The sequence below is a fragment of the Microbacterium yannicii genome, assembly GCF_024055635.1.
Taxonomy (GTDB): domain Bacteria; phylum Actinomycetota; class Actinomycetes; order Actinomycetales; family Microbacteriaceae; genus Microbacterium; species Microbacterium yannicii.
On sequence record NZ_JAMXMB010000014.1, the window covers coordinates 1 to 168313 of the forward strand.

Consider the following 168313-nt stretch of genomic DNA (forward strand, 5'->3'; position numbering starts at 1 on the left):
GCCGACGCGGCCAATAGGCCGCGTCGCTTCGAGCGGGCTGTGCTCATGGGACTCTCCTCTGATGTGCGCACGTCGTCGTGCGGGTTCTGACGTGTCAATCGGTCGCCGGTGCGTGACGTGCCGTCGACGTTCCTCGCGCGGGGCGAGATCCACGTCGACCACGCTGTCACGGTGCGGCCGTGTGGCAGTGCTGACTCTTACGGACTTCGATCGGCCGGCAAAGCGATGTCCCGTCGAGTGGAACATGGGGTCCGCGGCGCTCGGCGGGGGCTTCACCGCTGAATGGAACGATCCGCGCGCGTCGCCCCATCGTGCCATACGCTCGGGCCGACTCTCGCCCGCGACCACGATGCAGGGAGGCGCCGTGACTGTATCCGGACCTCCGCCGGTGCGCATCGGGGTGGTCGGCGCCGGGTTCATGGGGCGCCAGCACATCGACTTCGTTCGCGCGTCCACCGGAGCCGCGCTGGCGGCGATCGCCGACCCCGCCGTCACCATCACGGAGGCCGCGTGCCCGACGTATCCGTCGACCGCCAGGATGCTGGATGCCGAGCAGCTCGATGCGGTGATCGTCGCCAACCCGAACGCTCTGCACGTGGACACGGCGGTCGCGTGCCTCGAGGCCGGGGTCGCGGTGCTGCTGGAGAAGCCGGTCGCGGTCTCGTACGCGCAGTCCCGCCGGCTCGTCGATGCGGTCGAACGGCTGAACGGGCGGCTGCTGGTGGGGCACCACCGCCGTCACCATCTGGCGGTCGCACGGGCACGCGCCGCGATCGGAGACGGCGAGCTCGGCCAGGTCGTCGCCGTCACCGCCCTCTGGTCGGCCCGCAAGGAGCCCGAGTACTTCATCGACACGCCCTGGCACAGTCAGCCCGGGGCGGGCGTCACCCTCATCAACGCCGTGCACGACCTGGACCTCCTCCGGCACCTGTGCGGGGAGGTCGCCGAGGTGCAGGCGATGCAGAGTTCGCACGCCCGTGGGCTCGAGGTCGAGGACACCATCTCGCTGACCCTCAGATTCGAGAACGGCGCCCTGGGGAGCCTTCTCGCCTCCGACGCGGGAGTCTCGCCCTGGGGCTGGGATCAGGCGACCGAGGAGACGCCCGCCTTCCCGTTCCTGCCCGACGAGGTCGCCTACCGCATCGTCGGCACACGCGCGGCGCTGTCGGTGCCGAACCTCGCGAGGTACGGCTACGACGCCTCCGTGCCGCCGGACTGGCACTCGCCGCTCTCGCGCACGTACCTCCCGGTCACGCCGCGCGCGTCGTTCCCCGCCCAGCTCGATCACTTCCTCGAGGTCGCGCGGGGGACGACGGCGCCCCTCGTCTCGGCGGACGACGCGTCACGCACGCTCGCACTCGTCGAGGCGGCGGCGCTCGCGGCTCGCAGCGGCCGCACGGTGGATGTCCGGCGCTTCCAGGCCGCTGCGCAGACCGACGTCGCCGCGCACCCCGACGACGCATCGCCCGACCACCCGGCGACGGGAGGACGCGATGGCGGTGCATGACGCCCGAACCTTCGACGCGATCGTCGTCGGAGGCGGACTCGCGGGGCTGGCCGCGACCCAGCGGCTGGCCGCCAGCGGGCTGAGCGTCGCCCTCGTCGAGAAGCGCGACCGCCTCGGCGGCAGCTCGGCGTTGAGCGGGGGGTGGTTCGCGCTGTCGGGCACCGCCGTCCAGCATCGGGCGGGCGTCGCGGACGCCGCCGACATCTTCCTCGCCGACATGGTCGCGACCGGCGGCGGCTTCGCCGACACCTCGCTGCTGGATGCGCTCGTCGCCCGTCAAGAGCACGCCATCGCAGCGATCGACCGCGCGGACGCCTGGACGGAGGAACTCAAGGTCAGCGCCGGCATGACGATCGCGCGCGCCCACCTGATCCGCATCCGGCGTCTGCTGGCGCACCTCGAGCGTGAGGCGCTCGCCGCAGGTGCCGTCATCCTCCCGGGTCGCCCTGCCGACGAGCTGGTCACCGACGGGGGACGGGTCGCCGGCATCCGATCGGGACGTGCTGTCTTCGGCGTCGACGCGGGTGTGGTGCTCACGACCGGCGGCTTCTCGCGCTCCCGCGCGCTCCTGGATCTGTTCGTGCCCGACCAGGCGGCGGCGATGCCGTACGGCGGCGTGGGCAACACGGGCGACGGACTCCGCATGGCATGGATGCTGGGTGCCGGCCTTGCCGACGTCGGGCACGTCGCAGGCACCTACGGCCAGCACCCCGACGCGACGGACGACGAGCACGAGCTGCTGACCGCCAACTACCTCGGCGCGATCCTCGTGAACGCCCGCGGCGAGCGGTTCACCGACGAGTCGGAGTCGTACAAGGTGCTCGGTACGGCGGTGATGAGCCAGCCGGACGGGATGGCCTTCCAGGTCTTCGACTCCGTCGTGCGGGCGCGTTCGAGGCCCGGCGTGCCGCTGTCGGACATGGAGCGCATCGAAGCTCTCGGCCACCTGGTGGATGCCCCGACCCTGTCCGAGCTCGGGCGCAAGGTCGGCATGCCTCCCGGCGCGCTCGAACGCACGGTGGAGCGCTACAACGACAGCGTCGCCGGTCGGGAGGCCGACCCCTTCGGCCGGACCGGCCTCGTGAACGGCGTCGGCGGGCTCGAGCCGGTCGAGACCGGGCCGTTCTACGCCTATCCCGCGGTGACGGCCATGACCTCGACCTACGGCGGCCTGAGTGTCGCGACCGACACATCGGTGCAACGGATCGACGGCAGCAGGATCGAGCACCTCTTCGCCGCCGGCGAGGTCGTCGGCGGATTCCACGGCGCGTCCTACATGACGGGCACGGCGCTCACCAAGGCGCTCGTGTTCGGTATCGAGGCGGCCGACCGGATCGCCGCCGCCTGACGCGCGCGCCCGCGGGTCGGCTCCCGGCCGGCCGCCGCACGGTCGAGGGTCAGGTGGTCAGCCGGTCGGCGGCGCGGATGGCCAGTTCGTAGCCGTACACGCCCGCGCCCGCGATCACGGTGCGCGCGACCGTCGAGATGATCGAGTCGCGATGGAGGGCATCACGGGCGTGGATGTTCGTGATGTGCACCTCGACCACCGGGGTGGACAGCATGTGCAGTGCGTCCAGCAGCGGCACCGAGCCGAAGCTGAAGCCCGCGGGATTGATCACGACCGTGGCCTGCTGGCGGAACGCATCGTGCACCCACTGGACGAGCTCGTGCTCCGCGTTGGACTGCGCGAAGAAGAGCTCGAAACCGACTTCGCCCGCGACCCGCTCGCAGTCGGCGCGCACGTCGTCCAGGCTCGCGGTCCCGTAGAGCTCCGGTTCGCGCACGCCCAGCATGTTGAGGTTCGGGCCGTTCAGCACGAAGAGCTTCCTCGTCATGGATGACTCCTTTCTCACCCGGGCCGTTCCTCCGATGTCCCGGCGCCGCGGGCGCAGGGACATCGGAGGAACGGGGGGCTTCTACAGACCGATCAGCGTCGGCAGGAACGTGACGATGACGGGGAAGAGCGTCAGCAGCAGCAGGACCGTCCCCAGCGGGATCAGGAACGGCAGGATGCCGCGGAACAGCTCTCCCATGGGTCGGCGCGTGATCGAGCCGACGACGAACAGCACGGCGCCGACCGGTGGTGTCAGAGATCCGATCATCAGGTTGAGGATCATCAGCACGCCCAGCTGCACCGGGTCGATCCCGAACTGGGCGACGATCGGCATGAGGATCGGCACGAGCACCAGGATGACCGGCGGCGCCTCGAGCGGGATGCCGAGCAGGATCAGCAGCACGTTCAGCATCAGCAGGAAGACGATCGGGTTGTCGGTGAATCCCGTGAGCCACTCACCGAGCGCGCGCGACACCTGCTCGCGGGCGAGCACCTGACCCATGAGGTTCGAGGCCCCGAGGATCAGGAGGATGCCGCCCGCGATGACGACAGTCTCCTTCGCCGACTTCCAGAACACCCGCCAGGTCAGCGTGCGGTAGATCGCGCCGAGGACCAGCATGTACACCGCCGCGATGCCGGCGCTCTCGGTGGCGGTGAAGAGTCCGCTGAAGATGCCGCCGAGGATGATCACGGGCAGCAGGGCGGGGCCGATGACGCGCACGGCCGCTTTGCCCAGCATCCCGCCGTTGAACGGTCGACTGACCGCGACGTCCGGGTGCCGGCGCACCCAGAAGAAGACGTACAGCGCGAGGCCGACCGCCATGAGCATCGCCGGGATGATCGATCCCGCGAACAGCGCCCCCGTCGAGATCGACGCCGTCGCCGCGAACAGCACCGCGGGGATGCTCGGCGGCATGACCGTGCTCATCAGCGAACCCGACGCCGTCAGGCCGGCGGAGAAGCCGTAGGGATAGCCCGCCTTGAGCATCTGGGGGATCTGCACCTTGCTGGTCGACGCGGCATCCGCCAGGGCGGAGCCACTGATCCACGAGAAGCCGATCGCGGTGCCGAGGTTGACGTAGGCGAGGTTGCCGGGCAGCCGTGGGAGGAGCGCCCGTGCCAGGTCGTACAGGCGCGTTGCGATGCCGAGGTTGTTGGCGATCGTGCCGACGAAGATGAACAGCGGCACGGCGAGCAGCGGGAAGCTGTTGATGCCGTTGACGATCGACGAGATCGCGTACCCCGCCGACAGGTTGTGGCTGTAGAAGTAGAGCATGCTCGACGCGATCATCGCGAAGGCGACGGGCACCCGCAGCAGCAGGAAGACGACGAACAGCAGGATGTAGAGCCAGAGGTCCACGCTCAGCCCTCCATCTCACCGATGTCGAGCTTGCGCTCGGGGCGGTTCGCGTAGGGGATCTTGAACGACGAGTGGATCGCGGCGGACACGAAGCCGACGAGCGCGAAGATGTAGAGGACGCCGACCGGCACGTGCATGGCGGCGCTGAGCCGGCCCCATTCGGTCTCGATCTTGACCCACGCCTCGTAGGCGAGGGCGAGGCTGGTGGCGACCATGATGACGGCGGAGATGACCCGCAGGGCGACGAAGAGCCGGGTGCCGGCGAGCATCTCGTCGAACATCTCCAACACGATGTGCCCGTTGCGTCCGACGAGGTAGCCGGTCGTGATGAACGTCATCGCGATCATCGAGAGCAGTGCCAGCTCTCCGGCGCCCACCCAGCTGATGGCGGGGAAGTACCGGCCGAGCACCTGGTACATGACGCCGAAGATGATGCCGGCGAACAGCGCGACCCCGATCGTGATCTCGATGCCCGAGAGGATGCGGATGAACACGGGGTCGGGCGGGACGCCCTGGTTGAGCTTGGGCGTCGTGTAGAAGGTGTTCGTGTGCGGGTAGATCGACTCGCCCACCCCCGGCTCGTGCGCCGCGTCCGCTGCCGCCTCGGACTCGGTGCCGCGAACCTCTTCGGGTTCCGCCCCGGGGTCCTTGTCGGTCATGGCGTCACCGCCGCGGTCTCAGGATGCATTGCCAACCTCTCTGTAGGTGCCGGGCCCGGCATGCGCGCGCGCATCGCCGTCCCTGTGACTCTGGTCTGCGGGCGGGGGTGCGCAAAGAAGAGTTTCGCCGAATGGGACACCGGCCGCACGCACCGATCCGCCCCCGTCGCAGGCGACGGAGGCGGATCGGTGTTCGGTGGGAACGGCTACTTGACGACAGGCACCGTCGCCGTCGAGGAGAGCTGCTCCTGCACCCCCGCGGGGTTGAGGACGTTGATCCGCAGGGTCAGCGCCGCCTCTCCGGCCGGCACGTTGTTGTCGACGTCGTCGGCGTCGAACCGGACGATGACCCGGTTCTTGTTCGCCGTCACTTTCGACGCGACGATCGGTGTCGACGACAGCGGCGTGATGAGCACGGCGCCGCTGTCATAGGTGTACCCGGCCGGCAGCTCGAAGTGCGCCGAGACCTTGCCGTCCACGCCGGTGAACAGCCCCGTCTCGGAGCCGAGCTGCAGTGTGCCCGGTGTGAACTTCAGCGCACCCGGCTGATCCTGCGGCACGAGATACACCTCGATCTTGCCGGTCGGCCGCGGATCGGTGCAGTCGTTGAAGAAGTACTCACCGGCACGGTCGAACGTGTGCTGGTAGGTCTCTCCGGGCTGCAGCTTGACGTTGAACTCGCCCTCGAAGAACTGCGTCGCGCAGTGCGCCTTCGTGTTCGGGAAGTTCGGGAACGTCTCGGCTCCCGGGTTGCGGAACGTCACCGTCGTGCCCACCGGCACCCGCAGGTGCGTCGGCTGCATGCCGTTCTGCGACACGCTGTCGCGGGAGGCGGCGTCGTCGGCCGTGCGGCTCGACCGTGCGAGCAGCACGGTGTTGCCGACCGTCGAGCCTTCGACCGCGGCACCGCCTACCGGGCGACGGATCGTCAGGGGCGCCGTCGCCGGCCCTTCCTGGCTGCCCGACTCGGTCGTGTAGTCACCGCCGAGCTTGAACGACCACAGCGAGTCGCCCTGGGTCACGGATCCGCCGTACGGGTTCGTCGATCCGGCCGCGATCACGGCGACGTACTGCTCGCCGTCGACCTCGTAGGTGACCGGCGCCCCCGAGATGCCGGAGCCCGTCTGGAACTCCCACAGCACGTCGCCCGTGGCCGCGTCCATCGCCAGCACCCGGCCGTCGATCTGGCCGACGAACAGCAGATCGGATGCCGTGGTCAGGGGTCCCTGGCCGTGCGACATGTCAGTGCCCAGGTGGTTGCGCCACGCGACCTCACCGGTCGACGCGTCGTACGCCAGGATGCCGCCCGTCTGGTACTGACCGATGGCACGCAGGCCGTTGGCGGCTGCGCCGTCGTAGTGGGCGACCGGGTTCGTGCCGTACGGGAAGTACACCAGGTTCGTGCTCTGGCTGTACGAGTTGTTCGACCAGTCGCCGCCGCCGTTCTGGCTCGTCGTCGACAGGATCGGCGCCTCGAACTGCGGGTCGTAGAGGCATCCCTCGCGATGGCCCGACGAGCCCGCCGGGTAGGTGAGGAACGGCTCGTCGACCGAGACGTAGCTGTCCGGGTTGAACACGAGGTTGCCGTCGGCATCCGCCTGATACCCGTTGTAGTTCGGCACGCCGCGCCAGGGGTTCCCCGGGATGTTGTCGGCGCTGAGCTTCTCCCACTCGACGCAGTCCGGCAGGAGCCGCGTCTCGGGCATGGGCTGGGTCGCCGCGTTGTGCTGGCGCGAGTCCGTGATCACGGGCTGCTCGGTCACAGGAAGCACGGGCTTGCCGTTGGTGCGGTCGATCACGAACTGGTGACCCGACTTGCTGCCGTAGAAGGCGACCTTGCGCTCCTCGCCGTCGACCGTGATGTCGGCGAGTGTCGGAGGGTGCACGTTGTCCATGTCCCACACGTCGTGGTGGATGGACTGGTAGTGCCACTTGAACGCGCCGGTCCTGGCGTCGACGGCGACCATCGTGTCGGAGAACAGATTGTCGCCCGGACGCCCGGAGGCGTTCTGCGACGACGTGCAGCTGCGCGCGTTGCCGAAGGTCATGATGTACGTGCCGAGTTCGGTGTCGACGGCGCCGTGCATCCAGGAGGTCGCACCCCCCTCTTCCGCGCAGTCCGTGCCGTCGGCCTGTACCGGGCCCCACGTCGCCGACGCGTCGAACGTCACGCCGTCCAGGCCGGTGAACAACTGGCCGCGCTTCGGCCCACCGAAGAAGTGCCAGAGGTAGTGCCCGTCGCTCGCGTCCAGCGCGACGACCGCGCCGCGATCGCCGTCCGCTGCGTGGGCGTAGACGACTCCGTCGTAGTACACGGTCGCGACCTTGCCGACGCGGCCGAGGTCTTCGCCGTTCGCTCCGGTGGGCTGCACCGCCCACACCTCCGCGCCGGTCGCCTGGTCGAGGGCGACCACGCGGTTGCCTCCGGCCAGTGTGAAGATCTTGCCGTCGCCCGCCGAGACGCCCCGGCGAGTGGTCGACGTTCCGTAGGCGGGCTTGTCCCACTTCCAGATGGCGTCTCCCGTCACGCCGTCGACGGCGATGACGCCACCGCTGGGCGTGTCGACGTAGATGACGCCTTCGACGACGATCGGCGTGGTCTGCTGGCCGACGTTGGCCGACGCGGGCGCGACGGCCGAGAGGTGCGTCCGCCAGGTCGGGGCAAGCTCGTCGAGGTTCTCGCGCGTGATCTGCGTGAGACCCGAGTAGTGCTGGTTGCCCAGATTGCCGCCGACCGTGGGCATGTCGGCGCCGGTCGGCTCGAGTCCGCTGAGTCCGGCCGGTGGGGCCGGGTCGGCGGGTCTGGTCATTCCGTAGGCGGGTGAGGCGGCGATGGCGAGCACGGCCACCAGCGCGCCGATCCCCGCCGTTCCCAACCTCATGGTCAGTCGTTTGCGCATCCCTTGCTCCTTGATCGTCTTCGATCCGGCAATGCGGGGACCTGCCCGCGCGTCGCCGCTGTGGGGAATGCCGTCCGGGCCGTCGACCCTGGGGGATCGGCCACTCCGGCCGGCGCTCGGACGCTAACCCCGGGTCACCGAGGCGGCAACCTCGCGACCCATCGAGTGGTACAGCGGATGCCGCGACCGGCGACCCGCGCCGCCGCGATCCCTCCCCTTTCTGCCCAGTGGGACACGCTTTGTCGTCGGCGTAGGCGCCTGCATAGCATGCGGCGATCGGCACCAATGCCCCATGGACGGAGTTGTCATGGCTGCTTCAGCACCAAAATCCCTGTCGCCCGAGCAGCAGCAGGAGCTCGATGAGGTGTTCGCCCGGGCGCGCGCTGCGCTCGCGGTCATCGAGACCTATGACCAGGCGCGCGTCGACCGGCTGATCCGCGCGGTGGCCTGGGCGGTGGCCAATCGCTCGTCGTTCCACCGCCTGGTCGAGATGGGCATCGAGGAGTCCGGCCTCGGCGACTTCGACAGCCGCATGAACAAGCGGATGAAGATCCGCGGCGTCCTCCGCGACGCGCTGCGCAGCCCTTCGGTCGGCATCATCGAGGAGGATGCCGAGAAGGGCCTCGTCAAGTACGGCAAGCCCGTCGGGGTGATCGGCTGCGTCGTCCCGACGACGAACCCCGACCTCACGCCCGCCGGCAACGCCATCTACGCGATCAAGGCGCGCGATGTCGTGGTGTTCTCGCCGCACCCGCGTTCGAAGCACACGACCTTCGAGACGGTCCGGCTGATGCGCGAGGCGCTCGAAGCGGAGGGCGCTCCCGCCGACATCCTGCAGTGCATCGAGCTGCCGAGTCTGGCGGCATCCCAGGAGATCATGCAGCGCGCCGACCTCGTCATCGCCACCGGCGGGCAGGGGCTGGTGCGCGCCGCCTACAGTTCCGGGACGCCGGCCTACGGCGTCGGCGCGGGCAACGCGACCGAGTTCGTCGACGAGACCGCCGATCTTCGCGAGACCGCGCGCAACTGCGCGCTGTCCAAGACGTCGGACTTCGGCTCGGGCTGCTCGGCCGACGGCAACGTGCTCGTGCCCGCCGCCCGATATCGCGAGATGCTCGAGGCGCTCCAGGCCGAGGGCGGGTATCTGGCGACCGCCGACCAGCGCGCCGCCCTGCAAGCGGTCATGTGGGATGCCGAGGGGCACCGGCTGCCCGACACGGTCGCCGTCTCACCGCAGAAGCTCGCGCGCGCCGCCGGCTTCGACATCCCCTCCGACAGCCGGTTCATCGTGGTCGAGGGCGACGGCATCGCCGAGGACCGGCAGTTCTGCAAGGAGAAGCTCACCACCCTGATGGCGGTCCACGCCTATGAGGGCGGATTCGAAGACGGCGTCGAACTGGCCAAGAAGCTGTACGACATCGGCGGCAAGGGCCACTCCTGCGGCATCGCGTCGACCGACGACGCGCACATCGACTACTTCGCGCGGCACATGCCCGTCTCGCGCATCATGGTGCGCCAGCCCAACTCGAAGGCGAACGCCGGATCCTTCACGAACGGGATGCCGATGACCTCGTCGATGGGATGCGGCACGTGGGGCGGCAACATCACGTCCGAGAACGTCTCGCTGCGCCACTACCTGAACACGACGTGGGTCTCACGCACGATCGCGGAGGACCGGCCGTCGGACGAGGAGCTGTTCGGCGACTTCTACGACGCTGCGCTGGAATCAGCCGACACCGCGGCGGCGACGCGATGAGCGCCACCGACGACGGCGCCCTCGACGATCGCGGGGTGGCGAGCGAGCCGGGCGACGAGCCGTCGGCCGAGGAGCTCGTCGACGAGGCCCGGCGATGGTGGCAGACCGACATCATCGACATCCGTCCCGGCGAGATCGCACTGCGCGGGTATCCGATCGAGCAGCTCATCGGCAACGTCGGCTTCGTCGACACGATCTGGCTCATGCTGCGCGGCGAGCTGCCGTCGCGGGCACAGGCGGCGCTGCTGGAGTCCGCATTGGTGGCGTCCGTCGACCACGGGCCGCAGGCGCCGTCGATCGCGATCGCCCGGATGGCGACCACGTGCGGCGCGCCGGTGAACGGTGCGATGGCTTCGGCGATCAACGTGCTCGACGACATCCACGGCGGTCCGGGGGAGCAGTGCATGGAGCTGTACCTGGAGGTCGATGCGGAGCTCGACCAGGGGCAGGGCCTCGACGACGCGATCCGTGTCGTCCTGCAGCGACGGCGGGACGCGGGGGTCACCTACATCCCGGGCTTCGGCCACCGGTTCCATCCGCTCGACCCGCGCACCCCGCGTCTGCTGTCCCTGGTGGACGCGGCAGCGGCGGACGGCGCGGTGAGCGGGCGGTTCGCGACGATCGGGCGCGCTGTCGAGGCCGCCATCAGCGCGGGGAAGCCGCGGACCATCCCGATGAACGTCGACGGAGTGACCGCGGTGATCTACTGCGAGCTCGGCTTCACCCCCACCCTCGGGCGAGGCGTGTTCATCCTGGCCCGCTCGGTCGGCATCCTGGCGCACGCGAGCGAGCAGATGGTGCAGGGCGGGCGCATCAAGGGCCCGGTGCCCAAGTCCATCGGCTACACCTACACGGGGCCGGCGCGCCGGTCGGTCCCGGTCGACGGCGACGAAAGAAGGAGCACCTCATGAGGGACCTGGTCTCGAACCAGATCGTTCGCTACCTGGAAGCACGCGAGGTGGAGCACATCTTCGGCCTCTGCGGCCACACGAACATCGCGCTGCTCGCGGCGCTCGAGAAGAGCGACAGCATCTCGTTCGTCAACGTGCGGCACGAGCAGATCGCGGCCCACGCGGCGGACGGCTATGCGCGCGCAGCCCACCGGACCGGTGTCGTCCTCACGCATCTGGGTCCCGGTCTGACGAACGCGACGACCGGTGTGGCCAATGCGGCCCTCGACTCGATCCCCATGGTCGTCATCGCCGGCGACATCCCGACGCACTACTTCGGCAAGCACCCGCACCAGGAGATCAACCTCCACGCGGATGCCGCGCAGTACGAGATCTACCGGCCCTTCGTCAAGCGCGCGTGGCGCGTCGATCAGCCGCACCTCATCGCCGAGGTGCTCGACAAGGCGTTCACGCTGGCCGAGAGCGGGCGTCCCGGTCCCGTCCTCGTCGACGTGCCGATGGACGTCTTCTCGGCCGAGATCGATGTCGCCCTCTTCGACAGGGTCATCGGCAACACCCGCGCCCTCGTGAAGCCGGGGCTCGACGAGGGCGTCGCCGAACGGATCGTGCAGAACCTGCTGGATGCCGAGCGGCCGGTGCTGTACGTCGGCGGGGGCATCGTCGCCGCCGGCGCGGCGCCCGAGCTCGCCGAGTTCGCCGAACTGCTCTCGCTCCCCGTCGCCCACAGCCTGATGGGCAAGGGCGCGATCCCCGACGACAGCCCGCTCGTGCTCGGCATGACCGGATTCTGGGGAACCGCGTTCACGAACGAGACCACGCGGACGGCGGACTGGATCCTCGCGCTCGGAACGCGGTTCGCGGAAGCCGACTCGAGCTCGTGGTACACCGAGTACACGTTCGACATCCCCGGCACCAGGCTCATGCAGATCGACGTCGACCCGGCCGAGCTCGGCCGCAACTACCCGCTCGAGATCGGCGCGCTCGCCGACCTCAAGTCCGCGCTGGCGGCGCTGCTGCGTGCGGCCCGCCGTCTGGCCCCCGACGGCGTGCAGCGCACGGAGCTGCTCTCGCAGATCGCCGCGAACCGCGCGACGTTGAAGCTCCAGAACGCGCCGGCGCAGGCATCCGATTCCTGGCCGATGCGGCCCGAGCGGATCCTGTCGGAGACGAGGGAGGTGCTGCCCGCGGACGCGATCATCACCACCGACGTCGGCTGGAACAAGAACGGCGTGGGGCAGCAGTTCGACATCCTCACGCCGGGCAGCTTCCTCACGCCGGGCGGCTTCGCGACGATGGGCTTCGGCGGGCCGGCCGCCGTGGGTGCCAAGATCGCCTGCCCCGACCGCGTGGTCGTCTCGCTGGTGGGCGACGGCGGCTTCGGCCAGAACCCGGCGGTGCTCGCGACGGCGCGCGAGCAGGGTGTTCCCGTGGTCTGGGTGGTGATGAACAACAACGCGTTCGGCACGATCGCGGGCCTCGAGAAGGCCGCGTTCGACACGACCTACGGCACGGTGTTCGGCAGCGCCGACGACCCGATGTACACCGACTTCGCGGCGATCGCCCAGGCCTACGGGGTCACCGGCATCAAGGTCGAGTCGGCGGCGGAGTTCAAGCCCGCGCTCGAGCGCGCGATCGCGCTCGGCAGCCCGGTGGTGATCGACGTGTCGATGGTGAATGTGCCGACCCCGACCACGGGTCACTGGAACATCCTCGACATCTACTCGCCCGGCGAGACGGTGGAGCACGTGGCGATCCCCTGACCGCCCGTGGTCGCGCGTCAGACCGTGGCCAGCACGATGGCGAGGGCGGCTCCGCCGCGCTCGCCGATGCTTCGCGCGCCACTGGTACCGTGCGTAGGGGGTGATGCTGCCCCGTCTTTCCGCACATCCGACGGCAGGAGACGCCATGGCCGACGACCTCAGGTTCACGAGCCGAGCGACTGAGCTGCTCGTCCTGCACGCCGGCCGCGGCTTCGTGATCCCGAACGCGTGGGATGCCGGGTCCGCCCGGATCCTCGAACAGGTGGGCTTCCCCGCGATCGCGACCACCAGTGCGGGCATCGCCTGGGCATGCGGCGTCCCCGACGGGAATGCGCTGGACCCCGACACGATGTTCGACCGCGTGGCCGAGATCGTGGGGGCGGTCGGCGTGCCCGTGAGCGCCGATCTGGAAGCGGGCTACGGCGACTCGCCGGCCGCCGTCGGCCGCACCGTTGCGCGGGCGGTGGCACTGGGCATCGCCGGAGCGAACATCGAGGACGCGCAGGACGGCCGGCTGTTCGGCATCGACGAGGCGGTGGAGCGCCTGGTCGCCGCGCGCGCTGCGGCGCCGGCGGGCACCTTCGTGCTGAACGCCCGCACCGACACCTACTTCGGCGGCGTGGCCGGCGACCCGTTCGACGAGACCGTCGAGCGTGCTCGCCGTTACGTCGAGGCCGGCGCCGACTGCATCTTCGTGCCGGGCGTGAACGACGAGGAGACGATCCGGCGACTGGCGGACGTCATCCCCGCACCCCTCAACATCGTCGCCGGGCTCGCCGCCAACGTCATTCCGGTGCACACCCTGTTCGGGCTCGGCGTCTCACGGGTGAGCGTCGGCGGCGGTCTGGCGCGCGCCGCGCTCAGCCTCGTCGAGCGCGCCGGACGCGAACTCAAGGAGTCCGGCACGCTCGGCTTTCTCGACGGCGCTCTCAGCTACGCCGAGATGCAGCGCCGCTTCGGCGCCTGACCCTCGGTTCCGCGAGCTGCTCCCGCGACCGACTCGCCCACCGGCCCCTGGCCCGCCCACGGCCCCCTGACCCGCCCGCCGGTCCCTGAGCCGCCCGCCGGTCCCTGAGCCGCCCGCCGGTCCCTGAGCCGCCCGCCGGTCCCTGAGCCGCCCGCCGGCCCCTGACCTGCCCGCCGGTCCCTGAGCCGCCCGCCGGCCCCTGAGCTTGTCGAAGGGCGCTTCGACAAGCTCAGCGACCGCGGGGCCGCAGGATGCGGCATGAGTGCGTTCCGGCTATCGACCCGCCGAGTCGCGCTGACGGGATCGCCGAGTCGGGCGAGCCGGCGTCCCGGCGTCGCCGTGCTCGGCCGCGCGCTGCTCGGCTTCCAGCCGCTCGGCCTCCTCGCCGCCGATCGCCTCGCCGCGCGCCACGAGCCCCGCGACATCTGACAGGGGGATCTGCTTGAGGAACAGCGCCAGGATGAATGCCACGGCGATGAAGGGCACCAGGTACCAGAACACCGGCGCCAGGGCATCCGCATACGCGTCGACGACCCCCGTCTTCACGGCGTCCGGCAGCGTGCTCAGCACCGACGGGTCGATGGTCGAGGTCGCCTCGCCGGCCTGTTCGGGGCTGGCTCCGGCATCCGTGAACACCTTCGTCAGATTCTCGGTGAGGCGCGTGGTGAACAGGGTGCCGAAGACGGCGGTGCCCAGCGCGGCGCCGACCTCGCGGAAGTAGTTGTTCGTCGACGTGGCGGTGCCGAGGTCGGACGCGGGCACGGCGTTCTGCACGACGAGCACGACCACCTGCATGATGCAGCCCAGTCCGACGCCGAACAGGAACAGGTACGTGCAGATCAGCCAGATGGGGGTCGACGCGTTGAGCGTCGTCATCAGCACCATGGCGATCCCGACGATGATCGTGCCCACGATCGGGAAGATCTTGTACTTGCCCGTCTTGGTGATCAGCAGACCCGAGGCGATCGACGTGCCCATCACGCCGACCATCATCGGGAGCATGAGAAGACCGGATGCCGCGGCCGACGTGCCGGACGACATCTGCAGGAACGTCGGCACGAAGCCGAGGGCGGCGAACATCCCGATGCCGATCGCCATGCCGATCGCCGTCGCGTTGATGAAGATCGGATTGCGGAACATCGACAGCGGCATGATCGGATCGGCCGCGCGCGACTCGGTGAAGATGAACAGCCCGGCGGAGGCGACGAGACCGGCGCCCCACGCCCAGGTGGCGCTCGAGTCCCAGCCGAAGTCGGCAGAGCCGCCGAAGTCGGTGAAGAAGATGAGGCACGTCGTCGCCGCCGTGAGGAACAGCACGCCGAGCCAGTCGATGGGCTTCTCGGCCCGCTTGTTCGGAAGCTTCAGCGCGAACACGGCGACGAAGAACGCCGCGATGCCGACGGGGATGTTGATGTAGAACGCCCACTGCCAGGTGAGGTGATCCACGAAGAAGCCGCCCAGGAGCGGGCCGGCGACGGCCGCGAGGCCGAAGATGCCGCCGAGGGGACCGAGGTACTTGCCGCGCTGGTCGGCCGGCACGATGTCGGCGATGATCGCCTGCGACAGGATCATCAGCCCGCCGCCGCCGAGGCCCTGGATCGCGCGGAAGACCACGAACATCCAGAAGTCCGTCGCGAAGGCGCAGCCCACGGAGGCGAGCGTGAAGATCGCGATCGCGACCATGAACAGGCGCCGCCGGCCGAGCACGTCGCCGAACTTGCCGTAGATCGGCATGACGATGGTCGTCGCGAGGATGTAGGCGGTCGTGATCCAGACCTGGTGCGAGACGCCCCCCAGCTCGCCGACGATCGTCGGCATCGCGGTCGAGACGATCGTCTGGTCGAGGCTCGACAGCAGCATGCCCGCGATCAGGGCGGAGAAGATGATCCAGATGCGCCGCTGCGTGAGCAGGAACGGCGCGTCACCGTCGGGTCTGACGGTGGGGACGGTGGCGGTGGTCATTCGGGCGATCCCATCAGTGCGTTCTGTGTGGCGAAGAGCGCGCGCGCCGCGGCGACGCGCCGTTCGAAGATGTCGATGAAGGTGTCGTCGCTGCCCGGGACGAGGAACTCGCCGGCGGCGGAGCGGACGAGGGCGCCGACGACCTGGGCGGCCACCTGCGCGCGGAGGTCGCCCGACGGCAGGTTCTCGCGCTGCTCGATCAGCCGCGCGTCGAACTTCTCGCTCTCGGCGCCGAGCTCGAGCATCCGCGCGAGCAGGCGGGGTTCCTTCTCGACCGCGCGGAACAGGTCATGCACGGTGTCGGGCGCGATGTCGAGGGCGCGCCAGCGCTCCTCGGCGAGCAGCGCGAGCTCCGTCAGCAGGTTCGGTGAGAGAGCCGGCCCCTCGGATCCGTGGGCGAGGAAGCGGGCGACGGCCGCGGCATCCGATCGTTCCAGCGGGATGCCGAGCACGGCGTCGTCCTTCGACGCGAAGTAGTTGAAGAAGGTGCGCCGCGACACGTCTGCTTCAGCGCACAGCTCCTCGACCGTGAACCCGCTGAGGCCGTGCTCGGCGGTCAGGCGCCGGGCCGAGCGGATCAGTGTTCGCGTCGTCTCGGAACGCCGGCGCTCACGAAGCCCTTCTGCACTATCAGTCACGGAATGCATTTTTGCACTGAAGCATCGTTCGTGCAAACGCGGCGTTGCTCAGCCCGTCCTGGGGGACGCGCGAAAGGGCAGATGCCCGCACCACGCAGAGCGCGGAGATCTACCCTTTGCGATTCCGGGGGGTCAGCGGCCCGGGCGCAGCGTCGAGTCGCGAGGCAGCAGCTCGGGCAGCAGGTGCACACGCTGCACGGGGCGGCGGCTGCCCTCGCTCAGCCGCGCGACCATCGTCTCCACGGCGAGTCGCCCCACGTGCTGCTTGGGCGGGCGCAGGGCCGTGATCGGGGGCTCGGCACTCTCGGCGACCTCGTCGTCATAGGCGATGATGGCGAGGTCGGCTGGGATCGACCAGCCGTGGTCACGGGCGTACTGCTCCAGCAGCACCGCCTGCGGGTCGTTGTGGATCAGCAGCGCGGTGGTGGAGGTCTCGCGGCAGCGCTCGAGCAGGTCGGCGATGAGCGCCTCGCGCGCGACGCCGTCGAGGGCGTCGGGCGTCGCATCGACGTCAACGAGGCACTCCAAGCCCAGGTCTGCCACCGCGCGGTCCCAGCCGCGGCGCAGCTGCCACGACGTGGGGGAGCCGGCGGACGTCAGGATGCCGACGCGGCGGTGTCCGAGCGAGGCGAGGTGGTCGGCGGCCAAAGAGCCTCCGAAGACGTGGTCGGTGGTGACCCACTCGAGCCTCGTCAGGGCGAGGGCGGAGGGCACCCGTCGCTCGGCCAGCACGACGGGGATCGGCAGCGCTTCCAGCCAGTGCAGCAGTGCCCGACCGTCGGCCCCGAGCGTCTCGGGCGCCACGATGAGTCCGTGGAGGCTGCCCGATTCGACGAGTGAGGAGATCTGGCGGCGCTGGTCGTCGACGGAGTAGCTCGCGCCGCGCAGGATGAGCTGGACGCCGAGGTCGGTGGCTGCCGCGCGCGCGCCGATCATGATGTGGGGCCAGTAGTAGCTGAGCGACGGCACCACCATGCCGACGCGAAATCGGATGGGCGCTCCCGCCGACGCGGGCACCGTGGTGTCGAGCCGGCTGCGCAGCGTCGCGCCGCCGTGCACGCGTGTGACGAGTCCGCGATCGGCGAGATGGCCGATGTCGCGGCGGATCGTGAGCTCCGACACCCGCAGTTCGCGGGCGAGATCGGCGACGCGGACCGAGCCCGTCCGGCGCAGCTCGTCCAGGATGTGCTCGCGGCGGGAGAGGCCGAAGGCGGGCGGGTCGAGAGGCGGCTCCATGATCGCCTCAGCGTACAACTGTGGTCGAATCGGTTCAAGCATGAACGAATCTGTTCGAATGGCTTTCGGCGTACGCCTCTTCCGATGCAGGATCTCGCTGCGGGCACGCGGTCGTGCCCCTTTCGTGCGTCGAAGCCGGCCCCGGTTCGCGAGCGCACGTGCACAGCCCCAGGAAACGGAGACTGCGATGTCGCAGGCAGGGACGCCTCGTCCGAAGGACGCTCAGAAGCCCACGCGCAGGATGAGGATCGCGGTGGCGGCGGCGGTGACCGCCGCGGTGATCGTGGCCCCGCTCGCCGTGCCGACCATGGCGCAGGCGGCGGTGACCGACCCGGTCGTCGTGAACGTCACCGGCGCCGACGTCGCGGCGGCCGCACTGAACAAGAACGGTCTCACGTTCAAGGGCTTCGGTGTGCTGTCGGCCAACTCGACCAGCGCGCTCCTCCTCGACTACAAGTCGCAGCATCCCGACAAGTACTGGGAGCTGATCGAGACGCTCTTCGGGGGCGACCACCCGATCATGAACACCGTCAAGATCGAGATGGGCAACGACCGCAACACCTCGACGGGCCCCAACGCGTCGACGATGCGCACGCGCGACGAATACCCCAACGTGCAGCGCGAGCCAGGCTTCCAGCTCGCCGCCGACGCGCAGCTCGTCGCACATGGCGACGTCCACCTGAGCCTCCTGCGGTGGAACCGCCCGGCGTGGGTGCAGAACGACGCCGACCAGTACATCTGGTTCAAGAACACCGTGCTGGCCGCCTACCGCGCCTACGGCGTCATGGTCGACTCGATCAACCCCGACACGAACGAGACCAGCACCCCCAACATCCAGCTGTACAAGAACTTCTCCGCCTGGGTCGCGGCCGACACCGCGGGGTACCAGGGCGCCGACGCCTCCGACCCCAGCAACGGCTTCGCCTCGGAGGAGGAGAAGAACCTCTTCCACGCGATCGAGACCGTCGCCGCCGACACCGTCGGCACGCCGCCGGTGTCGTTCGGCAACGCGATGACCTCGGCCACCGACGCCTCGCTCCGCGACGCCGTCGACGTCGTGGGATTCCACTACTCCAGCGCCGATGACAGCGCCGGCAACATGAAGAAGATCGCCGAGCAGCTCGACAAGGAGGTCTGGAACTCGGAGGGCCAGTCGACCTTCTCCAGCTCGGCCGACCGCCCCAACAACAACGTCAGCAACGAGCAGGGCGGCTTCGGCACCCAGTTCGGCGGCACCAACAGCGCGCTCGAGATGGGCAACTGGGTGACCACCGGGTTCGCCGCCTCGCGCCGGACGCTGAACATCTTCCAGCCCGCCATCGGATCCTTCTACGACGGGTTCCAGTACTCGTCGAAGGAGCTCGTCAACGCCCGCGACCCGTGGTCGGGCTGGATGTACTACGACGGCGGCCTCGCGGTCATCGAGCAGTTCACTCAGTTCGCGAAGCTCGGGTGGGAGAACGCCGACAACACGGCCGGCATCTGGCGGGCCATCCCGCAGGCCTCAAAGAGCGAGCTCGGCACCGGCAACCCGCCCAGCGGAGCGCGTGCAGGCGGGGCGTCGTACACGACGCTGGCGGCGCCCGACGCCTCGGACTTCTCGACGGTCATCATCAACGACAGCACCTTCACGAAGACGTACCGCATCGTCGCGAAGGACCTGAACCTCGGCGCCGACCAGACGGCCGAGCTCTGGGAGACCCGGGCCGCCGACGCTGGGCAGGCGTACGACGCGAACTACCTCAAGCCGGTCGGCGAGCTCACGCCCGCCGCCGACGGCGCGTACACCGTCACGGTCAAGCCGTGGTCGGCGCTCACGGTCACGACGCTGGACCACGCGACCCCGGGCGCCGGCGGCGCCCTCACCGCCAAGGACGGCTACGGCAGCGCGCTGCCCACGTCGAAGGAGTACACGGATGCCGACGGCGGCCGTGATGTGCTCGACACCGACGCGAGCGGCAACGTCAACGGCGTGATCGACGACGCGTTCATCTACGCCGACGACTTCGACTACAGCGAAGAAGGCGCGATCAAGAGCTACGACCCGGAGAGCGGTCAGTTGATCGATTCCGGCCAGTCGTACCTCGACAGTCGCGGCGCCGCGGCGAGGCCCGCAGGAACGCCCGCGGTGCAGAACGAGGACATCGGCGCGACGCCCCGCTACACCAACGACACCAACGGCGCGTTCGAATCGGTCGCGACCGCCGACTCGGCGCACGACCGCGTGCTGCGTCAGCAGGTCGGCCCGGGCATGGCCGGCGGAGCATGGAACGCCGGTGACCCGAAGACCACGATCGGCGACGCGCGGTGGACGAACTACACGGTCTCGTCGGACGTGCTGTTCGAGGCGACCGGCTCGCAGTACGCGACCATCGGCGCGCGCGAGCAGGGCGGCACGGCCAATGGACAGAGCGTCTCCGTCGCGGAGCTGAAGATCGACCCGACCGGCGCCTGGACCTTCATGCGCTTCGGCGCGACGCTCTCGACGGGCACCGTGGCGAGCACGCCGGCCGCCGGCTTCAAGACCGGCGCGGGCGTGTGGAACAACATCGCGGTGAAGGTCGCCGGATCCGTGTACACCGCCTACGTCAACGGCGTGCAGGTGGCGACGTACACGGATGCCGCGCCGCAGGCCGCCGGCCGTATCCAGCTCGGCTCGAGCTTCAACTTCGTGCAGTTCGACAACCTGAAGATCGAGACCGTGCCCGGCTACACGCCGTACTACGCGACGATCATCGACGGCATGCACCAGACCAGCTGGGAGGACCGATCCGTGCCCGTGCTGACCTTCGACGCGAGCTGGAGCCACGCGAACGGCCAGGGCATGTTCGAGTGGCAGCGCACCGCCTCGAAGAGCACGGCCAAGGGCGCGGCGATGACGTACGCGTTCACCGGCACCGGCCTCGACATCATCGGCACGAACAGCGGCGCCACCACGCTCGACGTGAGCGTGGACGGCGTCCCGATCGTGGCGGCCGCACCGACCTTCGCCGCAGGCAGTGAGCGGACGACGTTCATCCTGCGAGGGCTGAAGGATGCTGCGCACACCGTGGTCATCAAGACCGCGAACGACGCCTCGATCAACGTCGACGCGGTGGGCGTGATCACCGCCACCGCGGACTCCGCCGCGGTGGACACCACGGCGCTCGCCGCCGCGATCGACTCGGTGAAGGGTCTGGACGAGAGCGAGTACAGCGCCGAGACATGGGCGGTGTTCGCGGCGGCGCTCGCCGACGCGACCTCCGCGGTTGCCGACGCCGACGCCTACGGCCTCGACGCCGAGGGGGCCGCGGCGCTCGCCGCGCGGCTCACGGTGGCGGCCGACGGCCTGACGCCCAAGGACGTCAGCGCCGATGTGATCAACCTCGGCGTGGTGTCGATCACCTCGACCGATCGCACGCTGCCGGCCAAGCTGACTCTCGCCGGTGTCGACGCCAAGGTCACCTGGAGCCTCGGCTCCGTCGCCGCCGCGAAGACCACGGCCGAGCTCGGCACGTTCGCTGCGACGGGTCGTTCGACCGAGAAGCTCTCGTCCGGCGTGTACCAGCGCTTCAGCGCCACGGTCCTCGTCGTCCCGGCCGACCTCGAGTACTTCATCGACTCCGGCTCGTCGGGTGCGCCGGAGGGATCGGCCTACGCCGCGGCCGCGGCATCCTTCCCAGAGCTGCGCAACGACACGAGCGACCAGAAGTGGGACGGGACGACGACCGGCGAGACGTGGGGCTACTCCACGGCGGCCACGACGCTGGCCGCCGGCAACCCCCAGGACTGGGGCTCGTCGTACGTCGGTGCCGACTTCAACAAGCCGATCACGTATCACCTCACGCTGCCCGCGGGCTCGTACAACATCGTCGGCGTGCAGGCGCCGCGTGCGGGCCTCACGACCAACGTGTACTCCAAGGTGAAGGTGGCGGGCACCGAGACCACCAAGTCCGCCGTGTCGACGGGCGCGGCCACGCCGGTCGCGCAGACGCTCACGATCGATGCCGACGCCGTGGTGGATCTCGAGTTCGGCACGACGGGCACGAGCGGCTACAACGCCCGCCTGGCGCTGGTCTACGTGCAGAGTCTGCCGCGCGACCTCGGGGTGCAGCGTGCTCTGGGCGTCGACGACGACCTGCCCGAGACGGTCGTCGTCGCGGGCACCGAGCGGGCCGTGGAGTGGGATGCCGCATCCGCCGCACAGCCGCGCACCGAGTACGCGAAGCTCACGGTGACCGGTCGCCTGACCGACACCGACCAGGCTGTCGTCGCGGGCTTCGAGATCGTTCCGCCGGCGCTGGTGTACTACATCGACGCGGGAACGAGCGGTGCGGCATCGCCGCAGTATACGGCGGTCGCCGGCTCGGTGGCGCTGCGCAACGACAAGGTCGACCAGGTCTCGACGGCCGCCGACCAGTGGGGCTACGTCGCCGACGGCATGAAGACGAAGGGCACCACCGACATCAACGACAAGTACTCGACGGGTCTCTACCAGGACACCACGAAGCTCGTCTACCGGCTGCCGCTCGACGCGGGCACGTACACCCTCACCGGTGGATTCACCGAGTGGTGGGGCGTGAACCGCGCGATGTACCAGACGGTGTCGGTCGGGGGAACCGAGCTCGCCAAGGGCACGGTGCCGCTGTCGGGCTCGAACACGCCGATCGCCGCTCCGCTCACCTTCACGCTGACCGCCCCGGCCACCGTGGAGTACCTGGTGACCAACGAGGGTGCCGGCAGCGAGAAGCCGGTCATCTCGTGGCTCGCGGTCGCCGACCAGACGCTTCCGGGCGCCCCGCAGAACCCGACCGCGGCCCTGGCTGGCGACACCTCCATCAAGGTCTCGTGGGATGCCTCGGCCCTCACCGGACCGGGCTTCACCGGGTATCGCGTCTACGAGGCCGGCGCCACCGATCCGGTGTGCGAGACGAGCGGCACGACCTGCACCGTCAAGGCGCTGGAGCTCGGCACGACCCACGCGTACGAGATCGCGGGAGTGAACGTCCTCGGCGAGGGCGAGCGCTCGGTGGCCACGGCATCCGTCACCCTTCCCGAGGTCGCGTCGAACGACGGTGCGAAGACGGCTCCGGCCAAGGGCGTGCTCTCGTCGAACGACGGCTGGGACACCGGCCTGAAGGACGGGACGTTCCAGGTCACGATGAACCTGTGGTGGGGTGAGAACGGCTCGCTGTTCAAGCTCTACCGCGATGGCGAGCTCGTGGCCAAGGTGCCGCTGACCATGATGTCGCCCGGCGCGCAGCGTGCCGTCGTCGACATCGAGGGCCTCCCGAACGGCACCTACGTCTTCACCGGCCAGCTGGTGAACTCGAAGGGCACCACCGCGACGCAGCCGCTCACCGTGAAGGTGACGGATGCCGCGCCGGCCAAGCCCGTGCTGTCGGCCGACAACAAGGACGGCGATGGGAAGTACACCGTCACCGCCGACCTGTGGTGGGGCACGAACGCCACGTCGTACCGGTTCCTCGAGAACGGCGTGGAGGTCGGGGCCGGTGCGCTGACCGCCGCTTCGCCCGGTGCGCAGCGCGCGACGCTGCCGGTCACCGGCAAGGCGAAGGGCACGTACACCTACACGGTGGAGTTCACCAACGCGGCGGGCACCACGGTGAGCGCCCCGCTCAAGGTGGCCGTGACGAAGTAGCCCAGAGCGACGGAACGCGCCCCGGGGCCCTGCGGAGGCTCGGGGCGCGTTCCGTCTCGCTCGTTCCTCGCTCGCTCAACGACCGGGACCTTGACTTCCGGTCGTTGAGCGAGGGAGCGCCAGCGACCGAGACGAAACGCCTCCGGCCGGCGAGCAACGCCGGGTGCGAGGCGATCCGACGGGCGGTGCGCGGGGGGATCAGCCTGCGACAGCGTCGAGCACGTCGCCGAGGATGCGCGCCGCCTCGGGGAATCGTCCCGGATCGTCGCTCGAGTAGTTCAGGCGCACATACGGTCCCGACGGCTCGGCGGGGAACCACTCGTCTCCCGCGGCGATGATGAGCCCCCGCGCTTCGGCCTCGCGCACGACGAGCGCGGCATCCGTGCCATCCGGCAGTCGCGCCCAGAGGTTGAGGCCGCCCTTCGGCGTCGTCTCGATATGCGCTGTCGGGGCGTGCTCGCGCACGCTGTCGCGCAGCAGGTCGCGCCGCGCCCTCAGCTGAGGACGCAGGCTCTTCAGGTGGGTGCGCCACGCGGGTTGCGTGACGACGTCGAGCGCTGCGGCCTGCAGCAGTCCGCTGACGTACATCGATTCGGCTGCGCGATCGGTGAGGATGCGCTCGCGCGCCGGCCCACGGGCGATGACGGATGCCACGCGCAGCGCCGGCGACACGCTCTTGGTGAGCGAGCGCAGGTAGATGACGTGGCCGTCGTCGTCGTGTGCGGCGATGGGGCGGGGATCGGCGTCGATCGCGAGATCATGCGCCCAGTCGTCCTCCACGAGGAACGCGCCTCGCCGGCGGACGACCTCGAGGACGGCGTCCGCGACCTCAGCTGTCCACTGACCGCCCATCGGATTGGCGAACGTCGGCTGCGCGTAGAACGCGCGGGCTCCGGTGCGCTCCAGCGCCCGGTCGACCTCGTCGGGATCGGGACCGTCGGGGCCGGAGGGAACGGGGACCAGGATGACGCCGGCCTGCTCCGCCGCGAGCATGGCGCCCCAGTAGGTGGGCGACTCGATGAGGAGCGGCTGCCCGGGCCCGACGACCGCGCGGAAGATGGACGACAGGCCGCTCTGGCTGCCCGAGATCACCAGCACGTCCCGTGCCGCGGGCGGGGTGACGCCCGAGGGAGCACTGGCAGCCAGCTCGTGAGCGAACCACTCCTGCAGCTCGGGCATGCCGGTCACCGGGGAACGGGTGATCGCGGCGCTGGAGCGCGCCGCGCGGGAGATCGCGGCGCGCACCGCACGCTCCGGCAGGAGATCGGATGCCGGATACCCGGAGTGCAGTCCGATGGCGTCGGGCGCGACGGACCGCTGGGTCGAGGACAGCGCCGACAGTCGTGCCGGGGGCGCGCCCAGCGCCCCGGCCTGCCAGCCGTAGTCGGCCGGCCTCGTCGCGCGCACGGCTCGCACGAACGTGCCGATGCCGGGCCGGCTCTCGACGAGCCCGGCGTCGATGAGCGTCCGCATGGCCTTCTGCACGGTCACCGGACTCGCCGAGTGCTCGGCGACCAGCGCGCGGTTGGACGGGAGACGCGCGCCGGGCGGCGCGGTGGCGATCCAGGCGCGGATGCCGACCGCGATGCGCGTAGTGCTATCCTGACTCATGACACAAGATAGTAGCGCTACTCTGTCCGTTGCGCCGGTGCTACACCGGTTCGCGGGTTTGGGATGGGGACTCGTCGGCATTGTCGCGTTCTCATTCACGCTGCCGTTCACCCGCGTCGCAGTCGGCGGACTGTCGCCGCTGTTCATCGGAGCCGGCCGCGCCGTGGTCGCCGCCGCGCTGGCGGCCGTCGCGCTCTCGCTCACCCGTCAGCACTGGCCCGACGCCGTGCAGTGGGCGCGCGTGGCCGTCGTGGCAGCCGGGGTCGTCGTGGGCTTCCCGCTCCTCACCTCGTACGCTCTGCTGTCGGTGCCGGCGAACCATGCCGTCGTCGTCATCGGCCTCCTTCCCGCCGCGACCGCGGTCATGGCGGTGCTCCGTGGCAAGGAGCGCCCGGCCGTGTCGTTCTGGGTGTTCGCGAGCCTCGGCGCCGTCGCGGCGATGGCCTTCGCCTCGCTGCAGAACGGGGGTCTCGGACAGCTGCACCAGGCCGATCTCCTGCTGTTCTTCGCGGTGCTGCTCTGCGCCATGGGATACGCGGAGGGCGGGCTGCTCGCCCGCGAGCTCGGCGCGTGGCAGACGGTGTCGTGGGCGCTCGTGCTGGCCGCGCCGCTCATGACGGTCGCGACGATCGTCGCCGTCGTCCAGCAGCCGCCCGCTGCCGGGCCGGTCGAGTGGGCGGCGTTCGCCTACCTCGCGGCGGTCAGCATGTTCCTGGGCTTCTTCGCCTGGTACCGCGGGCTTGCGATCGGCCCGATCGCCCAGGTCAGCCAGGTGCAGCTCATCCAGCCCGTGCTCGGCATCCTGTGGTCCGCCCTCTTCCTGCACGAGCGCATCGGGCTGCCCACGCTGCTCGGCGGGCTTGCCGTCATCGCCTGCGCCGGTCTCGCCGTCCGCACCCGACTCATCCGAAAGGAACGCTGATGCGACACACGCCGCGCTATCTCATGACCGACCCCGAGCAGGTCAAGGAGCTGATCCGCCGTCACCCGTGGGCGACGTTCGTCTCGCACACGGCAGACGGGCTGGTCGCCTCGCACTACCCGGTGCTCCTCGACGAGGAGGCCGAGGACATCGTCCTGCTCAGCCATTTCGGCCGGCCCGACGACGAGCTGCACGAGCTCGGCAGCCACGAGATGCTCGTGATCGTGCAGGGGCCGCACGACTACGTCTCGCCGAGCTGGTACGCCCCCGGCGACCTCGTCCCGACCTGGAATCACATCACGGCGCACCTGTACGGCACGCCGGAGATCCTCACCGAGGAGGCCAACTACGCCATGCTCTCGCGCCTGACGGACCACTTCGAGGCGGGGCATCCGCACGCGCGCAGCCTCGGCGAGGACGAGGCCGGCACGCGCCGCATCGCGAAGGGCACCGTCGGCCTGCGCCTGCGCGTCACGCGGTTCGACGCCCGCGCCAAGCTCAGCCAGAACAAGTCCGCGGAGGTGCGTGAGAACATCACGGACCACCTCGCCGGTCGAAACCCCGCGCTCGCGCAGGCGATGCGGGACGTCTCGCCCGTGCAGTGATCGCGGCGCGTTTCGTCTCGCTCGTTCCTCGCTCGCTCAACGACCGGGACCTTGACCTCCGGTCGATGAGCGAGGGAGCGCCAGCGACCGAGACGAAACGGCTCGGGACTGCGAGCAGCGCCGGGTGCGGCGCGTTTCGTCTCGCTCGTTCCTCGCTCGCTCAACGACCGGGACCTTGGCCGGGGCGCGTTTCGTCTCGCTCGTTCCTCGCTCGCTCAACGACCGGGACCTTGGCCGCGGCGCGTTTCGTCTCGCTCGTTCCTCGCTCGCTCAACGACCGGGACCTTGACCTCCGGTCGTTGAGCGAGGGAGCGCCAGCGACCGAGACGAAACGGCTCGGGACTGCGAGCAGCGCCGGGCGCGGCGGGTATCGTCGCGCTCGTTCCTCGCTCGCTCCACGACCGGGACCGTGCGGCAGGCCCCTCAGGCGCCGTCTGCCGCGAGCAGGTCGGCGCTCGCCGCCTCGTCGGGCCGGTGGGTCGCCGCCCACGAGGCGAGCAGGCGGAGGCGCTCGGCGGAGGGCGAACCGGGCTCGGCGGTGTAGATCAGCATGACGTTGCCGGGCTCGGCGGTGAGCGCCAGCTCTTCGTACGCGAGGATGAGCTCGCCCACGACCGGGTGATGGAACCGCTTCGTGCCCGCGCCATGTGTGCGCACATCGTGCGCCGCCCACAGCCGGCGGAAGGTCTCGCTGCGCGTCGACAGCTCGCCGACCAGTTCCTGCATGGCGGGATCGTGCGGATCGCGGCCGGCCTCGGCGCGCATCACCCCGACGCACATCTCGGCGAACCGATCCCAGTCGGGGTAGAACTCCCGGGCGGCCGGGTCGAGGAACTGGAAGCGGGCGAGGTTCGGCACCCGACCGCTGTCGCCGATGACCGGGGAGTAGAACGCGCGGCCCAGCTCGTTCACGGCGAGGAGGTTCTGACGCGGATCGCGGACGAACGCGACCCCGTCGGTGATCGACGCGAGGGCCCACTGCAGGCTCGGCCGGGCGGCCGCCGGCCGCGCGGCGCGCCGCCGGGGGCGACCGCTGGTCGGGATGCCGTCCGCCGCGCGAGCCAGGTCCAGCAGGTGGGCGTGCTCGGCGTCGTCGAGCTGCAGGGCGCGGGCGATGGCATCCAGCACCGACGCCGACGCACCGGCGATCGCGCCGCGCTCCAGCTTCGCGTAGTACTCGACGCTGACCCCCGCCAGCACGGCCACCTCGCCACGGCGGAGCCCGGCGACCCGCCGACCCGATCCGGCGGCGATGCCCGCAGCGTCCGGTGTGACGCGGGCGCGGCGCGTCATCAGGAACTCGCGGACCTCGGCTCGATTGTCCATAGGAGAAGGCTAGATCGACTCCGGCCGGCGAAGGGTGCCCTGTCGATACACGTCTCATCAGGAACTCCCCCCGCCATCGCCCGTGGGCGAGGCTCGATGCATGACCGATTCCGCCGCCCCGCTGCGCCCTGCCCTCACCCGGCTGCTGCCGACGCTGCTGCTCCTGCTGACGGTGTTCGGCCCGATCTCGATGGACCTGTACCTGCCCGCCCTGCCGGCCCTCACCGCCGACCTCGACGCGTCGACCTCGATCGCACAGCTCACCATCACGGCATGCCTCGTGGGACTCGCCGCCGGCCAGCTGCTCGCCGGCCCGCTGTCGGATCGCTTCGGCCGCCGCGGCATCCTGCTTGTCGGCGTCGCGGCGTACGTCGCGACGTCGGCGCTCTGCGCCGCCAGCCCGACCGTCGAGATGCTGATCGTCGCGCGCTTCGTGCAGGGCCTCGCCGGCGGCGTCGGCATCGTCATCGCGCAGGCCGCGGGTCGCGACGTCTACTCCGGCGGTGCGCTCATCCGCTTCTACGGCCGACTGACCGTCGTCGGTGGTCTCGCCGCCGTCATCGGGCCGCTCCTCGGCGGGCTGCTCACCGCCGTCACCGACTGGCGCGGGCTGTTCGCCGTGCTCGCCGTCGTCGGCGCCGGCATTCTTGTGATCGCGGCGGTCGCCTTTCCCGAGACGCTGCCGGCCTCCCGTCGCACACGTGGCGGGTGGGCCCAGACGATGCGCGACTACCGGACCCTGGTGACGGATGCCCCGTTCCTGGGTGCCGTGCTCAACCAGGGGTTCCTCTACGCGGCGCTGTTCGCGTACCTGGCGGGAGCGACGTTCGTGCTCCAGGACATCTACGGACTGAGCCCCCTCGGCTACGCGCTGGCGTTCGGCCTGAACTCGGCGGGGTTCATGGTGTTCGGCTACGTCGCCGGCCGGCTCGCCGAGCGCTGGAGCGTTCGCGGGACGCTGGTCGCGGGCGTCATCGTCGCCGGCGGCGGCGCGGCGGGGCTGCTCGTCGCAGGGCTGACTCCGATGCCGCTCTGGGTCGTGATCGTCGCGCTCTTCGCGCTCTCGGTCGGCGTCGCGATCAGCTCTCCGCCCGCGACGACCCTCGCGCTCGTAGGCTATCCGCAGATGGCCGGAACGGCGTCGTCGCTGCTGGGCATGGTGCGCTTCGGCTTCGGCGGGGTCGCCGCTCCGCTGGTCGGTGTGGCGGGTGCCGCGAGCATCCTCCCGCTCGGCCTCGTGACGGTCGTCGCTGTCGGACTCTCGGCCGTCGCCTTCTTCGCCCTCGCCCGCCGGCGCGGGGCCGGCTCCGACACGGAGCAGGTGCCGGAGCAGGCAGCGGTCGCGGCATCCGTCTGAAACTCGAACGTCCCTCAACCCGACTACGTCCCCACCGACATCCCTCACCACGACTACAAGGAGAATCCACATGCGCGCAGTCGTCATGCACGCCCCCGGCGACGTCCGGGTCGAAGAGCGGGCCGACCCGACCATCACGAGGCCGACCGATGCCATCATCCGTCTCGCCGCCTCCTGCATCTGCGGGTCGGACCTCTGGCCGTACCGCGGCGACGACGCGGTCGACCACACGCCGATGGGCCACGAATACGTCGGTGTCGTGACCGAGATCGGCGACAAGGTGTCGCAGGTGAAGGTCGGCGACTTCGTCGTCGGATCGTTCTTCGCGTCCGACAACACCTGCGAGATCTGCCAGGCGGGCTACCAGTCCCGATGCATCCACGCGTACCCGATGGGAGCGATCGGCACGCAGGCCGAGTACGCGCTCATCCCCATGGCCGATGGGACCCTCGTCGCCACGCCGGGCGCGCCCGACCCGGAGCTGATCCCGTCGCTGCTGGCGGCATCCGACGTCCTGGGCACCGGCTGGTTCGCGGCGGTCGCCGCCGAAGCCGGCCCGGGCAAGACCGTCGCGGTCGTCGGCGACGGCGCGGTGGGTCTGCTCGGCATCCTCGCCGCGCGGGAGCTGGGCGCCGAGCGGATCATCGCGATGAGCCGCCACGCCGACCGGCAGGCGCTCGCCCGCGAGTTCGGCGCGACCGACATCGTCGAGGAGCGCGGGGACGCGGGTGTCGCGCGGATCAAGGAGCTCACCGGCGGCTACGGCGCCCACAGCGTGATCGAGGCCGTCGGGACGCAGGAGTCGATGATGCAGGCGATCCGCGCGACGCGGGCCGGCGGCCACGTCGGCTACGTCGGCGTCTCGCACGACGTGTCGCTCGACGGCCTCGAGCTGTTCTTCTCCGGTGTGCACCTGCACGGCGGGCCCGCCCCGGTGCGCCGGTTCCTGCCGGAGCTGATCCAGCTCATCTGGGACCGCAAGATCGATCCGGGCAAGGTCTTCGATCTGACGCTGCCGCTCGATGAGGCTGCCGAAGGCTATCGCGCGATGGACGAGCGCCGCGCCACGAAGGTGCTGCTGACGGTGTGACTCGCGCTGCCGGCCGTCGCGGTGCAGCCGGCAGCGCGACCGTCACATCGGGGCGGCTCCGCGGTCACGACGGGCGTGGCGGGCATGTCGAACCGCTCAGGCCTCGTCGAAGAGCTGATCCAGCACATGCCGGGCGAACTCGGCCCGGCCGGTCGGCTGGTTCGTGATCATGATGAGACGTACAGCTCGCGCTCCACCGCCGGCGCCGTCTCCGAAGGTCAGGCCCTGCTGGCGAGCACGAATCCCTGCGCGTGCTTCTCGACGCCGCGTGGACCGCGATCGAGCACCGCGACTGTCGAGAAGCCCGCTGTTGCGAGGGCGTCTCTGACGTACGGCGTGTGGTGAAGGTACGCCGTCAGGTCCACGTCGTGGCCGTACGGCCTGTCGAGTCGACGGTCGCCGGTGCCGGCCTGGAACCCCAGCAGCAGCACTCCGCTCGACCGAAGCACACGATGGAACTCGCCGAACACCTCACCGAGCTGGTGCGGCGGAGTGTGGATGGTCGAGTACCACGCGAGCACGCCGTCGAACCGGGCGTCCGCGAAAGGAAGGGCGGCGTTGTCGCCCTGCACGAGTTCGAGCTCCGGGTGGACTCCCCGCGCCTGGTCGAGCATCGCCGGAGACAGATCGCTGCCGGCGATGTCGAGTTCGGAGTCGAGGCTGGTCAGGTAGCTGATCATGCGCCCCGTACCGCAGCCGGCATCGAGCACAGCGGCCGGACGCGCGGCGATCGCATCGACGAAGTGCTTCACCATCGCCAGATCGACGGCGGCCTCGTACCGCGTGTCGGGGATCATGGCGGCATAGCTGGCCGCCACCTCGTCGTATGCCGCTCGAGTCCGATCTGTCGCTCCGCCGTTCTGTCCGCCGCTCACGCCGCCGTCCCCTGTGCCATTCACTCCGCTGTGACCTGCGCCACTCACTCCATGATCTTGGCTGCACCGCTTCGCGATGGCTCGGAGCGCAACGCCGTGAGAGGGCGCGCCGTTCGGGAAGCAGCTGCAATGCACCGACAGCCTGCGGGGCGCAGCGGGCCCGGAAGAACTGGCGTGGGCGGGCGACCCGGTCAGAGAGGGGCGGGCGACCGGGTGAGAGGGGCGGGCGACCTGGTCAGAAGGGCGGGCCGCCGGGGACACCGGGTGGGGCTCCGTCGGTGAACAGCCAACGCTCGCGCATGATCTGTCGTCGCCGTTGGACCTCGTCGTCGATCACGAAGCGGACGACGGGTTCGGGCTTGTCGGTGTGTGCGCGGCCCGTCGGGCTGGTCCAGACCAGCACGCCGGGGCTGGTCTGCGCCACGGTCCACGCGCTGTGGTGCTTCAGGGTGTGGTGCCGACGGCAGAGATGAGCGAGGTTGCGGTGGCTGGTGGAGCCGCCGTGGGCGGCGTCGATGGTGTGGTCGATATCGGATCGCCAGACCGGCATGCGGCAGCCGGGGAAACGGCAGCGCTCGTCGCGGGCCGCGAGGAATCGGTCCAATCGCTTGCCAGGCCGATAGCGGTCGACGGCGAGGACCGCTCCGGTGACCGGGGAGGTCATCACGCGTTCCCAGCCGGTAGCCCCGGCGGCCAGCCTACGTGCCGTATCGGGATCGATGGGTCCGTAGCCCGCGAGGACGCAGGGCTCGCTGGAGACGCCGGTCATGGCGAGCACGGGCACGGTGACCTGCACGGTAGCGCGGATCGCGTCGAGCCCGTCGCCGGCGACGCAGTCCTGCGGTCCGGTGGTGAGGAGCAGGTCGGTGGCGATGTCCGCACGCAGCTGATCCATGGTGCGCGTGTCGATGCTCGCCCGGTGGTCGCGGTCGCCGCCACCGTCGCCGGGACCGGCTGCGCCCTCATGGCGTACCGGGTCGGCGGGCTCTCGCGCGGCGACGACGGAGCGGGCCTGCGCAGTGAGGCGGTCATGGATGCCGTGGATGAGGGTGGCCTCGTGGGTGAGTATGAGGGTCGCCAGACCGTCGGGCTGGTCGACCACGCCCACGTCCCGCCTGGCGGCCGCCGCTTCGTGGCGTTCCTCGAGGGTGCGGTCCAGGAAGCGTTCGGCGATCACCTTGAGCACCGAAGCGAGCCGAGCCGGCGTGAGGGTGGTGGCGCGATCCAGCGCGAGGGCGAGAAACTCGAAGCGGGCCGCATCGTCGGTGATGGGATCGCCGATGTCGTGGATCACAGCCAGCTGCTGCCGCGAGATCTCGCCGACGGCCAGCGCTTCCACCCCGGGCGCGAACCGTGTGCAGAGGTCCGCGGAGTCGGACAGCAGCCGGGTGATCGTCCATTCCGACACGCGGGTCGACGTGGCAAGGTCTGCGGTGAGCGCGCGTCGACTCAGCTCGGCCCGTCGCACCTGCTCCGGGCTCGCGCCGACGGGCGCACGCACCGATGCGGCAGCGTCGGCGAGCAGTCGTATCTCCGCAGCGTCAGCGGCGGCGCGTTCTCGCCGACCGGCCTCGAACCCGGCCACCAGCCGTATGCCGCTCGCCCCTCCCGCCGGCAGCGCGTCGTCCGCCGGATGACCGGGATCACCGGGGGCGTCGAACGCGTGCGTGGCAGACATCGGGGACTCGCAGACGAGAGGGGGACAAAAGGCGAGAGATCCCGACGCGTCCTGCGCCCTGTCGACATCCCGCGGCTCACGCCGCGCCATCCCACCGCTCCGTTGCCGGAGCCTCTCTCATCCATCGAATCTCTATACGATATTCTATCGAAGAATGCCTTTGCGCACAAGAACAAATATACTAACTTTCGAGCTGGTCAACGCGTCGCGACCCCTCAACGACGCGTGTCGCGGTCGCAGGTCACACGAAGCACACCCCGGGATCAGCTGCCCCGCCGACGACGACGAACTCGAACTGCTCCAGTAGGCCGAGACCGGTCGCGGCGCGAACTGACCGTCCGTCCGCCCGCGAAGCCGCCGGCGAGGGCAGCGGGAGGACCACCGACGCCCTCACGGACGGGCATCTGGGTGCCGCGGCCACCGCGGTGGCGTCATCCGATGGTCGTCTTCTCGGCGTGGCCACGGCTACTCCGTGCCGAGCTCCGACGGGTGGGTCAATCGCCACCATTCGGTGGGCGGGATGATGCTGCCGTCGATCTCGAGCGCCACGCTCGTCGTGTTCGGCCCGGCCGTCCACGTGATGCTGCCGACCAACTCGCCGTCCTCGTAGGTCTTCGGCGTCACCGTGTCCATCGCGACCGTGATCGGGGTGTCGGACCACGTGAAGATCGAAGCGTCGTCGGCGACGATCACGCGGGCTGTGGATCCCCACGGCGTCGAGTACGAGCCCACTTCGAGGCCTCGCGCGACCAGCGGCACCTGCTGGAAGCCGGCGCGGATGCTGTCGAGCGTGCGGACGACGTCGGCGTTCACCGACTGGCGGGTCGCGCCGCCCAGCGCCACTCCGATCACGCTCAGCGGTTCCGCCGCGCCCACGTCCAGCGTCGCGGTGTACAGCAGGTTGTAGCTGTTGTCGCCCAGGTTGCCGGTCTTCAGTCCCGTGATCCCGTCGACTCCGAGAAGCGAGTTCGTGTTGGACATCCCGCCGGGACCGGGCAGCGACAGCGCCGGGGTCGCGACGATCTGCGCGATCGCGGGATTTGCGGCGGCGAGCCTGCCCAGAGCGATGAGGTCGCTCGGCGTGCTCGTGTTGGAGGCGCTGATGCCCGTCGGCTCGACGATCGTCGTGCCGGCGAGGCCGTGGGCGGCGAGCCATCTCCTGGTCGCCGACACGAACGCTCGCTGCGAGCCGAACGCCCAGGTCGACACGGCCTCGGCGTAGTTGCTCGCCGACGGGACGAGCATCGTGGCCAGGGCGTCGCGAAGCGACATGGTGCTGCCCGTCGGCATGGCGGCGATCGTCGCGCCCATCACGTAGTACTTGTCGTAGAGGTCGTGATCGGCCTTGTCGAACGTGATCGTCGGCCCGGGGTCCGCCGCATCGGCGAGCGGCTTCGCGTCGAGGACGACCAGCGCGGTGATGAGTTTGGTGATGCTGGCGATGGCGCGCGGCTCGTCGGTCCCGCTCGTCGCCCAGATACCGCTCGCCGTCGGACCCAGGTACGGGTCGCCGCCCGCCACGCTGATCGCCGACGCGCCGGTCGCCGGGAGTGCGAGAGATGCCGCCGCCGGTACAGGCGCCGCCGGGGCGCGCGAGACCGTGGCGGGAGCGGCGACGGGCGCGGTCAGCGCCCAGCCCAGGTAACCGCCGACGGTGCCGAACAGCAGAGCGAACACGATGGCGGTGATGACCCACCCCCGGCGTCGACGTGCGCGCCGGACCTGCGGGTCGACTCCGCTGCCGCGAGCCGGGAACTGCTGCTCATCGCGCAGGAGATCAGCGAAGTCCGACAGCTCGTCGGGCAACTGCTGGTCCATCGTCATCGAGGGCGGTGTCTTTCGTGAGCGGCATGCCACCGGGCCAGGGGGAGGGCGGCAGAGAGCCATGGTCCACTGCCGTGACACAACCTATCGCGAGGGGGCGACTGAGCACGATCGCGGGCGGACAAGCACACGACACCGCTCTCGCGCAAGCCCCGTGATCGCGTCGTCGCGGCGTGTCTACCATCGCCGCGTGACCGCACCCGAGGCCGGGCGTCCTGCCACTCGCGCGTCGGATGCGGACCCGCCGCAGACCATGGGGTGGGGAGAGCGGTGCGAGGGGCGGACGCCCGGACGGACGGTCCCTCGCGTGTGGTGACGATGCCACCCGTCGATGTGGAGAACGACATGACGTACACGATCCGCCGAGACGATTCGCTGCACGAGGATCCGCGATGAGCATCACGACACCGCAGAACGATGCCGTCGTCGAAGCGCTGAAGGAGGCATCGGACGGGCGGGAGGATCGAGCCCGCGCTGGGCGCCGGCGCCGCGAAGAACGCCCGCGCAAGGCCAAGGTGCACTACGACAAGCGTGAGACGCTCGCGGGCTACCTGTTCATCTCGCCGTGGATCATCGGCTTCCTCGTCTTCACGGCCGGCGCGATGGTCTACAGCCTGTACATCTCGTTCAGCAACTATAACCTCGCCACGAACACGGCGAAGCCGGTCGGCTTCCATAACTACGCCAACCTCTTCGAGGACCCGCGCGTGGGGGTCTCGCTCGCCAACACGCTCTTCTACGTCGTGATGGCGGTGCCCCTGGAGATCATGTTCGCCCTCACCCTGGCCTTGCTCCTCAACCGCGCCGCACGCGCGGCGGGCTTCTGGCGCACGCTCTACTACCTGCCCAAGATGACGCCCGCCGTCGCCACGGCCGCCGTCTTCTTCCTGATGCTCAACGGCAACAGCGGCGTGATCAACCAGTTCCTGCGGATCTTCGGGATCGAGGGTCCCCAGTGGCTGGTCGACCCGGCGTGGGTGAAGCCGAGCATCGTCCTCATGACGCTGTGGACGGTGGCCGGCACCATGGTCATCTTCCTCGCCGCTCTCAAGAACGTTCCGCAGGAGCTCTACGAGGTCGCGTCGCTCGACGGCGCGGGCGCGGTGCGCAAGTTCTTCTCGATCACGCTGCCGATGATCTCCGGCGCGATGTTCTTCAACGTCATCGTCTTGTCGATCGCGGCGTTCCAGGTGTTCGACCAGGCCTTCCTGCTGTTCTGGCGGGATCAGAGCAACGCCTCGCCCGAGGCATCCCTCTTCTATGCCATCTATCTCTTCCAGCAGGCCTTCCGGCAATTCAACTTCGGCTTCGCGGCGGCGATGGCGTGGCTGCTGTTCGTCATCATCATGATCATCACCGTCATCCAGGTGAAGTTCGGAAACCGCTTCGTGTACTACGAGGGAGACCGCTGATGTCGGCGTCGCTGCAGACCCCGGGCGTCGCGCGGCCCGTGCCCGAGGCGGCGACCGTCGCAGTCGCCATGCCGAAGCGCTCCGGCTGGCGCCGCTCTTTCGCGCGTCCCAAGACGCTCGTGGGCCGGATCGTCCTGACGATCGTCCTCGTCGGGTTCGGGCTGCTGTTCCTGTACCCGTTCCTGTGGCTGCTGTCGGCGAGCCTGAAGCCGCGCGGCGAGGTCTTCGACAACGCGCTCATCCCGAAGACGTGGATGCCCGAGAACTACGTCCAGGTGTGGAACCAGCTGCCCCTGCTCAGCTGGCTGTGGAACAGCGTCGTCATCGCGCTGCTGGCAGCGGGAACGGTGGCGATCTCGAGCTCGGTCGTCGCGTTCGGACTCGCGTACTTCAAGTTCCCGGGTCGCGGTCTGCTGTTCGGACTCGTGCTCGCCACGATGATGCTGCCCGGCGCCGTCACGATGATCCCGATCTACCTCATCTGGAAGCAGACGGGATTCCTGGGCACGTGGGTGCCGCTGTGGGGGATGAACCTGTTCGGCTCGGCGTTCTACATCTTCCTGCAGCGCCAGTTCTTCCTCGGTCTGCCCAAAGAGCTCTTCGAGGCGGCGCGCCTGGACGGCGCCAGCTATTGGGGCCTGTTCTGGCGCATCGCGATGCCGCTGTCGATCCCGTCGTTCATCATCGTGTTCCTCTTCGAGTTCCAGGCCAGCTGGAACAACCTGCAGGCCGCGCTGATCTACCTCAATGCCGGCTCGGTCGACGAATTCACCGCGCCGCTGGGCATCGCCTACGCCATGACGAAATACAGCCCGACCGCCGGCGGCCAGGGCGACTACCAGTACGTCATGGTCGCGTCGTTCCTCGTCACGCTGCCGATGCTCATCATCTTCGCGTTCGGCCAGCGCTACTTCATCGAGGGCGTGGCGACGCAGGGCAGGAAGGGATGAGACGGATGCCGCGCCGCGGCCGGCATCGATTCCAGAACGCACACATCACAAACCAATGAATACGCGGGCAGTGCCGTCGTCGCGGCGCGTGGGCAAGAAGGGTCCGTGTGGAGGCTCCCACATCGGACCCGCCCACGGCGAGGCGGCGACGGAGCCGCCCCGATCGAAAGGGAAACAGATGCGCACGCGCATGATCGGGATCGCCGCTCTGGCGGCATCCGCTGTCCTCCTCACCGGGTGCGGCGGGGGCGGAAACGGTGGCGGGGGCACGGGCGGCGACGTCGACTTCGACGCCGAGCCGAGCGGGTCTCTCACCGCATGGGGGTTCGAGAACGCCGACGACGTCGGTCAGTCGAGGCTGGACCATGCGGAGGAGCAGCTGAGCGACGTCGACGTCGAACTCGACGCGACCGCCTTCGACGCGCAGAAGTTCACCACGCGCATCGCGAGCGGCGACGTGCCCGACGTCGTGCAGATGGATCGGCGGTACGTGACCCAGTACGCCGCGCAGGACCTGATCATGCCGCTGGACGACTGCTTCAGCGCGCACGACGTCACGCCCGACGACTACTGGTACCCGTTCGTCGTCGACGACGTGCGCTACGACGACGAGATCTGGGCGGTGCCGCAGTTCTACCAGCCGCCGGCGATCATCCTGAACAAGCGCGTGATGGACCAGGCGGGCGTCACCAACGAGGAGATCGACACCTCCAACCCTGACGCACTCCTGGGCGCGATCAGCAAGATGTACCAGGAATCCGGCGGCGTCCCGTCGCGACTGGGCTTCGACCCGGTCTCGACCGGTCAGGCGCCGCTGTGGATCCTCGGCATGGGCGGGCAGCTCACCGATGAAGACGGCAAACCGACGCTGGACGACCCGAGCAACGTCGCCGGCATCGACATCCTCAAGCAGATCAACGACGCGCAGGGCGGCTACGCCTCGGTGAAGAGCTTCACGGACTCGTTCGACACGTTCGGCGAGGAGAACCAGTTCGTCAAGGACCAGGTGGGTGCGCAGGTCGACGCCCAGTGGTACCCGAACGTGCTGTCGCCGTATGTCGACCAGCTCCAGATCGAGGCCGTGCCGTTCAAGGACAGCGAGGGCAACCCCTTCTCGGTCGCCGGCGGTTCGGCGTTCGTCATCCCGGTGGGTTCGAAGAACCCCACCGCAGCGTGCGCGTGGATGATCGACCTGACCAGCGAGGATGCGTGGAACGCGGCCGGCGAGGCTCGCGCCGCGACGCGCGAGGATGACGGCGGCATCAACACCGGCCTGTTCACCGGCTCGCCCGGTCCGGACCAGTCGATCCGCGAGCAGTACGTCGTCGAGAGCGGCAACGCCGGGTTCGACCAGACCATCGCGACGTACTACGACGTGCTGGACTACGGACAGTCGTTCGGCTCGTCACCGGCCGGCCAGGACATCCAGAACGAACTGAACAATGCCGTCACGGCGGCGCTCCTCGGCGACAAGACGCCGGAAGAGGCGCTCGCCGATGCGCAGGCAGCGGCCATCCGCGCGTACGAGAACGCGACCGGGGGCTGATCCGCCGCGCGAGACTCCTTGGCGGGACGGGCGGGCCGGCTCCGGTCGGCCCGTCCCGTCCCCATCCCTGCGAGGCCGGACCTGCGCTCCGTCGCGGTTAGAGCCAGTGGCGTTTGCGGAACACCCAGTAGAGGGTGACGCTGGTCGCCGCCATGAGCGCGAGTGCCATGGGGTAGCCGAGCGGCCATTCCAGTTCGGGCATGTACACGAAGTTCATGCCGTAGATCGTGCCGACGAGTGTGGGACCGAAGAGGATCGCGGCCCAGCCGGAGATCTTCTTCACCTGTTCGTTCTGCTGCAGCGCGGTGTCGGTCTGGCGCTGCGTGACGATCGTCGCGTTGACGGTGAGGGCGTTCTCGAGGATCGAGCGGAACGCGGCGGCCTTGTCGATGATCCGCAGCGCGTGGTCGTGCACGTCGCGCAGCGACCGCTGCAACTCGAGGTCGACCTCGTACTTCGGCGCCCCGCGCTGGAGGGCGTCGAGCATCTCCGCGAGCGGCGCGACCGCGCGCTGCAGGGTGATGACCTCGCGCGACAGGTCGTAGATGCGCTTGGAGAGCGTGACCCCGCCGTTCTCGAACAGCGCGTCCTCGATTTCGTCGATGTCGTTCTCGACGCCCTCGATCACCGGCCAATACTCGTCCACCACCTCGTCGAGGATGGCGTAGAGCACGGCCTCCGGCCCGAGGGCGAGCAGCTTCGGGTCGCCCTCCATGCGGTGGCGCACCCGGCTCAGATCGGGCGACTCGGCGTGGCGGATGGTCACGATGAAGTCGGGGCCGACGAACACGTGCAGCTCGCCGAACTCGACGGTCTCGGTTTCGTCGATGTACCGGGCGGGCCGCAGCACGATGAAGAGGATGTCGCCGTACCGCTCCAGCTTCGACCGCTGGTGACCCGTCAGGGCGTCCTCGACGGCCAGCGCGTGCAGCGAGAACTCGTCGGCGACCTGGGCGATCTCCTCGGGGGTGGGGCGGAACAGCCCGATCCAGGCCATTCCGTGCTGGGCGCGCGTGTACTCGAAGGTCTCGGCCAGACTCGTCGGATTCTTGATCCGTTGTCCGGCGACGTACACGCCGTTGTCGACGATGGGCATCGGGCCATCCTCCCTCGCCGGCGGGCGACCCGGCAACGATCCTCACAGTATCCGGACGGACGGATGCCGCGGCCCTGTGCCGCGTCGGCGGTCGTCGGTACCCTGCCCTCATGTCCACGCCGCGACCCGTGCTCGACTGGCTGCTCGACGCCGACCCCGCGCTGCGCTGGCAGGTCGAGCGTGACCTCGCCGGCGCCCCGCCCGATGTCTGGGAGGCCACGCGCGCCCGGGTCGCGACCGAGGGCTTCGGCGCCCGGCTCCTCGCCGAGCAGGACGCCGACGGCCAATGGGCCGGCGGCGCCTTCTTCCCGTCGGGATTCTTCGGCAGCGCCGAGTCGGAGGCGCCGGGTCAGCCGTGGGTCGCGACGACGTGGGTGCTCAAAGACCTCCGGGAGTGGGGCGTGGATGCCGCCGTGCTCGAGGGGACCGCTGCGAGGCTCGCGACGAACAGCCGGTGGGAGTACGAGGACCTGCCGTACTGGGGCGGCGAGGTCGACGTCTGCATCAACTCATACACGCTCGCCACCGGCGCCTGGCTCGGCGCCGATGTGTCCAAGCTCGCGGCGTGGTTCCCCGAGCATCGCCTCGCCGACGGCGGGTGGAATTGCGAGGCCGAAGAGGGCGACTCCGTCCGCTCGTCGTTCCACTCGACGCTGAACGCGGTGCGGGGCATGCTCGCGTACGAGCGGATCACGAGCGACACGAGCCTGCGCGAGGCGCGCCACGGCGGGGAGGAGTACCTGCTGTCGCGGCGGTTGATGTTCCGCGCGTCGACCGGTGAGCCGGTGGGCGACTTCGTGACCCGCTTCGTGTATCCCAACCGGCACCGCTACAGCGCGCTGGCTGCCCTCGACCACTTCCGCGACGTCGCGCTGCTCGAAGGCACGCCGCCCGACCCCCGGCTGGCGGAGGCGATCGAGGTGGTGCGCGCTGCCCGACAGCGGGACGGCACGTGGCTCCAGACGACGCCCCTACCCGGGCGGACCTGGTTCGACGTCGACGCCGGCGAGGGGGAGCCGTCGCGCTGGCTCACCCTGATGGGCACCCGCGTGCTCGACTGGTGGGACTCGTCGGCCGCCTGACCGCCGATACTCGCCGCCCCGTCGCCCGCCGCGGGTGGGGCGCCTTCCGCCGTCGGCGAACGCGGGCCGCGGCATCCGTCACGGGTCGACACTTGTCGCATGGACGACAGCGAGGCGTTCGACGCCTACTCATCGACGGTGATGCGCGTCGCGCAGACCGTGCTGCCCTCGGTCGCAGCCGTGAGCGTGCGCACCCGTCAGGGGATGGGCGCGGGGAGCGCCTCGGTCATCACCGACGAGGGACACCTCCTCACCAGCGCTCATGTGGTCGAGGGCGCGGTCGGCGTCGAAGTCGCGTTCCCCGACGGCACCGTGGCGGCGGCATCCGTCGTCGGCGCCGACCCGCTCTCGGACCTGGCCGTGCTGCACGCCGACGGACCGACGCCTCCGCCCGTGAGGATGGGGGACGCCGCAGCCCTCGGAGTCGGTCAACTGGTGGTCGCACTCGGCAACCCGCGAGGCTTCTCGGGCAGCGTGACGGCCGGCATCGTGTCGGCGCTCGGACGATCGCTTCCGACGCGCTCGGGACGCGTGATCGACGAGGTCATCCAGACGGATGCCGCGCTCAACCCCGGCAACAGCGGCGGTGTCCTCGCGGACAGCTCCGGCCGGATGATCGGCGTGAACACGGCGGTCGCCGGCATCGGCCTGGGGCTCGCCGTGCCCATCAATGCCACGACCCGCGAGATCATCGACGCCCTGCGCAGGACCGGGCGCGTGCGACGCGCCTGGCTGGGCATCGCCGGTGCGACCGTGCCGCTCGGCCCCGACGTGGCGGTCAAAGCAGGAGCGAGGGTCGGGATGCAGGTGGTCTCCGTCGCGCCGAACAGCCCCGCGGCCGCGGCCGGCGCGCGCGCCGGCGACATCGTGCTGTCACTGGACGGCGTCGCGATCGCCGACCCCACCGCCTTGCAGCGGCGCATGGTGGCGGGAGCGATCGGGCGGCGGATGGAGATGACCGTCTGGCGCAACGGGGCTCTCGTCGATGTGGTGGTCGAGCCCGAGGAGCTCCGCGTCGGCTGAGCCAGGGCGAGCGGGAGCCAGCCGGTGCGCCTGCGTGTCGCCGGATCAGTCGTCGACATCTCCCTCGGCCAGGCGCCCGGTGCCGACAGACTCCGGCAGTTCACCCGGACGGAACCTCGGCAGCCGGCTCGCCGGGACGATCGCGAGCGCGCTGACGCCGGAGAGGATCAGCAGGCCGATCTTCAGCGCGCTGAGGCGCGCCTCCTCGTTGAGCGCCACGGCGGCATCGACCTGCTCAGCGGTCGCGTCCGTCTGCTCGGTCAGCGTCGCCTCGAGGCGATCGTTGCTGATGAAGTTCACGTTGTCGAGATCGACCTGCGAGACGAGCTCGGGCGACAGCTCCGGGTGCTCGACCAATGAGCCGACGACGTTGAGGCTCAGGATGCCGACGAGGAGCGCCCCCGAGACGGCCGTTCCCACCGCCGAGGCGAGGTTCTGCGTGGTGCCGCGCACCGACCCGACGTCGCCGGCCAGCTCCTTCGGCGATGCGGTGACGAGAACGTTGAAGACGAGCGTCACGAGCGCGCCCTGCCCGACGCCGAAGACGAACAGGCCCAGGATCGTCGGAAGCGTCTCCCAGTTGTTGGTGACGACGATCGAGAGCCAGATCAGGGCGATCGTCGTGAGCCCGAACGAGAACATCCCGATCGTCCGCGGCGTGAAGCGCCGGTAGAACCGCACCACCAGCATGGCGGTGAAGAAGACGGTCAGGTTGAAGGGCAGCATCGCCAGGGACGTGTCGAACGGCGTCCGGCCCTGGACGATCTGGATGTACAGCGGAATCGTGAAGTTGAGGGCCGCCTCCAGGCTCACCACGATGAACATCGCATAGACGGCGGCCCGCTCACGCGACGATCCGAAGACCGAGAGGCTCACGAGTGGAACCTTGCCGGCTTTCGTCCGCCGCCGCGTCCACAGGAAGAAGAGCTGGACGAGCACCACGCCGATGAGGATCAGCACGGGGGCGGGCGAGACGCCGGCGATGTCGAACGGGGCGGCCGGGCGCGCGAGCAGGAGCCCCCAGTTGTTGAGGTTGTTGACACCGAGCGTGAGCGAGACGATACCCAGGCCGATCAACACCGCGGCGACGACGTCGATCTTGATCGCCGGGTTCCCCGGCAGTCCGCGCAGCCAGAAGCTCAGGATGAAGACCGCCACCGCGAGCACGAGCACCACGATGAAGACCTGGCGCCACCCGACGAGCGTCGCCAGCGTGCCTCCGATGAGGAACGCGCTGACGCCGGCCAGGGCGCGCGCTGAGCCGAGGGAGCCGATCGCCGTCTCCTGCTGGCCTCCCCGGTAGTTCTCGGCGATCAGGGCCACCAGCGAGGGCACGATGATGGCTGCCGATGCGCCCGCGAGCGCTTGGGCGAAGATGACGTACCCGACGGACGGGCCGAAGATCATGACCAGGGCTGAGACGGCGAAGAGGGCGACGACGACGCGGAAGACCCTCACCCACCCCACCCGCTGGCCGATCTTGGCGCCCACCATGACGAGAGCCGCGACGACGAGCCCGTACGTCACGATCGCGGTGCTGACATCGGTCGGGGGCACGCCGAACGTCTCGACCATGCCGCCGAGGGAGACGGGCAGCGCTGCGACGTTGTACGACATCAGGATCTGAGCCAGGAAGAGGCCGATCATCGGCACCCAGGAAGCCCGAGAGGCGGTCACGCTGACGTTCTGCGTTGCGGTCATTTCGAGGATCCTCCTGAGAAGTGCGAGCTCGAGGCGAAGATGTTGAGACCGAGGGCTCGCGACAGATAAGCCGTGGCCACTTGGCCGCGAATGCTGTTCCCGGCGGAATCGAGTGGTGGCGAGTACGTTCCGATGCCGACCTTGCCGGGGGCGACGGTCACGAGCCCGCCGGCGACGCCGGACTTGCCCGGGAGCCCGATCTCGTAGAGCCACTCGCCCGACCGCTCGTAGAGGCCGGTGGCCGCGAGTACCGCCAGAAGGTCGCGACAGACCGAGGCGGACACCACCCTTTCACCGCTGAGGGGATTGACGCCGCCGTCGGCGAGCGTGGCGCCCATCACCGCGAGGTCGCGGGCGTCGACGAGCAACGAGCACTGCCGCGTATACACATCGACCACCTCGATGGGGTCGACGTGGATGCGGCCGTAGCTCTCGAGGAGCTGCGCGATCGCGCGGTTACGGTGATTGGTCGCGGCCTCCGACCGGTACACGTCTTCGTCGACGACCAGCTGACGACCCGCGAATCGCGAGAGACCGGACCGCACCGTCTCCCACTTGTCGTCGGCGGTGCGTCCGGGTACCAGTGCCGTCGTCGCGAGAGCGCCGGCGTTGACCATGGGATTCATCGGGTGGCCGTCGTTGAGCTCGATCGCGACGACAGAGTTGAAGGGCAGCCCGGTGTTGTTGACGCCGATCACGTCGAAGGCCTTCTCGTGTCCGAGCGCGTCGCAGACGAGCGCGTAGACGAATGCCTTCGATATCGACTGGATGGAGAACGGGACGCGGGTGTCACCGACTTCGTGCAGGCCACCGTCGACGTCGGCGACGCACACACCGAAGCTCTCGGGGTCCGCCTCGGCGAGGATCGGGATGTAGTCCGCCACCATGCCCTCCCGATGGGAGCTTGCGCGGCGGTGTGCGGCGACGACGACCTCGTCTATGCGATCGCTCGGCGGAAGGGACCCGGTCGCCGCGCGCTGCTCGACATCGGCTACGTCCAGATCGCTCTCCCGCACAGAGCCCACAGTAGGACCCCACCAGCTCGCATGGTCGCGGGGGCGTGCATGCGGCGAGTCGAGCGCGATGCGTCCGGTGCGTGAGACACGGCCTATCGACGGCGATTCCACGGCTGGGCTCACCACCCGGGATACTGGGACGCATGTCCTCCTCTGTCGAACGCCGCTCCAACCCGACGGCCTGGGCCGCGTTCTGGGTTGCGCTGGCCGGCCTCGTGCTCATGCCCATCCCCCTGTTCATCGGGCTGATCCTGGGTGGCGGTCTTTCCATCATCGCCGCGGTGCTCGCCGTGATCGCCCTCCTCAAGGGACTGGCCCGCAACGGCAAGGGCATCGCCCCCGTCGTGTTCGCCGCGATCTTCATCGCACTCACGTGGGGCGGCATCTCGATCGGCGGCGGCACCGTCTGGTAAGCCCCGTGCGGGCCTGACCCGGCCGCCCGGCAAACCGAAGCGCCGGGGGCCTCGAGCCGGTACAGCTCGCCGTCCTCTCCGATGCGCTCGCCGCAGTGGCGCCCGATGAGGGCAACGATGTCGAGCCGCGTTGAGCCGCTGCGGGACCGGCCTCAGGGCGTGGGGAGCTGCAGGGCGATGGCGGCCGGCATCCGCTGCACGATGGGTCTGAACAGTGGCTTGGCGAGAACTGCGGCCTCAACCGGCCCGATGATGCGTGGCGACGCCGTCGGACGCCGGACGCCCTTCCACGAGAGCTCGGCACCTCCGGCGGCGACGACGTTCCGTGCCCAGTTGGTCTTCGCGCCCCAGGGCAGACCGATCAGGACGACGCTCCGGTCTCGCGTCGGCACCACGGCGACGGGAGTCTCATAGTCGATCCCGCTCGTGCGCCCACGATGGTGCACGACAGCCCACAGCGGGAACCAGCGGTGCCCGGCGAGCGCCTTCGCGATGGGCTCGGTCGCCTTCACCAGAACCCGGGGCGGCGGGCCCGCACCGTCCGCGGCCGGACGCGGGTTCCGTATACCGCGGAGGCCGCTACCCCCCGCGAGCACGTCGCGGAAGTGGTACCACGTCAGGGCGGCCATCGCCGCGGCACCGACGGCCGCTCCGACGACTTCACCGGGCGAACGGATGCCGCGTCGCAGGAGAGCTGCACCCGCGATCGCGTTGGCCGTGCTCCAGCCGATGTTGACGCGGGGTGACGAGAGCCCGACCCCCGGCGGATCGCCGAACGGGGTCGGGAACGGCCGCCCTCGGACGCCGCTCACGCCGTGAGGGATCGCGTTGACGAGCAGCGCAGCGCCTGCGGCGCTGCGGAGCACGGTCATGATCGACACGCGCCCACACTACGACTCATCGCCGCATCGCGCTCGGGTCGGCATCATGCGGCAGCGCCCGCCCGCACTGCGGGCGGGCGCTGAGAAACGCGTTGTCAGGATGCCACGGGCTCGGGGTCCACCGCCGTCGTGGTGGTCACCTGGTGGTTTCCCTCGGCGACGCCGCGGCCGAAGGCGCGGCCCTGGATCACGGCTCCGAGGTCGAACCCGGTGGCGGCCTTGACGCTCTCGAACGTCGCGGTGAGGCTCGCCGACTGCTCGCGGGCGAGGTGGGTCGCTGCGCTGTCACCGCCGACCAGCGTGATGCTTCCCACCTTCTCGTAGCCCTTGGCGAACTCGGCCATGAGCTGCGGCAGATGACCGATGATCTCCTTGGCCAGGATCGCGTCCTGGTTCTCCCGCAGCGCGGCGGCTTCGGCGGCGACCGCCTCAGCGACGGCGTTGCCTCGGAGGCGGATGCCCTCGGCCTCGGCCTCGGCCTGCACGCGCACGGCAGCGGCCTCGGCCTCCGCCTTCATGCGGACGGCGGCCGCTTCGGCCGATGCGGAGGCCTCGCGTGCCTCGGCCTGTGCCTTCACCGCGTAGGCCTCGGCATCCGAGCGCTCCTGCGCGACCTTGCGGTCGGCCTCGGCGTTCTTCTCGCGCTTGTAGGCTTCCGCGTCGGCAGCCGCCTGCTGCTGGTAGGCCTCGGCGTCTGCCAGCGTCTGCTGCCGATACTTGTCGGCGTCGGCGACCTTCTTGACCTCGGCATCCAGTCGCGCCTGGGTGTTGTTGGCCTCCTGCAGCAGCACGCCCTGCTCGGCCTCAGCGCGGGCGAGGTTCTCGGCCTGCTCTGCCTGCGCGTTCGCCCGGCCGACCTCCGACTTCGCCGCGGCGGTGTTCTTGTCGAGCGCGGTCTGCTCGATCAGGTTCGCCTCGTCGGCGGCGAGCTGGCGCTTCTTCACCTCGCGGGTGGCGTCGATCTCTGCGACATCCGCTTCGCGCTTGACGCGCTGCACCTCTTTGGCGCCGAGCGCGGAGATGTAGTTGTTCTTGTCGGTGATGCCCTGGATCGCGAACGAGTCGAGCACCAGACCCTGTGCCAGCAGGTCGCCCGAGATCCCCTGGGCGATCTCGTCGCTGAGCTTCTGCCGGTCCTGCATGACCTGTTCGACGGTGAGCTTCGCGACCACGCCGCGCAGCGCGCCCTCGAGCTGCTCCGTCGTGAAGACCACGATGGCGTCGTCCTGTGACGCGAAGCGCTCCGCCGCGCGGCGGACCTGGTCGGGCGTCGAGCCGATCTTGACGAGGGCGACGCCGGTGAGGTCGATGGTGACGCCATTGATCGTCTGAGCGGTGGGCTCGAACTTGATCTGACGCGACCGCAGCGACACCTTGTCGGAGCGCTGGGTCAGCTTGTTGACGAATGCACCTCGACCGCTGATGACGGTCATCTTGTTGGCTTCGCCCTCGGTGCTGTCGCGGGCCTTCTTGCCGACGATGACGATGGCCTCGTCGGCCTTCGGCACCTGGTACCAGGCGCGGAAGAGGATGAAGCCGATGAGGGCTACGACGAGCACGACTCCGGCAGCCGCTGCGATGCCGATCACGCCGAACAGATCCATGTGGGGGATTCTCCAGGTCGGGCTCGCCGAGTGCGGGCCGTACACCGAATCTATTGGCAGCGCGGCGCGTCGGTGAATTCGCGCCGCAACCTGTGGATGCCGGGGCGCCTCGCGGACAGCCACCGTCCGGCGTGATCCGGGCTCAGACCTCCGCCTCGGCGGTGACCTCGCGCGCCGTGTCGGCAGGCGGCCGCTGCGCCCGGCTCAGCAGCACGAAGGGCACGGCCACCGCCGAGATCACTCCGCTCCACAGCATCGATGTGGCGTAGCCCCCGACATCTGCCGCTCGTCCCAGCAGGGGCTGGAAGACGACCCCGCCGCCCGAGCCCATCAGCGAGTCGAACGACAGCACGGTCGCCCGCTGCTTGGAGGGGATCATGTCATTGAGGTACGCGCGGTGTACCGGATCGTCGATCGCCGAGGCGATGCCCCACAGCGCCACCAGCACCACGGCGAACCAGAAGTCGCGCACCAGCCCGAGCCCGATCAGCACGATCGCGCTCGACACCGCCGCCAGCAGGATCACCGACGTGCGGCGGCGGAAGAGCTTGCGCACCCGCGGGGCCAGCAGGCCGCCCACGATCGAGGCGCCCGACAGGAGTGCGGCGGCGAGCCCGGCGATCGAGTAGGCCTCCTCGTCACCCCACAGTTCCAGCAGGTACGGCTGCATCGCATAGAAGACGTAGATGCCGACGCCCGCGGTGAACGGGCTCGTGAGCATCAGCCAGCGCACCGGCGGATCGCCGAGGCCGTAGTGGATCGACGCGCGCAGCACGGTGCGCGTGGCCCGGATGGGGCCCTCGCTGCGATCCGGCTGGAAGCCCAGGTCCCGCATCAGCAGGGCGGCGACGACGAACATCACCAGCAGGATGCCGCCGCGGATGAGGAACGGCACCCCCAGGTTCGTCAGCTGTGCGATCACGCCGCCGAGCACCGACCCGGCGAGCATCGCCACGCCGCCGACGATCTGCGCGCGGCCGAAGACCGTCTCGAGGCTCCCCTGGTACCCGGTCGCCTTCAGCGCGTCGACGAGCCAGGCGTCCACCGCGCCCGAGAAGAACGTGAAGCCGAGGCCCAGCAGGACCGACACCACCGCCCACGCCCAGAACGGCGAGTGCCAGACCCACAGCATCCAATACAGCACGGTCGTCACCGCCAGCGTGATCGTGCCGAGCAGGTACGACGCACGGCGACCGACGGTGTCGGCCACGACCCCCGTCGGGATCTCGAAGATGAGCATGCCGGCCGTGAAGAAGGCATTGGCCGAGAACGCCTCGAGGTTGGACAGCCCCGCGTCGAGCAGGAACAGCGTGTTGATGCCCCAGATGAACGACGCGGCGAGGGTGTTGCCGAGGAGAAGCGTGTAGTAGGTGCCCTGCACCCGGCGAGGCGTGGGCAGCGACGGCGCGGCCCTGTTGCTGGAGATGGCGGCACCGCCTTTCCCTCGGGGAATCGGACGACACCCGCGACAGTAGCCCTCGCCGCCGACAGCGTCTACGGGGAGGCCGGTCCGGCCAACCCGGTTGCGCGGGTGTCGGCCCCCACCGTCTGGTTCATGTGCTTGGCGATGCGCAGCACGACGGCGCGGTCTCCGATGCGCGCGCCATGCAGCGCGTTCTCGAGCGCGAGTTCGAAGCGGTTGACGTCCGCCAAGCGCCGCAGCCACACGGCGAGGATGAGGTTGTAGCGACTCGCCGCGGTGATCGCCAGCCGCACCTCCGGTACTGACGTGATGGCGGTGCGGGCGACCTCGAGCACCTGTGCGGGGGCCTCGACGAAGTACCAGGTGTAGATCGGCCAGCCGGACGCCGCGCGCGCCATGTCGGTGCGGAAGCGCAGGCTCCCCCTCGCACGCAGGGTGGCGAGCGCATCGGCCACGCGCTGCGGCGCGAATCCGGTGCGCTCGGCGATGGTCGCGACGGGTACGCGACCGTCCGCCCAGACCTCGCGCTCGATCGCCGCGCGCAGATCGTCGGGCACACGCTGCGCCGCGCGCGGCCGCGGCGGCCTCGGCGGGCGGACACCCTGCGCCTCGACAGGCTCCAGCGCGCGCAGTCGCCAGCTCGCGCCGTCGATGAGCGTCTCGTTCACGAGGTGCGTGCGCACCGATCGGACGCCGTCGAGCCGGCCCAGGCGGTGCAGCGAATAGTCCGACAGCCCCGCGATGTCGGGGGCGAAGACGATGGCCATGAGGTCACGTGAACCGGAGGTGACATCCAGGACGTAGACGGCGGGGTCTCGCTGCAGCTCCTGGATGACGGCATCCATCTTCGCCCGCTCGCAGTCGATCTCCATGATCGACACCTGCCCACCGGTGGGATGCCCCGTGACCCACGCGATGCCCTCTTCCCGCAGTCGTGCCCACCGGCGTGCGAGCGTGCTGGCATCCACGCCGATGACGGGGGACAGCTCGTTCCAGCTCGCGCGCGGCTCGATCTGCAGGGCGTGGACGAGCCGTCGATCGATCGGATCGAGAGTGATCTCCTGCACGGCAATGCCTTCCGCGATGTCGTCGACAACCCGATTCTCGCGCATTGTGTCCGTACTTTCCGCAGATATCCCGCGACTTCATCGGATCGAAACATGTCGAGGCGCACCATTACCGCATCGATCGCACCGACGAAAGGATCATCGTGAGCCTCATCACGACCGACGCCGTCACCCTCACCGAGTTGAAGCGGCATGCCGCCGACGACGTCGAGTCACGCCGTGACGAGCTCCTCGCGCTCAGCCACGCGATACACGAGAACCCCGAGCTGTCGTGGCAGGAGCACGAGGCCGCAGCCCTCGTCGCCCGCACCCTCGACGATGCCGGCTTCGACGTCGAGGTCGGGGCGTACGGCGTCGCCACCGCCGTCGAGGCGGTGTACGGCACCGGCGACCTCACCGTCGCGATCTGCGCCGAGTACGACGCCCTTCCCGGCATCGGCCACGGCTGCGGGCACAACGTCATCGCCGCCTCGGGAGTCGGCGCCGCCCTCGCCCTGGCGCCGCTCGCCGACGCGGCCGGCCTGCGGATCAAGCTGCTCGGCACGCCCGCGGAAGAGCACGGCGGCGGCAAGGTGGCGATGCTTCTCGCCGGTGCCTGGGAAGACGTCGACTTCTCGCTCATGGTGCACGGCATGACCGGCGAGGACATCTCGGCGACGGCGTTCAGCGCGACCGCCGTCGACCGGTTCGAGGTCGTCTTCCACGGCAGGACGGCGCATGCCGCGGGCATGCCGGAGCAGGGCCTCAACGCGGCCTCCGCGGCCGCCATCGCGCAGACCGCCATCGCCTTCCTCCGCCAGCAGCTCCCGAAGGACACGAATCTCAACGCCTACGTCTCGCACGGCGGTGAGGCGACGAACATCATCCCCGACCGGGCCGTCGTGCAGGTCGAGCTGCGCGCCTACGACATCGACGTGTGGCGTGACATGAAGAAGCGCGTGCTCTCGTGCTTCGAGGGGGCCGCCATCGCGACCGGATGCCGCTGGGAGTGGTCGCCCACCGAGCACCCGTACGCGCCGGTCAGGCACGACGCCTCGCTGGGTGCCCTCTGGGACCGCAACCTCGTGGCCCGCGGGCGCACGATCGGGGCGGCGCCGATGGGCGGCGGGTCCACCGACATGGGCAACGTGTCGCAGGTCGTGCCCTCGATCCACCCCACCATCGCCTTCCTCGGGCAGACGGGCCCCGCCCACAACCCCGAGTTCACCGCTGCTGCGGCCACCCCCGCAGCCGACGAGGCCGTCATCGACGCCGCCACGATCCTCGCGTGGACGGTGCTCGACGTCGCCCTGGACGACGCCCTGCGCGCCGATCTGCTCCACCGCACCGCCGAGCGCCCCGTCGGGGCGACCCGGACCACGCTCGAGGCATGACCGACCCCGCTCACACGGACGGCGCCGCCTCCCCACCTGGAGAACCCACATGACCGCTCCCACCCACGAAGGCAACGTCGCCTCGACAGGACCGCAGTCTCCCCGCCCGCTTCAGAAGACGGCATCCGCCATCGCCCTCGGATTCCGCAGTCCACGGCTCTGGATCCTCATCGCGCTGGTCGTGGCCATCTCGGCCGGTGCGCAGGCGATCGGGCCGATCGTGATCCCCCTCGGCATCGCGTCGGTGACGCTGCTGCCCATGATCTGGGGCATCACGGCCGGCGCCGTCGTGTCTGGGCAGCGCCTCAAGCCGCTGCCGATCGATCTCCAGCAGGCGGCCACGGTGATCATGGGCGTCGCGGTGCTCTTCCTCTGCGCCCGGCTCTCGTTCACGATCGGTCCCAACATCCCTCTGCTTCTGCAGGCGGGCCCCGCGCTGCTGCTGCAGGAGGTCGGCCATCTGTTCGGAACCATCGCACTGGCGCTTCCGCTGGCCGTGCTGCTGCGCATGGGGCCGGCGACGGTCGGCGCCACCTTCTCGATCGACCGCGAGGGCTCGTTCGCAATGGTCAGCGAGCGCTATGGCTCCGACTCGCCGCAGTATCGCGGAGTGCTCTCGATGTACGTCTTCGGCACCATCTTCGGCGCCATCATCGTGAGTCTCATCGCCTCGCTCGCCGCTTCGCTCGGGATCTTCGACCCTCTCGCGCTCGCCATGGGCGCGGGTGTCGGCTCCGGATCGATGATGGCGGCCGCGGCGTCCGTCATCGTGTCGGCCCACCCCGACATGCAGGACCAGGTGCTGGCGCTCGCCGCCACCTCGAACCTCATCACGGGTGTGCTCGGGGTCTACATCGGGGTGTGGGTGTCGCTGCCTCTCGCCGACCGCTTCTACAAGATCCTCACCCGCAACAAGGACGCGGCACTGCCGGGCCGCCGATCGAAGACCAAGGGCGCCATGCCGACCGCGGCGGTCAAGACCGTGGCCGAGACCGTGCTCGAGAAGCCGAACGTGCGGGTGCCGCTCTGGGTGTCCCTGCTCATCATCGGGTTCGCCGGCATCGTCGTCGCCACGATCGCGGCCAAGGGCTTCTCGTGGGAGATGGTGGTCGCGTACCTCGTGATGGGCGCGCTGGTCGCAGGCGGAATCGCGCTCGCCAGGGTGACGCGCGGCAAGGTGCCCGCGATCATCGTGGTCATGACGGTGGGCGCCTTCCTCACGTCGCCGGTCTCGCCCGTCGCCGGATGGTTCACGACGGTGTCGGACACCATCGACTTCCTGTCGCTCATCACGGTGATGCTCACGATCGCCGGGTTGAGCCTCGGCAAGGACCTGCCGATGCTCAAGAGCATCGGCTGGAAGATCATCCCCGTCGGCACGGTCGCGATCGCGGCATCGTTCATCCTCTCGGCCGTCGTCGCCGAGTTCGCGCTGGGGCTCTGGGGCTGATGACAGCCATCGCCCTCGAGGTCGAGCGCGGGGTCTACACCTCCGCGCTCGATCTCTTCTCGATCGGCATCGGCCCGTCGAGCTCGCACACCGTCGGCCCGATGCGCGCGGCCGCCGACTTCCGCGATGGTCTCGCCGACCGCGGGCTCCTGATGGAGGTGATCCGGTTCCGCTGCCGCCTCGACGGCTCCCTCGCCGCGACGGGCCTGGGTCACGGAACTCCGGATGCCGTCATCGCGGGTCTGCGCGGGCACCGCCCCGAGACGGTCGATCCGGCCGTCGTGCACGGCCGGTGGGCGGACCTCGAGGCGGGTCATGCGCTCGAGGTCGGAGGCGTGCGATTCACGCGTGACGACATGACGTTCGCGCCGCGCGAGCGTCCGCACGGGCACCCGAACTCCCTCACCCTGCGCGCCGAGCTCACCTCGGGCGACGTCGTGGAGGAGACGTATCTGTCGATCGGCGGCGGCTTCATCCGGCGTCTCGGAGAGCCGTCCGCCGCCGATGCGTCGCGGCCGCGCCCGGAGGAGCCGAACGCTCCGTCCTTCCGCAGCATGCGGGAGCTGCTCGACCTCTCGCGCGGATGCAGCATCGCCGACGTCGCCTGGGAGACGGAGGTCTCCGTTCACGGGGCGGCGGAGGCCGGGCGTGGGCTCGATGAGATCTGGACGGCGATGCGGGCCTGCATCGAACGCGGCCTCCACTCCGATGGCGTGCTGCCGGGAGGCCTGCGCGTGCCCCGCCGCGCCGCTGCGGCATGGCGTCAGCTCGCCGCTCGCGGTGAGTCGACGGATGCGGCGGAGGCCGTGTCGATCTATGCGCTCGCGGTCAACGAGGAGAACGCGGCGGGCGGACGGGTCGTGACCGCGCCGACGAACGGCGCCGCCGGGGTTCTTCCCGCCGTGCTCTACCAAGCTGTCGCAACGACCGGGTTCGATCCGGAGCTCATCCGCCGGTTCCTGCTGACGGCGACCGCCATCGGGTCGATCATCAAGGCCAACGCCTCGATCTCGGGCGCCGAGGCCGGCTGTCAGGCGGAGGTCGGCAGCGCCTGCGCGATGGCGGCCGCAGGCCTCACCGCCGTGCGCGGCGGTACGCCCGAGCAGATCGAGAACGCCGCCGAGATCGCGATCGAGCATCACCTCGGCCTCACCTGCGATCCGGTGTCGGGCCTCGTGCAGATCCCCTGCATCGAGCGGAACGCGGTGGCCGCCTCGACGGCGATGACGGCGAGCCGCCTCGCGCTCCTCGGCGACGGCAGCCACATCGTCGACCTCGACACCGCGATCGAGACGATGCGCCAGACCGGAGCCGACATGTCGTCGCGGTACAAGGAGACGAGCGCCGCAGGGCTCGCCGTCAACGTCGTGGAGTGCTGATCTCCTTCCTGAGATCCGTCCCGTTCCCGTTCACGGGGCCGCCGGTGCAGGGGGCTCGCTCTCGGCCGGCGGAGTGGCGGGCGGCTCGGCCAGGGCCGGCGGCGTCGTCGGCTCCGCGGGCGGCGTCGGCTCCGCGTGCGGCGCAGCCGGCTCTGCGACGGAGACGGATGCCTCGGCCTCGGGCTGCTCCGTCGGCTCGGCGTCGGCGGGCGCAAGGTCGGGCGTACCGGTCTCCCCCGCCGCAGCTTCTGACCCGGCAGGCTCAACCGCGGCGGGTTCGATCGGCGCCGACTCGGCCGGTGGCGGTGCGGTTGGTGCCGCGACTTCCGCTGCATCCAGGGCGGCGGCCGCTGTCGGGGCCTCGGGGGCGTCGCCCGGCGGGCGCTCCGGGAAATCGAACTCGTCGTCCGGGTCGCCCGCGAGTGTCGGACCGATCTGCCGGTTTGTTCCCGCGATGCCCGGTGCCTGGTTCCAGTGCTCTGGTGGAGTGAGGCTCTCGTCGTCATGGAACGTCAGCGGGTTGTCCCACACGATCAGATCTCCCACCGCCCCTGTCACCGGGTCCACGGTCGTGTACTTCACGTAGTGATGCAACGGCCGGAGACCGCCGGGGCACTGCAGGCTGTCGGCCGCGACACCGGTGAGTGAGAACGTCAAGGCACGGTAGAGATCGCACTCGGGTTCACGGTAGCCGCGACGCCAGGGCGCCGTGACCGCGGTGATGCCGTCCTCCGTCTTCGGGTGATCTGGGTGGTCGAGACCCTGAGTGCCCCATCGGTCCATCGCATACGAGTAGCTCGCCCTGGCCTCGTCGAACGCAGCGCGGCACATGGCGACGCCGGCGGACAGGAGGACCACGTAGCGAGGGGTCTTCATCTGGAACACGCCGAAGTCGGGCGCGTTGGTGAACCTGTCGAGCGAGATGTAGCCGGCCGCGACATCGCACTCTCCTGCCCGCAGGTAGCCGTAGGCCGGGCCATCGTTGAAGTTGTTCGGGCTCGTGTCGCTCACGGGAAGCGCCCACGCGTAGATGCTTGGCCGAGGCTGGCCGCCGTTCCCGCCTGAGCCCCCGGATCCGCCTGAGCCCCCGGATCCGCCTGAGCCCCCCGATCCGCCGCTTCCGCCCGATCCACCGCCTCCACCCTGCCGGCTCTGCGGGGCGGTGCCCCCACCGGAACCGGGCTGCTGTGCGTCGGCGCTCGGCGGCGACGCCGGGGGTGCAGCATCCGGAATCTCGTCGGGCACGTCCGGCGCGTCCGGATCCGACGGATGCACGTCGCTCCCGAAGTCGTCGTCACGCTGCGTCGCGGGCGGCTTCTCCTTGTCGGGCGCCACCGGTGAGTATTCGCCGCACCCCGAGAGCCCGAGGGCGACCGCGACCGCGAGGGCGGATCCGATCGCGAATGATCGCTTCGGAGTGATTCTTGTCGGAGACATCGCTTTCCTCCCTCGTCGAGGATCTGCAGTTGTGGAGGGCGAAATAGTGGGGCAGATACCTCAGCCCTGACCCGCCACATCCGTCGTCGCGGCCGCGCACGGACCGAACCCGCCGGCATCCGCGATCCCGTACACGTCCCGGACGAACGTGAACCGCAGGCCGTCGCCGTCGACGGGGAGCATGACGACGACGCCGTAGTCGAAGGTCCAGTCGTCGGAGATGAGGAAATAGTTGCCGCCCGTCGACTCGAGCAGGCGCAGCCCGCGATAGCGAAAGCGGAGTTCCTCGCCGGACCCGGCGCACGTGACGTCGACACCGGGCGAGACGATGTCGAGCGGCGCCGCGCTGTCGACCATCACTCCCGGCAGCGTCTCGATCTGGTGAGGGAAGTCGCGAGCGAGCTCGGTACCCTCGACCGTCGCGTAGTTCATCGCCGACCAGAACAGACCGATCGCGACGAGGATCGCGATCGCGCCGCGCAGGACTCCCTCGGTCATCGGCGCGAATCTCACCGCGTCCCGCAGCCCGCCGCGCAGCATCAGCCCGTAGAGCAGCAGGAGCATTCCGCCCGCGCAGACGAGAGGCGCCGCGATGTACGTCACGGCGTAGCCGACCAGCCCGAGGAGCAGGCCCAGCGCGAAGACGCCGATGGCGATGAGCCACATCCATCGCGCCATCCACGCGACGATGCGATCGTCGTCGCCGAACCGGGTGCGGCGGCGGCGGAGCCACTGATCGAGGCCCACCCACGCGAGACCGGCGATAGCCGCGCAGATCGGGAGCAGCACAACCGGCTGCACACTGCGGCGGACGTAATCGTCGACAGTCATCCCGAGGATCGCCTCGTCGATACCGAGCATCTTCGCCATCCGGTCGCTGCGCACCCAGCCGAAGTACACGAGCAGGGCGGTCAGCACACCGACATTGGCGACGACGGCGAGGAGCGAGCGCACGAGCGACCCGCGCGTCTCCCGATCCGTCGCCTCGACGGCCTCGGATCCCTCCTCTTCGACGTCATTGCTCACATAGGGGAGAGACGCCGCGAGGCGCCGCAGATACGCCGGCACGGCGGCATCCCCGCCCCGCGGCTACCCCTCCAGCACCGCGAGCTGCTGCGTGGCCCGGGTCATCGCGACGTAGCGGTCGACCGCGCCCTCGATGCCCTCGCCGAAATCCGACGGCTCGACGAGCAGCACGAGGTCGAACTCCAGCCCCTTGGCGAGCTCGGGGGTGAGCGACCGCACCCGTTCCTGTGGTGCGAACGACCCGTCGCCGATGACGACCGCGGTGCCCTCGGGATGCCGCGTGAGCCAGTCGTCGAGGATCGTGTCGCGCTCCGACACCGCGCGGTGAAGCACGGGGATCCCGCTCGAGCGGATCGACGTCGGCACGTTGGCATCGCGGATCGCCGCCCGGATGACGGGCTCGGCCTCGGCCATCACTTCGCTGGGCGTGCGGTAGTTGATGGTGAGCGAGGCGATCTCGACCTCCGTGAGACCGACGCGCTCGAGCCGCTCCTGCCACGACTCCCGGAAGCCGTGCCGCGCCTGAGCCCGGTCGCCGACGACCGTGAAGCTGCGCGACGGGCAGCGGGCCAGCAGCATCCGCCATTCCGCATCGGTGAGCTCCTGTGCCTCGTCGATCACGATGTGCGCGAACGGCCCCGCGAGCAGGTCGGGGTCGGCCGACTCGAGCACTGATTCGTCGACCAGGCTGTTGCGGAGGTCCTCGCCGTCCAGCCACTGCATCATCTCGTCGCCGGCCTCCTTCAGCCGCTCGACGACCTGCGACATGTACTCCCGCTCGCGGGCGAGCCGGGCATCGCGCTGCCGCTGACGCAGGGAGGCCGCGGGATCGCCGAGCCGGCGCCGGGCGGCGTCGAGCAGCGGAAGGTCCGACGTGGTCCAGGCGGCGGGAGCGCTCCGCTGCAGCGCATCGACCTCGTCGGGCGAGAGCCAGGGCGCGCACCGGCGCAGGTAGGCGGGGACGCTCCACAGATCGGAGACGACGACGGATGCCTCGACCAGCGGCCACGCCCGGGCGAAGGTCCGCGTGAGCTCCTCGTTCCGCGCGAGCGCCCGGCGCAGCTGGTGCAGCGGCACCTCTTCGCCGTCCGCCTGGTCGATGAGGATGTCGAGCACCGTATCCCATACCTGGTCGCGCGCCTCGTTGTGGGGTATGCCGGGTTCGGCCGAGGCGAAGGCCTCGGCCCAGTCCTGCGGGCTGAGCCGCAGTTCGCCCCACGGGGTCTCGACGAGGAGAGGCTTCATCGGGGGCTCCTCGTACAGCCGGACGGCAGGCTCGATCGCGTCGATCATGCGGCCGTCGGCCTTCAGCCGTGCGACGGCCGGATCAGGCTCGGCCGCGGCGACCGCACCCTCGGTGACCATGTCCCGCAGCGTGCAGGTCTGCACGCTCTCTTCGCCGAGGCTCGGAAGCACGTCCTCGACGTAGGAGAGATAGGCGGGACTCGGACCGACGAACAGCACGCCGCCGCGCCCTTCGCCGAGGTGCGGATCGGAGTACACGAGATACGCCGCGCGGTGCAGCGCGACCACGGTCTTGCCGGTGCCGGGGCCGCCATCGACCACGAGTGCGCCCCGCGACCCGGCCCGGATGATCGCGTCCTGGTCCGCCTGGATGGTGCCGAGCACGTCGCGCATGCGCGGTGAGCGGCTCGCGCCGAGGCTCGCGATGAACGCTGACTGGTCGTCGAGGGCCGCATTGCTCCGCAGCCCCTCGGGGGTGAACACCTCATCCCAGTAGTCCGTCACGCGGCGTCCGGTCCACCGGTAGCGGCGTCGACTCGCGAGTCCCATCGGCTGCGCATGGGTCGCGGCGAAGAACGGCTCGGCCGCCGGGGTGCGCCAGTCGACCAGCAGGCGCCGGCCCGCAGCATCCCTCAGTCCGAAGCGGCCGATATAGGTCGGCTGCGAGCCGTCCGCGGGGACCATCCGGCCGAGGCACGCATCGACGCTGAAGCGGCGGAGGACGCGCAGGCGGGCGGAGAGCCGGTGGATCTCAAGGTCTCGCTCGAGCCCGGCCTGGCCATGGCCGCCAGGCTGACGGCGCAGCACCTCGAGGCGATCCTCGATGCCGGCGATCGACTGGTCGAGGCTCTCGGCGATCGCGGCGAAGTGGCGTTCGTCGTCGCCGACGAGTGCAGGGTCCGACTTGGCGGTGAGACGGTCGGGCAGCTGAAAGGGGCTGGTCTGAATCGGATTCACGGCATCTGCTCCTGGCGGATTCTGCGACGCGGGTGGGGAGGGAGAACGGGCGGGAGCGCGTCGCGACCGACCAGTATGCGCCCTCAGGGGGCCCTTGCGGCAAGGCCCCCTGGCGCCGTTATCCTGGTAGTGGCAGGAAGTCGCTGCGGCCGGACGGGGAGGTCCGGATCGCGGCAGGAACCGCACGGGTCGCATTTCCGCCGGCGTCTGCGATGAGTCCGGCGTGTTGGTGGCCCGACCCACGCGCCCCTAGGATGCGGAAAGTGACGGAGACTCTCCGTGAGCCGGCCCTGGGGGGACCCGACTTGCAGGCGGTGCTGCTCAGCAGCAAGATCCAGACCCCTCCCGCTCGGCCCGGAGCCGTCAGCCGGCGCGCCCTCATCGACCGCGCACGCGACAGCGGCGCGCGCGTCGTCTCGGTCACGGCCCCGGCCGGATACGGCAAGTCCACCCTGCTGGCCGAGTGGGCAGCCAGCGATCCGCGAACCGTCGCGTGGGTCTCGCTCGACCGCACCGAGGTGGACCCCGCATCGCTGCTGTCGGTGATCGCCGCGGCATCCGTCTCGTTCTCGCCGGCAGCCGCGTCCGTCATCGCCGACATGCGCGGTGTCGGGACGGCGGCGCTCGGCCGCTCGGCGCCGATGCTGGCCGGTGTCCTCGCCGCCGCACCGGAGAGCTTCGTGCTGTTCGTCGACGACCTCCACTGGGCGGACTCGCCCGATTGCCAGGACGCGATGGAGGTGCTCTTCGCGCACGTGCCCGAGGGATCCCAGATCGTCTTGGCGAGCCGCCGGGAGCCCTCGCTCATCGCGCGCCTGCGTGCAGCCGGAGACGCCTCGGAGATCACCGCCGCGGATCTGTCGCTCGATCATGCCGGCGCCCGCGCCATCTTCGAGCACGCCGGCGCCGAGGGCGTCGACGACGCGGACCTGCACTCCATCGTGGAGCGCTGCGAAGGCTGGCCGACAGGGCTGTTCCTGTGCGCGCTGGTCGCACGATCGGGTGGGGATGCGGCATCCGTCACCGGTGAGGACCGATTCGTCGCCGACTATCTGTATCGCGAATGCGTGGCCCGACTTCCGGAGGACACGCAGTCGTTCCTGCGCCGCACCTCCGTGCTGGACCAACTCTCCGCGGCGTCCTGCAATGCGGTGCTCGGCATCGAGGACTCCCGCGCTCGGCTGCGCGAGATCGAGACGGCCAATCTCTTCCTCATCGGGATGGACCACCATCGCGGGTGGTTCCGCTTCCACCCGCTGTTCCGCGAATTCCTGGCGACGGAGCTCGAGCGGGCCGAGGGTGCGGCCGCTGTCGCCGAGCTGCACCGCCGCGCCGCCTCGTGGCATGAGATCAACGGTGCGCCCGCGCAGGCCGTCGAGCACCTGCTGCAGGCGGGCGAGATCGAGCGCGCCGCGGATCGCATCGCCGAGCTCGGCCTGCCGATGTACCAGCTCGGGCAGGTCTCCACGGTCAGACGGTGGCTCTCGCAGCTCGGCGACGACCTCGTGCGCAGCTATCCGTCGCTCGTCGTGTCGATGACGTGGACGGCGATCCTCCTCGGCGACGTGCCGGCGGGGGAACGGTGGTCGCGCATCCTCGAGGGGTTCGATGTCACCGCCCTTCCCGAGCCGGATCGCGTGCCGTTCGAATCGGCTCGCGCCATGGTCCGTGCCGCGCTGTGCGAGCACGGGCCGGAGCGCGTCATGATCGACGCTGCCTACGGCATGGAGCACGAGCCGGCGACGAGCCCCTGGCGCGATCAGGCCCTGCACCTGTGGGGATCGGCGCACCTGCTGGTCGGCGACCTCCCGGCGGCGAAGAGCGCGTTCGAAGAGGCGATCGACGTGGCGACGGCCATGGGCAACCCTGACACCGTCATCCTGTGCCGGCCCGAGCTCGCCCTGCTCGAGGTCGATGCGGGCCGCTGGGGCAGCGCCCGGGAGCACGCGGAGCGCGGCATCGAGGCCATCGACGTGAGTCACATGGACGGCTACCCGACCACCGCGCTGGCGCTGGCGGTGGCGGCGCGGGTGGCGCTGCACCACGGCGAGCGCGAACACGGCACGCGCCTTCTGGCGCGGGGGATGCGCGCGCGCATCGGCTGCACCCGCCTCCTCCCGTACGTCTCCATCCGCGCGAGGATCCAGCTCGCGAAGGCTCATGTCGCGCTGGGCGACCGTTCTGCGGCGTGGCACCTGGTCCGCGAGATCGACGACCTTCTACGCAAGCGCCCGGACGTCGGAGTCGTCGTGGGGCAGGTGGAGGAGCTGCGGGACGCCCTCGCCGCCGAGCCCGCCGCGGGCGGCTCGGTGCCGCTCACGCCGGCGGAGCTGCGCCTGCTGCCCTACCTGCAGACCCATCTGACCATCGCCGAGATCGGTCAGCGCCTGTTCATCTCACGCAACACGGTGAGCTCGGAGGTCGGGTCGATCTACCGCAAGCTCGCCGTCACCACGCGCGGCGCGGCCGTCGAGCGCGCGAGCGCACTGGGGCTGCTGGGCGGCTGACGGCGTCGTCGTGCCGGCGCGTCAGAGGAACGGGTCGGGCACGAGGTCGTCGCCGTAGCCGAGCGCTGCGGCGATCCGGGGCGCCGCGGCGACCGCGCGAGGAAGTCCGACGACGCCGACCATGCCGTCGAGCACAGCGACCATCTCGTGGATCGTCACGCCCGCGGCGACCGCTTCGTCGACGGCCGAGCGCATCGACGCGGCCGGAGCCGACGACGCGATCAGGGCGCCGATGCGGATCAGAGCGATCGTGCGGCCGTCGAGCGCCTCGGACCACGGTGCCTCCGAGCCGTCCGCGAGGGAGGCGTCGTCGACGCAGAACCGCCGGAGCCGTTCGACATCGTCCACGTGTTCTCCTCCACAGCAGCCCAGCGACGTAGAGCCAGTGCACTACGGGAGAGGGCCGCGCGCACCATTCAGATCGCATGATCACTGCGTCGCGCGCCCCGCGAAGCGTCGCGCGGGCCTGCGGATGTGGTCGGGTCGACGCCTTCCGCAGGAGAACTGCGTTCCACAGGACCTTGGAACGTTGCAACCTCCCGTGGAAGCGCGGTTGACCTGTTGGCGGGCCGGGCGCGGGGGAGGGCATGCGCGGATGGCGCCGCCCCCCCGGGCGGAGCGGGCAGGAACCGCAGGGTACTTTTGAACCTGGTTCACCAGCCGCGGACACAGGAGGGGCGACGATGCCGGACCTCGACTCCGCTCACGCGCGCGCGGCTGCGGCGCTCGGCGCGATCGCGATCGTCGGCGACGGACGGATGGGGCGATCCCTCGTAGCTGCCCTGCGCGGCGCGGGCGCCGACGTGCGGGGGCCTCTCGGCCGAGGCGCGACGGCCCACGACGCCGACCTCGTGCTGTTGGCGGTTCCGGATGCCGAGATCGCCGCAGCTGCGCATCACATCGCCGCCGGACGCCTCGTGGGGCACCTCTCGGGTGCGACGACGCTGGAGCCTCTCGCACCGCACGAGGCCCTCGGCATCCATCCCCTCATGGCGGTTGCGAGTGACGACGCCTCGTTCGCGGGCGTGCCGGCGGCCGTCGCGGGGTCGTCGCCTCGGGCGCTCGAAGCCGCAGAGGCGCTCGCGCAGGCACTCGGCATGACGCCGTTCCAGATCGACGACGTCGACCGTGCGGCGTATCACGCCGCGGCGTCGATCGCCTCGAACTTCCTGGTGACCCTCGAGGGCTTCGCGGACGGGCTCGCCGCGACGGCCGGCGTTCCGCGAACGGCCTTCGCACCGCTCGTGCGCGCCACGGTCGAGAACTGGCAGGCGCAGGGAGCGGCATCCGCGCTCACCGGTCCCATCGCGCGCGGCGACGACGCGACGGTGGCGCGCCAGCGCGCGGCGGTGGCAGAGCGGATGCCGGAGCGCCTCGCCCTGTTCGACGCCCTCGCCGCCGCGACCCGCGACCTCGCCGCGACTCGCGCATCGCGCCCGACCGGAGCGCCCGGCGCTCCCGCGACCGCGGCCACCGCCTCCACCCCCGCCACCGCCGCGGACGGCTCGGCGCCGGAGGAGGCCTCGTGGTGATCGTCGTGCGCACGGTCGCCGACCTGCGATCCGCGCTGCGCGATCGTCGTGGCGGCCGCATCGGGCTCGTGCCGACCATGGGCGCCCTCCACGAGGGACACCTGTCGCTCGTGCGCGCCGCGCGCCGAGACAACGACACGGTCGTGATGTCGATCTTCGTGAATCCGACGCAGTTCAACGAGCAGGCCGACCTCGCCGCCTACCCGCGCACCGAGGAGGCCGACGTCGCGCTCGCCGCCGAAGCGGGCGTCGACCTGGTGTTCGCGCCCGATGCCGGCGAGATGTATCCGTCCGGCTTCGCCACGACGGTGAGGGTGACCGGACCGGTCGCCGAGACGCTCGAGGGCGCGCAGCGCGGCCGGGCCCACTTCGACGGCGTCGCGACGGTCGTGACGAAGCTGCTGCTGGCTGCGCTGCCCGACGCCGCCTACTTCGGCGCCAAGGATGCGCAGCAGGTCGCGGTGCTCCGCCGCCTGGTCGCAGACCTCGACGTACCGGTCGAGCTCGTCGTGTGCCCGACGTCCCGCGACGACGACGGACTGGCGCGTTCCAGCCGCAACGCGCGGCTGTCGCCCGACGAGCGCGCCCGGGCGCTGGCCATTCCGCGCGCACTGCGGGCTGTGACGGATGCCGCGGCCTCCGGCATCCGTGAATCAAGTGCGCTGCGCGACCGCGCGCTGGACGTGCTCGCCGAGGGGATGATCGCGCTCGAGTACGTCGCGTTCGTCGACCCCGACACGTTCGAGCCGGTTGCCCGGGCGGAGCGGCCGACGCTCGTCGCGATCGCGGCGCGCGTAGGCACGACCCGGCTCATCGACAACGCTGTGATCGACGGAGGAGGTGCGTGATGCGCCCGCAGGTGACGCTTCGGCGGCTGGAAGAGATGAAAGCCGGCCACGAGCCCATCGTGATGGTGACCGCCTACGACTACCCGACGGCGCGCGTCGCCGAGCGGGCGGAGGTCGACATGGTGCTCGTCGGCGACTCGGGCGCGCAGGTGGTGCTGGGCTACGGCTCCACCGTCGCGGTCTCTGTCGACGAGATGCTCGTGCTCGCCCGTGCCGTCCGCCGCGGCGTGCGGTCGGCGTTCGTGGTGTGCGACCTGCCGTTCGGCTCGACCGAAGTGTCGGATGAGCAGGCCGTCGAGACGGCGGTGCGATTCGTGCGGGAGGCGGGCGCCGACGCCGTGAAGCTCGAGGGCGGCGGCGAGACGCGCCTGAGCCGGATCCGCGCGATCGCGGGGGCCGGCATCGCCGTCGTCGCGCACGTGGGCCTGACGCCGCAGACCGCGGTCGCGCTCGGCGGCATGCGCGCGCAGGGCCGCACGGCCGATTCCGCCGCGCGGTTCGCGCGCGAGGCGGTCGCGGTGCAGGAGGCCGGCGCCAGCCTGCTCGTGGTCGAGGCGGTGCCGGCCGAGGTCGTCGACGTCGTGCTGCCCGCGCTCGACATCCCCGTGATCGGGATCGGCGCCGGTCGTGCGGACGGCCAGGTGCTGGTGATGCACGACCTCCTCGGCATCACCGAGGGCAAGACGGCGGCCTTCGTCAAGCGTTTCGCGGCCGTCGGCGACGAGATGGTCGGGGGCGTCGCGGCGTACGCGGCGGAGGTGCGCAGCGGCGTCTTCCCCGGTGCCGAGCACGGCTACAGCGCGAACGAGGCCGCGGTCGCGGCAGCCCGCGAAGCGCTCCCGAGGTAAGTCGGCGACGGTACAGCCGTCGAGCCGACGCGAGCGCCCGACGCGACGAAAGGAACGAGATGTCCCTCACCCCGCCGACCTTCCCCGGCGCGACCTCCGTCTCGCTGCTCGATGTCTACGACGATGCCGCGCCCGACGGTCTGCGCGGCGGGAGCCCGCACCTGCACCTCGCGTCGACCGAGTGCTACGTCGTGATCGGGGGCCGTGGTGAGCTCCACACGATCGACGCCGGCGGTGCGCGGCAGACCCCGCTCGGCGAGGGCTCGGTGGTGTGGTTCACGCCGGGCACCATCCACCGTGCCGTCAACCACGGCGATCTGAAGGTGCTCGTGGTCATGGGCAACGCCGGGCTACCCGAGGCGGGCGACGCCGTCATGACCTTCCCCGCCGACATCGTCGCCGATCCCGAGCGGTATGCCGCGGCTGCCGCGCTTCCGTCCGGACCGCTGCAGGAGAGGGCGGATGCCGCGGCCCGGCGCCGCGACCTGGCCGTCGAGGGCTACCTGAGGCTGCGCGCAGCCGTCGACGCCGGCGATGCAGGACCGGTCCGTGCGTTCCAGGCGGCGGCAGCGGCCCTGGTCCGCGACAGGTCGGCCGCGTGGACCGAGATCGTGGAGCGCGGCCCGGCCGCCCAGGCCGAGCGCAGCCTCGATATCGTGCGCGCGCTCGCCCAGGGCGACGCGACCCACCTCGGTGCGGCCGCGGTATCGCAAGCGCCGGCGCTGACCGGTGAGCGGGGCTTCGGCATGTGCGGCCGGCTCCGCGCCTACGACGTGCGCGGTCCCGCAGGGAGCCGCTGACGCGGAGAGGCACGGCCTCCCGCGGCCGCTCCAGAATCCCGCCCGTCTCGCGGAGACCGATCGCAGTCTGCCGCCCTCTTAGGCGATACGAGCGAGATCGGGAGAGGTGACCTCGTCAGCGAGCTCGCCGGTCCGCACGAACCGCTGCACTTCGGCGACGACGTGGTCTCCGATGCGCCGCAGCTCGTTGCCGATCGACCCGGCGATGTGAGGGGTGAGCGTCGCGCCCGGAAGGGAGAAGAGCGGATGCCCCGGGGGAAGCGGCTCGGGATCCGTCACATCGAGGACGGCCCTGAGTCGGTCGGTGCGCAGCTCGTCCACCAGGGCGTCCGTGTCGAGGAGCGAGCCGCGCGCCGTGTTGATGAGGGTCGCTCCATCGGCCATCAGTGCGAGCTCGTCACGGCCGATCATGCGGTAGGTCTCCGGCAGCGCCGGCGCGTGGATCGTGACGACCCGCGAGCGGGTGAGGAGCTCCGGGAGCGTCACGAGCTCGGCCCCGAGCTCGGCGGCCTCGACGCTGGACAGCGACGGATCGACGAGAAGGCACTCGATGTCGAAGGGCTGGAGCAGTTCGAGCACTCGTCGGCCGATCCGCGACGCCCCGATCACGCCGACGGTGATGTCGAACGCGCCCACGTCGCCGCGTGGCCGAGCGGCGAGCATGTCCTGAGTCCGCTGGAAGTCGGACGCCGAGCGCAGCACGTCGCGCGCGCTGAGCAGGATGGTCGCGAGCGTGTACTCCGCGACGGGGACGGCGTTCGCGCCGGCCGCGCTCGAGACGCGGATGCCGCGTTCCCACACGGCCGGGGTCACGAGGCGCTTCACCGACCCTGCCGCGTGGACCACCGCCCGCAGGCGCGGCCAGTGCGAGAGCATCGTCTCGTCCAGGCGGGGAGCGCCCCAGCCGGTGATGAGGATCTCGGTGTCGGCGGTCGACGCCGGGACGGACGGCAGATCGGGAGTCAGCACGGTCTCGTGCACGGCGACGACGCGGTCGAGCTCCGCGCGTGCGCGGGCGCTGAAGAGGTCGGCCGCGAGCTGCGGCGACTCCATGGCGAGGAGTGCATTCGGGCGCGACTGCGGGTTCACGCACGCACCCCGTCGGCCGGTACGACATCGACGGCACCGTCGCTCCAGCGCACGGTGATGCGATCCGCCGCGATGTCGACCACAGGCGGCGTCTCCAGATCGAGAGTGCTCTCCGCGCCGACCGCCACGAGTGCGGCGACGACGTCGCCTTCGGCGGCGGGCACGGTGCCTCGGGCCCATGGCGTGACCGAGCCCTCGGCGAACGGGTCGCCACCGGTTCGGTGGGCGAGGCCGTGCTGCTCCAGCCCCCGAACGCCGATGACTGTCGACGCCACCCCGTCATCGCGGGTCGCTGTAGAAGCAGCTGTCGCGCGCCACCGGCCGTCATGCACCGGCAGCGCCCAGCCGCCGATGCGGAACGTCCACGGCTCTTCGGCTTCGGGCCACGCCGCATCGAGGTCGTCGATGGCCGACGGCTGCGGGTCGGACACCACGGCGTTCCACCACGCCAGCCTCACCTCCCGGACGCCGTGCACGACGGACGCGACGGTGACGCGGGGTCCGCGTCGAAGGGCCGCCCACGCTGCCATGTCGGCGACCGCGCCCGCCGTGGCGGGGGTGTCCAGCCAATGCACCCGCGAGCGCGAGATCGCGACGCGGTCGCCGAGGTGCACACGCTCGATCCGGTCGCGATGGGACGGCGCTCCGGCCGCATCGAGGAGTGCGACGTGCGATTCGAGCGGCTCGGCGGCGCCGGCCATGGACAGGTCGGGGGACGTCACGGTGGAGTAGCCCAGCCGGTGGTAGAAGGGATTGTCCGCGCGAGCCCCGCCCGCGGGGCTGCGGAACCCGTCGGAGCCGTGGTTCAGCACACGCGCGATCCCGTCGGCCTCGGAGCGGACCACCAGCCATCCCGGAGCCGTGAAGGAGCGCACGCTCACCGACTCGGGCGCATCCGGAGTCTCCGGCACAGCCGACCATTCGGGGTGCTGTTCCGGCAGGAGGAGGCCCATCATGCCCTTGCTCGCCCAGTAGGTCGAGGACGAACCGGTGTACGCCTGGCGCAGCGCGCGGAACTCGCGGTGCCAGCCGATCGAGAGCAACCCGCGCTCGTCGATCGCGCCGCCTTCTACGAAGCGGTCGAGAACCGCGTCGGCGAGCGCTCGCGTGGTGCCCGTCGGCAGCGGCGTCTCGCCGGCGATCGCGCCGGCCCAGAACGGGGCGAGCGTCGCGAACCGGTAGGTGAGCGAGCGGCCCTGGAAGAGCGGATCGCCGGTGCCGCCCACGAGGTCCCGGGCCTGGTCGAGGAATGCGCGCAGGCGCTCGCGGTGGACCGGCGCGAGCTCTGAACCGAGGATGCGCGCGTGCAGGAGCGGGTAGACGTGCCACGCCCAGCCCGCGTAGTGGTCGAAGTTCTGCTGCGATCCGTCCGGTCCGGCGCCGTCGGAGTACCAGCCGTCGCCGCGGTACAGGCTCTCCTGGATCTCGGTGTTGCGATCGAGGTCGTCCTGGCGCCACGGGCCTCCGACCGACTGCAGGAAGGCCTCGATGACGGTCTGGAACCACGTCCAGTTGTTCGTGTAGCCGCCGGTGCCCACCACGCCGGCCAGCCAGTCCACCGTGCGCTCCTGGACCGTCGGTTCCAGCTGCTCCCATAGCCACGGCCGCGTCTCCGAGAGAAGGATCGCGACGGATGCCGCCTCGGGCACCGCCTGGCGCCGCTCCGCGATGGACGGCCAGCGTTCCCCGTGGGAGGGGTCGGTTCCGGCCGTGAGACCGCGAGCGTAGCGCTCGATCAGGTGCGCCGGGTCGTCGCCGTCCGCGCCGCGGGTGCGGAAGGCGGCGAGCAGGCCGGTGCGAGCATATCCCTCGAGTCCGTCGCTCCAGCGCCCGGAGGCGCTGGCGGGACCGGGCAGCACGATGAGCGAGCCGCTCGGGGACGCGTACGGGGCGACGCTCTCGAGCAGTCGGTCCGCGAGAGCCTCCCAGCGGCCTCGTCCTGTCGTCGCCGCTGCTTCCGGTTCCCGGTACGTCATCGTCACCCGTCGATCGTGCATTACGCTCCTGTAGCCATCGGCCCTTTCGGACAATTCCGATCAGCATCGGCCAAACGAAACAGACTGCGACGGACGGACTTCGCACCATGACGGGACACAACTCGCTGCCGAGGACACGCCACGAGCATCTGCTGCGGCAGGTGGCTCTGCACGGCAGCGTGAGCGCCGCCGACGTCGCCGCAGAGCTCGGCGTCTCACAGGTCACGGTCCGTCGCGACATCGTGGAGCTGGAGAAGGCGGGCAAGCTGGCCCGGGTCCACGGCGGTGCGATCGGCGTCGGCGCCCCGGCGATCCCGCAGCCCGCCCGCACGAATGTCGGCGTGGTGGTCCCGGGTTCCGTCAGCCACTATCCCCAGATCGTGCGCGGAATGGATGCCGCATCCCACGGCGTCCGGACGCGCGTGGTGCTAGCCACATCGCAGTACCGGGAGGATCTCGAGCAACGGCAGGTCGAGCGCCTCATCGAGATCGGCGTGGCGGGTATCGTCTTCGCGCCGACGATGCGCAATCGCACCGAGGCCGAGCTGGCCGAGTGGGTCAGCACCATCCCCGTGCCGGTCGTGTTCCTGGAGCGACGGCTGGAGTCCACCTCCCTGGCCGTCTACGACAGCGCTCGTACCGACCACGAGCGCGGCGCCGAGCTCGCGGTGGAGCACCTCGCCGGGCTGGGGCACACGGCGGTGGGCCTGGCGCTGTTCGATCGCACGCCCACCGCCCCGCTGGTGCGGGAGGGATATCGCGCCGCCGTGGCGCGGCTCGGGCTCGATGAGGCGCCCTCCGTGGCGCTGCCCAAGGGAGAGGGTGACGGTGATCCGCTCGACGCCGCGCTCGTGGCGTTCCTCGAGGCCTGTCGCACGGCGGGGACGACGGCGGCGCTCGTGCACACCGACGTCCATGCCGCTCGGCTCGTGGAGCTGGCGATGGATCGCGGCATCCGGGTTCCCGACGACCTCGCCGTCGTCGCCTTCGACGACGACACCGCGGGACTCGCGATGGTTCCCCTCACCAGCGTGACGCCGCCCGGACGCGATCTCGGCCACGAGGCGATGCGGATCGTGACCGAGCGGATCGCGGCACCCGACAGGGCGTCCAGCGCCGCCCGGCACATCACGATGCTGCCGCGTCTGACCGTGCGCGACTCGTGCGGAGCGAGTGTCTGATCGGTTTTGTCCGCTTGGCACGACCGGTCGCCACGCCGACCTACATTGTCTCTGCACAGCCCCCGGTGCACTTCCGCCGGGTGGCCGACGAGAGGCAACGAGCAAGGAGGCTCCGATGACAACCCGAGCAATCACCAGTGCCGCCAGGTCCACGGCACGGCGAGGCGCACTCACCGCGGGGGCCATCCTCGCGGTCGGCAGCCTCGCCGTCCTCACCGGCTGTTCCGGCGGGGGCACCGAGCCGGCTGCTTCGGCGGACCCGGACGAGAAGGTCACGCTCAATTTCGCATGGTGGGGTGATGCGAGCCGTGCAGAGCGGTACGAGGCGGCCATCGACCTCTTCGAGGAGCAGAACCCCAACATCACCATCCAGACCAGCTTCGCGAGCTTCGGCGACTACTGGACGGCGCGCAACACCGAGGCCGCGAGTCGCACCCTTCCCGACGTGTTCCAGATGGACCTCGCCTACCTCGCCGAGTACGGCGGGTTCGGCCATGCGCTGCCCCTCGACGAGTACCTCGGCGACACCATCGCGACCGACGCCATCGAGCCGTCGCTCGTGGAGGCTGGTGCGGTCGACGACCAGATCTTCGGCCTCGCATCCTCGAGCAGCACGCTGGCGACGCTCTTCAACGGCCCGCTGCTCGAGCAGCTGGGGGTGGAGGTGCCCGAGGGGCCGCTGACATGGGATGAGTACGACGACCTCCTGGCGGAGGTGTCGGCCGCCGGCGCCTCGGGCGACCCGGTGGTGTACGGATCGCTGGACTACACCCAGTACTTCTGGCTGTTCCAGATCTGGCTCGGACAGCAGGGCCTGTCGTTCATCGAGGACGGCGAGCTCGGCTTCGAGCAGGCCGATCTGGCCGATTGGTGGTCGCGCAGCGCGACGATCCAGGAGTCGGGCGGCGCGATGCCTGCCGAGCGGCAGGCGCAGTTCGAGGGCGTCGACGCGCTCGGTGCGGCCGAGATCGCGAGCGACATCAGCTGGGCGAACTTCCTTCCCCGCTTCAGCGAGGGCCCGGCGGCGCCGGAGCTGTCGCTCGCGATGCCGCCGTACGACGACGAGGACAACACGGGCATGTTCCTCAAGCCGGGGCTCATGCTGTCCATCGGCACCAACAGCGAGCATCCTGCGCAGGCGGCCGCTTTCATCGACTTCCTGGTGAACGATCCCGAAGTCGGCGCGATCTTCGGAATGTCGCGCGGCGTGCCCGCCTCGGCGACGGCTGCCGAGGGCATCGAGGCGAGCGGGCTGGACGAGCAGATCCTCGCCTACCAGGAGGCCGTGGCCGACAAGCTCGACGGCCAGGCGCCGCCCGCCGTTCAGGGGCTGGGCACGCTCGAGCAGACGTTCGTGACGATCAGCCAGGACGTCGCCTATGGGGCGGCCACGCCCGGCGAAGCCGCTGAGCGCTGGTTCGCCGAGGCAGAGAACGCACTGAAGTGACCGCGACGCAGGCGGCGTGCACGGCTGCACGCCGTCTGCGCCACCCGGGAGAGGCAACGTCATGACCGTCGACACACTCGCTCCGCCGGCACCGCCGGAACAGCTGACACCCCCTCCGGCGCCGCGCCGACCCCGGCGGCGGTGGGAGGACATCCGCGCGGGGTACGTCTTCCTGGCGCCCTGGCTCGTCGGGTTCCTCCTGCTGACAGCGGGACCCATGGTGGCGTCGCTGTACCTCGCCTTCACCGACTACAACCTGTTCAGCCCGCCCCAGTGGGTGGGGTTCGACAACTTCGTGCGACTGTGGAGCGACCCCGACTACCTTCAGGCCTGGAAGGTCACCGCCGTCTACGTCCTCGTCGGCACGCCGCTGAAGCTGGCGGCGGCTCTCGGCGTCGCCCTCATCCTGAACGCCGCGTTCCGCGGGAGCGGCTTCTACCGGTCCGCGTTCTACCTGCCCTCGCTGGTGGGGGCATCCGTGTCGATCGCCGTCGTCTGGAAGGCCATGTTCATCGATGACGGGCCGGTCGACAGCATCCAGCAGTTCTTCGGCTTCCCGGCCGGCGGCTGGGTCGGCGATCCGGACAAGACCATGCCGATGCTCATCCTGCTCGCGGTGTGGCAGTTCGGTGCGCCCATGGTGATCTTCCTCGCCGGACTCAAGCAGGTGCCCCACGAGCTCTACGAGGCCGCATCGGTCGACGGCGCCGGACCGATCCGGAAGTTCGCGGCGATCACCATTCCGATGCTCTCGCCCGTCATCTTCTTCAACCTGCTGCTCGAGACGATCAACGCCTTCCAGGTGTTCGCCTCCGCCTTCATCATCTCGGGTGGAACGGGCGGCCCCGCACGCTCGACGCTCTTCTACACGCTGTACCTCTACTTCCGCGGGTTCCGCGACTTCCAGATGGGATACGCATCCGCCATGGCCTGGATCCTGGTGCTCGTGATCGCCTTCATCACGGTGATCTTCTTCCGCAGCTCGAGACTCTGGGTCCACTACGCAGGGGATGAAGGACGATGAGTGCGACGCAGCTGCTCGTGACCTCCGATCGCGGCCGACGCCGCTCCCGCGACCGCCGCAGGTGGACGCTCAAGGAGGTGGTGTTCCACGTCGTCGTGCTCGCGATCCTCGTCGTCATCCTGTACCCCGTGGCGTGGATGCTGCTGTCGACCTTCAAGCCCTCTTCGCAGATCGTCGGCAACGCCGAGCTCCTGCCGCGCCACGTCACGATCGAGAACTACGAGACAGCCCTCGGCGGGATCGGCGGGGTCTCGTTCTGGACCTTCTTCCAGAACTCGACGATCCTCGCCGTGCTGTCGGTGATCGGGGTCGTCCTGTCGTCCGCGCTCGCGGCCTACGCCTTCGCGCGGATCGACTTCCCGGGCCGCACCGCGTACTTCGGCATCATGATCGGGACGCTGCTCCTGCCGTTCCACGTCGTGATCATCCCGCAGTACATCATGTTCAACGCCTTCGGCATGGTGAACACGTTCACGCCGCTCCTGCTCGGGAAGTTCCTCGCGACGGAGGCGTTCTTCGTCTTCCTCATGGTGCAATTCATGAGGGGCCTCCCGCGCGAACTCGACGAGGCGGCCCGCATCGACGGCGCCGGCCACTACCGCACCTTCTGGTCGATCATGCTGCCGCTGCTGAAGCCCGCGCTGGTGACGAGCGCGATCTTCACCTTCATCTGGACGTGGAACGACTTCTTCGGCCCGCTGCTGTACCTGAAGGACCCGGATCTCTACACGCTTCCCATCGCGCTGCGGCTCTTCGTCGATCAGAGCTCGTCGGCCGACTACGGCGGCCAGATGGCGATGGCGGTCCTGGCCCTGATCCCGGTCTTCCTGTTCTTCCTCATCTTCCAGCGCTACCTGGTCGACGGGGTCGCCACGCAGGGGCTGAAGGGCTGAGCCCGATGACCACCACCAGAACGGCCCCGGCCCCGCCCGGGAGGCGGACGGCGCCCGCCGGGGCGCGGCGCATCGCCCGGGTGATGTCGGGCCGCGGCCTCGCGCTCTTCTCCGAGACGATCGTCGTCAGCCTGGCGGTCGCGGTGCTCGCGATCCCCGCCGTCACGGCGCTTCCGGCCCTGGCCGCCGGTGCGGCGCATTTCCGGCGCCACGTCGAGGGGGAGGCGGACTCGCTGGTCGAGCTCGGACGCGACTTCCTCCGGGCGCTCCGGCGCGGCTGGCTGTGGGGTCTCGTCGCGGCAGCCGGGTTCGCAGCGATCTCGGTGACGCTCACCAGCCCGATGATCTCGGCGATGCCGGGGGGCGAGGTGTTCCGCTGGGCGTCGGGTCTGCTCGGTGCAGGCGGTGCGGTCGTCCTGCTTCGTGCGACGGCAGGCTGGATGCCGTCCTCTTCGTGGAGCGCACTCATCCGCGACGCCGCCGGGGATTCCGCGCGCGACCTCACCGGCTCGGCGCTGCTGCTGCTCGCGCTCGCCCTCACGGGGGTCGTCGTCTGGATGTTCGCGCCGCTCGTCGTGCTCGTGCCCGGAATGCTCGTGCTCGCTGCCCGTGCGGTCGTCGCCCGGGCCCACTGACGATCGGCCGTCGCCGGCGGGCAGGCGAAGCGACGCTCGGGGAGGTCGCGCGCTCCGCCGGCGTGTCCCCATCGGCCGGGCCGTTGCCGCATCGGGCGGCCCGGATGCCTCATCCACCTGCGGGCGAGAACCGGTCGCTGGCAACGCTCGCGGCGCCGGCTTGACCGCTTTTGTCCGATTGATCAGCACAGCCGACGTGCGCGCCTAGTTTCGGTGTCGGTCGGGGCCAGCGACGGCTCCGCGGATTCATCGAGGAGTCATCGCCATGGACATCAGTCGTCGGACACTGCTGCAGTCGACGGTCGCCGCGGGGGCCGCCGCGGCATTCGCAACGGGATCGCCCGCCGCCGCCGGCGCCGCACCTGTCGTGCGCGGCGCGTTCGGTCAGCCCGTCGCTCAGGCGCTCACCGGACACGGCCCGATCCCGCTCCGCTGGCTGGAGGGCGGGACCCCCGCTCAGCTCGTGGCAGGCACGACGTGGGGAGTGCCCTGGCCGCGGGGCGCGCTCAGCCCGGATCAGGCCTTCGCCCTCGTCTCCGAGACCGGCGAGTCCGTGCCCGTCCAGACCTGGCCGACGGGCTGGTGGCCCGACGGGTCGGTGAAGTGGACGGCTCACGCGGTCAGCGGGGCCTCCGGCCGTTCCGCCGGCTACACGCTGCAACCGGGGACGCCCGCGGCGCCGGCATCCGCGATCACGATCGATGAGAACCCGGGCCGGGTGATCGTCGACACCGGCGTCGTCCGCGTCGAATTCCCGAAGCATGGACCGAATCTCATCTCGGCGATCCGGCGCGGCGCGTCGGTCATCGCCCAGGACGGCCGCCTGGTCGCCTCTCGCCAGGACGGCCCCGACACCGATGGTGCCGAGAAGGTCGCCCGCGAGTGGTTCAAGAGCGAGGTGTCCGAGGTGAAGGTCGAGCAGGCAGGCCCGGTGCGGGCGGTGGTGCGGGTCACCGGCAGCCACCGCAAGGGCAACCGCAGCTGGTTGCCGTTCGACGTGCGCTTCTACCTGTATGCCGGATCCGATGGAGTGCGCGTCGTGCACAGTTTCGTGTTCGACGGTGACGAGAACGCCGACTTCCTCACCGGCCTCGGCTTCCGCTTCTCCGTGCCTCTGGCGGCGCAGCTTCATGACCGGCACATCCGGTTCGCGGGCGAAGGCGCCGGTGTCCTCGGCGAGGCGGTCCGTGGCATCACCGGCCTCCGGCGCGACCCGGGCGCGGCCGCGCGGGACGCGCAGATCGCCGGCACGTGGACGCCGGATCCGGCGACCTGGGACCAGCGCGTGACGTCGCGACTCCAATGGATCCCCGCGTGGGGCGACTACAGCCTCAGCCAGCTGACGGCGCACGGCTTCGAGATCCGCAAGCGCACGTCGTCGGGCCACTCCTGGATCCGCGTCGACTCCGGGAGGCGTGCCCGCGGCCTCGCGTACGTCGGCAGCCCTGCCGGCGGCCTGGCGTTCGGCATGCGCAACTTCTGGCAGCTGCACCCGACGGAGCTCGAGATCTCGGGCGCGGGCACCGACCTCGCCACCGCGACGACCTGGATGTGGTCGCCGAAGGCGGACGCGATGGACCTGCGGTTCTACCACGACGGCATGGGGCAGGACACCTACCCCGAGCAGCTCGACGCTCTCGAGATCACCTACGAGGACTACGAGCCGGGCTTCGGGTCGCCGTACGGCACCGCGCGCACGAGCGAGTTGAGCTTCTGGGCGCTGGGCGCCACCCCGACGGCCGCCGACTTCACGGCGCTCGCCGACGCCAACGCCACGCCGCCGCTCCTGGTGAGCTCTCCGGAGCACAACCACTCCGCGGGCGTGTTCGGCGCGTGGGCGCCGGTCGACCGGTCGAACCTCGCGAAGATCGCGGTCGAGGACAAGCTCGCCTTCATGCACCAGCACTACGTCCAGCAGGTCGACCAGCGCTCCTGGTACGGCTTCTGGGACTACGGCGACGTCATCCACGAGTACGACCGCGACCGGCACGTCTGGCGCTACGACATCGGCGGGTACGCGTGGGACAACTCGGAGTTGAGCACCGACATGTGGCTCTGGTACCACTACCTGCGGACGGGGGATGCGACGGCCTTCCGCTTCGCCGAGGCGATGACGCGGCACACCGGCGAAGTCGACGTCTACCACCTGGGCAAGTACCGCGACCTGGGCACCCGTCACGGCATCATGCATTGGGGCGACAGCGCCAAGCAGCAGCGGATCAGCAACGCCGGCTATCGCCGCTTCTACTACTTCCTCACCGCCGATGAGCGCGTCGGCGACCTGATGCACGACCTCGTCGACGCCGACAAGACCTTCCTCGTGCTCGATCCCGCGCGGAAGATCCGCACCGACGCGTACACGCCGCAGCCGGAGGCGCTGGGTGTGTCGAACACCACGGACTGGGGTGCGCTCGCGCTGGCCTGGCTCGCGGAGTGGGAGCGGAACGGCGACCCGATCGCGCAGACCAAGCTCATCAACGGCGCGAAGACGATCGCGGCGATGCCGAACGGCTGGGCGCAGGGCGGCACCCTGCGCTACAACCTCGCGGACGGCTCATACGCGGAGGAGACCGAGCGGACGGTGGAGGTCGGGTCGCTGGACTCGGTCTTCGGTCTGATCGAACTCATGACCGAGCTGATCGAGCTCATCGACGACCCGGAGGTCACCGCGCAGTGGGTGACGTACTGCCGCCTCTACAACGGCACGTCCGCAGAGCAGCAGGAGGCGACCGGCGTCTCGTGGGGGAGTCAGAACCTGCGCCAGGCGTACTCGCGGGCGACGGCGTACGCGGCGCATCAGCTCGGCGACGTCACGCTCGCCCAGCGCGCGTGGCGCGAGTTCCGCACCGGGCACGCCGGCTACCCCGAGAGCCTGGCGTTCACGGCGACGCGCATCGACGGACCCGCCGTGCTCAATCCCGTCGACGAGGCGCCGTTCAGCACCAACGCCAGCGCGCAGTACGGGCTGGCCGCGATCCAGAACCTCGCCCTCGTCGGCGACCACATCTGACGGGGGAGTGACCATGTTCGCGAACATCAGCGGAATGCATCTGATCCTGCTGCTCGTCGTCATCCTGCTGATCTTCGGGGCTGCACGGCTGCCGGCGCTCGCAAAGGGCGTCGGCCAGTCGGTGCGCATTCTGAAGACCGAGACGAAGGATGTCACCGACCCGTCGTCGGACGAGACCGCTCGCCGGGAGGGGTGACAGCCGGGGGACGGATGCCGCGGGCCGCGGCATCCGTCCCTCTCGGTGTTCCCGTGACCCTCGCCCAAGCGATCGTCGAAGCGCATAACTTCCGGATGGAGGTTTCTGCTACTCTGACTGCGGGCAGAAATCGGATGCCCCGCTTCGCGTACGAAAGGAAGGTCGACGTGGCCCTGCCAGAAGCCTCGGTACAGCTCTACACACTCGCTGCGGAGTTCACCGCAGACATGAAGGGATCGCTCGACAAGCTCGCCGCGATCGGACTGCGCAACGTCGAGGCGTTCGACTTCGTGCGTCGCCCCGACGAGATCCGGGCCGCGCTCGACGCGTCGGGACTCGTCTCGCCCACCGGCCACGCTCCGCTGCTCTCGGATGAGCTCTGGACGCCCGACGGCTCGATCCCCACGCCCGCCCCCGAGGTCGTCTTCGAGGCGGCCGCGAAGGTCGGCCTGAAGACCGTCATCGACCCGTTCGTCACGCCCGAGCGCTGGTTCACGCTCGAGGGCGTCACCGACATCGCCGACCGCCTCAACGCGCTCGCCGACACGGCGGCCGGGTTCGGCCTGCAGGTCGGCTACCACAACCACGCACAGGAGTTCGTGGCGGACTTCGACGGCCAGACCGCGTACGAACGCTTCGTCTCGCTCACGGACGAGCGCGTCGCGCTCGAGCTGGACCTGTACTGGGCGCTCGTCGGCGGACAGGACGTCGTCGGCCTCGTCTCGCGTCTGGGCGACCGCCTGGTCGCCGTCCACGTCAAGGACGGCATCGCGCCCGAGACCAACCCGTTCGCTCCCGGCGCCGAGTCGTTCGGCTCCCAGACCCTCGACCAGCGTCACGCCGGCAGCGGCGATGTGCCCCTCGCGGACGCGCTGCGCGCGGCATCCGCTCTCCAGTACGCCGTGATCGAGTACGACAACGCTCCGGGCGACGTCTTCGCCGACATCGCCGCCAGCTACTCGTTCCTCATCGAAGGCGGTTTCGCTCGATGAGCGCCGTCGGAGTCGGGATCATCGGCGTCGGCGTCATCAGCGACACCTACCTCGCCAACCTGTCGTCGTTCCCCGACGTCGAGGTGCTCATCGTGGGCGACCTGCTGCTCGACCGCGCCGAGGCGCAGGCCGAGAAGTACGGCGTGCCGGCCTTCGGCTCTGCCGAGGACGTCCTCGCCCACCCCGGCGTCGACCTCGTCGTGAACCTCACCATCCCCGCCGTCCACGTCGAGGTCTCGCGCGCGGCGATCGCCGCGGGCAAGCACGTGTGGACCGAGAAGCCGCTGGGCCTGGACCGCGAGGGCGCCGCCGAGCTGCTGCGCGAGGCCGAGGCGGCAGGACTGCGCGTCGGCTCCGCCCCCGACACGCTGCTCGGCCCGGGGTTCCAGGCTGCGCGACGTGCGATCGAGAGCGGTCTGATCGGCCGTCCGCTGTTCGCGCTGACGACCTTCCAGACGCAGGGGCCCGACCTCTGGCACCCGAGCCCGGCGTTCCTGTTCGCCAACGGCGCGGGACCGCTGCTCGACATGGGGCCGTACTACTTCTCGGCGCTCGTGAGCCTGCTCGGCCCCGTCGATCGCGTCGCGGCCGTCGGCACGAAGGCGCTCGAGGAGCGGCAGATCCACACCGGCCCGAACGCGGGGACGACGTTCCCGGTGGAGGTGCCGTCGACGATCCAGATCGTCACGGCGTTCGAGCAGGGTGCGCAGGCGCAGAGCCTGCTGAGCTTCGACTCCGCGCTCGAGCGTCACGGCATCGTCGAGATCCACGGCACCGAGGGCACCATCGTGATCCCCGACCCGAACCAGTTCACGGGCCGCATCGCGTACGTCAAGCCGCTCGGCGTCATCCGCGACGGCATGTCGTTCGAGCAGGAGTGGGTCGAGATCGCGCACGACGATGTCCAGGTGGGCCGTGGCCTCGGCGCCCTCGACATGGTGCGTGCGATCGCCGAGGGGCGCCCGCATGTGGCCTCCGGCGAGCTCGGCTACCACGTGCTCGACGTCCTCCTCTCGGCCCAGGAGGCCGCCGCCTCCGGTACGACCGTCGTCGTCGAGAGCACCGTCGCGCCGGTGCCGCTCCTGCCCGAGGGCTTCGACCCCTTCGTCGCGACGCTCTGAGCATCGCTTCACCGAGACCGCGGGTCCGTCGGCCATCACGTCGACGGAGCCGCGGTCTCGCTGTATCGACTGCCGGCGCCTCAGCGAGGCGAGCCGGCCGCGCATCGGCGCGCCGACCTGCCGGGCGTCGGCGGGCCGAGCTGCTGGGGCGTCAGCGCGAGGAGCTGCCGCGCAGCAGGCGGTCCAGCATCTCCAGCGCCGCCTCGTGGTCGACCGTCGCGTCGAGCAGCCACTGGGTCTGCAGGCCGTCGGAGGCGGCGATCACGAGCGCGGCGACAAGCGTCGGGTCGAGATCTGCCCGCAGATGACCGGATGCCTGCAGCCGGCGCACCTGCTCGGCCATGTCATGGCGCAGCCGGGCGAAGCGCTCGGTCGCGAAGGCCTCCGCGGCAGGATGATTGTCTTCGAGTGCCATCGCGACCAGCGTCGAGTACAGCTGCACGAGACCGGGGATCGAGCGGTTCTCCTCGGCCGACACCCGCATCGCCATCGCGGGGCTCGAGTCGGGCGGCGCCGCCTGCTTCGTGGTGTTCGCCTTGCGCTCGGACTCGCGATAGACCGCCACCAGCAGTTCTTCGAGCGATCCGAAGTAGTGGGTGAGCGCCGCATGCGTCACCCCGACCTCCTGGGCGATCGCGCGCAGGCTCGTCTTCTGCGAACCGCGCCGTGCGAACACCTCGATCGCCTTGTCGAGGATCTCCTGGCGTCGCGCGATGCCCTTCGCGTAGCGACCCCGGCTGCGGGGTGCGTCGTCGGGCGTGGCGGTCATATGCCGATGATACCGGGGGCGGGGCTAAAAACCTCCGCGTGGAACTTCTCGGTTCCGGCGGCCCTCGCCTGCTGCATCAGGGAGCTGACCGGTCCCGCGGCACCGGTGAGGTGGATGCGCCGCGAGAGGATGGAGAGGAGAGGAGGACGGATGCCGCATCGCAGCGCCGGCCGAAGGTTCGCCGCCGAGGCCACCCACGCGCTCTCGAGCCTGTTCCATCTCGCGCCGGCTCCCAGCCCGCGCTGGGCCATCGGACTGCGAGCCGCCATCGCGATGGCGACGCCCATCGCCGTCATGTCGCTCGCCGGGCGCCCCGACCTCGGCTTCCAGGCGGCCACCGGCGCGTTCGTCGCGCTCTACGCGACCCACCTGCCGGTGACCGAGCGCCTGCGGGTGCTGCCGTTCGTGGCCGGCGCACTGCTGGCCGCGTCGGTGCTCGGCGCGCTCGCCGGCCCGTCGGCGGTGGCCGCCCTGGTGGGACTCGCGGTCGTCTCGATCGCCGCCGCGGCCGCCATGTTCGGATTCCGCGTGGGACCGCCCGGGCCGCTCTTCGTCGTGCTCGTGTTCGGCCTGTCCGCGCACATCGTGGCGTCGGGAGCGGATGCCGCCACCTACGTCGCGGCGGTGGCCTGCGGCATCCTGTTCGCCGCGCTCGTCTCACTCACGCCGCTGCTGATGCCGAGCCGGCGACGGGTGCCGGCCCGCCCGCTGCGGCAGGTGCTGCCCGGTCCGGCATGGCCCCCGGGGGAGCGCGTGCTGCTGATCCGCGTGGCGTCGGTGACGGTGGCCGGGATCGCGCTGGGTCTGGTGCTCGATCCCGACCGTGCGTACTGGATCGTCGGGGCCGCGGTGGCCGTGGTGGGGGTCGCCGCCGATCGTCGGGCCGCCTTCACGCGGGGACTGCACCGCATGATCGGCACGATCGTGGGCGCCGGGGCCTACCTGCTGCTGGCCCCGTTGCCGTTGCCGGCGCTGTGGCTGGCACTCGTGCTCGCGGCGCTGCAGTTCACGATCGAGCTCTTCGTGGTGCGCAATTACGCGCTGGCGCTGGTGTTCATCACGCCGCTGGTGCTGCTGCTCACCGGCGCGGCCACCGGCGCCGTCGACACCGTGGCCGTGGCCGCGGAGCGCGTCATCGACACGCTCGCCGGCGCGGCGCTCGGCGCGCTCAGCGGCGTGCTGCACCCCCGCGACGACGGCGCGGCGGACGACGCCCCTCACAAGGTCGCCAGAGGATAGCGACGGCGCAGCAGCACGCGCTGCACCAGCGTCCACGCGACGGTGGTCGCGAGATAGATGGCCGCGGCCAGCGGCACGAACAGCGCGACCACCGCGGTGGTGAACTGCAGCGCGCCGGCCAGCCGTGCCATGCCCGCTCCGGCGAGGGGCGAGGCCGTGGGCGAGTCGTCCATCACCGGGCGGAAGGCGCGGCGCGTGATCTCGGCGACCACCACGACCAGGGTGACGACGACCGCGAACACGCCGAAGGTGGCCGCCGTCGCGGTCCCGGCGGCGACCGAGCCGAACAGGCTCGCCCCGAGCGGCACGCCCAAGAGCTGCTCGGTCAGCAGCGCGTTGGCGTGTCCGGCGATCGTCGGGTGCAGGAACAGCGTGTACACGACCGCGACGACCGGTGCCTGCGCGAGCAGGGGCAGACACCCGGCCAGGGGCGAGCTGTTCTCGTCGGCGTAGAGCTTCATCGTCTCGCGCTGCAGTCGTTCGGGGTCGCCCTTGTGGCGCCGCTGCAGCTCCCTGAGCTTCGGCGCCAGGCGGCTGCGGGTCTGCTCGGCCTTGGCCTGGGCGACACCGGCGGGCAGCAGCACCGCCCGCACCAGCAGGGTGATCACGAGGACGGATGCTGCGGCCGCCGCCGGTCCGGCGAACGGTTCGAGGGAGCTGGCGAGCCCCATCAGCAGGGCGTAGGCCCCGTCGAGGATCGCGGCGATGGGTGGGAAGGCGGAGAGGTCCAAGGGTGAGTCCGTTCGTCGAGTGCCGGTTCGTGGCGTGCGGCCACGACGGCACCGACTTCGGCCCTCGGAGGGGCGTCGGCGACTACGCGGCCAGGGCCGCGGAACCGGGCGCTCGCGGGCGGGAGTGCCCAGGCGCGTCGGGGTGGGACTCGGTCAGACGCGTCGCATCGGCGATCGCCCGGCGGGGCAGGCGCTCGGCGGCGACGGCGCGAGCGGGGGAGACGAACAGGGCGATCGCGACAGCCAGCAGGGCGAGGGTCGCCAGCACGGCGACCGTCGTGGCCGCGGCGAACGCGAAGGCGCCGGTGCCGGGGGCGGCGATCGTGCCGAGGAGCTCGACGACGGGACGGGCGGCGAGGCCGAGGAACACGACGAGAGCGCGCAGCAGGAGGCCGATCGACTCGATCATGCGTGTCTCCTCCCGTCGCGGCTCACGGTAGCACGCAGGCCGTGGCGCGCGCGGGACGGCGGCCCTTCCTCCCCAGACGCTGCTCGCGCGGGTGCATCCCCCGGTGGCGGCCGATCGGCGCCGGGTGTCAGGAGCATGAGGCAGGGTGGAACCGTGACAGCGACGACCACGACCCGCACCGAGGCCCTCGAGGTGCTGCGCGCGCTCGTCGGGCGCGATGACGCCGACTTCCACGAGGGGCAGTACGAGGCGATCGAGGCCCTCGTCGACGACCGCCGCCGCGCGCTCGTCGTGCAGCGCACGGGGTGGGGCAAGTCCGCCGTGTACTTCGTGGCCACCCTGCTCCTGCGCCGGCGCGGAGCCGGCCCCACGGTGCTCGTGTCGCCGCTGCTCGCCCTCATGCGCGATCAGATCGCGGCGGCCGCACGGGCCGGAGTGCGTGCGGTGAAGATCGACTCCACCAACGCGCACGAGTGGACCGACGTGCTGACGCAGCTCGATCGCGACGAGGTCGACGTGCTGCTGGTATCGCCCGAGCGGCTCAACAACCCCTCTTTCCGCGACGAGCAGCTGCCGCAGCTGGTCGCACGCATCGGACTCCTCGTCGTCGACGAGGCGCACTGCATCAGCGACTGGGGCCATGACTTCCGGCCCGACTACCGGCGGCTCCGCGACCTGATCGCCCGCATGCCCGCCGGCGTCCCGGTGCTCGCCACGACCGCGACGGCCAACAGTCGTGTCGTCGCCGACGTGGCCGAGCAGCTGGATGCGGGCAGCCCTGCGCAGGAGGGAACGGATGCCGCGGCATCCGGTGTGCTCACCATCCGGGGCCCGCTCGCGCGGGCGTCGCTCCGTCTCGGGGTGCTGCGACTGCCCAACTCGCCGAGCAGGCTGGCCTGGCTGATCAGCCACCTCGGCGACCTTCCCGGCTCGGGCATCATCTACACGCTCACCGTCGCGGCGGCCAACGACACCGCCCGGCTGCTCCGCGAGCGCGGCTACGACGTGCGCGCCTACACCGGCCAGACCGACACCGACGAGCGCGAAGAGTCCGAGGCGCTTCTGAAGGACAACCGCGTCAAGGCCCTCGTGGCCACCAGCGCACTCGGCATGGGCTTCGACAAGCCCGACCTCGGCTTCGTGGTGCACCTGGGTGCACCGTCCTCACCGGTGTCGTACTACCAGCAGGTCGGCCGCGCAGGGCGCGCCACCGCGTCGGCGGACGTGCTGCTGCTCCCGGGCGTGGAGGACCGCGAGATCTGGCACTACTTCGCGACGGCCTCGATGCCCGACCGCGACCGCGCCGAGCGGGTGCTCTCGGCGCTCGCCGCGGCGGGCGCGCCGATGTCCACGCCCGCACTGGAGGCAGTGGTCGACATCCGCCGCACGCCGCTCGAACTCCTGCTGAAGGTGCTCGATGTCGACGGCGCCGTCGCCCGCGTGCGCGGGGGCTGGAGCGCGACGGGGGCGCCCTGGACCTACGACGAAGAGCGCTACGCCCGCATCGCGGCCGAGCGCCTCGCCGAGCAGCAGCACATGATCGACTACGAAGAGACGTCGGGCTGCCGCATGGAGTTCCTGCAGCGCTCGCTCGACGACGACACCGCGGTGCCGTGCGGGCGGTGCGACAACTGCGCCGGCGCCTGGTTCCCGACCGAGATCGCCGCGGCAGCGACAGATGCTGCAGCCGCCGCCCTCGACCGCGTCGGCGTGCCGATCGAACCGCGCCGGCAGTGGCCCACCGGTGCCGATCGGATGGGCGTTCCGGTCAAGGGGCGCATCGCCGCCGACGAGCAGGCGGGGGAAGGCCGCGCGCTCGCGCGTCTGACGGATCTCGGCTGGGGCGGTGTCCTGCGCGAGCTGTTCGCCGCCGGGACAGCCGATGGGCCGGTGCCTCCCAACGTGCTCGCGGCGTGCGTGCGGGTGCTGGCGGAGTGGGGCTGGCAGACCCGCCCCGTCGCCGTCGTCGCGATGCCGTCCCGGGCGAAGCCGCAGCTGGTCGACTCCCTCGCCCGGGGGATCGCAGGGATCGGCCGCCTGCCGTTCCTCGGGGCTCTCGACCCGGTCGACGGGGGACCGACGGGTCAGCCGGGCGGCAACAGCGCTTTCCGCGTGGCCGGCGTGTGGGACCGCTTCTCGGCCGCAGACCTCGACGTTCCGCCCGGGCCGGTGCTGCTGGTCGACGACAGGGTCGACAGCGGCTGGACCCTCACCGTCGCGGCGCGCGAGCTGCGACGCTCGGGTGCGACCGCCGTGCTCCCGTTCGCCTTGGCCCTCCGCGGCTGACCCTGGCAACGGTCTGGGTCGGCGACGCACCAAGGGCGCGCCGGCGAATCGGCGAGCCCGGCGAGACCACCGCGCGGCCGCCTCTCTCGGTCACTGGCCGGTCGGGGGCTTCGGTCGAGGCCGACGCACGATGAGGAACACCACCGCCGCGGCGACGAGCAGGATCAGCAGCACGACCCACGGCCACCAGTTCATTTGCACCGCGGCGTCGTCGCCCGCCTCGGCGGTGATCGAGGGGGAAGGCGTCGGCGAGGCGGTCGGGCTCGGCGAGAGGGTTGCGCTCGGCTCAGGCGTCGCCGTCGGCTCGGACGTCGCCGTCGGTTCCGGATCCACGGGGGGCTCGGGCGCCACCGTCGGCGCCGGCTCGGGCGCCGACGCCTCGGGCTCAGGCGCCTCGGGGGTGGGCTCGGTCGTCGGCTCTGGCGCCACGGTCGGCTCGGGGGCCGGCTCGGCGGTGGGCGCGGGCGTCCGCGTCGGCAGGCCCGTGGGAAGCGCGGTCGGCAGGCCGGTGGGAAGCGCCGTCGGCAGGTCCGTGGGCAGGTCCGTGGGCAGTGCCGTGGGAAGCGCCGTCGGGAGCGTGACGCCGCCTTCGCCGCAGCCCGCCAGAAGCGTGAGCACGGCGACGATGGTGAGTCCGGCGAGCACGCGTCCGGCGCGGGGGCTCCGCGGCGGCCGCGATGCGTGGGTCACAGGGGGCTGCGGCATCCGATACTCCCGTCGATGGCTCGATCGAGCGTAGGGCGCCGTGACGCGGGCGCGCATCATGCGATCCGCATGGTCCCTCCCTCACCTCATCACCGCTTATGACGTTTCATGTCGCCATGTCGCGGTGTATGTCATCACGGCATTCCGCGACTCGCGCACGCGGGCGAGCATGACCACATGCCTTCCCCACTCATCTCGCCGACGGAGCTCGCCGATCTCGTCCGTGGTGGCACCCCGCCGCGCATCCTCGACGTGCGCTGGCGGCTCGACCGGCCCGAAGGACGCCCGGACTACCTCGACGGACACCTGCCCGGCGCCGTGTACGTCGACCTCGACAACGAACTGGCCCTGCGCGGCGACCCGCGCGAGGGTCGGCATCCGCTCCCGCCCCGTGAGCAGCTGCAGGCAGCGGCCCGGCGCTGGGGAATCCGTGCGGGAGACACGGTGGTCGCGTACGACGACGTCCACTCCGTGGCGGCGGCACGGGCGTGGTGGGTGCTGACGCGCTCGGGCCTCGCGGACGTGCGCGTGCTCGACGGGGGCCTGCGCGGCTGGCTGGCCGAGCGGCTGCCGCTCGAGACCGGCGACGTGCTGCCGCGACCGCCGGGCGACGTCGTGCTCGACGAGATCACCGAGGGCCTCGCCGACATCGACGGCGTGGAGGAGTGGCCGGACCACGGCCTGCTGCTGGACGTACGCGCCCCCGAGCGGTACCGAGGAGACGCCGAGCCGCTGGACCCCGTCGGCGGTCACATCCCGGGCGCCGTGAACCTGCCCACGACGGTGCACCTGACAGCGGGCAGGTTCCGCTCGCCGGACGAGATCCGCGCGGAGTTCGCCGCCGCGGGTGTGGCGGACGGTGTCGCGGTCGCGGCCTACTGCGGCTCCGGCATCGCGGCCACCCACACCGCGCTCGCCGGCGCACTCGCCGGCATCGACGTGGTGGTGTACCCGGGATCCTGGAGCCAGTGGTCGCGCTCGCGCGGGCGACTGGCGGCCGTGGGCCCGGCGCCGTCGCTCGACGTGGTGCCGGTATGACCGAGCCGCTCATCGTCGGCGCCATGGTCCGCACGCTGGGCGCCTATCCGTCGGGGTGGCGTCACCCGCGTGCGCACGCCGACCCACGGACGGATGCGGCGATCCTGCGTCGCATCGCGCGTCTCGCCGAAGACGCCGATCTCGACTACCTGTTCTTCGGCGACTGGCTGGCGACCGGCCCCGACCTCGAATTCCGCGACCCCTACCTGCTCGCACGCATCGACCCGCTGAGCGCGGTCCTGTACCTCGCCGGCGTGACGGAACGCATCGGCCTCATCGCCACGGTGAACTCGACGTACGCCGACCCCTACGCGACCGCGCGGGCCACGGCATCCCTCGATCTGCTCACCGGCGGGCGGGCGGGTGTGAATCTCGTCACCGGTGCCGAGCCGAGGGCGGCGGCCAACCACGGCCGCGACGCGCACGCTGACAACGAGACCCGCTACGACCGCGCCGACGAGTTCGTGCGTGCCCTGCGGCTGCTGTGGGAGACATGGGATGCCGACGCCTGGGTCGCCGACACCGCCGGCGGGGTCCTCATCGACGCCGACGGCCTGCGCCCCGCCGCGTTCACCGGGTCGCAGGTGCGGGTTGAGGGCCCGCTCAATGTGGCGCGGCCGCCGCAGTCGCATCCGCCGATCGTCCACGCCGGCACGTCGCCCCGCTCGCGCACGCTCGCGGCGACCGAGGCCGACCTGGCGTTGATCGCCGCGGGCGATCCTGCGGTGGCGGCCGCCACGCGCACCGAGCTGCGCGCGGTAGCGGCCGCCGCCGGCCGCGATCCCGACGAGCTGAAGGTGATCGTTCCGGTGCTGCCGGTGGTGGCCGAGACGGATGCCGCGGCACGCGCGATCGTCGACCGGCTGCTGCTGCTCGTGCCCATCGACGACGGGGCGTCGTCGCACGCCGGGCGCGCGGCGTTCCCCGCGAACCGTTCGCTCGGGTCGTTCCTCGACGTGGCGGAGATCGCGGGCGACGATCCGGTGCGGTCGGCATCGGTCGACGACGCTGTGCGAGCAGAGACTGCCGCGCGGTTCGCAGAGGCGGCGGCGCGCACGCTCGAGACGGTCCTCTCACGGACCGGTCGCGACGTCGGGGGAGAGCACCCCGTCACCTGGCGTCACCTCATCGCCGCGCACGCCGTGCCCGCGAACTTCGTCGTCGGCGCGCCGGCGGCCATCGCCGACCACTTCGAGCTGTGGCGCGACGCGGGAGCTGCCGACGGGTTCAACGTGCTGTCGGCATTCCAGCCGGCGCAGTTCGAGGCCTTCACCGGACTCGCCGTTCCGGAGCTCCGACGCCGCGGACTCATCGGCCGTGGCGGGGCGACCCTCCGCGACCGACTGGGGCTGGGAGCGCCGCGGCTGCTTCGGGCACCCGAGCCGGCTACCACCGGCCGCTGAGCACCCCGCACGTATTACCCCGTGTGAACCACCGTGACCTCTGTTTGCGTCCGGTGAACAGCCGTGACGGCTCGGCCGGTCGTGTGCGGGTGCACCTCCCTAGCGTGGCCAGCACCTCTTCACGAACCCGAAGCCTCCAGGAGAAACCATGTCCCGTCCCGCATCGCGAATCGTCGCCGGTGCTGCAGCGGTGCTCGTCGCCGCGGCATCCCTCACGGCGTGCGCGTCACAGCAGCCCGCGACAGGCGGGTCGACGGCAGCCGCCGGCGATCCCGTCACCGGCGGGGAGCTCACCTACCTCGAGCACCAGACCTACACGAACCTCTACCCGCCGCAGGCCGGCTTCTACCCGAACGGCGGCCTCGTCAACAACATCACCGCGCGCCTGACGTGGCAGAACCCGGAGACGCTCGAGATCGAGCCCTGGGTCGCCACCGAGTGGACCGTGAACGACGACGCCACCGAGTACACGTTCGATCTGCGCGACGACGTCACCTTCTCCGACGGCACGCCGCTCGACGCCGCGGCCGTCGCGAAGAACTTCGACACCTACGGCCTCGGCAACCAGGCGCTGGGCCTGACCGTCTCGGAGGCGATCAACAACTACGCCTCGAGCGAGGTCGTCGACGCCGACACCGTCACGTTCCGCTTCGCGGCCCCCGCACCGGGCTTCCTGCAGGCGACATCGACGATCAACTCGGGGCTGCTCTCACCGGCGACCCTCGACCGTTCGCTCGAGGAGCTCGGCGCGGGCAACGCGACCGACATCGTCGGTTCGGGGCCGTTCGTCATCACGGACGAGAAGCTCGGGACCGAGCTCACCCTGGAGGCGCGCGACGACTACGACTGGGCGCCGCCGAGCTTCGAGCACCAGGGCCGCGCGTACCTCGACCAGATCCACCTCATCGTCACCCCCGAAGACAGTGTCCGCATCGGCTCGCTGCTCGCCGGGCAGGCCGACTACATCCGCTACGTGCAGGCGTTCGACGAAGCCCGCGTCGAGTCGTCGGGCTTCGATCTCTACGCCCCGCAGACCCGCGGCGTGAACAACGCGCTGAGCCTGCGGTTCACCAACCCGCTGCTGAGCGACATCAAGGTGCGCCAGGCCCTCGTCGCCGGCGTCGACAGCCAGGAGGTCGTCGACACGATCTTCACCGGGAACTACCCGCGCGCCACCTCGGCACTGAGCTCTTCGGCGCTCGGCTACAAGGACGAGTCGGAGTACTACGTGTACGACCCCGACAAGGCCGAAGAGCTGCTCGACGACGCCGGCTGGGAGCCGGGAGCCGACGGCATCCGCGAGAAGGACGGGCAGCGACTGTCGCTGGACGTCTACGAGGCCAAGCCGCAGCCGCTGTCGAAGCAGACGCTCGAGCTCGTGTCGCAGCAGCTGAAGAAGATCGGCGTCGAGCTCAACGTGAAGTCGGCGGACGCCGGCTCGTACGCCGAGGACATCAAAGACCCGCTCAAGACGCCGCTGTACCACTCGATGGTCGGGCGCGCGGACCTCGACGTGATCAAGAGCCAGTACTACACGAAGAACCGCAACACGCTCCTGTCGGACGACGCCGAGCTCGACCGGCTGCTCGAGGCGGTGGCCTCCACGGCCGACCCCGACGAGCGCATCGCGGCGTCGCAGGCCGTGCAGGACTACTTGGCCGAGCAGGCGTACGTCATCCCGTTCTTCGAGGAGCCGCAGGTGTACGGCGCCGCGCCGTACGTGCACGGAGTCGAGTTCGAGTCGGTCGCGCGTCCGCTGTTCTACGACGTGTGGCTCGAGAAGAAGTAGGACGCGGGAGCCGAACCCATGAGCTACGCGCTCCGCCGCGCCGGGCAGGCCGCGATCGTGCTGATCGCGGCCTTCACGGCCACCTTCATCCTGCTCCAGCTGCTGCCCGGCGACGCGATCCTCATCAAGTACGACAATCCGGAGCTGGGTCTCACGCCCGACCAGATCGAGTCGATCCGGGTCGCCTACGGTGCCGACTCGTCGTGGTGGGAGCAGTACTGGGTCACCCTGACCGGCTACGCCCAGGGCGACTTCGGGTATTCGACGCAGTACGGCACGGGAGTGCTCCAGCTCATCGGGGAAGCCCTCCCACCGACCGCGGCGCTGGCGACCCTGGGGTTCCTGCTCGCGGCGGTGATCGCCTTCGCGATCGCGTTCCTGTCGACGCTGTCACCGTTCGCCTGGCTTCGGCAGGCGCTCCAGGCGCTGCCCGGGGTGTTCGTGGCCGTGCCGGTGTTCTGGCTGGGCATCCTCCTCATCCAGGTGTTCTCGTTCGGCCTCGGCTGGGTGCCGATCGTGGGCGCCGACCCGGTCGCGGGGATGATCCTTCCGGTGATCACCCTGGCGGTGCCGATCTCGGCGCCGCTCGCCCAGATCCTGGTGCGCAGCATCGACGACGTGCAGCTGCAGCCGTTCGTCACCGTCGTCCGCGCGAAGGGCGCCTCGCCGTCGTGGGTGCTGTGGCGCTCGGTGGCCCGCAACGCGCTGCTGCCGACACTCACGATCGCGGGCGTGCTGTTCGGAGAACTCGTCGGCGGCGCCGTGGTCACCGAGACCGTGTTCGGGCGCCCGGGCATCGGCCGGGTGACCGAGCAGGCGGTGGCCAATCAGGACATCCCCGTGCTGCAGGGGATCGTCGTGCTCGCGGCGTTCACCTTCGTGGTCGTGAACCTCGTGGTCGACCTGCTCTACCCGGTGCTCGACCCGCGGCTGCGCAGCGCGAAGCGCAGCGCACGCACCTCGTCCACCCCCGCGCTGCAGGAGGCGACCGCATGACCCTTCCACAGGCTCACGCGCCGATCGTTGAAGACGGCACGGATGCCGCGGCCGCCGTGGGCGGGGGCGACGACGCACGTGTGCGGGGCGAGGCAAGAGACGAAGCGTCGGGCACGGTCGTCGACCCGATCGCCCGCGACGCGGGGGCGCCGGACGGACTCCCCGAGCGGCGATTCTCGGCCGCACGGCTGTTCGCCCGGGGGCGGCGCCCGTCGTGGACCCTCATTGTCGCCATCGCGGTCATCGTGATCGCGGTGCTGTGGGCCGTCGTCCCCTGGCTGTTCACGTCGTACGATCCGATCGTCGGCGTCCCGGCCGAGAAGCTGCTGCCCCCGAGCACGGCGCACTGGTTCGGCACCGATGCGATCGGGCGCGACCTCTACGCCCGCGTCGTCTACGGCGCGATCCACTCGCTCGCAGGCGCTCTCATCGCCGTCACCGTCGGCCTCGCCGCCGGTACGGTCATCGGCGTCCTCGCCGGGTCGATCGGCGGGTGGCTGGACGACGTGCTGATGCGTCTCGTCGACGTGCTGCTGTCGATCCCCGGCCTGCTGCTGATGCTGTCGGTCATCATCCTGCTGGGCTTCGGCACGGTGAACGCGGCGATCGCTGTCGGCGTCGTGAGCATCGCGTCCTTCGCCCGGCTCTCGCGGTCGGAGGTGGTGCGGGTGCGCCGCACCGACTACGTCGAGGCGGCCTTCGGCAGCGGGGGCACCTTCGCCGCAGTGCTGGGACGCCACGTGCTGCCCAACTCGCTGACCGCCGTCGTAGGACTGGCGGCCCTGCAGTTCGGCAGCGCGATCCTCGCGATCTCGACCCTCGGCTTCCTCGGCTACGGGGCGCCGCCCCCGACGCCGGAATGGGGCCTCCTCATCGCCGAAGGCCGCAACTACGTCGCGACAGCCTGGTGGCTGACGACGCTGCCCGGGCTCGTCGTGCTCGTGGTGGTGCTGAGCGCCAACCGCATCAGCCAGTCGATCGGAAGGGGAACGCGATGAGCGTGCTCGACGTGCAGGGCCTCCGCGTTTCGTACGACTCGCGTGCGGGGCGGCGGGAGGTCGTCCACGGCGTCGACGTCTCGGTCGGCGAGGGCGAGGTCGTGGCGCTCGTGGGCGAGTCCGGCTCGGGCAAGTCCACCACCGCGCACGCCCTCATCGGCCTGCTGCCCGAGGGCGGTCGCGTCGACGGCGGATCGATCGCCCTCGGCGGCGTCGACATCACGGGGTGGAGCCAGCAACGGCTGCGCGCCGTGCGCGGGGCGCAGGTGGGGCTGGTGCCGCAGGACCCGGTGTCGTCGCTCGACCCGGTGCGTCCGATCGGCGTCCAGGTGGGCGAGGTCCTGCGTCTGCACGGCGTGCGGTCCGCGGCGGTCCGCCGTGCGCGTGTGCTCGAGCTTCTGGAGCGTGTCGGCCTCGACGACCCCGCGCTGAGGGCGCGGCAGTATCCGCACGAGCTCTCGGGCGGCATGCGCCAGCGCGTCCTCATCGCCACCGCCATCGCGCTGAGACCCCGCCTGATCATCGCCGACGAGCCGACCAGCGCGCTCGACGTCACGGTGCAGCGGCGCATCCTCGATCTCATCGACGACCTGCGCCGTGAGGAGGGCACGTCGGTGCTGCTCGTCACCCACGACCTCGGGGTCGCCGCGGACCGTGCCCAGCGCATCGTCGTGCTGAACCAGGGTCGCGTCGTCGAGCAGGGGCCGAGCGCCGGCATCCTGTCGTCCCCCGCGGATGTCTACACGCGCCAGCTCCTGGCCGACGCGCCGGCCCTCGCGGTCGGCGATTTCCGGCGACCCGCACCGGCGCTGTTCCTGCGGGATGCCGCGGCCGCCGCCGCGGAGAACCCCTACGTCATCGTCGCCGACGGCCTGGTGAAGGAGTTCGCCGTGCACGGCCGGGGTCGGGAGCCGTTCCGCGCCGTGGACGACGTGTCGTTCCGGGTGCGCCGCGGCACCACGCACGCGCTCGTGGGGGAGTCGGGCTCGGGCAAGACCACGACGGCGCGTCTGGTGACGCGGTTCCTGCAGCCGGACGCGGGGCGCATCGAACTCGTCGGCTCCTCCGGTGAGCTCGCCGACATCGCGGGCCTGCGCGGCGAGGGACTTCGCCGCCTGCGCCGACGGATCCAGCTGGTGTACCAGAACCCCTTCTCGTCGCTCGACCCGCGGCAGAGCGTCGCGCAGATCGTCGCCGAGCCGCTGCACAACTTCCGTGAGGGCACGCGCGCCGAGCGCTCAGCGCGTGCGGCCGAGCTCCTCGATCGCGTCGCCCTCCCGGCAGATCTGCTCGAGCGGAGTCCGCGCGAGCTGTCGGGCGGCCAGCGTCAGCGCGTCGCGATCGCGCGGGCGCTCGCCATCCGTCCGGATGTGGTCGTGCTCGACGAAGCGGTGTCGGCGCTCGACGTCACCGTGCAGGCGCGCATCCTCGAGCTGCTGGAGTCGCTCCAGCAGGAACTCGGCCTCACCTACCTGTTCATCTCCCATGATCTCGCCGTGGTCCGCCGCATCAGCCACACCGTCTCGGTCATGCGCCGGGGCCGGGTGGTCGAAGCCGGGAGCACCGAGGACATCTTCACGTCCCCCGCCCACGAGTACACGCGCGAGCTGCTGGCAGCCGTGCCCGGACGATCGGAGGTCGCGGCATGACCGTGTCGTCTCTCGCCTTCTTCACCCGCCTGCTGGATGCCGCCACTCCCGGTCCGATCGACGACGCGCCCGCCGCCGAGCGGTACCGCCTCGCCACCGACCAGATCCGGCACGCCGAGCGGTTCGGCATCGGGCGCGCGTGGGTCGCGCAGCACCACTTCCGCGCGGCCGAGGGCGGCCTGCCCGCACCCTTCGTCTTCCTCGCGCATGTGGCCGCAGCCACGACTGAGATCCGCCTCGGCACCGGCGTCGTCACGCTGCCGCTCGAAGACCCGGTGCGTGTGGCCGAGGACGCCGTCGTCGCCGACCTCCTGTCCGGCGGACGCATCGACCTCGGTCTCGGCAGCGGCGGCACGCCGTCGTCGTTCATCCCGTTCGGTCAGGACGTGGCGGCCAAGGCCGCCGTCTACGACGAGAAGCTCGCGGTGCTGATCGACGCGCTCGCCGGGCGCGAGATCGGCGGCGGCAACACGCTGTACCCAGACGCATCGTCGACCCGGTCGTCGCGTCTGGCCGACCGCATCTGGCAGGCGACCTTCTCCGCCGGAGGAGGCGCGCGGGCGGGGGTCCACGGTCATGGCCTGCTGCTCTCGCGCACGCAGCCGCGGCCGGCAGACGCGCCCGGTGCGACGCTGGCCGATCTGCAGCATCCCATCATCGACCGGTACCTCGACACGCTTCCGGCGGGCGTCGCGCCCCGGATCACGGCATCCCGCACCGTCTTCGTCGCCGACGACCGCGCCGATGCCCTGCGGTTCGCCGAGGCCGGACTGCGCCGCGCGGCCGAAGGCTTCCGTCGCTCCGGGCAGCTCATACCGGGTGACACGCTCGACGAGCTCATCGCGGCGACCGACACCCACCTCGGCACCCCCGAAGAGGTGGCCGCGTCGCTGGCGACCGACACCACGCTCGCGCGCGCCACGGAGGTCGCCTTCCAGGTGCACTCCGTCGACGCCCCGCACGACCACGTGCTGAGGTCCATCGAGCTCTTTGCCACCGAGGTCGCGCCGGCCCTCGGCTGGGCGGCGCGCCACCGCTCCCTCGAACCATTCAGCCGTCTCGGAAAGGAGACCCCATGACCACCGCGACCATCGACGTCGTCGACCAGCTCGTCGGCGTGCAAGAAGGGGACGCGCTCGACGACCTGCGCCACCGCCGCACCGTCACCCGTGAGCAGCTGCAGGCGAGCTATGACGCGCTCTTCGCGCCGGTCGACGACACTGCGTTCCTCGTGGCGGAGCGCCTGCTCGTCGCCGCCTTCGCCACGCGTTCGACCTCCGACGACGCCACCGCCGCCTTCTATGCCGCCGCCGCGCGCCGCGCGGACGCCGCACGCGCCGAGATCGTGCTCGCCGAGGCATCCGCCGCCGCGACCGCCGGACCCTTCGGCACCTACCGCGAGGAGGGGCTGCGTGGCGAGAGCAGCGACGGCCGGCGCTACGAACCGGGTCCGGACGTGCGCGAGGCGCTGGGCGAGCGCCTCACCGCCGCGCTCGGCCATGCGCACCTGCTCACCTTCCGTCCGCGAGAGGCCGACGGCGCAGACCAGAGCCGGCTCCTCGAGTCCGGGTGGAGTGCCGACGGCATCGTCACGCTCTCGCAGTTGGTGTCCTTCCTCGCCTTCCAGCAGCGCGTGGCCGCCGGGCTCCGCGCGATCCGCTCATCCCAGGAGGTCTCGGCATGACCGATACGACGACCGCAGCCGACATCCTCGTGCATGACGAGGCCCACCCGCACGCGTTCACGCGCGCCGAGGTCGGCTGGCTGCCGTGGCTCGAGCCCCTTGCCGTCGACGAGCTCACCGACCGCCACTACGACGGGCTCGTCGACCGCCAGCGCGCGGGCAGCGACTACTTCCGGCTGCTGGCGCGCGATCCCGAGATCCTGCGCGCACGCACGCTCGTCGACAAGGACATCTTCTACAACACCGCCGAAGGGCTGCCGCGCGCCGAACGTGAGCTCGCCGCGACCGCCGCCTCGCGAGTGAACGGATGCGTCTTCTGCGCGTCGGTGCACGCGCGCTTCGCGGCGCACTACTCGAAAGACCCCGCGCGGGTGGACATCCTCCTCGCGGACGGCGTCGGCGCCGACCTCGGGGAGCGCTGGAACGCGATCGTCGCTGCTGCCGCCGCACTCACGGCGACGCCGCTCGCGTTCGACGCGAGCCACGTCGAGCGGCTGCGTGCCGTCGGCCTCGACGAGCTCGAGATCGCCGACGTCGTGCACGGCGCCGCGTTCTTCAACTGGGCGAACCGACTCATGCTGTCCATCGGGCGGCCGGTCGCGCCGCCGCACGAGGGTGAGTGATGAGCCGTTCGCTGAAGGTCGTCGGCGTCTCGGGCTCGCTGCATGAGCCCAGTCGCACGACGGCGCTCCTACGGGCCATCCTGGCCGAGGTGGGGGCGCGCATCGAGATCGAGCCGACACTGATCGAGGTCGCCGCGCTCGGGCCTGGCTTCGCCGGAGCACTGCATCGCGACCAGGTCGCGCCCGCGGTGGAGGAGGCGCTGCAGCTCATCGAGTCGGCCGACCTCCTGGTCGTCGGCTCGCCCGTGTACCGCGCCTCGTTCACCGGGCTGTTCAAGCACCTGTTCGACTTCGTCGGCCAGTACGACCTCGTCGGCACGCCCGTGCTTCTTGCGGCGACGGGCGGCGGTGAGCGGCACGCGCTGATCATCGAGCACCAGCTCCGCCCGCTGTTCGGCTTCTTCCAGGCGCTCACGCTGCCGGTGGGTGTGTATGCCTCGACCGACGACTTCGCCGACGACGAGCTGACCTCGCCCGAGGTCATCCGTCGCGTCGTGCAGGCCGTCGACGGATCGCTGCCCCTCGTCGAGCAGGCCACGCTCGTTCGCAGATCGGAGTACGTCACGACCTGGTGATGCTGGCCGGGAGGCGGCATCCGCCGCTGCGTCCCGGCGTGCTGCTCCCCAACCGCGTCCTCGACGCCGCCCCGGGTGAGCGTCTAGACTGGCGCCCGTGTTGACCTGTCGGTGTTGTCGCCCCTGCTGCTGAAGCATTCGCTTCGCGCAGACATCCGCGACCCCGACGACCCTCCGCGCACCCGCGCGGCAACACTCCAGGACTCATCGTGCGTTACGCCCAGAGCGTGGCCGACCTCGTCGGCAACACCCCCCTCGTCCGCCTGACCCGCGTCACCGACGGCATCGCGGCGACGGTGCTCGCAAAGGTCGAGTACTTCAACCCCGGCGGTTCCGCCAAGGACCGCATCGCCCGCCGCATCATCGATGCCGCCGAGCGTGACGGACTCCTCCGACCCGGCGGCACGATCGTCGAACCGACGAGCGGTAACACCGGCGTGGGCCTTGCCCTCGTGGCGATACAGCGCGGGTATCGAATGATCTTCGTCGTGCCCGACAAGTTCGCAGGCCCCAAAGTCGACGTGCTGCGGGCCTACGGCGCAGAGGTCGTCGTGACCGACACGAGCGTGCCGCCCGAAGACCCGCGCTCGTACTACAGCGTGTCGGATCGGCTGGTCCGGGAGATCCCCGGGGCCTTCAAGCCGAACCAGTTCGCCAACCCGAACGGGCCGCTCAGCCACTACGAGACGACGGGTCCCGAGATCTGGCGCGACACCGACGGACGCGTGAGTCATTTCGTCGCGGGCATCGGCACCGGCGGCACGATCACCGGCACGGGCCGCTACCTGCACGAGGTGTCGGGCGGCCGGGTGCGGGTCGTCGGCGCAGACCCGGAAGGCTCGATCTACTCCGGCGGCCCGCTCCACGGGTACCTGGTCGAGGGCGTCGGCGAGGACTTCTGGCCCGGCAGCTACGACCCCGCGGTGCCCGATGAGATCCACCGCGTCGGTGACGCCGAGACCTTCGAGATGACCCGCCGCCTCGCTCGCGAGGAGGGGCTCCTGGTGGGCGGATCGAGCGGGATGGCGGTGGTCGCAGCGCTGCGCGCCGCGCGCGAGCTTCCGGCCGAAGCCGTCGTCGTCGTGCTGCTGCCCGACCACGGTCGGGGCTACCTCAACCGGTTCTACGACGACAACTGGATGCGCGACCACGGCTTCGAGGAGCAGGCGGGCGCCGCAGGCCCCGGCCCCGAGGCTCCCGCTGCGGTCCCGGTCGTTGAGCGAGCGAGGAACGAGCGAGACGAAACGCCTGCACCCGGCGCAGACCCCGGCCCCGAGGCATCCCGAACCATCCCCGACGAAGGAGCACCCGCATGACCGAGCCCACGAGCGACCACGGTTTCGAGACCCGCGCGGTGCACGCCGGGCAGGCCTTCGACCCGACGACCGGGGCCGTGATCCCGCCGGTGCATTTCTCGACGACGTACGCGCAGGACGGGATCGGGGGCCTTCGCGAGGGGTACGAGTACGGGCGCAGCGGCAACCCGACGCGCACGGCGCTCGAGACGCAGCTCGCCGCGCTCGAAGGCGGTGCGCACGCGCTGTCGTTCGCCTCGGGGCTGGCCGCCGAGGACGCGCTGCTGCGCGCCGCGCTCAAGCCGGGCGACGAGGTGCTGCTCGGCAGCGACGTCTACGGCGGCACCTACCGCCTCATCGCGCGGGTGCTCGGGGCGTGGGGCGTCGGGGTGCGGGTGGTCGACATGAGCGACCTGGACGCCGTGCGCGCCGCCCTCGAGGAGCACCCGGCGCGCATCGTGTGGGTGGAGACGCCGAGCAATCCGCTGCTGCGCATCACCGACATCGCCGGGCTCGCACGGCTCGGGCACGACGCCGGCGCCCTCGTCGTCGTCGACAACACGTTCGCGTCGCCCGCCCTGCAGCAGCCGCTCGCCTTCGGCGCCGACGTCGTGGTGCACTCGACGACGAAGTACCTCGGCGGGCACTCCGACGTCGTCGGCGGCGCGCTCGTGCTCAACGACGAGGCGCTCTACGCCGAGGCGAAGTTCCTGCAGTTCGCCGTCGGTGCGGTCTCGGGGCCGCTCGACGCGTGGCTGACGACGCGCGGCATCAAGACTCTCGCGCTGCGCATGCAGCGGCACGGCGAGAACGCCCAGGCGGTGGCCGAGTTCCTGGCCGCCCACGATCGCGTCGCGCGGGTGTACTACCCGGGCCTTGCGTCGCATCCCGGTCACCAGCTCGCCGCCGCGCAGATGAGCGGGTTCGGCGGGATCGTCTCGGTCGCGCTGGCGGATGCCGCATCCGCTCGTCGCTTCGCAGAATCGACGCGGCTGTTCCAGCTGGCCGAGTCGCTCGGGGGCGTCGAGTCGCTCATGAACTACCCCGATGAGATGACGCACGCGTCGGTGCGCGGCACCGAGCTCGCCGTCCCGCCGGAGGTGGTGCGGCTGTCGGTCGGCATCGAGTCGGCCGCCGACCTCCTCGCCGACCTCGACCAGGCCCTGGCGCGCCTCTGAACCGCCGCCGCTGGCCCTGAGCCGCGGCCCGAAGCGCTGAGTCCCGGCCCCGGGCGCTGAGCCTGTCGAAGCGTCCCCGACAAACTCAGGGATCGGGTCAGCTCGGCGCGGTCGACTCCGCATGGTCCGCTCCCGCAAGGGCGGTGGCTACGCTGGGCGCGTGGACCCCATCACCGCAACGCTCGTCATCCTGGTGCTCGCGGTGATCGCCTTCGTCAGCAACCGCGTGCCCATCGGGATCGTTGCGATCGGCGTCGCCCTGGCCCTCTTCTTCACGGGAGTGCTCACGCTGCCGGAAGCCCTGGCGGGGTTCGGCGACCCGACCGTGCTGTTCATCGCCGCGCTGTTCGTGGTCAGCGAGTCGCTGGATGCGACGGGCGTCACCGCGTGGGCGGGGCAGAAGGTGATCGGCCGCGCCGGGACGAGGCGGACCACCCTCGTCGTCGTGGTCGCACTGCTGGTCGCCGGTTTGACGGCGCTCATCAGCATCAACGGCGCGGTCGCCGCTCTGCTCCCGTTGGTGGTCGTGGTCGCGGCGCGCGCCGGCATCGCATCGTCGAAGCTGCTCATGCCGCTCGCGTTCGCGGCATCCGCCGGCTCACTGCTCCTGCTCACCGGCACGCCGGTCAACATCATCGTGTCGGAGTTCGCTGCGGGCGCGGGCGGGCGGGAGTTCGGGTTCTTCGAGTTCGCGCTCGTCGGGGTCCCGGTGCTGCTCGGCACCGTCGTGATCCTGCTGCTCAGCGGTCGGCTGCTGCCCGAGCGGAAGAGCGCCCTCATGCCGGTCGACCTGGTGCGCCACGCGCGGATGCTGCGCCAGCAGTACTCCCTGACGCTCGACACCGGCGTGCTGCTCGGGCCGGACAGCGGGGTCACCGAGGTCGTCGTGGCGCCCCGCTCGCCCCTCATCGGCACGCGTGTGTGCGCCGGCATGACGACGCCCGACGGCGACCTCGTCGTGCTGGCGGCGCGACGCGGCGACGAGCACCTGAAGGGCACGGAGTTCATCGTGCAGTCCGGTGACGCGCTCCTGCTGCAGGGCGCCTGGGACGACCTCACGCGGCGGACGCAGGACCCGGCCGTGCTCGTCGTCGACGACCCGGCGCAGCTGCGCCGGTCGGTGCCGCTCGGGCGCGGCGCGAAGCGCGCGATCGGCATCCTCCTCGCGATGATCGTGCTGCTCGCGACCGGCCTCGTGCCGCCGGCCGTGGCCGCGCTGCTCGCGGCGTGCGCGCTCGTGCTCACCCGCACGGTCACCGGGACGGCGGCGTACCACGCGATCTCGTGGACGACCGTGGTGCTGATCGCCGGAATGATCCCGCTGTCGACGGCATTCATCAGCACCGGCACCGCCGACCTCATCGCTGACGGGATGCTGACGGTGCTGGGCGACGCCGGCCCCCACGTCGCTTTGCTCGCGCTGTGCGGGATCACGCTGGTGCTGGGCCAGCTGATCAGCAACACCGCGACCGTGCTCATCGTGGCGCCGATCGCCATCTCGGTCGCGCGCGCCCTGGACCTGTCGGTGCAGCCCTTCATGATGGCGCTCGCCGTCGTGGGCGCCGCAGCCTTCCTCACGCCGATCGCGACACCCGCGAATCTCATGGTGATGGAGCCGGCGGGCTATCGGTTCGGCGACTACTGGAAGCCCGGACTGCCGCTCGCGCTGTTCTTCCTGCTGATGGCCGTGTTCTACGTCCCGCTCGTCTGGCCGTTCTGACCCGGCTGTCGCCGTGGGCCGCGGCATCCGCTCGCATCCGGAGACCTGCCGGGATGCGGATGCCGGTGGCCGGGGCGTCCGCTCGCAGCGGGAGATCTGCCCGGACTAGCATGCCGGCGGCCGCTGCGTCCGAGTTCCGGCGGATCTCCGAATCCCGGGTGGTTCGCGGCATCCGCTCGCATCCGGCCTGCGACGAGTTCCGCCCAACTTGGCGACTCGCCAGAACTCGCCATCGAACGGGGCGGTCCTTGGCGACTCGCCAAAACCGGTCGGGCGAAGGGACGCCACGAACGTGATGCTCGGACCCGACAGTCGCCAAGAATCGCCACTTCGCGCGCCGCCTTCTGGCGACTCGCCAAAAGGCGCAGGGTGGTGCGCGGCGCCCCGGTGGCTCGGGTCCACCGGGGCGCCGCGGGCTCTTACGCGGCCGACCAGCCGCCGTCGCTGGCGAGGTTCTGGCCGTTGACGTTGACGCCGTCGTCGCTCAGCAGGAACGTGATGGACGCGGCGAGGCGGTCAGGCAGCACCGGAGGTGCCATCACGGCCATGCCGGTGCGTACGCGCTCGGCGCCGAGCGCCGAGTTGAACTTCGCCTCGATGTTGGTGATGACAGCGCCGGGAGCGACCGCGTTCACGCGGATGCCGCTCGGGCCGTACATGAACGCGCTCGACTTGGTGAGGCCGACGACGGCGTGCTTGGACGCCGTGTAGGCGGCACCGGCGCTCGAGCCGCGCAGGGATGCCTCGGACGACGTGTTCACGATCGAACCGCCGCCCTGCGCGAGCATGGCGGGGATGACGGCGCGCATCAGCTTCATGGTGCCGGTGACGTTGACGCTGAACACACGGTCCCAGACCGCGTCGGTGACATCGCCGACCGGGGTCATGTCGTCCATGATCCCGGCGATGTTGGCGAGGCCGTCGATCCGGTCGCCGGCCGCCTCGATGATGCGGGCGACGCCCTGGTCGTCGGTGATGTCGGCGGTGAGCGCGACGACGTCGGCGCCGGCGTGCGCGGCCACGAACTCGTCGAGGCGCTCCTGACTGACGTCGACGGCGATCACGCGTCCGCCTTCGCGGGCGACGCGCGACGCGGTGGCGCGGCCGATGCCGGAGCCCGCGCCCGTCACGATGACGGTCTGGCCGGTGAAGCGGCCCGCCGTGATCTTCTCGGCCCACTCGGTCTTCGGGGTCGCATCCGCGGCCTCGGCGGGCACACCGTCGGGGTTGACCTGGGCGACGAGCGCGTCGAGGGCCTCCTGCGGGAAGGCGCCGCCGCTCATGGCCACCAGGTTGTGCAGGGGGAGCGCGGCGATCGGGGCGAGTGCATCGGCGCTCTGGCCGCCCTGGGCGAGGAGGCCGCGAAGTGCGGCCCCGCCGGCCGGGTCGTCGAGCCACGACTGGATGGTGGACGCTCCGGTGAGGGGAGCGGTGGTGGTGCTCATGGCTGGTTCTTTCCCTTTCTCATGCGGTACGACAGTGCTCTATCTGGCGCGGGGCTGCGGGCGGGACGAGGATCCTTCGGGGCGGCTCCTACCGGACGACATTGTCCGGTACTAGGCTACACCCGTGCAGAGCACCGCATCCCCCCGTGCGCATCCCCGCCAGAACCGTGGCCCCGCCGCCGCTGCCGACAATCGCCGCGCCCTCATCGCCGCCGCCCGCGAGGTGTATGCCGAAGGCGGACTCAGCGCGCCGTTCAGCGCCGTCGCCAAGCGCGCCGGCGTCGGGCAGGGCAGCCTCTACCGCCATTTCCCCGACCGCACTGCGCTCGCCGTCGCCGTCTTCGAAGACAACGTCCGCGACCTCGAGGAGTACACCTCGCCGCCCGACCGCACGATCGACGATCTGTTCGACCGGCTCGTCGACCAGGCGGTCGTCTCGACGGCGTTCATCGAGCTCATCACCGCCGATCTCACCGACGCCCGCGTGGCCGTGCTCGGTGCGCGCTTCCAGACGCTCGTCGATCGCGTCGTCACCCGCGACCGCGCCTCCGGCCGTGTCGGGACCCACATCGAGACCGACGACGTGACGCTGGCGGCCGGGATGCTGGCGACCGAGCTCGCCCGCGCCGATCCTGCGCAGCGACCGGTCGTCGCCCGGCGGGCCCGCGCGCTCTTCGCCGCCGCATTCGCGCCGCGGTGATCCGGCGTTAGGCTCCTGCCATGGGAAGGTTCATCTACGACACCAACGCGAACTCGGTCGACATCGACGACCGCACGCTGGCACATCTGCGCATCGTCATGATGAACAAGCTGCGCCGCTCCGAGCCGTTCATGTTCGACGTGGAGATCGGCGACGGCAGCGGTCGGCGCAGCTTCTGGATCCACCCGGCGGTGCCGATCCAGTTCCACTTCTTCGGCAGCCGTCAGCCGCGGATCAACCGCAGCTGGGTCGAGGTGCTGATGCTCTCCGCGAGCGGGCCGAGCGGGCTCTCGATCCTCCCCGAGCCGGCCGAGGACGAAGAGCCGGCATCGCCGGAGCAGGCCTGAGCGCCGGCGCCGCGGCGACCTTCAGAAGCTGAGGCGTCGGAGGTGACGTCTAGGAGTTGACGTCCTCCGCCGTCAGCTCGGTGCCGCCGACGGTGAGGCGATCGACGTCGATGTGCTCGACGTCCACGGTGCCGAGCGAGAGGTCTGCCCCGTCTCCGAGGCCGCCTTCGGCATCCGGCACCTCCACCGGACCGGTGTCGAAGTGCTCCGCCACGAGCAGGATGCCGCCGGTAGAGCTGGCCGAGTTCGCCAGGTCTTCGATCCACTCGCGGCTGAGCTGCGCCGGCTCAGGGTCGTCGAAGACGAACCGGAGCGGGATCGACGGATGAAGCCAGATGGTGCTCCGCCCACGCGGCTGGTCGTCCGGATGCGTCCACGAGACGGTGAAGCTCTCATCGCGTCGGAGCTTGGTCGCAATGACGACCTTGAGGTGCGCGAGTGCACGGTCCTCGATATGGATCGGCATCGCGCCGCCGCCGTAGTAGATCGTTCCCACGCGCCAACAATAACCCCGGAGGGCGCAGGTTACCGCCTCAGAGCCGCGTCCACACCTCCGTGAGCACGCTCCGGAGGATCCGCTCGATCTCGTCGACTCCTCTTCGGCCCGGTCGTCAGGGGTGGCGCCAGCTGGATCACAGGGTCGCCCCGGTCGTCGGCACGACAGGAGAGACCGGCGTCGAAGAGGGCCTTGGAGAGGAAGCCGCGCAGCAGCCGCTCGGACTCGTCGTCGTCGAACGTCTCCTTCGTCGCCTTGTCTTCGACCAGCACGGCCGGGCGCCGCGGTGCCTGGAGGCGTCTGCTGCCGGCATCCGTCGCCTTCGTACGGGTTTGGGGCGCGGCAGTACCGTTCGGGGCGCACGCGGTGCGCCCCGAACGACGCTCGTGCGCCCCGAACGACGCTCATGCGCCCCAAACGGACGAGTCCCCCGAACGCTCGTGCGCCCCGAACGGGCGAGCCCGCCCGCGGCACCGCGACCACCGCTCAGGTCGAGCCGCGGACGATGAGCTGCGTGGGGAGCGCGATCGGCGCGGGCGGCAGGGCGGCCCCGGCCGCCGCCTCGGTGAGCGCGGTGACGGCGGCCGCCGCCATCTCGCGGATCGGCTGGCGCACGGTGGTGAGCGGCGGGGTGAGCCAGCGCGCGCCGCGGAGGTCGTCGAAGCCGACGACGAGCACGTCGTCGGGGATGCGGCGGCCCGTCGCGGCTGCGGCGGAGTACACGCCGGCGGCCATCTCGTCGGAGCATGCGAACACGCCGAGCCGTTCGCCCGGCTTCAGGCCGCGGAGCACCGGCAGGGCGGCCTCGCGCGCGCCCGCGGCACCCCAGTCGGCCTGCACCGCGACCAGGTCGGCGTCCGGGCGGACCAGTCGCAGCGCCTCGCGGAAGCCGGTGTTCCGCGCGCGACCGTAGCGGTACGGCGGCGACCCGAGCACCACCGCGAACCGGGTCGCGCCGCGTTCCGCCAGGTGCATCGCCGCGGCAGCGCCGCCCTCACGGTCGGTGGTGCGCACGCTCGTGAGGCCGCGCGACGTCTCGGCCTGCGGATCCATCAGCACGACGGGGATCTCGGCATCGTTCAGAGCGGCCAACTGCGATGCCGTCGGCGAGATGAGTCCGAGCACCACCCCGGCCGAGCCGCGCCGGCGGATGCGCATCGGCCAGTCGTCGTCGGGGGTGTCGCGCTCCTCGGTCAGCACGAGGTCGTAGCCCGCGGCGGCCGCGGCGCTGCGGGCGCCGGCCGTCACCTCGTCGGAGTACGCGTTGTGGAACCAGCCGAGCACGAGGTCGACCAGCCGCGCAGACCCCGGCGGCCGTCCGCCCACGGCGGGGTCACGCGCATAGCCGAGCGCGCGGGCGGTCGCCAGCACGCGGCGCCGCGTCGCGGGGGCGAGGTCGCCCCGCCCGGAGAGCGCGCGGGACGCGGTCGCCACGCTGACCCCGGCCGCCGCCGCCACCGCGGCGAGGCTCACGCGTGCAGGCACGGCACTACTGTCGCGCATGCTGGAGGTTTTGCGCAAGAACCTCGCGACGCCGGGCCGGCGGTGGCATCGTCTGTGGCTGGAAAGGGCACACCCGATGACGACGACGACATCGCCGCTGCGGATCGCACTGATCGGCACCGGCTTCATGGGCCGCATGCACACCCACGCCTGGCGCACCGCGCCGCGCTTCTTCGATCTCCCGCTGACGCCGGAGCCGACGCTGCTCGTCGGGCACCGCCCCGACGCCACAGCGGAGGCCGCGGCCCGCTGGGAGTGGCCGGAACACACGGTCGACTGGCGAGAGGCCGTCGAACGCGACGACATCGACGTGATCGACATCTGCACCCCCGGCCAGACCCACGCCGAGATCGCGCTCGCCGCCTTGGCGGCCGGCAAGCACGTGCTGTGCGAGAAGCCGCTGGCGAACTCGGTGGCCGAGGCGGAGGAGATGACGGATGCCGCATCCCGCGCGGGCTCGGTCGCCATGTGCGGCTTCAGCTACCGCCGCACCCCCGCGCTCACCCTCGCACGCGAGCTCATCGCGGCGGGCCGCGTCGGCGAGATCCGTCACGTGCGGGCGCAGTATCTGCAGGACTGGCTGAGCGACCCGGACGCGCCCCACACCTGGCGCCTGGACCGCGATCGAGCGGGCTCCGGCGCGCTGGGCGACATCGGCGCTCACAGCATCGACACGGCCCAGTGGCTCACCGGCCAGGACATCACCGGGGTCTCGGCGACCCTGCGCACCTTCGTCACGTCGCGGCCCCGCCGCGGGGAGGTCGAGGGCCTCGGCGGCGTCGCCGCCGACACGTCCGACCGGCTTCCCGTCACCGTCGACGACGCCGCCGCGTTCACCGCCCACTTCGACGGCGGCGCCCTCGGCGTCTTCGAGGCGACGCGCCTGGCGACCGGACGGCGCAACGCCAACCGCATCGAGATCAACGGCGACCGCGGCGCGATCGCGTTCGACTTCGAGCGGATGAACGAGCTCGAGGTGTACGACGCCGCCGCAGATGTCGCGCAGGGCTTCCGGCGCGTGCAGGTCACCGAGGCGCAGCATCCGTATGCCGGCGCCTGGTGGCCCGTCGGGCACGGACTCGGCTACGAGCACCTGTTCACGCACCAGGCCGTCGACTTCGTCCGCGCCGTCGCCGGTGAGATCCCGGTGTCGCCCACCTTCGCCGACGCGACCCAGGTGCAGCGCGTGCTCGCCGCGGTCGAGCAGAGCGCCGCGCACGACAGCATCCTGACGACGGTCGCCACGGCCGCCGCCCCCGAACACCCCCTGGAAGGGAACCCCTCATGACCCGCACCGCCCTCGTCGTCCGTGGCGGATGGGACGGCCATCACCCGGTCGAGGCGACCGAGCTGTTCCTGCCGTTCCTCCGTGACAGCGGCTTCGACGTCACCATCGAAGAAGACCCGCAGGTCTACGCCGATGCCGACCGCATGGCCGCGACCGACCTCGTACTGCAGTCCGTGACCATGTCGCAGGCCTCGAACGAGGCAGTGAAGGGCCTGCGCGAAGCCGTCGCCGCCGGCACGGGACTCGCCGGCTGGCACGGCGGCATCGCCGACTCGTTCCGCGCGAGCTCGGACTACCTCCAGCTCGTCGGCGGCCAGTTCGCGACCCACCCCTCGAAGCACCCTGACGAGGTGCACGGCGATCAGACCGACAACTACCTGGAGTACACGGTGGAGATCACCGACCTGGGTCGCCGGCACGAGATCACCGCCGGCATCGAGGACTTCCGGCTCACGACCGAGCAGTACTGGGTGCTCCACGACGACCTCATCGACGTGCTGGCCACGACCACCCACCCGGTGCAGCCGTACCACCCGTGGCACCGGCCCATCACCTCGCCGGCCGTGTGGACGCGGGACTGGGGCCAGGGCCGCGTCTTCGTGTCGACGCCGGGCCACAGCCTCGACGTGCTGCAGGACGCCAACGTCCGCACGATCATCGAGCGCGGCATCCTGTGGGCCGCGCGATGACCGCCGGCAGCATGACCGCCGGCACCGCGACCGACATCGGCATCGTCGGACTCGGCGTCATCTCCCGCCAGTACCTCGAGACGCTCCTCGCAGTGGACGGCGTGCGGATCGCCGCCGTGGCCGATCTCGACGCGTCGCGGGCGCAGGCCGCGGCCGACAGCATCCCCGGATGCCGTGCGCTCGGCACCGACGAACTGCTCGCCGATCCCGGCGTCGGCACCGTCCTCAACCTCACCATCCCCGCCGCGCACGCCGAGGTGGCGCTGGCCGCCATCGCGCACGGCAAGGACGTCTTCGGCGAGAAGCCCCTGGCTGCGACGCTCGCGGACGCGGCGCGGGTGATGGATGCCGCAGCCGCCGCGGGCGTCCGCGTCGGGAGTGCGCCCGACACGGTGCTCGGCACCGGCGTCCAGACGGCGCGTGCGGCGATCGACGAGGGGCGGATCGGGCGGCCGGTGTCGGCGTCCGCGATGTGGATCTCGGCGGGCCACGAGGCGTGGCATCCGCAGCCCGACTTCTACTACCGCGAGGGCGGCGGCCCGCTGCTCGACATGGGGCCCTACTACGTCACGTCGCTCGTGCAACTGCTCGGACCGGTCGAGGCGGTGTCGGGCGCCGCATCGCGGTCGCGCGACGTCCGTGTGATCGCCACCGGGCCGAGGGCCGGTGAGAGCATCGGGGTCGAGGTCGACACCCACCTGACCGGCATCCTGCACCACGCGTCCGGCGCGATCTCGACCGTGACCATGAGCTTCGACGGCGTGCGATCGACCGCGGCGCCGATCGAGGTGCACGGCGTCGAGGGATCGCTGATCGTGCCCGACCCCAACATGTTCGTGGGGGAGGTCCAGCTGCATCCGAGGGGCGGCTCGTGGGAGACCCTCGAGCCGTCGGCCGGGTACGCCGACGCCGGCCGCGGCATCGGCCTGCTGGACTTCGTCGCCGGCCACCACCGGGCGAGCGGGGCGATCGCGCTGCACGTCCTCGAGATCATGACGGCCCTGTCGGACTCGGCCGCCTCGGGCGAACGCGTCTCGTTGCGCACCACGGCCGAGCGCCCGGCCCTCGTTCCGCTGACCCCCGCATCCGAGTGGAGAAATCTGTGACCACGGCCCGCGCCGTCATCGACCTCGACGTCCCCGGCGACGTCATCAGCCGTCACCTCTACGGCCACTTCGCCGAGCACCTCGGCCGCTGCGTCTACGGCGGCTTCTGGGTCGGCGAGGACTCCGCGATCCCGAACGTGCGCGGCATCCGCTCCGACGTCGTGGAGGCGCTGAGGGCGCTCGACATCCCGAACCTCCGCTGGCCGGGCGGCTGCTTCGCCGACGAGTACCACTGGCGAGACGGCATCGGCCCCCGTGAGGACCGTCCGCAGATGATCAACTCGCACTGGGGCGACGTCGTCGAGAACAACCACTTCGGCACGCACGAGTTCATGGACCTGTGCGAGATGCTCGGCGCCGACGCGTACGTCAACGGCAACGTCGGCAGCGGCACGGTGCGCGAGATGAGCGAATGGGTCGAGTACCTGACGCGCGACGGTGACTCGCCGATGGCGCGGCTGCGGCGCGAGAACGGCCGCGACGAGCCGTGGCAGGTGCCGTTCTGGGGCATCGGCAACGAGGCATGGGGCTGCGGCGGCAACATGACCGCCGAGCAGTACGCGCTCGAGGCGCGCCGCTACGGCACCTTCTGCCGCAACCACGGCGGCAACGAGCTGTACCGCATCGCCGCCGGCGCCTCCGACGACGACATCACGTGGACGCGCGCCCTCATGGAGTCGCTCGGCTGCCTCACGTGCGGCTCGCAGCCGGCGCCGGTGTTCCAGGGCGTCTCGTTCCACTACTACTCGCATGCCGGCGCAGGCATCAACACCGAGTCGGCGACGTCGTTCGCGCCGGAGCAGTTCTACGGCACGATGCGCAAGGCGCTCGACGTCGAGCGGGTCATCCGCCGACATGAGGCCGTCATGGACTCGTACGACCCGGATCGCAAAGTGGGACTCATCCTCGACGAGTGGGGCACCTGGTGGAACGTCGAGCCCGGCACCAATCCCGGCTTCCTGTTCCAGCAGAACACCGTGCGCGACGCCCTGGTCGCCGCGGTTCACTTCGACGCCTTCCATCGCCACGCCGGGCGCCTGAAGATGGCGAACATCGCGCAGACCCTCAACGTGCTGCAGGCGATGATCCTCACCGACGACGACGGCGCGATGGTGCTCACCCCCACCTACCACGTGTTCGAGATGAACCGCGGGCACCACGATGCGACCGCGCTCGCCGCGCACGTCCTGTCGGCGCCCGCCGCCGCAGACGACGTGCCAGGGCTGTCGGTGTCGGCCTCGACACGGGACGACTCCGCGCTGGTGTCGCTCTCCAACCTGTCGCTCGACGCTCCGCTCGACGTGCGCGTCGACCTGCGGGGTCGCGGAGCGTGGGTGCGTCGCGCGCGTGTGCTGACGGGGACGGATGCCGCGGCCCACAACACTCCCGAGAGCCCCGACGCCGTGGCGCCGGCGTCGCTCGAGACGTCGATCGAAGCCGGTGTGCTGACCGTGACGCTGCCCCCGCACTCCTTCGCGACGGTGGAGCTCGACCTGGCGTAGCCGGGCGCACGACGGCACGGAGAGGGCCCCGCGGCGCGATGCCGCGGGGCCCTCTGTCGATCCGGGTCAGCGCGCGGGCAGGGCGTCCGCTCCGGTCCGGACCGTCGCGGTCGCGGCGCGGGGATCGGCCGACGTCACCACGTGCACGGCGCCGGTCAGCTCGACCTGGGCCTCCGCGTCGCGCTGCGCGCACGAGGGACCGACCCACAGGTCGATCGCGCCCGGCTCGACGATGCGGCGACCTTCGCGCCCGGTGAACGCCAGGCGCGCCGCCGGCACGGCGAAGCGCACCGACACCGACTCGCCGGGCTCCAGCGACACGCGCTGGTACGCGAGCAGCTGCGCGACCGGACGGGTGACCGACGCGACGCGGTCCCGCGCGTACAGCTGCACGACGTCGGTCCCCGGCCGGTCTCCGGTGTTGGCGACGACGACCGAGACATCCAGGATGCCGTCGGTCGCGGCATCCGTCGCCTGCAGCGATGCGCGCTCGAACGTCGTGTACGTCAGACCGTGGCCGAAGGGCAGGGCCGGCGTGTTGTCGGCGCTCGTGATCTCGGTCGGCCCGCCCAGCACCGGGTGCAGGTACGTGTAGGGCTGCGCGCCCGCCGACCGGGGGAGCGACACGGGCAGGTGCCCCGACGGCTGCGTGCGGCCGGAGAGGATCCCCGCGATGGCAGGTCCGCCCTCCTCGCCCGGGAAGAAGGCCTGCAGCACCGCGCTCGGGGCGCCCGGCCCCTCGAGCATCCAGCCGATCGCGTAGGGGCGTCCCGAGACCACCAGGACGGTGGTCGGCGTCCCGGTTGCGATGACCGCCTCGACGAGACGTCGCTGTGCCCCGGGCAGTTCGAGGTCGTCGACGTCGTTGCCCTCGCCCACGGTGCCGCGGCCGAACAAGCCGGCGCGGTCGCCGACGACGACGATCGCCACATCGGCGGCTGCCGCCGCCTCCGCGGCCGCGGCGATCCCGCTCGTATCGGGGTCCTCGACCTCGCACCCGCGCTCCACCACCACGTCGGTGCCGGCGAACTCGCCGCGCACCGCCTCGGCGATGGTCGGCATCTCGAAGCCGAGCGGCGTGCCCGGGTGATGCGCGAGCACGTGGTTCGCGAAGGAGTAGCACCCCATGAGCGACTCTGCGGAGTCCGCGTTGGGCCCGATGAGCGCGATCCGGCCCGGCGTCGCCAGCGGCAGCAGGCCGTCGTTGGTCAGCAGGACGACCGATTCCTCGGCGGTCCGGCGGGCCAGCGCACGCAGCGCGGGATCGTCCAGGTCGATGTCGGCGGGCGGCGACGCGAAGTCCGCGTCGAGCAGGCCGAGCCGCTCCTTCTGCGCGAGCACGCGGAGAACGGCGCGGTCGACGAGCTCCACCTCCTCCGGGTGCGCGGCGAGCCGGTCCCGCAGCGGCGCGGCGAACGCGTCCGCCGTGGGCAGCTCGACGTCGATCCCGGCGCGGAGGGCCAGCACGGCAGCCTCGCCGAGATCGGCCGCCACACCGTGGAGCGTGTGCAGGAACGCCACCGAGAAGTAGTCGGCGACGACCGTGCCCTCGAAGCCCCACTCATCGCGGAGCAGGTCGGTCAAGAGGGTCGGGTCCGAGGCGACGGGAACACCGTCGATCTCGGCATACGAGTTCATGACCGACCGCACGCCGCCGTCGCGGATCGCCATCTCGAAGGGCGGCAGCACCACGTCCTGCAGCCGACGCCGGCCCATGTGAACGGGCGCATGGTTGCGGCCCGCCTGCGAGGCGGAGTACCCGGCGAAGTGCTTCAGGGTCGCGTCGACTCCGGCCGACTGCAGCCCTCGCACGTACGCGGTGCCGATGGTGGCGACGACGTAGGGATCCTCGGCGATGCACTCGTCGACGCGACCCCAGCGGGGGTCGGTGACGACGTCGAGCACGGGGGCGAGGCCCTGGTGGATCCCGAGCGCGACCATGGACCGGCCGATCGCGGCGCCGAGCTCCTCGGTCAGGTCGGGATCGAAGGCCGCGCCCCATGCCAGCGGGGTCGGGAACGTCGCGGCCTTCCACGCCGCGAGACCCGTGAGGCATTCCTCGTGCACGATCGCCGGGATTCCCAGGCGGGTCTCGGTGCGCAGGCGTCGCTGCTCCGCCCAGAGCCACTCGGCACGGGCGATCGGCTCCACCGGCCGCGTGCCGTACACGCGGGTGAGGTGACCGAGCCCGTGGGCCGTCGCCTCCTCGTACGGACCGCTGTTGCCGCGTTCTCCGGCCATCGGCGCGACGACTTCGCCGCCCTTGTCGACCCAGTAGCCGACGAGCTGCGCGAGCTTCTCCTCCAGCGTCATCTGCGCGTGGAGGGACTGCACCCGCGGCGAGACCGCGGGCATCACGACGTCGCTCATCCCTTGACCGCCCCCGTCAGACCGCCGACGATCCGCCGCTCGAACAGGCTGAAGAACACCAGCGCGGGCAGCATCGACAGCGACGTGAAGGCGAGCACCTTGGCCGTGTCGACCGAGTACTGCGACGAGAACGCCTGGACCCCCAGCGGGAGGGTGAACTGCGCTTCGTCGTTCAGGATGAACAGCGGCAGCAGGTAGCCGTTCCAGCTTCCGATGAACGCGAGGATGCCGACGGTGATGACGCCGGGCACCGCGAGCGGGAGCACCATCCGCCAGAAGAACGACAGGCGACCGCATCCGTCGATGTACGCGGCCTCCTGGATCTCGTCGGGGATGGCCTTCAGGAACGGAACGAGGATGATGATCGTCGTGGGCAGTGCGAACGCGATCTGGGGCAGGATGACCCCCGGCAGCGTGTTCATGAGCCCGAGGTTCCGCACCACGATGTACAGCGGCGTGATCGCCACGGTGATCGGGAACATCAGGCCGGCGGCGAACAGCGCATACAGCGCGCCGCGGCCGACGAAGCTGTACCGGGCGATCACGTAGCTCGCCATGAGGCCGAGCACCACCGCGCCGACGGTCGTCGCAAGGGCGACCATCGTCGAGTTCAGCACTTCGGTCCAGAACAGCCCGCTGGTCAGAACGTCGATGTAGTTCTGCGGGTTCCAGCTCACCGGCATGCCCGACGGGTCGACGGTGATCTCGGAGTTCGTGCGGAAGCCGCCGATGATGATGTAGAGCACGGGCCCGAGCATCAGGGCGATGATGACCAGCGCGATGAAGTAGACCGCCGGGCTGCCCCACGGGAGCTTGTCGACGTCGCGGCGGCGTCCGGGAACGGTGTCGCGAAGCGTGATGGTGCGGGTGCTCATCGAGTCCGTGGTGCTCACTTGACGCCCCTCTCTGTGATGGCCCCCGCGGTGTCGCGGCGCAGGATCGTGCGCTGGTAGATCAGGGCGACCACCAGCGAGATGACGAAGATGACCACGGCGACGGCGCTGCCGTACCCGAAGTTCCCGGAGTTGCGTCCGGTCGCGACCATGTAGATCGCCATCGTGTTGGTGCCCGCGACGGACGACACGTACTGACCCCAGATGATGTAGACGAGGTCGAACAGCTGCAGCGCCCCGATGATCGAGAGGAACGCCCAGATGCGCAGGGTGGGTCCCAGCAGCGGCAGGGTGATGGTGCGCTGGATCTGCCAGTAGGACGCGCCGTCGATCGCGGCGGCCTCGTACAGCTCCTGGGGAATCCCCTGGAGCCCCGCGAGGAAGAGGATGACGGCGAAGCCGATGTACTTCCACGTCAGGATCGCCATCAGCGTCCAGATGGCGATGCTCGGGTCGGCGAGCCAGTCCTGTGCGAGCCAGGTCAGACCGACCTTCTCGAGGAAGCCGTTCACCGCGCCGTTGGTCGCCAGCATGAGGCTGAAGCCGGTGCCGACGATGACCTCGGCGATCACGTAGGGGACGAAGATGAGCACGCGGATCAGGGACTGGCCGCGCATCCTGCGGTTGAGCAGCAGCGCCAGCAGGATCGCGACCGGGCCCTGGAGCACCAGCGACGCGACGACGATGAAGGCGTTGTGCCCCAGCGCCTGCTGGAAGATCGGGTCGGTGAAGATCGTGACGTAGTTCTGCAGGCCGATGAAGTCGGTCGCCGGTCCGAAGCCCGACCAGCGGAAGAACCCGTAGTACGCGGCCATGATGACCGGGAAGATCACGAAGCCGACGAAGAAGATCAGGGCCGGCCCCACCAGGATCATGACCTCGAGGCGGCCGGCCCAGCCTAGGCCTCGGGGGCGCCGGCGGCCCTGCGGCACCGACGGGGGCGGCGTGATGCCGCCCCCGCCGTGCTCTGCAAGACCGCGAGCGTCAGAAGACATCTCGCGGGTAGACACGATCAGCCCTGCTTGCCTGCCGCGTTGACCGCTGCGACGAGCTTCTCGGGGTCGCTGTTGCCGGCGAGCATGTCGACGACCGCGACGTTCAGCGCGTTGCCGACGTTCTGGCCCAGCACCGTGTCGAGCCACTGCGAGACGAACGGAGCGTTGTTGTACGCCTCGAGGATCTGCTGCAGGTACGGCTCGGTGACGGCTTCCTGCGCCACGGTGTTGACCGGCGGCGAGTTGAAGGCCTTGTAGTAGGCGGTCTGCTGGTCGGAGCTGGCGACGAAGTTCAGGAAGTCCGCGCACTCCTTCGGAGCATCGACCGAGCACGAGTACCCGTCGACGCCGCCCATCATCGAGCCGGGCTCACCGTCGCCGCCCGAGATCTCGGGGAAGGGGAACCATGCGAGGTCGGGAAGCGGCTTCTCGTCGGGCGTCAGCGAGGCGATCACGCCCGGGTCCCACGCGCCCATGAGCTCCATCGCGGCCTGACGGTTGGCGATGAGGCCGGCCGAGCTGCCCGCGCCCTGCTGGGGCTCGGTGGTGAGGAAGCCGTCGTTGAACGGGTCGATCGCCGCGAAGTCCTGCAGGTCCTCGCCGGCGCGCAGCCAGCACTCGTCGCTGAAGTCCTTCGTGTCGCCGGTCTCCTCGATGACCTCGGGGCTGCACTCGCGGATCGCGAAGAAGTAGTACCAGTGCGCGGCGGGCCAGGCGGCCTTGGCGCCGAGGGCGATCGGCTCGATGCCGGTCTCCTTGAGGCTCTCCACCGCGCCCTTGAGGTCATCGATAGACGCGGGAGCCTCGGTGATCCCGGCGTTGTCGAAGGCGTCCTGGCTGTAGAAGAAGCCGCCCGGAAGCACCGAGAGCGGCATCGCCCACACCTTGTCCTGGTACGTCTCGGCGGCGAACGAGCCTTCGGGGATCTCGCTCTTGATGTCGTCCGAGATGGCGTCGGTCAGATCCATCAGCTGGCCGGCGTTGACCATCGCGGTCATCTTGCCGCCGCCGCGCTGGAGGAAGATGTCGGGGGCGTCGCCCGCGTTCAGCGCCGTCTGCAGCTTTCCGTCCATGTCCTCGTTCTGGACCGACTGCATCTTGATCGTGACGCCGGGGTTCTCGTCCTCGAACGCGGCGATCGCGTCCTTCCAGAACTGCTGGCCGGGGCCGGTCGTCGAGTTCTGCCAGAGCGTCATCTGGACGTCGCCGTCGCTGTTCTCGCCCGAGCCGCCGGCACTGCAGCCGGCGAGCGCGAGCGCGCCGACGACGAGTGCTGCGGAACCCGCGAGGATTCTCTTGCCCATCATGTGATTCCCGTTCTCTTCATCGAGGAGCACCTCTGCTCCGGGGTGCGGTTCGGCGCGATCGGGTCGCGCACTGCTCGGCGCTGCGACCGAGCAAGCAAAAGCGTGCGTGCGCAACAAATAGTTTGTCAAACGTTTTCGAAAACGGTTTCAATGCCGTTACGCTATCGAGATCATGAAGCGTCGTCCCACGATCACGGATGTCGCCGCTGCGGCCGGCGTCTCCGTCGCGACCGTGTCGAAGGCGGTGAACGGCCGCTACGGCGTGGCCAGCGAGACGGCCGACCGCGTCCTCGCCGTGGTCGCGGAACTCGGCTACGAGTCCAGTCTCATCGCCAGCAGCATGCGCTCGCGCACGACCGGCGTGATCGGCGTGCTGGTCGCCGACTTCGAGCCGTTCAGCGCCGAGATCCTGAAGGGCGTCGGACAGGCGCTGCGCGACTCCCGCTACGACCTCCTCGCGTACTCGGGGTCGCACGGCTCGGCGGAGGGCTGGGAGCGGCGATCGCTGTCGCGCCTCAGCGGCACCCTCATCGACGGCGCGATCATGGTGACCCCCACGGTGGTCAACGTCGGCGCCGAGGTGCCGGTTGTCGCCATCGATCCGCACACGGGACCGGCCGATCTGCCCACCGTCGAGTCCGACAGTTACGGCGGCGCGCTGCAGGCGACGCGTCATCTGCTCGATCTCGGTCACACCCGCATCGGCTTCATCGCCGGGCGGCCCGACCTGCGCTCGTCGATCGCGCGCGACGCCGGGTATCGGCGGTCGTTGACGGATGCCGGCATCTCGGTGGATCCCGCCCTCGTCGGTTCGGGCAGCTACCGTCAGGACGCCGTCCGTGTCGCCGCGCTCGAGATGCTCCGCCGCGGCGATCGCCCCACCGCGATCTTCGCCGCCAACGACATCTCGGCGATGGAGATCGTGAAGGTCGCGGCCGAGCTGGGGCTCGCGGTGCCGCGCGACCTCTCGGTCATCGGGTTCGACGACATCCCCGAGGCATCCAAGTCCGCACCGGCCCTGTCGACCGTGCGCCAGCCCATGCAGACCCTGGGCGCCGAGGCGGCACGCCTGCTGCTCACCCTGATGGACGGCGAGGTGCCGGCCGCGACGCACGTCACGCTGCCGACGCGGCTCATCCCTCGGGGGACGACCGCCCCGCCGTCCTGACGGCAGCCGCGGTCGCTTCGGCGCGCCTCGGGTCAGGGGCTCAGTTCAGCGCGACGCCTGCCGGGTCGCGCAGGAGCTCCGCGAAGGCCGCCTCGGCGGCGCCGATGAGCAGGCGATCCTCGGCGAGTGCCGCCGGCCGGATCTCGAGGTCTTCGCCGTTCGCGGGCATGGTCTGAGCGGTGACCGCGTCGGTGAACCCGTCCAGATCGTCGGTGGCGAGCGTCGCGAGGAACCCGCCGAGCACGACGACCCTCGGGTTCAGCACGTTGACGGCGTTGGCCAGCGCGGTGGACAGGATGCGGCGCTGCCGCGCGATCTCGTCGCGGACCTCGGGCGCACTCGCCGCGCGCAGCATCGCGGCGAGCGTGGGCTCGTCGGCGTTGTCGCGACCGAGGACCGCGAGCAGGCGTGCGCGGCTCACCTCGTCCTCGAGCACGCCGGCGCCCGCACGGCGATCGTCGCTGGAGGCGATGCCCGGGCGGTTCTGCCCGAACTCGCCGGAGTAGCCGGAGGCGCCGGCCACCGGCATCCCGTGCACGATCAAGCCGCCGCCGATGCCGCTCGCGCCACCGTTGAGGTAGACCACATCGTCGATGCCGCGGGCGGCGCCGAACAGGTGCTCGGCGAGGACGCCCAGCGCCGCGTCGTTGCCGACGACGGTGGGCAGGCCGGTCGCGGACTCGATGAGTTCACGCAGGGCGGTGTCGGTCCACCGCAGGTGCGGCGCATCGCGGACGAGGCCGTCGGAGGCCCGCACGAGTCCGGGCACGGCGACGCCGATCCCGGCGATCGCCGCGTCGGCGAGGTCGTCCTGGCGCCAGGCGTCGATGCGCTCGCCGATGAGCTGCGCGGTGCCCTCCGGGCCGAGCAGTCCGGTCATCTCGAGGCGCTCACGCCGCCGCACCGTGCGATCCAGTCCGACGGCCGCCATCGTGAGGGCATCGACCTCGGGGTTCACGGCGATCGTCACGACGCGGGGGTGCGGGGCCACGAGCGGAGACGGACGGCCGACGCGACGGCTGGGGTCGGGGGCGCGTTCCTCCACGACTCCGAGCGCGACGAGGTCGCCCACCAGGTCGGCGATCGTCGAGCGGTTGAGGCCGGTGGCTCCGGTCAGCGTCGCACGCGACACGGGTCCGTCGAGATGGGCGAGGCGCAGCAGCCGCGACAGATTCGCTTGGCGACTGCCGACCGGCTCGTTCATACCCTCACTGTAGAGGCGGATCCGGGAGGGGATCGCGCGGTGGACGCCGTAGACTTTCTGGTATAGGTTGTCGTCAGCAACATTTCTCGCAAAGGAGCGTCATGCCCACGCAGTCCACCGGACCGACCCCCACCCGCGCCGACAAGTTCTCCTTCGGTCTCTGGACCATCGGCTACAACGGCACCGACCCGTTCGGCGGACCGACCCGCCCCGCGCTCGATGTCGTCCACGCCGTCGAGAAGCTCGCCGAGCTCGGCGCCTACGGCCTCACCTTCCACGACGACGACCTGTTCGCCTTCGGCTCCACCGAGGCCGAGCGCCAGACGCAGATCGACCGCCTCAAGGGCGCGCTGGCCGACACCGGCCTCATCGTGCCGATGGTGACGACCAACCTGTTCTCGGCCCCCGTCTTCAAGGACGGAGGCTTCACCTCGAACGACCGGCAGGTGCGACGCTTCGCGCTGCGCAAGGTCTTCCGCCAGCTCGACCTCGGCGCCGAGCTGGGCGCCAAGACCTTCGTCATGTGGGGTGGCCGCGAAGGTGCCGAGTACGACTCGGCCAAGGACATCCGCGCCGCGCTCGAGCGCTACCGCGAGGCCGTGAACCTGCTCGGCGACTACGTCACCGACAAGGGCTACGACATCCGCTTCGCGATCGAGCCGAAGCCGAACGAGCCGCGCGGCGACATCCTGCTGCCCACGCTCGGACACGCCATCGCCTTCATCGACTCGCTGGAGCGCCCCGAGCTCGTGGGCCTCAACCCCGAGGTCGGCCACGAGCAGATGGCGGGCCTGAACTTCGCCGCCGGCATCGCCCAGGCGCTGTACCACGGCAAGCTCTTCCACATCGACCTCAACGGTCAGCGCGGCATCAAGTACGACCAGGACCTCGTGTTCGGCCACGGCGACCTGCACAACGCGTTCGCCCTCGTCGACCTGCTCGAGAACGGCGGCCCCGGCGGGGTCCCGTCCTACGACGGCCCGCGTCACTTCGACTACAAGCCGTCGCGCACCGAGGACGAGGCCGGCGTCTGGGACTCGGCCGCCGCGAACATGCGCACCTACCTGCTGCTCAAGGAGCGCGCCGCGGCCTTCCGCGCCGACCCCGAGGTGCAGGAGGCGCTCGAGACCGCGCGCGTCGCCGAGCTCTCGATCCCGACGCTCAACGAGGGCGAGTCGTACGACGACTTCCTCGCCGACCGCTCCGCGTACGAGGAGTTCGACGCCGACGCCTACCTCGGCGGCAAGGGCTTCGGTTTCGTCCGCCTGCAGCAGCTCGCGACCGAGCACCTGCTCGGCGCCCGCTGACCCGCTCGGGCCTCACACACGCACGCACACACGCAGTTGACTTGCCCTATATGTCCGCGACACGCCTGGCGTGTTGTACATATAGGGCAAGTCACGGTCTAGGGCAGGAGAAGCAGTGACGCTGGTCATCGGAGTCGACTCGTCGACACAGTCGTGCAAGGTGCTGGTGACGGATGCCGCGACGGGCGCCGTCGTGCGGCAGGGGCGCGCCTCGCATCCGGACGGCACCTCGGTCGATCCCGAGGCGTGGTGGACGGCGCTGCAGGCGGTGATCGCCGACGCCGGCGGCGTGGACGACGTCGAGGCGTGGGCGGTCGGCGGGCAGCAGCACGGCATGGTCGCACTGGATGCCGATGGGCGGGTGATCCGCGATGCCCTGCTGTGGAACGACACCCGCTCGGCGCAGGCGGCGGCCGACCTCACGGCGGAGTTCGGCGCCGACGAGCTCGCGCGGCGCACGGGACTCGTGCCCGTGGCATCCTTCACGATCACGAAGCTGCGCTGGCTGCGCGACCACGAGCCCGAGAACGCGGCCCACGTGGCCGCCGTCGCCCTCCCGCACGACTGGCTGACCTGGCGCCTGCGCGGCTTCGGCCCTGCCGGCGAATCGCCGCGCGGACCGGTGCTCGACGAGCTCGTCACCGACCGGTCGGACGCCTCGGGCACCGGGTATTGGAATCCCGCGACCGGCGACTACGACCACGAGCTGCTGGTCGCGGCGCTCGGTCACGATGCGCTGCTGCCGCGTGTGCTGGGGCCCGACGAGTGGGTGACGGATGCCGCGGGCCGCCGCGTCGGCGGCGGCGCGGGTGACAACGCGGGCGCGGCGCTCGGCCTCGGTGCCGGCCCCGGAGACGTCGTGGTGTCGATCGGCACGAGCGGAACCGTGTTCGCGGTGAGCGAGGAGCGCACGATCGACCCGACCGGCACGGTCGCGGGGTTCGCCGACTGCACCGGACGCTTTCTGCCCCTGGTCGCGACGTTGAACGCCGCGCGCGTGCTCGACGCGATCGCCCGGGTCCTCGGCGTCGACCACGCGGAGCTCTCACGCCTGGCCCTCGCCGCGCAGCCGGGCGCGGCCGGCCTGCAGCTGGTGCCGTACTTCGAGGGGGAGCGCACGCCGAACCTGCCCGACGCCACGGCGTCGCTCACCGGCATGACCCTCGCCTCGACGACGCGCGAGAACCTCGCCCGCGCCGCTGTCGAAGGCATGCTGTCGGGGCTCGCCGCGGGGCTCGCGGCACTGCGCGGCCTGGGCGTTCCGCTGGAGCGCGCGCTGCTCATCGGCGGCGGCGCGCAGTCCGAGGCGGTGCGCCAGATCGCGCCGCTGGTCCTGGGACTGCCCGTCGAGGTGCCCGAGCCGGGGGAGTACGTGGCGCTCGGCGCCGCGCGGCAGGCGGCATCCGTCCTCGCCGTCTGATCGCCTCGTCGAGGAGTCAGGAGAACCGGGGCGGCGGTGGCCCCGGCGGCCCCGCCCGGCGGCGTGTCTCCTGAACCCTTGACCGAGCCGGGGGCTCGGCGAGGCCCCCGCACGTCGGCCGCCGGGGCAACGCTTCGCGCGCCTCGTGCGCGGAAATCTCCCCTTTCGCGATTCCCGGGGACGAGAATGGGCGGATGCCGCAGGCCGACGCTGACGAAGAGCTCGACGCGATCGCGGCCGAGCTCTACGTCCTGCCGCCGTCGGAGTTCACCGCAAAGCGCAACGCGCGGGCCGGCATGGCGGCCGGATCCCTGGCGAAGCAGATCAAGGCGCTGCGCAAGCCCACCGTCGCCGCCTGGGCCGTGAACCTGCTGGCGCAGGACGGACAGCTCGCCGACGCGGTCGAGCTGTCGGCGGCGCTGCGTGAGGCGCAGGACGACCTCGACGCCGCCGAGCTCGGCCGCCTCGGCAAGCAGCGGCGGCAGCTCGTGGCGGCGCTCGCGAAGCAGGCCGTCGGTCTCGCCCGAGATGCAGGCGGCACCCTGAGCGCTGCCGCGCAGGAGGACGTCGCAACGACGATCAACGCCGCGGTGATGGATGCCGCGGCCGCCGCCGCGGTGCTCACCGGCCGGCTCGTCACGGCGCTCGAGGCCGGCGACATCGAGCCCGCTGCGCTCGCCGAGGCGGTCGGGGGATCGGTCCCCGGCGTCGAGGCTCCGCCACCCCGGGACGACCTCGCGGAGCGGCGTGCCCGCAAGGCGGCCGAGAAGGCCGCGCGGGAGGCGGAGCGGCTCGCCAACGAGGCCGAGCGGGAGCTCGCCCGCGTCGACGCGCGCCGCGCCAAGGCGCAGGAGCGCGTGGACCACGTGCGCGAGCGGATCGACGACCTCCGCCGCGACCTGGCCGCCCTTGAGAAGGACGAGCAGGCGGCGGCCCAGAAGCTCGACGCGATCGAGCGCGAGCGCACGGATGCGGCGGCGAAGGCCCGCGATGCCGCGAAGGAGTCCGAGCGCGCCCAGGCCGAGCTCGACGACGCCTGACCACCACACGATCGGCCGGGCGACGCAGGGCCGCGGCATCCGCGTTTCACAGGACTCTCGTAGGCCCGCCGCCTAGCGTCGAACGCATGGCGACTCCCGCACCATTGGTGCCCGCGACGGCGTCCGACGAGGGTGAGATCACGGTCTCGCCGAGCGAGTTGAGGGAGCTGCGCGACGAGCTGCAGCGCTTCATGATGGAGTACCGCTTCGGCCTGCAGGAGGTCGAGACGAAGATCGGCATCCTGCGCGACGAGTTCCTGCTCACCCACGACTACAACCCGATCGAGCACGTCTCGAGCCGCGTGAAGTCGCCCGACAGCCTGGTCGAGAAGGTGCAGCGCAAGGGCATCGACGGCGACTTCGCGTCGATCCGGAGCAGCATCACCGACATCGCGGGCATCCGCATCACGTGCAGCTTCACCGCCGACGTGTACCGCCTCTTCGACCTGCTGACCGCCCAGGACGATGTGCGGGTGCTGCAGGTCAAGGACTACATCGCCCAGCCCAAGCCCAACGGCTACAAGAGCCTGCACGCGATCCTCGAGGTGCCGGTGTTTCTCTCGACCGGCCGCATCGAGGTGCCCGTCGAAGTGCAGTTCCGCACCATCGCCATGGACTTCTGGGCGAGCCTCGAGCACAAGATCTACTACAAGTACGCCACGCAGGTTCCGGACGAGCTGCTCGAGAGCCTCAAGGACGCCGCCGACACCGCTGCCGAGCTCGACGCTCGCATGGAACGCCTGCACCGGCAGATCAAGGGCTCGAGCGCCGGGCAGGCCGCGCCGGTCGCCGTGCGCGAGATCACGGGCGCTCCCGCTGCGGCGGCGGGCGATCCGGATGCCGCGACCCGGCCCCGCGACGACCGCGGAGTGCGCGCGGTCTGACGCGCGTTTCGTCTCGCTCGTTCCTCGCTCGCCCGTAGGACCGAGACGAAACGCCTCGGTCCTACGGGCGGCGTTCGTCTCGCTCAACGAGCGGACGGAAGGTATCGGTCGTTGAGCGAGGGAGCGCCAGCGACCGAGACGAAACGTCCCGGGCCTCCGAGCGGCGTATGGTCCTGGACGCTCGTGGGTTCAGCACCCGAGGACGGCACTCGTCCCGGTGAGGTACTCATCGACGTCGCGCGGGCCGAAGACGGCGGTGTTCGCGATGTATCCCTGCGCGAGGGCCACGATCGACCGTGCCGTGTCGGCGGCGAGAGCTTCCGCCGGCCCGAGCTCCCCCGAGGAATCGGGTGCCGCGGCTGACGCATCCGGAGCCGGGACCGCGCCCCCCGTCTGTGCCCGCGCCCACGGGCCGATCGCGTGAGTGAGGGCCGCCCGCAGACGTCCGGCCGTGCGGAGCATCTCGTCGTGCAGCCCGGGCTCGACCATCGCTTCCCCCCAGAACTGCAGGACCAGCGTGGTTGACAGTCCGGCCTCGCTGAACGTCGTCAGCATGCCGCGCAGCGCCTGACGCGGAGTGACGATCTCGTCGCGGTCGCCGGCGGCCTCCAGCGCGTCCAGGCGTGGCAGGAGGAAACGCCCCACGACGTAGCGCGCGAGTTCGACCTTGTTCGAGAAGTGCGAGTAGATCGCCCCCGTCGACAGGCCCGACTCCTCGACGATGTCGGCGATCGAGGTGTCGCGGACGCCGTTGCGCTCGAGCACCCGCAGCGCGGCGCGCGCGATCTCGTCGCGGCGGGCTTCGCGGTAGGCGTCGGTGACCTTCGGCATAGAAACAGAATAGCCATTCTGTTATGGTGACAAACAGAACAACCATTCTTTTTAGCTCACCATCCATGTCAAGGAGGTCGCGATGTCCCTTCATCGCGAGGCCCGGCCGAACTCGGCCCGCCCCACCCGCTGGCCCGTCGCTGCGGCGTTCGGGCTCCTCGGCTCGGTCATCGTCGCCATCATCGTGATGGCGTTCGTGTGGCCCGCCGCCACGGCGCAGCCGCAGAATCTGCCCGTCGGCATCTCCGGGCCGGCGGAAGCGGTCAGCGCCGTCGAAGACAAGCTCGCCGCACAGGACCCCGCGCCCTTCGACCTCAGCGAGGTCGGCTCCCGCGACGACGCCGTGTCGCAGATCGAGTCCCGCGAGCTCTATGGCGCGATCCTGCTCGGCGAGGAGCCCGAGGTGCTGATCGCCACCGCCGCGAGCCCCGTCGCCGCGCAGGCTCTGCGCGGGGTCGCCACCCAGCTCCAGGCGCAGATCGACACCGCCGCGAAGACGGCGCTCACCGATCAGCTCACCGCGATCGTCGGCGCGCTGAAGTCCGGTCAGATGCCCCCGTTGCCCGAGGGCGCTGCAGGCGTCCCTCCGGCGATCCCCACGGTGACCGTGACCGACGTCGTGCCGCTCGCCGAGGGCGACAGCACGGGCGCCGGGCTCGCGGCATCCGTCTTCCCGCTCGTGCTGGGCGGCATGCTCGGCGGCATCCTGCTGACCCTGCTCGTGCAGGGCGTCGTACGGCGGCTCATCGGGCTCGTCGTCTTCGGGGTCGCCGCGGGCGCGCTGATCACCCTGGTGATGCAGACGTGGTTCGGGATGCTGGCCGGCGACTGGCTGCTGAACGCCACCGTCATCGGCCTCGGCGTGAGCGCCACGTCCGCGCTCATCATCGGCCTCGCGGCGCTGATGGGTCCTCCGGGCATCGCCGTCGGCGCCATCATCACGATGTTCATCGCCAACCCGATCGCCGGGGCTGCGATGCCGCCGCAGTTCCTGCCGGAGCCGTGGGGAGCGGTCGGCCAGTTCTTCGTGCCGGGCGCGTCGGCCACGCTGCTGCGGTCGGTGATGTACTTCCCGGATGCCGCGACCGCAGCGCAGTGGATCATCCTGGGCGCCTGGCTCGTGGCAGGTGTCGTCCTCGCGCTCATCGGGCACCAGCGCACGCGGGCCGAGTTGACGCCGCCGGAGCGCCAGCTGGAGCCTGCCGAGGACCTGGAGGCTGCCGACCAGCTCGAGCCCGCGGTGCCGCTCGCACGCTGACGAGGCGCGTGATCCGGCGCGACCGACGCCGGATCACGCGTGCGCCGCGCCGACCCGGCGGACGATGTCGCTGCGCGCGTACCCGCGCGAGACGGGCGACCCGCGTGGCGCGGCGACGCACCATCGCTAGTCTGTTCGCGTGGATGACCTCGAGCCGACACTGCTGGTGGTACCGCTGCTGGCCGTCCTCGCCCCGCTGCTGACACGAGGGCTCGGGCGGTGGATCCGCATCCCGGTGGTCGTCTTCGAGCTGCTGCTCGGCATCATCGTCGGTCCCGCCGTCCTCGGCTGGGCCGCGCCGTCCGAGTTCATCGAGGCGCTCTCGGAGTACGGGCTCGCGATGCTCTTCTTCGTCGCCGGCACCGAGATCCAGTTCGGCTCGTTCCGGGGCCGCTTGGGCCGTCGCGCGTCGCTCGGCTGGCTCATCAGCCTCGCCGCGGGCATCGCCGCCGGGTTCCTGCTGGCGCCGGGCGAGGCGGCGATCGTGATCGGCGTCGCACTCTGCTCGACCGCGCTGGGCACCCTGCTGCCCATCCTGCGGGACGCCGGCGAGCTGCCCACGCCGTTCGGGCAGGCCGTCGCGGCGATCGGGGCGGTGGGGGAGTTCGGACCCCTCATCGCCATCTCGATCTTCCTCGGCGGGCGTGAGCCCGGCGTGTCGACGGTGGTGCTGGTGCTCTTCGCGGTGGTGGCCGGCCTGGCGATCTGGCTCGCCTTCAAGATGCCCCGCGGTGCGATGCACGCCTTCGTGAGCTCGACCCTGCACACCTCGGGGCAGTTCGCGATCCGCGTCGTGTTCCTGATCCTCGCGGCCCTCGTGTCGCTCAGCATCGTGCTCGACCTCGACATGCTGCTGGGCGCCTTCACCGCCGGCATCGTCTGGCGTCTCGTCATGCGCGACGCCACCGAGGCCGATCGCGAAGCTGTCGAGAGCAAGATCGAGGGCGTCGCATTCGGGTTCCTGGTGCCGGTCTTCTTCATCTACACGGGTGTGACGTTCGATCTGCAGGCGCTCCTGGAACAGCCGCTGCTCTTCCTGCTGCTTCCCGTCGGCCTGGTCGCCCTGCTCATCGTGCGAGGACTGCCGTCGATGCTCGCCGCCCCCGTCGGGTCCACCCGGCGCGAACGTCTGTCCATCGTCCTGCTGGGCGCCACCGCCCTGCCGATCATCGTCGCGGTCACGGCGATCGGCGTGGACGAGGGCATCCTCACCACGACGCACCAGGCGGTGCTCATCGCCACGGGCATGCTCTCGGTGCTCCTGTTCCCCCTCATCGGCATGGCACTGCGCGGCGACAAGGTGAACGCGGGCTCGGCTCTGCAGGACGACATGGCGTGAGCACCGCCGCCCTCTTCGACGCCGCTCGCGCCCGCCTCGCGGCGGCGCCGCGGGAAGCGCTCGGCGAGCTCGTGGTGCCGCGGCGCATCCTCGGCGTCGCTCGGGCCCCGCGTGTCGAACGTCGGGGAGAGGCCTGGCACCTCGGCGTGCTGCTGCTGACGGATGACGCCGTGCTCGCGACGGGTGAGATCGTCCGTGCGCGGGAGGAGGCCCGTCGCGGCTACACCGCCGAGTCGCAGCGCCGGCGCGCCGAGCTCGCCGCAGCGGCGCGCCGCGGCGGCTTCGCCGAGGGCGAGACGGTGCATCTGGGCTGGCGGATGCTGCAGCCCGCCGTCGTCGACGCCGGCAGCGAGTCCGGACCCCTCGCCGTGGTCGGCGGGGTCCCGAGCGTGCGCTGGAGCTCGGCGGGCGGCCTCATGACACTGGAGGCATACCTCGCCGATCGCGTGGCCCTGCTGCTCGATCCGCCGCGGGGCGCGTAGGCCGGGAGGCGCGTGGGCCGAGGTGCCGCGCAGGCTCGCCGCTACCCGGTGGGGCCTGCCCTGTCAATACGCTCAGCCGGTCCAGGTGGGCGCCGTACGGTGTCGACATGGCCGCTCGGGATCTCACACGCCAGATCGTCGTCATCAGCGCGTTCTGCTTCATGATCATCGCCGCCATGGTGGGCACCGGCCTGTTCGGCGGCACGGCGGTGCAGGATCTGCAGAACGGCGCGCTCGATGAGGACGGCTCATATCTCGCCCCCGCCAGCCCGGCGTTCTCGATCTGGTCGGTGATCTACGTGGGCCTCTTCGCATACACGATCTGGCAGGCGCTGCCCCGGCAGAGGGGAAGCGAACGACAGCGCGCGCTCGGCTGGCTCATCGCGGGCACGATGGCGCTGAACGGCCTGTGGCTCGTGATCGCGCAGTTCGGCTCGCTCGCGATGACCGTCCTCGCCATCATCGTGCTGCTGGCCGTGCTCGGCGTCACGTTCCACCGCACGGTCATCGAGCCTCCGGACGGCTGGGTCGACAGACTGCTCGTCGACGGCGTCACGGGTCTGCACCTCGGCTGGGTGACGCTGGCGACCGTCGCGAACGCCACGGCGTGGCTGACGTCGATCGCGCCCCCCGAGTGGGGGGATGCCGCCGACCTGTGGGGCGTCCTGGTGCTCATCGTCGTCGGAGTGGTGGGGCTCGGAATCGAGGCGGCGAGCCACTGGCGGCTGGCGCCGGCGCTCGCTCTGGCGTGGGGGCTGAGCTGGCTCGCAGTGGCCAGGCTCACCGGCGAGCCGTCCAGCTCCGCGATCGGAGTGACGGCCCTCGTGGTCGCCGGGGTGATCCTCGCCGCAGGGGTCATCGGAACGATTCTGCGCGAGGTGACCGGCCTGCGAAACGCCGAAGCCTGACTCAGGAGGGCGAGTACCGCTCCGCGAACGCCCGCAGCAGGCGAGCCGGTTCCGTGACGGATGCCGCGAGCACGCGCCCCGCGATGGCGTCGTAGTCCGCCGAGTCGAAGTAGCCGTCGTCGCGGTACACCGCCATGCGCTCGGTGAACGCCTTGGCGGTCGGCTCCGGGTGGAACTGCGTGGCGTAGAGCCTGTCGCCCACCCGATACGCCTGGACGGGGCATCCGTCGTTCGATGCCAGCAGAACCGCGCCATGGGGCAGTTCCTCGGTGCCCTCCTTGTGGGCGGTGAGCGCCGTGAAGCGATGGGCAAGACCCCCGAACAGCGGGTCGGTGCGGGCGGCATCGCCGAGTTCGACGGTGACGGGGCCGGTGTCCTCGGGGAAGGCCCGGCTGACGATGCCGCCGAGGGTGCGCGTCGCGACGCCGATGCCGTAGCAGGTGAAGAGCGCGGCCGGTCCCATGCTCGATGCCGCGTGCTCGGCGATGCGCGCGAGGTCGGCCTCGAGGCGGCGCTGCGCGTCGGTCTTCGTCGACTCCGGGTCGGTGACGTTGAACGGGCTGCCGCCGATGAGGAAGCCGGCGTAGCGCTCGAAGGCGTCGTCGGGAAGCCCTTCGCGAACCAGATCGAGACGCGCGAGCCGGCTCTCGTCGAGGCGCATCGCCGCCCGGAACGACTCGTATTCGGCGGCGGCCGCGCCCAGCTGCGGGCGTACGCAGACATAGAGCAGCGGCGCGGTCGTCATGCAGGAATTCTAGGTCCCGGGTCGCAGAGCGAGCGAAAGGGGCGACATCCGCCGTCTTCGTCGAGGATTCGTGTATCAAACCCGCACTATCGCGCTCGGGCATGGTGTGGACAGAATGGGCGCTATGACGCAGGCCGGCGCCGAGGCTGGGGCCCCGCAGCCAGACGATCCGCGTGACGCAGCAGCGGCACGCGGTGAGGCGACGGGGCGCGTCGACTCTGCGGAGCCGGCGCGATGGGAACGCGCCGCCGCACTCTTCGTGCGGTGGCGTGAGGGTGACAGTCGTGCGATGGACGAACTCGTCCGCCTGATGACGCCGCCGCTGTGGCACGTCGTTCGGGCGTACGGAGTCGACCCTGCGCTGGCACAGGACGTCGTGCAGACGACCTGGCTGACGCTCGTCCGCCGTCACGAGACCATCAACGACCCGCTCGCAGTGTCGGGATGGCTCACGATGTGCGCGCGCCGTGAGGCGTGGCGTGTCGGCAAGCAGCATCGGCGCGCCGATGCGACCGAGGCCGAGACACTCGAACCCCACCTGCCTGTCCACGAATCCGCCGAGCAGACCGCCGCGCAGGACGACGAGACCCGTCGCCTCTGGACAGCGGTGGCCACGCTCAACGATCGATGCCAGCGTCTGCTGCGGATCGTCGCGTTCGAGGACCGCCCCGACTATGCCCGCATCGCAGAGGATCTTGCGATGCCCATCGGATCGATCGGACCGACCCGCCAGCGCTGCCTCGCGAAACTTCGCGCCGTCCTCGAGGGCGACGGATGGAGAGGTGACGACGATGGACACTGAGGACTTCGCGGCAGACGCCGCGCTCTTCGCACGGATGCGCCGGATGTGGCAGGACGTCGATCCGGTGCCCGCCGGGCTCGTCGACCGCATGGTCGCCGCTGTCGCCGTCGAGGACCTGTCGCGCGAGTACGCCCTGCTGACGTTGGTCGAGGGCACGCTGGCGGCCGTCCGTGGTGAGACCGACACCGCGACGCTGCAGTTCAGCGACGGCACGACCAGCGTGCTGCTGCATGTGACCGCCACGGAGGACGGCGGCAGACGCGTGGACGGATGGGTCGATGCCGCGGCTCTCGCCATCCGGCTGGTGCAGGGCGACCGCGAGTGGTCGGCCGAACCGGGCGAGCACGGACGCTTCGCCTTCGACGAGGTCACGCCTGGGGTGGCGCGACTCCGCCTGGTCGTGCGGGACGCCGACGGCGCCCTGCGCGACTTCCAGACCCCGCAGTTCGAAGTCTGACGAGACGACGGATGCCTCGGCCGAGGCATCCGTCTCGACCCCTGAGTACAGAGCCTTTCGCGAGAGGGAACGATGGCCAACCCGAATTTCAATGCCAGCCCGCCGCGCCTCGGATGGCGCGAGCGTGAAGCCCGCCACGTGCGCGGCGCGATCCTCGACCCGGGGCTCGTCGCGCCGGGCGAGGCATCGCCCACGCTGTACGAAGCCGACGTGCTGCTGATCACCGCGCAGGCGCAGACCACCCAGCGCGGCGTGGCCGCGCCGCCGACGCTCGATTCCGTCGCCGCCGGACTGGGCTGGGTCCTCACTCCCGAAGACCTGGAGGATCCCATTCCCCCGCGTGGAGCAGGCAAGGTGGTGGCGCGCTCGGCCGCGTCCGCGCGCCGTCGCGGCACCGCGACGACCCGCCGGGTGCGCATCGCGCTGGCTCAAGCGGCACCCTCGGGCAAGCCGGAGACGCCGCCCGACGCGTGGCGGCTGCTCGTGGAGGCGCGCCGCAAGGGCATCACGGGCCTCGGCCTGAACCACATCCTGACCACGGACGCGCTGGGCTCGAACCCCTTCACGGGCAATCCGTTCACCGGAAATCCGTTCACGGGGAATCCCTTCACCGGCAACCCGTTCACCGGCAATCCGTTCACAGGCAACCCCGCGGGAATGGGGGGCTATGCGTTTCCCGGCCTGGGCGGCCGCCAGCCCGTCGCGTATGTCGGTCCGGATCTGCCCCAGCCCACGCTCGCCGAGGCCGAACGGCCGGTGGTCGCGATCCTCGACACCGGATGTGGCGAGCACCCCTGGCTGAAGGAGGCGCGGATCAATCCGGCCGCGGTCTACGGCGGCGAGATCGGGATCATCGACGGCACGACGGACCCCGAGGCGTTCACGTCGCTCGACAGCCCGCTCGATGGTGTGGTCGACAGCGCGGCCGGCCATGGCACGTTCATCGCCGGCCTCGTGCTGCAGGCGTGTCCCGAGGCGCGGATCCTCCCGGTGCGAGTGGCTGACTCCCAGGGGGTGATCCTCGAGAACGACCTGCTCGCCGCTCTCGGACGGCTGGTCGCGCTCATCGACGACGGCTTCCGGCTCGATGTCGTGAACCTGTCGTTCAGCTACTACCACGAGTCTCCGAAGCGCGAATCGATCGACAGCGAGCTGTACGAGCTGCTGACGCAGCTGCGTGAGCGCGGGTGCGTCATCGTGTGCTCGGCCGGGAACGACGCCACGGACCGGCCGGCGTCGCCGGCGTCGTTGCATCACTGGGTCGGCGATGACTGCGGGATCGCGCCGGAGGGCGACATCGCCCCGCTCGTCACGGTCGGCGCCCTCAATCCGTCGGGCCGCTCGGTCGCGCTGTTCTCCAATATCGGCGAGTGGGTGCAGACGTTCGTGCGAGGGGTGTCGGTGCTCTCTACGATCCCGACGAGCTTCCAGGGCGGCGTCCAGGCCGACCTGCGCAGCGACGAGTACGACCGGCAGCGCGAGACCCTCGACCTCGACGACTTCCAGTCGGGGTTCGCGGTGTGGAGCGGAACGTCGTTCGCGGCACCGGTCATCGCCGGAAGGATCGCCGCGAAGCTCGCAGGGAAGCGGCCGAAGCCGGACCCGAAGAAGAAGCCTCTCGTGGCGACATCGCAAATCAAGGCGACGGTGAAGGCGTGCGGCGACGTCGTAGCCGACTCGGCGAAGGAGGACCGCTCGAGACTGCGCTGAACCGGCGCCTCCGCGACGGGTCGGCGCGGGGCATCCTTGCGAGCGGAACGGCTCCGGCGGTGAGGCGTCGACAGGCGAGCGCGCAACGCGCCATGCTGTGTGGATGACCCTCACCGCGGCTGAACTGTACCGTCGCGGCCGCGCACACCTGAACGCCGGACGCAACGCCGCGGCCCGACGGGAGTTCGCGCTCGCTGCCGCCCGCACCGACGATCCGGACCTGCTCGCCCGCATCGCCGGTTCCACCGCCGCTGTCGTCATCCGCCAGGGCGACCCGAGCGCCGCCGAGCGGCTGTGCCGGGAGGCGCTCGCCTATCCAGGGCTCTCACCGCACACGTCCGCGATGCTCCATGGCCAGCTCGGGCTGCTCGCGCTGGAGCGCGGAGATCTCGATGCCGCGATCGTCTGGTTGGACCAGGCGATCGAAGGAATCGGGGACGAGGCCGAGCACCGCGCGCCGATGCTGCTCAATCGCAGCCTCGCGCACATGCGGGCGGGCCGCTTCGGCGCGGCGCGCGCCGACCTCGAACGCGCCGCCCCCGACTATGCGGCCACGGGCAACGACGTCGAGCGCGCCATGGCGGTGCACAACGCCGGATATGCCGCACTGCTGGAGGGCGACCTGGTCGCTGCGCTCTCGACGATGGCCACGGCCCGTGACGCCCTCACCGCGGCCTCCGCGGTGAACGCGGCAATCTGCGACCTCGACCGCGCGGAGGTCCTCCGCGACGCGGGGCTGGTGGTGGAAGCGGAGGCCAGCCTCACGCGCGTCGCCCAGACGTTCGGTGCGCACCGCATGCCGCAGGCGCGGGCGGAGGCGGAGTTCCACCTCGCCCGTGCGCTGCTCACACATGCTCCCGCCCGCGCGGAAGTCGTCGCGCGTGGCGCCGCGCGGCGGTTCCGTCGGGTGCACGCGGACTGGTGGGCGCTCCGTGCCGACGCCATCGCAGTGCGGGCAGCACTGCTGGCCTCGATCCCCGATGGGCGATACAGCACGGGCGATCGCATCGGCGTGCCGGCACGGCACGTCGATGTCGGCGCGTCCGAGGACGTGGCCGAGGCGTTGCGGGGGTACGGGTTGGAGGCAGAGGCCGAAGCCGTCGAGCTGACCGCGCAGCTGTGGCGGGCGCGGATGGGAATCGATGACGGGGGGAACGGCCGCGTGCGCGTCCACGCGAGCGCCCCGATCCAGCTCACCCTTCTCACCCGCCAGGTGCAGGCGGCGCGCGCGCTGGGTCAGGGGCGCGAGGACCTGGTGCGTGCCCGGGCCGCCGCCGGTCTCGAGGCGCTCAGCGACTGGCAGGCATCGTTCGGAAGCCTCGATCTCGCGACGTCGCTCGCCATGTACGGGGAGGGGCTGATCTATGCGGGACTCCAGTCCGCCGTTCGGTCGATGCGGCCGGACGTGGTGTTCGAGTGGTCCGAGCGAGCCCGTTTCCTGAATCAGGAGGTCGTGCCGCTTCGTCCGCCGCCCGATCCCGAGTTGGCGGCGGATCTCTCGGAGCTGCGTGCGCTGCGCGTGGAGGGTGGCCCGGACTGGCTGGCCTCGGAGCGCGCTCGTGAGGTCGGCGAGCAGCTCCGTCAGCGCCAGTGGGCCGCCTTGGGCGCGGCGGGCAGGCGCCCTCGCGCATCGCTCGAGGAGCTGCAGGCGGGGCTCGACGACGAGACGGCATCCGTCTCCTACGTGTTCGATCGCACCGGGATGGTGGCCGTCGCGGCGCGGCGGGATCGTGCGCGGGTGGTGCAGATAGCGGCGTGGCCGGAGGTGGCGCGGAGCGTCGCCGCGCTGCGGGCGGAGGCGGACGTGAGCGCCGCCGTCCGCGCCGGCCCGATGGCCGCCGTCGTCCAGCGCTCGCTCGACGATCGTGTGGCGTCGCTATCCGCAGCGCTGCTCGATCCGGTGGCGGAGGTCGTCGGCGACCGGAGGCTGGTGCTCAGCGTTCCCGGCATCCTGGGCGGCATCCCGTGGGCGCTGCTGCCGGCTCTCCGTGGGAGGGTCTTCACCGTCGCCACCTCGGCGTCCCAGTGGCTGGCGACGAGGGAGTACTCCGCTGTTCGGCGAGTCGCCTTCGCGGCGGGGCCGCGAGTGGAGCGGGCCGGCGAGGAGGTGGCGCGGGCCGCGGAGGCGTGGCCCGATCCCATCGTCCTGCGCGATGAGGACGCGTCGGTCGTCGCACTGACCGGCGCCGCGTCGCGCGTCGACATCCTGCACGTCGCGGCGCATGGCCGCCATTCCGCGGAGCACCCGTTGTTCTCGGGTCTGCAGCTGCACGACGGAACTCTGTTCGGTTACGACGTCGACCTGATCGAGAAGGTGCCGGCCACGGTCGTACTGTCGGCGTGCGAGGTGGGCCGGTCGTCGATCCGCTGGCATGAGGAGGCCGTCGGGATGACCCGCGTCTGGCTCCATGCCGGGTCGCGCAGCGTCGTCGCGGCGCCGGTCGTGGTCGCCGACGACGCGGCCTGCGAACTTCTCGGAGCGATGCACGAGAGTCTCGCGGCGGGCGTCGCCCCGTCGATCGCACTGGCTGAGGCGTATCGGCGCACCGGCATCGTCGCCCCGTTCCAGGTCCACGGCGCCGGTTTCTGAGATTTCTCACATCCTGTGTATCAGGGTGGCAGGCGAGGACTCTTGGTCATCGGAACGGCTCGTGCACGCCGACCGGGGGGCCGGGTGCCGAGCAGAAGGCCGATTCTGGGGAACGCAGGTCGGGCTGCGGGTCTTCGCGCCGATCCATGAGGGGTGCCGCACTGGGGGCGGCGCCCCTCCTCCGTATGCCCGTCGTACTCAGGCCCGCGAGGAGTTCGCGGTGCGGCCGCGCACGATGCCCACGAACGCGTCGACGGCGGGTGTGGTGCGCTCCGCCGGCCACGCCAGCGCGACCGTGGAGGCGGGGCCGTCCAGCAGCGGCCGGTACTCGACGTCCTTGCGCTGGTGCAGCCGAGCGAGCGACATCGGCACCACGACGATCCCTACCCCCGCGGCCACGGTCGCGATCGCCTCGCCCGTGTCGGCCGGGGGAGCGAACCGGGGCTTCTCGGTGCCGGGTGCACGGATGCCGAGGACGTCGTCCTGTGGAACGATCAGCACTTCTCCGACGAGGTCGGCCGTGTCGAGCTCTGCGGCGGCCGTCAGGTGCGAGTCCTTCGCACAGACGACGACCGGCACCTCGTCGTAGAGCGGGATGACGTGAAGCCCCTCCTTGTCGATCGGCAGTCGCACCAGCGCGGCGTCGACCTCACCCTCGACGAGAGCCTGTCGCTGATCGGCGAACGCCAGGGGCACCAGCTCGAGGCTCGTGCGCGGCATCCGCTCCTTCCAGGTGTCGATCCACTTGCCCGGTGTCGCACCGGGGATCGCGCCGAGGAGGAACGTCGTCGGCATGGGCGGCTGGGCGGGAGGCGTCGGCGACGGCCCGGGCGACGGCTGCGGCCGCTGCGCGTTCCGGGGCTTCGCGGGCTTCGCCTTCGCCGCGGAGCCGGATGCGGCGCCACGGCGCGTGCCCGCGGCATCCCGTCCCCGTCCGCCTGTGCGCGACCCGCCCTTCGCCATACCGTTCAGCGTAGCCCGGGCGCTATGGTTCGCTCATGGTGGCTATCCTCGCAACGGTCTTCGCAGCACTGGCGGCGCTGCTGCACGTCTACATCTTCGTGATGGAGAGCGTGCAGTGGACGCAGCCCAAGGTCTGGAAGCGCTTCGGCGTCGCCGACCAGGCGGCGGCCGACACGACGAAGCCGATGGCGTACAACCAGGGGTTCTACAACCTCTTCCTCGCGATCGGCGTCGTGATCGGTCTGGTGCTGATGTTCGCAGGATCGGATGCCGCGCCTGTGCGCGCCGCCGGACTCGCCCTGGTGCTGTTCGGCCTCGGCTCGATGGTCGCTGCGGCGCTCGTGCTGCTGACGACGGGGATGCGCTACCTCCGGCCAGCGCTCATCCAGGGCACCCTGCCGCTCATCGGGTTCGTGCTCTTCCTCTTCGCCTGACGGTCAGCCGCACGCACCCCATCGGCCCGCGTCGGCGGCGACCGCCGCCGACTCGAGGGAGCGGAGGAGCGCCTCCTGGCTGCGGTTGGGCGAGTAGATCTCGACGCGCGCATCACCCTGCGCCACGAGTTCACCGTTGACGAACTGGCCGTCGGGCGTCCAGACGTAGAGCAGCGTCCGACCGTACTGGTCGTGCACCTCGGCGTCCGGCGCGACCCAGATCGTCGACCCCGGGGGCACGAGAGCGGTCAGCTTCGCCGTCGCCTCCGAGCCCCAGCAGTCAGGTTCCGGCGAGATCTCAGGGGTGTCGATTCCCAGCAGGCGGACGCGCGTCGACTCGACATCAGTGACGACGGCGTTCGGCGTCGCCGCCCGAGCGCGCAGCGTGTCGCCGTCGTGCACGCTCTCGACGGTCATCTCGAACGCCTCCGACGGGATCACGGGAGTCGTCGGTGCTGCGCCGGGCGTCGCGAGGCCGACCTCTGCCGAGTCGCGGTCGTGCCCGGCCCACCACCAGATCGCCGCGCCCGCGACGGCGAGCACGAGGATTCCGATGAGGACGCGCCTGAACACGCCGTGAGCCTATGCGGTGCTCCCGACGCTCCGCGATCGCGGAGTCAGGCCGCGAGCCGAAGACCCCGCTGGTCGGTGGCGACGCGCTCGCCGTCGGCGATCGTCTGGTCGTCGCCGATGAGCGAGCCCCCCGCGACACGGGCGTCGTGACCCACCTGGGTGCGCACGCCGATCTTGGCCTTCGGCCCGATCGCCGCACGCGGCCCGATGTGGGCGTGCGGCTCGATGACGGCGTCGGGGCCGATGACGGCATCCGTCTCGACCCAGACACCGCGGCCGACGTGCGCGCCCGCCGCGATCTGCACACCCGGCTCGACATACGATCCCGCTTCGACGACGGCACTCGGGTGCACCTTCGCTCCGTGCGCGATCAGACCACGGCCGTTGACATGCTTGCGGTAGCGCAGCGTCTCGCCCTGGTCGTTCTCGATGTCGATGTAGTTCTTGCCCACGGTCCCCTCCTGGAGTCAGCACATGGTGCTGAGTACAGAAATAACCGAGGGGGCGGGACATATATTCCCGCGCATCGGATCGATTCGGATGCCGCGATCGCGCGCATTCGGGAACCTCGGGTCCGAGGGGCGCAGCCGCTCAGCCCGCGACGAACTCGTCGGCCGCCGAGAGGGCATGGTCGATCACGTCGAGGCCGCGGTGGAGCTCGTCTTCGGCGATCACGAGCGGCGGGGCGACGTGCACGCGGTTGAAGTGCGTGAAGGGCCACACGCCCTCGCGCTTGCACGCCGCGGCGACGGCGACGACAGGTGCGGCATCCGCTCCGCTCGCGTTGAACGGCACCAGCTGCTCGCGGGTCTCGCGATCCTTGACGAGCTCGATCGCCCAGAACAGGCCCATGCCCCGCACATCGCCGACGGACGGATGCCGTGAGGCGATCTCGCGCAGCCGGGGCTCGACCACGCGCGCACCGAGGTCGCGGACGCGCTCGAGGATGCCGTCGCGCTCGAAGACCTCGAACGTCGCCACGCCCGCCGCGCAGGCGAGCGGATGCCCGGAGTAGGTGAGCCCGCCGGGGAACGACACGGTGTCGAAGTGCGCCGCGATGCGGTCGGAGATCACGACGCCGCCGAGCGGCACGTAACCCGAGTTCACGCCCTTGGCGAAGGTGATGAGGTCGGGCTGCACATCGAACGCCTGGAACGCGAACCACTCGCCCACGCGCCCGAAGCCCACCATCACCTCGTCGGCGATGTACACGATGCCGAAGCGGTCGCAGAGCTCCCGGACGCCGGCGAGGTACCCGGGCGGTGGCACCAGCACGCCGTTCGTGCCGACGATCGTCTCGATGAGGATCGCGGCGATCGTCGAGGCGCCCTCGAGAACGATGGTCTGCTCGAGGTGGTCGAGCGCGCGCTGCGTCTCTTCCTCGGGGCTCGAGGAGTGGAACGCCGAGCGATAGGGGTACGGGCCGAAGAACTTCGCGGTCGAGCCGTCGCCCGGCTCGTTCGGCCAGCGCCGGGGGTCGCCGGTCAGCGAGATCGCGGTCGTCGTGTTGCCGTGGTAGCTGCGGTACATCGACAGCACCTTGCGGCGCCCGGTCACGAGCCGCGCCATGCGGACGGCGTTCTCGTTGGCGTCCGCCCCGCCGTTCGTGAAGAAGACCTTCTCGAAGCCGTCGCCCGCGACCTCCGCGATGCGCCGGGCGAGGTCGCCTCGCACGTCGTTCGCCATCGACGGCTGGATGGTCGCAAGACGGCCCGCCTGTCGCTGGATGGCCTCGACGAGATCCGGATGCTGGTGGCCCAGGTTGAGGTTCACGAGCTGCGAGCTGAAGTCCAGATAGGCGTTGCCGCTGTAGTCCCAGAACATCGATCCCTCGCCGGCCGCGACGGGGAGCGGGTCGATGAGCGCCTGCGCGCTCCACGAGTGGAACACGTGTGCGCGGTCGTCCGCGCGCACGTGTGCGTCGGCCTCCAGGTCGGGGAGCGCCCGGGGGGCACCTGCCGGGTCGGCGTAGACGGCGGCGGCGAGCGTGTCGGTCATGGGGAGTCCTTGAGTCCGGTCAGTGGTTCTGGGGGAAGCCGAGGTTGATGCCGGTGTGGCCCGAATGGCTGCGCGTGGCGGGGTCGAGCCAGCGGCTGGTGATGGCCTTCTCGCGGGTGAAGAAGTCGAACCCGTGCGCGCCGTAGGCTTTCGCGTCGCCGAAGAGCGACTGCTTCCAGCCGCCGAACGAGTGGTAGGCGACCGGGACGGGAATGGGCACGTTGATGCCGATCATTCCGACCTGCACCTCGTTCTGGAACCGGCGGGCGGCTCCGCCGTCGTTGGTGAAGATCGCGGTGCCGTTGCCGAACCGGCCCGAGTTGATCAGCTCGATGCCCTCGTCGTAGGACTGCACGCGCACGACGGAGAGCACCGGTCCGAAGATCTCCTCCTGGTAGGCGCGCGAGGTGGTGGGGATGTCGTCGATCAGGGTGGGCCCGAAGAAGAAGCCGTCCTCGTGGCCCTCGACCGTGAGACCGCGGCCGTCGACGACGATCCTCGCGCCGTCGGCCTCGGCGATGTCGACGTACTCCGAGACCTTGTCGCGGTGGACGTCGGTGATGAGCGGGCCCATGTCGGGCTCGATCCCGTCCGCACCCGCGCCGTTGCCGATGCGCAGTCTCGCGATCCGCTCCTGGATCTTGCCGATGAGGTCGTCCGCAACTGGCTCGACAGCCAGCACGACCGAGATCGCCATGCACCGCTCGCCGGCGGCACCGTAGCCCGCATTGACGGCCTGGTCGGCGACGAGTTCGAGGTCGGCATCCGGAAGCACCAGCATGTGGTTCTTGGCGCCGCCGAGCGCCTGCACGCGCTTGCCGTGCTTCGACGCCGTCTCGTAGATGTACTGCGCGATCGGGGTGGAGCCGACGAACGAGATGGAGGACACGTCGGGGCTCTCGAGAAGTCCGTCCACGGCGAGCTTGTCGCCCTGCAGCACCGTGAACACGCCATCCGGCAGCCCGGCTTCGCGCCACAGCGCCGCGAGCCACAGCGCCGCCGACGGATCCTTCTCGCTGGGCTTGAGCACGACGGCGTTGCCGGCCGCGATGGCGATTGGGAAGAACCACATCGGCACCATCGCGGGGAAGTTGAACGGGCTGATGATGCCGACGACCCCGAGCGGCTGCTTCAGCGAGTACACGTCGATGCCGCTCGAGGCGTTCTCGCTGAACGCGCCCTTGAGGAAATGAGGGAAGCCGGTCGCCAGCTCGACGACCTCCTGGCCGCGCAGGATCTCGCCCATGGCGTCGGACACGACCTTGCCGTGCTCGGCCGTGATGATCTCGGCCAGTTCGCGCTTGCGGGCGTTCAGCAGCTCGCGGAAGCTGAACAGCACCGACTGCCGGCGGGCGAGGGAGAACTGCGACCACACCTCGTATCCGCGCAGGGCCGACGCGATCGCGGCGTCGATCTCGGCCTCGTCCGCCAGCGCGACCTGCGCCGACACGGCGCCGGTCGCCGGGTTGTAGACGGGGGCCGTGCGGCCGGAGGTCGACGCCCGCTCGCCGCCATCGATCCAGTGCGGGATCACCCGCACATCCGCCTCCGTGGTCGCCGTGGCGACAGCGGTCTCGGCAATGCTCATGGGTGGCCCCTTTCGGCGTCGGACAGATCGTGTGGCGATCCCTTAGGCTTGGCGCGTCCCAGCCTGTCAGAGAAGAAGAGGCCAATACGGTGCCCGACCGTCGCGAAGATCGCATGATCCAAACGGATCGTCCGGCTGATCGAACCGCCGATGAGACCCTGCCGACCGTGCGCGAGGTGATGGCGCTCGACGCGGTCGCGCACGGTGTGCCCGAAGTGCTCGTCGGCGACGAGGCCCTCGACGCGCGGGTGCGCTGGCTGCACGTCTCCGACAGCGCGGGCGTCGCCCGCCTGCTCGACGGCGGCGAGCTGCTGCTCTCCACGGGTTCGTCGTGGCCGGCCGAGCCCGCCGACCTGCGGCGGTTCATCGACGAGCTGGCCGACGCCGGTCTCTCGGGTCTCGTGCTCGAACTGGGCACGCACTACCGCTACGTGCCCGCGGTGGTCGTGGAGGCGGCCGCCTCGCGCAGGCTCGCGCTCATCGTGCTGCACCGCGAGGTGAAGTTCGTCACCGTCACCGAGGCGGTGCACAGCCGCATCATCACGGGGCAGACCGACGCGCTGCGGGCGCGGGACGAGGTGCGCGAGCGCTTCACCGCCCTCGTGCTGCGCGGCTCGCCGGCCGACTTCATCGTGTACCAGGTGGCGCAGACGCTCGGCGCCCCGATCCTGCTCGAGAACCTCGGCTACGAGGTCGTGGCGGCCGAGGTGCCGCTGGCGATGGAGGAGGAGCTCTTCACCGACTGGGAGCTGCGCTCCCGCTCCGCTCATCGACGCTCCGAGCAGCGGCGCGAGCGCGGCGCGGCGGCGGGCGCCGACGACTGGCTCATCGTTCCGGTCGAGGCGCGCGGCATCCGGTGGGGCAACCTCATCGCGCTGCCCGGTCCGGAGCATGCGGCCGGCCGCATGGCGGTGCTCGAGCAGGGCGCGATCGCCCTCGCCGTCGGGCGTCTCGCCGACGGTGACGCCGACGAGTGGGTCCGCATCGGCCGTCGCCGCCTGGTGGACGGACTGCTCGCAGGACGCTTCGCAGGTGTCGGCGGGGCGGCCGCGCGGCTGGAGGCGGCGGGCCTGCCGCTGCGCGGCGCCCAGCTGCACGGTCTCGTCGTGTCGAGTGCGCCCGTCGCGGCGGAACGAGCGGATGCCGCGGCCCGCGCCCTCCGCGGACGCGCCCTCGCCGGTTCGGCGCCGACCGGCGTCGCACCGCCGGCGGCGACGATGCTGGTGTCGCTCCCGCCGGACGCGGAGTTCGACGATGCCGCCGTGGTGGCGTTCGTGCGGGCGCTCGTCGACGCCGCAGACCTCGAGCGGGTCACCGTGTCGGTCGGTCGCCGCGCCGAAGGCATCGACGCGGCTCTCGCGTCGGTGCACGAGGCCGTCGACCTGGCAGGCGGCCGACGTCGTCGAGCAGGCCGCGGACCCCACCTCCGCCGCGCCGAGAACCGCCCGCTCGTGCAGCTGGTCGCGGCGCTGCGCGACGACCACCGGGTGCTCGAGCACGGCGAGCGCATGCTCGCACCGCTCATCGCACACGACCTGGCGCGCTCCGGTGATCTGCTCGACGTCCTCGAGGCGATGCTCGCGCACCCGGGCAATCGCACGGCGGCGGCCGGGGCATCCCATCTGTCCCGCTCGGTGTTCTACCAGCGCATCGCGCTCATCGAGGAGCTGCTGGGCGCCGACCTCGACGACGGCGAGACCCAGACCGCGCTGCACCTGGCGCTGCTGGTGCGGAGGTCTGCGGGGCGCTAGCGACGACGACGGCTCGACTCAGGGCCGGCGCGGGTCGATCATCGTCATGCCGGCGGGGGTGGCCCGCTCGAGCGCGGGCAGCAGCGATGCCGCCTCCGACAGCCCGACGACGCGCTCGATGAGCGACTCGGGGCGGAGCGTGCCGGACGCGATGAGCGCCAGCATCCCGGGATAGTCCACCGCCGCCATACCGTGACTGCCGAGCAGGTCGAGCTCCCACCCGATGACCCTCGACATCGGGACGCGCGGGTGCCCGCCGACCGGCGGAAGCAGGCCGATCTGCACGTGCCGTCCGCGTCGGCGGAGGCTGAGGATCGCGTCGCTGCAGGTCTGCTCGCTGCCCACGGCATCCACCGACACATGTGTGCCGCCCTCGCTCAGCTCGTGGACGCGCGCGGGCACGTCGTGGCCGTCGGCGAGCACCGCATGGTCTGCGCCGAGACGGGATGCCGCATCCAGCGCCGGCCGGCTGCGGTCGACCACGATCACACGGGCGCCGAGGGCCTTCGCGATCATGACGGCGCTGAGGCCGAGGCCGCCGGCGCCGACGACCGTCACCCACTCGTCGGGCGCCAGCCGGGCACGGCCGACGAGGCCGCGGTACGCGGTGGCGAAGCGGCATCCGAGCGCCGCGGCCGCTTCGAAGCTCACCGAATCCGGGATCGCCACGAGGTTCGCGTCGGCGGCGTGCAGCACGACGGATTCGGCGAACGAGCCATCGTGCGTGAAACCCGGCTGCGTCTGGTCGGGACACACCTGCGCGTCGCCCTGCCGGCACCATTCGCAGCGTCCGCAGCCGCACACGAACGGCACGGTCACGCGGTCGCCGACGTGCCAGTCCGTGACCCCATCGCCGACCTCCCCGATGACCCCCGCGAGCTCGTGGCCCGGGACGTGCGGGAGCGAGATGTCGTCGTCGTGCCCCGCCCAGCCATGCCAGTCGCTGCGGCACAGCCCGGTGGCGCGCACGTCAACGACCACGCCGCCGTCCGGAGCGGTGGGCGACGGGACATCACGGACCTCGGGCGCGACGCCGAAGGCGTCGTAGACGACTGCACGCATGCGCCCATCGTCGCACCCGTGCGGGCCGCGGATCCGGGATGCTGCGCCCCGGGGCGGCTGAGCCTAGCCGGCGACGTAGATCTTGCGAAGCGTCTCGTGCACCGTCCAGACCGTCTGCATGCCTGCCGTCAGCCGCACCACGGAACCCGGTGACAGCGCCACGGGCGCCAGCGAGGAGTCCGAGAACGACAGGGTCGCGGAGCCGGCCAGGACGACGAAGACCTCGTCCGCCTCGACGTCGGTCGAGGTTCCGCGGGTGTGCTCCCACACGCCGATCGTGTCGGTCAGCTCGACGAAGCCCGCCGAGGGGGAGCCCGACAGCACCTGGTCCGCGGGCAGCCGCTCCAGCGGAACGGCGACGGCCGCGGCATCCACTCCCACACCCGGGACGATCACGAATCGAACCCCAGCCCGACCGCGTCGAGGGTCTTCAACAGCAGGTTGCGCTTGCCCCGATTGTGGTCGGCGCGGTCCAGCGACCAGCGCGTGGCGTTGATGCCGATCGCGGCGGCCGGCTCGGGTGGGAAGGGAAGCGGGCGCTTGCGCACCATCTCGAGCGCGGTGCGCTCGTTCGAGACGCCGTCGAGCAGGTCGAGCATGACCTCGCCGGCGAAGCGCGTCGATCCGACGCCGAGTCCGGTGAATCCTGCGGCGTAGGCGACGCGGCGCTCGCGGGCGGTGCCGAAGAACGCGGTGAACTGGGTGGACGTGTCGATCGCCCCCGCCCACTGGTGCGTGAACCGCAGCCCCTCGAGCTGCGGGAACGTCGTGAAGAAGTGACCGGCGAGCTTCGCCCACGTCTCGGGGCGCTGCTCGTACGCAGGATCGACCTTCCGTCCGTAGTGGTAGACGGCGTCGTACCCGCCGAACAGGATCCGGTTGTCCTTCGTGATCCGGTAGTAGTGGAACTGGTTCGCGAGGTCGCCGATGCCCTGCCGGTCCTGCCAGCCGATCGACGCGACCTGCGCGTCGGTGAGCGGCTCGGTCATGAGCACGTAGTCGTACACCGGCACCGTCATGAGCCGGTTGCGCTTGATGAGCGAGGGGAACACGTTGGTGCCGAGCGCGGCACGGGATGCCTCGACCCGGCCGTCTGCGGTCGCCACGACGACGCCCGGACCCGTCGTGTCGAGCCCGGTCACGTGCGAGCGCTCGAAGATCTCGATCCCCCGCTCCTCGCACACGCGGGCCAGTTCGGCCGCCATGCGTGCAGGGTGCACCATGCCGCACGCGTCCTTCTCCCAGACTGCCGCGAGATACGTGGGCGAGTGGACGGATGCCTGGGCCTCCGCCTGATCGAGATAGACGACGCCCTCCTCGCCCTCGGCCGCCCATTCCTTCAGCCATTCGACCTGATGGGGTTCGACAGCCGGCGCCAGCTGGCCGGTGCGCTCGAACTGGAAGTCCATCCCGTAGCGGGCCTCGGAGGCTTCGATCGCGTCGAGGTTCTCGCGGCCCAGCCGGTCGAGGAGCGGCATCTCGTCGGGCCAGCGGGCCACGCCGTTCTCGTGGCCGTGCGTGAGGCTCGCCTCGCAGAAGCCGCCGTTGCGGCCCGAGGCTGCCCAGCCGACGCGCTGCGCCTCGAGGATCACCACCTTCGCGCCCGGGTCGCGTTCGGTGGCGAGCAGCGCGGTCCACAGGCCGGTGTAGCCGCCGCCGACGACGACCAGGTCGGCGCGGTGCGTGCCGACGAGCGAGGGCCGGTCGGGCCGCAGGCTCTCGGGAAGGTCGTCACGCCAGAAGACCGCGTGCCGGGTGCCGGCGAGGGAATGCTGGACGACGGATGCTGCCGGCCGCTGTCGTTCGAAGACGGTCGTGCCCACGGTTATCAACTCCGATGCGGGTGTCTGGTGCTCCCATCCTCGCCCGTCGACCGCCGTGGTGCAGGCCCCGCGTGTCGCAAGTTGTCCGTCGGCCGGACAGGTTGTCGCGCCGCGACGCCGATCGGTCAGAAGGCGGGAGCGAGTTCGGCGGCCAGCGCGTCGACGTCGGCCACGCGGGCGTACGTGCCGTCGAGCGCCGCCATGAACGCCAGATGCACCTGCGCGCCGGGGACGGTCCGGCCGTCGTAGCCGAGGTCGGGGGCGGCGCACGCGTCCTGCGCGACGGCCAGGCGGAACCCCAGATCGGATGCCGCGCGCACCGTCGCGTCGACGCACATGCTCGACATCATCCCGGCGACGACGATCTCGTCGGGTGCCGCGGCACGCAGCAGCGCCTCGAGCCCCGTGCCGAGGAAAGCGTTCGGCTGGTGCTTGACGATGACGTCCTCGGAGCCGTCCGGCGCCACACGCGGATCGAACTCGACGCCGGGAGTGCCGGCGGCGAAGAACGCGGCATCCGGACCGCTCGACACGTGCTGCACGTGCACGACCCGCTCACCCGCCGTGCGGAACGCGGCCAGGAGTCGCGAGGCGGCATCGGCGGCCGCATCCGGGTCGACGAGAGGATGCCTCCCTCCCGGGAAGTAGTCGCGCTGGATGTCGATGAGGAGCAGGAGTCGGGTCACCCGCAACAGCATAGAGGCGGCCGTGTCAGGCCTTCGGCGCGGCGTCGACCCGCTCGCCCTGGACGAACGGCCTGCGCGGTGCGCGTGGCCGAACCGCCGCATCGCGATCACAGCGTGCGGGAAGCAGCGTCAGTGCTGGCAGGACGGGCACCAGAAGACGATGCGCTCCCGCGTCGGGTCCGCACCGAGGCTTCCGCCGCGGATCAGGGTCCCGCAGCGCCGGCACGGCCGGCCCTCCCGGCGGTAGACCCAGGTGGACCGTCCGGGGCGCTCGTCGCCGGTGAAGGTCCGGCCCGACCGATTGCGGTTGGCGCGGATCATGCGTGCGCCGAGGTCGACGATGGCTGCCGCATCCGTCTCGCTGGCCGGTGTCGTCGGGAGGATGCCGCGGACGAACAGGATCTCGTTGGCGTATTCGTTGCCGAACCCGGCGACGTTGCGCTGGTCCTGGAGCGCGACGTGGACCGCCCGGGTGTCTGTGGCGAGCCGCCGGGCGGCTTCGACCGGGTCCCACGATTCCGAGAGCGGGTCGGGGCCGAGGTACCCGACGAGCTGGTCCTCGTCGGCGGTCGGAACCACCTTGATGTCGGCGAGGTCGAAGCCGACCGTCTCCCACTCGGCACCGTCCGGCGCGGTCGCGCCGATCACCGCCCGGGCACGGAACCCCGGCGCTCGCCACCGCTCGCCGCGCCGGTACACGTGCCACTCGCCCTCCATCTTGAGGTGGGTGTGCAGCGTCCACGCGCCGATGCGGTGCAGCAGATGCTTGCCGCGTGCCACGACGCCGTGCACCAGCTCGCCGCGCAGGTCGACCGTCGCCGCCTGCGGCACGCGCAGCTCGAACCGCGTCACGGTCGCACCGGCCAGGGCGGCGTCGAGACGCCGGGCCGTGCGGAAGACGGTGTCGCCCTCAGGCACGGGCGGCCTCACGCGCGGCGTCGCCGGCGGTGAGGCGACGCAGGGTGAGCCCGCGCGGGGACTCGACGAAGCCGGCATCGCGCAGCGCCCGGCCGACCGCCGTGCCATACACGAACGCGCCGTTCACCTGTTCGATCGTCAGCGTGTCGAGACGGCGCGCCCGCGCGGTCGCCGCCAGGTCGCGCGTGGCGGAGGCGAGCACCGCTTCGTCACCGGTGAAGGCGAGCGCCGACTTCCCGCCCCGTTCGAGGTACAGCGCGAGTGCCCCGTCGACGAGGACGACGAGCGCGCCGGCCTTGCGGCCGGGGCGGTGGGCGACGCCCTCGAGCGCGGGCCAGGCGAGCGCGGCACCGTACGCGTTCGCGGGGTCGGTCGCGGCCAGCGTGACCGCGCGCAGCGGCGGCGGGTCGGACAGCCCGGCGAACTCGCGCAGGCGGTCGACGGTGGCGGAGGCGGCGAACTGCGCCGCACCGAGCTTCTCGATGACGTAGCCGCGCCGGCAGTGCCCGGCCTCTTCGAAGCCTGCGAGCACGCGATAGGTCTGGGCGAAGCCGCCGGGAACGCCCTCGGCCTGCACGGCGCCCCGGGTGACCACGCCGTAGCGGTCGAGCAGCAGACTCGCGCTGGTCGCCGCCCGCATGGCTGCGTCGGGCTCGGCCGTGGGAAGCAGCGACCACCGTCCGCCGATCGCCGGGGGACGGGGCGGCACCGCGGCGGCGACGCTGCGCACCGCCGCGCCCCGGTACAGCCGTGCGCGAGGCGTGCGCCGGCTCACCCGGTGCGCCTGCGACCCGCCCGACACCAGCGCGCGGACCGGCGCGAAGGTGTCGTTCGTGATCCGACCCGCCCACGTCAGCCGCCACAGGGCGTCGACCACGGACTGCTCGTTCTCGGCGCCGGTGGTCTGGCGCAGCTGCGCGGCGAAGTACGCGCCGCCGCCTTCCAGCGCGGCCAGGAGCTGCGCATCGAGCGAACCAGGCGCGATCTCCTCGGCGTCGTCGGGCACCGTCAGGGTGAGCGCGGCGGAGTCGGCACTGTGCAGCGCGATCCAGCCGTCGCGGCCCGGCAGCGTGCCGTGACCCGACCAGAGCACCTCGCCGGTCGCGGTCAGCTCGTCGAGCATCCCGGGCGTGTAATCGGCGACGCGAGCCGGAAGCACGAGTGACTCCCACGCGCTCGCGGGGATGGGCACGCCAGCGAGCTGCTCGACGACGGCGGCGACGCCGTCGATGCCCTCCAGCGGTCGCGTCGCGTGCTGCCATACCGGGAGGAACCGTGCGTAGGCGTGCTGCGGCACCGGCTCGACGCTGCCGCGGATCGCGGCGAGCGAGCGCATCCGCAACCGCCGCAGCACCTCCGTGTCGCACCACTCCGCCTCGTCGCCACGCGATCCGCCGTCGCCCCCGGCGGTTCCTGAGCCTGTCGAAGGGTCCGGCAGGAAGAAGCCGCTCGTGACGCGGCCCTGGGACTCGAGCCGCTGCAGAGTGTGACGTGCGACAGCGACGCCGATGCCGAGGCGCTCGGCCGCGGCATCCGCCGTGAAGGGTCCGTGGGTGCGCGCGTATCGTGCGATCAGATCGCCCAGCGGATCGGCGACAGGCTCGAGGAAAGCGGTGGGGATGCCGACGGGCAGCGCTGCGCCGAGTCCGTCTCGCAGGCGTCCGGCGTCTTCGATCGCGGCGACACGGGTGACCCCGCCGATCGTCACCGGGATCGCGCGACGCGACGTGATCAGCGCGTCGAGGAGAGCGGATGCCGCGGCCGCCGTCGCGTGCGCATCACCGTGGCGATCGTCGGCGGCGGCGCCGTCCCCGTGGCCCGCGGCTTCGAGCCGCAGGGCTGCTTCGGTGGCGTCCAGCGGGCCGAGAAGCCGCAGCAGGTCGGCGACGCCTTCGAGGCCGCGCGCACGGCGCTCGGGATCGAGCCGCTGCGCCTCGCGCTCGAACTGGGCGATGATGTCGGGGTCGAGGAGCTCGCGCATCTCGACCTTGCCGAGCAGCTCGGACAGCAGCGCCGGGTCGACAGAGAGGGCGGCCGCCCGACGTTCGGCGAGCGGCGAATCGCCCTCGTACATGAAGGCGCCGACGTAGCCGAACAAGAGGTCGCGGGCGAACGGCGAGGGCTGGGACGGCTCCGTCTCGATCAGACGGATGCGCCGCTCGCCGATGCCGCGCATCAGGCGCAGGAGCGCCGGCACGTCGTAGACGTCCTGCAGCACCTCGCGCAGGGTCTCGAGGATGATCGGGAACGTGGGGTACCGGCGGGCCACCTCGAGCAGCTGCGCCGATCGCTGCCGCTGCTGCCACAGCGGCGTGCGCTTGCCGGGGTTGCGCCGCGGCATCAGCAGCGCGCGGGCCGCGCACTCGCGGAACCTCGACGCGAACAGGGCCGAACCGCCGACCTCCTCGGTCACGATCTGGTCGAGCTCGTCGGGGTCGAAGACGAAGAGGTCGGCGCCCGGAGGCTCGGCGGTGGCATCCGGAATCCGCGCGATGATGCCGTCGTCACTGGCGACCGCGGATCCGTCGACGCCGAGCCGCTCGCGGATGCGGGCGTTCACGGCGAGCGCCCACGGCGCGTGCACCTGCATGCCGTACGGGGAATGGAGGATGACGCGCCAGTCGCCGACCTCGTCCCGCCCGCGCTCGACGGTGAGCTGGCGATCGGTCGGCAGCGTTCCGGTGGCCTCGCGCTGCTCGGCGAGGTAGGCGAGCAGGTTGTCCTGCGCATACTCGTCGAGGCCCGCGTCGTGCAGGCGCGATTGCGCCTTCTCCGGCTTCGCCGTGGACACCTCGCGGGAGAACTTACCGAGCGCTTCACCGAGCTCGGCGGGCCGGCCGATGCCGTCGCCGTGCCAGAACGGCACCTTGCCCGGCTGCCCGAACGCGGGCACGACGTTGACGCGGTCGTGCGTGATCTCCACGATGCGCCAGCTGGTCGTGCCGAGCGTGAACACGTCGTTCACGCGGGACTCGTAGACCATCTCCTCATCGAGCTCTCCGACGCGTGCGTTCTGCGATTCGCCGGCGACGAATACGCCGAACAGTCCTCGGTCGGGGATCGTGCCGCCGCTGGTCACGGCGATGTGCTGCGTGCCCGGGCGCCCCGTCAGCACACCCAGGTCGCGGTCCCACACCACGCGCGGGCGGAGCTCGGCGAACTCGTCGGAGGGGAACCGCCCCGCGATCAGGTCGAGCGTCGCCTCGTACGCCGAGCGGGGGAGCGAGCGGAACGGCGCGCTGCGCTTGAGCGTCTCGTACCACCCCTCGACGTCGACAGGTCCGACCGCGGCGGCGGCCACCGTCTGCTGCGCGAGGATGTCGAGCGGGTTCTGCGGGATGGCGATCGCCTCGATCTGCCCGGCCAGCATCCGCTCGGTCACGATCGCGGTGTGCAGCACGTCACCGCGGTGCTTCGGGAACAGCGCGGCGCGGCTGACCTCGCCGACCTGGTGACCCGCGCGTCCGATGCGCTGCAGTCCGGATGCCGCGCTGGGCGGTGCCTCGACCTGGATCACCAGGTCGACGGCGCCCATGTCGATGCCGAGCTCGAGGCTCGATGTCGCGACGACGCACCGCAGCACGCCCGACTTGAGCTCTTCCTCGACCTGGGCCCGCTGCTCCTTCGACACCGACCCGTGGTGAGCCTTCGCGAGCACGGGATCGGCGCCGGCCGTCGCTCCCGCCTGCGCCATCATGGCGGCGGGCACTGCCTGGTCGGGAAGCTCGAGCCCGAGCCGCTCGGAGTAGATCTCGTTGAGCCGGCCCGTGAGCCGCTCGGCGAGACGCCGGGAATTGCAGAACACGATCGTCGAGCGGTGCAGCAGGATGCGATCGACGATCGCCTCTTCGACGTGCGGCCACACCGATCCGGTCATCTCGGTCTCGCCGGCACCGGCTGCGCGGCGTGGATCGCTCGACCCGGCCCCGGTCCCTGAGCTTGTCGAAGGGCCGTCGGCGAACCAGTCCTCGTCGATCGTTTCGACAGGCTCGATGACCGGTCCCTGAGCCTGTCGAAGGGCGGCATCCGGATCCGCCCACGCCTCGTCGTCGGATCGGTACGGGCTCGGCGGCGGAGGCGGATTCAGCATGTCGCCGATCGGCACGACGACCTTCATGTCGAACGCCTTGGTCGCACGGGGCGCGACGATCTCGACCGGCTCGGCACCTCCGAGGAACCGGGCGACCTCGTCGATCGGCCGGACGGTGGCCGAGAGGCCGATGCGCTGGGCGGGCGGAGCGTCCGGGGCGAAGGAGCGGCGGAGCGCGTCGAGCCGCTCGAGGCTCACCGCGAGATGCGCGCCACGTTTCGTGGCGGCGACGGCGTGCACCTCGTCCACGATCACCGTGTGCACATCGCGCAGGGTCTCGCCCGCACGGCTCGTCAGCATGAGGTACAGCGACTCGGGGGTCGTGATGAGGATGTCGGGCGGACGCTGCACGAGCTTGCGCCGGTCGCCCGCTGGCGTGTCGCCCGAGCGCACGCCCACGGTGACGTCAGGCACGGTGAGACCGAGGCGTCGCGCGGACTGGCCGATGCCCACGAGCGGCGAGCGGAGGTTGCGCTCGACGTCCACACCCAGCGCCTTGAGCGGCGAGATGTAGAGGATCCGGGTGGCGGCGGACGCGGCATCCGGGAGCTTCTTCTTCCGTCCGGCTGGCGCAGCGGATGCCGGCGCCACCGCCTTGTCGTGGAACACGCGGTCGATCGCCCAGAGGAACGCCGACAGCGTCTTGCCGGAGCCGGTCGGCGCCACCACGAGGGCGTGCTTGCCGGCTGAGATGGCCTGCCACGCGCCCTTCTGGGCGTCGGTGGGGGCCCGGAAGGCGCCACGGAACCAATCCTGCGTCGCAGGACCGAACCGCTCGAGCACGTCGCCCATCCCTCCTATCTTCGTCGTGATCGCCGACATCCGGCCAGGGCGTATCGCGAGCCGCTCGCGCAGGGTCGGATGCCGCGGTATGAGGAGCAGACGGAGGACCCGGCCGAGGCCCCGGCAACAGCGACATCGCCCGGGACGCGCGAAGGAGCCGAAGAAGCCCTGGTCCGCCGGCCGGCGGTACCTGGGGCAGCGCTACCGCCGTGTGGAGGTGGCCGACCGTCGGGAGACTCCGTCGCTCGCCGGCGTCAGCTCTCTTCCGGGAGGAGGATCCACAGCAGCAGGTACATCAGGATCGAGACGCCGAAGAACACCGTCGACGCGACAATGAGCACGCGCACCGGCACGACGCTGCAGCCGAAGCGGTCCGCGATGCCTTGGCAGACTCCGGCGATCATGCGTCCGCGTCGAGGACGGACCAGGCGGTGCATGGGTTCATCATGGCGTGCCGGACAGGTGCCCGCCAGAGGGCCGATGAACGGTTGCCGGATCTCAGTGCTCGGAGGGGACCAGGATCCAGAGCAGGATGTAGGCCCACAGCGACAGGCCGAAGAAGACGACGGCGATGACGGTGAGGATCCGGATCAGGGTCACGTTCCACCCGAAGCGGTTGGCGACGGCGGCGCAGACGCCGGCGATCCATCGGCCCTGCTGAGGTCTGACGAGTGCGTTCATGTCTTCATCATCCGCGAGCCAGGTCGGCGACGCACGGGTGCTGGCCCCCGGAGCGCGAGGGGAGCAGGCCGCAGGGCGCGGGAGGGGCTTGCCGCGGCATCCGTCCCCACACGAGAGAGACGGATGCCGCAGCCCCGCGTCAGCGCTCCGTCAGCGTGCCATCGCGGTCGAGCTCGAGCACGAGGCTGACGCCGATGCGCTCGAGGAACGCGTCGTCGTGGCTCACGACGAGCACGGCGCCCCGGTAGGCGGCGATCGCGTCGACGAGCTGGTCGACCGTGTCGAGGTCGAGGTTGTTCGTCGGCTCGTCGAAGACGAGCAGCTGCGGCGGCGGATCCGCCAGCATGAGCCGGGCGAGAGCCACGCGGAAGCGTTCGCCGCCCGAGAGTGTTCCCACCGGGCGCTCGACGGCGGCTCCTCGGATGAGGAACCTCGCCAGCCGGTTGCGCAACTCGATGATCGTCACCCCAGGCGCCGACGGGACGACGTTGGCGAGCACCGACGCCGCGTCGTCGAGCCCGTCGACACGCTGCGGCAGGTACCCGACGCGGTCGGTGTGCAGCGCGCCGCGGGCAGAACTCCTCAAGAACCCGTCGGGTTGCTCGCCCAGAGGCGATTGCTCACCGGGGCCGCCGGAATCTGAGGAGTTGGTGCTCCCGGAACCCACCAGCCGCTCGAGGAGCGTCGTCTTCCCCGCGCCGTTGGGACCGATCAGCGCCACCCGCTCGGGTCCCTGGATCACCCACGAGTGCTCGCCGTCGCCGAGCGTCGCGATGCGGCGGCCCGCGGGCACGCCGGGGTCGGGCAGGTCGATCTTCACGATGTCGTCGTCGCGGACGCGGCGCTCGGCGACATCGAGGGCTTCACGAGCGGATGCCTCGCGGTCGGCCTTCTCGCCGCGCAGCTTGCCCGCCGAGACCTGGGCCGCCATCCGGCGACCGTTCGCGATGATCTTCGGCACGCGCTTCTCGTCGTACGCCTTCTGCCCCATCGCGGCGCGGCGCGAGAGCGTCGTCTCGGCCTCGATGCGCTGGCGCTTCTCACGCTTGACGGCCTGTCGCGCCGCACGCTCGGCATCGCGGGCGGCGCCCTGCTCGGCATCCAGCCAAGCCCGCCATTGCGAGTACGGACCGCCGAACACCGACAGCTCGTTCGCGTACAGCTCGGCGGTGTCGTCCATCAGCTCGAGCAGGGCCGTGTCGTGGCTCACCACGACGAGAGCGCCCCGCCACGAGCGCACCATGTCGTACAGGCGCGCGCGGGCGTCGCGGTCGAGGTTGTTGGTCGGCTCGTCGAGCAGCGCGATCTCGGGACCGCGCAGACGGATGCCGGCGATCGCGGTGAGCACCGCCTCGCCACCCGACAGCTGCCCGACGCTGCGGTCGAGCATGTCAGGTGCGAGTCCAGCCTCGGCGAGCGCGGCGTGCGCGCGCGCCTCGATGTCCCAATCGGAGCCGACCGCGTCGAAATGACGGGGATCGGCGTCGCCGGATTCGATGGCGCGCAGCGCGCGGAGGGTGTCGCCCACGCCGAGCAGGTCGGCGACGGGGCGGTCGACCTCGAGCGTCAGCCGCTGCGGCAGGTACGCGGCCTCCGCTGTCCGCGAGATGTGCCCCGCGGAGGGCGTCAGGTCTCCGGCGATGAGGCGCAGCAGCGTGGACTTGCCGGAGCCGTTGCGCCCGACGAGGCCGGTGCGGCCGGTGCCGAACGATCCGGAGACATCGGCAAGGGCGACGGTGCCGTCGGCCCAGGTGAACGAGACCCGGTCGAGGACGATGACGGGTGTGAGGGTGTGTGCGGGCATGAGGCCTCCTGTGTCGGTCATGCGCTGACACCGAGGACCGCGGAATCCGCCCGGAATGCCGGGGCCGCAGAAGGGCCCGAGACGGCGGGGGAAGCGGTGGTCGACGTGCAGCGCGGAATCTTCAGGCGCTGCGAGACGTCGAGGGTCGACGGAGCAGCGCGATTACAGCGCGCGAGCGTCGATCAGCTTCAAGGGAGTTCCTCACCGAGGGGACAGAGGCCGAGAGACACCATAGCGGATGCCGCGGGGAGATGGGTGAGAAGATCTCCGTCGCGCGGGGGAGTGCGCCGCTCGCGCCCGCCCGTAGCGTGGAGCCATGAGCGACTCGACGCCGTCCCCCCGCATCCCTCAGTCCGCTGCACGGGCATGGGCCGTCGCCCTCGCGGGCGGCATCGGCATGGGCGTGGCATTCGGCACGTCGCTGGGAGTCGCCCTCGGGAACGTGGCGGTCGGCATCGCACTCGGGTTCGCCCTCGGTGCGGTGTTCGCGGGAGTGTTCGCCGCAGCGAGCGCCCGGCGCCGTGGCACGTCCGCGGCCGATCCGGAGCCGCCGGCCCGCGATCGCTAGCCGCGGCGGGAATCGCGCGGACGCGCCGGAATCGTTCAGACCTTGCCGGCGCCGTCCAGCGCCGTCAGCCGTTTGTCGAGGAAGGCTGCCACGTCGGCGATCTCCTGCTCCGAGACGCTGTGCGTCAGCCCCGGGTAGACCCGCCCGCTCAGCTCGACGTGCTCGGGCAGCCACTGCGTCGTGTGCGTGACGGCCACCTCTGGGATGACGTCGTCCTTCGTGCCCCTTCCCCAGAACACCGGCGGTCGCAACTCGGCGAGCTCGGCATCCTGTGGCATCTCGCCCGGGCTGGCATAGCCCGACAGGTTGACGGCATACGCGAAGCGCCGCGGGTCGAGGCGCATGGCCTGCAACGAGACGGCGCCGCCCTGCGAGAAACCGAGGAGACCCACGGATGCCGCGCCCGCCGCATGCTCGTCGATCCACGCGATCACGGCCTGCGCCGCGCGGGTCACGTGCGAGGAGTCGCGCCCGTCCAGCCCGTCGATCGGGTACCAGGAGCGCCCGGGGGCCGGCCAGGGCGGCGCGAGCGGCGCCGCGAGGCTCGCCACGGCGAACGCGTCGGGCAGGTACTGGCGGAGCGGGTAGAGGTCGTGCTCGTCGGCGCCGTAGCCGTGGAGGAGCAGCAGCAGGTGCCGACCTTCGACGGCCGACCGGTCCGTCGACCACAGCACGGCGTCGGCGTCGAGAACGAGCGCTTCCGGCATGCCCACATCCTCCCATCGGGGGCCGACACGACATAGGCGGTCGGTGCAGCTCGCCCCGTCAGATCTTGATGGGGAAGGTGAGGAGGATGCCGACTCCGACGACCATCACCACCAGCGCGAGGCTGAGGAGCACCCGGCCGATCCAGGTCCGCACATCGCGTTGCGACATCGCGGTCAGGAACAGCACGAGGGCGAACAGCACCGTGAGCAGCGAATAGTTGTCGCCGCGCTGATTGCTCTCGAGCGCCTCGGCGAACTTCGCGTCGGCCCGCTCGTTGAGTTCGACGGCCTCCACCTCGCCCGGCGGCACATACTCGTCGCGGGCGAAGGGGGCGTTCTCGATCATCCCGTCGGCCTGCCACGCGTCGAAGGCGACCGTGAACCACGGCTGGAAGCGGTCCTGGATGTACTGCGCCAACTCGGTGTCGCCCTCGCCCTCGGCCAGCACCCACTGGGCGTACACGGAAAGGTCGAACTGCTGCGCGGCCCGCGCCTCGTTCTCCGCGCTCGCGGCCTGGATGCGGGCGCCCGACGCCTCGCTGAAGGCGATCGACATCTCGCCGCCCCACTTCGACGATTCGAAGCCGCACCACGCCGTCAGCACCGCGGTGATCGACAGCACGAAGACGCCGACGATGTCCTGGATGCGGCTGATGCGGGTCTGCGGCGGGTCCACTGCCATGGCGTCCTCCCGGAAACGATGCCCTCAGACTATTGACGCCTGCGCGTCTGCGGCGAGGACGCGCGGTGGAAACGGGACGGAGCGGGTATACAGGAGGCATGTCCGTACGCACTCCCGACCCCGAACCTGCGGGCGACGAGCCGTTCGGCCCGCCGGCGGGGAACATCTCGAACCCCGCCTGGCTGAGCGACATCGAGCTCGAGGAGGCGCGCCGACGCCTGCCGATGCTCTACGTCGAGGGCGTGCCGGTGCGCACCGACGGGATGGGGCAGGTGACGCAGGTCGGGATCCTGCTGCGGGCGACGCCGATCGGCGAGATCTCGCGCACCATCGTCTCGGGCCGCGTGCGCTACGGCGAGACCGTCCGCGACGCCCTCTTCCGCCACCTCGAGAACGACCTCGGGCCGATGGCCTTCCCGATGCTCCCTCCGCAGCCGACGCCCTTCACGGTGGCCGAGTACTTCCCGCTGCCGGGCGTGAGCGCGTACCACGACGATCGCCAGCACGCGGTGTCGCTCGCCTTCGTCGTGCCCGTCACGGGCACCTGCGAGCCGCGCCAGGATGCGCTCGAGGTCACCTGGCTGACGCCTGATGAGGCGGCATCCGATGCCCTCTCGGCCGAGATGGAAGGCGGACGGGGCACTCTCGTGCGTCTCGCGCTGGCCAGCGTCGGGGCGCTGCGCTGAGCCGTCCGCTCGTCGCCGAATCACCTGGCGCGCTGTCGGAGCGCGCACATAGGCTCGCAGGGTGAGCCCGGAACCCCTGCCCTTCCCGTCCGACGCCGCCGGCTGGGCGGCCTTCGTCGACGAGCGCCCCGCCGCCCGCATCGCACGCGTGAACGAGATCGACGACCGGTTGAAGACCGGGCCGACGCTCACGACGGCCGAGCGTCTGGAGCTCTGGAACGACGCCGACCTCGCGCTGAGCGAGGCGCTGAGCGAGTCCTATCTGCTGAGTGAGGCGCACCCCGAGGCTGCGGTCCGCGACCGCGCAGAGGCGCAGGTGCAGGCCGTCGAGTCGCTGTCGGCGGCGCGGCTGCTCGACCGCGAGCTGTGGACGGCCTTCGCGGATGCCGCGACCACCGGCCTGGACGACGATCAGGCCCGCCTCCTCGAACACGTGACGCGCGACTTCCGCCGCGCCGGCGTGCAGCTCGACGACGCGGACCGCGAGCGCGCCCGGCAGCTGGCGGACCGCGACACCGAGCTCTCGCTGGCCTTCTCTCGGAACATCCGCGACGGGCGCCGCGAGATCACCGTCTCCGCCGACGGACTGGCGGGCATGCCGCAGGACTTCCTCGACTCCCACCCCGCCGACGATCACGGACGAGTGACCCTGTCGACCGACTACCCCGATCTCATGCCGGTCCGCGACTACGCGCGCGACCGTGCGACGCGGATCGCCCTGGTGAGCGCCTACAACGACCTCGCCTGGCCGGCGAACGACGTGATCCTCGCGGAGCTGCTCGAGGTCCGCGCCGAGCGCTCCCGGCTGCTCGGCTATCCCGACTGGGCCGACTACGAGACCGAGACCCGCATGATCGGGTCGGGCGCGGCGATCCCGGCCTTCCTGTCGCGGCTCGACGACGCCTCGCGCTCGGCGGCGGAGGGCGAGTACCCGCAGCTGCTCGAGCGGCTGCGACAGGACGTGCCCGACGCAGAGGTCGTGACGATCGCCGACTTCTGGTACCTGCTGGGCGCGATCAAGCGGGAGCAGTACGACGTGGATGCACAGCTCGTCCGCTCGTACTTCCCGTTCGAGCGGGTCGTGGCGGGCGTGCTCGACGTCACCGGCCGTCTGCTCGACGTCGAGTACGCGCCGGTGGACTCGCCCACCTGGCACGACGACGTGCAGTCGTTCGACGTGACGCGCGGGGGCGAGCGGCTCGGGCGCATCCATCTCGACCTGCACCCGCGAGAGGGCAAGTTCAGCCACGCCGCCTGTTTCCCGCTCGCACCGGGGGTGGCAGGCCGTGTGCTTCCTGAGGCGGCGCTGCTCTGCAACTTCTCCCGTGGCCTCCTCGAACACGACGAGGTGGTGACGTTCTTCCACGAGTTCGGCCACCTCGTGCACGACATCCTCGGCGGCCGCCAGCGTTTCGCCCGCTTCAGCGGAGTGGCGACGGAGTGGGACTTCGTCGAAGCGCCGAGCCAGCTGCTCGAGGAGTGGGCGTGGGATGCCGGCGTGCTCGCCTCGTTGAGCGGCAACGCGGAGGGCGAGCCGATCCCGGCTGACCTCGTGGCGCGCATGCGCACGGCCGACGCCTTCGGTCGCGCCCTCGAGGTGCGGCGGCAGCTGGGGCATGCGAACGTGTCCTACCACCTGCACGTCGACCGGCCGGCAGATCTGCAGGCCGAGACCGAGCGGCTCTACGCCGCGGCCAGCCCGGTCCAGCCACTGCCGGGACTGCACTCCTACGCGGGGTTCGGCCACCTCACCGGGTACGGCGCGTGCTACTACACCTACCAGTGGAGTCTCGTGATCGCGCGCGATCTGCTGAGCGGCTTCGGTGGGGGACTGATGGATGCCGCGGCCGGCCGCCGCTACCGCGTCGAGGTGCTCGAGCGCGGCGGATCGCGTGACGCGAACGACCTCGTCGAGGCCTTCCTCGGGCGTCCGTCGTCGTTCGACGCGTACCGGGAGTGGCTCGCCGGCTCCTGAGGTTTCGCCGACAGCGCGCAGGGATGTAGGGTTCAGCTACCCTGATGCGCAGTCACCTGCGACACAACCCCCCGGGTGTCGTCAAGAGGGCAGCATTCGCTTCGTGCCGTCGGCTCACATCGCCGTGCCGAAATTCGCGTCTGCAGTAGCCGCTTCTGACCGCGACACCGCGTAGTCCTGAACCGGAGACCCCGATGTCTGACCCTCAGCCTGTCCCGGCCGTGAACAACAGCGGCGAACAGACGCCGTTCGAAAGCCTGCTCGCCGCGCCGGCATCGTCAACGATGCTCCCCGGGTTCACGACTTCCTTCCGCGGATACGACCGGGAAGAGGTGGACGCGGCTATCGCCAGACTCGACAGCATGGCTCGCACAGCGAAGGATGAGGCGGCGCAGCTCAAGCAGCACCAACGCCGCGCGGGGGCAGCCGTTGCTCAGAGCCGTGCCAAGGCAGAGCGGCTGGAGGCGGAGCTGCAGGCGGCTGTCGAGGCACGTCAGGCTGAGATCGATGCGGCGATCGCTGCACACGAGGCTGAGGTGGATGCCGCGCTCGAGGCCAAGCAGGCGGAGATCGAACGGCTGGAGGCGGCACTCGCCGACGCCGAGGAGAGCCGTCGTGCGGAGGTCGAGCGCGTCGCATCCGAGGCATCCGCGGCCCGCGAAGAGGAGGGCGACGTCGTCGCGCGCCTGCGCGGCGAGCTCGAGCTCGCGAACGCCAAGATCGCCGACGCCGAGCAGCGCGTGCAGACCCTCAGCGACGAGCTCGTGGGTGCGACCACGGAGTCGCCGAACCGCCAGCAGTTCGAAGAGGTGCTGCGCGTCGCCGAGGACCAGGCCAGCCTGCTCATCCGCAACGCGAGCATCCAGGGCGACCGACTCCTCGAGGCGGCCCGCGAAGAGATCGCGAACCGCCGGTCGTCGGCGCAGGCCGAGGCCGAGGGCATCGTCTCGCAGGCGCAGCACGAGGCCCAGCAGGTGCGACTCAAGATCGACACCGAGCTGACGGCGCACGAGGCCCGTCTCGAACGCGAGGCCGCGCACGCGGCGGAGAAGGTGTCGCAGGCCGAGCGCGAGGCCGCGGCCATCCGCTCCGAGGCCGAGAAGGGCGCGGCCGTGCTCCGCTCGAGCGTCGCGCGCGAGACGGCGCGCGACAGGTCCGAGGCCGAGGAAGCGGTGCGCGAGCTGCGGCTGCGCGCACTGGAGTTCGAGGCATCCCTCACCCGTCGTCAGGACGATGCGCACCAGGAGTTCCTCGTGCTGCACAACCAGGCGGTCGCCCATGCCGAGCGCATCACTCAGGACGCCAACGACCAGGTCGCCGCGTCACTGGATCACGCGCAGCGCGTGTCGGTGAAGGCTGAGGACTTCGAGAGGCTGATGCGGGCGCAGGCCCAGCAGATCGACGCCGACGCACAGCTGCGGGCGCGCGAGCATCTCGAGCGGGCGCACGTGAAGGCGGAGCGCATCATCGACCTGGTGACGACGCACTCGCAGGCCGTGCTGCGCGACGCCGAGGACCGCACGCGCACGCTCCGCTGGCAGCAGCACCAGCTGATGAGCTTCATGGCCGAGGTGAAGGACCTGATCCGCCCCGAGACGGCCGCCACGTCCGCCGCGGCGGCGGAGGAGCAGACGCCGGTCGATGACGCCGACCAGGAGGGGACGGATGCCGCGCCCGGCGAGCCTGTAGAGCCCGAGACCGAGGATGCCGAGGTCGCCGAGGTTGACGCTGCCGAGGCCCACGAGACCGATGACGCCGAGCAGTTCGAAGAGCCGTCCGAAGATGCGGCCGACACCGAGGACGGCGAAGAGAGCGAGACCACGGTCGACGACCAGGGCGAGGACGACGCCGCCCGCGAGGAGTCGCGCGACCACTGACTCCCGGCGTTTGTCTCGCTCGTTCCTCGCTCGCTCAACGACCGGGGGTCGCCGCCGTACTCAGGCGGCCGAGGTCTCGCGGGCGATCGCCGCGACGAATGCGTCGATGTCGTTCTCGGAGGTGTCGAAGGCGCACATCCAGCGCACCTCGTTCTTCGCGGCATCCCAGTCGTAGAAGCGGAACGAGGCGCGGAGGCGATCGGCGACACCGTCGGGCAGCGTGGCGAACACGCCGTTTGCCTGCGTCGGCTGGGTGAACGCGACTCCGCGGATCGATCCGTCGGCGAGCCCTGCCTCGACGCCCGCGCGCAGGCGCTGCGCCATCGCGTTGGAGTGCGACGCGTTGCGCAGCCACAGATCGCCGTCGAGCAGTGCGATCAGCTGCGCCGACACGAAGCGCATCTTGGACGACAGCTGCATGTCGAGCTTGCGCAGGTACGTCAGGCCCCGCGATGCCTCCGGGTTCAGCACGACGATCGCCTCGCCGAGCATCGCCCCGTTCTTCGTGCCGCCGAAGCTCAGCACGTCGACGCCCACGTCGCGCGTGATCGCCCGCAGCGGAAGACCGAGGGATGCGGCGGCATTCGAGATGCGCGAACCGTCCATGTGCAGGTGCATGCCGTGGCCGTGCACGTGCTCGGCGATCGTCCGGAGCTCGTCGGGGGTATAGAGCGTGCCGAGTTCGGTGGACTGCGTGATCGACACCACGAGCGGCTGAGCGCGGTGCTCGTCGCCCCAGCCCCATGCCTCGCGGTCGATGAGCTCGGGCGTGAGCTTGCCGTCGTCCGTCGGCACGTTGAGGATCTTGATGCCGCCGACGCGCTCGGGGGCGCCGCCCTCGTCGACGTTGATGTGAGCGGTGGTCGCCGCGATCACCGCGCCCCAGCGGGGGAGCATCGACTGCAGGCCGACGACGTTCGCGCCGGTGCCGTTGAAGACCGGATACGCCTCGATCCCCTCGCCGAAGTGCTGCGCCATCACGGACTGCAGCCGCTCCGTGTACACGTCCTCGCCGTACGCGACCTGATGTCCGTCGTTGGCTGCTGCGATGGCCGCGAGCACCTCCGGGTGGATGCCGGAGTAGTTGTCCGAGGCGAAGCCCCGCAGGTTGGTGTCGTGGATCGTGGTCACGGGTGTCCAATCTAGTTCGCCGGGCGAGCCGGCTCCGCCGGGCATCGCTCAGAGCGAGGGGTCGGTGAGTTCGACGATCGTGTCGTTGGTCTCGGCGGCGGGCGTCGTCCAGAGGTCAGTGAATCGCTGTGCGAGCGCCTGCTCGAGTCCGTCGAGGCTCTGGGTGCGGAAGATGACGGATGCTGCGGCCAGCGGCTGCCCGGAATCCTTCGCGGCCTTCGCGAACCCCTGCGCGACGGCTCGCGCCCATGCTTCGCTCGCGGCCTTGACGGCGGCGTAGTTCGCTCCGCCGGCGAGGGGGCGGTTGACGGCGACCGAGGAGACGATGGCGGTGCGTGCCGACGACGACGCGCGCAGGTCGGCGTCGAACGCCCGGCTGACGTGACGCAGCGCCGTGAACGAGCGCTCGAGGAAGCGGTAGTCGTCCTCGGTCTGCCCGGCGAGGCCGCCGCCGCCGCGCCAGCCCCCGACGAGGTGGAGCAGGCCGTCGACCGGACCTTCTGCGGCGTGCACGCGCTCGGCGAGAGCGGCGACGTCGGCTTCATCGGTCAAGTCGCACACCTCCGTGCGCAGGCCATCCGTGCCGACGGCGTCCGCGAGCTCCTGGAGCTTCTCGGCATCCCGTCCCACGGCGATGACCGTCGCCCCCGCGGCCATCAGCTCGCGGGTCGCGGCGAGACCGGACGCGCTGGTGGCCCCGGCGATGACGACGACTCTGTCTGCGACGCTCATGCTTCTACCCTTCCACGTCGAGAACCCACGGTCTCGGCGGACGACCAGGTTCCCGGCAGGGCTGTGCAAGCCCTGCCGGGAGCCGCGCCGGTGCTCAGACGTCGCGGCCGGTGATCCCGGCCGTCGACTCGATGACCGGCTTCATCTTCTTGTCGAGGGCCTCGAAGAACATCGACAGCGGGAACTCGTCGTTCAGCACCGCATCGGTGTAGCCCTTCGGCGGGCCGGCGAGGATCTCGTCCGGGAGCCCGCGCGCCCAGTGCGACGCCGGATTGGGCGTCAGCGTAGCGCGCACGAGGTCGTAGGCCGCGAGCCAGTGCGCGGTCTTGGGCCGGTCGATCGAGCGCCAGTAGAGCTCGTCGATCGCCTCGCCGAGCGCGACGACGGCGGCGGGCACGTTCTCCCAGTCGAACGACAGGGCCGTGTCGGTCCAGTGCAGGACGCCTCGTTGGTGCAGCCAGGCGAACAGCAGCTGGCCGCCGAGCCCGTCGTAGTTGCGCACGCGCGAGCCGGTGATCGCGAAGCGGAAGATCCGGTCGAAGATCACGGCGTACTGCACGAGCTTCGCGTGCTCGAGCATCTCGACGTCGGTCGGTGAGAGTGCTTCGGCGGGGTCGGCAACCGATCGGGCTGCCAGGCGCTTCTCGATGGTGACGCACTCGCGGAACGCCGTGAGGTCGCACCGCAGCTCCTCCAGCGAATACAGGAAGTACGGCATCCGCTGCTTGATCATGAAGGGATCGAACGGCAGGTCGCCCCGCATGTGGGTGCGGTCGTGGATGATGTCCCACATCACGAACGTCTTCTCGGTGAGCGCCTGGTCGTCGAGCATGCGCGCCGCGTCGGCCGGCAGCTCGAGCCTCGTGATCTCGGCGGCGGCCCTCACGACCCGCCGGTAGCGCGCCGCCTCGCGGTCCTGGAAGATCGCGCCCCACGTGAACCGCGGGATCTCGCGCATCGCGACAGTCTCGGGAAAGAGCACCGCGCTGTTGGTGTCGTAGCCCGGCGTGAAGTCGAGGAAGCGCAGCGACACGAACAGCTTGTTGCTGTAGTCGCCCGCCTCGAGCCGCGCGATGAACTCGGGCCAGATCACCTCGACGAGCACCGCCTCCACGCGACGATCGCTCGAGCCGTTCTGTGTGTACATCGGGAAGACGACGAGATGACGGATGCCGTCGGCACGGTCCTGCTGCGGCTGGAACGCCTGCAGCGAGTCGAGGAAGTCCGGGATGCCGAAGCCCTCGTCGGCCCAGCGCTCGAAGTCGCGCACCGACGCGGCGAGGTAATCGGCGTCATGGGGGAAGGTGGGGGCGAGCGCGCGGATGCCGGCGATGATCGCCGACACGTGACTGCGCGCTTCGGCGTGGGATGCGGCATCCGGAATCGAGCCGTCCTGCACCTGGAGAGGCTGGATCGCTGCCGCCGCGTGCTTGAGCTGGAGCCAGGCGTCGCTCCGCTCCACCTCGCTCATCAGCACGTCGGTCGCTGAGCTTGTCGAAGCGGCGTCCTCGACGACCTCGGGTTCGCCGACGATGACCTGCGTGCTGCGGGCGGGGATGGGCATGGTGAACCTCCGATCTGCGAGTCGAGGATGATCTCGCGTCGAGTCTACGGGATATGTTCCGGCCATATGAACGTTTGACCGGAAAGCTTCCTGTCGCGGGGAAGGGCCGCTGGTAGTCTCGGGCCATGAGCGAAGACGGCCCCGGGCGCCTCGACGACGAGATCGACGCGGGCATCGTGCGCGCGGTGTCGCGTAACGCGCGCGCGACGCTCGCCGAGCTGTCGGCGGCCGTCGGGCTCTCGGTCTCGGCCGTCCAGACCCGGCTGCGCCGGCTGGAGGCTCGCGGCGTCATCACGGGCTATCGCGCGCTCGTCGATGCCGAAGCCGTCGGCAAGCCGCTCGCCGCCTTCGTCGAGATCACGCCGCTCGATCCCGGGCAGCCCGACAACGCGCCGGAGCTTCTCGAGCACCTCACCGAGATCGAGGCATGCCACTCGATCGCCGGCGACGCGAGCTACATGCTGCTCGTGCGGGTCGCATCGCCGCGTCACCTCGAGACGCTCATCCGCGACATCCGCACCGCCGCGTCGGTCAACACGCGCACCACTGTCGTGCTGCAGACCTTCTACGAGAACAGGCCGGTCTTCCCGGCCTGAGCGCGCAGGTAGCCTCAGGAGCATGCCCCTCTCATCCGAGCCGTCCGCGTTCGCCGACGGCCGGGGCGTCTTCATCGTGCGCAACGCCGCCTCCGGTACCGCCGTCGTGCGTGCGGACCCCGCCGGGACCTTCTCGGCGCGACTGCCTGCGGCCACCATCCACGAGCTCGCCGAAGGGGAGGACCTCGCCGAGGTCGTCACCCGGGCGATGCAGTCGGACGAGCCGCCCGCAGTCCTCGGGGTCTACGGCGGCGACGGCTCGGTGTCGCGGATGGCCGGGCTCGCCCGGCAGCACGAGCGCCCGCTCCTCGTGATGCCGGGCGGCACCTTCAACCACTTCGCCCGCTCGGCCGGCCTCGACGACGTCGACATCGCCATCGACGCCCTGCAGGCCGGCACGACGATCGACGTCAGCGCGATCGAGGCGCACGCCGACGACGGCGAGCCGATCCTGGCGCTCAACGCGGTGTCGGTGGGCACCTACCCCGAGTTGATCGACGAGCGCGATCGGCGTCGGGCCTCCCTCGGCAAGTGGCTGGGCGGGATCGTGGCGGCCTGGCGGACGCTCAGATCGGCGGAGTCGCTGACGGTCGTGCGCGAGGGCCGGCGCGCTCGGGTGTGGTCGGTGTTCGTCGGCATCGGACGAAACGACCCGCAGCGCGTCGCGACGATGCAGCGCGAGACGCTCGTCGAGCCGACGCTCGACGTCCGCATCCACCACGCGCGGGGCACACGGCTGCGCGCGATGGCGTCGCTCGCGTTCGGTCGGCGGACAGCCGCCGTGCTGCGGGCCGTCAGACTCATGCCGCCGCGCTCCGACGTCGAGCGTCTGGTCGTGGCGGACTTCGCAATGACGGTGCGCCTGGAGGACGGGCATCCGTCCGTCTTCGTCCATGACGGCGAGCTCGAGGAGGTGGCGCCCGGCGGCTTCACGCTGCGCTGCGTGGCCATCCCTCGCGCGGTGACGGTGTTCGCGCCACCGCGCGAGGACAGCGGCGTCCGGCGCTAGTCGTGCTGCGGGAAGCCCAGGTTGATCCCGCCGTGCGAGGGATCGAGCCAGCGTGAGGTGACGGCCTTCTCGGCGGTGAAGAACTCGAACGCGTGCGGGCCGTATGCCTTCGTGTCACCGAAGTGGGACGCCTTCCAGCCGCCGAACGAGTGGTAGGCGACGGGCACGGGGATGGGCACGTTGATGCCGATCATGCCGACCGTCGCCTCGTGCTGGAAGCGCCGCGCCGCACCGCCGTCGTTGGTGAAGATCGCCGTGCCGTTGCCGTACGGGCTGGAGTTGATGATGTCGAGGCCGTCCTCGTAGCCCTCGACGCGCACGACCGACAGCACCGGACCGAACACCTCGTCGGCGTAGACCGACGAGGTCGTCGGGACGTTGTCGATGAGGGTCGGACCGAGCCAGAAGCCGTTCGGGTCGCCGTCGATGTCGACGTCGCGACCGTCGACGACCACCGAGGCCCCGTCGGACGCGGCCACATCGATGTACGAGGTGACCTTGTCGCGATGCTGTCCCGTGATGAGCGGACCCATGTCGCACCCGCGCATGCCGTCCCCGGTGCGGAGGGTCTTCATCCGCTCCGACACCTTCGCGACGAACTCGTCGGCCACGGTGTCGACGGCGAGCACCACCGAGATCGCCATGCAGCGCTCACCCGCCGAGCCGAAGCCCGCGTTCACGGCGGCGTCCGCGGCGAGGTCGAGGTCGGCATCCGGAAGCACCAGCATGTGGTTCTTGGCGCCGCCGAACGCCTGCACGCGCTTGCCGTGCGCCGTCGCGGTCTCGTAGACGTACTTGGCGATGGGCGTCGAGCCGACGAATGAGATCCCCCGCACGTCGGGGTGCTCGAGGAGCGCGTCGACGGCCTCCTTGTCGCCGTGGACGACGTTGAAGACACCTTCCGGCAGGCCCGCCTCCGTGAGCAGCGCGGCCATCCAGTTGGCGGCGGTCGGGTCCTTCTCGCTGGGCTTGAGCACCACGGCGTTGCCGGCGGCGAGGGCTACGGAGAAGAACCACAGCGGCACCATCGCGGGGAAGTTGAAGGGGCTGATGATGCCCACGACGCCCAGCGGCTGGCGGAGCGTGTACACGTCGACGCCGGTCGAGACGTTCTCGGAGTAGGCGCCCTTGGTGAGGTGGCCGACGCCGCACGCGAACTCCACGACCTCCATGCCGCGCGCGATCTCACCCAGCGCGTCGGAGAGCACCTTGCCGTGCTCGGCGGTGAGGATCTCGGCGAGCTCCTGCTTGCGCTGGTTCAGCAGCTCGCGGAAGTTGAACAGCACCGCCTGGCGCTTCGCGATCGACGCGTCACGCCACAGCGCCCACGCCGCCGACGCGGCCTCGACCGCTTCACCCACATCGTCGCGGGATGCGAACCGCACCCGCTTCTGCACGATGCCGAGTGCCGGGTTGAACACCTGTCCGGTGCGATCGGATGACCCCGCCCAGGGGGCGCCGTTCACCCAGTGATCGAGGACGGTGGTGTCGGCATCCACCGTCTCGGTGTGCTCCATCGTGTCCGTCATTGTCGTGTTCCTCCTTTGGAATCCGCCTGAGCGATTCGTGATCGCCCAGCAGTGCGGGATGCACGCGTCAGCCCTTCGTCAGGCTCAGGGACCGTCGTCTTCGACGCTCGTCAGGGCTTCATCGTAGATCGCGATCGCCTCCTGCACCTCCCCGTCGGTGACGACGCAGGGCGGCACGACGTGGATCCGGTTGTCGGCGGCGAACGGCACCAGGCCGCGCGCGGTGAGCTCCTTCTTGAGCCGGCCGATCACGTCGGCGCCCACCGGCTCGCGCGTCCCGCGGTCCGAGACGAGCTCGAGCGCCCAGAAGACGCCTTCCCCGCGCACTTCGCCGATGAGCGGATGGCGTGTGGCGAGCTCGCGGAGTCCCGGACCGATCGCGTCCTCGCCCACGCGACGGGCGTTGTCGACGATCCCCTCGGACTCCATCGCATCGATGGAGGCGACGATGGATGCCGCGGCCAGCGGGTGCCCGGAGTACGTGAGGCCACCGGGGAAGACGCGGTCGTCGAAGGTCGCCGAGATCGCGTCCGAGATGATCACGCCGCCCACCGGGACGTAGCCCGAGTTCACGCCCTTCGCGAAGGTGATGAGGTCGGGCACCACGTCGTAGCCCTGGAATGCGAACCAGCGCCCGGTGCGGCCGAAGCCGGCCATGACCTCGTCGAGGATCAGCACGATGCCGTACTCGTCGGCGAGTGCCCGCACGCCGGCGAGGTAGCCGGGCGGCGGCAGCAGGATGCCCGCGGTGCCCGGAATCGACTCCAGCAGCAGCGCCGCGATCGTCGAGGGCCCCTCGGACTGGATGACGCGCTCCAGGTGGTGCAGCGCCCGCTCGGACTCCTCCTCGGGGGTCGTCGCCCAGAACTCGGAGCGGTACAGGTAGGGGCCGAAGAAGTGCACGTGGCCGCGGGCGTACTGGTTCGGCATCCGTCGCCAGTCGCCGGTCGCGACGATCGCCGCGCCCGTGTTGCCGTGGTACGACCGGTACGTCGACAGGACCGTGTCGCGGCCGGTGTGAAGGCGGGCCATGCGGATCGCGTTCTCGATCGCGTCGGCGCCGCCGTTGGTGAAGAACACCTTGGCGAAGCCGTCCGGAGCCTTGTCGAGGATGCGCTGCGCCGCCCGACCGCGCACGAGGTTGGCGGTGGCGGGGCCGATCGTGGCGAGCTCCTCGGCCTGCGCCCGGATGGCTGCCACGACGGCAGGATGCTGGTGCCCGATGTTGACGTTGACCAGCTGGCTCGAGAAGTCGAGCATGCGGCGGCCGGCGTGATCCCACACCACCGTCCCGGAACCGCCGGCGATGACGGGGAGGTCCAGCCCGGCCTGCGCCGACCAGGAGTGGAACACGTGCTCGCGGTCGAGCTGCTTCGCGAGGGCGTCGAGGTCTTCTGTCATGCGGCCACGCTTCCGGTTCTGCGTCGGCGGGTCAAGGGTCTCGCCTGGCCCGTGAGGTCCCGGTCCCTGAGCTTGTCGAAGGGCGCGCTTCGACAAGCTCAGCGACCGGATGCGGCTACTGGCCGCCCTCGGTGAGGGTGACGTCGATCGGCGTGTACTCGCCGGCGACCTCGACGCCCTCGTCCTTCAGCTCGGCCAGCGCCTTCTCGATGTACTCGTTCGAGTAGGCCGAGTCGGCGGGCTCGGTGGTGATGAGCTCGAGGTCGTCCTGGTTCTTGGCCGACAGCGCTCCCGCCACGGTCTTGTCCCACGCGGCCTCGTCGACGAGCCCGAAGTCGGCACCCGTCCAGATGAGCTTGTTGACCTCGTTCATCATCCACTGCTGATGCACCGGGCCGACCGGGAACGCGGCTTCCGCGTTGGACGCGATGTCGTAGACGATCGTCGCGGCCTCCTCGGGATTGTCGCGCGCGTAGATCCAGCCCTTGGTCACGGCCTTCAGGAACCGGACGGCCGCATCGGCGTAGGCCGGATCCTCCTCGAGGCGCTGCGTGTCGGCCCAGATGGCATCCTGCAGCATGGCGCCCTCGGTGTCCTCGTACGAGATGACGTCGAAGTCCTCCGGCTGGTAGAGCTCGCCCGTCTCCGGGTTCACGACCTCGAGGATCTGCGCCCACTCGTTGTACGTCATCGCCTGGGCGGCGTCGACGTCACGGTCGAGCAGGGCGTTCATCGAGAAGTCCTGCGTCGTGATCGACACGGAGGTGGAGTCGAGGTCCTCTGCGGCCATCGCGGCGAAGATCTCCCACTCGTTGCCGAAGCCCCAGGAGCCGATCCGCTTGCCCTCGAAGTCCGAGACCGACGTGATGCCGTCGCCCTTCCATGCGACCTGCAGGGTTCCGGACTTCTGGAAGACCTGCGCGATGTCGGTGAGCTCGACGCCGGTCGCCTCCAGCGTGCCGAGCACCTTCGGCACCCAGGCGATCGCGAAGTCGACGTCGCCGGCGACGAGCGCATCCTGCGGCACGATGTCACCGCCCGAGGGCACGATCTCGACGTCGTCGAAGCCCTCCTCCTCGAAGTAGCCCTTCTCCTGCGCGACGTAGTACCCCGCGAACTGCGCCTGCGGCAGCCACTGCAGCTGCAGCTTGATCTCGCTGAGGGGTTCGAAGTCTTCGCCGGTGTCGCCTCCGTTGTCGTCGCTCGCTCCGGAACAGGCGGCGAGGGCGAGAGCCGCGATGGTTGCGACGGATGCCGCTGCCAGCGCGCGTCTCATGCCTGCGCTGCGTGAGTTGCTGTGTCTCATTGCGTTCCTTTCGTGTGGTGCGTCTTCTCTGGGTGTCGAAACCCGCCGGTCAGACCGGCGACCGCCTCGTCGCCAGCCGCTCGAGCAGCGAGGTCACGAGGAAGAACACGAGGCCGATGATGATGCCCCCGAGGACGTACGCCCACGCGAGCGCGGCGCGCCCCGATTTCGCGTAGGTCGCGATGGCGGTGCCGATGCCGTCGGCCGGACCGCCGAAGTACTCGGCGACCAGCGCGGCGATCACGGCGAGCGAGCTCGCGATGCGCAGGCCCGTCATCAGGTAGGGGAGTGCGGTCGGCAGGGTGAGCACACGGAACGTCTGGAAGCCGGATGCCGCCGACGACCGCAGCAGATCGCGATGCACGGGCCGGGTCTGGCGGAGGCCGCGCAGGACGTTGACGAACACCGGGATGAACGCGGCGATCGTGGCCACAGCCTGGCGGCCGAACTGGCTGGAGGCGCCGAACATCGTGTTGAGGATCGGCGTGACGGCGACGATCGGGATGACGGCGAGTGCGGAGACCAGCGGGGCGAGCATCCCGTCGACGGGTCTGGCGGCGGCGGCGAGTCCCGCGAACAGCAGCGCGAGGACGGATCCGGCGACCAGGCCGATCAGCGCGTTCGTGGCCGTGATCTTCATGTCGTCGAGGATGATCGGGAGCCGTCGGACGAACTCCTCGGCGATCGCGACCGGACTCGGCAGCATGCGCGGCGCGGTGCCGAGCACATCGACCCAGAAGATCCAGATCGCGAGGATCAGGATGCCGACCACGACGGGCGCCACCCACCGCAGCCAGCCGGGCAGCTCGCGCTCGCCGGGCGCAGGCCCAGCCCCCGCCGGCGTCGGCGGGGCGGGAAGCATGGTGGTGGCGGCATCGGTCATGATCGCTCCACCGGTCCCTGAGCCTGTCGAAGGGCAGACGC

The 168313-nt window shown here is 70.9% G+C and carries 137 protein-coding genes and 2 pseudogenes; 76 read left to right on the forward strand and 63 right to left on the reverse strand.

All coding sequences use genetic code 11. The features are described from left to right. Positions 1-364: 364 nt before the first annotated feature. Both NCG93_RS06885 and NCG93_RS06890 read left to right on the forward strand, forming a co-directional pair. Positions 365-1507 (forward strand): Gfo/Idh/MocA family protein, encoded by a 1143-nt coding sequence (locus NCG93_RS06885; RefSeq protein WP_206687641.1) that lies wholly within the window; start codon positions 365-367, stop codon positions 1505-1507. Next, the gene (locus NCG93_RS06890; protein WP_194414682.1) at positions 1500-2855 is read left to right on the forward strand and encodes an FAD-dependent oxidoreductase; all 1356 of its coding nucleotides are present in this window, start codon (positions 1500-1502) and stop codon (positions 2853-2855) included. Before NCG93_RS06885 ends, NCG93_RS06890 begins: the two co-directional genes overlap by 8 nt. Positions 2856-2904: 49 nt before the next feature. Here the strand turns inward: NCG93_RS06890 and NCG93_RS06895 are convergent, their stop codons facing one another. The 4 genes from NCG93_RS06895 to NCG93_RS06910 form a co-directional block, all read right to left on the reverse strand. Beyond that, positions 2905-3342, reverse strand: coding sequence for a type II 3-dehydroquinate dehydratase (locus NCG93_RS06895; RefSeq protein WP_194414681.1), 438 nt, complete (start codon positions 3340-3342; stop codon positions 2905-2907). Positions 3343-3423: 81 nt separating this feature from the next. Then, positions 3424-4701 (reverse strand): TRAP transporter large permease, encoded by a 1278-nt coding sequence (locus tag NCG93_RS06900; protein ID WP_194414680.1) that lies wholly within the window; start codon positions 4699-4701, stop codon positions 3424-3426. 2 nt (positions 4702-4703) lie between these two features. Further along, the gene (locus tag NCG93_RS06905) at positions 4704-5360 is read right to left on the reverse strand and encodes a TRAP transporter small permease (protein ID WP_194414679.1); all 657 of its coding nucleotides are present in this window, start codon (positions 5358-5360) and stop codon (positions 4704-4706) included. Positions 5361-5566: 206 nt separating this feature from the next. Further along, complete coding sequence (locus NCG93_RS06910) at positions 5567-8260, reverse strand: outer membrane protein assembly factor BamB family protein (protein WP_194414678.1); 2694 nt, start codon at positions 8258-8260, stop codon at positions 5567-5569. A 307-nt stretch (positions 8261-8567) separates the two neighbouring features. Here NCG93_RS06910 and NCG93_RS06915 point away from each other — a divergent pair, with 307 nt between their 5' ends. The 4 genes from NCG93_RS06915 (at position 8568) to NCG93_RS06930 (ending at position 13654) form a co-directional block, all read left to right on the forward strand. Continuing rightward, positions 8568-10016: an aldehyde dehydrogenase family protein gene (locus NCG93_RS06915; RefSeq protein ID WP_194414677.1), complete on the forward strand. Its 1449-nt coding sequence runs from the start codon at positions 8568-8570 to the stop codon at positions 10014-10016. Further along, complete coding sequence (locus NCG93_RS06920) at positions 10013-10927, forward strand: citryl-CoA lyase (RefSeq protein WP_194414676.1); 915 nt, start codon at positions 10013-10015, stop codon at positions 10925-10927. The genes NCG93_RS06915 and NCG93_RS06920 overlap by 4 nt, the downstream gene beginning before the upstream one ends. Continuing rightward, on the forward strand, positions 10924-12687 hold the full coding sequence (locus NCG93_RS06925; protein ID WP_194414675.1) for a thiamine pyrophosphate-binding protein: 1764 nt from the start codon (positions 10924-10926) through the stop codon (positions 12685-12687). Before NCG93_RS06920 ends, NCG93_RS06925 begins: the two co-directional genes overlap by 4 nt. A 145-nt stretch (positions 12688-12832) precedes the next feature. Beyond that, entirely contained in the window at positions 12833-13654 is an 822-nt protein-coding gene (locus NCG93_RS06930) for an isocitrate lyase/PEP mutase family protein (protein WP_194414674.1), read from the forward strand. 273 nt (positions 13655-13927) lie between these two features. Here the strand turns inward: NCG93_RS06930 and NCG93_RS06935 are convergent, their stop codons facing one another. The 3 genes from NCG93_RS06935 to NCG93_RS06945 form a co-directional block, all read right to left on the reverse strand. Further along, a complete protein-coding gene (locus NCG93_RS06935) occupies positions 13928-15616 on the reverse strand; it encodes an MDR family MFS transporter (RefSeq protein ID WP_241741903.1) in 1689 nt (562 codons plus the stop codon). After that, the gene (locus NCG93_RS06940) at positions 15613-16263 is read right to left on the reverse strand and encodes a TetR/AcrR family transcriptional regulator (protein WP_206687640.1); all 651 of its coding nucleotides are present in this window, start codon (positions 16261-16263) and stop codon (positions 15613-15615) included. Before NCG93_RS06940 ends, NCG93_RS06935 begins: the two co-directional genes overlap by 4 nt. Before the next feature lie 123 nt (positions 16264-16386). Further along, a complete protein-coding gene (locus tag NCG93_RS06945) occupies positions 16387-17490 on the reverse strand; it encodes a substrate-binding domain-containing protein (protein WP_194414672.1) in 1104 nt (367 codons plus the stop codon). Between the two features lie 187 nt (positions 17491-17677). Between NCG93_RS06945 and NCG93_RS06950 the strand changes: the two genes are divergently transcribed. Further along, entirely contained in the window at positions 17678-23131 is a 5454-nt protein-coding gene (locus tag NCG93_RS06950; protein WP_194414671.1) for a 3-keto-alpha-glucoside-1,2-lyase-like domain-containing protein, read from the forward strand. A gap of 198 nt (positions 23132-23329) precedes the next feature. Here the strand turns inward: NCG93_RS06950 and NCG93_RS06955 are convergent, their stop codons facing one another. Beyond that, complete coding sequence (locus tag NCG93_RS06955; protein ID WP_194414670.1) at positions 23330-24742, reverse strand: aminotransferase-like domain-containing protein; 1413 nt, start codon at positions 24740-24742, stop codon at positions 23330-23332. Here NCG93_RS06955 and NCG93_RS06960 point away from each other — a divergent pair. Together NCG93_RS06960 and NCG93_RS06965 are read left to right on the forward strand one after the other, a co-directional pair. Then, positions 24741-25664 carry a DMT family transporter gene (locus tag NCG93_RS06960; protein WP_194414669.1) on the forward strand — a complete coding sequence of 308 codons (924 nt, stop codon included), beginning with the start codon at positions 24741-24743 and terminating at the stop codon, positions 25662-25664. The two genes, NCG93_RS06955 and NCG93_RS06960, sit on opposite strands and share 2 nt — an antisense overlap. Continuing rightward, positions 25664-26269 carry an FMN-binding negative transcriptional regulator gene (locus tag NCG93_RS06965; protein ID WP_194414668.1) on the forward strand — a complete coding sequence of 202 codons (606 nt, stop codon included), beginning with the start codon at positions 25664-25666 and terminating at the stop codon, positions 26267-26269. Before NCG93_RS06960 ends, NCG93_RS06965 begins: the two co-directional genes overlap by 1 nt. Before the next feature lie 423 nt (positions 26270-26692). On the opposite strand, the gene NCG93_RS06970 is transcribed toward NCG93_RS06965, so the two are convergent. After that, positions 26693-27595 carry a helix-turn-helix transcriptional regulator gene (locus NCG93_RS06970; RefSeq protein WP_194414667.1) on the reverse strand — a complete coding sequence of 301 codons (903 nt, stop codon included), beginning with the start codon at positions 27593-27595 and terminating at the stop codon, positions 26693-26695. Positions 27596-27695: 100 nt separating this feature from the next. On the opposite strand from NCG93_RS06970, the gene NCG93_RS06975 reads away from it, so the two are divergent. Both NCG93_RS06975 and NCG93_RS06980 read left to right on the forward strand, forming a co-directional pair. Next, positions 27696-28952, forward strand: coding sequence for a multidrug effflux MFS transporter (locus tag NCG93_RS06975; protein WP_194414666.1), 1257 nt, complete (start codon positions 27696-27698; stop codon positions 28950-28952). A 70-nt stretch (positions 28953-29022) separates the two neighbouring features. Next, positions 29023-30042: a zinc-dependent alcohol dehydrogenase family protein gene (locus NCG93_RS06980; RefSeq protein ID WP_194414665.1), complete on the forward strand. Its 1020-nt coding sequence runs from the start codon at positions 29023-29025 to the stop codon at positions 30040-30042. A 218-nt stretch (positions 30043-30260) separates the two neighbouring features. Here the strand turns inward: NCG93_RS06980 and NCG93_RS06985 are convergent, their stop codons facing one another. The 3 genes from NCG93_RS06985 to NCG93_RS06995 all read right to left on the reverse strand — a co-directional run bounded on the left by NCG93_RS06985 (position 30261) and on the right by NCG93_RS06995 (position 34419). Next, entirely contained in the window at positions 30261-30917 is a 657-nt protein-coding gene (locus NCG93_RS06985; RefSeq protein ID WP_194414664.1) for a class I SAM-dependent DNA methyltransferase, read from the reverse strand. Positions 30918-31152: 235 nt separating this feature from the next. Further along, positions 31153-32595 (reverse strand): HNH endonuclease signature motif containing protein, encoded by a 1443-nt coding sequence (locus tag NCG93_RS06990; RefSeq protein WP_194414663.1) that lies wholly within the window; start codon positions 32593-32595, stop codon positions 31153-31155. Between the two features lie 465 nt (positions 32596-33060). Continuing rightward, the gene (locus tag NCG93_RS06995) at positions 33061-34419 is read right to left on the reverse strand and encodes a D-alanyl-D-alanine carboxypeptidase family protein (protein ID WP_194414662.1); all 1359 of its coding nucleotides are present in this window, start codon (positions 34417-34419) and stop codon (positions 33061-33063) included. A 392-nt stretch (positions 34420-34811) separates the two neighbouring features. On the opposite strand from NCG93_RS06995, the gene NCG93_RS07000 reads away from it, so the two are divergent. The 3 genes from NCG93_RS07000 (at position 34812) to NCG93_RS07010 (ending at position 38327) form a co-directional block, all read left to right on the forward strand. Beyond that, a complete protein-coding gene (locus tag NCG93_RS07000; RefSeq protein WP_194414661.1) occupies positions 34812-35831 on the forward strand; it encodes a carbohydrate ABC transporter permease in 1020 nt (339 codons plus the stop codon). Beyond that, positions 35831-36781 (forward strand): carbohydrate ABC transporter permease, encoded by a 951-nt coding sequence (locus NCG93_RS07005; RefSeq protein WP_194414660.1) that lies wholly within the window; start codon positions 35831-35833, stop codon positions 36779-36781. Before NCG93_RS07000 ends, NCG93_RS07005 begins: the two co-directional genes overlap by 1 nt. A 178-nt stretch (positions 36782-36959) precedes the next feature. After that, positions 36960-38327: an ABC transporter substrate-binding protein gene (locus NCG93_RS07010; protein WP_194414659.1), complete on the forward strand. Its 1368-nt coding sequence runs from the start codon at positions 36960-36962 to the stop codon at positions 38325-38327. A gap of 97 nt (positions 38328-38424) precedes the next feature. Here the strand turns inward: NCG93_RS07010 and corA are convergent, their stop codons facing one another. Further along, positions 38425-39423, reverse strand: coding sequence for a magnesium/cobalt transporter CorA (corA, locus tag NCG93_RS07015; protein WP_194414658.1), 999 nt, complete (start codon positions 39421-39423; stop codon positions 38425-38427). A 110-nt stretch (positions 39424-39533) separates the two neighbouring features. On the opposite strand from corA, the gene NCG93_RS07020 reads away from it, so the two are divergent. Next, positions 39534-40505 carry a squalene cyclase gene (locus NCG93_RS07020; RefSeq protein ID WP_194414657.1) on the forward strand — a complete coding sequence of 324 codons (972 nt, stop codon included), beginning with the start codon at positions 39534-39536 and terminating at the stop codon, positions 40503-40505. A 99-nt stretch (positions 40506-40604) separates the two neighbouring features. Further along, positions 40605-41528 (forward strand): S1C family serine protease, encoded by a 924-nt coding sequence (locus tag NCG93_RS07025; RefSeq protein WP_194414656.1) that lies wholly within the window; start codon positions 40605-40607, stop codon positions 41526-41528. A 45-nt stretch (positions 41529-41573) separates the two neighbouring features. Here NCG93_RS07025 and NCG93_RS07030 read toward each other — a convergent pair whose 3' ends face one another. Both NCG93_RS07030 and glsA read right to left on the reverse strand, forming a co-directional pair. After that, positions 41574-43229, reverse strand: a complete 1656-nt coding sequence (locus tag NCG93_RS07030; protein ID WP_241741902.1) for an MFS transporter — start codon at positions 43227-43229, stop codon at positions 41574-41576. Further along, the gene (gene glsA / locus NCG93_RS07035) at positions 43226-44245 is read right to left on the reverse strand and encodes a glutaminase A (RefSeq protein ID WP_194414655.1); all 1020 of its coding nucleotides are present in this window, start codon (positions 44243-44245) and stop codon (positions 43226-43228) included. Before glsA ends, NCG93_RS07030 begins: the two co-directional genes overlap by 4 nt. Positions 44246-44388: 143 nt before the next feature. Between glsA and NCG93_RS07040 the strand changes: the two genes are divergently transcribed. Then, positions 44389-44658, forward strand: a complete 270-nt coding sequence (locus NCG93_RS07040; protein WP_194414654.1) for a hypothetical protein — start codon at positions 44389-44391, stop codon at positions 44656-44658. A 152-nt stretch (positions 44659-44810) separates the two neighbouring features. On the opposite strand, the gene NCG93_RS07045 is transcribed toward NCG93_RS07040, so the two are convergent. From NCG93_RS07045 to NCG93_RS07060, 4 genes are all read right to left on the reverse strand, one after another. Then, positions 44811-45539, reverse strand: coding sequence for a PNPOx family protein (locus NCG93_RS07045; RefSeq protein ID WP_194414653.1), 729 nt, complete (start codon positions 45537-45539; stop codon positions 44811-44813). 95 nt (positions 45540-45634) lie between these two features. After that, on the reverse strand, positions 45635-47143 hold the full coding sequence (locus NCG93_RS07050) for an SPFH domain-containing protein (RefSeq protein WP_194414652.1): 1509 nt from the start codon (positions 47141-47143) through the stop codon (positions 45635-45637). A gap of 142 nt (positions 47144-47285) precedes the next feature. Further along, positions 47286-48524 carry an MFS transporter gene (locus NCG93_RS07055; protein WP_194414651.1) on the reverse strand — a complete coding sequence of 413 codons (1239 nt, stop codon included), beginning with the start codon at positions 48522-48524 and terminating at the stop codon, positions 47286-47288. A gap of 113 nt (positions 48525-48637) precedes the next feature. Continuing rightward, positions 48638-49633, reverse strand: coding sequence for an Lrp/AsnC family transcriptional regulator (locus NCG93_RS07060; RefSeq protein ID WP_206687639.1), 996 nt, complete (start codon positions 49631-49633; stop codon positions 48638-48640). Between the two features lie 143 nt (positions 49634-49776). Here NCG93_RS07060 and NCG93_RS07065 point away from each other — a divergent pair, with 143 nt between their 5' ends. Genes NCG93_RS07065 through NCG93_RS07075 form a run of 3 tightly spaced genes read left to right on the forward strand, consistent with a single transcriptional unit; the run spans position 49777 to position 53835 of the window. After that, the gene (locus NCG93_RS07065) at positions 49777-51006 is read left to right on the forward strand and encodes an amidohydrolase (RefSeq protein WP_252787478.1); all 1230 of its coding nucleotides are present in this window, start codon (positions 49777-49779) and stop codon (positions 51004-51006) included. Between the two features lie 49 nt (positions 51007-51055). Further along, positions 51056-52456, forward strand: coding sequence for a DUF3100 domain-containing protein (locus NCG93_RS07070; protein ID WP_194414649.1), 1401 nt, complete (start codon positions 51056-51058; stop codon positions 52454-52456). Further along, positions 52456-53835: an L-serine ammonia-lyase gene (locus NCG93_RS07075; RefSeq protein ID WP_194414648.1), complete on the forward strand. Its 1380-nt coding sequence runs from the start codon at positions 52456-52458 to the stop codon at positions 53833-53835. The genes NCG93_RS07070 and NCG93_RS07075 overlap by 1 nt, the downstream gene beginning before the upstream one ends. Positions 53836-53865: 30 nt before the next feature. Here NCG93_RS07075 and NCG93_RS07080 read toward each other — a convergent pair whose 3' ends face one another. The 3 genes from NCG93_RS07080 to helR all read right to left on the reverse strand — a co-directional run bounded on the left by NCG93_RS07080 (position 53866) and on the right by helR (position 58500). Beyond that, positions 53866-54846, reverse strand: coding sequence for a hypothetical protein (locus tag NCG93_RS07080; protein WP_194414647.1), 981 nt, complete (start codon positions 54844-54846; stop codon positions 53866-53868). Positions 54847-55332: 486 nt separating this feature from the next. Then, positions 55333-56340 carry a hypothetical protein gene (locus NCG93_RS07085; protein WP_194414646.1) on the reverse strand — a complete coding sequence of 336 codons (1008 nt, stop codon included), beginning with the start codon at positions 56338-56340 and terminating at the stop codon, positions 55333-55335. A gap of 21 nt (positions 56341-56361) precedes the next feature. Then, a complete protein-coding gene (gene helR, locus NCG93_RS07090) occupies positions 56362-58500 on the reverse strand; it encodes an RNA polymerase recycling motor ATPase HelR (RefSeq protein WP_194414645.1) in 2139 nt (712 codons plus the stop codon). Between the two features lie 263 nt (positions 58501-58763). Here helR and NCG93_RS20325 point away from each other — a divergent pair, with 263 nt between their 5' ends. Next, entirely contained in the window at positions 58764-61007 is a 2244-nt protein-coding gene (locus NCG93_RS20325) for a winged helix-turn-helix domain-containing protein (protein WP_194414644.1), read from the forward strand. A 21-nt stretch (positions 61008-61028) separates the two neighbouring features. Here NCG93_RS20325 and NCG93_RS07100 read toward each other — a convergent pair whose 3' ends face one another. Next, the gene (locus tag NCG93_RS07100) at positions 61029-61355 is read right to left on the reverse strand and encodes a carboxymuconolactone decarboxylase family protein (protein ID WP_194414643.1); all 327 of its coding nucleotides are present in this window, start codon (positions 61353-61355) and stop codon (positions 61029-61031) included. Positions 61356-61690: 335 nt separating this feature from the next. Between NCG93_RS07100 and NCG93_RS07105 the strand changes: the two genes are divergently transcribed. From NCG93_RS07105 to NCG93_RS07120, 4 genes are read left to right on the forward strand one after another with little or no spacing between them, the layout of a single operon-like run. Next, complete coding sequence (locus tag NCG93_RS07105) at positions 61691-62539, forward strand: Rossmann-like and DUF2520 domain-containing protein (RefSeq protein ID WP_194414642.1); 849 nt, start codon at positions 61691-61693, stop codon at positions 62537-62539. After that, positions 62536-63387 (forward strand): pantoate--beta-alanine ligase, encoded by an 852-nt coding sequence (panC, locus tag NCG93_RS07110; RefSeq protein ID WP_194414993.1) that lies wholly within the window; start codon positions 62536-62538, stop codon positions 63385-63387. The genes NCG93_RS07105 and panC overlap by 4 nt, the downstream gene beginning before the upstream one ends. Then, the gene (panB, locus tag NCG93_RS07115; protein ID WP_194414641.1) at positions 63387-64235 is read left to right on the forward strand and encodes a 3-methyl-2-oxobutanoate hydroxymethyltransferase; all 849 of its coding nucleotides are present in this window, start codon (positions 63387-63389) and stop codon (positions 64233-64235) included. Before panC ends, panB begins: the two co-directional genes overlap by 1 nt. A 59-nt stretch (positions 64236-64294) precedes the next feature. Next, entirely contained in the window at positions 64295-65035 is a 741-nt protein-coding gene (locus NCG93_RS07120) for a cupin domain-containing protein (protein WP_194414640.1), read from the forward strand. A gap of 78 nt (positions 65036-65113) precedes the next feature. Here NCG93_RS07120 and NCG93_RS07125 read toward each other — a convergent pair whose 3' ends face one another. Both NCG93_RS07125 and NCG93_RS07130 read right to left on the reverse strand, forming a co-directional pair. Continuing rightward, a complete protein-coding gene (locus NCG93_RS07125) occupies positions 65114-66124 on the reverse strand; it encodes a hydroxyacid dehydrogenase (RefSeq protein WP_252787479.1) in 1011 nt (336 codons plus the stop codon). Beyond that, entirely contained in the window at positions 66121-68121 is a 2001-nt protein-coding gene (locus NCG93_RS07130; RefSeq protein WP_241741900.1) for a DUF2264 domain-containing protein, read from the reverse strand. The genes NCG93_RS07125 and NCG93_RS07130 overlap by 4 nt, the downstream gene beginning before the upstream one ends. Before the next feature lie 86 nt (positions 68122-68207). On the opposite strand from NCG93_RS07130, the gene NCG93_RS07135 reads away from it, so the two are divergent. From NCG93_RS07135 to NCG93_RS07175, 9 genes are all read left to right on the forward strand, one after another. Next, positions 68208-69281, forward strand: a complete 1074-nt coding sequence (locus NCG93_RS07135; RefSeq protein WP_194414639.1) for a LacI family DNA-binding transcriptional regulator — start codon at positions 68208-68210, stop codon at positions 69279-69281. 115 nt (positions 69282-69396) lie between these two features. Continuing rightward, positions 69397-70728, forward strand: a complete 1332-nt coding sequence (locus NCG93_RS07140; protein ID WP_194414638.1) for an ABC transporter substrate-binding protein — start codon at positions 69397-69399, stop codon at positions 70726-70728. 61 nt (positions 70729-70789) lie between these two features. Beyond that, entirely contained in the window at positions 70790-71752 is a 963-nt protein-coding gene (locus tag NCG93_RS07145; protein ID WP_194414637.1) for a carbohydrate ABC transporter permease, read from the forward strand. Continuing rightward, positions 71749-72645, forward strand: a complete 897-nt coding sequence (locus NCG93_RS07150; protein WP_194414636.1) for a carbohydrate ABC transporter permease — start codon at positions 71749-71751, stop codon at positions 72643-72645. The genes NCG93_RS07145 and NCG93_RS07150 overlap by 4 nt, the downstream gene beginning before the upstream one ends. Before the next feature lie 5 nt (positions 72646-72650). Next, positions 72651-73280, forward strand: a complete 630-nt coding sequence (locus NCG93_RS07155; RefSeq protein ID WP_194414635.1) for a hypothetical protein — start codon at positions 72651-72653, stop codon at positions 73278-73280. 265 nt (positions 73281-73545) lie between these two features. Then, the gene (locus NCG93_RS07160; RefSeq protein ID WP_194414634.1) at positions 73546-76290 is read left to right on the forward strand and encodes an exo-rhamnogalacturonan lyase family protein; all 2745 of its coding nucleotides are present in this window, start codon (positions 73546-73548) and stop codon (positions 76288-76290) included. Positions 76291-76303: 13 nt separating this feature from the next. Further along, the gene (gene tatA, locus NCG93_RS07165; protein ID WP_194414633.1) at positions 76304-76486 is read left to right on the forward strand and encodes a twin-arginine translocase TatA/TatE family subunit; all 183 of its coding nucleotides are present in this window, start codon (positions 76304-76306) and stop codon (positions 76484-76486) included. A 167-nt stretch (positions 76487-76653) separates the two neighbouring features. After that, a complete protein-coding gene (locus NCG93_RS07170) occupies positions 76654-77478 on the forward strand; it encodes a sugar phosphate isomerase/epimerase family protein (RefSeq protein ID WP_194414632.1) in 825 nt (274 codons plus the stop codon). Further along, positions 77475-78599: a Gfo/Idh/MocA family protein gene (locus tag NCG93_RS07175; protein ID WP_194414631.1), complete on the forward strand. Its 1125-nt coding sequence runs from the start codon at positions 77475-77477 to the stop codon at positions 78597-78599. The genes NCG93_RS07170 and NCG93_RS07175 overlap by 4 nt, the downstream gene beginning before the upstream one ends. A 151-nt stretch (positions 78600-78750) precedes the next feature. Here NCG93_RS07175 and NCG93_RS07180 read toward each other — a convergent pair whose 3' ends face one another. Next, on the reverse strand, positions 78751-79368 hold the full coding sequence (locus tag NCG93_RS07180; RefSeq protein ID WP_194414630.1) for a TetR/AcrR family transcriptional regulator: 618 nt from the start codon (positions 79366-79368) through the stop codon (positions 78751-78753). 150 nt (positions 79369-79518) lie between these two features. On the opposite strand from NCG93_RS07180, the gene NCG93_RS07185 reads away from it, so the two are divergent. Then, complete coding sequence (locus tag NCG93_RS07185; RefSeq protein WP_194414629.1) at positions 79519-80607, forward strand: FUSC family protein; 1089 nt, start codon at positions 79519-79521, stop codon at positions 80605-80607. On the opposite strand, the gene NCG93_RS07190 is transcribed toward NCG93_RS07185, so the two are convergent. After that, positions 80586-81338 carry a YidC/Oxa1 family membrane protein insertase gene (locus tag NCG93_RS07190; protein ID WP_194414628.1) on the reverse strand — a complete coding sequence of 251 codons (753 nt, stop codon included), beginning with the start codon at positions 81336-81338 and terminating at the stop codon, positions 80586-80588. The genes NCG93_RS07185 and NCG93_RS07190 overlap by 22 nt on opposite strands. Positions 81339-81420: 82 nt before the next feature. Next, on the reverse strand, positions 81421-81747 hold the full coding sequence (locus tag NCG93_RS07195) for a DUF6412 domain-containing protein (RefSeq protein ID WP_194414627.1): 327 nt from the start codon (positions 81745-81747) through the stop codon (positions 81421-81423). Positions 81748-81882: 135 nt separating this feature from the next. Between NCG93_RS07195 and NCG93_RS07200 the strand changes: the two genes are divergently transcribed. Then, the gene (locus NCG93_RS07200) at positions 81883-84033 is read left to right on the forward strand and encodes a RecQ family ATP-dependent DNA helicase (RefSeq protein WP_194414626.1); all 2151 of its coding nucleotides are present in this window, start codon (positions 81883-81885) and stop codon (positions 84031-84033) included. Positions 84034-84123: 90 nt separating this feature from the next. On the opposite strand, the gene NCG93_RS07205 is transcribed toward NCG93_RS07200, so the two are convergent. Continuing rightward, entirely contained in the window at positions 84124-84738 is a 615-nt protein-coding gene (locus NCG93_RS07205; protein WP_194414625.1) for a PT domain-containing protein, read from the reverse strand. Between the two features lie 177 nt (positions 84739-84915). Here NCG93_RS07205 and NCG93_RS07210 point away from each other — a divergent pair, with 177 nt between their 5' ends. The 13 genes from NCG93_RS07210 to NCG93_RS07270 all read left to right on the forward strand — a co-directional run bounded on the left by NCG93_RS07210 (position 84916) and on the right by NCG93_RS07270 (position 99686). Then, on the forward strand, positions 84916-85776 hold the full coding sequence (locus tag NCG93_RS07210; RefSeq protein WP_194414624.1) for a sulfurtransferase: 861 nt from the start codon (positions 84916-84918) through the stop codon (positions 85774-85776). Continuing rightward, complete coding sequence (locus tag NCG93_RS07215) at positions 85773-87179, forward strand: NtaA/DmoA family FMN-dependent monooxygenase (RefSeq protein WP_194414623.1); 1407 nt, start codon at positions 85773-85775, stop codon at positions 87177-87179. The genes NCG93_RS07210 and NCG93_RS07215 overlap by 4 nt, the downstream gene beginning before the upstream one ends. Positions 87180-87327: 148 nt before the next feature. Then, on the forward strand, positions 87328-88968 hold the full coding sequence (locus tag NCG93_RS07220; RefSeq protein WP_194414622.1) for a TIGR04028 family ABC transporter substrate-binding protein: 1641 nt from the start codon (positions 87328-87330) through the stop codon (positions 88966-88968). Between the two features lie 18 nt (positions 88969-88986). Then, positions 88987-89964 (forward strand): ABC transporter permease, encoded by a 978-nt coding sequence (locus tag NCG93_RS07225; RefSeq protein WP_194414621.1) that lies wholly within the window; start codon positions 88987-88989, stop codon positions 89962-89964. Beyond that, positions 89961-90962: an ABC transporter permease gene (locus NCG93_RS07230; protein WP_241741898.1), complete on the forward strand. Its 1002-nt coding sequence runs from the start codon at positions 89961-89963 to the stop codon at positions 90960-90962. Before NCG93_RS07225 ends, NCG93_RS07230 begins: the two co-directional genes overlap by 4 nt. After that, on the forward strand, positions 90959-92611 hold the full coding sequence (locus tag NCG93_RS07235; RefSeq protein ID WP_194414620.1) for a dipeptide ABC transporter ATP-binding protein: 1653 nt from the start codon (positions 90959-90961) through the stop codon (positions 92609-92611). Before NCG93_RS07230 ends, NCG93_RS07235 begins: the two co-directional genes overlap by 4 nt. Continuing rightward, entirely contained in the window at positions 92608-93690 is a 1083-nt protein-coding gene (locus NCG93_RS07240) for a putative FMN-dependent luciferase-like monooxygenase (RefSeq protein ID WP_194414619.1), read from the forward strand. Before NCG93_RS07235 ends, NCG93_RS07240 begins: the two co-directional genes overlap by 4 nt. Beyond that, positions 93687-94295, forward strand: coding sequence for a CMD domain protein (locus NCG93_RS07245; RefSeq protein ID WP_194414618.1), 609 nt, complete (start codon positions 93687-93689; stop codon positions 94293-94295). Before NCG93_RS07240 ends, NCG93_RS07245 begins: the two co-directional genes overlap by 4 nt. Beyond that, a complete protein-coding gene (locus NCG93_RS07250) occupies positions 94292-94918 on the forward strand; it encodes an alkylhydroperoxidase domain protein (RefSeq protein ID WP_194414617.1) in 627 nt (208 codons plus the stop codon). The genes NCG93_RS07245 and NCG93_RS07250 overlap by 4 nt, the downstream gene beginning before the upstream one ends. After that, positions 94918-95493 (forward strand): FMN reductase, encoded by a 576-nt coding sequence (msuE, locus tag NCG93_RS07255; protein WP_194414616.1) that lies wholly within the window; start codon positions 94918-94920, stop codon positions 95491-95493. Before NCG93_RS07250 ends, msuE begins: the two co-directional genes overlap by 1 nt. A gap of 209 nt (positions 95494-95702) precedes the next feature. Beyond that, a complete protein-coding gene (locus NCG93_RS07260; RefSeq protein WP_308212129.1) occupies positions 95703-96809 on the forward strand; it encodes a pyridoxal-phosphate dependent enzyme in 1107 nt (368 codons plus the stop codon). After that, positions 96806-97966 carry a cystathionine gamma-synthase gene (locus NCG93_RS07265; RefSeq protein ID WP_194414615.1) on the forward strand — a complete coding sequence of 387 codons (1161 nt, stop codon included), beginning with the start codon at positions 96806-96808 and terminating at the stop codon, positions 97964-97966. Before NCG93_RS07260 ends, NCG93_RS07265 begins: the two co-directional genes overlap by 4 nt. 160 nt (positions 97967-98126) lie before the next feature. Continuing rightward, a complete protein-coding gene (locus NCG93_RS07270; protein ID WP_194414614.1) occupies positions 98127-99686 on the forward strand; it encodes an SLC13 family permease in 1560 nt (519 codons plus the stop codon). A 419-nt stretch (positions 99687-100105) separates the two neighbouring features. On the opposite strand, the gene NCG93_RS07275 is transcribed toward NCG93_RS07270, so the two are convergent. Next, a complete protein-coding gene (locus NCG93_RS07275; RefSeq protein WP_194414613.1) occupies positions 100106-101131 on the reverse strand; it encodes an SDR family NAD(P)-dependent oxidoreductase in 1026 nt (341 codons plus the stop codon). A gap of 124 nt (positions 101132-101255) precedes the next feature. Here NCG93_RS07275 and NCG93_RS07280 point away from each other — a divergent pair, with 124 nt between their 5' ends. Both NCG93_RS07280 and NCG93_RS07285 read left to right on the forward strand, forming a co-directional pair. Continuing rightward, entirely contained in the window at positions 101256-101831 is a 576-nt protein-coding gene (locus NCG93_RS07280) for a TetR/AcrR family transcriptional regulator (protein ID WP_194414612.1), read from the forward strand. 20 nt (positions 101832-101851) lie between these two features. Continuing rightward, positions 101852-102178 carry a DUF7882 family protein gene (locus tag NCG93_RS07285; RefSeq protein WP_194414611.1) on the forward strand — a complete coding sequence of 109 codons (327 nt, stop codon included), beginning with the start codon at positions 101852-101854 and terminating at the stop codon, positions 102176-102178. A gap of 193 nt (positions 102179-102371) precedes the next feature. Here NCG93_RS07285 and NCG93_RS07290 read toward each other — a convergent pair. The 3 genes and pseudogenes from NCG93_RS07290 to NCG93_RS07300 all read right to left on the reverse strand — a co-directional run. After that, positions 102372-102674: pseudogene (locus NCG93_RS07290) on the reverse strand (DUF7882 family protein); the annotation flags it as partial. 37 nt (positions 102675-102711) lie between these two features. Further along, positions 102712-102943 (reverse strand): annotated as a pseudogene (locus NCG93_RS07295) (aspartate aminotransferase family protein); the annotation flags it as partial. Positions 102944-103160: 217 nt separating this feature from the next. Beyond that, a complete protein-coding gene (locus tag NCG93_RS07300; RefSeq protein WP_252787480.1) occupies positions 103161-104159 on the reverse strand; it encodes a substrate-binding domain-containing protein in 999 nt (332 codons plus the stop codon). A 94-nt stretch (positions 104160-104253) separates the two neighbouring features. Between NCG93_RS07300 and NCG93_RS07305 the strand changes: the two genes are divergently transcribed. The 4 genes from NCG93_RS07305 to NCG93_RS07320 are packed head-to-tail and all read left to right on the forward strand — an operon-like array spanning position 104254 to position 108762. Further along, positions 104254-105465, forward strand: coding sequence for a Gfo/Idh/MocA family protein (locus NCG93_RS07305; RefSeq protein WP_194414609.1), 1212 nt, complete (start codon positions 104254-104256; stop codon positions 105463-105465). Continuing rightward, positions 105462-106154, forward strand: coding sequence for a ThuA domain-containing protein (locus tag NCG93_RS07310; protein ID WP_194414608.1), 693 nt, complete (start codon positions 105462-105464; stop codon positions 106152-106154). The genes NCG93_RS07305 and NCG93_RS07310 overlap by 4 nt, the downstream gene beginning before the upstream one ends. Further along, positions 106151-107260, forward strand: a complete 1110-nt coding sequence (locus NCG93_RS07315; protein ID WP_241741897.1) for a Gfo/Idh/MocA family protein — start codon at positions 106151-106153, stop codon at positions 107258-107260. Before NCG93_RS07310 ends, NCG93_RS07315 begins: the two co-directional genes overlap by 4 nt. Further along, complete coding sequence (locus NCG93_RS07320; RefSeq protein ID WP_194414607.1) at positions 107257-108762, forward strand: alpha-N-arabinofuranosidase; 1506 nt, start codon at positions 107257-107259, stop codon at positions 108760-108762. Before NCG93_RS07315 ends, NCG93_RS07320 begins: the two co-directional genes overlap by 4 nt. 66 nt (positions 108763-108828) lie before the next feature. On the opposite strand, the gene NCG93_RS07325 is transcribed toward NCG93_RS07320, so the two are convergent. Genes NCG93_RS07325 through NCG93_RS07340 form a run of 4 tightly spaced genes read right to left on the reverse strand, consistent with a single transcriptional unit; the run spans position 108829 to position 114327 of the window. After that, complete coding sequence (locus NCG93_RS07325; RefSeq protein WP_194414606.1) at positions 108829-111132, reverse strand: beta-xylosidase/alpha-l-arabinosidase; 2304 nt, start codon at positions 111130-111132, stop codon at positions 108829-108831. After that, entirely contained in the window at positions 111129-112007 is an 879-nt protein-coding gene (locus NCG93_RS07330; RefSeq protein WP_194414988.1) for a carbohydrate ABC transporter permease, read from the reverse strand. Before NCG93_RS07330 ends, NCG93_RS07325 begins: the two co-directional genes overlap by 4 nt. A 14-nt stretch (positions 112008-112021) precedes the next feature. Next, a complete protein-coding gene (locus NCG93_RS07335) occupies positions 112022-113020 on the reverse strand; it encodes a carbohydrate ABC transporter permease (protein WP_194414605.1) in 999 nt (332 codons plus the stop codon). Positions 113021-113037: 17 nt separating this feature from the next. After that, on the reverse strand, positions 113038-114327 hold the full coding sequence (locus NCG93_RS07340) for an ABC transporter substrate-binding protein (RefSeq protein WP_194414604.1): 1290 nt from the start codon (positions 114325-114327) through the stop codon (positions 113038-113040). Between the two features lie 172 nt (positions 114328-114499). On the opposite strand from NCG93_RS07340, the gene NCG93_RS07345 reads away from it, so the two are divergent. Continuing rightward, a complete protein-coding gene (locus NCG93_RS07345; RefSeq protein WP_194414603.1) occupies positions 114500-115495 on the forward strand; it encodes a LacI family DNA-binding transcriptional regulator in 996 nt (331 codons plus the stop codon). Between the two features lie 40 nt (positions 115496-115535). On the opposite strand, the gene NCG93_RS07350 is transcribed toward NCG93_RS07345, so the two are convergent. Continuing rightward, positions 115536-116699 (reverse strand): ROK family protein, encoded by a 1164-nt coding sequence (locus tag NCG93_RS07350; protein ID WP_194414602.1) that lies wholly within the window; start codon positions 116697-116699, stop codon positions 115536-115538. Between the two features lie 101 nt (positions 116700-116800). On the opposite strand from NCG93_RS07350, the gene xylA reads away from it, so the two are divergent. From xylA to NCG93_RS07370, 4 genes are all read left to right on the forward strand, one after another. After that, positions 116801-118006, forward strand: coding sequence for a xylose isomerase (gene xylA / locus NCG93_RS07355; protein ID WP_194414601.1), 1206 nt, complete (start codon positions 116801-116803; stop codon positions 118004-118006). Between the two features lie 115 nt (positions 118007-118121). Continuing rightward, complete coding sequence (xylB, locus tag NCG93_RS07360) at positions 118122-119426, forward strand: xylulokinase (protein ID WP_194414600.1); 1305 nt, start codon at positions 118122-118124, stop codon at positions 119424-119426. A 194-nt stretch (positions 119427-119620) separates the two neighbouring features. Then, entirely contained in the window at positions 119621-120466 is an 846-nt protein-coding gene (locus tag NCG93_RS07365; protein WP_194414599.1) for a transposase, read from the forward strand. 86 nt (positions 120467-120552) lie between these two features. Continuing rightward, entirely contained in the window at positions 120553-121350 is a 798-nt protein-coding gene (locus tag NCG93_RS07370; RefSeq protein WP_241741895.1) for a GTP pyrophosphokinase, read from the forward strand. Between the two features lie 189 nt (positions 121351-121539). Here NCG93_RS07370 and NCG93_RS07375 read toward each other — a convergent pair whose 3' ends face one another. Then, on the reverse strand, positions 121540-122181 hold the full coding sequence (locus tag NCG93_RS07375; protein ID WP_194414598.1) for a TetR/AcrR family transcriptional regulator: 642 nt from the start codon (positions 122179-122181) through the stop codon (positions 121540-121542). Positions 122182-122263: 82 nt separating this feature from the next. On the opposite strand from NCG93_RS07375, the gene NCG93_RS07380 reads away from it, so the two are divergent. The 4 genes from NCG93_RS07380 (at position 122264) to NCG93_RS07395 (ending at position 126168) form a co-directional block, all read left to right on the forward strand. Continuing rightward, positions 122264-123439, forward strand: a complete 1176-nt coding sequence (locus NCG93_RS07380; RefSeq protein ID WP_194414597.1) for an ABC transporter permease — start codon at positions 122264-122266, stop codon at positions 123437-123439. A 139-nt stretch (positions 123440-123578) separates the two neighbouring features. After that, the gene (locus NCG93_RS07385) at positions 123579-124778 is read left to right on the forward strand and encodes a cation:proton antiporter (protein ID WP_194414596.1); all 1200 of its coding nucleotides are present in this window, start codon (positions 123579-123581) and stop codon (positions 124776-124778) included. Next, complete coding sequence (locus NCG93_RS07390) at positions 124775-125260, forward strand: glutaminase (protein ID WP_194414595.1); 486 nt, start codon at positions 124775-124777, stop codon at positions 125258-125260. Before NCG93_RS07385 ends, NCG93_RS07390 begins: the two co-directional genes overlap by 4 nt. Before the next feature lie 107 nt (positions 125261-125367). Beyond that, complete coding sequence (locus NCG93_RS07395) at positions 125368-126168, forward strand: TspO/MBR family protein (RefSeq protein ID WP_194414594.1); 801 nt, start codon at positions 125368-125370, stop codon at positions 126166-126168. Between the two features lies 1 nt (position 126169). Here the strand turns inward: NCG93_RS07395 and NCG93_RS07400 are convergent, their stop codons facing one another. Continuing rightward, positions 126170-126913, reverse strand: a complete 744-nt coding sequence (locus tag NCG93_RS07400) for a glutamine amidotransferase-related protein (RefSeq protein WP_194414593.1) — start codon at positions 126911-126913, stop codon at positions 126170-126172. Positions 126914-127202: 289 nt separating this feature from the next. Here NCG93_RS07400 and NCG93_RS07405 point away from each other — a divergent pair, with 289 nt between their 5' ends. From NCG93_RS07405 to NCG93_RS07420, 4 genes are all read left to right on the forward strand, one after another. After that, positions 127203-127715, forward strand: a complete 513-nt coding sequence (locus NCG93_RS07405; RefSeq protein ID WP_241741894.1) for an RNA polymerase sigma factor — start codon at positions 127203-127205, stop codon at positions 127713-127715. After that, positions 127705-128172 carry a hypothetical protein gene (locus tag NCG93_RS07410; RefSeq protein ID WP_194414592.1) on the forward strand — a complete coding sequence of 156 codons (468 nt, stop codon included), beginning with the start codon at positions 127705-127707 and terminating at the stop codon, positions 128170-128172. Before NCG93_RS07405 ends, NCG93_RS07410 begins: the two co-directional genes overlap by 11 nt. 72 nt (positions 128173-128244) lie before the next feature. Beyond that, entirely contained in the window at positions 128245-129882 is a 1638-nt protein-coding gene (locus tag NCG93_RS07415) for a S8 family peptidase (RefSeq protein WP_241741893.1), read from the forward strand. 103 nt (positions 129883-129985) lie between these two features. Beyond that, positions 129986-132472, forward strand: coding sequence for a CHAT domain-containing protein (locus NCG93_RS07420; protein WP_194414591.1), 2487 nt, complete (start codon positions 129986-129988; stop codon positions 132470-132472). Between the two features lie 198 nt (positions 132473-132670). Here NCG93_RS07420 and NCG93_RS07425 read toward each other — a convergent pair whose 3' ends face one another. Then, the gene (locus NCG93_RS07425; protein WP_194414590.1) at positions 132671-133435 is read right to left on the reverse strand and encodes a LysR substrate-binding domain-containing protein; all 765 of its coding nucleotides are present in this window, start codon (positions 133433-133435) and stop codon (positions 132671-132673) included. A 35-nt stretch (positions 133436-133470) separates the two neighbouring features. Between NCG93_RS07425 and NCG93_RS07430 the strand changes: the two genes are divergently transcribed. Next, positions 133471-133869 carry a DUF1304 domain-containing protein gene (locus NCG93_RS07430; RefSeq protein ID WP_194414589.1) on the forward strand — a complete coding sequence of 133 codons (399 nt, stop codon included), beginning with the start codon at positions 133471-133473 and terminating at the stop codon, positions 133867-133869. Positions 133870-133872: 3 nt separating this feature from the next. Here the strand turns inward: NCG93_RS07430 and NCG93_RS07435 are convergent, their stop codons facing one another. The 4 genes from NCG93_RS07435 to NCG93_RS07450 form a co-directional block, all read right to left on the reverse strand. Continuing rightward, positions 133873-134442: a thermonuclease family protein gene (locus NCG93_RS07435; protein WP_194414588.1), complete on the reverse strand. Its 570-nt coding sequence runs from the start codon at positions 134440-134442 to the stop codon at positions 133873-133875. Positions 134443-134486: 44 nt separating this feature from the next. Next, positions 134487-134894: a transferase gene (locus NCG93_RS07440; RefSeq protein WP_194414587.1), complete on the reverse strand. Its 408-nt coding sequence runs from the start codon at positions 134892-134894 to the stop codon at positions 134487-134489. Between the two features lie 139 nt (positions 134895-135033). Continuing rightward, positions 135034-136440 carry an aspartate aminotransferase family protein gene (locus NCG93_RS07445; protein ID WP_194414586.1) on the reverse strand — a complete coding sequence of 469 codons (1407 nt, stop codon included), beginning with the start codon at positions 136438-136440 and terminating at the stop codon, positions 135034-135036. A gap of 19 nt (positions 136441-136459) precedes the next feature. Then, positions 136460-138028, reverse strand: a complete 1569-nt coding sequence (locus tag NCG93_RS07450; protein WP_194414585.1) for a CoA-acylating methylmalonate-semialdehyde dehydrogenase — start codon at positions 138026-138028, stop codon at positions 136460-136462. A 113-nt stretch (positions 138029-138141) separates the two neighbouring features. Between NCG93_RS07450 and NCG93_RS07455 the strand changes: the two genes are divergently transcribed. Then, complete coding sequence (locus tag NCG93_RS07455) at positions 138142-139779, forward strand: PucR family transcriptional regulator (protein WP_206687635.1); 1638 nt, start codon at positions 138142-138144, stop codon at positions 139777-139779. A gap of 18 nt (positions 139780-139797) precedes the next feature. Here NCG93_RS07455 and NCG93_RS07460 read toward each other — a convergent pair whose 3' ends face one another. The 9 genes from NCG93_RS07460 to NCG93_RS07500 all read right to left on the reverse strand — a co-directional run bounded on the left by NCG93_RS07460 (position 139798) and on the right by NCG93_RS07500 (position 151626). Continuing rightward, positions 139798-140841 (reverse strand): zinc-dependent alcohol dehydrogenase family protein, encoded by a 1044-nt coding sequence (locus tag NCG93_RS07460; RefSeq protein WP_194414584.1) that lies wholly within the window; start codon positions 140839-140841, stop codon positions 139798-139800. A 63-nt stretch (positions 140842-140904) separates the two neighbouring features. Continuing rightward, complete coding sequence (locus NCG93_RS07465) at positions 140905-141237, reverse strand: cupin domain-containing protein (protein WP_194414583.1); 333 nt, start codon at positions 141235-141237, stop codon at positions 140905-140907. After that, positions 141234-142664: an NAD(P)/FAD-dependent oxidoreductase gene (locus tag NCG93_RS07470; protein ID WP_194414582.1), complete on the reverse strand. Its 1431-nt coding sequence runs from the start codon at positions 142662-142664 to the stop codon at positions 141234-141236. Before NCG93_RS07470 ends, NCG93_RS07465 begins: the two co-directional genes overlap by 4 nt. 125 nt (positions 142665-142789) lie before the next feature. Then, entirely contained in the window at positions 142790-143350 is a 561-nt protein-coding gene (locus tag NCG93_RS07475; protein WP_194414581.1) for a cysteine hydrolase family protein, read from the reverse strand. A gap of 129 nt (positions 143351-143479) precedes the next feature. Then, positions 143480-144268, reverse strand: coding sequence for a DNA-formamidopyrimidine glycosylase family protein (locus NCG93_RS07480; protein WP_194414580.1), 789 nt, complete (start codon positions 144266-144268; stop codon positions 143480-143482). After that, positions 144261-149150, reverse strand: a complete 4890-nt coding sequence (locus tag NCG93_RS07485) for an Lhr family ATP-dependent helicase (RefSeq protein WP_194414579.1) — start codon at positions 149148-149150, stop codon at positions 144261-144263. The genes NCG93_RS07480 and NCG93_RS07485 overlap by 8 nt, the downstream gene beginning before the upstream one ends. 245 nt (positions 149151-149395) lie before the next feature. Next, positions 149396-149578, reverse strand: coding sequence for a PspC domain-containing protein (locus NCG93_RS07490; protein ID WP_194414578.1), 183 nt, complete (start codon positions 149576-149578; stop codon positions 149396-149398). 61 nt (positions 149579-149639) lie between these two features. After that, positions 149640-149822 (reverse strand): PspC domain-containing protein, encoded by a 183-nt coding sequence (locus tag NCG93_RS07495; protein WP_194414577.1) that lies wholly within the window; start codon positions 149820-149822, stop codon positions 149640-149642. A 139-nt stretch (positions 149823-149961) separates the two neighbouring features. Further along, positions 149962-151626: an ABC-F family ATP-binding cassette domain-containing protein gene (locus NCG93_RS07500; protein WP_194414576.1), complete on the reverse strand. Its 1665-nt coding sequence runs from the start codon at positions 151624-151626 to the stop codon at positions 149962-149964. A 316-nt stretch (positions 151627-151942) separates the two neighbouring features. Here NCG93_RS07500 and NCG93_RS07505 point away from each other — a divergent pair, with 316 nt between their 5' ends. Then, on the forward strand, positions 151943-152194 hold the full coding sequence (locus NCG93_RS07505) for a hypothetical protein (RefSeq protein WP_194415023.1): 252 nt from the start codon (positions 151943-151945) through the stop codon (positions 152192-152194). A 35-nt stretch (positions 152195-152229) separates the two neighbouring features. Here NCG93_RS07505 and NCG93_RS07510 read toward each other — a convergent pair whose 3' ends face one another. Together NCG93_RS07510 and NCG93_RS07515 are read right to left on the reverse strand one after the other, a co-directional pair. After that, positions 152230-152901: an alpha/beta hydrolase gene (locus tag NCG93_RS07510; RefSeq protein WP_194414575.1), complete on the reverse strand. Its 672-nt coding sequence runs from the start codon at positions 152899-152901 to the stop codon at positions 152230-152232. A gap of 58 nt (positions 152902-152959) precedes the next feature. Further along, entirely contained in the window at positions 152960-153583 is a 624-nt protein-coding gene (locus tag NCG93_RS07515) for a hypothetical protein (protein WP_194414574.1), read from the reverse strand. Positions 153584-153681: 98 nt separating this feature from the next. On the opposite strand from NCG93_RS07515, the gene NCG93_RS07520 reads away from it, so the two are divergent. The 3 genes from NCG93_RS07520 to NCG93_RS07530 all read left to right on the forward strand — a co-directional run bounded on the left by NCG93_RS07520 (position 153682) and on the right by NCG93_RS07530 (position 158121). After that, the gene (locus NCG93_RS07520; protein ID WP_194414573.1) at positions 153682-154269 is read left to right on the forward strand and encodes an NUDIX hydrolase family protein; all 588 of its coding nucleotides are present in this window, start codon (positions 153682-153684) and stop codon (positions 154267-154269) included. Positions 154270-154330: 61 nt separating this feature from the next. Continuing rightward, complete coding sequence (locus tag NCG93_RS07525; protein WP_194414572.1) at positions 154331-156244, forward strand: M3 family metallopeptidase; 1914 nt, start codon at positions 154331-154333, stop codon at positions 156242-156244. 194 nt (positions 156245-156438) lie between these two features. Then, positions 156439-158121: a DivIVA domain-containing protein gene (locus tag NCG93_RS07530; RefSeq protein ID WP_194414571.1), complete on the forward strand. Its 1683-nt coding sequence runs from the start codon at positions 156439-156441 to the stop codon at positions 158119-158121. Between the two features lie 60 nt (positions 158122-158181). Here NCG93_RS07530 and NCG93_RS07535 read toward each other — a convergent pair whose 3' ends face one another. The 3 genes from NCG93_RS07535 to NCG93_RS07545 form a co-directional block, all read right to left on the reverse strand. Continuing rightward, the gene (locus NCG93_RS07535) at positions 158182-159252 is read right to left on the reverse strand and encodes a threonine aldolase family protein (RefSeq protein ID WP_194414570.1); all 1071 of its coding nucleotides are present in this window, start codon (positions 159250-159252) and stop codon (positions 158182-158184) included. A 48-nt stretch (positions 159253-159300) separates the two neighbouring features. After that, positions 159301-159984, reverse strand: a complete 684-nt coding sequence (locus NCG93_RS07540; RefSeq protein WP_194414569.1) for an SDR family NAD(P)-dependent oxidoreductase — start codon at positions 159982-159984, stop codon at positions 159301-159303. Between the two features lie 94 nt (positions 159985-160078). Beyond that, on the reverse strand, positions 160079-161548 hold the full coding sequence (locus NCG93_RS07545) for a DUF6421 family protein (protein ID WP_194414568.1): 1470 nt from the start codon (positions 161546-161548) through the stop codon (positions 160079-160081). Positions 161549-161673: 125 nt separating this feature from the next. Between NCG93_RS07545 and NCG93_RS07550 the strand changes: the two genes are divergently transcribed. Together NCG93_RS07550 and NCG93_RS07555 are read left to right on the forward strand one after the other, a co-directional pair. After that, positions 161674-162144 carry an Lrp/AsnC family transcriptional regulator gene (locus NCG93_RS07550; RefSeq protein ID WP_194414567.1) on the forward strand — a complete coding sequence of 157 codons (471 nt, stop codon included), beginning with the start codon at positions 161674-161676 and terminating at the stop codon, positions 162142-162144. A 22-nt stretch (positions 162145-162166) separates the two neighbouring features. Beyond that, positions 162167-163153, forward strand: a complete 987-nt coding sequence (locus NCG93_RS07555; protein ID WP_194414566.1) for a diacylglycerol/lipid kinase family protein — start codon at positions 162167-162169, stop codon at positions 163151-163153. Here NCG93_RS07555 and NCG93_RS07560 read toward each other — a convergent pair. The 4 genes from NCG93_RS07560 to NCG93_RS07575 all read right to left on the reverse strand — a co-directional run. Beyond that, entirely contained in the window at positions 163150-164682 is a 1533-nt protein-coding gene (locus tag NCG93_RS07560; RefSeq protein WP_194414565.1) for a CoA-acylating methylmalonate-semialdehyde dehydrogenase, read from the reverse strand. The genes NCG93_RS07555 and NCG93_RS07560 overlap by 4 nt on opposite strands. Before the next feature lie 84 nt (positions 164683-164766). Further along, positions 164767-166083 carry an aspartate aminotransferase family protein gene (locus NCG93_RS07565; protein ID WP_194414564.1) on the reverse strand — a complete coding sequence of 439 codons (1317 nt, stop codon included), beginning with the start codon at positions 166081-166083 and terminating at the stop codon, positions 164767-164769. A 115-nt stretch (positions 166084-166198) separates the two neighbouring features. Then, positions 166199-167359: an ABC transporter substrate-binding protein gene (locus NCG93_RS07570; RefSeq protein ID WP_241741891.1), complete on the reverse strand. Its 1161-nt coding sequence runs from the start codon at positions 167357-167359 to the stop codon at positions 166199-166201. Between the two features lie 79 nt (positions 167360-167438). After that, the coding region (locus tag NCG93_RS07575; RefSeq protein WP_308212132.1) for an ABC transporter permease at positions 167439-168313 on the reverse strand (875 nt) is incomplete at its 5' end.

What these genes read in the sequence shown, in the direction of transcription:
- NCG93_RS06895 (WP_194414681.1), bottom strand. Translation starts at nt 3,342, where the DNA reads ATGACGAGGAAGCTCTTCGTGCTGAACGGCCCGAACCTCAACATGCTG.
- NCG93_RS06905 (WP_194414679.1), bottom strand. Translation starts at nt 5,360, where the DNA reads ATGACCGACAAGGACCCCGGGGCGGAACCCGAAGAGGTTCGCGGCACC.
- NCG93_RS06910 (WP_194414678.1), bottom strand. Translation starts at nt 8,260, where the DNA reads ATGCGCAAACGACTGACCATGAGGTTGGGAACGGCGGGGATCGGCGCG.
- NCG93_RS06915 (WP_194414677.1), top strand. Translation starts at nt 8,568, where the DNA reads ATGGCTGCTTCAGCACCAAAATCCCTGTCGCCCGAGCAGCAGCAGGAG.
- NCG93_RS06920 (WP_194414676.1), top strand. Translation starts at nt 10,013, where the DNA reads ATGAGCGCCACCGACGACGGCGCCCTCGACGATCGCGGGGTGGCGAGC.
- NCG93_RS06925 (WP_194414675.1), top strand. Translation starts at nt 10,924, where the DNA reads ATGAGGGACCTGGTCTCGAACCAGATCGTTCGCTACCTGGAAGCACGC.
- NCG93_RS06930 (WP_194414674.1), top strand. Translation starts at nt 12,833, where the DNA reads ATGGCCGACGACCTCAGGTTCACGAGCCGAGCGACTGAGCTGCTCGTC.
- NCG93_RS06935 (WP_241741903.1), bottom strand. Translation starts at nt 15,616, where the DNA reads ATGACCACCGCCACCGTCCCCACCGTCAGACCCGACGGTGACGCGCCG.
- NCG93_RS06940 (WP_206687640.1), bottom strand. Translation starts at nt 16,263, where the DNA reads ATGCATTCCGTGACTGATAGTGCAGAAGGGCTTCGTGAGCGCCGGCGT.
- NCG93_RS06945 (WP_194414672.1), bottom strand. Translation starts at nt 17,490, where the DNA reads ATGGAGCCGCCTCTCGACCCGCCCGCCTTCGGCCTCTCCCGCCGCGAG.
- NCG93_RS06950 (WP_194414671.1), top strand. Translation starts at nt 17,678, where the DNA reads ATGTCGCAGGCAGGGACGCCTCGTCCGAAGGACGCTCAGAAGCCCACG.
- NCG93_RS06960 (WP_194414669.1), top strand. Translation starts at nt 24,741, where the DNA reads ATGACACAAGATAGTAGCGCTACTCTGTCCGTTGCGCCGGTGCTACAC.
- NCG93_RS06955 (WP_194414670.1), bottom strand. Translation starts at nt 24,742, where the DNA reads ATGAGTCAGGATAGCACTACGCGCATCGCGGTCGGCATCCGCGCCTGG.
- NCG93_RS06965 (WP_194414668.1), top strand. Translation starts at nt 25,664, where the DNA reads ATGCGACACACGCCGCGCTATCTCATGACCGACCCCGAGCAGGTCAAG.
- NCG93_RS06970 (WP_194414667.1), bottom strand. Translation starts at nt 27,595, where the DNA reads ATGGACAATCGAGCCGAGGTCCGCGAGTTCCTGATGACGCGCCGCGCC.
- NCG93_RS06975 (WP_194414666.1), top strand. Translation starts at nt 27,696, where the DNA reads ATGACCGATTCCGCCGCCCCGCTGCGCCCTGCCCTCACCCGGCTGCTG.
- NCG93_RS06980 (WP_194414665.1), top strand. Translation starts at nt 29,023, where the DNA reads ATGCGCGCAGTCGTCATGCACGCCCCCGGCGACGTCCGGGTCGAAGAG.
- NCG93_RS06990 (WP_194414663.1), bottom strand. Translation starts at nt 32,595, where the DNA reads ATGTCTGCCACGCACGCGTTCGACGCCCCCGGTGATCCCGGTCATCCG.
- NCG93_RS06995 (WP_194414662.1), bottom strand. Translation starts at nt 34,419, where the DNA reads ATGACGATGGACCAGCAGTTGCCCGACGAGCTGTCGGACTTCGCTGAT.
- NCG93_RS07000 (WP_194414661.1), top strand. Translation starts at nt 34,812, where the DNA reads ATGAGCATCACGACACCGCAGAACGATGCCGTCGTCGAAGCGCTGAAG.
- NCG93_RS07005 (WP_194414660.1), top strand. Translation starts at nt 35,831, where the DNA reads ATGTCGGCGTCGCTGCAGACCCCGGGCGTCGCGCGGCCCGTGCCCGAG.
- NCG93_RS07010 (WP_194414659.1), top strand. Translation starts at nt 36,960, where the DNA reads ATGCGCACGCGCATGATCGGGATCGCCGCTCTGGCGGCATCCGCTGTC.
- corA (WP_194414658.1), bottom strand. Translation starts at nt 39,423, where the DNA reads ATGCCCATCGTCGACAACGGCGTGTACGTCGCCGGACAACGGATCAAG.
- NCG93_RS07020 (WP_194414657.1), top strand. Translation starts at nt 39,534, where the DNA reads ATGTCCACGCCGCGACCCGTGCTCGACTGGCTGCTCGACGCCGACCCC.
- NCG93_RS07025 (WP_194414656.1), top strand. Translation starts at nt 40,605, where the DNA reads ATGGACGACAGCGAGGCGTTCGACGCCTACTCATCGACGGTGATGCGC.
- NCG93_RS07030 (WP_241741902.1), bottom strand. Translation starts at nt 43,229, where the DNA reads ATGACCGCAACGCAGAACGTCAGCGTGACCGCCTCTCGGGCTTCCTGG.
- NCG93_RS07040 (WP_194414654.1), top strand. Translation starts at nt 44,389, where the DNA reads ATGTCCTCCTCTGTCGAACGCCGCTCCAACCCGACGGCCTGGGCCGCG.
- NCG93_RS07050 (WP_194414652.1), bottom strand. Translation starts at nt 47,143, where the DNA reads ATGGATCTGTTCGGCGTGATCGGCATCGCAGCGGCTGCCGGAGTCGTG.
- NCG93_RS07070 (WP_194414649.1), top strand. Translation starts at nt 51,056, where the DNA reads ATGACCGCTCCCACCCACGAAGGCAACGTCGCCTCGACAGGACCGCAG.
- NCG93_RS07075 (WP_194414648.1), top strand. Translation starts at nt 52,456, where the DNA reads ATGACAGCCATCGCCCTCGAGGTCGAGCGCGGGGTCTACACCTCCGCG.
- NCG93_RS07105 (WP_194414642.1), top strand. Translation starts at nt 61,691, where the DNA reads ATGCCGGACCTCGACTCCGCTCACGCGCGCGCGGCTGCGGCGCTCGGC.
- panB (WP_194414641.1), top strand. Translation starts at nt 63,387, where the DNA reads ATGCGCCCGCAGGTGACGCTTCGGCGGCTGGAAGAGATGAAAGCCGGC.
- NCG93_RS07120 (WP_194414640.1), top strand. Translation starts at nt 64,295, where the DNA reads ATGTCCCTCACCCCGCCGACCTTCCCCGGCGCGACCTCCGTCTCGCTG.
- NCG93_RS07130 (WP_241741900.1), bottom strand. Translation starts at nt 68,121, where the DNA reads ATGCACGATCGACGGGTGACGATGACGTACCGGGAACCGGAAGCAGCG.
- NCG93_RS07135 (WP_194414639.1), top strand. Translation starts at nt 68,208, where the DNA reads ATGACGGGACACAACTCGCTGCCGAGGACACGCCACGAGCATCTGCTG.
- NCG93_RS07140 (WP_194414638.1), top strand. Translation starts at nt 69,397, where the DNA reads ATGACAACCCGAGCAATCACCAGTGCCGCCAGGTCCACGGCACGGCGA.
- NCG93_RS07145 (WP_194414637.1), top strand. Translation starts at nt 70,790, where the DNA reads ATGACCGTCGACACACTCGCTCCGCCGGCACCGCCGGAACAGCTGACA.
- NCG93_RS07150 (WP_194414636.1), top strand. Translation starts at nt 71,749, where the DNA reads ATGAGTGCGACGCAGCTGCTCGTGACCTCCGATCGCGGCCGACGCCGC.
- NCG93_RS07155 (WP_194414635.1), top strand. Translation starts at nt 72,651, where the DNA reads ATGACCACCACCAGAACGGCCCCGGCCCCGCCCGGGAGGCGGACGGCG.
- NCG93_RS07160 (WP_194414634.1), top strand. Translation starts at nt 73,546, where the DNA reads ATGGACATCAGTCGTCGGACACTGCTGCAGTCGACGGTCGCCGCGGGG.
- tatA (WP_194414633.1), top strand. Translation starts at nt 76,304, where the DNA reads ATGTTCGCGAACATCAGCGGAATGCATCTGATCCTGCTGCTCGTCGTC.
- NCG93_RS07175 (WP_194414631.1), top strand. Translation starts at nt 77,475, where the DNA reads ATGAGCGCCGTCGGAGTCGGGATCATCGGCGTCGGCGTCATCAGCGAC.
- NCG93_RS07180 (WP_194414630.1), bottom strand. Translation starts at nt 79,368, where the DNA reads ATGACCGCCACGCCCGACGACGCACCCCGCAGCCGGGGTCGCTACGCG.
- NCG93_RS07185 (WP_194414629.1), top strand. Translation starts at nt 79,519, where the DNA reads ATGCCGCATCGCAGCGCCGGCCGAAGGTTCGCCGCCGAGGCCACCCAC.
- NCG93_RS07195 (WP_194414627.1), bottom strand. Translation starts at nt 81,747, where the DNA reads ATGATCGAGTCGATCGGCCTCCTGCTGCGCGCTCTCGTCGTGTTCCTC.
- NCG93_RS07200 (WP_194414626.1), top strand. Translation starts at nt 81,883, where the DNA reads ATGAGGCAGGGTGGAACCGTGACAGCGACGACCACGACCCGCACCGAG.
- NCG93_RS07205 (WP_194414625.1), bottom strand. Translation starts at nt 84,738, where the DNA reads ATGCCGCAGCCCCCTGTGACCCACGCATCGCGGCCGCCGCGGAGCCCC.
- NCG93_RS07210 (WP_194414624.1), top strand. Translation starts at nt 84,916, where the DNA reads ATGCCTTCCCCACTCATCTCGCCGACGGAGCTCGCCGATCTCGTCCGT.
- NCG93_RS07215 (WP_194414623.1), top strand. Translation starts at nt 85,773, where the DNA reads ATGACCGAGCCGCTCATCGTCGGCGCCATGGTCCGCACGCTGGGCGCC.
- NCG93_RS07220 (WP_194414622.1), top strand. Translation starts at nt 87,328, where the DNA reads ATGTCCCGTCCCGCATCGCGAATCGTCGCCGGTGCTGCAGCGGTGCTC.
- NCG93_RS07225 (WP_194414621.1), top strand. Translation starts at nt 88,987, where the DNA reads ATGAGCTACGCGCTCCGCCGCGCCGGGCAGGCCGCGATCGTGCTGATC.
- NCG93_RS07230 (WP_241741898.1), top strand. Translation starts at nt 89,961, where the DNA reads ATGACCCTTCCACAGGCTCACGCGCCGATCGTTGAAGACGGCACGGAT.
- NCG93_RS07235 (WP_194414620.1), top strand. Translation starts at nt 90,959, where the DNA reads ATGAGCGTGCTCGACGTGCAGGGCCTCCGCGTTTCGTACGACTCGCGT.
- NCG93_RS07240 (WP_194414619.1), top strand. Translation starts at nt 92,608, where the DNA reads ATGACCGTGTCGTCTCTCGCCTTCTTCACCCGCCTGCTGGATGCCGCC.
- NCG93_RS07245 (WP_194414618.1), top strand. Translation starts at nt 93,687, where the DNA reads ATGACCACCGCGACCATCGACGTCGTCGACCAGCTCGTCGGCGTGCAA.
- NCG93_RS07250 (WP_194414617.1), top strand. Translation starts at nt 94,292, where the DNA reads ATGACCGATACGACGACCGCAGCCGACATCCTCGTGCATGACGAGGCC.
- msuE (WP_194414616.1), top strand. Translation starts at nt 94,918, where the DNA reads ATGAGCCGTTCGCTGAAGGTCGTCGGCGTCTCGGGCTCGCTGCATGAG.
- NCG93_RS07265 (WP_194414615.1), top strand. Translation starts at nt 96,806, where the DNA reads ATGACCGAGCCCACGAGCGACCACGGTTTCGAGACCCGCGCGGTGCAC.
- NCG93_RS07275 (WP_194414613.1), bottom strand. Translation starts at nt 101,131, where the DNA reads ATGAGCACCACCACCGCTCCCCTCACCGGAGCGTCCACCATCCAGTCG.
- NCG93_RS07285 (WP_194414611.1), top strand. Translation starts at nt 101,852, where the DNA reads ATGGGAAGGTTCATCTACGACACCAACGCGAACTCGGTCGACATCGAC.
- NCG93_RS07305 (WP_194414609.1), top strand. Translation starts at nt 104,254, where the DNA reads ATGACGACGACGACATCGCCGCTGCGGATCGCACTGATCGGCACCGGC.
- NCG93_RS07310 (WP_194414608.1), top strand. Translation starts at nt 105,462, where the DNA reads ATGACCCGCACCGCCCTCGTCGTCCGTGGCGGATGGGACGGCCATCAC.
- NCG93_RS07315 (WP_241741897.1), top strand. Translation starts at nt 106,151, where the DNA reads ATGACCGCCGGCAGCATGACCGCCGGCACCGCGACCGACATCGGCATC.
- NCG93_RS07325 (WP_194414606.1), bottom strand. Translation starts at nt 111,132, where the DNA reads ATGAGCGACGTCGTGATGCCCGCGGTCTCGCCGCGGGTGCAGTCCCTC.
- NCG93_RS07330 (WP_194414988.1), bottom strand. Translation starts at nt 112,007, where the DNA reads ATGAGCACCCGCACCATCACGCTTCGCGACACCGTTCCCGGACGCCGC.
- NCG93_RS07335 (WP_194414605.1), bottom strand. Translation starts at nt 113,020, where the DNA reads ATGTCTTCTGACGCTCGCGGTCTTGCAGAGCACGGCGGGGGCGGCATC.
- NCG93_RS07340 (WP_194414604.1), bottom strand. Translation starts at nt 114,327, where the DNA reads ATGATGGGCAAGAGAATCCTCGCGGGTTCCGCAGCACTCGTCGTCGGC.
- NCG93_RS07345 (WP_194414603.1), top strand. Translation starts at nt 114,500, where the DNA reads ATGAAGCGTCGTCCCACGATCACGGATGTCGCCGCTGCGGCCGGCGTC.
- NCG93_RS07350 (WP_194414602.1), bottom strand. Translation starts at nt 116,699, where the DNA reads ATGAACGAGCCGGTCGGCAGTCGCCAAGCGAATCTGTCGCGGCTGCTG.
- xylA (WP_194414601.1), top strand. Translation starts at nt 116,801, where the DNA reads ATGCCCACGCAGTCCACCGGACCGACCCCCACCCGCGCCGACAAGTTC.
- NCG93_RS07365 (WP_194414599.1), top strand. Translation starts at nt 119,621, where the DNA reads ATGCCGCAGGCCGACGCTGACGAAGAGCTCGACGCGATCGCGGCCGAG.
- NCG93_RS07370 (WP_241741895.1), top strand. Translation starts at nt 120,553, where the DNA reads ATGGCGACTCCCGCACCATTGGTGCCCGCGACGGCGTCCGACGAGGGT.
- NCG93_RS07375 (WP_194414598.1), bottom strand. Translation starts at nt 122,181, where the DNA reads ATGCCGAAGGTCACCGACGCCTACCGCGAAGCCCGCCGCGACGAGATC.
- NCG93_RS07380 (WP_194414597.1), top strand. Translation starts at nt 122,264, where the DNA reads ATGTCCCTTCATCGCGAGGCCCGGCCGAACTCGGCCCGCCCCACCCGC.
- NCG93_RS07395 (WP_194414594.1), top strand. Translation starts at nt 125,368, where the DNA reads ATGGCCGCTCGGGATCTCACACGCCAGATCGTCGTCATCAGCGCGTTC.
- NCG93_RS07400 (WP_194414593.1), bottom strand. Translation starts at nt 126,913, where the DNA reads ATGACGACCGCGCCGCTGCTCTATGTCTGCGTACGCCCGCAGCTGGGC.
- NCG93_RS07405 (WP_241741894.1), top strand. Translation starts at nt 127,203, where the DNA reads ATGGACGAACTCGTCCGCCTGATGACGCCGCCGCTGTGGCACGTCGTT.
- NCG93_RS07410 (WP_194414592.1), top strand. Translation starts at nt 127,705, where the DNA reads ATGGACACTGAGGACTTCGCGGCAGACGCCGCGCTCTTCGCACGGATG.
- NCG93_RS07415 (WP_241741893.1), top strand. Translation starts at nt 128,245, where the DNA reads ATGGCCAACCCGAATTTCAATGCCAGCCCGCCGCGCCTCGGATGGCGC.
- NCG93_RS07420 (WP_194414591.1), top strand. Translation starts at nt 129,986, where the DNA reads ATGACCCTCACCGCGGCTGAACTGTACCGTCGCGGCCGCGCACACCTG.
- NCG93_RS07425 (WP_194414590.1), bottom strand. Translation starts at nt 133,435, where the DNA reads ATGGCGAAGGGCGGGTCGCGCACAGGCGGACGGGGACGGGATGCCGCG.
- NCG93_RS07430 (WP_194414589.1), top strand. Translation starts at nt 133,471, where the DNA reads ATGGTGGCTATCCTCGCAACGGTCTTCGCAGCACTGGCGGCGCTGCTG.
- NCG93_RS07445 (WP_194414586.1), bottom strand. Translation starts at nt 136,440, where the DNA reads ATGACCGACACGCTCGCCGCCGCCGTCTACGCCGACCCGGCAGGTGCC.
- NCG93_RS07450 (WP_194414585.1), bottom strand. Translation starts at nt 138,028, where the DNA reads ATGAGCATTGCCGAGACCGCTGTCGCCACGGCGACCACGGAGGCGGAT.
- NCG93_RS07455 (WP_206687635.1), top strand. Translation starts at nt 138,142, where the DNA reads ATGATCCAAACGGATCGTCCGGCTGATCGAACCGCCGATGAGACCCTG.
- NCG93_RS07460 (WP_194414584.1), bottom strand. Translation starts at nt 140,841, where the DNA reads ATGCGTGCAGTCGTCTACGACGCCTTCGGCGTCGCGCCCGAGGTCCGT.
- NCG93_RS07485 (WP_194414579.1), bottom strand. Translation starts at nt 149,150, where the DNA reads ATGGGCGACGTGCTCGAGCGGTTCGGTCCTGCGACGCAGGATTGGTTC.
- NCG93_RS07490 (WP_194414578.1), bottom strand. Translation starts at nt 149,578, where the DNA reads ATGCACCGCCTGGTCCGTCCTCGACGCGGACGCATGATCGCCGGAGTC.
- NCG93_RS07495 (WP_194414577.1), bottom strand. Translation starts at nt 149,822, where the DNA reads ATGAACGCACTCGTCAGACCTCAGCAGGGCCGATGGATCGCCGGCGTC.
- NCG93_RS07500 (WP_194414576.1), bottom strand. Translation starts at nt 151,626, where the DNA reads ATGCCCGCACACACCCTCACACCCGTCATCGTCCTCGACCGGGTCTCG.
- NCG93_RS07505 (WP_194415023.1), top strand. Translation starts at nt 151,943, where the DNA reads ATGAGCGACTCGACGCCGTCCCCCCGCATCCCTCAGTCCGCTGCACGG.
- NCG93_RS07510 (WP_194414575.1), bottom strand. Translation starts at nt 152,901, where the DNA reads ATGCCGGAAGCGCTCGTTCTCGACGCCGACGCCGTGCTGTGGTCGACG.
- NCG93_RS07515 (WP_194414574.1), bottom strand. Translation starts at nt 153,583, where the DNA reads ATGGCAGTGGACCCGCCGCAGACCCGCATCAGCCGCATCCAGGACATC.
- NCG93_RS07520 (WP_194414573.1), top strand. Translation starts at nt 153,682, where the DNA reads ATGTCCGTACGCACTCCCGACCCCGAACCTGCGGGCGACGAGCCGTTC.
- NCG93_RS07530 (WP_194414571.1), top strand. Translation starts at nt 156,439, where the DNA reads ATGTCTGACCCTCAGCCTGTCCCGGCCGTGAACAACAGCGGCGAACAG.
- NCG93_RS07540 (WP_194414569.1), bottom strand. Translation starts at nt 159,984, where the DNA reads ATGAGCGTCGCAGACAGAGTCGTCGTCATCGCCGGGGCCACCAGCGCG.
- NCG93_RS07545 (WP_194414568.1), bottom strand. Translation starts at nt 161,548, where the DNA reads ATGCCCATCCCCGCCCGCAGCACGCAGGTCATCGTCGGCGAACCCGAG.
- NCG93_RS07550 (WP_194414567.1), top strand. Translation starts at nt 161,674, where the DNA reads ATGAGCGAAGACGGCCCCGGGCGCCTCGACGACGAGATCGACGCGGGC.
- NCG93_RS07555 (WP_194414566.1), top strand. Translation starts at nt 162,167, where the DNA reads ATGCCCCTCTCATCCGAGCCGTCCGCGTTCGCCGACGGCCGGGGCGTC.
- NCG93_RS07560 (WP_194414565.1), bottom strand. Translation starts at nt 164,682, where the DNA reads ATGACGGACACGATGGAGCACACCGAGACGGTGGATGCCGACACCACC.
- NCG93_RS07565 (WP_194414564.1), bottom strand. Translation starts at nt 166,083, where the DNA reads ATGACAGAAGACCTCGACGCCCTCGCGAAGCAGCTCGACCGCGAGCAC.
- NCG93_RS07570 (WP_241741891.1), bottom strand. Translation starts at nt 167,359, where the DNA reads ATGAGACGCGCGCTGGCAGCGGCATCCGTCGCAACCATCGCGGCTCTC.